The organism is Stenotrophomonas sp. Steno-Z2 (assembly GCF_056393235.1).
The window spans coordinates 55497-285688 of record NZ_JBWJOY010000003.1 but is presented as its reverse complement, the minus strand read 5'-3'; the positions used below and the strand labels follow the sequence as shown (position 1 = coordinate 285688).

Here is a 230192-nt window from a genome sequence, read left to right as displayed (position 1 = left end):
GCATGGGGCGCAGCGGCGAGCGCAACAGCCGCGGCGACAGCAACTGGGTGCCGGCCGAAGCGGTGGAACGCATCGAGGTGCTGCGCGGTCCCGCCGCGGCGCGCTACGGTTCCGGTGCGTCCGGCGGCGTAGTCAACATCATCACCAGGCGGCCCACCGGCGACCTGGCCGGCTCGCTCACCCTGTACGGCAGCGTGCCCGAACACGCCGACGAAGGCGGCAGCAAGCGCGCCGGTTTCCAGTTGTCGGGCCCGCTGGGCGACCGGCTCTCGTTCCGGCTGTATGGCAACGTGGGCAAGACCGATGCCGATTCGCTGTACCTCAACCAGGATTTCGCCACCGGCGTGACCCCGCCGGCGGGGCGCGAGGGCGTGCGCAACCGCGACATCAGCGGCCTGCTGCGCTACGACATCAACGACGCGCACGTGCTGGAGCTGGATGCCAGCGTCAGCCGCCAGGGCAACATCTACTCCGGCGAACGCGGCGTCGCCGGCGATGGCTTCCAGCGGCTGAACGACCTGTACGGCGCGGAGACCAACATCATGCTGCGGCGCGCGTTCGGGCTGACCCACCGTGGCAGCTACGACTGGGGCACGTCGCGGCTCAGTGCCGCCTACGACCACACCGACAATACCCGGCTGGACGAAGGCCTGGCCGGTGGCCCGGAAGGCTCGATCAACGCAGGCGCGACCTTCTCCACCTCGGAACTGGCCTCCACCCGCGTCGATGGCGAGATCAACCTGCCGCTGGCCTGGGGCGGCATCGAGCAGGTCGCCACGCTCGGTTTCGAATACCGCGACATGCGCCTGGACGACCCGTACTCGATGACCCAGAGTGCGGGCAGCGGCGGTGGCATCCCCGGCGTGGGCGAAGGCCGCCCGGGCAGGAGCGACCAGCAGTTCGCCGCGCTCTATGCCGAGGACAACCTGTACCTGGGCGAGCGCTGGACCGTCACGCCGGGCGTGCGTTTCGACCACCACTCGCAGTTCGGCAACAACTGGAGCCCCAGCCTCAACGTACAGTTCAAGCTGGCCCAGGACTGGGCGGTGAAGGGCGGCATCGCGCGTGCGTTCAAGGCACCCAACCTGTACCAGGCAAACCCGAACTACCTGTACTACACCCGCGGCAACGGCTGCCCGGTACTCAGTCCGAACATGGGCTCGGGCTGCTACGTGATGGGCAACGCCGGTCTCGATCCGGAAACCAGCGTCAACAAGGAAATCGGCATCGAGTGGGCGCCGGACGGCGGCTGGCATGCGTCGTTGACCTATTTCCACAACGACTACAAGGACAAGATCGTCGCCGGCCAGGAGCGCATCGGCCTGACCCATGATACGAAGGGCCAGGTGTTCCAGTGGAGCAATGCGCCGCGCGCGGTCATCCGCGGCATGGAGGGCAACCTGAAGGTGCCGCTGCTGGCCGGCGGCGACGTGCTGTCGTGGAATACCAATGTCACCTGGATGATCGAGAACGAGGACAAGGCCAGCGGCCAGCCGCTGTCGATCATCCCGCGCTATACCGTCAACACCTTCCTGGACTGGCAGCCGGGCCCGCGCTGGTCGTTCCTGCTCACCGGCACCTTCTATGGCAGGCAGGAAGCCGCCACGCAGTCCAGCACCACCGGTGCGCCGCTGCCGCCGGATACGCGCGGTGCCTACGATCTGTGGAGCCTCAGCGGGCAGTACCGGGTCACCCCCGACGTGCGGTTGGGCGCGGGCGTGGCCAATCTGTTCGACAAGCGCCTGTTCCGCGAAGGCACCACCAGCACCAGCGCCAGCGGGGCAGGCGCGGCGACCTACAACGAACCCGGCCGCAGCTTCTGGGTGAACCTGACGGTCGGCTTCTGATGGGCAGGACGGTTCGGGCGGTCGGCTGGATCGCGCGCGCGATGCTGCTTCTCGTCGCGCTGCCGGTCGCCGCCCCGGCAGGTGCGCAGCCCGACCCCGGCGCGCGCGTCGGCCGGACCGTGGCCGACGCGCGGCTGCACGGCTATCGCTTCGAGCGGCTGTCCGTCGCTTCGGCCGATGGGCAGCGCCACTACCGCGTGCATCTGGCAATACCGGCCGGCGCGGTGCCGGCGCGTGGCTTCCCGGTAGCCTGCATGCTGGACGGCAACGCGGTGCTGATGGCGCTGGAGGCGCCGCTGCTGGAGCAACTGGCGGCCAGCGCACGGCCGCCGGTGCTGGTGCTCGTTGCCCACGACAATGACCTGCGCATCGATGGCCCGGCACGCACATGGGACTACACGCCACGGCGTGGCGGGGGAGACGGCGAGGAGTTCGACGCGAGCGGCAACGGCCGCCGCAGCGGTGGCGCCGATGCATTCCTCGCGCTGATCGCCGAGCGGATCCTGCCGGCGGTGCGGCAGCGTGTGGTCCTCGACGAGGGCCGCCGGATGCTGTGGGGCCATTCCTATGGCGGGCTGTTCGCGCTGCATGCGCTCGCCGCGCGCCCGGGTGCCTTCACCGATTACGTCGCGGTCGATCCGTCGTTGTGGTGGGGCGAAGGTTTCGTCGTCGGCGAACTGGAGCGCGCCGCGCGTCGGTCTCCTTCCCTGCCGGCACGGCTGTTGCTGGTGCGCGGCGCGCCGGCCGCATCCAGCCGCGATGGCCCGGTCGGCCCGGGTGGTCGTGGTGCGGGCAATGCCGAGGCCGGCCGAAGGCTGGACGCGGTGCTCGCCGAACTGCCCGGCATGGAAGTGCAGCGCCTGCGGTTGCCGGGCCTGGGCCATGGGCAGACCCTGGACGCCGCGATCGCACCTGCGCTGCTGTCGCTGGCGGTTGACGATTAGCGAAGGGCCCGGCGCGGTGCGCGGTCCCGCTGCACAAAGCAACGCCCCGGCATGCAAGCCGGGGCGTCGGGGGCCTGCTCGTCCAGCTGGTTTCAGAGCGAGCGGTAGCGCAGGGTCAGCTGGTATTCGCGGCCGGGCTGGTTGTACCAGGCCACGGTTTCGTACGCGCGGTCGAACACGTTGGCCGCCCTGGCCTGCAGGCTCCAGGCCTCGTTGATGGCGTATTCCACGCGCAGGTCCACCGTGCCGTAACCGGCCAGGCGCAGGCTGTTGGCGGCGTTGTCGAAGCGGTGGCCGGTGGCGCTGGCGGTCACGCCCACGCGCAGCGGGCCGAAGCCGCGGTCCACGTCGAGGCGGCCGCTGGTGCGGGCGCGACGCGGCAGCCAGTTGTCGTAGCTGGTCGCGCCGCTGGTGTGGTCGCGCGGATCGGTGAAGCTGGCCTGGGCGTTGATGTCGAACCCGGCCAGCGATACGAAGCCGGTCAGTTCGGCGCCGCGGATGCGCGCCCTGGCGATGTTGTACGGCGTGTAGGTGCTGTCCAGCGCGATCAGCTGGTCGATGCGGGTCTCGTAGGCGTTGAAGGTCCAGTTCCAGCCATCGGCGTACTGCGCGATGCCGACGTTGACGCTCTTGGATTCTTCCGGCTTCAGCGCCGGATTGCTCGACCACGGGTAGTACAGGTCGTTGAAGGTCGGTGCCTTGAAGCCGGTGCCGGCGCTGGCGGTCAGGCGCAGGCCATTGCCGAAGGCGAAGCCGTAGCCGAGGCTGCCGGTGGTGTGGTTGCCGAACTGTTCGTTGTCGTCGTTGCGCACGCTGGCCTGCAGCGCGTGCGCGCCGAAGCGGCCCTGGTATTCGACGAACACGCCGGTGTTGTCGCGGCTGTCGATCGCGTAGGCCGTGGTGCTGGTGATCTCGTCCTTCTGCCAGTCGGCGCCGGCGCTCAGCTGCTGGCCCTCGGCGAACAGGAAGTCGCCCTGCACGCTGGCGCTGTCGCGGCGCGTGTCGAAGGTGGAAACGAAGCTGCGCTGGCCGTCCTGGACGTAGTAGCTGTCGGCCTGGTCGTTGTTGCGGCCGACCTGGGCGGACAGGCGGAACGCCTCGCCCGGCGCCCACAGCAGCTTGCCGCCGTAGACCTGCTGGTGGTTGTCGGCCTCGTTGCCGCTGTAGAGGCTGCCGTCGTACTCGTTGCGGCTGGCGGCATCGAGCACGTGGCCTTCCACGCTCAGGGTCTGCGTCAGCGCATAGCCGCCGCGCACGTTGAGCGAGGTGTTGCGGTAGCCGTCGCGGTCGGGCTCGTCGACATAGCAGCCCTGGAACAGCGCGGCCGAGCCGTTGCAGGCGTTGATGCCGTCGGTCTTCTGCCAGGCGCCCTGCGCCGACACCCAGCCGCGCTCGCCGCGGTTGCTGAAACCGGCGCTGGCCTGGCGCAGGTTGTGGCTGCCGGCGGTCAGCGCCAGGTTCTGCTGCAGGCCCTTGCCGGCATTGCGGGTGAAGATCTGGATCACGCCGCCGATCGCCTCGGAGCCGTACAGGCTCGAACGCGGCCCGCGCACGATCTCCACGCGCTCGATCTGGTCGATGGGCAGGTCCTGCAGCGCCGGCATGCCGTTGGTGGCCGCGCCGATGCGAACGCCGTCGACCAGCACCAGCACCTGGTTGGACGCGGTGCCGCGCATGAACAGCGAGGTGATCTTGCCGGGGCCGCCCTGGTTGGCGAAGTCCAGGCCGGCGCGGCCGCGCAGCAGGTCCAGTAGCGAACCGGCCTGGCTGCGGTCGATCTGCTCGCGGTCGATCACCTGCACCGGCACCACGCTGTCGGCGATGGAGACCGGCGTGCGGGTGGCGGTGACCACGACGTCGTCGAGTTCGGTGGGCGCCTGTTCGGCGGCGGCGATGCCCGGCAGCGCGAGCGCCAGGGCGAGGGAAAGGGTGTGGTACGGCAGTTTCATGGGAACTCCTGGATCCGCGCGCTCCCGCGCGGACGGACGGTGGGGGCTGCCAGGAGAAGGGGATGCGACGGAGCGCGCGCACGGCGTCCCTGCCGCCGCCATGCCCTCCGCATCGCAACCAGTCGGCTTCCGGGCCGGTCTCCGGGCTCGCAGGCGAAGCGCATCGACGCTTCCGTCCAGGCGCCTTCCCGTGCGATGGATGCACAGTGGCGGTATGCCTGGCCTTGTCCTGCTTACCGTTGCGGGGGCAGCGCCGGAATGGCGCGGGCAGGGAGCATCCCTGGCAGGCGCGGCACCGGCTTCCCGTTTCAACCGGCCGGAGCGAGTCCGGCCGGTCACCCGAAAGTGCGCGCATTCTATGCCATCGCCCGCTCCGGCGCCCGGCATGCCCGCTGGTGGCCAGCGCGGCACATCGTGGAAGCGGCCCGCGCCCTACAATGCGCGATTGCAACGCGGTATCGGAACACACGTGACAGACCCATGGTTCACCCGGCCCTGCCCGGCGCCTTCGCAGGCGCACCGGCAGCACGCCATCGCCCGCCAGCGGCAACTGACCAAACCCGAGGGCGCGCTGGGGCGCCTGGAAACCCTGGCCATCGAACTGGCCGCGCTGCAGGGCCGCGAGCAGCCGCAGGCCGCGCAGGTGCCGGTGCTGGTGTTCGCCGGCGACCACGGCATCGCCGCGCAGGGCGTGTCGGCCTATCCGGCGGAAGTGACGGTACAGATGCTGCGCAACTTCGCTGCCGGCGGCGCCGCCATCGCCGTGCTGGCGCGCGAACTCGGGTTGCCGCTGCATGTCTGGGACGTGGGCAGCCTGGCCGACGCCCCGGTCGCGGGCGTGACCTGCGACAAGCCGCGCCGCGGCACCGACGATTTCAGCGCTGGACCGGCAATGACCGCGGCCGATCTCGACGCCGCGTTCGGCGCAGGCAGACGCGCGGCGGACAGCGCCTGCGGCGACGGCGCCGACCTGCTGCTGCTCGGCGAGATGGGCATCGGCAACACCACCTCGGCCAGCGCGCTGGCCGCGGCGCTCGGGCCGTTGCCGCTGGCCGAACTGGTCGGTGCCGGCACCGGCCTGGATGCGGCGCGCATCGCCCACAAGCAGGCCGTGACGGCACGCGCGCTGGCCCTGCACGGCGAGGCGATCGCCGCCGCCGCCGATCCCGGCCGCGAGGCCCTGTGCCGCGTCGGCGGGCTGGAGATCGCCGCACTGGCCGCGGCCATGATCGCCGCCGCCCAGCGCGGCGTGCCGGTGCTGGTGGACGGCTTCATCGTCTCGGCCGCGGCGCTGGCCGCGCTGCGCATCAACCCGTCGCTGCGGCCGTGGCTGCTGTTCTCGCACCGTTCCGCCGAGCGCGGCCATGCGCTCGTGCTCGGCAGCCTGCAGGCCGAACCGCTGCTGCAGCTGGACCTGCGCCTGGGCGAAGGCTCCGGCGCCGCGCTGGCCCTGCCGCTGCTGCGCCTGGCCTGCGCGCTGCACAACGGCATGGCGACCTTCGCCGAGGCGGCCGTCGCCAACCGGAGCGCCGCGCCGTGATCCTGGACCTGATGCGCCATGCCTCCACCGGCCGCCAGGGCCACCTGGACGGCCGCACCGATCCGCCGCTGCTCGACGGCGCCATGGACGCGCTGCTGCGCCGCCATGGCGGCGGCCAGTGGAGCCGGGCGATCGCCTCGCCGCGACGCCGCGCGCTGGATACCGCCACCGCGCTGCTGGCCGGCCGCGAGCTGTTCTGCGAGATCCACCCGGACTGGGCCGAGCTGGATTTCGGCGACTGGGACGGCCGCCATTACGACGAGATCCCCGCCGAGCTGCTGGCCGGGCTCTACGACGCGCCGCACGCGGTGGTGCCGCCCAACGGCGAGAGCTGGCAGCAGTTCCAGGCGCGCATCGAGGCGCAGCTGCAGCGGCTGCTCGACGAGGATGACGACGGGGACGAGGCCGGGCCGGTGCTGGTGGTCAGCCATGCCGGCGTGCTGCGGCTGGCGGTGTCGCGCGTGTGCGGCATGCCGCTGGCCGCGCTGTGGGCCATGCGCATCGACTACGGCACCCGCGTGCGCCTGCGCGTGGAGCGCGGCGACGATGGCCAGCTGTGGGGCGAGCTGCTGGAGCTGTGCCAGCCATGAGCCTGCGCGGACTGATCCTGGCCATCCAGTTCCTGACCCGGCTGCCGACGCCGCAGGTGGAGGATTTCCGCGACGACGACCTCAGCCGCGCGGCGGTCTACAACCCGCTGGTCGGCGCGATCATCGGCGCGCTGCTGGCCATGCCGCTGTTCCTGGTCGCCGACCGGCCGTGGCTGGCCGGTGTGCTCACCCTGCTGCTGTGGGTGTGGGTGACCGGCGCGCTGCACCTGGACGGGCTGGGCGACGTGGCCGACGCCTTCGGCGCCGCGCACCGCGACCCGCAGCGTTTCCTCGAGGTGCTCAAGGACCCGCGCATGGGCGTGTTCGGCGTGGTCACCCTGGTGATGCAGCTGCTGCTCAAGTTCGTGCTGCTGACCGAGCTGGCCGCCAGCCCGCTGTGGTCCGGCATCGTGCTGGTACCGGCCTGGGCGCGCTGGGGCACGCTGTGGTGGAGCCAGAGGCTGCCGTCGCTGCATGGCGCGGGCATGGCCGAGCGCTTCTCCTGGCAGCTGGGCCCGCGTGCGATGTGGCTGTGGGCGCTGCTGCTGGCGGCGGTCAGCGCTTTCGCCGCCTGGCCGCTGCTGCTCGCGCTGCTGCTGGTGCCGCTGGTCGCGGCCTGGTGGCGGAAAAAGCTGGGCGGCATCTCCGGCGACTGCCTGGGCGCCAGCATCGAAGTCACCGAAAGCCTGCTGCTGCTGTCGCTGGTGCTGCTGGGCAACCTCTAGAAGCGGACCGCACAGGGGCGGACTTCAGCGCCGCGGTGCGCGCCTGCAGGCAGGCGAGGGCTTCAGCTGTCGCCGAAGCGGATCTCCGCGACATCGTCGCCGCTGTCGTCGGCGTCATCGGGCTGCATGCGGGTTTCCAGCACCGGCCCGGCCTGTTGCCCCGCGCGGGGGGCAACCAGTCCGCCGGCGGCGACCTCGTATTCGGCGACCAGCTGCTGGCGGCGTGCCTCCGGCACTTCCTGCCAGTGGCAGCCGACCAGCGCGCCCTCCAGCGAATAGAGCAGGTTGAGGCTGGGCTTGAAGCCGGCGCGTCGCACCTTGACGAAGGCGCCGACCGCGCCCACCGCGGCCAGGTCCTCGGCGCTGCGCAGCCCCACCTGGCGCAGCCACGCCGCGCTCTTGGGGCCGATGTTGCGCAGCTTCAGCGCGCTCATGCCAGCGCCTCGACGAATACCTTGGCGATGGCCTCCAGGCCCGCCTGGTCGTCGGCGTCGAAGCGCGAGGTGACCGGGCTGTCCAGATCGAACACGCCGACCAGCGCGCCGTCGTGGACCAGCGGCACCACCAGTTCCGAACGTGAGGCCGAATCGCAGGCGATGTGGCCCGGGAAGGCGTCCACGTCTTCCACGCGCTGGGTCTGGCGGGTGCTGGCCGCCGCGCCGCACACGCCCTTGTGCAGGGGAATGCGCACGCAGGCCGGCAGGCCCTGGAACGGGCCGACCACCAGCTCGGTGCCGTCGAAGAAGTAGAAACCCACCCAGTTGAGCTGCGGCAGCGCGTGATACACCAGCGCCGACAGATTGGCGGCATTGGCGATGCGGTCGGTTTCGCCGTGTACCAGGGCGCGGGCCTGGGCCAGCAGCTGGGCGTACTGTTCCGGCTTGCTGCCGGTGAGCGTGGTGGCACTGAACATGCCCAGAGTCTAACCGCTGCCCAGCCGTGATGGGTCTGCGCAGGGACGTCGCACGGGCACCGGCTGGCGTGCCCCGCAAAAAGAAAGACCCGGCAACGGGAGAGAGATCGTTGCCGGGTCCGGACAGGGCGCGGGGGAGGGGGATCCGCGCGCTGTTGAGAGGGTCGGGTCAGCTGGCCCTGGCGCGTGGACGCCTGCGGCTGCCGCGTTCGAACGGTTGCCGTGCCAGTTCGGCCAGCGCCTGCCCGGTCTGCAGGCCCAGGCCAGCGATTTCCTGCCCGGCCGAGGCCAGCCGCTGCAGGTTTTCCTGCGCCAGTTGCAGGCCCTTGGGCAGCAGCGATGGCAGATCGGCCTGCGGGCCGGGCTGCGCCAGTTCGCCGAGGAAACCGGCGGTGGCGTTGGCATTGCGCTCGAACGTGCGCAACTGCACGCCGAACGCGCTTTCCGCCGTCTCCAGTGCCAGCCGGTTGGCGCGATTGGCCATCGCCGCGAACTGCCGGGTGTAGTCGCTGAAACCGTCGTCGAACCGGGCGGACATGCCGTGCTCCGTGGTTTGTTGCGGCGCAGCATAACGTCGGGTGCGATGGCGCGGAAGCCCGCTGCCCGCGGCGACCGGGGGTTCGTTCAGGTCAGTTGCCGCGGTAATGGCAGCCGGAGGTGCAGGTCTCGTGCACGGTCACCGCGCTCAGCTGGGGCAGGGCTGGTTTGAGCCGGTCCCAGATCCAGATCGCCAGGCGCTCGCTGGTCGGATTTTCCAGTCCGGGGATGTCGTTGAGGTAATGGTGGTCGAGCTGTTCGTAGAGCGGCTGGAAGGCCGCCTTGATGTCGCCGAAGTCCATCACCCAGCCGGTCTCGGCGCCGGGTTCGCCGCTCACTTCCAGGCGCACGCGGAACGAATGCCCGTGCAGGCGCGCGCACTTGTGGCCGGCGGGGACGTTGGGCAGCCGGTGGGCGGCCTCGAGGGTGAAATCTTTGAAGATGTCCATGCCGCAATTGTAGCGCCGGCACGGGAAATCCCTTGGTGGATTAATTCATCCCTCCATCAAGATGAAGGGATGTTGTTTCCTTTTCGTTATATGCGCATGAAGGGACGTAATTGGCCCGATCCGCGCCGGACTGGCTGAATGCGGGTTGCTTCCTCCCCCTCGCTTCCGTATCCCGATGTCCAACTTCTCCCCGCTCGTGGTGGCCCTGGCCACCGCCCTGGCCGCGCCTTTGTCCGTCGCCGCCGAATCCGCCGATGCACCCGTCGGTCCCACCCTGTCCGCCGTGCAGGTCACCGGTTCCAACATCAAGCGCAGCGACACCGAAACCGCCAACCCGGTGCAGGTGATCGAACGCCAGCAGCTGGAGGAATCCGGCAAGGCCACGGTGGCCGACCTGCTGCGCTCGATCTCGGCCAATACCGGCAACGCCGCCAACGAAACCAGCAACAGTGGCTGGGCGTCCGGTTCGGCGGGCATCGGCCTGCGTGGCCTGTCGCAGAAGAACACCCTGGTACTGCTCAATGGCCGCCGGCTGGCCAACTACGGCTTCCCGTCCGGCGGCCTGTCGGACACGTTCGTCAACCTCAATGCACTGCCGCTGGTGGCGGTGGAACGCATCGAAGTGCTCAAGGACGGCGCTTCTGCCGTGTACGGCTCCGATGCGGTGGCCGGCGTGGTCAACATCATCACCCGCCAGGGCTTCGAGGGCGCGGAGGTGGGCGCCAGCGGCGGTACCTCCGACGCTGGCGGCCTGGACCAGCAGAACGTCAAGTTTGTCGGCGGTATCGGCGACCTGGACAGCGATGGCTATACCCTCCTGGTGTCGCTGGAAGGCTACAACCGCGACCGCCTGGACCAGAACCAGCGTGACCTGACCCGCTCGGGCATCTACACCGACAAGGCCGGTGGGCGCTGGAACGGGTGGTCGGCGAAGGGCGCGCGCTTCCTGGTCAATGGCAGGTCGGTGCCGATGCTCGACGCTGCCGGCAACTGCCCGGAGGGCACCGTGCTCACCGCCAGCGCGCCGATCGATGGGCTGGCCGGCGACACCTGCGCCTTCAACCAGGCGCCGTACACCACCCTGATCCCCTCGACCAGGCGCTGGCAGGCCTACCTCAACGGCACGTTGCGCCTGAACGATTCGGTCGATGCCTTCGCCGAGGTGCTCTACAGCGATATCAAGGGCGTGTCCTGGTTCGGCTCCAGTCCGTTCTTCACCCTGGAAAACGGGCGCTTCGCACTCAACGCCGATACCGGCCTTGCCGAGCCGGTGCGTTCCACCCTGCCGGCGGCCAGCCCCTACAACCCGTATGGCGTGGACGTGCCGATCGAGTACACCTTCTTCAATCTTGGCGGCACCATCAAGACCAACCGCTCGCAGGCCTATCGTGGTCTGGTCGGCCTGCGCGGGCAGGGCGAGAAATGGGACTGGGAAGTGGGCGCGTTCCAGGCGGCGAGCAAGGAGCGCGAAACGGTCTCCGGTGGCTTCGCCAACCGCTGGGCGCTGTACGACGCGCTGGCCACGGGCAGCTACAACCTGCTCAAGCCGTCGGCCACCGATCCGGCGGTGCTCAAGGCCATCGGCCTGAGCACGCTGCGCCCGGCCGATTCCATCCTCAAGGGGCTGGACGCAAAGGTGTCCGGCACGTTGGGCGAAACCCGGGCGGGGCAGGTCGGCTTTGCCGCCGGCGTGGAATGGCGGCAGGAAAAGCTGGATTCGGACAATCCGTGGCAGATCGACGCCGGCCTGCAGGTACGCCCGGCCATCGCCGAGGTGCATGGCGAGCGCAAGGTCACCGCCGCCTATGCCGAAGTGAACGTGCCGCTGCATGGCACGCTGGAATTGCAGGCCGCCGCGCGCGGCGACCATTACAGCGATTTCGGCAATGCGTTCTCGCCCAAGCTGGGCCTGCGCTGGCAGCCGCTGGACGGGCTGCTGGTACGCGCCGCCGCTTCGCGCGGTTTCCGCGCGCCGTCGCTGTCGGAAAACTCGGCCTCGACCAGCATCGCCTACGGCTCGGTGGTGGACCCGCACGACCCGGACGTGCCCGGCTCGCGCCAGACCCCGACCTTCTTCACCGTCGGCAACCGCACTCTCGACCCGGAGCGCACGCGCAGCTTCAATGCCGGCGTGGTGCTGTCGCCGTGGGCCAACACCAGCCTGAGCGTGGACTACTACCGCGTCAGGCTCGACAACCTGATCGGCAGCGGCAACACCACCACGCTGGTGGCCGAGAACGACCCGGCCAGCGTGCTGCGCGATGCGCGCGGCAAGCTGCTGGCCGTCTACAACCGCTACCAGAACCTGAGCGAGCTGCAGACCTCGGGCATCGACGTGGAACTGCGCCAGCGCTGGTCCAGCGCCAGTGCCGGCGATTTCGGCCTGTCCTCCGCGTTGACCTACGTCATCGACTACAGGCGCCCGCAGGTGATTGACGGTCCGCTGGTGGATTACGCCGGTTCCAACCTCGGCCCATCGCTGCCGGACATCAAGGCCACCACCACCCTGGACTGGGCCCTGGGTGACTGGCGCACGGCGCTGACCTGGTACTACACCGGGGGCTACGACCAGGAAGGCAGCGTCGCCGCCAAGGCCGTGCAGAAGGACGTGGCCAGCTACAGCCAGTTCGACCTGTACCTGGGCTACACCGGCATCGACAGGCTCTCGCTGTACGCCAAGGTGCAGAACATCGGCAACCGCCAGCCGCCGCACGATGCCACCTTCCCCGGCGTGCGCGCGCCGTACGACTTCAGCCAGTACGACCTGCGCGGGCGCTACTACACGGTGGGCTTCGACTACCGCTTCTGACCTTGAAGCCCCGCTCCTGTGCCAAGGAGCGGGGCCAGGCCCATCCGTCGAATGGGCACATCACGAAAAGTCCGCAACGGCGGCCCGTCGGCGGGCCGTGCAACGGGAGTTCCGATCCATGTCATTCCGTTTTCTCGCCCTGGCCCTGCTGCTGGCCATCGGTGCCATGCCCGCCTTCGCCCAGAACAGCTACTACTTTCCCGCCGCGCGCCAGTTCGATGCACGGGTGCCATCGCCGCAGCAGTTCCTTGGCTACGACATCGGCAGCCACTACACGCGGCATGACCGGCTGGTGGCGTACTTCAACGAACTGGCGCGCGTCTCCGACCGGGTCAGGGTGGAGGTGATCGGCCAGAGCTACGAACAACGCCCGCTGCTGCTGGTGACCATTACTTCGCCGCGCAACCACGCACGCAGCGCGCAGATCGCCGCGCAGCGGCAGGCGCTGGTCGACCCTGCGCAACCGCTGCCCGGCGATGACGCGCCTTCGGTGGTGTGGCTGGGCTACAGCGTGCATGGCAATGAAACCTCCAGTGGAGAGGCGGCAATGCTCACCGCCTACTACCTTGCCGCCAACCAGGATGCCGAAACCGCGGGCTGGCTGGAGAATGCGGTGGTGGTGATCGATCCGGCGCAGAACCCGGACGGCCGCGACCGCGCCGGCAACTGGCACAACGCCTGGGGTTCGCACCCGCCCTCGGCGGACCCCGCCGACAGGGAGCATGTCGAACCGTTCCCCACGGGGCGGGTCAATCACTACTTCACCGATCTCAACCGCGACTGGCTGGCGCTGGCGCAGGCCGACAGCCGGCCCAAGGTGGCGCAGTTCCATCGCTGGTACCCGAACATCCAGATCGACTTCCACGAGATGGGCAAGGACAGCACCTATTACTTCGAGCCCTCGCCGAAGAGCATGGAAAGCCCCCTGCTGCCCAGGTCCTCGTACGAGGCCAACCACTGGCTGGCGCGCTTCCACGCGCAGGCGCTGGATGCGCTGGGTTCGCTGTACTACACCGGCGAGAACTTCGACAACTTCTCGCCGATCTATGGCTCCACGTACCCGGACTTCCATGGCGCGGTCGGCGTGACCGTGGAGCAGGCCAGCTCGCGTGGACGTGTGCAGGAGTCGGTGAACGGGCCGCTGCATTTCGATTTCACCATCCGCAACCAGGTGGCCACCGGCCTTGCCAGCGTGCGCGGCGCGGTGGAGGACCGCACGCGCCTGTTCGCCCTGCAGAAGGCGTTCTTCCGCAGCGCCCTGGCCCAGGCGGCCGCCTACCCGGTACACGACTGGGTGTTCGGCGATGCCGCCGATGCCACCCTCACCCGCAGGCTGCTTGCCCTGTTGTTGCAACACCGCATCCAGGTGCATGCGCTGGCGCGTGATGTCGAAGTCGATGGCAAGCACTTCCGCGCCGGTTCGGCCTATGTGGTGCCGGTGCGGCAGCCGCAGTTCCGTCTTGCCCATGCGATCTTCGAATTCACCCCGCCTGTGAAGGGGGATGTGTTCTACAGCGGCACCTCCTACGCGGTCGCACCGGCCTATGGCCTGCGTTATGCCGCCAGCCGCGGGGCATTGCCGACGGGCGCGAAAGTGGAAGCGGCGCCGGCGGCGCAGGGCGGCATCCATGGCGGACGTGCCGGCTTCGCCTATGTGGCCGATGCGCGCGACTTCGGCAGTTACCGCCTGCTGGGTGGCCTGCTGCGGGACGGCGTGCGCGTGCGCACCGCGCACCAGCCGTTTACCGCCGCCACCGCTGCCGGTGAGGTGGCGTTCGGCCATGGCGCGGTGGTGATCCCGGTTGCCGGGCAGGCGCTGGATGCCGGGGCGTTGCAGGCCCGGGTGCTGGCGCGTGCGCAGGAGGCCGGCGTCACCGTGCATGCACTGGACAGCGGCCGTACCGCCAGTGGCATCGACCTGGGCAGCGACAACGTGCGCGTGCTGCGTGCGCCGAGCATCGCGCTGGTGATGGGCGAGGGGGTCTCGGCCACCGAGATCGGCTCGGCCTGGTTTGCGCTGGATACCGCGCTGGGCCTGCCTGCGAGCAAGCTCGATCCGGCGCAGCTGGCGAGCGTGGACCTGTCGCGCTACACCTCCCTCGTGCTGTCCGGTGGCAGCTACGGCACGGTCGGCGAGGCGGGCGTGGCGGCGCTCAAGCGCTGGATCGCCGCCGGCGGTTCGCTGGTGGTGTACGGCAGCGGCGCGCGCTGGGCGATCGACAAGGGCCTGGTCGAGGCGAAGCTGCGCGGGGACGGCAAGGGCGAGGAAGACCAGCGGCTGGATTTCGGCACGGTGCGCGACGTGTTCGCGCTGGGCCGGGTCAGCGGCAACATCCTCAGTGCCGATATCGATCCCACCCATCCGCTGGGGTTCGGCGTGCAGCAGCGGCGGATCTGGGTGAACAAGGAGAGCGGGCTGGTGTTCGAGCCGGGGAAGAACGCTTTTCTCAATGTGGTCAACATCGACCGCCAGCCGGTGGTGAACGGCTACCTGTCCGATGCCAACCGCGCCCGCGTGGCCGGCTCCAGCTATCTGCAGGTGGTGCCGAGCGGCAGCGGCAACGTGGTGCTGTTCGCCGACGACCCGGCGCACCGCAAGTACTGGCATGGCACCGAGCGCCTGCTGCTCAATGCGCTGCTGCAGGGCAACCACCTCAACACGCCGAAACAGCGCGGGGAGTGACGCGGCGGGAGGCCGGCGTCCAGAACACCGCAGCAAAGAAAAAGCCGACGCAGCGCGTCGGCTTTTCAGTTACCTCAAACCGGCAGTCCGGAATCAGGCCGTGGTACGGCTCTGCCCCCGGCCACCACCGCGCCGCTGGCCACCGCCGGGGTGTCCGTCGCGCCGCTGCTGGCCGTTGCCGGCATTGCGCTGGCCGCCCGGCTTCTGCTGGCCGCCACGGCCACCACGCGGCGCATCGCCATTGGACCGGCGCGGGCCATGACCGCCATTGCCACGGCGCGGCGGACGCTCGCCGCCCGGCTGCTCGGCCTTGCCCGGGGCGCTGTTGCCCCAGCGGATCGGGGTCTGCGGCTCGAAGCCGGCCACGTCGCGGATGTCCATGTCGCGATCGAGCAGGCGCACGATCTGGCGCAGGTACTTGGCGTCTTCCTGCGCCACCAGCGAGACCGCCTGGCCGCTGGCGCCATTGCGACCGGTGCGGCCGATGCGGTGCACGTAATCCTCGGCCACCATCGGCAGGTCGTAGTTGATGACCTTGGGCAGCTCGTTGATGTCGATGCCGCGCGCGGCGATGTCGGTGGCCACCAGCACGGTGACGCGGCCGGCCTTGAAGTCGCCCAGCGCGCGCAGGCGCTGGCTCTGGCTCTTGTTGCCGTGGATCGCCGCGGTCTTGATGCCGGACTTGTCCAGGAAGCTGGCCAGCTTGTCGCTGCCGTGCTTGGTCTTGGCGAACACCAGGGTCTGCTCGCGCGAATCCTGCGCCAGCAGGTGCAGCAGCAGTTCGCGCTTGCGCCCGGCATCGACCGGGTGCACGCGGTGGGCGATGGTCTCGGCCACGGTGTTGCGCGGGGTCACCATCACCTCGCGCGGATTGCGCATGAATTCCAGCGCCAGCTGCTTGATCGGGTCGGCGAAGGTGGCCGAGAACAGCAGGGTCTGGCGGTTCTGCTTCGGCAGCTTGGCCAGGATGCGCTTGATCGAGGGCAGAAAGCCCATGTCGAGCATGCGGTCGGCCTCGTCCAGGATCAGCACCTCGATGCCGGACAGGTCGACGCTGCGGCGCTCCAGGTGGTCGATCAGGCGGCCCGGGCAGGCCACCAGCAGGTCCACGCCGCGGCGCAGGATGTCCAGCTGGTTGCCCATGCCGACACCGCCATAGATGCAGGTGCTGGGGATGCGCAGGTACTTGCTGTAGCCGCGCAGGCTGTCATGCACCTGGGTGGCCAGTTCGCGGGTGGGGGTGAGGATCAGCGCGCGCGGCCGGCGCGGACCGCTGCGCACTTCCTGCGCCGAGGTGGCCAGGTGCTGCAGCAGCGGCAGGCCGAACGCGGCGGTCTTGCCGGTACCGGTCTGCGCGCCGGCCAGCAGGTCGTGGCCTTCCAGCACCAGCGGGATGGCCTGCTGCTGGATCGGGGTGGGATTTTCGTAGCCCTGCTCGGCGAGCGCGCGCAGCAGGAAGGGCGCAAGGCCCAGATCTTCGAACGACATTGGAAACTCCGTGATGGATGCGCCGGCCAGCAAAGGCTGGCGCTGGCGATCGGCATGACCGACCGGCTCGGAGCGTTCCCGTGTAACCGCGCTGCGAGGTGGGGTGCGACCGGCGCAGGCGCGCAGGCCGGAATGCATGACGAAAGGCGTCGGAGTGGGAGCGGGCGGGCGGATTCCCCGGGAGGATCCTGCGCCGCCGGTCATCCCCGAGGGAAACGGACGGCCGCTGGCAGACCGCGATAGTCTAAGGGATGTTCGGGAACGGTACAAAAATCCCTGTTCAGGTACGGTCGGGCGCCTGCGGTTCCCGCTCCGGCAGGAATGGGCCGTTGCCGGACTGCTCCAACGCCCCTGCGCGCGCGCCTCGATGGCCCGGCGTCCCCGGCGGCGCTGGTGGCGGCGGGACTATTCGTTACAATCGAAACTTGTTTTCCGACCCTGAACTGGACGCTCCGATGAAGCTTGGTTCCCTGAAGGAAGGTGGCCGCGACGGCACCCTGATCGTGGTCTCGCGCGACCTGACCCGCGCCGTGCGTGCCACCGGCATCGCCGCCACCCTGCAGCAGGCGCTGGAGGACTGGTCCAACGTCGCGCCGCGGCTGAACGCGCTGTCCGAGTCGCTCAACCACGGCGATGCCGACGGCGTGTTCGACCTGGACATGCAGGCGCTGGCCGCGCCGCTGCCGCGCGCCTACGAATTCGTCGACGGCAGCGCTTACCTGCCGCACGTGGCGCGCGTGCGCAAGGCGCGCGGCGCCGAGGTGCCGGAAACCTTCTACACCGACCCGCTGATGTACCAGGCCACCAGCGCCGGCTTCTACGGCCCGCGCGACGCGGTCAAGGTGGTCAGCGAGGATTACGGCATCGACCTGGAAGCGGAGATCGTGGTGATCACCGACGACGTGCCGATGGCGGTGACGCCGGAACAGGCCGCCGGCCACATCCAGCTGGTCGGCCTGGTCAACGATGTCAGCCTGCGCAACCTGATCCCGGCCGAGCTGGCCAAGGGCTTCGGCTTCCTGCAGTCCAAGCCGCGCTCGGCGCTGAGCCCGGTGTTCGTCACCCCGGACGAACTGGGCGAGGCCTGGCAGGGCAGCAAGGTGCACCTGCCGCTGGTGACCCACATCAACGGCGAGTGGTTCGGCGCGCCGGAAGCCGGCGTGGACATGCAGTTCGACTTCGCCCAGCTGGTGGCGCACGCGGCCAAGACCCGCCCGTTGTCGGCCGGCGCCATCGTCGGCTCGGGCACCATCGCCAACGAGGACACCACGCTGGGCGCGTCGTGCTTCGCCGAGCGCCGCACCGTGGAAACGCTGCGCGACGGCAAGCCGTCCACGCCGTTCATGAGCTTCGGCGACGTGGTGCGGATCGAGATGTTCGACCGCGCCGGCAACAGCATCTTCGGCGCCATCGAACAGCGCATCGAGCAGGCCGCGCGGCCCTGAGCGCAGCGCCTGCGCCGGCTCCGCGGGCCTGTGCCCGCGGAGCGGTGCGGTGACGTTCCCGGCCGGCGGCGCGATGGACCGACCGGCGGTGCGGGCTACCCCATCGCCGGCGGGTATGGTGGCCCGCGGGCAACAGGAAACGCACATGCAACCGGCATTGACGCTCTACAGCTACTGGCGCTCCAGCGCCGCCTATCGCGTACGCATCGGCCTGAACCTGAAAGGGCTGGACTACGCCATCGCGCCGGTGCACCTGGTGCGCGATGGCGGCCAGCAGCATGCGCCGGCCTATGCCGCGCTCAACCCGCAGGAACTGGTGCCGACGCTGCGCGACGGCGAGCGGGTGCTGACCCAGTCGCTGGCGATCCTGGAATACCTGGAAGAAACCCATGCGCAGCCGGCCCTGCTGCCGGCCGACGCCGCCGGCCGCGCGCGGGTGCGCGCGCTGGCGCAACTGGTGGCCTGCGACATCCATCCGCTCAACAACCTGCGCGTGCTGCAGTTCTTCGACCAGGAATGGAACGTGCCGCAGGCCGAGCGCGACGAATGGATCCTGCACTGGATGCGCACCGGCTTCGCCGCGATGGAGGCCGCGCTGGCGGGCTCGGCGCAGACCGGCCGCTTCTGCCATGGCGACGCGCCGGGGCTGGCCGACTGCTGCCTGGTGCCGCAGCTGTACAACGCGCGCCGCTTCCGCCTGGAACTGGACGCCTTCCCGACCCTGCAGCGGATCGAAGCCGCCTGCCTGGCGCTGCCGGCGTTCGACGCCGCGCGGCCGGAGAACCAGCCGGATGCGGCTTGAAGGCGGGGAGCGGGGAGGCGGGAAAAGGGAGTGACGGTCTATCGGTGCGTGGACTTTCTCGGCGCCGATGGATTCCGCGGGGGACGCGCAAGGCGGGAATCGGCGCCGCTGGCCGCAGCCAGCGTTAAACCTCCATTCCCTGTTCCCGCTTCCCCGTTCCCGGCTTTCAAAACCCGTGTGTGATCGACGACGGCGATGCCGTCGCCGCTGGCGCGGAGAAATCCGCGTAGGGGTCGTGCTCGCCGCTGGCGCCTTCGGACAGGCGGAACTTGAGCGCCAGCCCGTCGCGCGAATCGGCCGCGCGCAGGGCTTCCTCCTGCTCGATCAGCCCGTCCTTGGCCAGCCGGAACAGACACTGGTCGAAGCTGTGCATGCCTTCCTCCAGCGACTGCTCCATGGCCTGCTTGATCTCGTGCACCTGGCCGCGGCGCAGCAGGTCGCGGATCATCGGCGTGTTGATCAGCACCTCGGTCGCCGGCCGGCGGCGGCCGTCGGTGCCCTTGACCAGGCGCTGGCTGATCACCGCGCGCAGGTTCAGCGACAGGTTCATCAGCACGTTGCGGTGCGCGCTCTCGGGGAAGAAGTTGAGGATGCGCTCGATGGTCTGGTCGGCGTTGTTGGAGTGCAGCGTGGCCAGGCACAGGTGGCCGGTTTCGGCGAAGGCGATGGCCGCCTCCATCGTCTCGGCGTCGAGGATCTCGCCGATCAGGATCACGTCCGGCGCCTCGCGCATGGCGTTCTTCAGCGCGTTGTGGAAGGCGTGCGTGTCCAGCCCGACCTCGCGCTGGTTGACGATGGACTGCTTGTGCCGGTGCAGGAACTCGATCGGGTCCTCGATGGTGAGGATGTGCCCGGTGGTGGTGGCGTTGCGGTGGTCGATCATCGACGCCAGCGAGGTGGACTTGCCCGAGCCGGTGGAGCCGACCACCAGCACCAGCCCGCGCGGGGTCATGATCACGTCCTTGAGCACGTCCGGCAGCTTCAGTTCCTCGATCGAGGGAATCCGGTTCTTGATCGCGCGGATCACCATGCCCACTTCGCCGCGCTGCTTGAACACGTTCACGCGGAAGCGGCCCACGTCGGCCAGGGCGATGGCCATGTTCAGCTCCAGGTCGCGCTCGAACTGCGGCACCTGGCCCTCGTCCATCAGCGAGTAGGCGATCTTCTTGACCATGCCCGGCGGCAGGCCGGTATTGCCCAGGGGGTAAAGCTTTCCCTCGATCTTGATGTGGACAGGCGCTCCCGTGGTCAGGAACATGTCCGAAGCGTTCTTTTCGGTCATCAGCTTCAGGAAATAGCCGATATCCATGGATGCGATTCCCCGGGCAATGGCCGCCCGCCGTTGCAAGCACGCGGCGGCCTTGACGACAATGGCCGTGCTCAACCTTCCGCGACGGCTCCCCTAATGAAACCTAGCTTCGCACACTTACGACGTTTCCTGTATGTGACCGCGTGCGCATCTGCGCTCTGCGCCAGCGCGATGGCGCAGGATCCGGCCGCGGCCGACCTGCTCGCCGCGCAACAGGCGGTGGAACGCGCCGACCGCGCCGACGCCGACCAGTACGCGCCGGACACCATGGCCCTGGCCCGGCAGCAGCTCGAGCAGGCCCAGCGCGCGGCCGGCGACCGCCGCGAGCGCAAACAGGCGCCCCTGCTGGCGCAGCGCGCCGCGGCCGATGCCGACCTGGCGCGCGCGCAGAGCGAGGAAGCCGTGGCGCTGGCCATGCTGGCCCAGCGCAAGGCCGAGGTGGAACGCCTGCAGCGGCAGCTGGCGACCGGGGAGGGACACTGATGCGCATCCGTACCCTGCTCATGGCCGGCCTGCTGGCCGTGCCGGTGCTGGCAACCGCCGCCAGCGAAGACCCGGCCGTGGCGATGTTGAACCAGCGCCTGATCGCGCTGCAGGCCGACACCCGTACCGCCGACCTGGCGGCGCTGGAACGGCTGCAGGCGCAGCAGGCGATTGCCGTGCTGGTCAAGGCCAGGCGCAAGGAACTGGACCAGGCGCGCTACCTGGCCGAACGCCGGGTGGCGATTGCCGAGGCCAGCGCCCGTGCCGAAGCCGCCCGCCGCGAGGTCGACCAGCTCGAGCGTACCCGCAGCGAACTGCTGGTCGAGGCCAGCCGCCGCGAAGCCGCGCGCGCGCGCCAGGAAGCCGAGCGCCTGCGCGTGCAGGCGCAGATCCAGGCCGAGGAGGCCGAGCGCCTGCGCCAGGCTGCGGAGGCCGAGACCCTGGCCCGGCAGGATGCCGAGGCCGCGCTGACCAGCGTGGCCGGCAAGCAGGCCGCGCGGGTGAGTTCGGCCCAGCAGAACGCGGCCAAGCTGGCCCGCGAGGAGGCCGAACTGGTCTCCGGGCAAAAGCTGCCGCCGTCGAAGTTCGACAACCGCGGAGAGGTGTTCACCCTGGCCGGCGACGCCTTCGCGGCGGGCCAGGCGACCCCGTCCAGCGCCGCGCGCGACCAGCTCAAGGCGCTGGCCGAGTACCTGAACATCGGCAGGAAGGGGCGGGTGACCATCGAGGGTTACGACAGCGCCAACGGCGTCGGCCAGCGCCGCGCGCAGGCCTTGAAGGACGCCCTAGTGGCGGCCGGCGTCGGCGCCAACCGCATCCAGGTCAGCGGCAGGAAGGCCGCCGCCACGCGCGCCCGTTCGGCCGAGGTGATCGTCGCGCCGTGAGGCAGGGCCGGCGCCGCCGGCCCCCATGGAGCGGGCTATTGACCCGCGCCGGCACTACCGGTTGTGTCCTCCCGGCCAAGGCGATTCTGCGTCGCAGGGAGCTGCCGGAAAGGCTGAACGTGCGGTCGTTCCTGAACTTTTTCAGGCTGCTTCCGCTGCCCTTGCCGGAACCTTTTTTCAGGCGTAGGGTCAATCGTCCGGGCGACATTCTCGTCGTCCGGACAGCGGAGGACCGGGCCAGTGCAACCATGGCGCGAACCAGTACCAGACAGCTTCCGGGGAGTGGACCGGAAGGCGGCCAGGAGTTCGGCCGTGCCCCGCCCGGGTCTCCATCCCCGCAACGCCCCGTGCCGCAAGGCCGGGGCGTTCGTGTTTCCGCATGTAGGAGGTAGTCATGTTCGAAGGGCAGCCGCAGAGTGAGATCGACGCGTTGATCAAGGTCAACCCCGAGTTCAAGCAGCTCTATCAGCAGCACCAGAAGCTGAACAAGAAATGCATGGATGCGGAGCTGGGAGTCCTCCCCATCGACGATGTGACCCTGGGGCAGATGAAGCGCGAAAAGCTGCTGGCCAAGCAGAAACTGCTGCGGATCTATGAAGAACGGCTCAACTGAACCTTCCCCACGCTGAACGTTTCCGTCGCGGGCAATGGCGGCCTCCTCGTCGGTCGCCATTGCCCGCGTCACTTGCGCATAGGGCGGTTGGCAATGGCGCAAGAAGCAATCGTCGCCTGACTTTCAGGCACATCCATCGGATAATCAGGCTCCGGCCGCCATGCGGCGCGATCCCAAGCATATCGATGGCAATCCACTCCTCCGTACTCGAACTCATCGGGCGCACGCCGATCATCAAGGCCCAGCGCCTGGACGCCGGCGTCTGCGAGCTTTACCTCAAGCTCGAAAGCGCCAACCCGGGCGGCTCCATCAAGGACCGTATCGGCCTGTCGATGATCGAGGCGGCGGAGAAGCGTGGCGACCTCAAGCCCGGCGCGACGCTGGTGGAAGGCACCGCCGGCAATACCGGCCTGGGCCTGGCGCTGGTCGCCCAGCAGAAAGGCTACAAGCTGATCCTGGTGGTCCCGGACAAGATGAGCCGGGAAAAGATCTTCAACCTCAAGGCGATGGGCGCCGAGGTGGTGCTGACCCGTTCGGACGTGGCCAAGGGCCACCCCGAGTACTACCAGGACCTGGCCAGGACCATCGCCGAGCGCACCCCGGGCGCCTACTTCATCAATCAGTTCGGCAACCCGGACAACCCGGCCGCGCACGAATTCGGCACCGGTCCGGAGATCATCGAGCAGATGGGCGGCGAGCTGGACGCCATCGTGTTCGGCTGCGGCAGTTCCGGCACCATGACCGGCCTGTCGCGCGCCTTCGCCCGGTTGTCGCCGAACACCGAACTGGTGCTGGCCGACCCGGTCGGCTCGATCCTGGCCGAATACATCAACGACGGCACGCTCAACGAGAAATCGGGCACGTGGCTGGTGGAGGGCATCGGCGAGGATTTCCTGCCGTCCATCTCCGATTTCAGCCGGGTGAAGAAGGCCTACGCCATCACCGACGCCGAAAGCTTCCATACCGCGCGCGAACTGCTGGGCAAGGAGGGCATTCTTGGCGGTTCCTCCACCGGCACGCTGCTGGCCGCCGCGCTGAAGTACTGCCGCGAGCAGACCGAACCGAAGAAGGTGCTGGTGCTGGTCCCCGATACCGGCAACAAGTACCTGTCGAAGATGTACAACGACTACTGGATGCTGGACAACGGCTTCCTCGAGCGCCCGCAGTACGGCGACCTGCGCGACCTGATCCTGCGTCCGTACAGCCAGCGCGACACCGTGGTGGTCGGCCCGAACGACCTGCTGACCACCGCCTACCAGCGCATGAAGCTGTACGACGTGTCGCAGCTGCCGGTGATGGACGGCAACCGCCTGGTCGGCATCATCGACGAGAGCGACGTGCTGCTGCACGTCTACGGCGACGAAGCGCGCTTCCGCGACCCGGTGGCCATCGCCATGGTCAGCAAGCTCGACCGCCTGGACGTGAAATCGCCGATCGAGGCGCTGCTGCCGGTGTTCGACCGCGGCCAGGTCGCCATCATCATGGATGGCGCCGAGTTCCTCGGCCTGATCACCCGCATCGACCTGCTGAACTACCTGCGGCGGCGGGTGCAGTGATTGCGGACGCCGGAACGGCCGGTTCAGGTCGGCCCGGTAGAATTTCCCCCCCTTTGAGCCGGAAAGCACCATGACGGACCAGCATTCACGCAGCCAGGAAGGCGGGCGCAGCCTGTCGCTTGCCACCCTGGCCATCCACGGCGGCCAGTCGCCGGACCCGAGCACCGGCGCGGTGATGCCGCCGATCTACGCGACCTCGACCTATGCGCAGTCCAGCCCCGGCGTGCACCAGGGCTTCGAGTATTCGCGCACCCACAATCCGACCCGGTTCGCCTATGAGCGCTGCGTGGCCGCGCTGGAAGGCGGCAGCCGCGGCTTTGCATTCGCCTCCGGCATGGCCGCGACCTCGACGGTGATCGAACTGCTCGACGCCGGCAGCCACGTGGTGGCGATGGACGACATCTACGGCGGCAGTTTCCGCCTGTTCGAGCGCGTGCGCCGCCGCACCGCCGGGCTGGATTTCAGCTTCGTCGACCTGACCGACCCGGCCGCATTCGAAGCGGCGATCACGCCGAAGACGAAGATGGTGTGGATCGAAACGCCCACCAACCCGATGCTGAAGATCGTGGACATCGCCGCGGTCGCGGCCATCGCGCGGCGCCGTGGCCTGATCGTGGTGGTGGACAACACCTTCGCCTCGCCGATGCTGCAGCGCCCGCTGGAACTGGGTGCGGACATCGTCGTGCATTCGGCCACCAAGTATCTCAATGGTCATTCGGACATGGTCGGCGGCATGGTCGTCGTCGGCGACAACGCCGAACTGGCCGAACAGATGGCCTTCCTGCAGAACTCGGTGGGCGGCGTGCAGGGCCCGTTCGACAGCTTCCTGGCCCTGCGCGGCCTGAAGACCCTGCCGCTGCGCATGAAGGCGCACTGCGCCAACGCGCTGGAACTGGCCCGGTGGCTGGAGACGCACCCGGCCATCGAAAAAGTGATCTACCCCGGCCTGCCGTCGCATCCGCAGCATGAGCTCGCGACCCGGCAGATGGGCGGCTACGGCGGCATCGTCTCCATCGTGCTGAAGGGCGGCTTCGAGGCCGCCAAACGCTTCTGCGAGCGTACCGAGCTGTTCACCCTCGCCGAATCGCTCGGCGGCGTGGAAAGCCTGGTCAACCACCCCGCGGTGATGACCCACGCCTCGATCCCGGTGGCGCGCCGCGAACAGCTGGGCATCAGCGATGCGCTGGTGCGGTTGAGCGTGGGGGTGGAGGAGGTGGCCGACCTGCGTGCGGATCTTGAGCGCGCGTTGCCGTGAGTATGACCGAACAGAACGCCTCGCCTTCCCGCACGGCGCCAGCCCCGGCGAGCACGGGCTTCTGGCGCGAACTCCGGCATAGCCTGAGCAATCCGGAGTTCTGGGGGCTATCCAGTTGGCTCGACATCCTGGTGCGCGCGCGCCGCTCGCGCTTCGGTATCTTCTGGCTGATGGCGCCTGCAGTGGTGTATGTGTTCGGCTTGGGCTCGTTCTTCGCGGCCATGCAGCAACGGGATCTTGCCTTGTTCGCGGCGCACGTGGCATTGGGTGCGATGGTGTTCCGCATCCTGATGTCCACCCTGACGGGCAGCGCCAACGTATTCGCGTCCAGCCATGCCTTCATCATGGACGGGCACATGCGGCTTACCGATTACCTGCTGCAGTCCCTGGCCAGGTCTTTCTTCGACTTCTGTATGTACGTGCCGGTGGCATTGGTGGCGTTGGCGATGTACGCGCGTGTAGCGGACCTGCAGCCGGCGGGCCTGTTGCTGGCGCCGCTGACGCTTTTGGTGATCTATGTCAATTCGCTCTGGGTAAGTGTGGTTTTTTCGCTGCTGGGCGCGCGCTTCAGCGACTTCGGGCAGCTGTTGAACAACATCTCCATCTTCATGTTCCTGCTGACACCGATCATCTGGTACCCCGAGATGATGCCTGCTGACAGCATCCGCGGCATGCTGATGCGCCTGAGCCCGTTTTACCACTTCGTCCAGTTGTTCCGCGCGCCAATATTGGGCGAGGCGGTCGAGCCGTTGACCTGGTGGTACGTAGGGACCATGACCGTCGTTGGCCTGGTGGTGGCGACCTTCACCTACCGGCGCTATGCGCGTTACGTGCCACTGTGGATCTGAATCGATGAGCGCCTATATCCGTCTGGACCGGCTTTGCCTGGACGTGCCGATCTTCCTGCAACAGGAGCGGGAGTCGAAGGGGTGGGCGGGTATCTTCAGGGGGGCGGCCTTCGATCCTCCGAAGCGACAGCTGGTGCGGCTGCTCGACAACCTGAGCTTCGAGGTCCGGGAGGGCGACCGACTGGCGATCCTGGGGCGCAATGGCGCAGGCAAGAGCACCCTGCTGCGTGTGCTCAACCAGGTCTATCGGCCCAGCAGCGGCACGCTTGACGTGCATGGCAGCTGCCAGGCGTTGCTGAACATGTCGCTTGGATTCAATGGCGAGGCCACGGTACGCGAGAATATTTTCCTGCGCGGCGTGGCAATGGGGCTGCGTGCGGCCTTCCTGCGGGACCAAGTGTCATCGATCCTCGAATTCTCCGGCCTTGCGCACAAGGCCAGTCACCGCCTGCGTACTCTGTCCTCGGGCCAGAAGATGCGCTTGGGCTTCGCGATTTCCACCTCGGTCCAACACGACATCATGTTGATGGACGAGTGGGTCGGCGCGGGCGATGCGGACTTCATGGAGCGGGCCAAGGAGCGCATGCAGGATCGGGTTGGCGGTAGCAAGATCGTGGTGCTGGCCAGCCACAGCGTCGGCCTGCTGCGCGACATGTGCAACAAAGGCATCGTCCTCGAAGGCGGTCGCCTGGTGCACGTAGGGGACATCACGTCGGCACTCAAACGCTATCACGGGATGATGGCGCAACTGCGCGCGGAGAACGCAATCACCATCGAGCCGATCGAGTCCCAAGGGGCGCAGGTGTATGGCGTCGTGGAGGAGATCCGCCCGGGCGAGGGAGAGGGGGCCTTCGTACTCAAGGGGTGGATGGTGGATACCGAGGGAGCGACGCCCCGAGGGCTGGTGCTGGAGATCGACGGGCGCCGGCATGTCGCCGAATCCATACAGTATGTCAAACGGCCTGACGTGGTGCGTCACCTTGGGCTGTCGGACGATGAGTGCGGCTTTCTTGCTACGGTCAGGGTGCCGGGGGCGTCCTGTCCAGCGCAGTTGGGAGATTTTCTCCGTGTCCTCGGTGGCGGGAGCGGCGAACTTGGGGATGCTTCCCTTCGTCTTGGGCCGGCCGTGCTTGCCGCCCTGCGTGTGTCCCCTTGAAAAAGATCCTCGAGAAACGATCAGACATGAGCCAATACCAGTCATTTCCAGGAGCCGCCGGAGACTCGCGGACGCTCGATAAGCTCAAGGCGCTGCGCATGCCCGAACTAGGTGGCAAGGCGTTCCTGGATGTTGGCTGCAATGAGGGCTTTTTCTGCGGTTTTGCGCATGCGCAGGGTGCAATCCGGGTAGTCGGCATCGACCATTCCCTGTCCTTCATCCGGCGCGCGCGCGCGCGGTTTCCCGGCTGTGAGTTCCTGCATCAGGGCTGGGAGCGTCTGCCCGATGGCATGTTCGACGTGATCCTGCTGGCGTCGGCGCTGCACTACGCGGAGGATCAGGAAGCACTTATCCATCGCCTGGTGGAACGACTGTCGCCGGACGGGACCTTGGTGCTGGAGCTGGGCATCGTGTCCTCGGCTCGGCCCGAGTGGACGCAGGTGAGGCGCGGGGACGACGAGCGCCTGTTCCCGAGCATGCCGATGCTGCGCCGGGTGCTGGAAGGCTACGCCTGGAAGTGGATGGGCCCGAGCATCTCCCAGGACGGCGATCCGGTGTCACGGCACGTCATCCACATCAGCCGCAGGCGTCCCATGGCCTATCTGCTGATGCAACCGCCTGGTTATGGCAAAAGCAGCATTGCAAAGAGTCTGTTTGTGCCCGCAGGGGTGCCGGTGATCTCCGGCGACCAGAAGATCAGCCGCATCGGGCGGGGCATCGAGGACGCGCCCGAGGCGATGCGCGCGCTGGTCACAACGGACTGGTCACCTTTCCAGATCGACCGGATCACCCGTGACATCTTCGACAACGGGTTGGGGCCACAGCTGGTGGGGAGATGGCTGGACGGGGTCGACGGTGGTGATGTGGCGCTGGACGTCTACGTTCCGGCCGAGCACGGCGAAACGGTCGAACGCATCCTCGTGGAGCATGGCTACATGCCGGTGCGCCTGACTTGGGAGCGTGCGGTGGATCCGCCGCTGCCCGACGATGTGCTGGCGCAGCGGGCCGAACAGTTCTACCTGTCGTTGCTCGGCGGTGAGAGCAGCGACGGAGATGGAGCGCCGCGCCGCGTATTCGATCCTCTTGGCTTCGTGGACGAAATCACGATCGAGGATGACAGGTTGCTGGTGCGCGGCTGGGCGATCGATACCGAAGGTTTCCTGCCGTCGGAAATCAGTGTGAAGCTGGGGCGGCGCAACCTGAGGGTTGATTCGGTGGAGAAGCAGCTGCGCCCCGACGCGCAGCGGCACCTGGGCCTTCCGCACGCGCTGGTTGGTTACCAATTGGTGCTCCCTGCAACTGACATCCGTTCAGTGGCGGACTTGAAGAACTTCAGCGTCCAGGGGCCTGACGGCACCAACTTCAATCTGTCGGGCCAAATCGAGGCGATCGTCCGCGGCTTGCCGCCGCGTTGACCGGAGAATGGCGCATGCAAATGATTGTACTGGGGATGCACCGATCGGGGACTTCGGCGTTGGCGCGCGTGTTGAACCTGATGGGGGCCTACTTCGGCCCGGAGGGTGTCACCACTGGCGCCAACCAGGAAAACCCGAAGGGATTCTGGGAGCGGCGCGACGTGCGTGCGCTCAACGACAGTATCCTGCACGCTGCAGGCTGCGACTGGAACAGGGTCGCGGACTTCGATGTGAACGCGGTGGCCGGGAAGGTGCTGGAGGATTTCAACAGGCAGGCCGCCAAGCTGGTACTTGAGCTCGACGGGCACAGGCCCTGGATGATCAAAGAGCCACGATTGTGCCTGCTGTTGCCGCTGTGGCGGCGTTTCCTCGAGGTGCCGGTGGGGATCCACATCTACCGCAACCCGGTGGAGGTCGCATCGAGCCTGCACAGGCGCAACGGGATTCCAATTCCTGCGGGCATGGCGCTATGGGAGCGCTACGTGCAGAGTGCTCTGCTCGATTCGGAGGGGATGCCGCGGATCGTCGTCTCGCACCGTCAACTGATTACTGATCCACGCACGGCCGTCGCCAAACTTCTGGAGGATCTCCGGTCGCACGACGTGGCAGGGCTGCGCATGCCTGCCGTGCGGGAGCTGGATGCCTTCATTTCGACCGATCTTTACCGTGAACGGGAAGATCAGAAGGACCTACAGCAGTTCCTGGGCTCCAGGCAGGTCGCGCTGTTCCAGCAGCTGCAAAGTGGCGAGTTGCCGCCGGCTGGAGCCTGGGATGTGCCGGTGGACGTTCTCAAAGCCTACGAATCCACGCTGCCACCGCTCAATCGCCCCGAAGTGCCCCCGGTGGCACCGTCGCCGGCCAGTGGCATCTACCAGGAGCTCAAGGCGATCAGGGCGCTGCTCGGCAAGCAGGATGGCGAGGCCACGCAGCGCGGGGAGCGTTTCGTGAAGTCCCTGCGCGATGAGTTGAGCAACCAGGCCGCCACGGTGGACGCGTTGCTCCAGCAGAAGGTGACCGACCTGCGGATCCAGCGGGCTGCGCTTCATCATCAGCTCCGGGAGGCTCGAAGCGTGCGCCGGCTGGGGGAGGACGCACGGATCGAGCTTGCGGTCATGCGGCCCAGGCTCGAGCAACTCGACAGGCAGTTCGCAGATTCGCTCTGTACGATCGAAACGCTCAAGTCGGAGCGGGAGGCCGCGCGGCTGTATACCGACGAGTTGAAGGCGGAGCTGGTCGGTGCGCGCCAACAAGTCGCTGCGCTGGTCATCGAGCTTGATGCCTCGCGCCTGCAGGCAGATCAAGCTCGTGCGGAGCTGGCCGATGCACGTGCCCAGATTGGCGCGCTTGGTGAGGAGAACGAGGCTGCGCGGTTGCGCGCCGGTGGCCTGGAAGAGGAATTGGAGGCTGCACGCATGGAGGTGGAGGAGTTGCGACGTGATCAGGAGGCCTTACGCCTGCAGATGGCAGGGCTGCGCAAAGAACTGTTGGAGGAGAACGAAGCTGCGCGGTTGCGCGGCGACGGCCTGGAAGCGGAATTGGAGGTTGCACGCATGGAAGTGAAGAAATTGCGCGGTGATCAGGAGGCTTCGCGCCTGCAGGTGGACGGGCTGCGCAACGAACTGTTGAGGGCGACGGAGCGGGTGCGAGAACTCAACGATCTGCAGGATGCGCTTCGTACGGACGTGGCGGCGGCCGGAGAGCGCGAAGCCGCGCTTGAGTCCCGCCTGCGCGATGCCGATGAGCAGCTTCGTGCAGCAACCACACTGGCCGCGCGCCTCGAGAAGGAAGTGGACGTTCGCTATCACGAGCTGACGGAGCTCACACGTCTGCTGCTGAAACGCGAGTCGGATCTGGAACGGACCCAGGCAGATGCAGCTGAAGCGCAGAGGCAACTCGCCGGCACGAACGAGCGCCTGTCAAAGATCATGGCCAGCCGTTCATGGAGAGCAACCCGCCCCCTGCGGTATCTGGGCCGACTTCTCAGTGGACAGGTCGGAGAGCCGGGCCGTGACCGGAAGCATGCCATCACCTTGGTTTCGCAGTCGGGCCTTTTCGACGCGGACTGGTATCTGGGCGAGTATCCGGACGTGGCCCAGGGGGGGATGAGCCCGTTGGAGCACTTCATGCGGTTTGGCGCGTTCGAATCGCGCAATCCCGGGCCGCATTTCGATACCGGTCTATACCTGCGCGAGAATCCCGATGTCGCTGATTCGGGGCTGAATCCATTGGTTCATTATCTCGCCCACGGCAGGAACGAAGGGCGTGCATGCAAGTAGGCGATTTCCAGCCCGAAGCCAGCCTCGTGCGCGACTCGGGGTTTTTTGACGAGGGCTGGTACCTGCGCGAGTACCGGGATGTCGCGGCGATTGGGCTTGATCCGCTCGTACACTATCTGTGGCTTGGCTGGCGACTGGGTCGCAATCCCGGTCCGGCCTTCGATGCGTCTTGGTATCTCGGCCGCTATCCGGATGTAAGGGGCCTGAATCCACTGCTGCACTATCTTCGATACGGGCAGCTTGAAGGCAGGGAAGTGCGCGCGCTCGCGGGCGGCGACGTAGGGGCAGAAGTCGGCAGGACGGCGCCCTTTTTTGGTCGGATCATCCGCGATGCGTGGCACGCGGGGGCACGGGAGTTCGTGGAGGGTCGACGTACGATATTGCTCTGCGCCCATGCTTCCGGGGAGTATCTGTTCGGCGGGGAGCGGAGTTTTCTCGATATCGTTGAAGCGATGGCCGGCATGCAGTTCAATGTGCTGGTAACCCTGCCCAGTGCGGCCAATGAGGCCTATCTTGAGCACCTGCGCGAACACAGTTGCGGTGTGCATGTGTTCGCGTATCCGCAATGGCGTGCGTCTCGCCGCATCGATGAAGCCTTGGTGCTGGTGTTCGCAGACCTCATCGCGCGGCACGGCATCGACGTTGTCCATGCGAACACCATCATGTTGGTCGAGCCGCTGCTGGCCGCGCGGCGCATGGGGCGCCTGGCTGTGGTCCATGCGCGTGAGGTCGTGGAACATGATCCGGAGCTCTGCGAAACGGTCGGCATGACGCCGGAGCAGATCGTCGTGGATGTCGCATCGCGTTGCGACCATGTAGTCGGGAACTCGCGCTTGACTGCCCGAGCATTCGCGGACCACGTCCATACATCCACAGTCGCCAACGCAGTTGATCCAGGGGAATTCGACCTCGAGAACGTGATCGATGGGCCGGTCCGGGTCGCGCTCGTGAGCAGCAATTCTCCAAAGAAAGGTATAGGCGATTTCGTCAAGGTGGCGCGGCTTTGCGCATCGATGGGTTGCGATGCGCGCTTCCTTCTGGTCGGGCCGGAAACGGCCGACGTGCTGGCCTTGCAGGACGCGCAGTCGCGCGGCGAGCTGCCGGGCAACATCGAGTTCATGGGCTATGCCGAGAGTTCGCGGGACGCCATTGGCCAGGCGAACGTGGTCCTCAACCTATCGAGTTTCGCTGAATCTTTCGGGCGCACGGTGGCGGAGGCGATGGCGGCACGTCGTCCGGTCGTCGCCTACGACTGGGGAGCAGTGGCCGAGCTGATTCAGGATGGCGTGAACGGTTTCCTGGCGCCATTCCGCGATGTGGAGGCCGTAGCCAACTGTGTGGTTCTGTTGTGCGCGGATCCCGGGCGAATCATCCGCATGGGGGAGGCGGGGCGTAAGCGGGTGCTTGACGCATTGACTCCGGACCATCTGCGCATGCAACTTGAGGCGTCATACCGTCTGATCTTTGAGTTGCGCGACAGTGTTCCCGTCGTGGCGCGCCCGCCGGGAACGACCACGATCGTGGTGCCGATCCACGACGCTTTCGAGGCCGTCCGGAACTGTCTGGAGTCCCTGGAGCGCCATCTCAACCATGATGCGGCGAGGCTGTTGCTGATCGACGACGCAAGCACGGACCCCCGCATCGGCGACCTGCTGGATGGCTGGGCACGGATGCCAGGCGTACGCGTCCTGCGCAATGCAACCAATCTCGGCTACACACGCTCGGTTAATATTGGACTTCGCGAAGCCGGAACCGACGACGTGGTGCTTCTCAACAGCGATACGGTCGTGACCCCGCAGTGGCTCGAAGGCTTGCGTTCGACGGCGTACGCCGGTGCAGGCATAGGTACCGTTACGCCGATGAGCGACAATGCCGGCGCATTTTCGTTTCCTGTCGAGGGGCGGGCCAACCCGCGTCCGGAAGGTGTGTCCATGGACGACCATGCGGCACTGGTGGTCCAGAGTGTTGCTTCAATGGCCCCGGTGGATGTACCTACCGGCTCGGGATTCTGCATTTACCTGCGCCGGGCCATGCTTGATGAGGTAGGCGGATTCGATGAAAAGGCTTTCCCCCGCGGCTATGGCGAGGAGAACGACCTCTGCATGCGCGCGCTCCAGATGGGCTGGAGGCATGTGGTGACGCCACGTGCTTTCGTGTTCCATGTACGCAGCGCCAGCTTCGGCCCGGAGCGGCCGGGATTGTTGGAGCAGGGAATGCGGGTGCTGGCGTCCCGGTATCCGGATTATCTGGAACGCGTACGTGCCGCCTTCTCCTCGCCGGAAATGCGCGCGCTGCGTGGTGCGGTCGCGAATCGAGTGCCGGTTTGAATGGTGGATCGCTTGGCTGGAAAAATGGATGTTATCGGAAGAGGAGCGGGAGTGGTCAGGATCGAAAAACCAATGTTGCAGAAGGTCGAGGAATCGGGTCTGTTCGACGTTGAATGGTACCTGGGGACCTATCGCGACGTGGCCCAGTTGCCGCTGACGCCACTGGAACATTACCTGCGGTTCGGGTGGAGGATGGGGCGGTCGCCAGGGCCGCGCTTCGATGCCGCTCGCTACCTCGAAGACTACCCGGATGTCGAGGAGTTCGGCATCAATCCGTTATTGCACTACGTCCTGTACGGGCGCGGCGAAGGCCGCCTGCTTCGCGCGCTTTCGCCGGCCGGTGCGTGCCCGGCCAGTGGCATGGATGCGCCCGCGGAAGGGCACGCGTCCACCATGGTCCCTGTGTGTGCCCCCAACCCGCAGGAGCGCGTGCTGCCACTGACTGCGCTGGTCATAACCTGGGACGTGGGGCATAACCCGCTCGGGCGCTCGTACATGCTGGCAGAGGTGCTCGACCGGGTGGTTCGCAACGTGGTAATCGCGGGCTTCCAGTTTCCGCGGTACGGTACCGGCGTCTGGGAGCCGGTGCGGGAAGGTCGCCTGCCGGTGATTGCCCTGCCTGGACGTAATTTCCCGGAGTTTGCGGAAGCGCTGGAGGATCTCGCACAGCGGATCCGCCCCGACATCGTGATCGCATGCAAGTCGCGGCTGCCGTCGGTGCAGCTGGGTGTACTGATCAAGGAGAAGTTTGGTTGCCCCTTGATCCTGGACATCGATGACCACGAGATGTCGTTCTTCAAGGGTGCCGACGAAGTCAGTCTCGACCAGCTGGCGGCGATGCCGGATGGCGCGGCTGCCGGGGAGGTCGAGCCCTACTCCGCGCTGTGGACCGGGCTCGCGCAGTACATGCGCAGGTATGCCGACGAGATCCTGGTATCCAACGTCGAGTTGTATCGGGAGTTCGGGGGAACCATCGTCCCGCACGTCCGTGACGAGCGATTCTTCGACCCGGAGTTGCATGACAGGGATGCTGCCCGCGATCGCTATGGGGTGCCACGGGATGCGCGCGTGCTGCTGTTCTTCGGGACGCCAAGAGAGCACAAGGGCATCAATGTGCTTGCGGAGGCCGTGGGGCAGGATATCAATCGTGACGCTGTGCTTGTCGTTGTCGGACAGGCCACTGATCGACGCGTGGTGGCGACCTTGGACAAGCTCGCGAACGGGCGCGTGATCTATCTCCCGAACCAGCCATTCACGTCGATCCCAGGCATCGTGGCGATGGCCGACGTCGTCTGTCTTCCCCAGGACGAGGAGAGCGATATTGCGCGCTACCAGCTTCCGGCGAAGGCGATCGATGCGATCGGCATGGGTATTCCTCTGCTGGCGACGCGGACGCCACCAATGGGGCAGCTGATCGACGATGGTGTGGCGATTCCGGTCAAGCGAGACGATGTGGCAATGCAGGTGAAGTCGATCGCCGGTGATCGCGTGTTCCAGCGCAACTGGGCGGAGCGCGTGCGCAAGGTGTTTCTTGATCGCTACAGCTACGCATCGGCTGCTCGCCAGATGCGGGCCATCATTACCCGGGCGCTGGGATCGCAGCGAAAGCCGATGGATGATCTGCGGGTCCTCCTGGCGCACCAACGTCGGGTTCTCGGCATGCCAAGCGTGTCTGCTGGCGGACACCTGCAGAATAGCGGCGTGGACGTTGTGGTGTTCTGGAAACAGAACGACACCGGGCTGTATGGTCGACGGTCCGACATGACCATCCGTTACCTGGCTCAGCGCGAGGACGTACGTCGGGTGCTGGTGCTGGATGCGCCGGTATCCGAGCATGCCCTGCTGGCCTGGCGCCGCAACGACAAGCCATACAATCACGATCGCCTTATCTATCAGGCTACCTATGAAAAGCTGATGGGCGGCCTGGACGCAGGCAAGATCCGGCATGATGTTTTCGTGTTTCCCCCGGGCCGATACGCTACCCACGATTCGCATGTTGACCGTATGAGCCTCGCCGCTGCGTACAACGAGTACCTGGAGGGTGCGTTGCGCCGCGCCGAGATCAATCCTTCGGATGCGATTTTCTGGATCTATCCGAAGAATTACCTGGCCGCAGGCGTGGTCGATTCTTTCAGGCCCCGGAAAGTAGTTGTGGATGTGGTCGACGACCATCGCGCCTGGCCGAGCATCACTGACGACGAGCGCGAACGCCTCACCATCAACTATCAAGAGCTGTTGCAGCGCGCAGACATGGCCTTCGCAAACTGCGAGCCAGTGCTGGAGTCGATGCGGCGATATTTCCCAGACATTCGTCTCGTTCCCAATGGTTGCGATGAGCAGATGGGGTCGGCATCCGCTCCCCAGAGCGCAGCCTTTGCGGATTACGTTGCGTCGACGAAACCGAAAATCGGATTCGTCGGGAATCTGGAGAAGAAGATCGACATCGAGCTTATCGGCAAGCTCGCCGACTCTTTTCCCCATGCACAGGTGGTTCTGATCGGTTCAACGCATGCCAATCCCGACGTCCTGGAATTGAAGCGTCACCGCAATATTCTCCTTGTCGGGGCTATTCCGTATGCGCAGGTCGGTGCGTGGGTGTCGCGCTTCGACGTCGGCATCATCCCGCACATGGATATGGCTCTCACCCGCAGCATGAACCCCCTCAAGCTGTTCGTGTACCTGGCGTGCCGGGTTCCGGTGGTGTCTACCGAGATCTACAACATCGACCGGAATTCTCCCCTCCTGCGCGTGGCACACAGCCATGAAAGCTTCATTGCTCATGTTGGCGAGCTGCTCCGCGATGGAAAAAAAGACCCGGCTGCCTTTGATTGTTACGTGCGCGAGAATGGTTGGGAGGCGCGCTTCAGACCGCATGTGGATGAGTTGCTTGCCCAGCCCGGGACGGACTCCGGCATGCGCCCCTGATCCGGGGGTGTTCGCCGCTATCCGCCGGACAGGGCGTGATATAGAATCCCGCCTGCTGCGCCGCTTGGTGCAATAGACGAACGTGCAGCTTGCAAGTATTCGACGTGCCCATTGCCATCTTTCCTGGTGAAACTATGAATATCCGTACTGCCCTTACCTGCCTGCTGCTGCTCGCCACCGCGGCGTGCGGACAGCGCGAAGCTGATACCGCTGCAGCCCCGGCGGCCGCCCCTTTGCCGGAGGCACCTGGTAGCGCCCCGGCGGAGGCTTCGATGGCAACCTTCGTTTTCGCGCTTCCGGGTGATGCGATCAACGCTATCCGCTTGGATCCCACTTCCGTCGCCGGGGAGAAGGTCCGGATCCGACGGATAGCTCTGGTCAGCGGCAGCGACACCGTCATGAATATGGATGCCTGCGCTCCCCGCAATGTACAGCGGGTACGGATCGCGTCGTTCAGCCGTTCGGGTGAGGACTGCAATATCGTGTTCGGAGTCGACGGCAACCCGGGCTGGATGGGTCTGTCGGCATTCGGATCGCTGGAGTCGTCGCCATCGGCCCGCCGTGTTGAGATTGACATGGCGGTGCCTGCAGGCGGCCAGGGGCCGTTCCTGCTGCTTGATACGGGTCGCGGCTACAACTTCGAACAGCGCGTTCGTGGCGAGATCCAGAGCGGCACGCAAGGCTGACTTTTGGGTGTCATTCCTGCTGAGGCGTTGCTCTCGGTGGGTTGTTCATCAGTGTGTTTATGGAGACGGGGGCGCAAGGCCCCCGGCTCCCAAGGGCGGGTGATCTGCATGGATGCGCCCGCCCCGCGCCTGTCGGCCGAGTACTGCCCGAGTACGGGCCAACGCGGATCAACGTAGTCGCCTGCCTGGCGGGCGGCGCCATGGCTGCTTGCATGTGGTCGTGCCGCCTTCGCTAAGGCTAGGTGTGCCTGTTCGATCATTCTTGCCGGCCTCTCCAGTCAACGCTGCTGGCGCTGGCCAGGCAGTTGGTTGGATCGCATCATCAGCGGCAGGCCTGTCATCAGTCTCGCTGGTCATTGGGCGGATCGCCCAATGCACACGTTTGTCCGGCCAGGTGGCTGGCGTTGGCGCGCTGTGAGCATCCGCCGCCACGCGGCCGGCCGCCTGCTGCACATCTGGAAAGCACTCTGGGGGCGACAATGCCGGAAGCCGCTCGGGCCTGCTGGAAGCGCCTCCAGCCGAGGTGCAGCCTGGATATGACTGGACTACAATCCAGCACGCCCCAAAGAGTGGCCACATGCAGTACTTGAAAGACCAAACGGGAACGCGCTCTATGCTGATCAACCGTGTGTTGCCGCTCTGGGCTGGCCTCGTAGGCCTGGTCCTGATCTTCGGATGGTTGGGCGGCGATCATCTGGTTGGCGATGAGCACAACGCCATCCACTTCCTCAAGAGCGGCTTCTGGGATTACATGAAGTCGTTCCATTACGGGCATACGCTCAAGGCGCAGGTGTGGGTTATCCACAGTCTGTTCGGAAACTCATTCTTCTGGTACCGGGTTCCCGCGGCCGTCGCCATCGCGTGCTTCGTCTTCTGGCTTGCCTTCTTCCGCAAGGACGACCTGCCGGTCGATCGTATTACGCAGGCGCTTGTGGTGCTGTTCGTCATAAGCAATATGCGGCTGTTGTTCTTTGCGCGGTGGGGGATGCCCAACTATGGCGAAAGCATTCTGCTGGAGGCGTTGCTGCTGGGGATGCTGATGCCCGATGTGATCGCTGGCCGGATGCCGGCGTGGACAAAGTGGCGCTTGCTGGTCATGGCCGTGTTGCCATGGTTCTACCCGACTACGGTCATTCTGCTGGGCGCTGTTTCGACCTGGTTCTGGCTGCTGGTTCTCCTGTCCGCATTCGTTCCTGGCGTGATCACGGCCAACGGAAACTTCGTCCGCAGGATGTTTTCCGCCGCAGTGCCCCTGCTCGTCGGCGGCTTGTCGCTTGTTGCCTATCGCCTTTCGGTACCCGATGCACATTGGAATCGCGCCCGCGGGCTGCATTCTTCGTTTAGCGACTGGGTGGGGCGGGGTGAGGGCGGAATGGCGTCGTTCATGCTTCACTCACTGAGGCAGGTAGGTACGGATATTCTGGGTTTTGTGCAGGTCATGGACGGCGCCACCGTCTTGGCCCAGGTGCATAGGTGGTTGGGTGTTTCCGTGGCAGTGGCCATCGTGGCGGCACTTGCCATCGCGGTGTATCGGGTGTCCTGGCTGCGTGGAGCAGCGACGAAGGCTGATCGGGCCTTCCTGCGCGCGGGAGGATTCCTTGCCGTCAGCGTGCTGGCTTCCATCGCGGTCGTGCTTGCTGCGCAGGTACGGGATGCCTTTCCGCTGGGTGGATTGCGCCACACGTTCTTTCTCATCCCGCCGCTTGCGCTGCTTGCGGTGGTATCCACCGCCTATCTGGTGCATCTGGTATCGGCCGTTGCCGGACAATGGACGAGGACGAGCGCGCGTGTCCTGGGTTCGATAGCGGTCCTGGTGCTGGGCGGATTCGTTGCCGTTGTAGTGTCGCAGGATCGGGCGGCGGCAGATGAAAAATGGCGGGCGCTCTTCGCGGTGTTTCATTCGCCAGCCAATGACATTACGTTCAGTTTCTCTCCCGGCTTCTATATTTCCTCCAGTCTCCAGCCCGCCCCGAAAAGCTACTTCATGATTGATGCGGGCAAGAATGTTCCAGGTGCGGTCCGGGACGCCGTGCGCAGGCAGTCAGAAGCCGGCGGCGGACGCATGGCCGTGCTGGTACGCAAGGACGCGGTGAGCGACGCGAGATCGGGGCTCAATGCATTCATCGCCGAGAACAGGCTGCATGTCGAGCAGATCGCACGTAGCGGGGCCTTTGCAGCGCTCGCGCTGACAATACCGAAGGATCTGCCTGCCAGAGCATCCCGTGAGATCGAGTTCAATATCGAGCTACCCAGATCGGCGATTGCTTCGGTGCGTCTGGACCCCACGCAACTCACGCAGGCGAAGGTGGCTGTTGAGAGCATCGTTCTCAGTGAGGCTGACGGCAAACACGTGATCGACGTATGCAGCGACACGAAGCTGCAGATGGTTCGCACCGTGCGTGTCGATGCCGACGCCGGATCCGGTTGTACTTTGGTACTGGGGAATGCCACGAACGCGGGTTGGATTGCGCCCAGTGCACTGCGGAACCTTGGACCAAGTGTCGATAAGCGCGGGCTGCAGGTCAGGATGCGGGGTGAATTCAGCGATGAGTTCCGGATCTACTTCGATCTCGGCAACGGCTACAACTCATCGGTGCGGATCAATATCCGTGGCGGAGAGTGAAGAAGTAGCGTCGTGGATCCGCAAGATCGCATCAGGATTCACCGAGACGACCGCCTGAGCCAGAGGCGGCAGGAGCGCAGGCTGCGCGATGGTTGGCAGTCGGCGGGTTGGAAAATGGTGCTGGTGCCCTTGGCCAATGTGACCCGGTCGGACGACGGCCAATGGCATGGCAGCCATCGGGATCCGCAATTTTCCCTGCAGATGATGGAGGCGCCGGCCGGCAACGGTCTGGCCGGCGTGTCCCCCGGCTGGTATGTACTGACGATCGACAGCCGTACGTACGCCGGGCGCCTGGAGAACCCTTGCATCTATCCGGCCTATGGCGATGGGCCGGCCCATTCCAACCGGATTGGTCTGCTTCCCTACGATGCGAAGGGGCGCAGCGAGACAGTCCTGTACCTGGGAGCCGGGCTGTGTTCCCTGCGGCTGGATCCCAGCGACGAGAATGCGCGTTTCGAGCTCATGGTCCGCCTGCGCCCTGTGGCACGTTCCACCGCATGGCTGCACATGCTCCGTCGTGTTCATGAAGCACGGGGAGGCGGGGCGGGTAATGCCCTGAGACTTATGGGAAAACTATTGGCGGCTGGCGCCAAAGCCGGACCCGGCGCCCTGCTCAGGCAGGGCGCCGAGGACTATCAGGCGTTGCAACCCCGGCTGTCCAGCAGCTACGCCAGATGGTTGGATCGTAATGAACCGGCGTCGAGCCTGGCTGACGTCGCTGTGCGCCTTGCGGCGCTGCCGCGCCGGCCGCTGCTGTCGGTGGTCGTGCCTGTCTACCAGGCGCCGGAACGCTGGTTGCGCCATGCACTGGACAGCGTGCTGGAACAGCACTATCCGGATTGGGAGCTGTGCATCTCCGATGATGCGTCGCCTTCGCCGAACGTGCGCAGGGTGCTGGAGGAATACAAGCGCCGCGATCCCCGGGTCAAGGTCGTCTACCGGCAGAAGAACGGGCATATCTCCGAGTCGTCCAACTCGGCGCTGGAGGTGGCCACGGGCGAGTACATGGTGCTGCTCGACCATGACGACGAACTGCACCCCGATGCGTTGTTGCTGGTTGCCGAGACGATCTGCAGCGTGCCGGATGCCAGGCTGATCTACAGCGACGAGGACAAGATCGACGAGAATGGCCGGCGCTTCGATCCCTACTTCAAGCCGGACTGGAACTACGACCTGTTCCTGGGCCAGAACTGCATTTCGCACCTTGGCGTGTATTCGCTGCCGCTGGTGCGCGAGCTGGGCGGATTCCGCAAGGGACTGGAGGGCTCGCAGGACTGGGATCTGGCGTTGCGTTGCATCGAGCGCATCGCGCCCGGGCAGATCGTGCATATCCCGCGTGTCCTGTACCACTGGCGCGCGATCCAAGGCTCGACCGCGCTGGCCGCCGGTGAGAAGAACTACGCGGTGGTCGCTGGCCGCCGTGCGGTCGCGGAGCACCTGCAGCGCACCGGGCAGATGGGAGAGGTGAGCATTCTCCCGGCCAGCATGATGCGGGTGAAGCGGCCCACGCCGGTGCCTGCACCGAAGGTGAGCCTGGTCATTCCCACCCGCGACCGCGTGCATCTGCTGCGCATGTGCGTGGACAGCATCCTCGAACGCAGCACCTATCCGGACTACGAGATCCTGGTGGTGGACAACGGTTCGGTCGAGCCCGAGACGCTGGAATACTTCGCCCGGATCTCCGGGCTCGCGAACCTGCGGGTCCTTTCCTATCCGGGCGAGTTCAACTATTCGGCGATCAATAATTTTGCCGTGACCCAGGCGCGTGGCGAGGTCATCGGCCTGGTCAACAACGATATCGAGGTGATCTCCGCCGACTGGATGGAGGAGATGGTTGCCCATGCGATGCGCCCGGACGTGGGCGCGGTGGGCGCGATGCTGTACTACCCCGACGACACCATCCAGCATGCCGGCGTGCTGGTTGGCTTGTGCGGGGTGGCGGGCCATGTCGGCAGCCGCCATCCACGCGGCAGCCAGGGATACTTCGGGCGCATGCTGCTGGTCCAGGAGTTGTCGGCGGTGACGGCGGCCTGCCTGCTGGTGCGACGCTCGGTCTACGAGGAAGTCGGTGGACTGGACGAACGCCTGCGCGTGGCGTTCAACGACGTCGATCTGTGCCTGCGCATCCGCGAGAAGGGATATCGCAACCTGTGGACGCCGTTCGCCGAGCTGTACCACCACGAGTCGGCGTCGCGTGGTCTCGAGGACAATCCGGTGAAGCAGGCCAGGTTCATGTCCGAAGTGGCGTTCATGCGGGAACGCTGGGCCAAGGCGTTGCAGCATGACCCAGCCTACAACCCCAATCTTTCCTTGACCCAGCCGTTCTTGCTGGAGTCCTGATGCCGCCGGCGTGGGACGGCGCTGCGCTGCCCATCTGTCGCCGGGCGTGTCTTCTTCGTTCCCGTACGACGCGTGCGCGTAGCGCCGCGTGTGCCGCAGCCTTGCGTCAGGTCAGGTGCGGCAACGCGATGCGGGTGAACGAGGCGGCCGACAGCAGGAAAAAGAACAGCGCAGCGGCGGTGAACAATTGCCGGGCGCGCGGCGACTCGCCGATTCGCAGGAAGAACGGCACCATCATCACCAGGATGCCCAGGACGTAGCGCCCCTGCGGCTGGAAGTCGTAGACCCAGCTGTGCAGGAGCGAAGCGAGCACCAGAGCGGCGGCGCAGCCGGCGCTGGCAATGGCCTCGGCGGCAGGCAGCGTGCGCGTCGCCAGGCCCCAGACCAGCGCCAGCAGCAGGAGCGCGGACACGCCCCAGCCCATGGCCCGGTAGACGATGTCGGCGTCGTAGTACTCCATGTAGCCGTAGACGCCGAAGAAGCTGCGGAAGGTCGTCGTGTGCCATGTCCTCGGCGCGGCCAGCAGGCCGCCAAGGGTGACGCCCTTCTCCTGCAGGCGCAGCCCCGGGTATTGCTCAACCAGGCTGTCGGCCGCCGACGGCTTGAACGCAGGGGCCGCATACCGTTCGCGCTGCTGCTCGATCAGCGCCGATTTGCCCGGTTCACCGCGGTGCTTGTAAGCATCCGCGCCGATCCAGGGCAGCGCCACGGCCGCCGCCAGCGCGAGCACGATGGCGATCCGGCCGACGCCGCGCCGGCTGTCCGGTTCGCGCAGCAGCGTCCAGGTCGAATACAGGCAATAGCCCAGCGCCAGTACGGCCAGCACGCCCGCGAGCCCAAGCATGCCTGGGCCCGCGACCGCCGCGAGCGCGGCGCCGGCGCCGTTGGCCGCGACTCCCAGCAACAGGAGCGTGACCAGCGCCAGCACGAGACCAGCACGCAGGCGCAGCGCCACCACCGACATGGACAGTGCGATGAAGGCGGCGACCGGCCAGTAGTTCTTCTTGGACAACAACAGCAGCCCGAAGCAGGTGCAGAACAGCAGCACGTGCCCCAGTGTCGCCGTATCGAATGGACCCCGCCGCTGCAGGAAGCGCTGCAGCGGGCCGTCCGGCATCAGCGCGACTACGCAGGCCAGCATGCCCAGCGCGAACGGGAAAGCGTCGCCGTTGAAATAGGAAAACACGTACCAGAGCTGTGGCGTCACCAGCAGCGGGATATAGCTCCCTCGTGGCGCTCCTGTCGCGACCAGGCCGAGGAGCATGAGCGCGAACATCGCCAGGTTGAAAGCGCGGAAGGACAGTATCTCGTTCATGCCCAGCTCGCGAAACAGCCGCGAAGCCTTGCCGGCGAACAGGTACACCACATTCCACTCCGACAGATAGGTAACGCCGTATGGGCTGGTGGTGAAGCTGGGGACCAGATCGGGTGCATCCATCCTCGGCGGTGCCCAGTGCCGCTGGAAGTAACGGGCATCGGCCTCGTGCAGGCGTTCATCTGGATGCAGGGAGCGACCATTGGTCGGCGAGAACATCGCCATGGCCGAGCACAGTCCGAGCGCGACCAGCGCCAGGACCAGGGTCGGCCTGGAAAGGCGGAGGAACTGCAGGGTGGCCACGCCCAGCAGGCTAAGCCAGAAGCCCCACCACAGCGCGGTCCACGCCGCTGGCGCGATGCCGGTATTGCTCGGCAGGGGAGTTTCCAGCGCGACCGGCAGTTGTGGATCGTTGGCGCCTTCGGCGACAAGGAAACGCGCGTGGCCGTGTTCGTCGGTACCGTCGCGTGCGATCTGCGGGCCCTGCAACTGCAGGGGATCGGCCAGCACGCGCGCGTCATGCTGGTTGGTGCCGGTTACCGCTATGCGGGCGAACACGAGCGGCGCGGCGCCTGCGGCTGGATCCAGCCGCAGGCCGCGGATAGTGCCGCGCGGCAGCCTGTAGCGGAGCTCGGTCTGGCCGGCGGGATAGGCCAGGGCGGTCGAGAGCGATTCTGACAGGCCGCCGCCCATGTCGAAGTAGACCTGCAACCGGCCGGGCTCCGCGCTTTCCACGGTGACGGTCAGCGTCTGCCGTTCGTAGGGAACGGCCAGCAGCAACAGCAGCATCAGGCCGGCCGCCAGCAGCAGGGTGCCCTGCAGGCGCTGGCGTAGCGTCGACGCAGCCAGCCGGGTGGGCAGGGACTGGAGGTAGGCCCGGGCGGATCCCGAGGCCGGAACCGCGCTCTCGTTCACGTAAGCATTTTGTCAGCAGCGGCGAAGATCGCATCGAGGTGTTCCTCCACGCCGATCCACATTGGCATGCGCACCAGGCGCTCGCTGAGCGCGTCGGTGTTGTGCAACTCGCCGTGCACGCGTGCCGTCTGAAGGCCGGCCGGCGCCGAGTGCAGCGGGATGTAGTGGAACACCGTCTGCACGCCGAGGGCCTTCATCCCGGCGATGAAGCGTGTGCGCGCCTCGAGGTCGGGCAGCAGCATGTAGTACATGTGCGCGTTGTGCTGGCAATCAGCCGGCACGACAGGGCGACGCAGCCGGCCGGCCTTCTCGTGCGCCTCCGCCCACTGGTGATAGCGCTCCCAGATCGCCAGGCGGCGCGCGGTGATCTGGTCGGCTTCCTCGATCTGCGCACACAGGAACGCGGCGGTGATCTCGCCGGGCAGGAACGACGAGCCAACGTCCACCCAGGTGTACTTGTCGACCTGGCCACGGAAGAACCGGCTGCGGTTGGTGCCCTTCTCGCGCAGGATCTCGGCGCGTTCGCCGAAGCGCGCGTCGCGGCAGAGCAACGCGCCACCTTCGCCGGAGATGATGTTCTTGGTCTCGTGGAAACTCAGCGCGCCGAGATCGCCGATGGTGCCCAGCGGGCGCCCCTTGTAAGTGGACATGATGGCCTGCGCCGCGTCCTCGACAATGGCCAGCCCGTGGCGGGCCGCGATCTCCACCAGCGTATCCATCTCGCAGGCCACGCCCGCATAGTGGACCACGCAGATGGCGCGGGTACGCGGTGTGATCGCGGCCTCGACCAGGCGTTCGTCCAGGTTCAGCGTGTCCTCGCGCACGTCCACGAATACCGGAACCGCACCGCGCAGCACGAAGGCGTTGGCGGTGGAGACGAAGGTGTAGGAGGGCATGATCACTTCGTCGCCGGGCCGCAGGTCGAGCAGCAGGGCGGCCATTTCCAGCGCGGCCGTGCAACTATGGGTGAGCAGCGCGCGCTGCGCGCCGGTCCGCTGCTCGAGCCACGTGTGGCTGCGCTTGGTGAACTGGCCGTCGCCGGACAGGTGGCCGTTGGCGTGCGCCTGGGCGATATGCCACAGCTCGCGGCCGGTCATGAAAGGCTTGTTGAAGGGAATCAAAGGGGGCCTCGCGGAGTGCGTTGAGGTGGTATCAGGCAACTGATCGCGAAAGCACGACCACGCCCAGCATGATGATCAGCGTGCCAGCGATCTTGTAGCCGTCCAACTGCTCATGGAAGATCGCCACGGCCAGCAGTGCGACCAGGAAGAAGTTGATCGCCATATACGGATAGGCGCGGCTGATCGGCATCTTGCTGATCGCCGCCATCCAGCATAGCGATGCGCCGAACGCCGCGACGAAGGCGGAAACCACCCAGGGTTTGAGCAGCAGCTGCACCAGGTTCAACGGCTGCAGCGGCGCCGCCAGCAGGTGTCCGTGCACGCCCACCTGCCATTTCAGAGTCAGTTGGCCGTAGACGGTCAGCAGGATGGTAAGGGCGATGAAGACATAGCTCATCGGGTGTCAGCCTCCAGGCAGCGTGATCTTGCGGGTCAGCACGTCCAGCAGGTCGGTGCCATCCCAGACCGGGTGGAAATCCAGTGCACGGCCGAAGGGCACGATGCGGTCCAGCGCGCGATTGCCGAGCCGGTCCAGCAGCGCGACCAGCGCCTCGCGGGAGAAACCGTGCTGGACCAGAGTCTGGTCGCGGTCATCCAGCTGCGGGGCGAGTTCGGCCAGCGACCCGAGCCGTACGTCCACGACCAGCCCGTGCCCGCTCTGCAGTTCGCGCAGGCGTCCGTCGGCATGGTCGGCGTCCAGGGTCAGCGGGTAGCTGCCCAGCGCGCCGCCGGCTTGTATGCCAGGCGCCAGCGCCGCCATCAGGTGCGCATCGGTGACCCGCGCCATCAACGCGGCGGGTTCATCAGCGACCTGCCCGGACTGCGCGCGCACGGCTGGCCAGAAGCGCGCACGCGCGGCGTCCACCGTATCCGCCGCGCCGACCCAGTACAGCGTGCGCGGCGAAGAGCAGGCCTGCTGGCCGAACCAGAGCACGTCGTTGATGAAACGGTGCGCGAGCTGCTGCAGTTCGACGTCCTCGGCTGCCGCGACCGCCGTGGCGTCGATGGCCGCCACGCCGAACCGGTCGGGGAAGGCCAGCTCCAGCGCCAGCGGCGCCAGCGGCAGCGAGCGGATCTTGGCCACCGTCGCGTCACCACCCCAGATGATGCGGGCATGGCAATGGCGCGACAGCAGCGTGGTCACCGCATCGTCGTGTGGATAGGTCAGCAGTACGCTGCGCTGCAGGACTTCGCCGTGCAGGCCTTCGGCCTGCATCGCGTGCAGGATCGAAACCAGCGCCTCGCGCTGCGCGCTCGGCTTTTGCGAAAGGCGTGCGACGTTGCGATTGCCCGCAAGCACCGACATCAGCCAAGCGTAGGCGAACAGGACATCGACGTTGGCTGGCGCGAGGTGGAACACCAGGCCGCGCGCGAGCAGGTGCTCGTTGGCCGGCGCCTGCAGGCGCCGGGAAAGATGTTCTTGCGCCGCCGGCCGGAACCAGTGGGCCAAGGTGGCGAGTTCAGGATGTTCGCGCAGCACCGGCAGGGCGAATACCCGGCGCGCGAAGTCGGCCACGAAGGCGCGCGCCTGCGTGCTGAACGGCGGCAATGGCGCCAGCCCGGCGAGGCGGGACAGCTGCGCATCGAGCGGTGCGTCGCCGGCGGCGGAAAACAGGATGCGGGTCATGCGGTCGGTACCGTCCTTGTGTCGCTGCAGCCACGTACCTCAACGTTCCTGATGCGGCCGAGTACGCCGAAATGCTTGCCCGGACGCCCACAGGGGCAGTCGTCCTCGCCATGGATCACGCCCAGGTCCTCGGTGAGCAGGCTGTGCCCGGGATAGCTGCCGGGCAGAAGACTCAGTACCTGGATCGCGCCGACCGTGCCGTTCTCGACCGGAGCAAGATCCTGCAGGTCGCGGACGATGACGTCGGCGTAGGCCGGCGCGTGCAGGTGCCCGTGCTCGCATTCGAAGAAGATCGATCCGACCTGTTCGACCATGCCATAGTAATTGTGCACCCGTTCGATGCCGAACGCGGCGGACAGCGCGGCCTTGTAGGCGGCATTGTCGACCTTCTGTTCGTCCATCTTCTTCCAGCCGCCGCCATGCACCAGCATGCTGCCGGCCGGAAAGCGTAGCTCGACCCCGTCACGCCGCGCGGCCTGGACGAACGACTGCCAGACGATGAAGGTGAAGCCGAACAGCAGTACCGGTTCCTCGGGCGCCTTGGACAGCCACTGCGCCAGTGCGTCCCAGTCGGGCTGCAACTGCTCGTCGAGCAGGTAAAGATGATCGCGGCCGAAGTTGGAGAAGCCCAGGATGCCGGCCGCACGCGCGTTGAAGCGGCTGCGGTCACGCAGGAAGCTGTCGTCGTCGACCACCAGCATGCGCATGCGGCGGCTGCCGGCGAAGTGGGAGAAGATCCGCGTCAGGGCGCGCGTCTGCGCGCGTGCGGTCTCGGCGTCAAGGAAAATGCGCGAAACCGCCGCGCCGGTCGTACCGCTGGAAACCAGCGTGCGCAGCACCTGATCGTCGGGGACGCTCTTCAGGTCCAGCTGTTTGAACAGCCGCACGGGCAACCACGGCAGCGCTTCGAGGCTGTCGGCCGAGCCGCCCCGCCAGAGCGCGTCGAGCATCGCTGCGTAGGGCGCGCAATGCGCGTGGTGGTGACGCGTGAGCGACTGCAACCCGTGCAGCAGCCATTCGCGCTTGGCCTGGCGGTCCAGGCCAAAGACATCGACGTCCAGCGCGGCCGAGGCCTGCAGTGTCGCGGGTGCCATGTTCATTTTCCGGTTCCTTCCCCGGCCAGCTGCCGGAGCGACGGGTAATCGGTCTTGCCGTTGGACAGCAGCGGTAATGCCTCCAGGTGGATGCAGCGCACCAGTCCGCCGAACAGCTTGTAGCGCGCCTGTACCAGACGGCGGACCTCGTCCTGCGCGGCCGCCTCGCCGCCGTGGCTGAACACCACCAGGTCGTCATCGCTGCCGGAACAGGCGATCTGCCGGTCCAGCGCGGCCGACAGCATGGCTTCGACCTCGTCCAGGTTGACGCGGTTGCCCGAGATCTTCAGGAAGCGCTTGGCGCGGCCGGTGATGTAGTGGAAGCCGTCGGCGTCGACGCGGGCGAGGTCGCCGGTGCGCAGCACGCCGTGCTGTTCGTCAGCGCCCGCCAGTTCCGCGCGCGAGGTGGCGTATCCCATCATCACGTTGGGGCCTTCGTACACCAGTTCGCCGCTGTCGGTGTCGACATGCATGCGGCCTCCGGGAACCGGGACGCCGATGCTGCCGATCTTGTCCAGCAGGCGTTCCGGCGGCACGTAGCTGATCCGCGGGGACGCCTCGGTCTGGCCGTACATCACGAAGAACTGCAGGCCATGGTCACGGGCCGATTCGGCGAAATGCCGCACCAGTTCGTCGCGCAGGCGCCCGCCGGCCTGGGTCAGCATGCGCAGGCTGGGCAGCTGCAGCCGCGCCAGGCCCATGCGTCGCAGGATCTCGTAGGTGGCCGGGACCCCGGACAACGAGGTGACCGCATTGCCGCGCGCGGCCTCCCAGAATTCGCGCGTCATCAGGCTGTCCTCGCTGAGCACCACGCAGCCGCCGCAGCCGAGGTGGCTGTTGAGGATCGACATGCCGAAAGAGTAGGCCAGCGGCAGGGTAGTGATGGCGCGGTCGTCGGCGGTAAGCCCGAGGTAGGCGACGATCGCGGCGGCATTGCTGGCCAGCCCCTGCGCCGACAGGCGCACCAGCTTCGACGAGCCGGTGCTGCCGGACGTGCTCAGCAGCACGGCCAGGTCCGGGTGCGGCGCGACCCCGCCGGGGCCGGCGTCGCGGACGTGGACGCCAAGGCGGTCGCCGGCGTGGATCGTCGTGTATCCCCGCGGTGCCGGGCCGGGCGTCGCGATCCACTCGGGGGTGTAACGTGCGGCCAGGGCCACCAGCAGTTCCGGATCGGTATCGGCCTGCACCAGCAGCGGTACCTGGCGCGCGCTGCGCAATGCTCCCAGGTAGAGTGCCACGGCTTCGATCGTGCTGGGCATCGCCAGGATGCCCATGCCGCGGCCGGCAGGAAGCCGTGTGGCGAGGTCATCAGCCAGTGCGGCAAGTTCGCGGTAACTGAGCGTGCGCGACCCTTCGACCAGGGCCGTGCGCTCTCCATGGGGCAGCTGCCAAAACCGCATTCAGACCACCATCTGTCCGTCGATGCCGACAATCTGGCCGGTGACGTAGGTCGACTGGTCGCCGAGCAGGAACGCGACCAGTTCGGCCACCTCCCGCGGCGTACCGGCGCGGCCCATGCCGATCGACGCCACGCGCCTGGCATGGGCGGCATCGGGCATGGAGCGGGTCATGTCGGTGTCGATGAAGCCCGGAGAGACCGCGTTGACACGGATTCCCTTGGCGGCGAGCTCTTTCGCGGCCGAGCGCGTCGCCCCGACCAGCGCGGCCTTGCTCGCGGCATAGAGGCTCAGGCCCGCCGCACCGTTGACACCCATGATCGATACCAGGTTGACGATGCTGCCGCGTTGCGCGCGCGCCATCAGCCGTGCCGCGTATTGCATGGTCATCAGCGGCGCCTTTACGTTCACCGCCAGCACGCGGTCGATGTCCTCGGCGCGGATCATGCCAAGCAGGCCTTCGTGCAGGACGCCGGCGTTGTTCACCAGGCCGTCGAGGCGGGCGAAGCGGCTGAACACCTGCTTGAACAGCCCAGCCACCGTATCCGCGTCGGCCAGGTCGATCGCGGCGACCATCGGCTCCGGTGCGCCGCGCGCGGCGAGTTCCGCCGCCAGCGACTGCAGCGCTTCGCCATCGCGCGCAACCATCACCAGTTGCGCGCCCTGCGTGGCGAGCAGTTCGCAGATGGCCCTGCCTATGCCGCGTGAGGCGCCAGTGACCAGGATGACGGAGGCGTCCGCGCTACCCATCGTCAGAGCGCGGCGCCGTGCTTGCGCAGGATTTCACGCGCCTTTCCGACCGAGCTCATGTCGATCACGTCGTCCATGTCGATCATCACGCCGAAGGCTTCTTCCAGCGCGGCGACCACCGACATATGGGCGATCGAATCCCACTGCGGGATGGTGTTGTAGCGCAGCTCGTCGGTGACCTGGGCGGCGTCGATGCCCAGCACACGGGCGAATACGGCGGCGACCTGGTCTTCGTTGGAGGGGTTGTTCATAGGAATTTCCGGAAACCAGTGAGGGATGTGTTGAACTGGAAGCCAAGCCGCGCATACAGATTGAGGATGCCGGTATTGGCGGCGGACACCAGCGTGGTGCAGCGCTGGATGTCGCGTGCGGCCAGCGATTCGAGCGCCGTCACCCACAATGGCATCGCCAGCATCGCATAGGGCGCGGCGGCGCCCGTGAGCAGGAGCTCGGCTCGGTGTTCGCCGGCGTGCACGCGTTCGGCGTGGAAGCCGACCACCCGGCCACGCGACTCGGCAGTGTAGGCAAGACCGCCGTTGACCAGATCCTCGATCCAGTTGGCGGTGCGCTGCCGCGCGCGCGCAGGATCGATGGCTGGGTCCTCGAGAAAGCGGCCATGGCCGAAATCGTCATGCGCGATGCCACGCAGCAGCGGAATGTCCTCGGCGACGGCGGGGCGCAACATCGGCAGCATGCCGCGCGGAACCGGTGGCAGGTTGCCCATGCCGCTGCGCGAGACGGTCAGCGAGGTTTCCACGAACTGGAAACCTCCTGCCAGCAGCGCGCCGCGCAGCAGGTGGGCGTTCCCGTCGACGCGGCCGAACAGATAACGTACGCCCAGGTCGCCGGCCCAGGTTTCGGCGCAAGCCAGCAGGTGCGATGCGCTCCCGGCGCTTTCCGCGTCGAGGCGGGTGATCTCGGCGGTGGCGAAGCCCAGTGCACGCTCGTCCCATGGAGTCAGCCGTGCTTCGAGACACGCTCCCTCGTGCTGGAGCGACAGCTCAGTCATGCGTGGCCTCCGCGGTGGTATCGGCGACGATGTAGTAGGGGCGCCGCTGCACGTTGCGGAACACCTGGCCCACATACAGCCCGACCACGCCCATGGAGAACATCATCAGGCCGCCGATCAGCCAGATGGCGGCGATGATGGAGGTATATCCGGCTACCTGGATGTCGCCGTCCCACCAGCGCAGCAGGCTGATGGCGACCATGACGAACGCGACCAGCGCGCAGAGGATGCCGGTGCCGGCGACCATGCGCAGTGGCTTCTCGGAATAGCCCAGCGCGATGTTCATTGCCAGCCGCAGCAGCCGGCGCAGGGTGTAGGACGATTCGCCTTCCGCGCGCTGCTGGTGGCGGACCGGAAGCTTGGCGGTGCGGAAGCCAGCCCATTTCACCATCAATGGGAAGGAACGATCGCGCTCTGGCATCTCGCAGACCGCGTTGATGACCTTGCGGTGGAAGATGCCGAAGTTGGCCGTGGACGGGTCCTGTGGCACGCCGGTAAGCCAGCCCAGCGTTGCGAAGAAGCCCCACGACGACAACCGCTTGAGCGGCGTGTCTTGGCGTTCGACGCGCTGGGCGAAAACGACCTCGTAATCGCCGTCCAGCGCCTTGCGGTACAGCCGCGGGATCTCCGCGGGCACGTCCTGCAGGTCGCAGTCCATCACCACCGTCCATCGTCCGCGCGCATGTTCGATGCCGGCGGAGATGGCCGAATGCTGGCCGAAATTGCGCGACAGCCGCAGGCCGGTGAGCCATGCCCGGGTGGCTGCCAGTTCCTGGATGCGCTGCCAGGCGCCATCCGGGCTGGCGTCATCGACCAGGATCATCTCGAAGGCGATGCCCATGCTCCCCACCGCCGCGTGGACCTGGTCGGCCAGTTCCTCCAGGCAGCCCACGCAGCCGTAGACGGGAACGACCACCGACAGTTCGGTCAACGGCGTGATGGGGAGTGCAGCAGCGGTCATGGAATGTAGGGCCTCGGCGGCATCGATCAGGGAGGTCAGACCTGGGGGCGCATACGCCCTTGTCCGTGCGGAAGCGGACCCAGCGACGCGCAAGTATAGGGCGCCCACGCGACCGGGCGGCAGCGGCAACCGCTTCCGGCTGCCGCTACGCGTGGCGTCAGAGTGCCGCTTCCAGTTCCGGCAGCAGGGTGAACAGGTCACCTACCAGCCCGATATCGGCCACCTCGAAGATCGGCGCGTCGCCGTCCTTGTTGATGGCCACGATGGTGCCGGCGTCCTTGATGCCGGTCAGATGCTGGATGGCGCCGGAGATGCCCACGGCGATGTACAGCTCCGGGGCGATGATCTTGCCGGTCTGGCCTACCTGCATGTCGCTGGGGACGTAGCCGGCGTCGACCGCGGCGCGCGAGGCGCCCACGGCGGCACCGAGCTTGTCGGCCAGCTGGTAGATCACCTTGAAGTTCTCTTCCGAGCCGACGCCGCGGCCACCGGAGACCACGCGCCTGGCGCTCTGCAGGTCCGGGCGGTCGCTCTTGCCGGCGGCCAGGCCGATGAAGCGGGTATGCGAGGGCAGGACGGCGTCGACGCTGATGGCTTCGACCGGTGCGTTGTTGCCCTTGGCCGCTTCCGGCCAGGAGGCGGCGCGCACGGTGGCCACGACCACCTGGTCGGCCGGCACTTCGACAGTGATGATGGCGTTGCCGGCGTAGATCGGGCGCTTGAAGGCATGCGGGCCTTCCACGGCCATCAGGTCCGAGACCTGGTTGACGCCCAGCAGGGCGGCGACGGCCGGCATCAGGTCCTTGCCGGTGGTGGTGGACGGGCCGAACACGTGGCTGTAGCCCGCGGCGACCTTGGCGATCTGCGGAGCCTGCACCTGCGCCAGGGCATGCTCGTTGGCCGGATTGGCGATGGTCAGTACCTTGCCGACGCCGGCGATCTGCGCGGCTTCGGCGGCGATGGCGGCCGGATCGGCGGCCAGCACCAGTACGTCGATGTCGCCACCGATGGCGGCCGCGGCCGAGACGGTCTTGGCGACGGCGCTGTTGAGCTTGCCGTCCAGGTGTTCGGCGATGACGAGAATCTTGGCCATTACAGCAACCCCTTCTGCTTGAGTGCGGCCACCAGTTCGGCGGCGTCCTTCACCATCACGCCCTTGCTGCGCTTGGCCGGGGCGGCGTAGTGGGTGGTCTTGAACGTGTCGGCGGCTTCGACGCCCAGGTCGGCCAGTTGCAGGGTTTCCAGCGGCTTGGCCTTGGCCTTCATGATGTCCGGCAGCTTGATGAAGCGCGGCTCGTTCAGGCGCAGGTCGGTGGTGATCACCGCCGGCAGGTCGACTTCCAGCGTTTCCAGGCCGGCGTCGACTTCACGGGTGACCGTGACCTTGCCGTCGGCGATCTCGACCCTGGAGGCGAAGGTCGCCTGCGGGCGCGCCCACAGCGTGGCCAGCATCTGGCCGGTCTGGTTGGCGTCGTCGTCGATGGCCTGCTTGCCGAGGATGACCAGGTCCGGCTGCTCCTTCTCCACCAGCTTGAGCAGGGTGCGGGCGGCGGTCAGCGGCTGGATGGCCTGGTCGGTGACCACGTGGATGGCGCGGTTGGCGCCCATGGCCAGGCCGTTGCGCAGGTGCGCCTGGGCATCGGCCGGGGCGATGGTGGCGACCACGACCTCGGTGGCGATGCCCTTGTCGCGCAGGCGCAGGGCTTCTTCCAGCGCGATTTCGTCGAACGGATTGGGCGAGAGCTTGACGCCGTCGGTGACCACGCCGGAACCATCCGGCTTGACCTGAATGCGGACGTTGTAGTCCACCACGCGCTTGTACGCGACGAGGATTTTCATGTGCTGCGGGATCCTTCGGTTGCAGGGGGCCGGCGCCAGTGCCGGACGAAAGTCCCGATTCTAGCGGGTGGGGGATTCCCGTGCGAATGCGTATGGATACCTGCCCGATCCATGTAGCGGAGGGTGCCTGTACTCCCAGGCCGGCAGCCTACGTCCAGGCCCGTCGTTCAGTAGCGGCTGGAGCAGGTGGAGTGAAGCAGCCTGTATCCTTGCCGCCTGGAGCAAGCTTCGGATCGCGGGGATCCGGGCGAATGGACGGTACAGGAGAACAGATAGTGCCCACTTGGCTAGTGACCGGCGGTGCCGGCTTCATCGGCGGCAATTTCGTGCTGGAGGCGGTCGCCCGCGGCATCAAGGTCGTCAACCTCGATGCGCTGACTTATGCAGGCAACCTGCGGACGCTGGTGAGCCTGGAGGGCAACCCGGGGCATGTCTTCGTGCAGGGCGACATCGGCGACCGCGCCCTGGTCGAGCGCCTGCTGGCCGAACACCAGCCCGACGCGGTGCTCAATTTCGCCGCCGAGAGCCACGTGGACCGTTCGATCGACGGTCCCGGCGCGTTCATCCAGACCAACGTGGTCGGCACTCTGGGCCTGCTGGAGGCGGTGCGCGATTACTGGAAGGCGCTACCGGCCGGCAAGGGCGAGGCCTTCCGCTTTCTGCATGTTTCCACCGACGAGGTCTACGGCACGCTGGGCGAGACCGGCAAGTTCACAGAGACCACGCCGTATGCGCCGAATTCGCCGTATTCGGCGTCCAAGGCCGCGTCGGACCATCTGGTGCGCGCGTTCCACCACACCTACGGGCTGCCGGTGCTGACCACCAATTGTTCCAACAACTACGGCCCATACCACTTCCCGGAGAAACTCATTCCGCTGGTGATCGCCAAGGCGCTGGCCGGCGAGCCGCTGCCGGTGTACGGCGATGGCAGGCAGGTGCGTGACTGGCTGTTCGTGTCCGACCACTGCGAGGCAATCCGCACCGTGCTGGCCAAGGGCCGCATTGGCGAGACCTACAACGTTGGCGGCAACTCGGAAAGGCAGAACATCGAAGTGGTGCAGGCGATCTGCGCGCTGCTGGACGAGCGCCGCCCGCGTGCCGACGGCCAGCCGCGCAGCAGCCAGATCACCCATGTCGCCGACCGTCCGGGCCACGACCGCCGCTATGCGATCGATGCGTCCAAGCTGAAGGACGAACTGGGCTGGGAGCCGGCCTATACCTTCGAGCAGGGCATCGCCATCACCGTGGACTGGTACCTGGACAACCAGGACTGGGTCAACGGGGTGCTCGATGGCAGCTATCGCCTGCAGCGCATCGGCACCGCCGCTTGAAACCGGAGACGACATGACTCAACGCAAGGGCATCATCCTCGCCGGTGGCTCCGGCACCCGCCTGTATCCGATCACCAAGGGCGTCAGCAAGCAGCTGCTGCCGGTGTACGACAAGCCGATGATCTATTACCCGCTCAGCGTGCTGATGCTCGCCGGGATCCGCGAAGTGCTGATCATCAACACGCCGCATGAGCAGGCCCTGTTCCAGCAACTGCTGGGCGATGGCTCGCAATGGGGCATGGATATCCAGTACGCGGTGCAGCCCAGCCCCGATGGCCTGGCGCAGGCCTATCTGATCGGGCGCGATTTCATCGGCGGCCGGCCGAGCTGTCTGGTGCTGGGCGACAACATCTTCCACGGACATGGCCTGCGTGACGTGCTCAAGCGTGCCGACGCCCGTGATGCAGGTGCAACCGTATTCGGCTACTGGGTCAACGATCCGGAGCGTTACGGCGTGGCTGAGTTCGATCCGAACGGCAAGGTGGTGGGCCTGGTCGAAAAGCCGGAGAATCCGCGTTCCAACTACGCGGTCACCGGGCTGTACTTCTACGACGGCAATGCCAGCGACTACGCTGCCGCGCTCAAGCCATCGCCGCGCGGGGAACTGGAGATCACCGACCTGAACAAGTGCTACCTGGACGCGGGCGCGCTGTACCTGGAGCAGTTGGGGCGCGGCTACGCCTGGCTCGATACCGGCACCCACCAGTCCCTTCTGGAAGCGTCCAACTTCATCGAGACCATCCAGACGCGGCAGGGCCTGCAGGTCTGCTGCCCTGAGGAAATCGCCTATGGACAGGGCTGGATCGGCGCCGGCGAGCTGGAAGCGCTGGCCGCGCCGCTGCTCAAGAACGGCTATGGTCAGTACCTGCAGAAGCTGCTGCAGCGCGGGGTGGTGCCATGAAGGTGATCGGGACCTCTCTGCCAGGCTGCGTGGTGATCGAGCCGGCGGTGTTCGGCGACGCGCGTGGCATGTTTTTCGAGACCTGGAACGCCGAGCGCTTCGCCGCGCATGGGCTGCCCACGAAATTCGTGCAGAGCAACATCTCCACCTCGGCCAAGGGCGTGCTGCGCGGCCTGCATTACCAGTGGCCGCGGCCGCAGGGCAAGCTGGTCAGCGTGCTCGAGGGCGAGGTCTATGACGTTGCCGTGGACATCCGCCGCGGCTCGCCGACCTTCGGGCGCTGGGAAGCGGTGCTGCTCAGCGCCGAGAACCATCGCCAGTTCTGGATTCCGGAAGGTTTCGCGCATGGTTTCGCGGTGCTGTCCGAGCGGGCGGTGTTCAGCTACCTGTGCACCGATGTCTACGTGAAGGAGGCCGATGCCGGCGTGCGCTGGAACGACGCGGACATCGCCGTCGACTGGCCGATCAACGCGCCCACGCTGTCGGCCAAGGATGAGAATGCGCCGTTCCTGAAGGACATCCCTGAGGATCGCCTGCCGGTATACGCGTCATGACGGTGCTGGTGTTCGGTGGCAACGGCCAGGTCGGCCGCGAGCTGCTGCGCGCGCTGGCACCGTTGGGCCCGGTGGTCGCCACTACCCGCAGCGGCACACTGGCCGATGGCAGCGCCTGCGAGGTGGCCGATTTCGACCAGCCCGACCTTCTGCCGGCGCTGCTGGACCGCGTGCGGCCCACGGCGGTGGTCAACGCCGCGGCCTATACAGCGGTGGACCGCGCCGAACAGGAACCGGAGGCCGCGTTCCGCGCCAATGCGCAGGCTCCGGGCGTGATCGCGCGCTGGTGCGCCGCCCATGGCGTGCCGCTGGTGCATTACTCCACCGACTACGTCTTCGACGGGCGGGGCAGCGCGCCGTACCGCGAGGACGCCCCGACCGCGCCGCTGGGCGTGTATGGCATCAGCAAGCGCGATGGCGAGGAAGCGGTGCGCGCCGCAGGCGGGCGCCACCTCATCTTTCGCACGGCATGGGTGTATGCCTCGCATGGCGGCAATTTCCTGCGCACCATGCTGCGCGTGGGCGCCGAGCGCGAGCAGCTGCGCGTGGTCGCCGACCAGGTCGGCACGCCGACGCCGGCGGCACTGATCGCCGACGTCACCGCGAAGGCATTGCGGCATCCTGGCCGCCTGTCCGGTACCTGGCATCTGACCGCTTCGGGGCAGACCAGCTGGCACGGCTTCGCCGAGGAGATCTTCAGGCAGGCGCGGGCGATGGGCATGATCGAGCGCCTGCCGCAGGTGCTGCCGATCACGACGGCGGAGTATCCGACCCCGGCACGGCGGCCGGCCTATTCCTGCCTGGATACCGCCAGATTGAAGGCCGATCTTGGGATCGAGCTGCCGGATTGGCGGGATGGCGTGGCTGGGGTGCTGCGCGAACTGGAAGCCAGTTGAGAGGTCCTGCGGCGGGTGTGGGCACTCGCCGGGTCGACCTTCGCTGTGGCCGGCCCTGGCGGTGATGCTCGCATCACCGCCAGGCAATGTGGGTGTGCCTAGTCTTTCCCGAACAGGTCGCAGGTATAGATTTTCTCCGGTACGTCGGTCAGGTCGGCACCCACGCGGTTGGCAATGATGATGTCGCAGGCGGCCTTGAATTCCTCGATGTCCGACACGACACGGGAATTGAAGAACAGCGGCTCCTGCAGTGCCGGCTCGTATATGACTACTTCGATGCCTTTGCCCTTGATGCGCTTCATCACGCCCTGGATCGAGGAAGCGCGGAAGTTGTCGGAGCCAGATTTCATGATCAATCGGAAGATTCCCACCACCTTGGGGCGTTTGGCGATGATCTGTTCGGCAATGAAGTCTTTGCGGGTCGTATTGGACGACACGATCGCCTGAATCAGGTTCTGGGGAACGTCCTGATAATTGGCCAGGAGCTGCTTGGTGTCCTTGGGAAGGCAGTAGCCACCGTAGCCGAACGATGGGTTGTTGTAGTGATCGCCGATGCGGGGGTCGAGGCAGACCCCCTCGATGATCGCCTTTGAATCAAGAGCATGGATTCTTGCGTAGGTGTCCAGTTCGTTGAAGTAGGCAACGCGCATGGCCAAATAGGTATTGGCGAAGAGCTTTATCGCCTCTGCTTCGGTCGCGTCGGTAAACAGAACCGGGGTCTCGGGCTTCTCGGAGCCCTGCAGGAACAGTGCTGCGATCCGCTCGGCCCGCGGCGAACGTTCGCCGATGACGATTCTGCTCGGATGCAGATTGTCATGCAGTGCGCGCCCTTCGCGGAGGAATTCCGGTGAAAACAGTATGTTCTTGCTGCCAAAGCGCAGCTGGGCGCTGCGTGTGAAACCGACCGGTATCGTCGACTTGATGACCAGGATGGCCGCCGGGTTGACGGCGAGTACCTGGCTCAGAACGCTTTCGACCGTCGTGGTGTTGAAGCGGTTGGTTGTCTCGTCGTAGTCCGTCGGGGTGGCAACGATGACCAGTTCGGCATCGCGGTAGGCAGCATCGCCATCGGTGGTCGCCTTGAGGTTCAAGGAGGGCTTGGCGAGGTATCTGCTGATGTCGGCATCTTCGATGGGAGAGATGCGCCGGTTGATCATGTCCACCTTCTCAGCGTCGACGTCGACCGCGACGACCTCGTTGTGCTGGGCCAGCAGAATGGCATTGGAGAGGCCAACGTATCCGGTGCCTGCGATTGCGATCTTCATTCTTTGTATCTCTGTGTCGCCATGTTTCATGGTGGGAAATCGGGGTTCCACGGCGGGCTCATGCCCGCCCGTAGGTATCCTCGAAGCGCACGATGTCGTCCTCGCCGAGGTAGCTGCCGGACTGCACCTCGATCAGCTCCAGCGGCAGCTTGCCCGGGTTGCGCAGGCGGTGGGTCACGCCCAGCGGGATGTAGGTGCTCTGGTTCTCGCCCAGCAGCAGCACCTCGTCGCCGCGGGTGACTTCGGCGGTGCCGCTGACCACTACCCAGTGCTCGGCACGGTGGTGGTGCATCTGCAGGCTCAGGGTGCCGCCGGGTTTGACCGTGATGCGCTTGACCTGGAACCGCTCGCCGTTGTCGATGGAGTCGTAGGCACCCCAGGGACGGTAGACCTTGCGGTGCCAGGTGGCCTCGCTGCGGCCCTCGGCCTTCAGCCGCGCCACCACGTCCTTGACCTCCTGCATGCGGTCGGCCTTGCCGACCAGCACCGCGTCCTCGGTCTGCACCACGACCACGTCGTCCAGCCCCACCAGCGCCACCAGGCGCTCGCTGTAGGCGTAGGTGTTGCGGCAGTCGATGGCGATCACGTCGCCGTGGTGGGCGTTGCCGTCGCCATCCTGGGTGGAGACATCGCGCAGCGCGGTCCACGAGCCGACGTCGTTCCAGCCCGCGTCCAGCGCCACCACCACCGCATCGGCGGTCTTCTCCATCACCGCGTAGTCGATCGAGTCCGACGGCACCGCGGCGAATTCCGCGGCGTCGAGCCGGGTGAAGTCGGCATCGCGGCGCGCGCCCTCCCAGGCGCTGCGGCTGCGTTCGAGCATGACCGGGTCGAAGCGGGCCAGTTCCTCCAGGTAACGCGAGGCGCGGAACAGGAACATGCCGCTGTTCCACAGGTACTGGCCGCTGGCCACGTAACCGGTGGCGGTTTCCAGGTTGGGCTTCTCGACGAAGCGTTCGACCCGGCGCGCGCCCTCGCCGGGCGCGGCCTTGATGTAGCCGTAGCCGGTCTCCGGGCCGGTCGGGACGATGCCGAAGGTCACCAGCTTGCCCGTCGCCGCGGCCGCCGCCGCCTGGCGCACGGCGGCACGGAAGGCGGTTTCGTCGGCGATCACGTGGTCCGAAGGCAGGACCAGCAGCAGCGGGTCGTCGCCGCTGCGCATGGCTTCCAGCGCGGCCACCGCGATGGCCGGCGCGGTGTTGCGCCCGGCCGGCTCGAGGATGATCGCCTGTGGCTCGGCGCCGGCCTGCTGCAGCTGCTCGGCGGCGACGAAGCGATGCGCCTCGTTGGCGATCACCAGCGGCCCGTGCGCGGCGACTGGCGCGACCCGGTGCCAGGTGGCCTGCAGCATGGTCTGCTCGCCGGCCAGTGGCAGGAACTGCTTGGGATAGGCCTCGCGCGAGAGCGGCCACAGGCGGGTGCCGGAGCCGCCGGACAGGATGACGGGCGTGATGTCGCTCATGACAGCCTCAGGCCGAAAGCAGGGTGGAGATTTCGTCGGTGCGCGCCCGCAGCAGGGCCGCGTCGCCGCGCGTCTCGACATTGAGCCGCAGCAGCGGCTCGGTATTGGAACTGCGCAGGTTGAAGCGCCAGTCGCCGAAGTCGGCGCTGATGCCATCCGTATGGTCCAGCACGGGGGACTGCGCGGCGAAATGCTGCATCACCCGTTCCACCGCCGCCCTGGCGTCGGCCACCTTGAAGTTGATCTCGCCGCTGCACGGGTAGGCGGCCATGCGGTCCTCGACCAGCTCGGCCAGGGACTGGCCGCTGGTCGACACCAGCTGCGCGATCAGCAGCCACGGGATCATGCCCGAGTCGGCGTAGGCGAACTCGCGGAAATAATGGTGCGCGCTCATCTCGCCGCCGTAGACCGCGTTCTCCGCGCGCATCTTCTCCTTGATGAAGGCGTGTCCGCTCTTGCACAGCACCGGCACGCCGCCGGCCGCTTCCACCATTTCCACCGTGTTCCAGACCAGGCGCGGGTCGTGCACGACCTTGCCGCCGGGGGTGCGCGCCAGGATCGCCTTGGCGAGCAGGCCGACCAGGTAGTAGCCCTCGATGAAGCGGCCGTCATGGTCGAAGAAGAAACAGCGGTCGAAGTCGCCATCCCAGGCGATGCCGAAATCGGCGCCGTGCGCGCGCACCGCGTCGGCGGTGGCGGCGCGGTTCTCCGGCAGCAGCGGATTGGGGATGCCGTTGGGGAAGCTGCCGTCGGGTTCATGGCAGATGCGCACGAACTCCAGCGGCAGGTGCGGGGCGAGCAGGTCGACGATGGCGCCGGCGCCGCCGTTGCCGGCATTGACCACCAGCTTCAGCGGTTTGAGCGCGGCCACGTCCACGTAGGACAGCAGATGGGCGATATAGGCGCTCTTGTCGTGCCGTTCGACCTGCCCGGCGCGCGGCGCCTGTGCCGGCGCGGTGTCGGCGGCCACCGCGTCGGAGATGGCGAACAGGCCGGTATCGGAGCTGATCGGCCGCGCCTGCGCCTTGACCAGCTTCATGCCGTTGTAGTCCATCGGGTTGTGGCTGGCGGTGACCATCACCCCGCCGGCGGCGCCCAGGTGGTCGGTCTGGAAATAGACCTCCTCGGTGCCGCACAGGCCGATGTCGATCACCTCGCGGCCTTCGCCGCGCAGCCCGGCGGCCAGCGCTTCCTGCAGGCCGGGGCTGGTCAGGCGCACGTCGTGGCCCAGCACCACCGGGCCCGCGTCAAGCCGGGTGGACAAGGCCTTGCCGATCTTTCGCGCGAGGTCGGCGTTGAGTTCCTCGGGCACGCGGCCGCGGATGTCGTAGGCCTTGAACGCGGGTAAGGGCATGCGGGCAACCTTTCGATGCGTGGAAAGGCGCCAGTTTAATCGCTCGGCGGTGAGCGGGCTGTCCGCCGGCTGGACGAAGGTCCAAGAGGGCGGGCGATGGACTGGCGCTAGAATGCGGCCATCCTTTGACTGTGGGCATGATGCGATGAGCGATCCTTCAACCCTGAGCGGGCGGCGCGGCAAGGTGGTTGCCAGCGCGGCCCTAGCCCTGGACGGCGTGGTCGCCGACGGGCAGACCCTGGCCGTGGGCGGCTTCGGCCTGTGCGGCATTCCCGAGGCGCTGATCGCGGCCCTGCGCGACTCCGGCGTGACCGGGCTGACCGTGATCTCCAACAACGCCGGCGTCGATGGCTTCGGCCTCGGCCAGCTGCTGGCCACGCGCCAGATCCGCAAGATGATTTCCTCCTACGTGGGCGAGAACAAGGAGTTCGAGCGGCAGTTCCTGGCCGGCGAACTGGAGCTGGAGTTCAACCCGCAGGGCACCCTGGCCGAGCGCCTGCGCGCCGGCGGCGCGGGCATTCCGGCGTTCTTCACCGCCACCGGTTACGGCACGGTGGTGGCCGAGGGCAAGGAAACCCGCGAATTCGACGGCAAGCACTACGTGATGGAAACCGCGCTGAAGGCCGACGTTTCGCTGGTCAAGGCGTGGAAGGCCGACGAGGCCGGCAACCTGGTGTTCCGCAAGACCGCGCGCAACTTCAACCCGGCCTGCGCCATGGCCGGCAAGGTCTGCATCGTGGAGGTGGAGGAGATCGTGCCGGTGGGCGCGATCGACCCGGACCAGGTGCACCTGCCGGGCATCTACGTGGACCGCATCGTGCTGAACGCGACGCCGGAGAAGCGCATCGAACAACGCACCATCCGCACGGAGGGAAACTGAAATGGCCTGGACCCGTGACGAGATGGCGCAGCGCGCCGCGCGCGAACTGACCGATGGCGCCTACGTGAACCTGGGCATCGGCCTGCCGACGCTGGTGGCCAACCACATCCCCGAGGGCGTGGACGTGTGGCTGCAGTCGGAGAACGGCCTGCTCGGCATCGGCCCGTTCCCGACCGATGCCGAGGTCGACGCCGACCTGATCAACGCCGGCAAGCAGACCGTGACCGCGCGCGCCGGCGCCAGCTACTTCGGCAGCCACGATTCGTTCGCGATGATCCGCGGCGGCCACATCAACCTGGCCATCCTCGGCGCCATGCAGGTCACCGACAAGGGCGACCTGGCCAACTGGATGGTGCCGGGCAAGATGGTCAAGGGCATGGGCGGGGCGATGGACCTGGTGGCCGGCGTGCAGCGCGTGGTGGTGCTGATGGAGCACACCGCCAAGAACGGCGAGCACAAGATCCTGCCCGAGTGCACCCTGCCGCTGACCGGCGTGGGCGTGGTCGACCGCATCATCACCGACCTGGCGGTGTTCGACGTCACCGATGCCGGCCTCGCGCTGGTGGAAGCCGCGCCGGGCGTGGACCTGGAAGAACTGAAGGCCAGGACCGGCGTGCCGTTCGCGCACGCCTGATCCGCAATGCGGGGCCGTCATGGCGGCCCCGCCTCGTCATTGACGTCGTGCGTAGGTGTAAGAACCGTTCGCGTTGAAGGGCAGACCAAGCAACTCGGCCGCCGTCGTCTCCCTGAAGCCGGCGTGGCGTGCCGCCAGGGTGACCACCCGTTCGATGGCGTGCGCCAGGGTACCGTCCACCTGCCCGGCCTCGGTCTCGAATTGCGAAGGCTGCAGATGCCCGTCGAGAAGCGGGCGCAGTGCCGACAGGCGCACCCAGAACATGCTGCCGGCGACGAACGTGTCGCGTTCCATGTCCGGCTGAGCAAGGCCCAGACGGCTGAGCAGGGGGCGTACGTTGCGCTCGTTGGCGCCCCAATAGAAATGCAGGGGCTGGACATGGCCTTCCGGCGCCACCAGGCCCAGGTCGGGCTGCTCGTCGAATGCCCGCGCGATGGCGGTTGCCCGGTCGGGAGCCAGCAGGCGCGCGATCAGTTCGTTGCGCCATAGTTCGCCGTCTTCGCGGTGCGTGGAGCGCTTGGTATGCAGTTTGAGCACCACCTCCTCGCCTTCGTCGAGCAGGCGCCCGGCGACCTGCAGGAACGGCAGAACATCGCGGCCATGGTTGGCGAAGGCATGCACCTCTGCTTCCATGCCGTGCGTCCGCGCGATGCGCTCGATCTCCTCTTTGCGTTCCGGTGGCGTGGTGACCACGATTCGCCACGGCAGCCCGCTGGCATGCAGCGCCCGCAGCAGCTCGTCGAAGACGTCCGCATACCAGGCATGGATGACCGCACACGGGCGCGTGGCCGCCGGCTGGACGGAAGCGGGCGCCAGCGCTTGCCGGGTGGCTTCCAGCCAGGCGTGGCCCAGCCGTGCATCGGGTTCGAGCACCGCGCCTTCGGCCCATTCGTTCCAGGCGTTGATGAACACCAGCCGCTGGCTGGTGGGAACGGCCGACAGGCGTTCGTGCACGGTCGCACGCAGCCAGTCGCGATAGCCGCGCGGTGATGCATGCAGGAAGATGCGCCCACTGCCCGGCCGGCGCGGTTCGTTGTCCCAGCCGGGATTCACGCCGGGATAAAGCGTATAGGCCGGCAAGGGGCGCGCCGCCGCCTCGCGCGCCAACTCGCGCCAGTCGCGCACATCACCAGCGAAATCCGGGTTGATCAGCCATTGCTCCGCGGCCAGCGAGCGTGGGTTGCTCATGTTGGGCGGGAATTCGACTGCCGCGTCGAAGCCGATCTCGCGCGGATCCGGTCGTTCGAACCCCTGTACGTAGGCCAGGTGGATCTCGCCGATGCCGTTGTCGCGGCTCCACTGGCGCCAGCGCTGCGCGGTGGCGCGCGGATCGGGCAGCAGGTACGGGCGGTAGACCAGCAACATCGGCCGGCCATCGACCTTCAACGCACGACGGTCGCGCAGGTACGGCGCCACGTGGGCGATGAAGGCCAAGTCGTCCGCGGCGCTGTGCTGTTGGCCGATCAGGATCTCGCCATCGCGTCCATCCCAGCGCCGGGTCCAGTTCTCGTTGGCCCAGCACAGGCAGAACGGCAGGTCGATGTCGTCGTCCGCCAGCCATTGCCGCAGCGGATCTTCCATCAGGGTGCGGCCGTTGAACCAGTAATAATAGAAGCAGAACGCGCCGATGCCGTACTCGGCGGCCAGCCGTGCCTGGTCGCGCATCACCTGCGGATTGCGCAGGTCGTAGAAGCCCAGGTCCGCCGGCAGCCGCGGCTGGGCATGGCCTTCGAACTGCGGCAGGGCCCGGGTGACGTTGCGCCATTCGGTGAAGCCTTTGCCCCACCAGGCATCGTTTTCGGCGAAGGTATGGAACTGCGGCAGGTAGAACGCCACCAGGGTCGCCGGCAGGGGGGCAGGCAGTGCCGCCTCCCGGTACGGAACATGGCCAATCGCAGGTTCGTCGGCCCGATGCAGGGGACGCGCGATGCAGGAGCCGGACGCCGTTTCGGGCTGGCGCCCGCGCGGCTGTTCCGGGAGCAGGCGGCCGTAGCGCTCCAGCAGCCGGTTACGCCACCTGTCGCGGCGCGCCTCGGAAATCGGCAAGGCGCGGAAGGCCCGGCGTAGCAGTTGGTGAAGCGCCTGGTGCAGGGAAGGGAAAGGCATCGATCAGAACATCGCCGGCAACGGGAGTGGGTCGCGGTGGCCGGTGATGCCGTGCATTCCGTACCTGCGCCGCAGGGGATTCTAGGCCAATGCGCCGTTGGACCCGCATTCCGGCCGTTTCCCTGCCTGTTCCGGTCGGATACCCCCGGTGGCGCGGGCGCCGTATCGCCTACAATCCGCCTCCCACGAACGACGACGACACCTGTCGATGCCCGCAAAGCCGATGTCCCCCGCTGGAAAGCTGTTCGCCGCCGCAGCCCTGATCGAGGGCGCGACCTGGGCCGGGCTGCTGGTCGGCATGCTGCTCAAGTACGGCACCCAGACAACCGAACTGGGCGTGTGGCTGTTCGGGCGCCTGCATGGGCTGGCATTCCTGCTCTACGTGGTGGCCAGCGTGTACGCCGGCCTGCGCCAGCGATGGCCGCTGTGGGCGTTGCTGCTGGCCCTGTTGGCGGCGGTGCCGCCGCTGGTCACCGTGCCGCTGGAGGGGTGGTTCCGCCGCCGCGGCCTGCTGGCACCCGTTCGTTGAGCGCGAAACCGCGCCGGCACAGTCGTCAGAACGGCGGCATGATGGGCATGCTTTCGACGCCGGCGGCAGGCCGGAAGACGAGGGTGCCGCCAGGTTGGGCCCGCTCATCGCGCTCCGGCCGGGATATGTTCGCAGCCTGTTTAGGTTCGATCTTCTAGCTTTTAGCGCCTGTCTGCCCCCTCGGAGAGCCCCGTGCATCACGGATGCCCTGTTTCCGCCGCTGTCCTCTGCCCGTCGGCAGCGGCGTTTCCTGTCCGCCTGAAGCGCCTGGGCGCGCGGTGGACTCCATGACCGATACGCCCAGCGCCGTGCGCGATGCCGGCATCGCCGTGCTGCCGGCGGAGAGCCCGCTGTCCATGCCCGTGCAGTCGCTGCGGCAGGGGCGCCTGCAGGGCCGGCGGCAGGACACCTCGCCGCCGAACATCGTGCTGCGCCGGCTGTACGTGTTCGGCAGCACGGCGGCGATGACCGGGGTGGCGACCTGGATGATGGCGCGGGTGCTGGCCAATGGCGGCATCAACGTGCTCGAAGCCTGCCTGCTGGGGCTGTTCGTGCTGCTGTTCGCGTGGATCGCGTTCTCCTTCGTCAGCAGCCTGGCCGGCCTGCAGGCGCTGCTGCGCGGGCGGCGCAAGTTGGGCATCCACCCGGATGCGCCGCTGCCGGAACTGCACAGCCGCACCGCGCTGCTGATGCCCACCTACAACGAGGACCCGCGGCGCATGATGGCTGGGCTGCAGGCCATCTACGAATCGGTGGCGGCCACCGGCCAGCTCGAGCGCTTCGATTTCTTCGTGCTCAGCGACACCACGCGGCAGGCCATCGGCCGTGCCGAGGAGCAGGTGTTCGCGCGGCTGGTCGAGGCCACCGGCGGCCATGGCCGCTTGTTCTACCGGCGCCGCGCCGACAACGCCGGGCGCAAGGCCGGCAACATCGCCGACTGGGTGCGCCGTTTCGGTGGTGCCTATCCGCAGATGCTGATCCTGGACGCGGACAGCCTGATGACCGGCGAGGTGATCGTGCGCCTGGCCTCGGCGATGGAGAAACACCCCGGCGTGGGCCTGATCCAGTCGCTGCCGGCGGTGGTCGGCGGGCGCACCGCGTTCGCGCGCATGCAGCAGTTCGGCGGCCGCGTCTACGGCCCGGTGATGGCCTACGGCGTGGCCTGGTGGCACGGCGCGGAAAGCAATTACTGGGGCCACAACGCGGTGATCCGCACCCGCGCCTTCGCAGAGCAGGCCGGCCTGCCGGAGCTGCCGGGGCGCAAGCCGTTCGGCGGGCACGTGCTCAGCCACGATTTCGTCGAGGCCGCGCTGATGCGCCGCGGTGGCTGGGCGGCGCACATGGTGCCCTACCTGCAGGGCAGCTACGAGGAAGGCCCGCCGACACTGACAGACCTGCTGATCCGCGACCGCCGCTGGTGCCAGGGCAACCTGCAGCATTCCAAGGTCGTCACCGCCGCCGGCCTGCACTGGATCAGCCGCGTGCACATGCTGGTCGGCATCGGCCACTACTTCACCGCGCCGATGTGGGCGATGCTGATGCTGATCGGCATGGCCATCCCGCTGGTCCGCGGCGGCATCGACCTGGCCGAGGAGCTGCACCTGCGCCTGTCGCCGGTGCATTACTGGCGCGGCCTGGACGAGCAGGGCGTGCTGTGGGTGTTCGTGGTGACCATGGGCGTGCTGCTGGCGCCCAAGGCGATGGGCTACGTGGCCATGCTCAGCGCGCGCAGCGAGCGGCGGGGCTGCGGTGGCGCCGTGCGCGCGTTCGTCTCGATGCTGCTGGAAACGGTGCTGGCCGCGCTGATGGCGCCGGTAGTGATGTACGTGCAGTCGCGCGGCGTGGCCGAGGTGCTGGCCGGCCGCGACTCGGGCTGGGACGCGCAGCAGCGCGACGACGGCCGGGTTTCGTGGATCGCGCTGTTGCGCAGCTATGGCGGGCTGAGCGTGTTCGGTCTGGCGATGGGCGCGATGGCCTATGCGGTGTCGCCGTCGCTGGCGGCCTGGATGGCGCCGGTGGTGATCGGCATGGCGCTGTCGGTGCCGGTGGTGGGCCTGACCTCCTCGCGCAAGATCGGCGACTGGCTGCGTCGGCATCGGTTGTTGACGATCCCGGAGGAAAGCGCGCCGCCGCCGGTGCTGGTGCGCGCGGCCGAGCTGCGCGCAGCGGCGATGCAGGCGCCGCTTTCCGTGGAGTAGCAGGGCGGGTCTCTGTTCTGCTGACGGCCGGGGCGTCGGGTTTCGTGGCTGTAGAACGGAGCGGGGGCGGCAGCGGGTCGATGGGTGAAGGAGCCTTGCCCTTGCCCTTGCCCTTGCCCTTGCCCTTGCCCTTGCCGTGATTTTGCTTTGCCTTAGCTTTTGATTTCGGTATCCCCTTCCGCAGCGACGGAGCCGACGGACAAGACCCCGCAGGGGCGACGTGCAGGGATGCACGTCGTTTTTCGACGAGACATGGATGTCTCGTCGAAAAATCCCGGCGGCGGAGTGGACCCGGAGTGCCGCAGGCACGGAGGGCGCGAAGGCAGGGCGTGCTTTCTTTGGGCCACGTTTCTTTGCACGAGCAAAGAAAGGTGGCTCGCGCCCCGAAGGGGAGCGAAAGCCTTTGATCCTGTTTCTGCTCTTGCTCTGGCTTCCCTTGGAGCCCTGTGCCAAAGCGATAGGCAAAGGGCCAAGCCAGAGGCCAAGCCAGTGCCAGAGGAAAAGGATAGAGCCCAAGGCAAAGCGCAAGGCAAGGCGCAAGGCAGAGGCCAAGCGCAAGGCAGAGGCCAAGCATGAAGCGGGAGCTTGAAAGCAGAGCTTTCGCCCCTGCTTCGCAGGAGCGAGTTACTTCTCTTTGCTCGTGCAAAGAGAAGTAACCAAGAGAAACACGCCCCTGCCTCCGCGCCCAGCCCGCTGCGCGGGCCGGGTCCACTCCGCCGGCGGGATTTTTCGACGAGACATCCATGTCTCGTCGAAAAACGGCGTGCGTTCCTGCACGCCGCCCTTCGGGTTTTTCCCGCCGGCTCCGTCGCTGCGGAAGGGGACACGGAAGTCAAAAGCCAAAAGCCAAAAGCCAAAGGCCAAAGGCCAAAGGCCAAAGGCAGCAGCAAGATCACGGGCAACAGCAACAGCAACAGCAACTGTGAGCGAGGGCGACATCGGCCTGGCCTCCCGTCCGCAGGCATAATGCGCCCCGGTCCCTTGGAGTCGCATGCAATGCTGGAAACAGTGGAACAGGAAACCGGCGCGGCGCCGGAATGGTCGGTCATCTGGCTGCACGGCCTGGGCGCCGACGGCCATGACTTCGCGCCGATCGTGCCGGAACTGGTGCGGCCGCACTGGCCGGCCATCCGCTTCGTCTTCCCGCATGCGCCCAAACGCCCGGTCAGCATCAACAACGGCATGCCGATGCGCGCCTGGTACGACATCGTCAGCCTGGATTTCCGCAGCCGCGCCGACGCCACCGGCGTGGCCGAGTCGGTGGCGCAGGTGGAGGAACTGATCGCGCGCGAGCAGGCCCGCGGCATCCCGCGCGAGCGCATCCTGCTGGCCGGGTTCTCGCAGGGCGGCGCCATCACCCTGTCCGCCGGCCTGCGGCGGGGCCAGCCGCTGGCCGGGCTGGTCGCGCTGTCCACCTACCTGCCGGAAGTAGACGCCGCCGCCGCGCAGCTGGCGGAAGGCGCCACCGCGCAGCCGGTCTTCATGGCCCACGGCAGTGCCGACCCGGTGATACCGGTGCAGGTCGCCGAGCACAGCCTGCAGGTGCTCAGGCAGCTGGGGTTCGACGTGGAATGGCACCGCTACCCCATGGCCCACCAGGTCTGCGCCGAGCAGATCCATGCCCTGGGCGACTGGCTGCAGGCGCGGTTCGCGCAGGGCTGAGCATCCGGGCGCCGGGGTAAGGCCGGCAGCTGCCGGTCTGCGGCGGGGTTGGCTACCATGCGTCATCCGGGGAGGAAGGCAGGACAGGGAGTGGCGATGAAGGTGCTCATTGCCGATGACGAGCCGCTGGCGCGCGAGCGCCTGCGCATGCTGCTGTCCGCCCACGCCGACGTGGCGGTGGTGGCCGAGTCCGGTGACAGCCAGGCCACGCTGGACGCCTGCGCGCGCGCGCAGCCGGACGTGGTGCTGCTGGACATCGCCATGCCCGGCATCGACGGCCTGGACGTGGCGCGGCACCTGGCGCGGCTCGATCCGCGCCCGGCGGTGGTGTTCTGCACCGCTTACGATTCGCATGCGCTGTCGGCGTTCGAGGCGGCGGCCATCGATTACCTGATGAAGCCCGTGCGCGGCGAGCGGCTGGCCACCGCGCTGGAGCGGGCGCGCACCTTCCTGGCCGGGCGGGTCGGGGCCGCGGCCCCCGCCGCGGCCGGGCGCCGGGTGCTGTGCGCGCGCCTGCGCGGCAACCTGCGGCTGATTCCGCTGGAGGACGTGTTCTACCTGCAGGCCGAGGAAAAGTACGTGGTGGTCCACCACGTGCACGGCGAGGACCTGATCGAGGAGTCGCTGCGCTCGCTGGAGGAGGAGTTCGGCGCGCGTTTCGTGCGCATCCACCGCAACTGCCTGGTCTCCCGGCAGCGCCTGCAGGAACTGCGGCGGACCGCGGCCGGGCAGGTGCAGGCGGTGCTGCGCGGGGTGGCGCAGCCGCTGGAGGTCAGCCGCCGCTGCGTGGCGGCGCTGAAGGCGGAACTGGCCGGCACCTGAGCACTGCGCCGATAATGGCGCCATGAACACGCTGCGCATCGCCACCCGCAAGAGCCCGCTCGCCCTGTGGCAGAGCGAACATGTCGCCGCCCGCCTGCGCCGGGCGCACCCGGGCCTCACGGTCGAGCTGGTGCCGATGAGCACGCGCGGCGACGAGGTGCTGGACCGCTCGCTGGCCGCCATCGGCGGCAAGGGCCTGTTCCTCAAGGAACTGGAACTGGCGATGCTGCGCGGCGACGCCGACTGCGCGGTGCATTCGCTCAAGGACGTGCCGATGGACCTGGACGCGCCGTTCGCGCTGCCGGCGATCCTGGAGCGCGCCGATCCGGCCGACGCCTTCGTCTCCAACCGTTACGCCACGCTGGACGCGTTGCCGCCCGGCGCCATCGTCGGCACCTCGTCGCTGCGCCGCCAGGCCCAGCTGCGCGCGCTGCGCCCGGACCTGCAGTCGCGCGACCTGCGCGGCAACGTCAATACCCGCCTGGCCAAGCTCGACGCCGGCGACTACGACGCCATCATCCTGGCCTGCGCCGGGCTGGAGCGGCTGGAGCTGGAGGGGCGCATCCGCGACCGCCTGCGCGCCCCGCAGTGGCTGCCGGCGCCGGCGCAGGCGGCCGTGGCGGTGGAATGCCGCGCCGATGCGGGCGAGGTGATCGCGCTGCTGGCGGTGCTGGACGACGCCGGCACCCGCGCCTGCGTGGAAGCCGAGCGGGCGATGAACCGGGCGCTGGATGGCAGCTGCCACGTGCCGGTGGCCGGGCTGGCGCAATGGCGCGGCGACGACCTGTGGCTGCAGGGGCTGGTGGGCGGCGTCGCCGATGGGCGCAGCGTCCGCGCCGAGGCGCAGGGGCCGGGCCGCGAGCCGGAGGCGCTGGGCCGCGAAGTCGCGCGCCAGCTGCTGGACGGCGGCGCCGGCGAGTTGTTGCGGTAAGGCGGGGAATGGGGAAAAGGGAACGGGGAATGGAAGTGCGGCGGCGCTCAAGGCGCGCCTCGGGGGATCATCCCCCGGCCCGGCGGCAGGTGCCGCGTTGCGCCGTCATTCCCCGTTCCCGGCTTCTCACTTGAAGCTGTAGACCACGTTCATCGTGGCCAGGGTGTCGGTCTTGCGCTTGTCCTCGGCCACGTCGCTGTTGTAGCGGGCCTGCCAGCCGGCCTTCAGCGCGAAATGGCTGTTCATCGCCACCGACACGCCGAAATCGTTCTGCGCGAAGGTGTTGTACGAACCGGATTCGACCAGCAGGGTATTCACCAGATCGGTGTTGTCGGTGAGGCCGAACTTCAGGTCGAACAGGCCGCGCCCGATCAGGCCGGTGCGGTTCTCGTCGGTCTCGGAGTTGTGCGAGCGGCGCACGCCGGGGCCGACCTGGGTATCCAGGACCAGGCGCTCGCCGTCGATCAGCCGGGTGCCGTAGCCCAGACCGAAGCTGCCCTGGCGGTCGTAGGTGGCGAAATCGTCGCTTTCGTAGCGCACCGTGGCGGTCAGCTGGCGGTGTTCACCCAGCTGCAGGGCGCTGCCGGCGCCGGCGGTGTAGCGGTTGGCGGTGGTCTGGCGCTTGCGGGAGGTGCTGCCGTCGTCGGCGGTCTGCTGGTACTCGGCGCTGGAGCGCAGGCCGAACAGGTCCATGCTGTGCACCCAGTCGTCGTCGGTGTAGCTCAGCTTCAGGCGGCCATTGAGGCTTTCGGTGGTGCTGTTGCCGCGCGCCGAGGCGAAACCGAGCTCGCCGCCACTGCCGCTCCACGGCGAGGTCATCGCGGCGGGGTCGGCGTCATCGTCCGCCCACGCCATGGGGGCGCACAACAGCAGCGGCAGGAGCAGGGAAACACGCAGGGACATCGGAAGTCTCCAGGGGAGGCGGGAACGGGAACCGTTTTCATGATACCGGATGCTCCCGCCGTGCCAGCCGCTTCCCGGGCCCGCTTTCGACCCCGGTTAAGGCTGCGGCGCCCGCCCGCGCGCCATTCACCGCCGAGTCGGACATAATCGGGCCATGGACCGCTACGAACGCATCAACGCACTGCATCGCCTGCTCAAGTCCGCCCGCTACCCGATCACGGTGGCGCGGCTGCAGGAAGAACTGGGCTGTTCACGTGCCACGGTTTATCGCGACCTGGCCTTCCTGCGCGACGCCCTGATGGCGCCGGTGGAGGGCGATGGCGAGGCCGGTTTCCGCTACCAGAGCGGGGAAAGCGACCGCTTCGAGCTGCCCGGGCTGTGGCTCAGTTCGGAGGAGCTGCACGCGCTGCTGGCCTCCCAGCACCTGCTGGCGCGCACCGGCGGTGGCGTGCTGTCCTCGGTGCTGGCGCCGCTGCAGCAGCGCATCGAGAGCCTGCTGGCGGCACAGGCCGGGGCTTCGTCCTGGCCGGTGGAGCGGGTGCGGGTCATCCCGCACCGCGGCCGCAAGCTCGACGAGGCCAGCTTCCGCACCGTGGCCTCGGGCGTGCTCGAACGCCGCCAGCTGTCCTTCGACTACCGCGCGCGTTCCACCGACGAGGTCACCCGGCGCACGGTTTCGCCGCAGCGCATCACCCATTACCGCGACAACTGGTACCTGGACGCCTGGGACCACGGCCGCGAGGCGCTGCGCAGCTTCGCCGTGGACCGCATCCACAAGGCGCGGGTGATCGACCAGGCCGCGCGCGACATTCCCGACAGCGAGCTGGACGAACAGCTCGGCGCCGGCTACGGCATCTTCTCCGGCGCGCCCAAGGGCTGGGCGACCATCGTGTTCAGCGCCAAGGCCGCGCGCTGGGTGGCCGACGAGCACTGGCATTCCAAGCAGCAGGGCCGTTTCCTTGCCGACGGACGCTACGAACTGAAGGTGCCCTACAGCGTTTCGCGCGAACTGCTGATGGACGTGCTGCATTACGGCTCGGACGCGGAGATCGTCGAGCCGCAGTCGCTGCGCGAGCAGGCCAAGGCGCTGCTGTCGCTGGCGCTGAGCAACTACGACTGAGCCCGGGCCGGCGCGCCGGGGCGCGCCCGCACGCGGTCACTTCTGGTTGGGAACCTCGAAGCCCAGGCGGCCGACCTGCTCCGGGTGCTGCGGCACGCGCTTGAGCTTGTCGGTGTTGACCTCGTAGCGGTCGCGCAGGCGCTGCGCCAGCTGCCGGTACAGCGCGCTGTCCATGTCCGGCTCGCGCGCGAAGATCCATGCCATCTCGCGGCCCGGGTAGCCGATCAGCGCCCAGGAATAGTCCGGCGCCACTTCCAGGATGCGCGAGTGGGTCGGCACCACCTTGTAGAACCAGGTGCGCCAGCGGCGGTTGCCGCTGTCCTCGTCCACGCGCGCGCGCAGGTCCATTTCCTCCTCCGGTGCGGAGAAGCCGTCGCGGAACTGGTAGCGGATGGATACCCGGTCGTCGCCGCGCAGGGTGTAGGTGTTGACGCTGGCGACATGGCCGCGCTCGACGAAATTCGGCACCCGTCCGATCACGTACCAGCGTCCCATGAAACGTTGCAGGTCGATGGGGCCGTCGGCGATGCCCTCGGCTTCGGCGGGCGCCGGAGCGGCGTCCTGCGCAAGGGCCGGCGCCAGCGGCAGGGTCAGGCTCAGCAACAAAGCGGACAGGAACGCAGGGATGGGTCGCATTGCGGAGTGGAGCGCCTTGGTGGGGAACGCCAGCATGTTCGATGGGCGGCGATGGGTGCGTCAATGCCCGGTCGCAACCCCTGAGATGGGCGGGCGGCAGCATGCGCCTGAACCCGTTACCGGAGCGTGTCATGGCCGAATCGTCCCGCCGCAGTACCGTCGAACAACCCGATCCGCGCGTGTTGCGTTGCGTCAGGCAGGCCGCGCTTGCGGGGCTGGCCCTGGTGCTGGTGTGGCCGGCCATGCGCGGCAGCAGTATCTGGATTGGCTGGCTGCCGCTGTGGCTGCTGGGCATGCCGCTGAGCGCGTGGTGGGCGCTGTACCGGTTCCGCCTGCCGGCGGCCTGGCGCACCCGGCGGCCGGCCGCGGGTGGCAGCCGGCAACGGCCGCAGGCCCGGCGCCTGCGCCGTCCGCGCCGCGGGGCGGCGGTGCGCGCCGCCTGACCTTCGACAGGGGAGGACGGCCCCGGGGCTGTGCTAGCGTGCGCGGCTTATGACCGCATGGAGCCATCATGTCCCGACTCACTTCCGCCTGCCTCGCCGCGGGCCTGATTTCCGCAAGCCTGTCCGGAGCCGTCATGGCCGCCGATGAAGGCCAGGACGCCTACGCCTGGCTGGAGGACGTCACCGGCGACAAGCCGCTGGCCTGGGTGAAGGAGCAGAACGCCAAGGCCGAGGCGCGCTTGGCGCAGAGCCCGCGCTTCAAGGAAATGGAGGCCGGCATCCGCGAGGTGCTGGATTCGGACGCCAAGATCCCCGGCGTCGAGAAGATCGGCGACTACTACTACAACTTCTGGAAGGACAAGCAGCACGAGCGCGGCGTCTGGCGCCGCACCACCCTGGTGGAGTACCGCAAGGCTGAACCGCTGTGGGAAACCGTGCTGGACCTGGACGCGCTGAACAAGGCCGAGGGCGAGAACTGGGTGTGGCACGGCGCCAACTGCCTGCGCCCGCAGTACACGCGCTGCCTGATCGCGCTGTCGCGCGGCGGCGCCGACGCCGACGTCACCCGCGAGTTCGATGTCGCGAAGAAGGAATGGATCAAGGACGGTTTCTTCCGTCCGGAGGCCAAGGGCGGCCTGGGCTGGATCGACCAGGACAACGTGTTCGTCTACACCGATTTCGGCGACGGCACGATGACCACCTCCGGCTATCCGCGCGTGGTCAAGCGCTGGAAGCGCGGCACGCCGATGTCGGCGGCCACCCCGGTGTACGAAGGCACGCCGGAGGACATGTACATCGCGGCGATGCATGACGACACCCCGGGCTTCGAGCGCGACTTCGTCAGCCGCACCATCGCCTTCTACAACAACGAGCTTTACCTCATTGGCGCCGACGGCAAGCTGACCAAGATCGACGCGCCGAACTCGGCCGAGAAGGGCGTGCGCCGCGAGTGGCTGACCCTGGAGCTGCGCGAGCCGTGGACCGTGGGCGGCAGGACCTATGCCGCCGGCTCGCTGCTGGCGACGAAGTTCGATGATTTCATGGCCGGCAAGCGCGAGTTCGACGTGCTGTTCGCGCCGACCGACACCACCTCGCTGGCCGGTGCGGCGTGGACGAAGAACCACGTCGTGCTGAACGTGCTGGACGACGTCAAGAACCGCCTGCAGGTGCTGACCCCCGGCAAGGACGGCTGGACCCGCAGCGATTTCACCGGCGCGCCGGCGTTCGGCACCATCGGTGTCGGCGCGGTGGATCCGGACGAAAGCGACGCGGTGTGGATGACCGTCACCGACTACCTCACCCCGACCACGCTGTCGCTGGCGCAGATCGGCCAGCAGCCGGAAGTGCTCAAGACCATGCCGGCGTTCTTCGACGCCAGCGGCAAGGTGATCGAGCAGCACTTCGCCACCAGCAAGGACGGCACCCGCGTGCCGTACTTCGTGGTGCACGGCAAGGACATGAAGCTGGACGGCTCCAACCCGACCCTGCTGTACGGCTATGGCGGCTTCGAGATCTCGCTGACCCCGTCCTACTCCGGCGGCATGGGCCGCACGTGGCTGGAAAAAGGCGGCGTGTACGTCGTGGCCAACATCCGCGGCGGCGGCGAGTACGGCCCGCGCTGGCACCAGGCGGCGCTGAAGCAGAACCGCCACAAGGCTTACGAGGACATGGCGGCGGTGGCGCAGGACCTGGTCAGCCGCAACATCACCTCTGCCAGGCACCTGGGCGTGCAGGGCGGCAGCAACGGCGGCCTGCTGACCGGCAACATGCTCACCCAGTACCCGGAGCTGTTCGGTGCGGTGGTGGTGCAGGTGCCGCTGCTGGACATGAAGCGCTACAGCCACCTGCTGGCCGGCGCCTCGTGGATGGCCGAGTACGGCAACCCGGACACCAGCGATTGGGAGTTCATCCGGACCTTCTCGCCGTACCACCTGTTCGACCCGGCCAGGACCTACCCGCCGGTGCTGTTCACCACGTCCACCCGCGACGACCGCGTGCATCCAGGCCACGCCCGCAAGATGGCGGCCAAGATGATCGACGCCGGCAAGGATGTGACCTACTACGAGAACATCGAAGGTGGCCACGGCGGCGCGGCCAACAACGCGCAGGCCGCGCACATGTCGGCGCTGGCGTACAGCTTCCTGTGGGAGCAGCTGAGCGGGAAGTGATGCCCAGCTGGAGTTGATGCAGAACAAACGCCACCGAAAGGTGGCGTTTGTTGTTTGAAGCCCTCTCCCGCAGGCGGGAGAGGAGTTGGGGTGAGGGCAGGGGCGAAGTCCTGACGGTGACTGCATATGAACGCTTTCGAAGCCCAAAGCCCAAAGCCCAAAGCCCAAAGCCCCCTTCCGCCCTGCGGGCATCTTCCCCCGCAGGCGGGAGAAGGGAGCCGCCTTGCGGCAGTTTCATCTGCCAGTCCTCAGCCCTTCGAGCGTTCCGCCTTTGCGGCGTCAGGGCTTTTGCCCGGCGGGCGGGAGAAGCGACCTGCTCGGCAACTTATCCCTGCCAGCGCTCCAGCCCGCGCGCGATGCGCGCCACCGCCTCCTGCAGCCGCGCCACGTCCTGCGTATAGGCGATGCGCACGTGCTGGTGGGCGCGGTGGTGGCCGAAATCCAGGCCCGGCGTGAACGCCACGTGCTCGGTTTCCAGGAAATGCGCGCAGAAGGCCTGCGCGTCGTCGGTGAACGCGCTCACGTCGCAGTACAGGTAGAACGCGCCCTGCGGCTCCACGTCGATGCGGAAGCCCAGCCCACGCAAGGCCGGCAGCAGGTAGTCGCGGCGCTGCTGGAACTGCGCGCGGCGCTGCTCGAAGACGGCGATGGTTTCCGGCTCGAAACAGGCCAGCGCCGCATGCTGGGCCATCGACGGCGCGCTGATGTAGAGGTTCTGCGCCAGCTTCTCCAGTTCGGGCACCGCCGCCGGTGGCGCCACCAGCCAGCCCAGGCGCCAGCCGGTCATGCCGAAGTACTTGGAAAAGCTGTTGAGCACGAAGGCGCCGTCGTCCACTTCCAGCACGCTGGCCGCGTCGAAGCCATAGGTCAGGCCGTGGTAGATCTCGTCCACCACCAGGTGGCCGCCGCGGGTGTGCAGCGCGGCCGACAACGCGGCCAGCTGCGCGGCATCGAGCGTGGTGCCGGTGGGGTTGGCGGGCGAGGCGACCAGCGCGCCGACGCTGCCGGCGTTCCAGTGCCGGTCGATCAGTTCCGGGGTGAGCTGGTAGGCGCTGTCGGGGCCGACCGGCACCAGCTGCGCGGCACCTTCCACCAGCCGCAGGAAATGGCGGTTGCACGGATAACCGGGATCGGCCAGCAGCCAGTGCCGGCCGGGGTCGACCAGCAGGCTGGACGCCAGCAGCAGCGCGCCCGAGCCGCCGGGCGTGACCAGGATGCGCTCGGGGTCGATGTCCAGCCGGTAGCGGCTGCGGTAGAAACCGGCGATGGCCTCGCGCAGCGCAGGCAGCCCGCGCGCGGCGGTGTAGCGGGTATGGCCGGCGGCCAGCGCGGCCTGGCCGGCGCGCACGATGGGCGCGGCGGTGGTGAAGTCGGGCTCGCCGATCTCCAGGTGGATCACGTCGAAGCCGGCCTGCTCCAGCGCATTGGCGCGCGCCAGCAGCGACATGACGTGGAACGGGGCGATCTCGTGGCTGCGCCGGCTGTAGCCGGATGGCGTGGGGGCAGGGGCGTTCATCGCCGACATCATAGGCCGCCGTGCCGCGGGGCGGTGCCGTCCCCGGCTCCCATGGCACACTGTCGGCCATCGCCCGGGCGGCCGCGTGGCCGTCCACACGGAGTCCGTGCATGAAACCCACCCTTTGCCTGTTGGTCGCAAGCCTGATGATGAATACCGCCGTCGCCTCCCAGCCTGTTCCGCCCGATGCCGAGAAGCGCCCCCACCAGGTCAGGGCGCCGTTCGGCGCGGTGCGCGAGGACGAGTACTACTGGCTGCGCGACGACGAGCGCAAGGATCCGGCGATGCTGGCCTACCTCACCGCCGAGAACGCCTACACCGATGCGTTGATGGCGCCGCTCAAGCCGCTGGAGGACACGCTCTACGCCGAGATCGTCGGCCGCATCAAGCAGGACGACGCCAGCGTGCCGTACCGCGAGCGCGGCTACTGGTATTACACCCGCTACGAAACCGGCAAGGACTACCCCATCCATGCGCGCCGCAAGGGCGACATGCAGGCGCCGGAGGAGGTGCTGCTGGACCTGAACGCCATGGCCGAGGGCAAGGGTTACTTCGCCGTCGGCGACATGGAAGTGAGCCAGGACAACCGCCTGCTGGCCTGGGCCGAGGACGATGTCGGCCGCCGCCAGTACACCCTGCGCTTCAAGGACCTGGCCACCGGCGAGCTGCTGCCCGACGTGATCCAGGGCGTGTCGGCGAACGTGGTGTGGGCCGACGACAACCGCACCGTGTTCTACGTCGAGAACGACCCGGAGACCCTGCTCACCGTGCGGGTGAAGAAGCACGTGCTGGGCACGCCGGCCAGCAGCGACGCGCTGGTCTACGAGGAAGACGACGACAGCTTCTACATGGGCGTGGGCCGCACCCGCGACGACCGCTACATCACCATCGGCGTGGACAGCACCGTGTCCTCCGAGCTGCGCTATGCGCCGGCCGCCGACCCGGCCGTGTTCACCGTGCTGGCGCCGCGCGAGCGCGACGTGGAATACGACGCCGACCATTTCGACGGCCGCTGGGTGATCCGTACCAATGCCGGCGGCGCGAAGAACTTCAAGCTGGTCACCGCCCCGGACGGCGCCACCTCGCGCGCGCAGTGGCAGGACTGGGTGAAGCACGACCCGCAGGTGCTGGTGGAGGGCTTCGAGCTGTTCGACGGCTACACCGCCATCGCCGAACGCGCCGAGGCGCTGGAACGCGTGCGCCTGCTGTTCGCCGACGGCCGCAGCGAACTGGTCAAGGCCGACGAGCCGGCGTATTCGATGGGCCTGTCGGTCAACGCCGAGCCGGACACCGACTGGCTGCGCTACAGCTACACCTCGCTGACCACGCCGGCCACCACCTACGAGCTGAACGTGAAGACCGGCGAGCGCCGCCAGCTCAAGCAGCAGCCGGTGATCGGCTACGACCCGTCGCGGTACCAGACCGAGCGCGTGTGGGTGACGGCACGCGACGGTGCGAAGGTGCCGGTGTCGCTGGTCTACAAAAAGGGCTTCAGGAAGGACGGCAGCGCCGCGCTGTACCAGTACGCCTACGGCAGCTACGGCATGTCGATGGACCCGTACTTCAACCAGAGCGTGATCAGCCTGCTCGACCGCGGCATGGTCTACGCCATCGCCCACATCCGTGGCGGCGAGGAGATGGGCCGCGGCTGGTACGAGGACGGCAAGCTGCTCAACAAGCAGAACACCTTCAACGATTTCATCGACGTCACCCGCGCGCTGGTGGCGCAGGGCTGGGCGGCGAAGGACCGCGTGGCCGCGTCCGGCGGCAGCGCCGGCGGCCTGCTGATGGGCGCGGTCGCCAACCAGGCGCCGGGCGACTACCGGGTGATGGTGGCGCAGGTGCCGTTCGTGGACGTGGTCACCACCATGCTCGACGCCAGCATCCCGCTGACCACCAACGAGTACGACGAGTGGGGCAACCCGGAGCAGAAGCGCTACTACGACTACATGCTCGGCTATTCGCCCTACGACAACGTGCGCGCGCAGGCCTACCCGGCGCTGTTCGTCGGCACCGGCCTGTGGGATTCGCAGGTGCAGTACTGGGAGCCGGCCAAGTGGGTGGCGCGCCTGCGCGACGTCAACACCGGCACGCATCCCATCGTGTTCCGCACCAACATGGAGGCCGGCCACGGCGGCAAGTCCGGCCGCTTCCAGCGCTACCACGAACTGGCCGAGTCCTACGCGTTCGTGTTGTCGCAGCTGGGCGTGGCGCACTGACGGCGCCCGCGCCCGTGCCGGAACCGCCGCCTCCCGGACCACGCCCGGCGCGCCTGCGCTGGGCCTGGTGGCTGCTGGCCTACGTCAGCCTCGGCGTGGGCATCGTCGGCATCTTCGTGCCGGGGCTGCCGACCACGGTGTTCGTACTGATCTCGGCCTGGGCCGCCTCGCGCGGCTCCGAGCGCCTGCACCGCTGGCTGCTGGCCCATCCGCGCTTCGGTCGGGCCATCGCCGACTGGCAGGCGCATGGGGCGGTCAGCCGCAGGGGCAAGTGGATGGCCACCGCGACCATGCTGGTCTGCGCGCTGATCATGCTGTGGTGCGTGCCGCTGGCCTGGGTGAAGTGGTTTTCCATCGGCAGCATGGCCTGCGTCTGCGCCTGGCTGTGGATGCGCCCGCTGCCGCCGGCGGGATGACTGAATGGACGCGCCCGGCGGGCGGCGGCGCGGCTGCATTGACGCACGAGTGGATATACTCGGGCCATGAACAAGACGTCCCGCCTTCCGATGCTCGTTGCAGCCGCGTGCGTGCTGCTGGTCCTCACCGCCTGCGGCAACAAGGGGCCGCTGGTGATGCCGCAGAAACCGGTGCCGGTGGAAGAACAGGAAGTGAAGCCGGCCGACGCACAGCCCTCCGACCAACCGCAGGCCGACGGCCAGGCACAGGACACGAAGGCCGACGGCCACGACCATGAATAGGCCGGCCGCGCCGCGCCTGCGTTTCACCAAGATGCATGGCGCCGGCAACGATTTCGTGGTGCTGGACCTGCGCGACGGCAGCCCGCCGCCGGATGCCGACCTCGCCGCGCGCATCGCCGACCGCCACCGCGGCGTCGGCTGCGACCAGATCCTGACCATCGAGCCGCCGCGCGCCGCCGGTTCGGTGGCGTCGTACCGCATCTGGAATTCCGACGGCTCCACCTCGCAGCAGTGCGGCAACGGCGCGCGCTGCGTGGCCGCCTGGCTGGTGCGCGATGGCGCGGCGCAGGGCGATGAGTTCCCGATCGACAGCCCGCTGCGCACGCATGCGGTGCAGCGGCTGGACGATGGCCATTACGCGGTGGCGATGGGCCGGCCCGAGTTCGAGCCGGCGCGCATTCCGCTGATCGGCTTCCCGCGCGCGCGCGAGGAATACGTGGTGCCGCTGCAGGGCGAGAACGTGCGCTTCGGCGCGGTATCGATGGGCAACCCTCACGCGGTGCTGGAAGTCGGCCTGATCGACGCCGCGCCGGTGGAGCGCATGGGCCCGCTGCTGCAGCAGCACGCCTCCTTCCCCGAATCGGTGAACGTCGGCTTCGCCCAGGTGCTGGACGGCGGCCATGTGCGCCTGCGCGTGTTCGAGCGCGGCGTCGGCGAGACCCTGGCCTGCGGCAGCGGCGCCTGCGCCGCCGCGGTGGTGCTGATGCAGCGCGGCCGGCTGGCGCGCGATGCGGTGGTGTCGCTGCCCGGCGGCGACCTGCGCATCCAGTGGCCGGCCGACGACGCGCAGATCGTGATGTCCGGCCCGGCGGCCTTCGTATTCGATGGAGAGTGGATGGGATGAACGACACCCTGGAGAAAATCGGCGCCCATGAAGTCGCGGCCTGGCTGCGGCGCCATCCCGGCTTCCTCAAGCAGTTCCCCGACCTGGCGCTGACCCTGGTGGTGCCGCGCGACGACGGTCCGACCGCGTCGCTGGCCAGCTACCAGCTGGAAGTGCTGCGCGACAAGAACCGCGAGCTGTCGCGACGCCTGGCCGAGCTGGGCGCCAATGCGCAGGTCAACGAGCGCCTGGCGGTGCGCACCCACCAGCTGACCCTGGCGCTGATGCGCCAGACCAGCGCCGCCGACACGCTGCGCGCGATGGCCGCCTCGCTGGAAGAGGACTTCGCCGGCGACCTGGTGCGCATCGTCAGCCTGCAGCCGGTGCCGGAGCTGGAACAGGCCCCCTGGCTGCAGTCCATCGCCGCCGGCGACGCGCGGCTGGCGCCGTTCCACGACTGCCTGCAGGACGGCGAACCGATCTGCGGCCGCCTGCAGCCGGAGAAGAACGAGGTGCTGTACGGCGAGCGGGTCGGCGAAGTGCTGTCCACCGCGCTGCTGCCGCTGCCGGGCGTGGGCCTGATTGCGGTCGGCAGCCACGACCCGAACCGCTTCTATCCCGGCATGGGCACGCTGTTCCTGCGCATGATGGGCGAGTCGCTGGTGGTGGCGCTGCAGCGCTTCCGCGCCGGTTGAGGCGGCCGCGGCGATGGACGCCGTCGAAGCATTCCTTGCCTACCTGCAGGTCGAGCGGCGCATGTCGGCGCATACGCTCGACGCCTACCGGCGCGATCTCACTGCGCTGGCGCAGTGGTGCGACGCGCAGGGCGCCGGCGAGCCGCCGGCGCTGGCCACCGACCAGCTGCGCGGGTTCATCGCCGCCGGCCACAGGCGCGGGCTGTCGCCGCGCAGCCTGCAGCGGCGCCTGTCGGCGATCCGCAGTTTCTACGCCTGGCTGCTCAAGCGTGGCGCGATCGCCAGCAGCCCGGCGGCGGGGCTGCGCGCGCCGAAAGCGCCGCGCAAGCTGCCGCAGGTGCTCGACGCCGACGAGGCGGTGCAACTGGTCGAACTGCCGACCGACGCGCCGCTGGGCTTGCGCGACCGTGCGCTGCTGGAGCTGTTCTATTCCTCCGGCCTGCGCCTGAGCGAGCTGTGCGCGCTGCGCTGGCGCGATCTCGATCTGGCCAGTGCGATGGTGCTGGTGCATGGCAAGGGCAACCGCGAACGCACCGTGCCGGTCGGTTCGCACGCCATGGCGGCGCTGCTGGCATGGCGCAAGGACAGCGGCGGCGAGGCCGACAAACCGGTGTTCCCGGGGCGCGGCGGCGGCGCGATCAGCCAGCGCGCGGTGCAGATCCGCATCCGGCAGCTGGCGCAGCGGCAGGGGCTGTTCAAGCACGTGCACCCGCACATGCTGCGGCACAGCTTCGCCAGCCACATCCTGGAATCCTCCGGCGACCTGCGCGGCGTGCAGGAACTGCTCGGTCACGCCGACATCGCCACCACCCAGATCTACACCCACCTGGATTTCCAGCACCTGGCCAAGGTCTACGACGCCGCGCACCCGCGCGCGAAACGGCGCAGCCCGGCCGAGCCGGACTGAGCGCCGTTGTTGCTGCAGGCAAGGGCGGGATGCGGCGTGCCCCATCTTTGCGGTAGCGGGTGGATTTTGCAGGGCCGAACAAGCCCGATCATTGGACTTCGTGTTCGACCATCTCCTTGGCGCCTGGGTCACCAAGGCGTTCATCCCGGGTGACGCCCAGCAGGTTGTTGGCATCGAAGCGGAATGGGTGATCTCCGTCATGGCGTGCTCGGGTACTGGGCTGCCTGCGCAGACGGGGAGAGGGTGCGCATGATCCTGCGGCAAGCGACGGCGGTTATGGCTCGCGAGCGCAGAGGGCAGTTGCACTGATGCAGTTGGGCAAGCCGGGCCGGAACGCCTGCATTGAAACTTCAACGGACGCCTGTGTGAGGAGCGCCTCGGTGAGCACTGGTTTCCGATGCGGCGGCAATGCCGAACCGAGATTGGAAATGGCGGCGGAGAATAGGGCGAGGGCCGAGGACGGCTTGGCGCGTAATACGCAGGTTGTCCCTGCGAAACAACTCGCGCCCAGAACCGCTACTATGGCCCCGGCTCTGGAGAATCTTGCTGCTAACAGAAGGGGGCTTGGCGAGCGCGATGATGAGGGTTGATGGTGATCTCACGGACTTCCTGCAGGCGAGTGCTGCGGCGGCGAAGAAGGTCGTTTTGCCAAGGGGGGTGTTTTCTGTTTCCCGAACCGTGTTGCTGCATGACGGTGCCCACCTTTGCGGTTCTGGGGACCAGGACACGACGCTGGTCATGGCGGGCGGGATGAACAGCAACATGTTCACCAATGCAGTGCATGGGGTTGGCAACAAGGATATATGCCTGGAAAACATCAGGCTGGTCGGAAATCAAGCTGCCCAGTGGAGGCCTGAGGGGGAGTGTCGCGTAAGTTTTTGCAATGCGGTTTATCTTGCGAATGTGAAAGGCTCTTCATTCAAAGATATCCATATATATGATGTTTTTCAGACGGCGCTCCATTTCAGTGGTTGCTCCGATGTGTCGATCAACAATCTTCATGCCGAAAAGCTTGGCTGGAGCGGCATAAGTACTTCCGGGACTGACGATATCGTCGCAACGAACATCGCCATCATCAATTCGGGCAACGATCATCGTCACTCTGCCGTGCACCTCGACGGAGGTTCGCGCGCATACGTGCAGGGGGTTATTCGCGGATGTGTGGGGAACGGGGTTATGCTGGACTCCGCGTTTGCCAAGTTGACCAATTGTGTCGTGGAAGTGGAGGCAAGCAGCTGCATGCGGGGTGTGGCGCTGATCGGTGATGCGGAAGAGCAGGCGAGCGTCGTTTGTGTCAGGAATTCGGTATTGATGGATAACGACGTCGGCATCATGGTGTCGAATGCGCGTGGGGTGTTCCTCGTCAATAATCACATCGAGGGGAGTCGCGAATGCGGCGTGCTTTTCCAGGGGCGCGCCGGGGGCTGTGATTCGTTTGTCATCGACTGTCGGCTGGAGCGAAATGAGGTTGATATAAGGCAGATCCATCAAAGCAGGAACAATGTCTTTGTTCGAAACACCAGGGGCGATTCATGAGCGACGACGTTTGGGCTGGACCAGGCCGGGCGGAATGATGTGCGCCGGCGGTTCCTGGCCGGTACGGACGACAGGGGCCGGTCTGCGAACTGGAACATCCGTTGACCGGTAGCACGATGCCGTGCATGTGACAGAACGCGCTGACGTGGAGCGCTGAAGCGGGCGATGCGTTCGCCGTGGTCGCGCGTGAGAATGGTCGTGGCGAAGTTGCCTGGCGCTCAGCGCCAGCGGTCCTGGGTGTGAGCATCAGCGCGAAGCTGCTGGCCAATGGCTGCGTCAGCGCCGCGAGGTAGTGCCAGGCCATGCCCGGTCGCCGGCATGCGGGATCGCCAGTACCTACGGCGGCAGCGGGCGCGGGCGACGGGAGCGGCCGATTCGACGCGGCGCTGCGTTTCCGCTGGCATCCGGCCCGCGGCGCTGTCGAGGATCATCATCTCGAAGAAATCCGTGCCGCGAACGGCGGCGTGGCGAATGAGTGATGAACAGCAGCGGGGAGGACATCACGGTATTTCTTGTATGGCCGGGTCGCTCGCCCTGATCGTCGCGTCGGCTCCGTGCGCGGCTTGACCTGAACCCGGCCGTGGCCGCCGGGCCGGCGATGCTTGAACCGCCCGCTGCTGCCCCCATTGTTGCCGGGACACCCCGGAGGCCCCAATGGATCCCAGCCAGAACCCGAATGTTTTCCACGCCACCACCATCTGCTGCGTGCGTCGCGGCGAGCACGTGGCGATCGCCGGCGATGGCCAGGTCACGCTGGGCCACACCGTGATGAAGGGCAACGCCCGCAAGGTGCGCCGGCTCGGCCGCGACGGCCAGGTGCTGGCCGGTTTCGCCGGCGCGGCGGCCGATGCCTTCACCCTGTTCGAGCTGTTCGAGGCCAAGCTCGAGAAGCATGGCCAGCTGACCCGCGCGGCGGTGGAGCTGGCCAAGGATTGGCGTACCGAGCGCCGCCTGGGCAAGCTCGAGGCGCTGCTGGCCGTGGCCGACAGGGAAACCTCGCTGATCATCAGCGGCACCGGCGACGTGATCGAACCGGAGGACGGCATCATCGCCATCGGCTCCGGTGGCTCCTACGCCCTGAGCGCGGCGCGAGCGCTGCTGGCGCATACCGAAATGGACGCGCGCGCGGTGGCGACCGAGGCGATCAACATCGCCGGCGGCATCTGCATCTACACCAACCGCAACGTGGTGGTGGAGGAGCTGTAGGGCGACAGCGGGAACGGGAGCGGGGAACGGGAAATGAAAGATTCCCGTGGCCGTATCCCTCCCGAGCGCACACACCTTCCTTCCCTGTTCCCCCTTCCCACTTCCCGGTTTCTCCCCATGACCCACAAGATCGAAGTTTCCTCCGCCACCATGACCCCGCGCGAGATCGTGCAGGAACTGGACCGGCACATCGTCGGCCAGCACGACGCCAAGCGCGCGGTCGCCATCGCCCTGCGCAACCGCTGGCGGCGCATGCAGCTGCCGGCCGAACTGCGCAACGAGGTGATGCCCAAGAACATCCTGATGATCGGCCCCACCGGCGTCGGCAAGACCGAGATCGCGCGCCGCCTGGCCACGCTGGCCAACGCGCCGTTCGTGAAGGTCGAGGCCACGCGTTTCACCGAGGTCGGCTACGTCGGCAAGGACGTGGAGCAGATCATCCGCGACCTGGCCGACACCGCGGTCAAGCTGTACCGCGAGCAGGCCAAGGTGCGCGTGCGCACCCAGGCCGAGGAGAAGGCCGAGGACCGCATCCTCGATGCGCTGCTGCCGCGCCGCAGCGTCGGCATCGGTTTCGATCCGGAGGCCGCGCGCAACGAGCCGTCGGCGGCCGACAGCGAGACCCGCATCAAGTTCCGGCGCATGCTGCGCAACGGCGAGCTGGACGAACGCGAGATCGAGCTGGAGATGACCGCCAGCGTCAGCATGGACATCATGACCCCGCCGGGCATGGAGGAAATGGGCCAGCAGCTGCGCTCGATGTTCGCCAACCTCGGCAACGGCAAGTCGAACAAGCGCACGCTGAGCATCAAGGCCGCGCGCCCGCTGCTGATCGAGGAGGAGGCCGCCAAGCTGGTCAACGAGGACGACATCCGCAGCGCCGCCATCGAGGCCTGCGAGCAGCACGGCATCGTGTTCATCGACGAGATCGACAAGGTCGCCAAGCGTGGCGACAACGTGGGCGGGGGCGACGTTTCGCGCGAAGGCGTGCAGCGCGACCTGCTGCCGCTGGTGGAGGGCTCCAACGTGTCCACCAAGTACGGCACGGTCAAGACCGACCACATCCTGTTCATCGCCTCCGGCGCCTTCCACCTGGCCAAGCCCAGCGACCTGATCCCGGAACTGCAGGGCCGCTTCCCGATCCGGGTGGAGCTGGGCGCGCTCAGCAAGAACGATTTCGTGCGCATCCTCACCGAGCCGAAGGCGGCGCTGACCAAGCAGTACGAGGCGCTGCTGGCCACCGAGGGCGTCAAGGTGAGCTTCACCGCCGACGCCATCGAGCGCCTGGCCGAGATCGCCTTCCAGGTCAACGAGCGCCAGGAAAACATCGGTGCCCGCCGCCTGCACACCGTGCTGGAGCGGCTGCTGGACACGCTCAGCTACGAGGCCCCGGACCGCGATGGCGAGACCCTCGCCATCGACACCGCCTATGTCGACAGCCACTTGGGCGAGCTGGTGCAGGACCCGGACCTGAGCCGCTACATCCTGTAAACGAACCTCCTTGACGACGACGGCGCCTGCGGGCGCCGTCGTCGCATGCGCGGGCGATGCCGCGTCAGGCGTCCCAGCCGGCGCTGTCGGCCGCTTCCGGGAACACGCCCGGCTGGAAGACGTCCTCGCGCACGTAGGCCTGCAGCACCACGTCCATCACCATCAACCCGTCGCGCTCCAGGTCGTATTCCTCCGGCTGCGCCATGGCGTTGTACAGCGCGCCGGTCAGGCTGATGTGCAGCATGCGGCTGGCGGTGGCGGCGTCGACGCCGGGGCGCAGCTGGCCCAGCTCGCGCGCCCGTTCCAGCGCGCGGGTGACCATGTCCAGTTCCTCCTGGGAGTTCTGGCGCTGCATGGCCTGGATGCTCTGGCTCTCGCTGGACTGCTCGCAGCGCAGCAGGATTTCCATCAGGCTGCGCTGGCGCGGGTCGCCGGCCAGTTCCGCCAGCGACACGCGGATGACCGCGCGCAGGTCCTGGATCGGCGTCTGCCGCTGCGGCGCGTAGGTGCGCTGCAGGCGCTGCACGAAGGGCAGGCGGTCGCGCTCGATCATCGCTTCCAGCACTTCGGTCTTGTTCTTGAAGTGCCAGTACACCGCGCCACGGGTATAGCCGGCGCGCGCGGCGATCATCGCCAGCGTGGTGCCGACCACGCCGTGTTCGTGGAAACAGGCGACCGCCGCGTCGAGGATGCCCTCGCGCGTCGCCTGCGCGTCTTCCTTGCTCTTACGCGCCATCGCCCTGCCGTTGTGCACAACTTATGTGAAACATGTCTGAATTCTAGCAATTTACAAACAGTCATGCATGTATGTATTCTTCCGCGCTCTTTTCCGTCATCCGATCGCGGTAATGTGCGCGGGTTTCCCTGCGCGCTGCCGCTGGCCGCCCGCTCCCCGGAGCGGAGCCGGCCGGGTCGCATGGCTTCCCCTTCCTGCCGAGTCTGCCCGCCATGAGCCGATCGATCCTCCGCCCTGTCCTCCTGTCACTGCTGGTCGCCGGCGCCCTGGCCGCATGCGGGGGGCAGCCGCCGCAACAGGCCGGCGGTCCCGGGCAGGTCACCGTCGTTACCCTGAAGGCCGAGCCGGTCACCCTGACCCGCGAACTGGCCGGCCGCGCCACCGGCTACCAGGTGGCCGAGGTGCGGCCGCAGGTCAGCGGCATCGTCGCCAGGCGCCTGTTCACCGAGGGCAGCCTGGTCAAGCAGGGCCAGCCGCTGTATCAGCTCGATGACGCCGCCTACCGCGCCCAGGCCAACAGCGCCCGCGCGCAGCTGGCCCGCGCCGAAGCCAGCGCCAGCGCCGCGCGCCTGGCCGCGCGCCGCAGCAGCGAGCTGGTCAAGAGCAGGGTCATCAGCGTGCAGGACGACGAGAACGCGCAGGCCGCGTGGAAGCAGGCCGAGGCCGACGTCGGCGCCGCCCGCGCCGCGCTGGACGCGGCCAACGTGACCCTGGGCTACGCCCGCATCACCGCGCCGATCAGCGGCCAGATCGGCAAGTCCACGGTCACCCAGGGCGCGCTGGTCAGCGCCGGCCAGGCCGAGGCGCTGGCTACGATCAACCAGCTCGACCCGATCTACATCGACGTCAGCCAGTCCTCGGCCGAGCTGCTGCAGCTGCGCCGCGAACTGGCCGCCGGCCGCCTGAAGGGCGCCTCCGAACTGCCGGTGGACATCGTGCTGGAAGACGGCAGCACCTATGCCCACAAGGGCACGCTGGAGTTCTCCGAGGTCAGCGTCGACCCGGGCACCGGCAGCTACGGCCTGCGCGTGCGCGTGGACAACCCCGACCAGGTGCTGATGCCGGGCATGTTCGTGCGCGCGGTGCTGGGCAGCGGCGTGCGCCAGGACGCGCTGCTGGTGCCGATGCAGGGCATCGCCCGCGACCCGCGCGGCAACGCCAGCGCGATGGTCGTGGACGGCGAGGGCAAGGTGGCGCTGCGCCAGGTCACCGTCAGCCGCGCCATCGGCGACAAGTGGCTGGTGGAGGACGGCCTGAAGGCCGGCGACAAGGTCATCGTCGAGGGCCTGCAGAAGATCGGCCCCGGCATGCCGGTGCAGGCCACCGAGAAGGGCGCCGAAGCCGCCAAACCCGCCACGCCGGCCGCGCCGGCGGCCAGGCAGTAAGCGGAGACATCCATGGCTCGCTTCTTCATTGACCGGCCCATCTTCGCGTGGGTCATCGCCATCATCATCATGCTCGCCGGCGCGCTGGCGATGCTCAAGCTGCCGATCTCGATGTACCCGGACGTCGCGCCGCCGGCGGTATCGATCTCGGCCAACTATCCGGGCGCCTCGGCCAAGGTGGTCGAGGACTCGGTGACGCAGATCATCGAGCAGAACATGAAGGGCCTGGACGGGCTGATCTACTTCTCGTCCAACAGCTCCTCCAACGGCCAGGCCAGCATCACCCTGACCTTCGAAAGCGGCACCAACCCGGACATCGCCCAGGTGCAGGTGCAGAACAAGCTGCAGCTGGCCATGCCGCTGCTGCCGCAGGAAGTGCAGCGGCAGGGCATCAACGTCGCCAAGTCCAGCTCGGGCTTCCTCAACGTCGTCGGCTTCGTGTCCGAGGACGGCAGCATGGACGAGCACGACATCTCCGACTACGTCGGCTCCAACGTGCTCGACCCGCTCAGCCGCGTGCCGGGCGTGGGTTCGATCGAGGTGTTCGGCGGCAAGTACGCCATGCGCATCTGGCTGGACCCGAACAAGCTGCAGACCTACCGCGTCTCGGTGGACGAGGTGACCGCGGCGGTGCGCGCGCAGAACGCGCAGGTGGCCGTGGGCCAGCTGGGCGGCGCGCCGGCGGTGAAGGGCCAGCAGCTCAACGCCACCATCAACGCCCAGGACCGCCTGCAGACGCCGCAGCAGTTCCGCGACATCGTGCTGCGCACCGAAGCCGACGGCTCGACGCTGCGGCTGGGCGACGTGGCGCGGGTGGAACTGGGCGCGGAAACCTACGACTTCGTCACCCGCTTCAACGGCAAGCCGGCCTCGGGCCTGGCCGTCACCCTGGCCACCGGCGCCAACGCGCTGGATACCTCCGAAGGCGTGCGCAAGACGCTGGACGAGCTGGCGGCCAACTTCCCGCACGGCCTGAAGGCGGTGATTCCGTACGACACCACGCCGTTCGTGAAGGTGTCGATCAAGGGCGTGGTCGAGACCCTGCTCGAGGCGATCGTGCTGGTGTTCCTGGTGATGTACCTGTTCCTGCAGAACTTCCGCGCCACGCTGATCCCCACGATCGCGGTGCCGGTGGTGCTGCTGGGCACGTTCGGCATCCTCGCCGCGCTGGGTTTCTCGATCAACATGCTGACCATGTTCGCCATGGTGCTGGCGATCGGCCTGCTGGTGGACGACGCCATCGTGGTGGTGGAGAACGTCGAGCGCATCATGTCCGAGGAAGGGCTGTCGCCGCTGGAGGCCACGCGCAAGTCGATGAGCCAGATCACCGGCGCGCTGGTCGGCATCGGCCTGGTGCTGTCGGCGGTGTTCGTGCCGATGGCGTTCATGAGCGGCTCCACCGGCGTGATCTACCGCCAGTTTTCGGCGACCATCGTCTCGGCGATGGCGCTGTCGGTGCTGGTGGCGATCGTGCTGACCCCGGCGCTGTGCGCGACCATGCTCAAGCCGCTGAAGAAGGGCGAGCACCACGTCGCCCACCGCGGCCTGGCCGGCCGCTTCTTCAACGGCTTCAACAACGGCTTCGACCGCACCAGCGCCAGCTACCAGCGCGGCGTGCGCGGCATCCTGGCGCGGCCGTGGCGGTTCATGGCGGTGTTCGCGGCCCTGGCGGTGGCGATGGGCGTGCTGTTCGCGCGCCTGCCCAGCTCGTTCCTGCCCAACGAGGACCAGGGCATCCTGATGGCGCTGGTGCAGGCGCCGGTGGGCGCCACCCAGGAGCGTACGCTGGAGTCGATCTACAGGCTGGAGGAGCACTTCCTGCAGAACGAGAAGGACGCCGTGGAATCGGTGTTCTCGGTGCAGGGCTTCAGCTTCTCCGGCATGGGCCAGAACTCGGGCATGGCCTTCGTCAAGCTCAAGGACTGGGACGAACGCACGGCCGACCAGGGCGTGGGGCCGATCACCGAGCGCGCCAAGGCCGCGCTGTGGCAGATCAAGGACGCCTTCATCTTCGCCTTCCCGCCGCCGGCGATGCCGGAGCTGGGCACCGCCTCGGGCTACACCTTCTTCCTGAAGGACAACACCGGGCAGGGCCACGAGGCGCTGGTCAACGCGCGCAACCAGCTGCTGGGCATGGCGGGCAAGAGCGACAAGCTGGCCAACGTCCGCCCCAACGGCCTGGACGACACCCCGCAGCTGCGCCTGGACATCGACGTGGCCAAGGCCGGCGCGCACGGGCTGTCGCTGGACGCGATCAACAGCACCCTGGCCACCGCCTGGGGTTCGAGCTACGTCGACGATTTCATCGACCGCGGCCGGGTCAAGCGCGTCTACATGCAGGCCGACGACAGCTTCCGCATGAACCCGGAAGACTTCAACCTGTGGACGGTGAAGAACAACGCCGGGCAGATGGTGCCGTTCTCGGCCTTCGCCAGCCAGCGCTGGGACTACGGTTCGCCGCGCCTGGAGCGCTACAACGGCGTCTCCGCGCTGGAAATCCAGGGCGAAGCCGCGCCGGGCGTGGCCTCGGGCGATGCGATGCTGGAAGTGGAGAAGCTGGCCAGCCAGCTGCCGCCGGGCTTCAGCATCGAATGGACCGCGGTGTCCTACCAGGAACGCGAGGCCGGTGCGCAGACCCCGCTGCTGTACACGCTGTCGCTGCTGATCGTGTTCCTGTGCCTGGCCGCGCTGTACGAAAGCTGGAGCGTGCCGACCGCGGTGCTGATGGTGGCGCCGCTGGGCATCCTCGGCGCGGTGCTGGCCAACACCTTCCGCGGCATGGAGCGCGACGTCTACTTCCAGGTGGCGATGCTGACCACGGTGGGCCTGACCTCGAAGAACGCGATCCTGATCGTCGAGTTCGCCAAGGAGAACCTGGAGAAGGGTGCGGGCGTGATCGAGGCGACGATGCATGCGGTACGCGACCGCCTGCGCCCGATCGTGATGACCTCGCTGGCGTTCGGCCTGGGCGTGCTGCCGCTGGCCATCGCTTCGGGCGCCGGTTCGGGCGCGCAGCGGGCCATCGGTACCGGCGTGCTGGGCGGCATGATCGCCGGCACCCTGCTGGGCCTGTTCTTCATCCCGCTGTTCTTCGTGGTGGTGCAGCGCCTGTTCAACCGCCGGCGCCTGGCCGGCGACGGGCAACCACCGCAGGCCTGATGCCCTTGATCCGGGTGCCGGCGCCGCGCCGGCGGCACCCGCGCTGAAACGATGACGCCGGGGCATGCCCCGGCGTCGTCGTTTCGTTTCACGGCATCGGCTCAGTTGCGATGGAGGGGGTCATCCAGCAGCTGCGCTTCCTCCACCGCGCCCAGCCGCTGCGCGAAGGCGGCCATGCGGTTGCACAGTTCGGCGCGGTGGTCGGGGAATTCGTCGGCCAGTTCGTTCTGGATCTGCTGGTAGGCGTCCCAGAAGGCGGCCGAGCGGTGGTGGCGGGCATAGTGGGCGCGCAGCCGTTCGCCGGCCTGGCGCAGCGATTGCCGATGGCGTCCATGTACGGGCGGAATATGCATCGCGTCACCTCGATGGCAGTGTCCCCCTGCACGGCCGAGCATAGCCCGTATCGATGACAGGCAGGTGGCAGGCGCACGATTGCCGCCTGCCGGGTGTGCGCTGCGTCACATCCGGCGCCGTTCCGGCGGCGCGTCGAGAGCGACGGCCTATGGCGGAGGGGCGCCGCAGCAGGTTCGGCGCCGGCGCGCGCCTATTCGCCGATGTCCTCGTTCCACAGCTCGGGGTTGGCGGCGATGAACTCGCGCATCATGCCGATGCAGCGCTCGTCGGCGAGGTCGATCACCTTGACCCCGTTGTCGCGCAGCCAGTCGATGCCGCCGGCGAAGGTCACCGATTCGCCGACCACCACGGTGCCGATGTTGAACTGGCGCACCAGCCCGGAGCAGTACCAGCACGGCGCCAGGGTGGTGACCATGACGGTGTCGCGGTAGCCGCGCTGGCGGCCGGCCTTGCGGAAGGCGTCGGTTTCGCCGTGGATCGAGGGGTCGCCTTCCTGCACGCGGCGGTTGTGGCCGCAGCCGAGCAGGCGGCCGTCGTTGTGGTACAGCGCCGCGCCGATCGGGATGCCGCCCTCGGCCAGGCCCTGGCGGGCCTCGGCGATGGCGGTGTCGAGCAGGGCGCGGTAGTCGGGCGTGGCGATCATGGGGCGGGCATCCGTCGGGTGGCCGGCCATGATAGCGGCCCGTTCCCGGGCGCCGCCGCGCCGCCGGCGCGGGAGTGCGATAATCGGCCGCATGAGCGAATCCCCCTACAAGAGCGGCACCACCCACTTCGGCTTCCGCGACGTGCCGGCCAGGGACAAGCAGAAGCTTGTCGGCCAGGTATTCACGTCGGTGGCCGACAACTACGACCTGATGAACGACCTGATGAGCCTGGGCATCCATCGGTTGTGGAAGCGCTACTTCGTGGCCACCGCGCAGGTGAAGCCGGGCGACCGCGTGCTCGACCTGGCCGGCGGCACCGGCGACATCGCGGTGCTGCTCAAGGAGCGGCTGGGCGCGGAGGGCAGCGTGGTGCTGGGCGACATCAACGCCGGCATGCTGTCGGTGGGCCGCGACCGCCTGACCAACCGCGGCCACGTGTCCGGCTTCGAGTGGGTGCAGCTCAACGCCGAGGCGCTGCCGTTCCCGGACCAGAGCTTCGACCTGGTGACCATTTCCTTCGGCCTGCGCAACGTCACCGACAAGGACGCCGCGCTGCGCGAGATGTACCGCGTGCTCAAGGTCGGCGGCCAGGCGCGCGTGCTGGAGTTCTCCGAGGTCACCGCCGACTGGTTCAAGCCGATCTACGACTTCCACTCGTTCAAGGTGCTGCCGACGCTGGGCAGGCTGTTCGCGCGCGGCGACGCCGGCAGCTACCAGTACCTGGCCGAGAGCATCCGCAAGCATCCGCCGCAGGAAGAGCTCAAGGCGATGATGGGCGAGGCCGGCTTCGCCCGCTGCCACTACAAGAACCTCAGCGCCGGCATCGTCGCCATCCATTCCGGCTACAAGATCTAGGCCGAAGGCGCGGGACGGCGGTCGCCGGTTCCCGCGGTCCTTCCCTCACCCCGTGTTCCTCTCCACCGTTTTCCGCCGCAAAGGTAATCCCATGCGTTCACCCTTCCTGATGCTGCCCCTGGCCGTCGCGCTCGTCGCCGGCTGCGCCAAGGACCCCGCCGCTCCCGTTGCCGATCCCGTCGCCGAGAAGCCCGCCGCCGCCGTGAACACCATCAGCCGCAGCCATGACGAAAGCTCCTACGCCGAACCGGACAAGGTCGTCGTCAAGGACCTGGCGCTGGACCTGAACGTCGATTTCGACCAGAAGCAGATCGGCGGCACCGCCACCTACGCGCTGGAGTGGAAGGACAAGGACGCCAGGCAGCTGGTGCTGGACACCCGCGAACTGAGCATCGCCAAGGTCGAGGCGCTGGCCGCCGACGGCGCCGCCACGCCGCTGCAGTTCGAGCTGGCGCCGGCGGACAAGGTGTTCGGCAGCAAGCTGACCATCCAGGCGCCGGACCAGCCGGCCAGCGTGCGCATCACCTACCACACCGCGCCGACCGCCTCGGGCCTGCAGTGGCTGGAGCCGTCGATGACCGAGGGCAAGAAGCTGCCCTTCATGTTCAGCCAGTCGCAGGCCATCCACGCCCGTTCGTGGGTGCCGCTGCAGGACACCCCGAGCGTGCGCTTCACCTACAGCGCGCACGTCACCAGCCGCCCGGACGTGATGGTGCTGATGAGCGCCGACAACGACCCGAAGGCCGCGCGCGACGGCGACTACAGCTTCAAGATGCCGCAGCCGATCCCGTCCTACCTGCTGGCCATCGCCGCCGGCGACCTGGTGTTCGAGCCGATCTCGCCGCGTTCGGGCGTGTGGGCCGAGCCGGCCATGGTCAACAAGGCCGCCAGGGAGTTCGAGGACACCGAGAAGATGATCGGCGCCGCCGAGAAGCTCTACGGCGAATACCGCTGGGGCCGCTACGACATGCTGGTGCTGCCGCCGTCGTTCCCGTTCGGCGGCATGGAGAACCCGCGCCTGACCTTCGCCACCCCGACCGTGATCGTCGGCGACAAATCGCTGGTCTCGCTGGTCGCCCATGAGCTGGCGCACAGCTGGTCGGGCAACCTGGTGACCAACGCCAGCTGGAAGGACATCTGGCTCAACGAGGGCTTCACCACCTACGTGCAGGCGCGCATCACCGAGGCGCTGTACGGCCAGGAAGCGGCCGAGATGGAGCGCGAGATCGACCAGACCGACCTGCTCAACGAAGTGAAGGACATGAGCCCGGCCGACCAGGCGCTGGCGCTGCCGCCGCTGACCGAGCGCGACCCGGACGAGGCGCTGAGCAATGTCGCCTACGTCAAGGGCGCGTGGTTCCTGCAGTTCCTGGAGCAGCGCTTCGGCCGCGAGGTGTTCGATCCGTTCCTGCGCGGCTGGTTCGACGACCACGCCTTCCAGAGCGCCAACACCGACCAGTTCGTCGAGTACCTGAAGAAGAACCTGCTGCCGAAGAACCCGACCGCGGTGACCGAGGCCGAGCTGCACGCATGGCTGGACGAGCCGGGCATTCCCTCGTTCGCGCCGAAGGCCCGTTCGCGCGGCTTCGCCGTGGTCGATACCGCGCGCATCGCCTGGCTGGGCAGCGAGCAGCTGCCGAGCAACCAGGTGACCGGGCAGTGGACCACCCAGGAGTGGGTGCGCTTCATCGACGGCCTCGGCGCGACCGTGCCGGTGGCCAGGCTGGAGCAGCTGGACAAGGCCTACCACTTCACCGGCACGCCGAACGGCGAGATCGCCATGCGCTGGTACCCGCTGGCCATCCGCAGCGGCTACACCCAGGCCCAGCCGGCCGCCGGCGAGTTCATCCAGAAGGTCGGCCGCCGCAAGCTGATCCTGCCGATCTATGCCGAGCTGCTGAAGACCCCGGAAGGCCTGGCCTTCGCCAAGGACGTGTTCGCCAGGGCAAAGCCGGGCTACCACCCGATCACCACCGCCTCGGTGGCCGACATGATCGCCAAGGCCGAAGCCGCGCCGAAGCAGGACGCCGCGCCGAAGCCGTAACCGGCCCGGGCGTGCATCAAGGCAAACGGCGAGCTTCGGCTCGCCGTTTGTTTTTCAGTTCCTGCGGCTGGCAAGGACTCCGTGGCCCGGGGGCGCCGTGCCTGCCCGGTTATGTATGCCGGCGTTCGACTCCGGTCATGGCGCTCAGCCGCCCGCCGTGCCCGCGGCAGCCGGCAGATCCTTCAGTACCGATTTGTCGATCTTCGCCGCCACGCCAACGCTGCGGCCGGCAAGGTTGACCACGCTGTACTGCACCGCCACGCCCAGTACCTGGGTGGCCTGCGCCATATCCAGGCCATAGGACTGGCGCAGCCACTGCAGCATCCCCGATGTCGCCAGGCGCAGCGCATCGTCGCTGGAGCCGGCCTGTCCCAGGGTCATGATCTGGGTGGGTGATTCCACCCGCGGCGTGACGATGGTGTGCCGCTTGATCAGCTCGACCTTGAACACCACGTCCAGCGAGGTTTCCAGCGCCCATTGGCTGGTTTCACCATCGCCCTGCAGGGCGTGCCCATCGCCCAGGTAGAGCAGCGCGCCGGGCTGCTGCACCTGCAGGTAGACCGTATTGCCCTGGACCACGGCGTTGAAATCCATGTTGCCGCCGAAGTCGCTGGTGTCGCCGGTGGAGAACGGTGGGTAGCCAAAGCCGGGTGCAACGGCGAGGCCGCCGAGCATCGGCTTGACCGGGATCTCGAAGTTCTTCATGGCGCCCTCGGCGCCTTGCGGGCGTGCCATGCCGCGCACGCGGTCCAGTTCCCAGCGGACCGGCTTGCCCAGCGTCGCGGTCTCGGTGGCGATGCGCGGCGTCTTCAGGCGGCCGACGATGCCGTCGAGGCTGTCGGCGTAGTCGCGGTTGAGCTTGAGCGAGCTGAGGGTGATCGCCAGGGTGTCGCCGGGCTCGGCACCGGCGACGAAGAAGGGGCCGACCTGCGGGTTGCCGAACAGGGCGCGGGTGATGCCGTTCTCGTCGACGCCACCGGAATCCAGGGTCCTGGTCTGCACCGAATCGCCGGGCCAGACCACCAGCACCGGGGCGCGGTCGGCGCTGAAGGTGTTGGAGTAATCGCCTGGCGTAAAGCGGTGCAGGCGCGGTGCGTTGTCCGGCCGTGCCGGCACCCGCCAGGCGCTGAAATCATGCGCGGCACGCACGCTGCGGTTGTTGGTGTCCGGCTCATCGCTGCGGCCCTGCATGCGGCCGCCATCGATGCGGCCTTCGTAGTGATGGACCTGCCCGTCGCTGCCGGTCGCGGTGAACTTCAGCTGCGCGCCGTCCACGCTGCCGGTAATCGGATCGCCGCCCAGTGTTCCGCTGACACGCGTGCCTTGCACGTCCAGATTCAAGGTCCGCCTGGCGGTATTTCCCCATAGATCGGTGGCCAGGATCCATTGGTCGGCGGCCAGGGTGGTGAGCGGGAAGGCGGATGACAACAGCAAGGGCAATTTCAGTGAAGCGCGCATGTTGCCTGTGTCCGCGAAAGGCCCGGTGGGCGTGTTTGCGGAATGTACGAAGGGACGGTGTCGCCCTCGCAGTGTCAAACGTAACGACACGTGTCGTCAGCCCGGCCGCCGTAAAGCCGGCCAAGGATTCCCGCGGCAGGCTGCCGATGCCGGTCCCGCGCTGCGCTCAGGGCCTGGGTGCGCGTACCGCCAGGAACATGTCCACGCAGTCGTGCATCACCCGCTGTTGCGCGGCGGCGTCCAGTGGCGCGGCGCCCATCGTGATCTGCGGCCAGAACGCGAACGCCTTGACCATGCCCTGCAGCTGGTGGGCGGCCTCGGCCGGGGCGAGGTCATCGCGCAGGCGGCCGTCGGCCTGCGCCGCGCGGATCCAGCTGGTCAGGCCTTCTTCCTTCTCGGCCAGCCTGTCCATCATCACCCGTGCCCGCTCCGGTGCATGCACCAGTTCGGCGATGGCCACCCGCGACAGGTCGATGAAGCTGGCGTCGCTGAGCAGGCGCAGTTTCCGCGCGACGAAGGCCAGCAGCTGCTCGCGCAGCGGCCGCGCCGGGTCGTAGCCGGGTACGTCCAGCGACCGACTGGCGTCCCACAGCTGCCAGAGGATGGCGGCGAACAGCTCGTCCTTGCTGGCGAAATGGTTGTAGACCGTGCGCTTGGAGACTTCGGCGGTGGCGGCGATGCGGTCCATGCTGGTGCCGGCGAAGCCGAACTCGCGGAACTCGGCGACCGCGGCGCGGAGGATCGCCTCGCGCTTGCGGTCGGTCAGTCGGGTGGGGCGGCCGGATGCGTTCATGCGGCGATTTTACACCGTTCAGTTTACTTTTCTGGAGATGGAAGTAGACTCGCCGGTGTACTTTTCAGGGTGGCCCCCGATGAAGCGTCGCCTGCCCCGCCTCCTCCTCCTGCTGACGGTATTGATCGCCATGTCCATCGGATTGCTGACCTGCGGTGCCCATCCGGCCGCCGCTTACGACCAGTCGCCGCAATACGGCGAGGGGCGTTTCCACAACGCCGCCACCACCAGGGTGTCGACGGGCTTTTCGGGTACCGTCCGCGCGCTGTGGCGGCTGCTGTTCGACAAGCCGGCGGACGCCAGCCCGCTGGCGCCGGTCCCGGTACGGCCGCTGAGCCGGCAGGGGCTGCTGGAGGCGCCGGACGACAGCCTGTGGCGGCTCGGGCATTCGACCATGCTGCTCAAGCTGGACGGACATTTCTGGCTGACCGACCCGGTGTTCTCCGAGCGCGCCTCGCCGATGTCGTTCATGGGGCCGCGGCGCTTCCATGCGCCGCCGCTGTCCATCGAGGAACTGCCGGAGATCACCGGCGTGATCATTTCCCATGACCATTACGACCACCTCGACCATGCCGCGGTGCTGGCGCTGGCGCCGAAGGTGCGGCACTTCGTCACCGCGCTGGGCGTGGGCGACCGCCTGGCTGCCTGGGGCGTGCCCGCGGCCAGGATCGAGCAGCTGGACTGGTGGCAGGAAACGCAGGTGGAAGGGCTGAAGATCGTCGCCACCCCGGCCCAGCACTTCTCCGGCCGCGGCCTGTCCGACGGCAACCGCACGCTGTGGGCCTCGTGGGTGATCGATACCGGCCGCACGCGGCTCTTCTTCAGCGGCGACAGCGGCTATTTCGACGGCTTCGCCCGCATCGGCGAGCGTTACGGCCCGTTCGACCTGAGCATGGTCGAGACCGGCGCCTACGATGCCGGCTGGCCCGACGTGCACATGCAGCCGGAACAGAGCCTGCAGGCGCACCTGGACGTGCGCGGCAAGGTGATGATGCCGATCCACAACGGCACCTTCGACCTGGCCCTGCATCCGTGGACCGAGCCGTTCGAGCGGATCGTCGCGCTGGCGCGGCAGCGCGAGGTGGCGCTGGCCACGCCGGAGATGGGCGAGCGGCTGGATATCCGCGCGCCGGCGCCGTCCACGCCCTGGTGGCGCGAGGGGCAGCCGGCGGGCAGGTAGGCGCACGCGCGGCTCCGCGGAAATGACGGGGCGCCGCGCGGATGTTTAAAGTGGACGCCATCGCGCGGCCTCGCCGCGCCACGTCCACGCGGAGCAGCCCGATGAAACCCTTGATCCTTGGCGCCCTGTGCGTCGTCGCCCTGGCCGCCTGCGGCAACCCGGAGGCCGAGCGCCAGCAGCAGGAGGCCGCCGCGGCGCAGGAGCGCGCCAGACGCGAAGCCGATGCCGAGGGCATCGCCAGGCTTTACGACGCGGCGGTGACCGCCACCGAATGGGAGAAGGCGCGCGTCCACGGCGCCGCGCTGCTCGACCAGTTCCCGGATTCGGAGGCCGCCCGCCGCATCGAGCCGGGCTTTGCCGAAGTGAAGGAAAAGGCCGAGGCCGCGCGCGAGTTGCGCCGCATGCAGGGCCTGTGGAGCTACAACCAGGTGTCGGTCGGCAGCAAGGGCGTGCAGCGCTCGGCGATGATCCAGGGCAAGGAGCGGGTCGATGTCGACGGCAGCGGCCCCAAGGTGGTGCAACTGGTGTTCCGCGACCATCCCGAGTGGAAGCGCCACGCCTACCTGGTGCTGCAGACCAGCGATTTCGCCAAGGCCTGCTACGCCAGCTGCCAGGTCACGGTGACCGTGGACGACGAGGCGCCGCGGCGCATGGCCGCGTACCGCCCGGACACCGACGAGGCCATCGCCATGTTCATCACCGACAACCGCGGCCTGTGGCGGCTGGCGCGCAAGGCCAAGGTCGTGCGCATCGAATTCCCGGTGAAGGCCGGCGGCACCCGCACCGCGGTGTTCGAGACCGGCGGCCTGGACGGCAGCCAGATGCCCGCCGGCTGGGATTGAGCCGGCCCACCATGGGCACGAGGGCGGCGCAGGGGGCGCGAGGGCACGCATGGGCGTGGTGATCGCGGTCGTGGTCAGCGTGCTGGCCCTGGCCCTGCATGCGGTGCTGTACCTGGTGTTCCGGCGCTGGATGGATCGCGACCTGGCGCTGTCCCTGGCCGGCGACGACGAGGGCAAGCGCGCGTACATGCTCGACTGCCTGCGGCGGGCGAAGGGCGAAGGCGTGCGCAGGCGCGCGCTGCAGGCCTGGCTGGAGCGCGAGGCCGCCCGCTACGGCCCGTAGCTGCGGGGCAAGCCCCGCATGGGGCCCATGCCGGTACGGCGTGGGCCGGGCATGCCCGGCACCCACGACGAAAAACGGCGCCTTCCGGCGCCGTTTCCGCAGGCATCCCGGCCCGCGCGATCAGAGCGCGTAGCCGAACTGCTGCTTGAACTGCTCGTTGAACTCGTCGAAGTCGAAGCGCTGGTTCTGCGTGCCCGGGTGTTCCACCTTCAGCGCGCCCATCAGGTTGCCCATGCGGCCGATGGTCAGCCAGTCGTAGCCCTTCTGGATGCCGAAGATCAGGCCGGCGCGGAACGCGTCGCCGCAACCGGTCGGGTCGACCACGCGGCGCTCGTGCGCCGGTGGGATGTCGTAGCTCTTTTCCGGGGTGTGGATCACCGCGCCCTTGGGGCCGCGGGTGGTGATGTAGGCCTCGACCCGGCCGACGATCTCCGTCTCGTTCCAGCCGGTGCGCTCCTGCAGCAGGTTGGACTCGTAGTCGTTGACCACCACGTAGTCGGCCTGTTCGATGAAGGTGCGCAGTTCCGGGCCGTTGAACAGCGGCATGGCCTGGCCCGGGTCGAAGATGAACGGCACGCCCATCTCCTTGAATTCGATGGCGTTCTGGATCATGCCCTCGCGCCCGTCGGGGCCGACCAGGCCCAAGGTCACGCCCGGCACGTCCTTCACGTGGTTCTCGTAGGACCGCATCATCGCGCCCGGGTGGAAGGCGGTGATCTGGTTGTTGTCGTGGTCGGTGGTGATGAACGCCTGCGGGGTGAACAGCTCCTCGATCACGCGCACGCGGCTCAGGTCGATGCCCAGCGCATCGAAATGCTCGCGGTACGGGCCGAAGTCCGAACCCACCGTGCCCATCGGGATCGGCTCGCCGCCCAGCAGGTGCAGGTTGTAGGCGATGTTGCCGGCGCAGCCGCCGAACTCGCGGCGCATGCGCGGCACCAGGAAGGACACGTTCAGGATGTGCACCTTGTCCGGCAGGATGTGGTTCTTGAACTGGTCCGGGAACACCATGATGGTGTCGAAGGCAAGGGAACCACAGATCAGAGCGGACATCGCGAACGGGCCTATACGGGTAAAGGGAAACCGCCGCCATGCGGGCGCAGGCGGGGCGGCGCGGACGCGCGCCAAAGTGCATAAGGGTACCGGCTGCGGCGGCGCGCGGCCACAACCACGTAGCGCCGGCGCCCGCCCGCCGTGCCCCTGAAACCCGTTGCGGGCATGGATTTTCCTTGCCCGTGCCGGGGTGGGTTGATAGGCTAGCCAACCCTCGTTTTCTGCCCATTTTTTCGCCATCCGGCGTGGGCGCGCGCCCTCAGGATCACTCCCCAGATGTTCAAGAAGCTCCGCGGCATGTTCTCCAATGACCTGTCCATCGACCTGGGCACGGCCAACACCCTCATCTACGTGCGCGGGCAGGGGATCGTGCTGAACGAGCCGTCGGTCGTGGCCGTGCGCCAGGACCGCGCCATCGGTGGCACCCGCTCGGTGGCCGCCGTCGGCGCCGAAGCCAAGCAGATGCTCGGCCGTACCCCGGGCCACATCACCACCATCCGCCCGATGAAGGACGGCGTCATCGCCGACTTCACCTACACCGAGGCGATGCTCAAGCACTTCATCAAGAAGGTGCACAAGTCGCGCGTGCTGCGCCCGAGCCCGCGCGTGCTGGTGTGCGTGCCGGCCGGCTCGACCCAGGTCGAGCGCCGCGCCATCAAGGAGTCGGCCGAGGAGGCCGGCGCCCGCGACGTGTACCTGATCGAGGAGCCGATGGCCGCGGCCATCGGCGCCGGCATGCCGGTCACCGAAGCCCGCGGCTCGATGGTCATCGACATCGGCGGCGGCACCACCGAAGTGGCGGTGATCTCGCTCAACGGCATCGTCTATTCGGCTTCGGTCCGCATCGGCGGCGACCGCTTCGACGAGTCGATCACCAACTACGTGCGCCGCAACCACGGCATGCTGATCGGCGAGGCCACCGCCGAGCGCATCAAGGTCGAACTGGGCTGCGCCTACCCGCAGGCCGAGGTGCAGGAGATGGAAATCTCCGGCCGCAACCTCGCCGAGGGCGTGCCGAAGATGATCAAGATCAGCTCCAACGAAGTGCTCGAGGCCCTGCACGAGCCGCTGTCCGGCATCGTCTCGGCGGTCAAGCTGGCGCTGGAGCAGACCCCGCCGGAACTGTGCGCCGACGTCGCCGAGCGCGGCATCGTGCTGACCGGCGGCGGCGCCCTGCTGCGCGACCTGGACCGGCTGATCTCCGAGGAAACCGGCCTGCACGTGCAGGTAGCCGACGACCCGCTGACCTGCGTGGCCCGCGGTGGCGGCCGCGCGCTGGAGCTGGTGGACATGCACGGCAACGAGTTCTTTGCGCCGGAGTGAAGCGGGAAGCAGGGAAGGGGGAAACGGGAATGAAGAACCATCGGCTTTCCCGCCCTTTTCCGTTCCTTGATTGCCGTTGTCCCGATCCGCGGTCCGCGTCGCGCCGTGAACGCCGAAGGCGTCGTGCACGCCACTTCCCCTTTCCCATTTCCCCGTTCCCGGTAGTCGCACTGTGCCGCCCTATGCCGGTCCACCCGTAGCCTCCCGCCAGGGCGACGCCAGCAGCACGCTGCGGCTGCTGGCCTACCTGGCGTTGGCGATCACCCTGATCGTGCTGGACGACCAGGGCGGCTGGCTGTCGCGCCTGCGCACCCAGGCCGGCCTGGTGGTGCAGCCGGTGTGGGCGCTGGCCGGCCTGCCCGGGCGCCTGGGCGCCTCGGTGCGCGACAACGCCGCCAGCCACAACCAGCTGGTCGCCGAGAACCGCGAACTGCGCAACCAGCTGCTGCTGGCCAACGCGCGCCTGACCCGCCTGCAGACCGCCGCGCTGGACAACGCCCAGCTGCGCGAACTGCTGAACGTGGCCGAGCGCAGCGGCCTGGACGTGCAGCTGGCGCCGATCCTGGACATCGACCTGGACCCGGTGAAGCAGCGCCTGGTGCTGGACGCCGGCAGCCGCGAGGGCGTGCACATCGGCCAGGCGGTGATCGACGCCGGCGGGCTGATGGGGCAGGTGATCGCGGTGACCCCGCTGCATTCGACCGTGCTGCTGCTGACCGACCCCGACCACGCGGTACCGGTGACGGTGGCGCGCAATGGCGTGCGCCTGATCGCCTATGGCCGCGGCGACCGCCTGGAACTGCGCGACATCCCGCTCAGTGCCGGCGTGGAAGTGGGCGATGAGATCGTCACCTCCGGGCTGGGCGGGCGCTTCCCGGCCGGTTTCCCGGTGGGCAAGATCCTGGAACTGCGGCCGGACGACACCCACGCCTTCCTGGTCGGCGAGCTGGAGCCGGCGGCCAAGCTGGACCGCGGCCGCGACGTGCTGCTGCTGCGCTCGGTGCCGCAGATCCCGCGCATGCCGGTGACCACCGGCCTGGAGCCGCCGGCCGGCGGCGACACCGTGCCCGGCCCGCGTCCGGCGCCGGGCACCGGGGAACAGCCGGGCGCCGCGGCCGATGCGCCGCGCCTGGTTCCGCCGACGCCGGAAAACGCTCCGCCCGCCGCCCATCCGCCTTCCCCCCGGCCCCCGGCCTCCGGCCGCCGGCCCCAACCCCAGGAGACCCGGCCATGAGCCGCCTGCGCAGCCGCGGCTGGGTATTGCCGGCCAGCCTCGCGCTGGCCCTGCTGCTGGGCCTGGTGCCGCTGCCGGAACTGCTGCAGCCGATCCGCCCGTACTGGCTGGCGCTGGTGCTGGGCTACTGGGTGATCGAAACCCCGGAGCGGGTCGGGCTGGGCTTCGCCTTCTGCATCGGCGTGCTGGCCGACCTGCTGTACGGCGGCATCCTCGGCGAGCAGGCGCTGCGGCTGGTGGTGTTCGCCTTCATCCTGCAGCGCTTCCGCGCCCGCATCCGCTTCTTCCCACTGTCGCAGCAGGCGCTGGCGATCGGCGGCCTGCTGCTCAACGACCGCATCATCAGCGCCGCCGTGCACCTGTTCACCGCCGAGCCGCTGCTGCCGTGGAGCTACTGGTGGGCGCCGCTGCCGGGCATGCTGCTGTGGCTGCCGGTCTATGTGCTGCTGGATGCCGCACGGCTGGGCAAGCGCGGGCACTGAGCCATGTACGGGCGGCGCCAGCACAAGAACCCGCAGGCCGAGGTCGAGCAGTTCCGGCGCCGCGCGGCGGTCGGTTTCCTCGGCGTGCTGCTCGGGCTCGGCGTGCTGGGCGGCTGGTATTTCAAGCTGCAGGTGCTGGACCACGACATCTACGCCACCCGTTCGGAAGCCAACCGCATCAAGGCGCGGCCGGTGGTGCCCGGGCGCGGGCTGATCTACGACCGCAAGGGCCGGCTGCTGGCCGAGAACGTGCCGGCGTTCCGCCTGGACGTGACCCCCAACAAGGTCGAGGACATGGCCGCCACGCTGGCCGGGCTGCGCACCATCTTCTCGCTCGGCGACGAGGACATCGAGCGCTTCAACCAGTCGCGCAAGGCGCGGCGCAGCTTCATGCCGGTGACGCTCAAGCTGCGCGTGAGCGACGAGGAAATGGCGCGCTTCGCGGTGGACCGCTGGCGCTACCCGGGCGTGGAGCTCGAGCCCTACCTGACCCGCCGCTACCCGTACGGCGACCTGCTCGCGCATGTCATCGGCTACGTCGGCCGGGTCGACGACAAGGACCTGCAGGAGCTGGGCGAGGGCAACGCGGCGCTCACCCATATCGGCAAGTCCGGGCTGGAGCGCTATTACGAGGACCGGCTGCGCGGCAGGATCGGCTACGAGCGGGTCGAGACCAACGTGCAGGGGCGCGCGATCCGCACGCTCGGCCGGGTGCCGGCGCAGTCGGGCGCGGACCTGCGCCTGTCCATCGACGTCGACCTGCAGAAGGCGATGGTGGCCGCGTTCGGCGAGCAGGAAGGTTCGGCGGTGGCGATCGATCCGCGCACCGGCGAGATCCTGGCCATGGTCAGCCTGCCGTCCTACGACCCCAATCTGTTCGTCAACGGCATTTCCCACGCCGACTTCAGGCGGCTCAACGAGAACCCCTCGCGGCCGCAGTTCAACCGCCTGGTGCTGGGCGGCGTGGCCCCCGGCTCCACGGTCAAGCCGTTCCTCGGCCTGGCCGGACTGGACAGCGGCCTGCGCCGGCCCGAGGACAAGATCCTCTCGCGCGGCATGTTCTACCTGCCGGGCGTGAGCCGCGGCTGGGGCGACGCGAACCGCGGCGGCCACGGCTGGACCGACCTGCGCAAGTCGATCTCGCAGTCGGTGAACACCTACTACTACCAGCTCGGCATCGACATGGGCGTGGAGCGCTACGACCAGTACATGGGCGGCCGCTACGGTTTCGGCCAGCCCACCGGCATCGACCTGGCCGGCGAGATCGGCGGCATCCTGCCGTCGCCGGCGGCCAAGGCCAGGCTGCGCAAGGAGCGCTGGTATCCCGGCGACATGGTCAACGCCAGCATCGGCCAGGGCCTGTGGAAGGTGACGCCGCTGCAGCTGGTGCGCGGCGTCGGCGGCCTGGCCTCCGGGCAGCTGCGCACGCCGCACCTGGTGGTCGAGCAGAAAGTGGGCTTCGACCACGACTGGACGCCGCTGCCGCAGCCCGAGCCCCGGCCGATCAGCCCCAACCCCGCCAACCTGCAGGCGGTGCGCGAAGGCATGATGGGCACCATGCAGCCCGGCGGCAGCGGCTGGCGCGTCGCAGCCGGCGCGCCGTACCGGATGGCCGGCAAGACCGGCACCGCGCAGGTGGTCAGCCGCCGCGGTACCGCCGCGGTGAATCCGAAGAGCCTGCCGATGCACCTGCGCCACCGCGCGCTGTTCATCGGCTTCGCCCCGGTTGAGGACCCGCAGATCGCCATCGCGGTCGCGGTCGAGGGCGGCGGCTACGGCGGCGCGGCGGCGGCGCCGATCGCGCGCAAGGTGTTCGACGCCTGGCTGCTGGGCGTGATGCCGGATGAGCAGGGGGCGGAGGCCGGAGGCCAGGGGCCGGGGGAAAAGCCGGCGTCCGCTGGACCCCTGCCTGCGCCGCAACCGGAAAATGCGGCTTCCGCGCCGGAACAGACGCCCGGCCAGCCCGCACCCCAGCCGCCCGCTCCCGCGCCCGATGCCGCTCCAGCCCCGGCCTCCGGCACCCGACCCCCGGCCCCCGGAAGGACACCGCCATGAGGGATTTCCTGCGCTGGCTGCTGGAAATGGCGCAGCGGCTTACCCGCGGCCTGGACTGGCCGCTGCTGCTCGCGCTGGGCGCGCTGATGGCGATGGGCCTGGCGGTGCTGGACAGCGCCGGCGGCAGTGGCCTGGTGATGGCCCAGGGCGCGCGCTTCGGCGTCGGCCTGCTGGCGATGTGGGCGATCGCGCGGGTGCCGGTGCTGCGCATCCGCGCCTGGACGCCGCTGATCTACGCGCTGTCGATGCTGCCGCTGCTGGCGGTGTTCGTGCTGGGCACCGGCAAGTACGGCCGGCAGTGGCTGGACCTGAAGCTGTTCTACCTGCAGCCGGCCGAGCTGCTCAAGGTGAGCATGCCGATGATGGTGGCCTGGTACCTGCACCGCATGCCGCTGCCGCCGCGCATCCCGGTGGTGCTGGTGGCCGGCGTGATCATCGGCATCCCGACCGCGCTGGTGATGCTGCAGCCGGATTTCGGCACCGCCATGCTGATCGCCGCCAGCGGCGCCTTCGTGCTGCTGCTGGCCGGCCTGCCGTGGTGGTGGGTGGGGCTGGGCGTGGGCGGCGTCGCGGCGGCCGCGCCGGTGGCCTGGTTCTGGTTCCTGATGCCCTACCAGAAGGACCGCATCATGATGTTCCTGGACCCGGAGAGCGATGCGCTCGGCGCCGGCTGGAACATCATCCAGTCCAAGATCGCCATCGGTTCGGGCGGGCTGACCGGCAAGGGCTGGGGGCTGGGCTCGCAGTCGCACCTGAATTTCATCCCCGAGCAGACCACCGACTTCGCCTTCTCGGTGCTGAGCGAGGAGTTCGGCTGGATCGGCGTGGCGACCGTGCTGGCGCTCTACCTGTTCGTGGTCGGGCGCTGCCTGTGGATCGCGGTGCAGTCGCGCGACGGCTATTCGCGGCTGGTCGCCGGCGCCACCGGCCTGTCGTTCTTCGTCTACGCGCTGGTCAACGGCGGCATGATCTCCGGCCTGCTGCCGGTGGTGGGCGTGCCGATGCCGCTGATCAGCTACGGCGGCACCGCCGCGGTGTCGCTGCTGGCCGGCTTCGGCCTGGTGATGGCCGCGCGCAGCTACAACCCGGTGCACGGCGGCCACGGCTGACGCCTCGCGACAGATCCGTGGCCGGTGCCTGGAGCCCGCGCACCGTCGCCGCGGTGCATGCGTCCGGGTCGCTGCGCCTCATGTCCGCATGCGGTACGTCCCGCGGCGCAACAGCACATGCGCCGTTCCTGCCTGGGCTGGCGCGTGGCTGCCCGATGCCAATGCATGCTGCCTGCCTTGCCCGGAAGTTCGGCCTGGGGATGGCGGTGCACGCGCATCGTCGGGCCCACTGAAAATGCGACCTCGATCCGGATCGGGTTGATCAGGATCAAACACGGCGTTTAACAAAAGCCTCACAATAGCGCCCGCCACCGGTCGCATCGCGCCGTGGCGGCCGGCTTGCAAGCTTGCTGGACGGCAAGGCCGGGATCCGCTGGCCCGGGCGTGGGGAGACGCCCGGCCGGCGCCGGAATCCGGTCCGGGCAACCGGCCGCACCCACTGGGATGGGGGGTGCGGTCGGTGCCCAGATTTTCATGCGCTCACCTGTCGGCCTGTTTCCCGGACCGTGCGCTTCGTCGCCGGCTTGATGCCGCGGCCTTCCGTGCAGCGGGCGCTGGATCTGCCTGATACACCTGCCGGTACTGCCCCGACATCAAGCGGCGGGGCTTCCGGTGAATATGCGCATTCAGTTTTTCCGTTGGCCGCGATGACGGACGACCGTGCAGGACGCGGCGGGGATAGATGCTTCAATCCCGTTGCGATTCATGGTGTTATTGATGGAAATTCATCCATGACCTGTTAATCTCGGCCGATGATTCGACGCGTCCTGGTCTGCTGTCTCACCCTGGGCATGGTCGCCTGCGCGACCCAGCCCCAGGCCCCTGCTCCCGCTCCGCAACCGGCGGAGAAACCGATCGGCACCGGCGGCGCGCCGGCCGAAGCCGCGCCGGAACGCAAGCCGGACCTGCCGCCGGTGGACCTGACCCCGGTGCCGTTCGAGACCGCGCGCGCCAACTTCGTGCGCGACACCGCCGCCCGCTACGGGCTGGACCCGGCCTACATCGAATCGGTGCTGGCGCAGGCGCAGATCCGCGAGCCGATCATCGCCGCCATGTCGCGGCCGGCCGAGCGGGTCAAGCCGTGGAACGAATACCGGCCGATGTTCATCAGCCAGGCGCGCATCGACGGCGGCAGGAAATTCCTGGCCACGCACCGCGACGCGCTGCAGCGCGTGCAGGACCGCACCGGCGTGCCGGCCGAGGTGATCGTGGCCATCATCGGCGTGGAGACCAGTTACGGCGCCAACACTGGCAACCACCGCGTGCTCGACGCGCTGTACACGCTGGCGTTCAAGTACCCGCGCAGCGGCGACCCGCAGAAGCTCGAGCGCGAAGTGCGCCGCGAGCTGTTCTTCCGCGACGAGCTGGCCAAGCTGTTCGAACTGGCCGCGCTGGAGAAGCTGGACATCACCGCGCTCAAGGGCAGTTACGCCGGCGCCATGGGCATGGGCCAGTTCATGCCGTCCAGCTACCTGGATTACGCGGTGGACGGCGATGGCGACGGCCGCCGCGACCTGTTCGCCAGCCATGACGACGTGTTCGCCTCCATCGCCAACTACTTCGTGAAGAAGGGCGGCTGGGTGCGCGGCGGCACGGTCGCGGTGCCGGCCACGCTCGATGCCGGCCGCGAGGAACTCAACCCGGTCGACTGGACGCCGAACCTGGGCCTGGATGCCCTGGCCGCGCGCGGCTACCACCCGGCCGTGCCGGTGCGCGCGGCCGGCGCCACCGCCACCCCGATCACGCTGGAAGGCAGCACCGGCAAGCAGTACTGGCTGGGCTTCCAGAACTACTACGCCATCACCCGCTACAACCTTTCCAAGATGTACGCCATGGCCGTGTTCCAGCTGTCCCAGGCCATCGCCGGGCGGGAGCTGCCGCCGGCATGAACATCAGGTGGCTGGTCCCTGCGTTGATCGTGCTCGGGCTGGCTGCCTGCAGCAGCGCGCCCAAGCCGAAACCCGCCAGCGGCGGCGGCCACGGCCAGCCGGCCGGCAGCGTGGTGCAGGGCCACGGCGGGCGTCCGCCGCATTGCCCGGAAGGCTCGCCCTACGCCAGGGCGCAGGAAGATCCCACCACGCGCGGCCACTACAGCGCCGGCGGCCTGTACCGCCCGGGCGTCAAGGACAGCACCCCCGACTACGTGCCGGACGTGGCCTGCATCCCCGAGCCGGTGGTCAGCAACGAGCCGCGCTCGGCCATCGGCAACAAGTCGCCGTACGTGGTGCTGGGCAAGGAATACCGGGTGATGGAGCGCGCCGATGATTACGTCGAGCAGGGCATGGCCTCCTACTACGGCGCCAAGTTCCACGGGCGCCTGACCTCCAACCGCGAGGTCTACGACATGTACCAGTTCACCGCCGCGCACAAGACGCTGCCGCTGCCCAGCTTCGCCCGCGTCACCAACCTGGACAACGGCGAATCGGTGATCGTGCGGGTCAACGACCGTGGTCCGTTCCACGACGGCCGCGTGATCGACCTGAGCTATGCCGCGGCGGTGCGCCTGGGCATCACCCAGCGCGGCACCGGCCGGGTGGAAGTGCGCGGGCTGGCGCCGGGCAGCGACAACCTGCTGGCCTCCAGCGGCGCGCGCCGCCCGGCGCGCGGACGCGCCACGCCCGTGGCGGCGGAAACCACCGCCATCGCCGCCGCGCCGCCGCCCAGCCGCATGGACCAGCTGGTCGAAACGCTGCCGGCCACGCCCGCCGCGGCGAAGGCCGCCGCGCCGCGACCGGCTGAAGTCGGCGCCACCGGCCCGGCGCCGCAGGCGGTGGCCGTGCAGGCCCTGCCGGCGTCCACCGGCCCGGCACCGTCGGCGCCGGCAAACCTCGCCGCATCGGCGGCGGCAACGCCGCCGGCGCCCGACGCCGCGGCGCGCGCGCTGGGCGCGATCCTGCTGCAGGTGGCCAGCTTCTCCAGCCGCGACAACGCCGCCCGCGCGCTGGGCCAGCTGAGCGCGGCCGGCATCGCCGGCGCCACGCTCAGCGATGTCGTCAGCGGCGGCCGCACGCTGTGGCGCCTGCGGGTGCCCGCCGACGACGTCGCCAAGGCGGCGGAACTTGCCGGCCGCATCGCCGGTCTGGGATTCGGCAGCCCGCAGATCGTGCGCGATTGACCGCGGCGCCCGGCGCGGGTCGCGCAGGCAGGCCGGCGCTGCCGCTGCGATGGCGCCGCCACGCCCTACAATGACCGCCCGCTTTCCATTCCTTGTCCCGACAGGAACCGTTTTCCGATGAAATTCCGCTTTGCCGCCGCCGCCATGGCCACGACCTTCGCCATCGGCCTGGCCTCCGCCCAGACGCCCACCCCGGCCCCGGCTCCCGCGCCGGCCGCTGCCGCCGCCCCCGCCCAGGTGGCGATCCCGCCGGCGCCGGCGCCGTCCACCGCCAGCGCGTGGGTGCTGATGGATTACGCCTCCGGGCAGGTGCTGGCCGGCGAGAACATCCACATGCCGCTGCCGCCGGCCAGCATCACCAAGGTGATGACCTCCTACGTGCTGGCCGCCGAAACCAAGAACGGCAAGATCAAGCCCGACGACCAGGTGATGATGAGCGAGCGCGCCTGGCGCGAGGGCGGCGCCGGCACCGATGGCAGCTACAGCGGTTTCCCGGTCAACCAGACCGCGCGCCTGGAGGACATGGAAAAGGGCATGGCGATCCAGTCGGGCAACGACGCCGCCATCGCCCTGGCCGAACACGCTGCCGGCAGCCAGGAAGCCTTCGCCGCGCTGATGAACAACTATGCCGCCAAGCTCGGCATGAAGGACTCGCACTTCGTCAACGCCCACGGCCTGACCGCCGAGGGCCACCAGTCCAGCGCCTACGACCTGGCGCTGCTGGGCCGCGCGTTCGTGCGCGATTACCCGGAAACCTACGCCTACAACAAGATCAAGGAATTCACCGTAGGCAACATCACCCAGCCCAACCGCAACCTGCTGCTGTGGCGCGATGCGAGCGTGGACGGCATCAAGACCGGCCACACCTCGGCGGCCGGCTACTGCCTGCTGAGCTCGGCCCAGCGCGGCGACCAGCGCCTGATCGCGGTGCTGATGGGCGGCGCCTCGGAGAAGCAGCGCGCCGACGACAGCCTGGCGCTGCTGAACTGGGGCTTCCGCTTCTTCGAAACCCACCGCCTCTACGAAACCGGCAAGGCCGTGACCACGCAGCACGTGTGGAAGGGCGCCGCCAACGAAGTGCAGCTGGGCGTGGCGCAGCCGCTGCTGGTCAGCGTGCCGCGCGGCCGCTATGCCGACCTCAAGCCCAGCATGGACGTGCCCAGGCAGCTCGTCGCGCCGATCGCCGCCGGCCAGCAGATCGGCACGGTGAAGGTGGCGCTGGACGGCAAGATCGTCGCCGAGGCGCCGCTGGTGGCGGTGCAGGCGGTGGAGGAGGGCGGCTTCTTCAAGCGCCTGTGGGACGCCTTCATGATGTGGTGGAAGTCCTGATCGGACGCATGAAAAAAGCCGGCGCAAGCCGGCTTTTTTTTCGCAGGGCCGCGCCTACAGCGTGCGGCTGATGGTGAAGCTGCCGAACACCGGCCGTTCCTTCTGCCCCTCGAACTCGCGGCTGCGGTGGTAGCGGGCCAGCGCGAACTTCCACTTGCCGCGCATCAGCGCCACGCCATAGCCGATGTCGCCGACGAACGGGCGCTTGTCCACGTTGTGGCTGTGGCGGAAGGTGTTGCCGTCCAGGGTGATGTCGCGCAGCACCCAGCGCGCATCGGCGGTCACGAACAGATGCCCGGACCAGCCCGACTGGCGGCCGCCGCGGGTCGGCGCGGTGTTCTCGCCGGCCGGGCGCATCGGCGAGCTGCCGAAGTCGTCCGGCAGCTGCCAGCCGAAGCGCACTTCGCCGCCGCCATTGCCGTAGGTCGCCAGGTTGCCGACGGCGCCGCCCCAGTGGCTGATGGCGTCCCAGCCCCAGCCCGCCGCGTTGTTCGCCGGCCAACGCCGCATCCGCTCATGCAGCAGGCGGAACACCGGCTCGTCGTGCAGCTGGTTCTTCCAGCCCATGAACTTCTCGTCGTGCAGCACGCCATGCACCGCGTCCTGCACCTGCTTGCCCTGCGCGGACGGGCCGACCACGCCCACCGCCAGCTGGGTGGTGCGCAGGCGGTCGCCGGTGCGGGCGTTGTAGCCGAAGTTGGCAAGCAGCACCCCGGCATAGGGGCGGTCGTCCTCGATCAGGTCGGCGCGGGTGCTGTCGGTCGGCGTGAACAGGCCCTGGCCGACGCTGAAGATCATGTTCTGCTGCTCGAACCCGCCCGGGTGCAGGCGCTCCAGGTGGCGGTTGATCCAGCGCGCGGGAGCCGGCAGGCAGGGGTCGTCGGTGTAATCGGCCAGGTTGGGCGAGACGAAGGTCAGCATCGCGCCGTTGGTATAGCCCTGGTCCTGGTGGGCGCCGCCGAACAGGTCGTTGTCCACGCGGAAGTTGACCGCGGGCGGGTGGTCGCGCAGGGCGCTGCCGCTGCAGGTGTCGGGCTGCGTCGTCGCGGCGTGCGCGGGGGCGCCGGCGAGCGCCAGTGCCAGCGCCAGGGGCAGCCAGGGGCGGGTGTCCATCCTCTCGGATCCGGGTCGTGGGGTGCGCGCAGCTTACCGGCGCTGCCCGTGTCGGCGCAGCGAGGGCCGGCGGATCACATCGTTGCAGCCTCGCGGGGGAGGCGCCGGAAAGCGTGACGGGCGGCGGTTGGAAACCGTCACGGCCCTGCGGTAGCATCGCCGCCGACACTCCGCGCTTGCCAGACTGGCTGCCCGCAAGGACCAGGACCCTGTCGCTGGGTTTTCAGACCAAAGGAACGCGCCCACCGGGCGCAGGTTAACGGGGAACACACTCATATGCGTAATGTCTTTTCGCCGCTGATGGCGGCTGCCCTGACCGTGGGAATCGCCTCGGTCGTGTCCAGCCAGCCGGCGCAGGCCGCGTTCAAGAACACCGGTACCCAGGCGCAGGAACAGCGCAAGCAGGCGGCCGCCCAGATCCCGGTGTGCCAGCGCCCGATCGGCACCATCTCGGTCATCGAGCCGGAAGACGCCACCAACTGGTGGACCGGCCAGCAGCTGCCGGCGCCGTCGCGGCTGATCAAGGTATTCGTCAACCGCTCGCGCTGCTTCACCCTGGTGGACCGCGGCGCCGGCATGGCCGCCGGCCAGTTCGAGCGTGAGCTGGCCGCCAGCGGCGACCTGCGCGGCCGTTCCAACGTCGGCAAGGGCCAGATCCGGGCCGCCGACTACGTGATGGTGCCGGACCTGATCTCGCAGAACAGCGACGCCGGCGGCAACGCCATCGGCGGCCTGCTGGGCGGCCTGATCGGCGGCAAGGCCGGCGCCATCGTCGGCGGCCTGAACTTCCGCAGCAAGACCGCGGACGTGGTGCTGACCGTGACCGACGTGCGCTCCTCCGAGCAGGTCGCGATCTCCGAAGGTTCGGCGCGCAAGAGCGACATCGGCTTCGGCGCCAGCGGCGGCCTGTTCGGCGGCGGCGGCTTCGGCGCGGCCGGCGTGGGCGGCTACGCCAACACCGAGATCGGCCAGGTCATCACCATGGCCTACCTGCAGGCCTATACCGACATCGTCGCCCAGCTCGGCGGCCTGCCGGAGAACGCCTCGGCGGCCAACGCCCAGCAGGCGGTGACGGTGACCCGTCCGGGCCGCCTGCTGGCCAACGCCAGGGGCACCGGCGCGCCGGTGCGTTCGCTGGACCCGGGCATGATGCTGTACCCGACCGGCAACAAGGAAGGCGTGATGTGGGAAGTCGAGGACGAACTGGGCAACAAGGGCTGGGTGTCCTCGACCCTGCTGGAACTGTCCAAATAAGCGGGCGTACCGGCCCTGGCCGGTACGCTTCGGGCTGGTGCCGGCCACTGGCCGGCACGGGCCCGGTGCCCGCGACAACGCAGCTTTCCACGGAAGGGCCGCCCGCAGCGGCCCTTCCGCCGTTGCGGACCTTGGGTTTGCCGGCCCGCGCCCCGATAATGGCGGGCATGGAAATCAAGTCCGACAACCCCGAACACGGCTTCCAGTTCCCGGGCACCTTCGAGTTGAGCGCCATGGGCGCGGCCAACATCGGCCTGGAGAGCGAGCTGCCGCGGCTGCTGCTGCAGGCTGGCGTGGAGGTGCTCAACGAGCGCATCAGCTGGAAGCATTCGTCCAACGGCAAGTACGTGTCCGTGCGCATCGCCTTCAAGGCCGACAGCCGCGAGCAGTACGACGCCGCCCACGAAGCCCTGCGCAACCACCCGGAAGTGAAGTGGACGCTGTAAGCGCCTGCACGGCCGATGCCGGGCGCGCCGCCAGGGTCCGCCCGGCAACGCTGCGCGACCTCGGCCGCCAGGCCTACGAGCCGGTCTGGCACGCGATGCAGCGCTTCACCGACGCCCGCGACGACGCCACCACCGACGAGCTGTGGGTGGTCGAGCACGACCCGGTGTTCACCCTGGGCCAGGCCGGCAAGGAAGAACACGTGCTGGCGCCGGGCGACATCCCGGTGCTGCACGTGGACCGCGGCGGCCAGGTCACCTACCACGGCCCCGGCCAGATCGTGGTCTACCCGCTGCTGGACCTGCGCCGGCTCGGCATCGGCGTGCGCGACTACGTGTGCCGCATCGAGCAGGCCATCATCGACACGCTGGACGAGTGGAACATCGTCGCCGGACGCCTGGAAGGCGCGCCGGGCGTCTATGTCGGCGGCGCCAAGATCGCCGCGCTCGGCATCCGCGTGCGCCGCGGCTGCAGTTTCCATGGGCTGGCCTTCAACGTCGGCCTTGACCTGGAGCCGTTCCACCGCATCAATCCCTGCGGTTATGCCGGGATGCAGGTGACCTCGGTGCTAGACTTGGGCGGTCCTTCGGGCATCGAGGCGGTCAAGCCGGTGCTGCTGTCCCACCTGGCCCGGCAGTTCGGCCTGGACCTGCGCCACGATCCCGGATTGCCCGACCTGACCATGCGGCCCTGACGCCGCCGGAACGCCATGAACGAATCCACCAGCCGCTCCATTCCCCTGCAGGTCGTGCAGGGCGACACCCCGTCCGCGCCGCTGCAGGCCGGCGCCAAACAGCTCGGTGGCGACAAGATCAACCGCTCGCCGGTGCAGTTCGCCGACGCGCCGGTGCTGCGCAAGCCCTCGTGGATCCGCGTGCGCATCCCCTCCGGCAACGCCGTGCAGCAGCTCAAGGCCAAGCTGCGCGAGAACCGCCTGGTGACGGTGTGCGAGGAAGCCAGCTGCCCGAACATCCACGAATGCTTCGGCCACGGCACCGCCACCTTCATGATCCTCGGCGAGGTCTGCACCCGCCGCTGCTCGTTCTGCGACGTCGCCCACGGCCGGCCGAAGCCGCCGGACGCCGCCGAGCCGCTGCACCTGGCGCAGACGGTCAAGGACATGGGCCTGAAGTACGTGGTGGTCACCAGCGTTGACCGCGACGACCTGCGCGATGGTGGCGCCGGCCATTTCGTCGACTGCATCCGCGCCATCCGCGAGTTCAGCCCGGGCACCCGGATCGAGATCCTGACCCCGGATTTCCGCGGCAAGGGCCGCATGGAACGCGCGCTGGAGATCCTCGCGGTCAGCCCGCCGGACGTGTTCAACCACAACATCGAAACCGTGCCGGACCTGTACCGCAACGTGCGCCCGGGCGCGGACTACCAGTGGTCGCTGACCCTGCTGCAGAAGTTCAAGGCCCAGCATCCGGACGTGCCGACCAAGTCCGGCATCATGCTCGGCCTGGGCGAGACCCTGGAGCAGGTGCAGGCCACCCTGCGCGACCTGCGCGCGCACGACGTGGAAATGGTCACCATCGGCCAGTACCTGCAGCCCACGCCGCACCACCACCCGGTGCTGCGCTACTGGACGCCCGAGGAATACAAGGCGCTGGAGGACTACGGCTACGCGCTGGGCTTCCACCACGTGGCCTCCGGCCCGATGGTGCGCTCGTCCTACCACGCCGACCGCCAGGCCGCCGGCGCCGGCGTGGCGTGAGCTGACGTCCAGGCAGCGGGTCGGCGACCTCCCCGCATCTCCAGACAGTGTGCGGATGCCGGCCAGCGGCCGGCGCCACCGCGCGCCGCAAACGCGGGCAGGGACGGCGTGCGACCCGGCCCGCACGGTGCAACCCGGATCGTGGGCGACGGCGCGCAGCCAGGGCCTGTCCCCCGGTTCACGTCCCGCTACGGCTGGGCGGCTAGGCTGTGGACCGCCCGGATGACAAGCGTTGCAACTTCCGGCACTGTCCCGTTGTCCGAGTCATCCGCAGTCTCACTCCATCGCCCGGTGCCACGAGTACTTTGATGAACTACCGAGTTCCCGCTTTCCTGCTGGCCTTCGCGCTGACCGCGCCGGCCGCGCTGCTGGCGCGCGCCGACTCCCCGGCGCTGCCGTCCACCGCGACGGTTGACCAGGCGACCACCTCCAAGCTGGTCTACGGGCTGCTGTCCGACAGCCGCTACGCCTACCGCCCGCGGCCGCTGGACGCGGCGACCTCGCAGGACGTGTTCAAGCGCTACCTGGAGTCGCTGGACAGCGGCAAGCAGTTCTTCACCCGCGAGGACGTGGACCGCTTCGCCCCGCTGGCCGAACAGACCGGCACGGCGATCCGCAGCGGCGAACTGGACCCGGCGTTCCAGGTGTTCGCGGTCTACCGCCAGCGCGTGACCGAGCGCGTGGCCTACGCGCGGCGCCTGCTCCGGCAGGAACCGGATTTCACCCGCGACGAGCGCTTCGACTACGACCGCAAGGACGTGCCGTGGGCGACCAGCGCCGAGTTGGACGAACTGTGGCGCAAGTCGGTGAAGAACGACTGGCTGCGGCTGCGGCTGGCCGGCAAGCCGGCGGCGGACATCCGCAAGACCCTGGACAAGCGTTACGCCACCCTGCTCAAGTCGGTCAACGAAGTGAAGGGCGAGGACGTGTTCTCGTTCTTCATGAACGCCTACACCCGCGCGGTCGATCCGCATACCGACTACTTCACCCCGCGCACGGCCGAGAACTTCAACCAGGCCATGTCGCTGTCGCTGGAAGGCATCGGCGCGCAGCTGCAGCGCCAGGACGACGTGGTGGTGATCCGCGAGATCATCGCCGGCGGCCCGGCCTCGGTGGACGGCACGCTCAAGCCGGGCGACCGCATCGTCGGCGTCGGCCAGGGGCGCTCGGGCCAGATCGAGGACGTGATCGGCTGGCGCATCGACGACGTGGTGGCCAAGATCCGCGGCGCCAAGGACACCCAGGTGCGGCTGGAATTCATCCCCGCCGCCGAAGGCCTGGACGGCAAGCACCGCATGGTGACGCTGACCCGGCAGAAGGTGCGCCTGGCCGAGCAGGCCGCCAAGGGCGAAACCATGAGCATCCCCGGCGCCGCCGGCGAACCGGACCGTCGCATCGGCATCGTCAAGCTGCCGACCTTCTACCAGGATTTCGAGGGCCGCCGCCGCAACGCCAGCGACTATGCCTCGGCCACCCGCGACGTCGCCCGCCTGCTGGCCGGCTTCAAGGCCGACAAGCTCGACGGCGTGGTGCTGGACCTGCGCAACAACGGCGGCGGCTCGCTGGACGAGGCCATCGAACTGACCGGCCTGTTCATCGAGCAGGGCCCGGTGGTGCAGGTGCGCGAATCCGGCGGCCGCGTCACCGTCAACAGCGACCGCAACCCGGCGGTGGCCTGGGACGGCCCGCTGGCGGTGCTGATCAACCGCGGCTCGGCCTCGGCCTCGGAGATCTTCGCCGGCGCCATCCAGGATTACGGCCGCGGCCTGGTGATCGGCGAGACCACCTTCGGCAAGGGCACCGTGCAGAACGTGGTGCCGCTGGACCGTTGGCCCGCCAGCGAGAAGGAACGCTTCGGCCAGGTCAAGCTGACCATCGCCCAGTTCTTCCGCGTCAGCGGTTCCTCCACCCAGCACAAGGGCGTGGTGCCCGACCTGGCGTTCCCGGCCAGCGTCGACGCCAGCGAGTTCGGCGAGAGCACCTACGACAACGCGCTGCCGTGGACCCGCATCGCCGCGGTGCCGCACACCCGGTACGGCAATTTCGCGCCGATCCTGCCGAAGCTGGAATCGCGCCACGCCGCGCGCATCCAGGGCGACCGCGAGTTCAAGTGGTGGGAAGAGGACGTGCAGCAGTTCCGCACCGAAGCGGCCAAGAAGTACGTCTCGCTCAACGAGGCCGAGCGCCGCGCCGAGCGCGACAGGCAGGATGCGCAGCGCAGGCAGCGCCAGGACATACGCAAGGAGCTGGGCCTGCCGCTGGACCCGCTGGCCGACGACGGCAGCGATGACGGCCTGACCGGCAACGAGCGCGACATCGTCAAGGACGCCGCGCGCGAGAAGGCCGCCGAGAAGCGCCCCGACCCGCTGCTGAAGGAGTCGGCCTCGATCCTGGCCGATGCGGTGAACCTGCTGGAGAAGGACCGGCCGCTGTCGGCGCAGGTGCTGCCGCAGTCCACCGGCCCCGGCCGCTGGGCCGACTGAGCGCAGGGAAAACAGCGTCTCCGCGGTCAAGGCGCCGTCAGCGTGGCTGCACGCTGGCGGCGTTATGCTGACGGCCTTCCCGGATGTGGAGGAGCCATGCACAGGCATCGTTCCCGTGTACTGCTGGCCCTGGCCTGCGTCGCCCTGGCCGGCTGCGGCGGCCGTGCCGCCGACACCACGCTGGTGCGCGAGTCGTTCGACTCCGGCGACACCTATACGCGCGACATCGACGCCACCCCGGCGCAGGCCTGCGAGGCCGCGCGCCGCGCGCTGCTGGGGCAGGGCTACGCGGTCACCCGCGCCGCCGCCGACAGCGTCGAGGCCACCAAGAATTTCCAGCCCAGGGAAGAACTGCACGAGCAGCTGGTGCTGCGCGTGTCGTGCGCGCCGCGCGGCAACGGCGGCGCGCAGGTGTTCGCCAGCGCGGTGCAGGACCGCTACGCGCTGAAGAAGTCGCCGACCTCGGCCAGCGTCGGCGTCGGCGCGCTCGGCTCGGTGTCGCTGCCGTTCGGCGGCAAGGACGATTCGCTGGTGCGCGTGGCCAGCAGCACGGTGCAGGACGCGGTGTTCTACCGGCATTTCTTCGAGCGTCTGCAGCAGTACCTGGCCCCGGTGGCGGCGGCTCCCGGGGACGCCGCGCGGTGACGCGCGCTTTCCGTATCCCGGCCTGGCTGGCGGCGTGCGCGCTGGCGCTGCTGGGCGTGTCGTCGCCGGCGCCGGCCGCGGACCGCGGCTCCTGCGTGCTGCCACTGCTGCAGCGGCTCGGCTGGCAGGTGCTGGAGACCGATGCCGCCGTGCCTGAGATCCACGGCGGCGAGCCCTGCCGCCGCGCCTCGCTGGACGATGCGCGCCGCCATGGCGACCTGCAGGCGCGGGTGCCGCGCGGCTACGACCGCGCGCAGCGCGAGCGTTTCCATCGCGGCCTGCTCGACGACCCGGCGACCCTGTGCGCCTACGCCTTCCAGCTGGGCGATGCCGCCCGCCGCGCCGCCACGCAGCTGCAGGACAACCGCGGCTACCGCTTCTCGGCGCTGCAGCTGGGCTGGATTGGATTCGGCCTGCGCGGCGCGCGGGCGCAGGGCTGGCAGCGCTTCCGCAGCTTCGGCCGCGGTTACGCGCCGGTCGCCTCCAACTCCGCCGCCATCGAGGCGTTCTACAGCGGCCACGTGCGCTCGGAATGCGGCGTCGGCCGCCAGGTCGCGCAGCTGGCCACGCAGCGCGAACTGTACGGCGATGCCGGCTTCGACCGCGAGTTCGCGCCGGGCGAGCTGTCCATCGGCACCTTCCTCACCCTGCACGACACGCCCAGCATCCTGCTCGGCGCGAACGCCGGCGAGTTCTTCGCGGACGGCAAGGCGGTGCGTACCGCGCGGATGGGGCGGCAGGCCTTCATGGGCGTGCCCGGCTTCATCGAGCACGTCTTCGACAAGCGGCACCTGGACGACATCAACAACCAGGCCGAGAACTTCATCATCACCGACGTCAGCGCGGCGGCCGCCGAGGCGCTGGCGCGGCGTGGCGGCTTCGCCCATTACGACGCCGTGAACCGGCGCCTGTGGGAGCTGTCGCGGCAGATGCCGCGCGCCGGCAGGCGCTATTTCGAGCGGCTGCTGCACGAGCGCGACCCGGCGCTGCGCGCCGCCGTGCCGGAAGCGCAGCGCCCGCTGCTGGCGCAGATGGACGCGCTGCTCGCCGATCCGGTCTATGGCGGGCTGATGCTCTACGTGCATCCCCGGGGCATCCGTCCGCTGGGCTACCACATCGCGCGCCTGCTCGACCGCAACCCGCGCACGCCGTACAGCATCGACCTGGCCCTGCACAATCTGCACACCACGCTGTTCCGGCGCTGGCTGCAGGCGCAGCTGCGCGACTGCGCGGCGCAAACCGCATACATCGACCAACGAGGTGGAACATGGAACTGGGCATGATCGGGCTGGGGCGCATGGGCGCCAACATGGCGCAGCGCCTGCACCGCGGCGGCATCGCCGTGACCGGCTTCGACCCCGGCCAGGAGGCGCGCGAGCGGCTGGCCGCCACCGGCGTGGCCACGGCCGCGACGCTGGAGGCGCTGGTGCGGGCGCTGCCGGCGCCGCGCGCGCTGTGGCTGATGGTGCCGGCCGGCGTGGTCGACCCGGTGCTGGAGCAGCTGCTGCCGCTGCTCTCGCCCGGCGACCTGGTGGTGGATGGCGGCAACTCCTGGTACCGCGATTCGCTGCGGCGCGCGCAGCGCTGCCAGCAGGCGCAGGTGGCGTTCATCGACTGCGGCACCAGCGGCGGCGTCTGGGGCCTGCAGGAAGGCTATTGCCTGATGCTGGGCGGCGAGGCCGATGCGATGGCGCGGTTGCGGCCGGCGCTGCAGGCGCTGGCGCCGGCGGCGGACCGCGGCTGGGCGCACGTGGGGCCGGTGGGCGCCGGGCATTTCTGCAAGATGGTCCACAACGGCATCGAGTACGGGATGATGCAGGCCTACGCCGAAGGCTTCGCGCTGATGCAGAAGAAGCAGGCGTTCGCGCTGGACCTGGCGCAGGTGGCCGAAGTGTGGCGGCACGGCAGCGTGGTGCGTTCCTGGCTGCTCGACCTCAGCGCCGACGCGCTGCAGCGCAACCCGCGGCTGGAAGGCATCGCGCCCTATGTGCAGGATTCGGGCGAGGGCCGCTGGACGGTCAGCGAGGCGATCGAACTGGACGTGTCGGCGCCGGTGATCACGCTTTCGCTGCTGGAACGCCTGCGTTCGCGCGAATCCAATTCCTTCGCCGACCGGATGCTGGCGCAGATGCGCAGCGGTTTCGGCGGGCATGCGGTGAAGGCGGCCAACGATGGCGAATGAATGCGGAGGGAGGGGGACCATGAAGACCGGGTGGCGGGTGTTGTGTGGCGCATGGCTGTGCTGCCTGGCGGCGGTGTCGCTGCGCGCGCAGGAGCCGCCCGCGCCGCAGCCGGCGCTGCCGGTGGAGGCGGGCGATGCCTGGATCACCACGCGGATCCGCGCGGCGCTGGTGCCGCTGCAGCGCGACGGCAGCGCCGACGTGCGCGTGCGCACGCTGCAGGGCAGCGTCACCCTGGAAGGCACGGTGGACAGCCGGATCACGCACGACCGGGTGGTGGAACTGGCGAGCCGGGTCAGGGGCGTGCGCGACGTGGACGCGCAGGCGCTGCAGACCGGCGCAATCGCGCCGCATCCGTGATGGCCGCAGCAGTGCGCCGCGTTCACTCCAGCGACGAATCATGCAATGCTTGCGGACCGGTTCGCATGCGCGCGGCCGGCTTCCGTCCCAGGGGAGCCGTGGCTGCGGCGATGCGTGCGAATGGCCTTGTGTTCCTGGGAATCCGTTCACGTTCATCCCGGTCCTGGTACCGGCCCTAGGCAAGGAATGAGGATGGCTTATCGATTCACCGACGAGGGCTGGGACCGCTGGCGCTTCGCCGGTCTGGGACTGGCCGCGCTGCTGATCGTCGTGGTGCCGTCGCTGTTGCTGCTGCAGATTTCGCGCGACAGCGTCAATGCCGCCAACTGGGTGGCGCATACCCAGGCGGTGAGCGCGCGGCTGTACATTCTGCAGGCCGACATCCGCGACGTGGAGTCGGCCGCGCTGACCCTGTCCAAGGGCGTGGAATCGGATGCGCTGCAGCAGCGCCTGCGCCGCGCCGACCACATCGGCCAGACGCTGGACGAGCTGTCCAGCCTGGTCAGCGACAGCCCCGAACAACTGGTGCGCATCGGCCGCATCAGCTCCATGCTGGAGCGGCGCATGGCGCTGGCCAAGGAGATCGCCGCCGCTCCCGAGTCGCTGCGCCAGCGCGAGCTGATCGAGGAGATGACGTTCAACTATCCGGTGCGCGAGATCGCCATCGAGCTGCAGAAGCACGAGGACGAGCTGCTGGCCCGGCGCATCGCCGCCGCGCGCCAGCAGCAGCGCCTGTCGACGATCGTGACCTGGAGCACCCTGGCGGCGCAGCTGCTGCTGCTGGGCCTGGTGCTGTGGCTGCTGAAGCGGCAGGTCGGGCACCGCACGCGCGCCGAGCGGCGCATGCTGCAGGCCAGCGCCCGCGCCAACTCCGTGCTGCAGACCGTGCGCGAGCCGATCGTGCTGCTCGACGCCGAGCAGCGCATCATCCTGCACAACGCCGCGTTCGCCGAGCTGTACGGCGTGGCCGACGGCGACGCCAATGGCCAGCTGCTGCAGGACATCGGCGACGGCGCCTGGGCCGACCCCATCGTCCACCAGCGCCTGGCCGACGTGCTGCTGCGCGGCCGCGAGCTGTGGGACTACGAACACGAACAGCGCGGCATCGACGGCCTGGTGCGGACCATGCTGGTCAACGCCCGGCGCATGCCGCTGCCCGACAGCGACGACGAAGTGGTACTGATGACGGTCAGCGACGTCACCCTGCAGCGCGCGGTGCAGCTGCGCGTGGAGGAGCTGAACCGGCAGCTGGAAGGCAAGGTCGAGCAGATGGCCGAAGTGAACCGCGAGCTGGAGGCGTTCAGCTATTCGGTCTCGCACGACCTGCGCGCGCCGCTGCGGCACGTGGCCGGGTTCTCCGACAAGCTGTCCCGGCACCTGGGCGAGGACGCGGACGAGAAGTCGCGCCACTACCTGCAGGTGATCGGCGATTCGGCGCGGCGCATGGCCGAGCTGATCGACGACCTGCTGGTCTATTCGCGGCTGGGCCGCGGCGCGATGCGGCTGCAGGCGGTGGACATGCAGTCGCTGGTCGCCGACACGCGCGCGATGCTCGATTCCAACCTGCGCGCCGAGGCGGGCGCCGACGGCTCGGTGCGCGATGTGCAGTGGAACATCGGTCCGCTGCCGATCCTGGTGGCCGACGAGAACATGATGCGCCAGGTGTGGCTGAACCTGCTCGGCAACGCGGTGAAGTACACCGCCGGCCGCGAGCGCGCGGTGATCGACGTGTCCGCGCGGCAGCTGCCCGACGGCAGCCAGCAGTTCACCGTGCGCGACAACGGCACCGGCTTCGACATGCAGTACGCCGGCAAGCTGTTCGGCGTGTTCCAGCGGCTGCACAAGGCCAGCGACTACCCCGGCACGGGCATCGGCCTGGCCAGCGTGCGCCGCGTGCTCACCCGCCATGGCGGCCGCGTCTGGGCCGAGGCCCAGGTCGACCAGGGCGCCACCTTCCATTTCATCCTTCCACCCCCTGCGCCCGACGCGCACAGCTGAGGTCCACCCCAATGAGTCCGCTCCGTACCATCCTCATCGCCGAAGACAGCCCCGCCGACGCCGAAATGGCGATCGACGCGCTGCGCGACGCGCGCCTGGCCAATCCCATCGTGCACGTGGAGGACGGCGTGGAAGCGCTGGATTTCCTGATGCGCCGCGGTGCCTACGCCAACCGCGAGGAGGGCCTGCCGGCGGTGCTGCTGCTGGACATCAAGATGCCGCGCATGGACGGGCTGGAAGTGCTGCAGCGCATCCGCGCCGAGGACGAGCTCAAGCGCCTGCCGGTGGTGATCCTGTCCTCCTCGCGCGAGGAGAGCGACCTGGCGCGCAGCTGGGACCTGGGCGTCAACGCCTACGTGGTCAAGCCGGTGGACGTGGACCAGTTCTTCAACGCGGTCAAGACGCTCGGCACCTTCTGGGCCGTCATCAACCAGGCCCCGGAGCTGGAGTAAGGCGCCATGCCCAACAAAGGGACACCGTTGGGTCCGTTGCGCATTCTGCTGGTCGAGGACTCGGCCGAGGACGCGGAGCTGCTGTGCGACCAGATGCTCGAAGCCGGGCTGGAAGGCAGCTTCGAGCGCGTCGACAGCGAGGCCGACATGCGCGCGCTGCTGGCGCGCTGGACGCCGGACATCGTGCTCTCGGACCTGAGCATGCCGGGCTTTTCCGGCTACCAGGCGCTGCGCATCCTGCGCGAGCTGCACCCGCAGGTGCCCTTCATCTTCGTCTCCGGGACGATGGGCGAGGAAACCGCGGTGCAGGCGCTGCACGAGGGCGCCAACGACTACATCATCAAGCACCAGCCGGCGCGGCTGCCCTCGGCGGTGGCGCGCGCCATCCGCGAGGCGCGGCGCGAGATGGAGCGGCTGCGGGTCGAGGACGAACTGATGCGCGCGCAGCGGCTGGAAAGCCTGGCCCTGCTGGCCGCCGGCCTCAGCCACGACCTGCGCAACATCCTGCAGCCGCTGCTGATCGTGCCGGACCTGATCCGCGACCGCAGCGACGACCCCAAGGTGGTGCGGCTGGCCGACGTGATCGCCGAATGCGGGCGGCGCGGCCACGAGATGGTCGAGTCGATGCTGTCCTTCGTGCGCGGCTCGCGCCTGCGCAGCGAGCGCATCGTCCTGCAGCGCCTGTTCCAGGCGGTGGGGATGCTGCTCAAGAGCAGCCTGCCGGGCAACATCGACCTGCACCTGGAAGTGCGCGACGACCGCATGGCGGTGGAGGGCAACTACACCGAACTGCAGCAGGTGCTGCTCAACCTCGCCCTCAACGCCATCCAGGCCATGCCCGGTGGTGGCCGCCTGGGCCTGCTCGCCGAGCGCGTGGCCACCACCGACGGCGAGCGCCTGTGCATCCGCGTGCAGGACCAGGGCATCGGCATGGACGAGGCGACGGTGGCGCGGCTGTTCAGCCCGTTCTTCACCACCAAGGCCAACGGCACCGGCCTGGGCCTGGTGTCGTGCAAGCGCATCGTGGAAAGCCTGGGCGGGACGATCTCGGTGTCCAGCCGCCCGGGCGAGGGCACCTGCTTCAACCTGCTGCTGCCGCTGCACGCGGCGGAAGTGGAGCACGAGGACGGCGCGGTACCGTCGGTACCCGCGGTGCCGGCCGGCCGCGGCCAGCGGATACTGGTGGTGGACGACGAAGCCACGCGCCTGTCGCTGCTGGGCAACGCGCTGGCCAGCCAGGGCTACCGCCTGCGGCTGGCGGCCGACGGCGCGGCGGCGATGCGCCACCTGCAGGAGGCCGGCATGCCGGACGTGGTGCTGGTGGACAGCGGCATCCCGCTGTTGTCCGCCGGCCAGCTGCTGAGCGAGATGCAGGACATGGGCTACCGCGGCCCGGCCATCGTGTTGGAGGAGAACGGCAACGCGGCGTTCGCCGACGGCCTAGCGCCTTCGGGCATCAGCGTGCACGTGCTGCCGCGCCCGCTGGAGATGCAGCGCGTGTTCCGCGCCGTGGCCGACGCGCTCGGTACCGGGTGAGAGGGCAGCAACGAGCGGGGAGGAACCCGGAACGCAGGGGACGGCAGGGGCCGGGCGGCCGCACTGCTTCTGCCGGTTACGGGTTCTTCTCCACCGGTTCCTCGTGCCATGCCGCAGGTCCTATCATGTGCCTCCCGATTCCGCGGCGCGCCGCGACCCCCGCAACCCGATGACGACCGTCCTACTGAGCCTGGGCAGCAACCTGCGCCCGCACCACCATCTGCAGGCGGCGCTGCGGGTACTGCGCGAGCGCTTCGGCCGGATCGCGGTTTCCCCGGCCTACCGCACGCCGGCGGTGGGCTTCGACGGCCCGGACTTCCTCAACAACGCGGTGATGCTGGACACCGACCTGCCGCTGGCGGAGCTGGACCACTGGCTGCACGCGGTCGAGGATGCGCACGGGCGCGACCGCAGCGGGCCGCGTTTCAGCGACCGCACCCTGGATATCGACGTGGTGTACTACGGCGACCTGGTGGTGGAAGGCCCCGGCCACCTGCGCATCCCACGGCCCGAGCTGAAGCACGCCTTCGTGCTCAAGCCGCTGGCCGACATCGCCCCGGACTTCGTCGACCCGGTCCGCGGCCTCAGCCTGCGGCAGATGTGGCAGGCGCACCCGCAGCACGGCGACACCTTCGACACCGTCGAACTGGCGGACTGAGCTGCCGCCACGGCGCCCGCGATCCCTGTTCCTGCGGAGCGGGGGCGGCGCCCCCGCTTGAGCCATCCCGCCGCAGCCCGGCGCTGCACGACCCCGCGCCCGGCATTGCAGGGCGGGCGTCGGCTCCGCTGCGGGCTTTCAAGGCGAACCCCGGCGACACCGCACCGCCTTCGGCGCCCGCCGCTCAGGTCAGCGTGCGCCCGCCATCCAGCCGCAGCGTCTGCCCGGTGATGTAGCCGGCATCGTCGAGCAGCCAGCGCACCGCCGCGGCGATCTCGTGCGGCGTGCCGGTGCGCGCCATTGGCGTGCGTTCCATCAGCGCCTGCTTGGCCGCCTCGCTCTTGCCCTGTTCCGGCCACAGGATCGCGCCGGGCGCCACCGCGTTCACGCGCACGTGCGGCGCCAGTTCCAGCGCCAGCGTGCGCGTGGTCATTTCCAGCGCGGCCTTGGCCGCCGAATAGGCGGGGTGGTCACGCAGCGGCTGGCTGGCGTGCAGGTCGGTCAGGTTGACGATGGCGCCGCGCTGCCGGCGCAGGTGCGGCGCGGCGGCCTGCGCCAGGAAGAACGGCGCGCGCGCGTTGACCGCGAACAGCTCGTCCCACTGCTGCACCTGCACCTGCCCGAACGGGGTGGGGAAGAAGTTGGAGGCGTTGTTGACCAGCGCGTCGAGCCGGCCGAAATGCGCCACCACTTCCTCCACCAGTTCCGGCAGCGCCTGCGCGTCGCGCAGGTCGGCCTGCACCGCCAGCACGCTGCCCGGGCGCTCGCTCTCCAGGTCGAAGGCCAGCGCCTGCAGTTCCTCGCCCGACTGGTGCGCGTGCAGGGCCAGCCGGTAGCCATGGCCGTGCAGGTGGCGGGCGATGACCGCGCCGATGCGGCGCGCGCTGCCAGTCACCAGGGCCACCCGTTGCGGATCCGTCATCTGCGTTTTCCTCGCTCGGCTATCCTGTGCATTGTCCCCGCAAACCACCGTCCCATGCATTCCGACCTGCCCCTGCCCGAATCCGACGCGCTGGCCCATAGCGGGCAGCTGGCCGCGCACCTGCGCGCGGAGATCCTCGCCCAGGGCGGCGCGATACCGTTCTCGCGGTTCATGGAGCTGGTGCTGTACGCACCGGGCTGGGGCTATTACAGCGCCGGCGCCAGCAAGTTCGGCGCCGCCGGCGATTTCGTCACCGCCCCGGAAATGGGCACGCTGTTCGCCGCGACCACCGCCAACGCGCTGGCGCCGGCACTGCGCGGGCTCGGCCCGCAGGCGCGCGTGCTGGAGCTGGGCGGCGGCAGCGGCGCGTTCGCCGAGGCCGCGCTTGGGCGCCTGGCCGGACTGGACGCGCTGCCGGCGCGCTACGCCATCCTCGAACCCAGCGCCGACCTGCGCCAGCGCCAGCGCCAGCGCCTGCAGGGCGCGCTCGATCCGGCGGTGTTCGCCCGCGTGGAATGGCTGGACCGGCCGTTCGAGGACGAGTGGGACGGCGTGCTGTTCGCCAACGAGGTGATCGACGCCCTGCCCACGCCGCGCTTCCTGATCGACGCCGGCGAGGTCTACGAGGAGACCGTCGAGCTCGACGGCGAAGGCCGCTTCGTGCGCGGCGCGCAGCCGGCGGACATGTTGCTGTCGGCGGCGGTGCGGCATGTGGAGCGCTACCTGGAGCGCCCCTTCGCCGACGGCTACCGCTCCGAACTGCTGCCGCAGCTGCCATACTGGATCCAGGCGGTGGCCGGCGGCCTGCGCCGCGGCGCCATGCTGTTCGTCGATTACGGCTACAGCCGCGCCGAGTTCTACCAGGACGACCGCCGCGACGGCACCCTGCGCGCGTTCTACCGCCACCGCGTGCACAACGACGTGTACCTGTGGCCGGGCCTGCAGGACATCACCGCCTCGGTGGATTTCACCGCGCTGGCCGAGGCCGGCACCGGCGCCGGCTTCGACCTGGCCGGCTACTGCCACCAGGCCGGCTTCCTGTTCGGCAATGGCATCACCGGCCTGCTCGAGGAAGCCGACGAACGCGCCGACGAAGTCGGGCGCATGCGCCTGCGCGAACAGTTCAAGCGCCTGACCCTGCCCACCGAGATGGGCGAACGCTTCCAGGTGATGGGCTTCAGCCGCGACGTGGACCTGTCGGCGGCGTTCGCGATGGGCGACCTGACCTGGCGCCTGTGAACCGCCCGTTGTTCAAGCCGCTGCGCCACCTGCCGTTCTGGATCGGCCTGTGGGCGCTGGCGGTGCTGGGCGTGACCGTGGTGTGCCTGGTCCCGCCGCCGCCGTTGCCGCCGCTGCCCGAGAACGGCGACAAGGCCGAACACTTCATCGCCTATTTCCTGTTGTCGGCCAGCGCCGTGCAGCTCTTCCGCCGCGGCCGCGCGCTGATGGCCGTCGGCCTGTCGCTGGTGGCGATGGGCGTATGCATCGAATTTGCGCAGGGCGCGTTGACCGACACCCGCAGCGCCGACCCGCTCGACGCACTGGCCAATACCCTCGGCGTGGTCGTGGGCCTGGCGACGATGGTTACTCCGCTGCGCGATCTGCTGCTGCGGCTGCAGCCGCGCCGCGAAGCTGCGTAGGTGCTGGCAGGAGCGCACTTCCATGGCGATGGGCGAGTGTCCGACGAAGTAGTTGGGCGCCATATCAGGTGCTCGGCGCGCCTGCGGATTCTTGAAATCCACCTTCTGGCTCGGCTCGATCAGTCTTGGCGCTGGTCTGGTTGCAATGCCGCCTTGCTTGCTCGTTTCATCGTGGCGTCGCCAGATTCTTCAGGAAGAATTGGACATCGAGGGCCTGGGCGCCGTCGTGTTGCTCATGGTCTTGGCTGCCGTGCTGTTACAACTACATCGGCGTAGCCGATGGTACCTAGCAGTTCATTCAAGCCGAGGTCGCTTCGCAGCCCGGGCCGGTGCGGTATCGTGTAGCACACCCGCTGTCTTGCAGCGCTCCGCTCAACTCAGGCGTCAGGCATCCAATGAAAGGTCAGGGCTTCATCCTGCCTGCATTGCTGGCAGTGACGAGCACTGGGCTGTACCGAGATTCCACTAATCGTCTTGGATGAAAATTCCTGCCTGCCGACGCTCGATTCCAACAGGCTGTTGGCGAGCGGCCATCGCCAAGGCGGTTGCTGTCGACGGCTGGCCGATCGTTCAAGCCGGCTCCCGCTGGTTCCCGGCACGAGCCGGGTAATTCGTCCAGACGCTTCGCTTTTGCACTGATGGAGATTGCACGGTGACCAGAATGATCGCTTTCCTTCTTGCGGGCCTGCTTGCCCTGCCGTCCCTTGCCCATGCACAAATGCCGGTGCAGGCTGCTGCCGATCACCAGCCGCTTCTGGCCAGTCCTGATGCAACGTTGGCCGCAAACAAGCGCCTTGTTTATGACTTCTGGCGCGAAATCTTTGAAGCGGGCCACCTGGAGCTCACGGACAAATACCTGGCCGAGTCCTATGTCCAGCACAATCCCAATGTGCCTACAGGCCGCTCTGGTTTTGTAGCGTTCTTCTCGACCGTCAGCAAGCCAAAAGCCATCGAGGCGACGATCAGGGCGCCCCTTGTCTCGATTGTGGCAGAGCGGGATCTGGTGATCCTTTCCTTCGTCAAGGAACACGAGGATCCCAAGGATCCCGCGAAAAGGTACACAACCACTTGGTTTGACATGTTTCGCGTGAAAGACGGAAAGATCACGGAGCACTGGGATCCGGCACTCAAGCCGTAGCCGTGCGGCGCAGGTGGTCCATTCAAGCCGCCGCTCCGCGGCGCGCCCACGCCGGCAGCCGCCGCTAGCGCAGCGTCACCCTGTCCACCACCCACATGTCGGGGCGGAAGTCGCCGCTGAAGCGGATGCACAGTGATTCGGTCTTGTCGGAGCGGTGCAGCAGCGGTGCTTGCAGGGTGATGAAGCCGTCGGCGTCGGGGCGTGCCGGCAGGGGGGCGGTGGCGATGAGGTCGCCGTCGCAGGAGCCGGCGCGGATGTCGAGTTCGCCGTGCGCGCTGCGCGCCGGCAGGTAGCGGCGGCGGGCGTTCTCTTCCTCGCTCTGGTCGATGATGTAGGGCAGGCGGCCGGCGCGGACCTCGATGCTTTCCGCGCCGGCCATGGGCGCCTGTTCCCAGCGCCAGCACGGCTGCATGAAGGCGACGTTGAACAGGGCGCGCTGGCCGTCGGCCTGCACCGTGTCGTCCTGCATGCGCAGCACCGGGCCTTCGGCGATGCAGGGCTGCAGCTGGGCGTTGCCGCGGCTGCGCAGGCTGGCGGCGGTGACGTCGAAACGGTCCGCCGGTTGCAGCGCGGCGTCGCCGGCGAAGGCGGCGGCGCGCAGCTGCACCGGCAACCGCGCCTCGATGGGGCCGGCGTACGGCGGCGAGAGGGCCGTCGGTTCGCTGCCGTCGAGCGTGTAATGCACCGGGTAGCCGAGCGGATTGGACAGGCGCAGCGTCGCCTTGTCGTGGCCGGCGGGCGTATCGACCAGCAGCACGCGGAACGGCGTACTTGCGTAGCCGACGCCCAGCGCGGCGTAACGCCGGGTCCAGGCCGGCAGGCGCTGCAGGAAGCCGGCGTAGTCCTTGCCGGCCTTTGGCGTCCAGCCGGTCTCGGCCACCGCCAGCAGGCGCGGGAAGGTGTTGTGTTCGACGGCGGCGAAACGCACGTCGTCGGTGGTCCACATGTTCGCCTGCAGGCCGAGGATGTGGCGGCGCCGGGCCGCATCCAGCGCCTCGGGCACCGGTTCGAAGCGGTAGAACTTCTCCATCGGGATCAGTTTCGGGCTGGGCCGGCCGCCGGGCTCATGCGGCGAATCGGTCTGCAGGTAGTCCAGGTACAGGTCGGCGTTGGGCGACATGACCACGTCGTGGCCCTGCCGTGCCGCGGCGATGCCGCCGTCGATGCCGCGCCAGGACATCACCGTGGCGTCGGGCGCCAGGCCGCCGTCGAGGATCTCGTCCCAGCCGACCAGGCGCTTGCCGTGCGCATGCACCAGGGTTTCCAGGCGATGGATGAACCAGCTCTGCAGCGCGGCCTCGTCCGCCAACCCGAGCTCACGCATGCGGGCCTGCACGCGCGGCGATGCCTGCCACTGCGTCTTGATGGCCTCGTCGCCACCGACGTGGATGTAGCGGCCGGGGAACAGTTGCGCCACCTCGGCGAACACGCCATCGAGGAAATCGAACGTGGCGTCGTCCACGTTGAACAGGTTGGCGTGGATGCCGCGGTGCGCCGAGACGGGGATTTCCCGGCCTTCGGTACCCAGCGCCGGGTAGGCGGCGATGGCGGCGGTGGCGTGGCCGGGCATGTCGATTTCCGGCACCACGGTGATGTGCAGCGCCGCGGCATGGGCGACGATGCCGCGGATGTCGTCCTGTGAGTACCAGCCGCAGTACGGAGCCGGCCTGCCACTGGCCGGATCGATGCCGGCATCGCCGGCGGGGATGCGGCAGCCGCCGATCCGGGTCAAGCGCGGGTAGCGCTTGATCTCGATGCGCCAGCCCTGGTCGTCGGTCAGGTGCCAATGGAACACGTTGAGCTTGTGCAGCGCCATGGTGTCGAGCAGCTGCTTCACCTGCGCCGGCGTCTGGAAATGCCGGGCCGAATCGAGCATGTAGCCGCGCCACGGGAAGCGCGGTGCGTCCTCGATGCTCATCGCCGGCAGGGTCACGCGCGCGGCCTCGCCCTGGGTGAGCAGCTGCCACAGGGTCACCGCGCCGTGGAACAGGCCGGCTTCGTCGCGGGCGTCGATCACGATGCCATCGCTGCCGACGGTGAGCGCATAGCCTTCGGCCGCGATGCCGCTGTCGGCGTCGATGGCGAGGCGGATGCCGTATGCGCCCTTGCCGCGCGCGGCGACGGGCAGGGGCGCGCGGCCGGCCTTGGCGAGGAAGGCGTTGAGCTGGCTCGCCACGCGCATCGCGGCGTCGCCCTCGGCGTGCAGAGCGGTGCTGCCGTCCACGGAGAAGGCGGGAGCCTCGGCATCGACCCGCATCGAAGCCGGTTGCGGGATGAGCGAGGGAACGATGGCGTCGTCGCCGGCGCGGGCCGGGTGGCAGAGTGCCAGCAGGCAGAGGGACAGCCACGCGGATCGACGCATCATGGGTTCCGGTTGGGCGAAGGCCAGGCCGGATTATCCGATGATCGGCTATCGTTGCCCATCGCCGCCCCGACCCGGATACGCGCATGCCTGGATACATGAGAAACCTTTTCCTGTGCGGCCTGCTGCTGGCCGGGATGGCGCCGGTGCACGCGGCCGAAATGGGCGGCAACGGCCCGGAACCGGGCATCGAGGTGCTGCTGCGCGAACGCGCCGGCGACCTGCAGGGCAGGCGCATCGGCCTGGTCACCAACATGACCGGCGTGGACCGCGCGCTGCGCAGCGACATCGACCTGCTGGCTGCCCGCCGCGACATCCAGCTGGTGGCGCTGTTCGGTCCCGAGCATGGCGTGCGTGGCGACGTGCAGGCCGGTGGCCATGTGGATTCCTCGCGCGACGCGGCCACCGGATTGCCGGTGCACAGCCTCTATGGCGAGCACCGCGAACCGACGCCGGACATGCTGCGTGGCATCGACCTGCTGCTGTTCGACATCCAGGATGTCGGCGCGCGCTTCTACACCTACCCGTACACGCTGGCCAACGTGCTGCGCGCGGCCCGGCGCGAGGGCATTCCGGTATGGGTGCTGGACCGTCCCAATCCGGTGGGCGGGCTGAAGGTGGAGGGCCCGGTGCTGGAGCCGGCGCAGGCCTCGTTCGTCGGCATGTTCCCGATCCCGGTGCGCCACGGCATGACCATCGGCGAGCTGGCGCGGCTGTTCAATGGCGAGTTCGGCATCGGCGCCGATCTCACCGTGGTGCCGATGCGCGGCTGGCGACGCGGCGATGCCGAGCCGGGCGGGGCGATGCCGTGGGTGCCGCCGTCGCCGAACATGCCCACCCGCGATACCGCGCTGGTCTACCTGGGCACGGCCTTGCTGGAGGGCACCAATGTGTCCGAGGGGCGCGGCACCACGCGGCCGTTCGAGACCCTCGGCGCGCCCTTCGTCGATGGCCGGCAGCTGGCCGATGCGCTCAACGCGCTGGGCCTGCCGGGCGTGCGCTTCCGCCCGACAGCGTTCACGCCCAGCTTCTCCAAGCACCAGGGCAGGGCCTGCGGCGGCGTGCAGATCCACGTGACCGACCGCGACGCCTTCCTGCCGTTCCGCACCGGGCTGGCGGTGGTCAAGGCGCTGCACGACCTGTATCCGGAGGCGTTCCGCTTCCAGTCCGACGCGCCGGGCGCCACGCCCGGCTTCTTCGACAAGCTGGCCGGCAATGCCTGGCTGCGCCCGGCGATCGAGCGCGGCGACACGCTCGATGCGATGCAGGCGCGCTGGCAGCCGGAACTGGGCCGCTTCGAGGCGGTGCGCGGGCGGTATCTGTTATATCCGTGAGCTGCCTGTTCCCTGCTCCGCGGGGAAGATGCCCGAAGGGCGGATGCGGAACGGATGGCGTCCATGATGCGGACCTTCGTGGTTCCGCCGGCCCCTCACTCCACACCGCTCCACTCCCGCGATGTGTGCGCTTCAGGGCATGCGCGCCAGTGGCGCGCATGCCGTGCCTTCCCGCGCAGGGAGAGGCGCTTTACGGAGCGGCGGGCCGCAACGTCACCTGCTGCAGTGCCCACATCCGGGGCCGCGTGTCGCCGCTGAAGGTCATGCACAGGTCGGCGGTGGTGCGGCCGTGCGCGCGCAGCGGCGCGTCCAGCGAGATGAAGCCATCGGCATCCGGCGCTTCCGGCAGGGGCACCGAGGCCAGTACCGGTCCTTCGCAGCCGTCGCGGACCTCGAACTCGCCGAACGCGGCCACCGCCCTGCGGAAGCCGCGTTTGGCTTCCTCCTCGCGCAGCAGGCCGAAGTTGTAGGGGATGCGGCCGGCGCGTACCTGGATCGAGCTCACGTCCTGCAACTGCGCGCCTTCCCACAGCCAGCACGGGTTGAAGATGGTCACGTCGAAATTCGCACGCGGGCCATCGGTCGGGTTGTCGTCCTCGAGTCGCAGCAGCAGGCGGCCGCCCTGCGGGCACTGCGCCAGGGTCTTGTCGGTACGGGTGAGCAGCGATGCGGCGTCCAGGCTCCATTGGCTGGCCTTGTCCGCCACCGGCCTGCCATCGAAGAACGCGGCGGCCTTCAGGTCCGTGGGCACGGGCAGCGTCAGTGGCGCGCGGTAGGCGGGCGACTGCGCCGAGGGGGCGGTGCCGTCGGTGGTGTAGCGGATGTCGCCATAGCCCAGCGGATTGGACAGTTCGACGCGGACCTGGTTGCCGGCGCGGTCGTCCTGGCGCTGCATCGCCACCGACAGGGCGGTCTGGCCGTAGGCGATGCCGAGTGCCTTGTACCGGTGCAGCTGCGCCGGCAGGCGCTCTAGGAAATCGCCGTAGTCCTTGCGCTGCAGCGGCGTCCACGCGATTTCGGCCAGCGCCGCCATGCGCGGGAACAGGTTGTGCTGCAGGCGCTCCCAGGTACGGGTGTGCTCGGTCCACATGTTGGCCTGCACGCCGATCACGTGCCGGCGCTGTTCGGCCTGCAGTTGTTCCGGGACCGGGTCGAACGCGTAGATCTTCTGCATCGGGGTGAACTTCGGCCGGCCCGGCGGTTCGTCCGGCAGGTTGGTCTGCAGGAAGTCCAGGTACAGCGTATTGCCCGGCGTCATCACCACGTCGTGGCCGTGGGTGGCAGCCTCGATGCCGCCCTCGATGCCGCGCCAGGACATCACCGTGGCCTGCGGCGGCAGCCCGCCCTCGATGATCTCGTCCCAGCCGACCAGCCTGCGGTCGTGTTCCTCCAGGAACGTCTCCAGCCGCTTGAGCATGTGCGACTGCAGGGCTTCCTCATCCTTCAGGCCGAGTTCGCGGATATGCGCCTGCACCGCGGGCGAGGCCTGCCACTGGTACTTCACCGCCTCGTCGCCGCCGACATGCACGTAGCGGCCGGGGAACAACGCGATCACCTCGGCCAGGATGTTCTCCAGGAACTGCAGCGTCTCCTCGCGCGGGTTGAACAGATAGGGATTGACGCCCCAGTTGTGCGACGGCTCGGTTGGGCCATCGACCACGCCGTGCTCCGGATAGGCCGCCACCGCCGCCTGCGCATGGCCGGGCACGTCGATCTCGGGGACGATGGTGATGTGGCGGGCGGCGGCATAGGCCACCACGTCGCGGATCTGCTCCTGCGTGTAATGGCCGCAATACAGGTTGGGCGTGCCGTCGGCCTTGCGGCCGGCGTCGCCCTGCGGCACCCGGCAACCGCCGACTTCGGTGAGTTTCGGGTAGCGCTTGATCTCGAGGCGCCAGCCCTGGTCGTCGGTCAGGTGCCAGTGGAACGTATTGAGCTTGTGCGTGGCCATCGCGTCGAGCAGCGCCTTGATCTGCTCCACGCTCCAGAAGTGGCGTGCCGAATCGAGCATCAGTCCGCGCCAGGCGAAACGCGGGGTGTCCTCGATGTGCATCGCCGGCAGCGAAACCGCCGCGGCCTGTTGCCCGGCGAGCAGCTGCCACAGCGACATGGCGCCATTGAACAGGCCATGCTCGTCGCCGGCTTCGACGGTGATGCCATCGGCATCGATGTGCAGCGCATACGCCTCCGGCGATGCGCCGGCCGGCGCGGGAGCGATGCGGAACTCGATGCCCGGACCCTGGCCGTCAGCCAGCCGCAGCGGCGTGGTCCTGCCCAGCAGTTCGGTGAATCGTGCGGCCACGCGGCCGGCCGCATCGCCCTGCGCGCGGACCGCGGTGGTCGCATCGACGACGAAGCGGCCCTCGGCCGGCCGCACCACGGCCGGCAATGGAATCAACGGCACGCCCTTCACCTCGGCGGCCGCGACGGCCGGGGGCGGCGCGGTGGAGGATGCGGGCGTGCAGCCTGCGGCCATGGAAAGCGCGGCGAACAGGGCGGCTGCCGACAGCAGGGGGGCGGTTCTGTTTCGGATCATCGTGACTCCCTGGAACTGGATGGAAGCGTGGCGGCCGCGTCCACGTTCGGCCGGCCGGGGCATGCGACGCAGGCCGCCGCCCGCCACTGTAAAAAAATCGGGCCTGGAAAAGCTCCAGGCCCGTTGGAGGAGAAAGAACGCAATCGGTATTCCTGCAGCTCCGCCCTTAGAAGGCGAAGCGCAGCGAGGCCATGTAGCGGCGGCCGCTCAGGTAGGCACCGCGGGTGAGCTGTTCCACGCCCGAGTAGGAGTGGTACTGCTCGTCCAGCAGGTTCATGCCTTCCAGGCCGACGGACAGGTTTTCGTTGATCCGGAAGGCGATCGACGCATCCAGCGAGGCGTAGTCCATCGTCCACAGCTCGCGGCCGGCGCTGACGTTGGTGAAGTACTTGTCGCGCCAGCCATAGGTGACGCGCGCGGTCCAGGTGTCGTTCTCGAAGAACGGGCTGATGTTGAACTGGTTCTTCGAGTTGAACGGCAGCGGGCGGCCGCCGGTGGCTTCGCCGTCGGAGTAGGTGTAGTTGGCCACGATGCCGAAACCAAGGCCGAAGTTCTGCTGCCAGGCCAGCGAGTAGCCCTTGATCTTGGCGTCGCCGGCGTTGCGCGGACGATCCACCAGGTAGGTGTCGTTCTTGTTCTGGTTCTGGTTCCAGTGCGTCTCGGGCGTGGACTCGGTGAGGATGTAGTCGGCCACGTCGCGGTAGAAGATCGAGCCGGCGATGATGGCGTTCTCGGAGAAGTACCACTCGGCCGAGAAGTCCAGGTTGGTGGACTGGTAGGGCTTGAGGTTCGGGTTGCCGCCGCCGCCGGTCAGCGCGGTGTCGGACAGCCACAGGTAGGACGAGATGTCGGTGTAGTTCGGCCGGGCGATGGTCTTGGCGACGGAAGCGCGCAGCACCAGTGATTCGGTGGCGTCGTAGACCAGGTTCAGGTTCGGAAGCACGTTGTTGTACTTGTTCTTCTTCACCACCGGGTCGTAGGAGGCCGCAAGCTTTTCGGCGCTCCAGGTGCTCTGGGTGCATCCGGCCAGGCCGGTGTTGCACTCGTAGCTGCCCGATTCCAGGTCGGTGCGCACGTAGCGCACGCCGATGTTGCCGCGCAGCTTGTCGAAGCTGAAATCGGCCTGCACGTAGGCGGCGCCGATGTCCTCGTTGATCGACCAGTTGTTGCGTGCGAATTCCTCGGCACTGAACGGCGAAACCACGGGCATGGTCTGCCACGGCGCCAGCCACTTGCCGCTGCTGATGTACTCGGCCAGCTTCCAGCCGTCGATGGTGAAACGCTTGCCCAGGTCGCCATAGCCGCTGAAGCCGTCCAGGTAGTTGCCGGGCAGCTCGCGTGGATCGAAGTCCGATGCCTTGGCGTCACCGTAGCCACCCACTGCCGCCAGGCCGATGCCCTGCTGGATCTGGCGGGTCTCGTGCTTGCGCTGCTTGTAGCCGAAGCGGACCAGGTAGACCGGCGAATCGAGCTTGATGCCGAAATCGACCTGGCCATAGGTTTCCTTGTCGACGGTGGGCTTGTCGACCAGGTTGCCGCCCCAGCCGGTATTCCAGTCCGGATTGTCCGGGCTGCCCGAGGGGCCGGCCCAGCCGCCATCCATCTGGAACTGGTCCGGGTTGAGGAAGGGATTGCTGCCGGTGAACTTCACGCTGCCGGGCTTGCCCGGGGCGTCGGCGATGGACCAGGTGTAGTCGGTGCGGGCGAGGAATTCACCGAATACCTGCTGCGGACCGCCGTCGGCCTTGGTGCGGCCGATATGGGTGGAGGCGAACCAGCGTTCGTCGTTCCAGTCCAGCTTGACGTCGTAGGTCGACGACTCGACGTTGGCGCGGCGGTTCTGCAGGTCGAACACCACCAGGCCGTTCTTGTGGCTGGCACTGGTGATCAGGCCGTCCTTGACGGTGATGTCGCTCAGCGTCTTCAGGCTGTTCCAGGTGTTGCCCTGGTGAGTGAACATCGACTGCGCCATGTGGTCGAAATCGGCGTCGATCTTCAGCGCGTTGAGTTCGATGTTCATCTGCTCGACCGGCTTGAACTGCAGCGCCAGCGAGTAGGTCTTGCGCTCGCGCTGCTGTTCGAAGAAGTGCGCGCTGGTGGAGTTGGGGCCGACCGCGTTCGGGTTGGCGTACAGCGTCTCGGCGCAGGTGCCGGTACAGGTGGCGGGCAGGGTCGGCTGTACGCCGCCGACCGGCGGCTTGGACCAGTCCGGCGGGAGGTTGGTCACCGAGCCGGGCGCGCCGCCCACGCCGGCGATGTAGTCCTTGGCCCGGACGATGCCGTAGGACTCGATGCCGTCGCGGCGGATGCTCTCGTTGGACGCCTGCGCTGAGACGATCACGCCGAAGTTGCCCGCGTCGTTCTTCCACGCGAAAGCGGCCGAAGCATTGGGGTCGGTCTTTTCCACGCGGTCGTTGCGGCCGTAGCTCACGCGACCGGACAGGCTCATCTTTTCCGGCATGTCCAGCGGCTTGCGGGTCGAGACGATCACCGTGCCGCCGATCGAGCCTTCGTCGATGCGCGCTTCCGGCGACTTGAACACTTCCACCTTGCCGACCAGTTCGGGCGCGAGCAGCGAATAGTTGAAGGTGCGGGTCGGGAAGTCGGACATGTTCCAGTCGCCCGAGGCGATGGACTGGCCGTTGAGCAGGGTGCGGTTCAACGCCGGGTCGGTGCCCAGGATCGAGACCTTCTCGCCCTGGCCGTAGGCGCGGTCGATGGTGACGCCCGGGATGATGGTCATCGCCTCGGCCACGTTGGTGGCGGGGAACTTGCCGACGTCCTCGGCGGTGATGACGTCGACGATGGCATCGGCGTTGCGCTTGGTTTCCAGCGACTGCTGCAGGCTGGCGCGGATGCCGGTGACGACGACGCGATCCAGGTCGGTGGCCTGCTGGCTGGCTTCCTGCGCGTGCGCGGAAAAGCCCAGGCAGGTGACGATGGCGGCGGACAGTACGGACTTGCGGTACCTCATGATGTCTCTCCTCATCATTGGCGGAATGGTGGGTTGAACCGCGGTTGCTGGTGATGGCCGGTGCAGGGGCGCGTGGCCCGTGCGGCGGTGTGCGTTGCTGCGTGGGGAAGCGTGCTCAGGTGCTGCGGTGCTGCAGATACCAACTGGCCGCGCCGATGACGCCCAGTTGCCCGTGCTCGACCAGCTTCACGGGGATGCGCTGCAGCGCCCTGGTCATCGGCCCCTTGTTGAGGAAGCGTTCGACGAAGGTGCTGCCGATGAGGAACTGGCCGAGCTTGGGCAGGATGCCGCCGGCCAGGTAGATGCCGCCCTGCACGCCGTAGAGCAGGGCCATGTCGCCGATGGTGGAGCCGAGGATTCCGCAGAACAGCTGCAGGGTCTCGACCGCGAGCGGGTCGCTGCCATCGCAGGCGGCGGCGCTGACGGCGTCGGGCGTGGCGTGCACGGGCGCGGCGCCGCGCACGGCGCACAGCGCGGTGTAGAGGTTGAGCAGGCCGGGGCCGGACAGCGCGCCGTGCTCGATGGAGACATGGCTGCGGTTGCGCAGCATCTGCTGCAGCACGGCCATTTCCAGTTCGGTGCTGGCGGCCAGCGAGGCCTGCCCGGCCTCGGTGGCGAGCACGACGGAGCGGTCGCCGACGGGAATCCAGACCGCGGCGCCCAGGCCGGTGCCGGGTCCGACGACGAGGGTGGGGCCGCGCGGCGCTTCGGCCGGGCCGGTGAGCTGCAGGACCTGGCTGCCGTCGATGTGGGCGGCGGCGTGGGCGACGGCCTCGAAGTCGTTGACCAGGTGCACGGCCTGGAAGCCGAGGTCGTCGCGGATGCGGCTGGCCGACAGCGGCCAGGGCAGGTTGGCGGAGATCACGGTGCCGTCGGCCAGCGCGTAGCCGGCGCTGGCGATGACGCACTCGCGCGCGCCCGGCGCATGGCTGCGGAAGTCGGCCAGGATCGCGCCCAGGCCGGCGTGGTCGGCGCAGCGGTAGCGGCGATAGGCGAGCACGTCGAGGCCCGGCGTCGGACCCGGCGTGGCACGGACCAGCCCCACCCGCACATGGGTGCCGCCGACGTCGGCGGCGATCAGCGGCAGGGCCGATGCGGCGACGTTCAGGTCAAGGGCTGGACTGAAGCTGGCAACCACGCGATTTCCCCCGGAGGTCTGCAGCTCCCCTGGGAACTGCGGCGTCCGGAGTTTCAGCGCTGCGTGACAACGATGTCAAGCTGCTTTGCAAAAAATTTTCAGATCGGCAGGGTGGCGGAAACAGAAAATAAGCCAATGATTGCAATGGAAAAATTTATTTCATTGGCAACTTGCCGGGAAATGAGGGGCGCCGTCGAGATGGAATCCCTGTTCTTGTGAAATTTTTTCGCATCTTCCAGTGATCCTGCCTGCACCGCCGGGGTCAGCTCGGGCCCTGCATCGCAGGCGGGCGCCGCCACCGGTCCATGAAAGGCGGAGGCCACCGTTTCCGGTGGCCTCCGCGTGGTGCTCAGTGCGCGGTTTCCAGTTTTATCCAGTCCAGCGTCCACAGGTCCGGCCGGGTGTCGCCGGTGAAGCGGATGCACAGGTCGGCGCGCGCCGTGGTGGCGGGCAGCGGCGCTTCGAGCTCGACGAAGCCGTCGGCGCCGGGCGCGGCCGGCAGCGGCAGCGAGACCAGCGGCGTGCCTGCGCAGCCGGCCAGGATTTCCAGTTCGCCGTGCGCGGTGCGCGCGGGGGCGAACTTGCGGCTGGGCTCGTCGTGGGCCAGCTGGAAGTTGTAGGGGATGCGCCCGGCACGGACCTTCACTGCCTTCACCCCGGACAGGTCGGCGTCCTGCCACCGCCAGCACGGGCTGAAGATGTTGACGTTGAAGATGGCGCGGTCGCCGTCGGCCGGGCCGTCGTCCTCCAGGCGCAGCAGCAGCTTGCCGTCGCCGGGGCAGAGTTCGAGCCGGGTATCGTCGCGGACGAGCAGCGTGTCCGCGGTGACGGCGAAGCGGTTCTCCGCGGCCAGCGGCCGGCCCTGGAAGAACGCCGCGGCACGTACCTCGGTCGGCAGCCTGACCTGCAGCGGCTGCGTATAGCGCGGCGAGGCGGCGCTTGCCGCGCTGCCATCCAGCGTGTAATGCACGGCGTAGCCGAGCGGGTTGTCGAGCGTGACGGTGGCGGTGCCGGCGGCGCGGTCGCCCTGGTCGTGCATGTCCACCTGGAACGGCGTCTGCGCGTAGCCGATGCCCATCGCCCGGTAACGCTGCAGCTGGCGCGGCAGGCGCTGCAGGAAGCCGTCGAAATCGCGCTTTTCCTGCGGGCTCCAGCCGGTCTCGGCGACGGCGGCCAGGCGCGGGAACAGGTTGTGCTCCAGGTTGCGGTCGTTGCGGGTGTGCTCGGTGAACATGTTGGCCTGCAGGCCGAGGATGTGCTGGCGCTTGTCGGCGGCCAGCTCCGCGGGCACCGGCTCGAATTCGTAGGCCTTCTTCAGGTCGATGGTGGTCGGGCGGCCCGGCGGTTCGTCCGGCGAGCGGGTCTGCAGGTAGTCCATGTACATGTGGGTGACCGGCGTCATCACCACGTCGTGGCCTTCGCTGGCGGCCTTCAGCCCGCCCTCGGTGCCGCGCCAGGACATCACCGTGGCTTCCGGCGGCAGTCCGCCTTCGAGGATCTCGTCCCAGCCGATCAGGCGCCGGTCGTGCTGCTCGAGGAAGGTCTCCAGGCGCTTGATGAGGTGGCTCTGCATTTCCATCTCGTCCTTGGCGCCCACCTCGCGCATGTGCGCCTGCACGCGTGCGGAGGCGATCCACTGGTCCTTGACCGCCTCGTCGCCGCCGACGTGCACGTAGCGCGCCGGGAACATCTCGATCACCTCCAGCAGCACGTTCTCCAGGAACCGCAGGGTGCTTTCCTCGGTGTTGAACAGGTTGGGGAACACGCCCCACTGGTTGTCGATGACCAGCGGCCTGTCGGTGGCGCCCAGTTCCGGATAGGCGGCGATGGCGGCGGTGGCGTGCCCCGGCACGTCGATTTCCGGGATCACCTGGATATGGCGCTCGGCCGCATAGGCCACGATCTCGCGGATCTGTTCCTGCGTGTAGTAACCGCAGTAGCGGCGTGGCTCGCCGGTGGCCGGGTCGCGGCCGGCGTCGCCCAGCGGCACGCGGCAGCTGCCCACTCCGGTGAGCTTCGGGTAGCGCTTGATCTCCATGCGCCAGCCCTGGTCGTCGGTGAGGTGCCAGTGGAAGGTGTTGAGCTTGTGCTGGGCCATGGCGTCGAGCAGCTTCTTGATCTCGTCCATGCTCTGGAAGTGGCGCGCCGAATCCAGCATCAGCCCGCGCCAGCGGAAGCGCGGCGTGTCGTCGATGTCCGCGGCCGCGACGTGGCCGGGCACGTCGCCGGTGAGCAGCTGCGCGGCGGTGACCGCGCCGTAGAACAGGCCCACGTCATCGCCGGCGCTGACGTCGATGCCGGTATTGGAGACCTTGAGCCGGTAACCCTCGGCGGTATTGGTGGCCGACGGATCGAGGCGGAAGCGGATCTGCGCCTTGCCGGCGCCCTCGGCCACCGCCAGGGTCGGGCCGCCGTTCTGCGCCAGCAGCCACACGAACTGGGCAGCGGCGCGGCGTGCCGCCTCATCGTTGCCGCCGACGCGCGCGCTGCGTTCCAGCATGAAGTCCTGGCCGCCGGTGGCCTGGTAACTGGCGGGCAGCGGGACGAGCGGGGGGACGGTGGCGGGTTCTGCCGCCTGCGCGTGCAGGGCGTGGAGGCCCAGCAGCAGGCAGCCGCCGAGCCAGGTCGCGCGACGGCGCACGCGGAGGGACTTCGTCATGGGCGGAGCTCCTGTGTTTTTCAGAGGGTACCTGCAAAAAAAACGCCGGGCCCGGAATGATCCAGGCCCGGCGCGTCATGCGGTCCGGCGATGGTGCGTGCCGGGGTGGATCAGTACTTGAAGCGGAAGTTCAGGTAGTACTGGCGGCCGTTCTCGTAGAACGCGCTCGGGATGGTCGTGCTCTGGTAGTACTTCAGGGTCGGGTTGTTGAGGTTCAGCGCGTCGAAGCTGACGCTCATCCAGTCGGTGGCCTTGTAGCTCAGCGACAGCGACAGGGTGCCGAAATCGTCCTGGTAGTACGGGCTGGGGCCCTTCAGGCCGATCAGGAACGCCGAGCGGTAGGTGTAGCTCACGCGCGCGCCGAAGGTGTCGTTCTCGAAGTAGCCGCCCACGTTGTAGGTGTTCTTCGAGGTGCCCAGCAGGTTGTTGCTGCCATCGGCCCAGGTGTGCGACGTGCTGCCATCGGCGTAGGTGTAGTTGGCATTGATGCCGAAGTTGTCGCCGATCGGCTGCTCATAGGCGACTTCCACGCCGGTGACCTTGCCGTTGGAGTTGACCGGCACGGCGACCTGGTAGGCCTCGAGCTGGTTGGTCAGCTCGCTGAACAGCATCTGCGTCTCGGTGCCGAAGGCCACGTAGTCCTTCAGGTTCATCGAGTAGGCGCCGACCGACAGCAGGCCGCGCGGCATGAAGTACCACTCCAGGTTCACGTCGAAGTTGGTCGACACCACCGGGTTGAGCTTCGGGTTGCCGCCGCCGCCGATGCGGCTCAGGTCCGAGCCCCACGACGAAGCGCCCAGCGCCGAGAAGTCCGGCAGGGTCTGGGTCTGCGAGGCGGCGAAGCGGAACACCAGGTCGTCGGCCATGTCGAACTTCAGGTTCGCGCTCGGCAGCACGCGGCTGTGCTTGTTGTTGAAGGACAGGGCCTTCCAGGCGCCGAACAGGCTGCGCACGTCGGCATTGGCCGGGTCGCTGACCGCCTGGTAGGTGTTGATGTCCTGGTCGATGTTGACGTAGCGCAGGCCGACGTTGCCGCTCCAGCGGTCGCCGACGAAATTGGCCTGGACGTAGGCGCCGAAGTTCTTCTCCTGCACCTTCCACTCGGCGCCATAGTTGTGGCGGCCATCCGGGCCGTCGTTGTTGGACAGCCAGGTGGAGTTCTTGAGGATGGCTTCCTTCAGCGCGGCCGGGGTGAAGTACCACAGGTTGCGCGGGAAACTGCCGCCGATGCCGCCAGCGAAGCCGCCCGGATACGGAGCGGTGGCGCCGTTCTTCAGGGTGTCCCAGATGTTGCCCGGGGAAGCGCCTTCGGGCGACAGCGCCTCGCGCTTGTGGTCGGCATAGCGTGCGCCGAAATCGATCGAGCTCAGCGTGCCGCTGTTGAAGTACTGGCTGAAGTCGGCGGTGAACCACTTCTCCTTGTCCTCGGCGGTCACTTCCTGGTTGCCCCAGGTGCCGAAGCCGGTGACGCCGGCCGGGCTGATGTCGCCGCCGACGTTCCAGTCCATCGGTGCGCCATTGCCATGGCTGGTCCAGCTAGCGCCGCCACCATCGGCGAGATTGACCTCGGCGATGAACTGGCGCGGGGTCGAGCCCGTACCCTTGGTCGAGCCGGCCTGGAACTTGGCGCTCAGGTTGTCGTTGACCTGCCAGTCGGCGTCCAGGGTGACGTAACTGCTCTTGGCGGTGGCTTCGCGGTAGATCATGTCGTAGACCGCGTAGTTGGTGCCGGCCTCGCCGCTGTACTTGGCATCGGTCAGCACGCCGTCCTTGACCACGTAACCCGCATCCGGAGACTGCGAGTTGGCGAAGTTTCCGCCCCACAGCATGAAGTTGCGGTTGTAGTTGTTGGCGTCCATCTTGGAAGTGAAGCCTTCCAGGCCCAGCGTCAGGGTGTCGGACGGCTTGAACTGCAGCCCGAGCAGGCCGCCCTTGCGTTCGCGGGTCTGCTCGAACAGGGTCGAACCCAGCAGGCTCGGCGCATACACGCCGATCAGATCCGGATTGTTGAGGCCGACTTCGGTGAGGTTGCCGTTGCCGTCCTTGCCGGTGATCTGGAAGAAGCCGGACGGGATTTCCTGCGCTTCGCGGCGCAGCTCGCGCTTCTGGCTGAACGCCTGCACCATCACGCCGAAGGTGCCTTCGTCGTTCTTGTAGTTGAACAGGCCGGCCAGCTGCGGGTCGTTCGACTTGGCCTGGTCGGAGCGCACCGCGCCGATCGAGGCTTCGGCGGTGATCTGCTTGGCGAATTCCAGCGGCTTGCGGGTGATGATGTTCACCGAGCCGGTGGTGCCGCCGTCCTGCAGCTTGGCCTGCGAGGACTTGTTCACTTCCACCGAACGCACCAGTTCGGACGGCAGCAGGGTGTAGCTGACGCTGCGGCCGACGTTGCTGCCCTGGCTGAGCACGAACCAGTCGGCCGAGCCGACGCTGTGGCCGTTGATCAGGGTCTGGGTCAGGCTCGGGCTGGTGCCGCGCAGGCTGACGCGGTCGGCTTCGTCGAAGCCGCCCTCGTCGGCGCTGGACGAGCTGATGTTCACGCCCGGCAGGCGCTGCAGGGTGTCGGCGACGTTGTGCGCCGGCAGCTTGCCGACGTCTTCGGCGGTGACGACTTCGACGCGGGCATTGGCCTCGCGCTTGGTGTCCAGCGACTTCTCCATCGAGCCGCGGATGCCGGTGACGGTGACGGTATCCAGGTCGGTCGCCTTGGGCTGCGCTTCCTGCGCCTGGGCGCTGAAGGCAAGGCAGCCGGCGATGGCTGCCGAAAGCAGGGTCTTGCGATGCATGTTGTCTCTCCTCAACATCGGAATGAAAGGCACGGGCGTGCCGCTTTACTTCTGGTCTTGCTGGTGCATCTGTTGCTTATGCTGCGAGGCTTGCTTGGCCAACTTTTTCCAGATACCAACTGGCCGCGCCGATGACGCCCAGTTGCCCGTGCTCGACCAGCTTCACGGGGATGCGCTGCAGCGCCCTGGTCATCGGCCCCTTGTTGAGGAAGCGTTCGACGAAGGTGCTGCCGATGAGGAACTGGCCGAGCTTGGGCAGGATGCCGCCGGCCAGGTAGATGCCGCCCTGCACGCCGTAGAGCAGGGCCATGTCGCCGATGGTGGAGCCGAGGATTCCGCAGAACAGCTGCAGGGTCTCGACCGCGAGCGGGTCGCTGCCGTCGCAGGCGGCGGCGCTGACGGCATCGGGCGTGGCGTGCACGGGCGCGGCGCCGCGCACGGCGCACAGCGCGGTGTAGAGGTTGAGCAGGCCGGGGCCGGACAGCGCGCCGTGCTCGATGGATACATGGCTGCGGTTGCGCAGCATCTGCTGCAGCACGGCCATTTCCAGTTCGGTGCTGGCGGCCAGCGAGGCCTGCCCGGCCTCGGTGGCGAGCACGACGGAGCGGTCGCCGACGGGAATCCAGACCGCGGCGCCCAGGCCGGTGCCGGGTCCGACGACGAGGGTGGGGCCGCGTGGCGCTTCGGCCGGGCCGGTGAGCTGCAGGACCTGGCTGCCGTCGATGTGGGCGGCGGCGTGGGCGACGGCTTCGAAGTCGTTGACCAGGTGCACGGCCTGGAAGCCGAGGTCGTCGCGGATGCGGCTGGCCGACAGCGGCCAGGGCAGGTTGGCGGAGATCACGGTGCCGTCGGCCAGCGCGTAGCCGGCGGTGGCGATGACGCAATGCGCCACCTGCGGGTGGTGGCTGGCGAAGTCGGCCAGGATCGCGCCCAGGCCGGGGTGATCGGCGCAGCGGTACTTGCGGTAGGACAGGATCTCGATCGCCGGGCCTTCGCCGCTGCCGGCGCGGACCAGGCCGACACGCACATGCGTACCGCCCACGTCCGCGGCCAGGAACGGCCGCGACGCACTGTCGAGCGGAAAGGACTGCAGTGTGGAGGCGGCAGCGGTCACTCGGTTTCCCTATGGCGTGGGAGCGCCCGGCAGGGCGCCATCGGGGGCCGAGTCTGTAATCGTTCTGACAACGATGTCAACGAATAATTGAAACTTTCGATGCTGCGCCGCAGCGACGTTTTGCGCGGCAGCGGGCCCTTGCCGTTCTGTTGCATTCGAAAGCAGGTCGCCGGCGAATCCTGCGTTTATCGGGCAAAGGCGTTGGGCATCATGGCCCGGCCACATCCGCGGCCCGCGGCGGGAGCGCGGCGCGCGTGCACGCGTTGTTGACAAACCCGTCGGCACCCAACCATAAATGTGACAACGTTGTTCCCAGTTTCCACCGGTCGGCGTGAGCCGTCCCTCTCGCAGCTGCAGGAGCCTTGCCAATGTCCGCTGTTCCCGCTTCCCCGCCGCGCACCGGCATGGCGTCCTCGATCGCCATCGTCGGCGGCCTGTTCTTCATTCTCGGGTTCTGTACCTGGATCAACGGGCCGCTGATCACCTTCGTCAAGCTGGCCTTCGAGGTCAGCGAGGTGTCGGCGTTCCTGGTGCTGATGGTGTTCTACCTGTCCTATTTCTTCCTGGCGCTGCCCGCCTCGGTGATCCTCAACCGTACCGGCATGAAGAAGGGCCTGGCGCTGAGCCTGGCGGTGATGGCGGTGGGCGCCATGCTGTTCGGCCAGTTCGCGACGCAGCGCTGGTTCGCCGGCGCGTTGAGCGGCCTGTTCGTGATCGGCGGCGGCATGGCGCTGCTGCAGACCGCGGTGAACCCGTACATCTCCATCCTCGGCCCGATCGAGGGCGCGGCCCAGCGCATCGCGCTCATGGGCATCTGCAACAAGGTCGCCGGCATCCTCGCGCCGATCGTGATCGGCTCGCTGGTGCTGCATGGCATCGGCGACCTGGACGCGCAGGTGAAGGCGGCCGACGCGTTGACCCGGACCCAGCTGCTCAACGATTTCGCCGCCAAGATCCACACGCCGTACATGGTCATCGCCGGTGTCCTGCTGCTGGTGGCGGTGGGCGTGCTGTTCTCGCCGCTGCCGGAAGTGCGCGCGGCCGAGGCCAACGCCGTGGCCACGGGCGGGGCGTCGGAGAAGCGCAGCATTTTCCAGTTCCCGCACCTGTGGCTGGGCGTGCTGTGCCTGTTCGTCTACGTCGGCGTGGAAGTGATGGCCGGCGACGCCATCGGCACCTATGGCCATGGTTTCGACCTGCCGCTGGACCAGACCAAGCTGTTCACCTCCTATACGCTGACGGCGATGCTGGTCGGCTACCTGGTCGGCCTGGTGCTGATCCCGCGCTTCATCTCGCAGGAGCGCTGGCTGGCGGTGTCGGCGGTGCTGGGCGTGGCGTTCAGCCTCGGCGCCTACGTCACCCACGGCTACGTTTCGGTGGGCTTCGTGGCCGCGCTGGGCTTCGCCAACGCGATGATGTGGCCGGCGATCTTCCCGCTGGCGATCCGCGGCCTGGGCCGTTTCACCCAGACCGGTTCGGCCCTGCTGGTGATGGGCATCGCCGGCGGCGCGATCATTCCGCAGGCGTTCGCGGTGCTCAAGCAGCACTTCGATTTCCAGCTGGTGTTCGCCGCGCTGATGGTGCCGTGCTACCTGTACATCCTGTATTTCGCTGTCAGCGGGCAGCGTGCGGGCCGCGCGCATGGCGGCTGATTCCAGCATCATGGCGGGCAGTCATTCCAGGCAGGAAACCGTCATGCGCAGACCCACCATCAAGGACGTCGCCGAGCGGGCCAAGGTCTCGCTCAAGACGGTATCGCGGGTCATCAACAACGAGCCCTCGGTGATGCAGGCCACCCGCGCGCGCGTGCTGCGCGCGGTCGCCGAGCTGGACTACGAGCCCGATCCGTCCGCGCGCAACCTGCGCAGCAACACCACCTTCGTGATCGGGCTGGTCTACGACAACCCGAACCCGTACCACATCATCGGCGTGCAGAACGGCGTGCTGTCGGCCTGCCGCGAAACCGGCTTCGGCCTGCAGATCCACCCCTGCGACTCGACCTCGCCGATGCTGGCCGAGGAACTGGCCGACTGGGTGCAGCGTTCGCGCCTGGCCGGGCTGGTACTGACCGCGCCGATGTCCGAGCGTCCGGAACTGGTGGCCGCGCTCAACGCGCGCGGCATCAAGACGGTGCGCATCATCGCCGCCACCGAGGACCCGGCCGATGGCGCCTGCGTGTTCGTCGACGATCGCGACGCCGCCTACGAGATCACCGAGCACCTGATCCAGCTCGGCCACCAGCGCATCGGCTTCCTCTGGGGCGGCCCGGAACACCGCTCCAGCGGCGAGCGCTACGCCGGCTACGAGGCGGCGCTGAAGGATTACGGCATCCCCCTGGACAAGCACCTGGTCATCCCCGGCGATTACACCTTCGACGACGGCTTCCGCGGCGCGCGCCGCCTGCTGGCGCTGCGCGAACCGCCCACCGCGATCTTCGGCTCCAACGACGAGATCGCCGCCGGCGTGCTGGCCGCGGCCAATTCGGCGGGCCTGAACGTGCCCTACGACCTGTCCATCGCCGGGTTCGAGGACAGCCCGTTCTCGCGCCAGTCGTGGCCGGCGCTGACCACCGCCAAGCAGGCCACCGGCGACATCGCCCGCCATGCCGCGCGCCTGCTGATCAGCCAGCTGCGCACCGACGCCTACGAGGACAACCCGGTGCAGCTGCAGAACCAGGGCTTCGTGCCGCAGCTGGTGGTGCGCGGCTCCACCGCGCCGCTGCGCCAGCAGCCGCTGCGGCCGCCTTCCCTTTCCCCCGATCTTTCCGAGTAGGACCATGTTGCCCAGCGAGACCGAAACCCTGATGTTCAACGAGGCCGCGTCCAGCGCCTCCGTGATCACCGCGCAGTTCGCCCGCAACCGGGATGGGGTGCGGGCGCTGGCCGCGGAGCTGCGGCAGAACCCGCCGCCATTCGTGGTGACCTGCGCGCGCGGCAGCTCCGACCACGCCGCCACCTACGCCAAGTACCTGTTCGAGACGCGGCTGGGCCTGGTGACCGCTTCGGCCTCGCCGTCGGTGGGTTCGGTCTACGAGGCGAAGCAGAAGCTGGACAACGCCCTGTACCTGGTGATCTCGCAGTCGGGCAAGAGCCCGGACCTGCTGCGCAACGCCGAGGCGGCCAAGGCCGCCGGCGCGCGCGTGGTGGCGCTGGTCAACGTCGAGGATTCGCCGCTGGCGCAGCTGGCCGACACGGTGATTCCGCTCGGCGCCGGCGCCGAGCGCAGCGTGGCCGCGACCAAGAGCTACCTGGCCTCGCTGGCCGCGATCCTGCAGCTGTGCGCGTATTGGCGCGACGACCCGACCCTGATCGCCGCGCTCGACGCGCTGCCCGCCGCCCTGGCCCAGGCCTGGCAGTGCGACTGGAGCGCGCTGACCGAGGGGCTGGTCGATGCGCACAACCTGTTCGTCGTCGGCCGTGGCCCCGGCCTGGCCGCGGCGCAGGAGGCGGCGCTCAAGTTCAAGGAGACCTGCGGCCTGCACGCCGAGGGCTACAGCTCGGCCGAGGTCAGGCATGGGCCGATGGCGCTGGTGGGCAGGGATTTCCCGGTGCTGGCCTTCGCCCAGCCGGACGAGACCGGTGCCGGCACCCGCGCCCTGGCCGACGAATTCGCCGCGCGCGGCGCGCGCGTATGGCTGGCGGGCGAGGGCGGCGACCTGCCGGTCGCGGTGGCGCCGCACCCGCTGTGCGCGCCGCTGTTGACCGTGCAGAGCTTCTACCGCGCGATCAACGCGCTGGCGCTGCGCCGGGGCCATAATCCGGACCTGCCGCCGCATCTGAACAAGGTGACCGAGACGGTGTGACGGTTTTTCCTTCTCCCGCTTGGGGGAGAGCGCTTTCCCTTCTCCCCTCGGGGAGAAGGTGCCCCGAAGGGGCGGATGAGGGCAGGGATAAAGCCATGTGCATCCCGACATGGCGAAGGCGTCGCCCGACCCTCTCCCCCCGACCCGCGCCCCGGCCCACGCCAGCGGCGCGCAAGCCGTGCCTTCTCGCCCCGGTAGGAGAGGGGCTTTGCCTTCCCAGCCTTCCTCCTGCGCTTGGCAGCGGGGAAACCGGAAACGAAACGATGAACAGCTACGCATTGACCAACGCCCGTGTCCTGGGCAACGACGATTTCCACTCCGGCCACGCGGTGCTGGTGCAGGACGGCAAGGTGGCAGCGGTGCTGCCCGAGGCCGCGCTGCCGGCCGGCGTGCCGCAGCACGATCTTGGCGGCGGCTGGCTGCTGCCGGGCTTCATCGACGTGCAGGTCAATGGCGGCGGCGGCGCGCTGCTCAACAACACGCCGGACGTGGCCGCCCTGCGCGCGATGATGCGCGGGCACCGCCGCTTCGGCACCACCGGCATGATGCCGACGCTGATCAGCGACGACGCGGCGGTGATGGCCCAGGCCATCGCCGCGGTGCGCCAGGCCATCGCCGAAGGCGTGCCGGGCATCCTCGGCATCCATCTGGAAGGGCCGTACATCGCGCCGGCGCGCAAGGGCACGCACGACGCCGGCAAGTTCCGCGTGCCGGGGCCGGACGAGGTGGCGATGGCGACCTCGCTGGACAATGGCGTCACCCTGATCACGCTGGCGCCCGAGCGGGTGCCCGTGGAGATCATCCGCACGATGGTCGGCAACGGCGCCATCGTCTGCGCCGGCCACACCGCCGGCAGCTACGAGGAAACCCGCGCCGGGCTGGATGCGGGCATCAGCGGCTTCACCCACCTGTACAACGCGATGACGCCGCTGCAGGGGCGCGAACCCGGCGTGGTCGGCGCCGCGCTGGAAGACCCGCACAGCTGGTGCGGGGTGATCGTCGATGGCGTGCACGTGCACCCGGCCAGCCTGCGCGTGGCGCTGGCGGCCAAGCCGCGCGGCAAGGTGCTGCTGGTGACCGACGCGATGCCGATGGTCGGCGCGGACGATCCTTCGTTCGAGCTGTACGGCGAGGTCATCACCGCCGTCGACGGCGTGGTGCGCAATGCCGCCGGCTCGCTGGCCGGCTCGGCGCTGGACATGGCCACCGCCGTGCGCAACACGGTCAACCTGCTGGGGCTGCCGCTGGCCGAGGCGGCGCGCATGGCCTCGACGTATCCGGCGCAGTTCCTGCGCGTGGACGACCGTTACGGTCATATCGCCGCGGGTTACCAGGCGGATTTCGTGCTGCTGGATGAAGGGCTGCAGGTGCAGGCGACGTGGATCGCGGGGCAGCGGGATTGATGGAGCCCCTCTTCCCCGGGGAGAGGGGTTGGGGTGAGGGTAAGGGCGAAGCCTCGTAGCGCCTGGTTGCACGGAACTTCGTTCCGATCAGCCCGGGGCAAGGGCAAAGGCTTTCGCTCGCGCCCGCGTGCGCCAGAAGAAGCATCTTTCCAACAGCCGAATGGCTGATGGGACACGCTCTGCCTCCGCGCTCGACCCTGCGCGCGCAGGGTCCACTCCGTCGCCGCGGAAAGGAACCCGCAAGTCAAAAAGCTTCAGGCCAGAACAGCACAACAGCAACGCAGTACCGACTCCATCGCGCGGGGCAATGCCATGACAGATTCCCAACCCGTTCGTACCCCGCCTGCCCGCCATGCATCGGTCGATGCCCTGCGCGGCATCACCGTCGCGGCCATGCTGCTGGTCAACAACCCGGGCACGTGGAGCCATGTGTATGCGCCGCTGGAACACGCCGAATGGAACGGCTGCACGCCCACCGACCTGGTGTTCCCGTTCTTCCTGGTGATCGTCGGGGTGTCGATCGCGCTGGGTGTGGTGCCGCGCGTGGAGCAGGGCGCGGACCGCGCCGCCCTGACCCGTACCGTGCTGGTGCGCGCACTGCGCATCGTCGGCCTGGGCATGCTGCTGCACCTGCTGGCGTGGTGGTGGCTGGATCTGGCGCATTACCGGCCGCTGGGCGTGCTGCAGCGCATCGGCGTGTGCTTCGTGGTCGTCGGCGCGATGGCGATCTGGCTGCGCGCGTCGGCGCAGCGGGCGTGCCTGCTGCTGTTGCTGGGCGGATACGCGGCGCTGCTGGCGGCCGGTGGGACCCTCGAACCCTGGCACAACCTGCCCAGCCGCGTGGACACCGCGCTGTTCGGCGACCTGGCCTACAAATACGACGCCACCACCGGGCTCGGCCACGATCCCGAGGGCCTGCTGTCGACGCTCGGCGCCCTGGCCTCGACCCTGATCGGCCTGCGCGCCGGCGCGCTGCTGCGCAGCGGTCGCCCGCTGCGCCTGCTGCTCGCCGCGGCCGTGCTGCTGGCGCTGGGCGCGCTGTGGTCGACCTGGCAGCCGCTCAACAAGAACCTGTGGACGCCGTCCTACGTGCTGTGGACGTCCGGCTGGGCGCTGGCCGCGCTGTGGCTGGCGCACATGCTCATCGACCGCGTGCAGTGGCCGCCGCTGGGCCGCCGCTTCGGCGTCAACGCCATCACCGCCTACGCCGGTTCCGGGGTGATGGTGCTGGCGATGCTGGGCACCGGCAGCTGGGGCTGGCTGTACCGCCAGGTGTTCGACCGCTGGATCACGCCGCTGGCCGGCGCCGAAGCCGCGTCGCTGGCGATGGCCATCGCCTTCGTCGCGGTCTGGTGGCTGCCGGTGTGGTGGCTGGACCGGCGGCGGATCTATCTGAAGATCTAGGAGCACGTTCCCGCGCTCCAGGGTTCGGCTCTATCCTGCATCGGTACCGGTCATGGGACAGAGGCCACGATGTGCAGGAAGCGGAGCGTTGCGATGATGTCGGCCACGCTGGTGGCGATGCTGCTGGCGGTGCCGGTCGCGGCAACCCCGGTGCCGTCGTTGCCGGCCCGGGAGCAGATGCTCGACCTCCTGGAACACAAGGCGCTGCATCGCGACCGGGTGGACTGGGCCGCGCTGCGTCGCGATCTTGCCGCGACCACCGACCCGGACCGGCAACGCGCCCTGCTGTCCGATGCCATCAACCGGGCGACTGCCGGCCATGGTGGGTGGCTGTCGGCCGAAGAGGTGCGCGAGGGGTACCGGAAGAGAGCGGCCGGGCAGGATGAGGCGCGGGCTTCCGTTCCCGGCACGGCACCGGATGCGCCGGTCGACGCGCGCCTGGGCCTGATCGGCATCGCCTCCTACCTGCCCGGACCAGGGCTTTCCCGCGAACAGCAGCGGGACGCCGAGCGGCAGCACGCGCGCCGCCTGCAGGACGATCTCTGGCGCCAGGACGACGGCAGCCGCTGTGGCTGGATCGTGGACCTGGGCGACAACACCGGCGGCAACATGTGGCCGATGCTGCTGGGCGTGGGCCCGCTGCTGCGCGGCCGCGCCGACGGGCCGGATGTCGTCGGGCATTTCTTCGACGGCACCGCGCTGCAGCCCTGGCGCTACCGCGACGGCGCGGTATGGGTGGGCGATGCGCCGAGGCTGGCCGCGGACGATACGACCCGCCGCCTGCGCAGGCCGGATGCGCCGGTCGCGGTACTTCAATCCGGGCGCACCGCCAGTTCCGGCGAGGCCATCGTGCTGGCGCTGCGAGGGCGCCCTCACAGCCGCAGCTTCGGTACGCCGACCATGGGGTACTCCACCGGAAACGTGCCGGTGACGCTGGTCGATGGCAGTACCCTGCTGCTGACCGGCACGGTGATGAAGGACCGCAATGGCATCGGCGACGGTTCCCGCATCGTGCCTGATGTCCCTGCGACGCCGCGCGCAGAAGCGATGCGGCTGGCGCAGGCATGGCTGCTGGAGCAGCCCGCCTGTGGTGGAAGGCCGGTGGAAAAAACGGAAGCCCGCGAGCAGGTTCCACGGGAAGCCACGCGCTGAACGCGGCGCTCCCTTCGCTCAGCGCGCCGCGCCGATCGCGTGGATGCGCGCCTTCTTCAACGCCTCGCCCACCGCCGGGCCGGTGAGTCCCCCGGTGGCGAGGTCGCGCGCGTTGATCGCCAGCGCCGCGGCGTGCAGGCGCAGCAGGGTGGCGCGCTGCGGATAGTCGCTGTCCTCGAAACCGAGCCGGCCGCGCTTGTCGCATTCGCAGGCCAGGGCCAGCTGCGCGATGCGCTCCGGGCGGCGGAAGCCGTCGCAGCGCTGGATCAGCTCCAGCACGGTGGCGTCGCGCAGCTCGTCGATGCGGTGCACGTTGAGGTGTTCGCGGCACACCGCCTCGGCCAGCTGGCGGTGGTCGGCCGGGACCTTCAGGCGGTCGCACAAGGCGGCCAGCGGCTTCAGCCCGCGCTGTTCGTGCATGACGTGGCGCGGCAGCTGGTCCACCGGCGTGAGCGCCTTGCCCAGGTCGTGGGTGAGCGCGGCGAAGCCGATCAGGTCATCGCCCGGCGCCAGCCGCGCGGCCATGTCGCTGACCATCTCCTGGTGCGCGCCGGTATCCACTTCCGGATGGAATTCGGCGCGCTGCGGCACGCCGTACAGCGCCGCCACCTCCGGCAGGATCGGCGCCAGCGCGCCGGTGTCGTGCAGCGTGCGCAGGAACGCGGACGGGCGCGGCGCGCGCAGCGCCTTGCGCAGTTCCTGCCAGATGCGCTCGGGCACCAGTGCGTCCAGTTCGCCGCTGTCGGCGATCTGCCGCATCAGCGCCGCGGTTTCCGGCGCCAGGGTGAAACCCAGCGGCGCCAGCCGCGCCATGAACCGCGCCGCGCGCAGCACCCGCAGCGGGTCCTCGACGAAGGCCGGGCCGACATGGCGCAGCACGCGCGCCTGGATGTCGCGCACGCCGCCCCAGGGGTCGACCAGCTCGCCGCTGTCCTCGTCGCAGGCGATGGCGTTGAGGGTGAAGTCGCGGCGCTGCAGGTCCTGCTCCAGCGTCACCGACGGATCGGCATCGACCACGAAGCCACGGTAGCCGCGCCCGCTCTTGCGCTCGGTGCGCGCCAGCGCGTATTCCTCGCCGGTCTGCGGGTGCAGGAACACCGGGAAATCGCGGCCCACGGCCTTGAATCCGCGCGCCTCCATCTCCTGCTGGGTGGCGCCGACCACCACCCAGTCGCGGTCGCCCGCATCCAGCCCCAGCAGCCGGTCGCGGACCGCGCCGCCGACGAGATAGGTCTTCATGCGCGGCCCTTCATTGCGCCGGGCAGGCGAAGCCGCGCGACGGCGGGCCGACGCGGCCGGCGATGCGGTCGGCCAGCGGCACTGCCTTGCCGTTGAGGCGCCAGTCGTAGATCACGCTGAAGGCGAGCACGCGCGCGACGTATTCGCGGGTCTCCTTGTAGCTGATGGTCTCGATCCAGAAATCCGGATCGAAGCCGGGCCGCTGCGACTGCCAGCGCGCCGTCGGCGTGGGGCCGGCGTTGTAGGCGGCGATGGTCACGTAGGGCAGGCCGTCGTATTTGTCCAGCAGCTGCCGCAGGTAGGCGGTGCCGATGGCGATGTTGGTGTCCGGGTCGTACAGGCTGGCCGCGCCGCCGTAGCCGCTCAGCCCGATGCGTTTGGCCACGCCCGCGCCGGTGGCCGGCAGCACCTGCATCAGGCCCATGGCGTTGGCCGGCGAGCGCGCGTTCGGGTTGAAGGTGCTCTCGGCGCGGATCTCGGCGGCGACCCAGGCCGGATCCAGCGCGTTGCGCGCGGCTTCGCGGCGGATGGTGTCGTCGTGGTGCAGCGGGAACCGCAGCGCATACAGGCGCATTTCCTGCGGTCCCTTCAGGCCGAACACCGCGCGGTCGAACCAGCCGGCCTGGCTGGCCACTTCCACCGCGAGCCGGCGCTGGGTGTCGTCGAAACGCGACAGCGCATCGGCCCATTCGCGCGCCGCCCACGCGGCGCGGTCGATGCGGAACAGTTCCAGCGCCCGCACCAGCGCCGGGTCGCGTGCCACCGCCGCGCGCGCCTGCGCGCTGTCGCCCGGGTTCCACGGGCACAGCGCGTAGGGCTGCTGCAGTTTGTCGGCGGCCAGGAAGCCATGGAAGGTGGGTTCGCCGGCGACGGCGCGGTACAGCGGCATGGCCTCGGCGGCCTTGCCGGTCTTTTCCAGCAGCCGCGCCTCGAACCAGCGCCAGCGCGAATCGCCGCGCTGCGCGGCGGGCATCGCGCGGATCGCGGCCAGCGCCGAAGGCCAGTCGCCGCGCGCCATCGCCTCGCGCGCGCGCCACTCGTGCAGGCGCTCGTCGTAGGCCGATTCCGGCACCGCGGCCAGCCGCCGCGCCGAGTCCGGCAGGTAGGAGGCCACCGTCCACAGCGCGATCTGGTAACGCACCTGCGCCTGCTGTCCGGCATCCAGGCCCAGCGCCTGCGCGTACTGCGGCAGCTGCCGCTCGGCGGCGTCGGGATCGGTGCGCGCCAGTTTCGCCAGGCCATCGGTGGCGATGCGCCGGCTGCGCTCGGTCTTCGGCCAGTTCAGCGCGCGCGCGTCGGGCTTGTCGACGAAGGCGGCGTAGTCGTTGGCCTGCGCCAGTTCGGCGGCGGGCAGGCCGCGCGCGGCCGCGCGCATCACGCCCGGCTGCTGCGCATCGGCGGCGGCGTCGATGCGTTCCCAGCGCAGCGCCGGCGTCAGCCCGCCGCGGTCGGCCAGGGCGGCGAACACCGGGTCGCAGGCGTCGGGCAGCGACTTGCCGCTGCCGCGCCACAGCGCCTGCGCATCGCGGGTCCACTTCGCGTCGGCCTTGCCGGTGGCCAGGCGTGCGTTGAGTTCGGCGCACTGCAGGCCGGTGTCGTTGCTGGGTTGCCAGTTGGCGAGCAGGGTCGGCCAGTCCTGGCGCCGCGCCAGCGCCGGCAGCCACACCGCGCGGAAGGCGTCGGCCACGGCCTGGCCCTGGTAGCGCTTGAGGAAATCCAGCGCCTGCGGCGTATCCACGTTGTCGATGCCGCGGCGCAGGGCGCTGTATTCGAGCCAGCCGTACAGCGGGTGGCTGCGCAGGCTGGCGGTCGCGACGGCGTCGAACTGGCCGCGTTCGGCGTTGTCGATGGCCATGCGCATGGCCGGGCGCTGGGCGTCGAGGGTCTGCGCGCCGGTGCCGGTACAGGCCAGCAACAGGGACGCGGCGAAAGGCAGCAGGCAGGGAGTCCGTTTCATCGACAAAGCATAGCCGGGCCGTCGTCAACATCGCCGCGGCGTTGCCGGCTCGCGCATGAACGCGGCGGTCGACGGCGCCGGATGCCGGAACCGTGGCTGAACGCGCGTGACTGCGCGTCGGCGAGCCAGCGCGGCCCCGGCGTAGTGTCGATGGCGAGGCGCGCCGCCTCGCCGAAGGAGCGGACCATGGCATTCAGTGCTGCAGGAAGTTCCGGGCCGATCGCCGACATCAATGTCACGCCGCTGGTGGACGTGATGCTGGTGCTGCTGATCATCTTCATCGTCACCGCGCCGCTGGTCTCCTGGCCGATCCCGGTGGATCTGCCGCAGCGCACGACCACCCAGGTGCCGCGTCTCGAACCGCCGCCGCCGATCGAGTTGCGGGTGGACGCCGCCAACCAGCTCAGCTGGAACGGACAGGCGCTGCCGGTCGCCGCGCTGCAGGCGCGTCTGCAGGAACAGGCCCGGCTGCACGCCGGCAACCTGCCGGAGCTGCGCATCGCCACCAGCCCGGACGCGGCGTACGACACCCTGGCCAAGGTGCTGGCCGCGGCCAACAACGCGCGCATGGAGCGCATCGCCTTCGTGCAGTGATGCCCTGCCGGGCCGCCTGCCGCCGCGGGCGGCCCGGTACACGCCCGGCCATCCGGCGGCGGCGCCGAGGGGAGAACCGGAAAGCCGCCGCAAACCCGCTGCGCGGCAGGCCTGGCGCAATACACTATGCGCATGCAGACCTCCCGATTCGCGCCGCTGTGGCCGGTGTTGGCGGTGCTCGGCTCGGTGACGTCGCTGGCCATCGGCACTTCCTACGCCAAACATCTGTTCCCCTTGATCGGCGCGCAGGGCACCAGCGCGCTGCGCGTGGGTTTTTCCGCGCTGTTCCTGCTGGCGCTGTGGCGGCCATGGCGCTGGCACACAAGCCGCGCCGATGGTGCGGCGATCCTGCGCTACGGCCTGGCGCTGGGGCTGATGAACCTGCTGTTCTACATGGCCCTGCGCACGATCCCGTTCGGCATCGCGGTGGCCATCGAATTCACCGGGCCGCTGACGGTGGCGATGCTGTCCTCGCGGCGCCTGGTCGATTTCGTCTGGGTCGGCTGCGCGGTGGCCGGGCTGCTGCTGTTGCTGCCCCTGGGCGGCGGGCCGACGCTGGACGCGGCCGGCGTGCTGTACGCGCTGGGCGCGGCGGCCTGCTGGGCGCTGTACATCGTGTTCGGCAAGCGCGCAGGGCACCTGCATGCCGGGCATACGGTCTCGCTGGGGCTGGTGGCCGCGGCGCTGGTGGTGGTACCGGTGGGCGTCGCCCATGCCGGCACGGCGCTGCTGCAGCCCTCGATCCTGCTGGCCGGCCTGCTGGTGGCGGTGGTGTCCAGCGCGATCCCGATGTCGCTGGAGATGATGGCGCTCAAGCGCCTGCCGAAGGAAACCTTCGGCATCCTGATCAGCATGGAGCCGGCGGTGGCCGCGCTGTGGGCGCTGCTGCTGCTGCACGAGCGGCTGGGCGGCCTGCAGTGGCTGGCGATCGGCTGCACGGTGCTGGCGTCGGTGGGCAGCGCGGCTACCGCGCGCCGGTCGCCGCCGGCACCCGCCGCCGTGGTGACGTGAGCCCGGGCATTACACGATGCATGGGGGAAAACGCCCGATCGGGGCGGCCGCGGCGCGCCGGGTGCGCAGACCGGGAGGCGGAGCCCCTGTCCGCAATGCAGACCCCGGGTGGCGGCGCCTGCGCCGACGCTAGCGCAGGCTGTCGCCCGGTACCTCGACCTGCATCTCCACCGCCAGGTGGTCCGAATGCGCGGCGGCGACCGCGCCGGTCTCGATCGTGCGCAGGCTGTCGCTGACCAGGATGTGGTCGATGGCCCGGTCCGGGCGCCAGCTGGGGAAGGTCGGCACCAGGCAGCCGGGCGGCTGCAGTCGCGTCTTGCGGTAGAGCACCTGCATTTCCGGGCGCTCGGCCTTGCAGTTGAAATCGCCCATCAGCACCGCGTTGGGGTAGTCGGCCAGCAGGTCGGCGATGAAGTCCAGCTGCGACATGCGCGAGCCCACGCCCAGCGACAGGTGGGCGACGGCGACCGCCAGCCCCTCGCGGCCGTCGCCGAAGCGGGCCAGCAGCACGCCGCGGCCGCCGATGCGGCCGGGCAGGGCATGGTCCTGCACTTCCACCGGTTCCAGCCGGCTGAGCAGGCCGTTGGCGCTGGAGGCGACGCCGCCCATGCGCCGGTTGGGCTGGTGGCTCCAGTAGTTGAAGCCGGCCCGCTGCGCCAGGTAATGGGTCTGGTTGGTGAAGCCCGAGCGCAGGCTGCCGGGGTCGGCTTCCTGCAGGCCGACGATGTCGCGGCCGCTGGCCAGCCTGGCGATGGCGTCCAGGCTGGAGCGCTTGCTGCCCGACGGCAACGCGTGCGACCAGCTGCGGGTCACGTAGTCGCTGTAGCGGCGCGTGCTGGAACCGGCCTGGATGTTGGCCGTCAGCAGGCGCAGGGTGTGGGTGGGGGCTTTCACGGCGGTGGAACAAGGGCCTCGTGTCGACGAGGCCCTTCATACCTTACCTGGCGTCGGCGGCGCGTTCGCGTGCGATCAGGTGGTCGGCGATGCGCAGCATGTCCTCGTAGCTCTTGCCCTTGACCAGGTACTTGCCGGCGACGATCAGCGACGGCGTGCCGGTGATCTTGCTGCGCTGGGCGAACTGCTTGGCGCGGTTGGTCTTGGCCACCACCGAGAAGCTGCCCATGGTGTCGGCGAAGGTCTTCGGGTTCACGCCGAACTTGCCGTAGAAGTTGGCGATGTCCTCGACCGAGTCGCGGCCCAGCTCGCCCTTGAGCGTGTGCTCGATGTGGATGGCCGAGTACAGCGCTTCATGGGTCTTTTCCTGCACGCCCAGCGCCTCGGCGGCGTAGAAGGCGCGGCCGTAGTCGTCCCACATGCTGCCGAACATGGCCGGCACGTAGACGAAGCTGACATCCGACGGCAGGCCGGCCTTCCACGGCCCGATCAGCGGCTGGAAGCGGGCGCAGGCCGGGCAGACGTAGCCGAAGACCTCGGCCACTTCGATCTTGCCGGTCGCCGGCTGGATCGGCTGGCCGCCCTCGATGACGATGTAATCGGTGCCGGCCACCGGCTCGGGGCCGACCAGGCGGGCCTGCGCCGGCACCGGGGTGTTGGCGGCGGCCGGTTCGGCGGCGGCATCCGAGGCGGCGGGGGCCGGCGCGGCGGTGGCGCCTTCGGCTTCGGCGGCCGGGGCAGGCGCGGGTTCGGCGGCGCTGGCGGCTGGTTGTCCGGTGGCCGGCGCGACGGCGTCGGCGGAGCCGTCCTGCGCCTTGCAGGCGACCATCAGCGGAAGCAGGGCCGTCAGGGCCAGTGCGAAACGGATCTTCATCGGTGGATCTCCAGCGGGGATTCGTCGGGTCGTCAGGCCGCCGGCGGCGACCGCGGGGCGCATGATGACATTATGTGAGGCAGCAGCTGAACCGGTTCGCGGAACGCTCCGGTACGGTTTCAGCGCCGCCGGCCGGCGGCGCGCTCGCGCTCGACCAGGGCGCCGGCGATGCGCAGCTGGTCCTCGAAACCGCGGCCCTTGACCAGGTATTTGCCGTTGACGATCAGCGACGGCGTGCCCGGGACCCGCACGCGCATGGCGAAGGCGCGCGCGGCCTTCACCTTTTCCTCGACCTGGTCGCTGCGCAGCGCATCGACGTAGCGCTGCGGCTGCACGCCGTAGGTGGCGTAGAAGGTCGCCAGTTCCTGCGGCGACACGTTCTGCATCGGCAGGCTGCGCTGCTCGTGCAGGGCCTTGAACACGTCGCCATGGCTGCGCTTGAGCACGCCGGTCTGCTCGGCGGCATAGAAGGCGCGCGCATAGGCGTCCCAGTGGCCGCCGAAGGCGGCCGGTACCGCGGTGAAGCGCACGTCGGCCGGCAGGCGGGCGACCCAGGCTTCCAGCTGCGGCTCGAAATGGGCGCAGTGGATGCAGGGATAGCCGAACACCTCGACCACCTCGATCTTCCCCGCCAGCGGCGCGAACGGGCCGGGCTCGGCGATCAGCTCGTAGTCCTGGCCTTCCACCGGCGCGGCGCCGTCGGCGGCGCAGGCCGCCAGCGGCAGCAGGGCCAGCAGCAGGAGGAACAGTCGCGGGAAATGCTTCATCGGGAGTCTCCAACTGAAAAACAGACGCCGACCGCGGGGGTCGGCGTATCCGGGAACAAGGTCCTTCGTCGCCGTGGCGACCGGCACCGTCAGGGCTGTGAGGCGGCTGCGGCCACGTCGTCGGCGCGTGCGTGCAGGCCCTGCACGTAGCTGGACAGCGCCTGGATTTCCTGCTCGGTCAGATGGCTCGCCACCTGGGCCATGATCCGGAACTGCGACGGGTCGGTTTCGTGGGTCTGGCCGGACTGGTAGTGCTGCAGGCGCTGGGCGACATAGCCGGCATGCTGGCCGCCGATATGCGGATAGGCCGGGCCGGGATTGCCGGCGCCGGTCGGGCCATGGCAGGCCATGCAGGCGGGGATCTCGCGGCTGGCGTCGCCGCTGCGGTACAGCTTCTGGCCGATCTCGTAGAACTTCATGCCGGCGTAGGGGCCGTCGGCGATGGCCATGTCGTCGGCCACGCCGGCGCCGGCCTTCTGGCGGGCGAAGAAGGCGCCGATGTCGCGCATGTCCTGCGCGGTCAGGCCCTGCACGAACGGCAGCATGGCGGCGACCGCGCCCTCGGTGCGCTGGCCGCCGGCGATCAGCGCCAGCTGCCGCGCGATGTAGCGTTCGCTCTGGCCGGCCAGGCGCGGGTACATCTCCACCGCGGAGTTGCCATCGGCGCCATGGCAGGCGGCGCAGGCCTGCGCCTTGCCCTCGCCGGCCTCGGCGTCGCCGGGCATGGTCTTGCTGAGGTCGACTTCCAGCGGCGCGGTCTGCACCGGCGCGTTGTCGGGCACGGGCGTGACCGAGCTCTGCGCGAAAGCGACGACGGCAATCAGCGGAATGGCAAGAGCGGAAACGGCTAAGACACGAGCATGGCGCATGCAGAAGCTCCGTGTGGAACGGCCGGGCGGGTCCGCGCCGGCATCGCCCGGATTATCCACGCCGTTTCATGGCAGGGTCAACGCACGGGCGGCAGGGGAGGCCGCGGCATGCGATCCTATGCCCATGTCACAGCTCCTAGAACGCGCCCGCTACCTGCTTTCCGCCCACAACGCCCGGCAACTGCCGGCGGACGAGGGCGCCGAAGTGGCGTTCGCCGGCCGCTCCAACGCCGGCAAATCCAGCGCGCTCAACGCGCTGACCCGCCAGAACGCGCTGGCCCGCGTCTCCAAGACGCCGGGCCGCACCCAGCAACTGGTGTACTTCCAGGTCACGCCCCAGGCGCACCTCGTCGACCTGCCCGGTTACGGCTATGCCAAGGTGCCGCAGGACCTGCAGGCGCACTGGCAGGCCTTCATCGACAACTACTTCCGTACCCGCGACGCGCTCAAGGGGCTGGTGGTGGTGATGGACATCCGCCACCCGCTCAAGGACTACGACCGGCAGATGCTGGCCTACGCGGTGCAGCGCGGCCTGCCGGCGCACGCGCTGCTGACCAAGGCCGACAAGCTCGGCCGCGGCCAGCAGGCGCAGACCCTGCAGAAGGTGCGCAGGGAACTGGCCGACGCGTTCGGCGACTCGGTGAGCGTGCAGACCTTTTCCGGCGAATCGAGGCAGGGCGTGGACGAGGCCCGCGCGGTGATCGGCGGCTGGCTGGGCCTGGAATAGGAACACGGCGCGCCGGGCGACGCCCGGCGCCATTTCCGTGGAGCCGGGCATGGGCCGGCTCCACAGTGGATCACTTCAACGGCGAATACTCCGCCGGTACCCAGGCGTAGGCCTGGCCTTCGCCGCGCACGTGGCCCAGGCCCGGGAACGGCAGGTGCGCGCCCGCCACCCACCAGCCGTTGGCGGTGGCCTGTCGCAGCAGGCCGCGACGGCTGGCGATGGCCGCCTCGCGGTCCGAATCCGCCTCGAATGCGGCCTCCGGGTGCGCGAACTGCACGGCATGGAAGTGCAGCACATCGCCCCATACCAGCAGTGACTGGCCCTGGCTGTCGAACCGGTAGGAGACATGGCCGGGGGTATGGCCATGGGTATCCATCGCCACCGCACCGCCGGGCAGGGAATCGCCCGGGCTGAAGGTGCGCAGGTGGCCGCTGGCCTGGTACGGGGCAACCGCGTTGCGTGCCAGCGGGAAGGCGAAGCGCACGCCCTTCGGCGCGGTGGCCTCGCTGGCCGGGTCGAGCCAGTAATCGGCATCGGCCTTGGACAGCCACACCGTGGCGTTCGGGTAGGCCGGCCTGCCCTGCGCGTCGAGCACCCCGCACAGGTGATCCGGGTGGGCATGGGTCAGCAGCACCTCGTCCACCTCGGCCGGGTCGACGCCCGCGGCGCGCAGGTTGCCCAGCACCTGGCCCAGGCCGGGGCCGAAGCACTGCGCGGTGCCGGTATCGACCAGGGTCAGGTGGTTGCCCTGGCGCACCAGGAAGGCATTGATCGCGGTCTGCAGGCCCTTCTCGTCTTCCGGCACGTAGCGGCCCTCCAGCAGCCGGCTGACCAGCGTCGGCGGCACGTCCACCACTTCCTGCCGGCCCAGCGCGACCACGCCATCGAACAAGGCCGTGACCTGCAGGGCGCCGACGCGTTGATGGTAGACGCCGGGTACCTGCTGGGCGGGAGCGGGCGAAGTCGCTTCGGCCAGCGCGGCCAGCGGCAGGGACGACAGGGCCAGCAGCAGGGCGCTGTGCAGTGGCAGTTGATGCAGGGTCATGGCGGTTCTCGGTGGATGACGGGCGGTTTCCGTTGCGCCCAGCGTGCCGTGGCTGGCGTGTGCGCGGCGCTCAATCCGCTGCGTGGAATGCTCAGGAGGGCGTTGTCTGCAGGGCTGCGCCCTGCACCCGCTGCGAGCCAGGGCAACGGCCGAAGCAACAGCAACAGCGAACTTTCCGTGGGAAGGCGGGGTGGGCCCGGTTGCGGGGGACGCCGTGAATCCCGCTCCGCGGTCCGGCCCAGCCGCTGGCGGCTGGGCGTTCAGGCGCTTGCGAAGCAGTGCTTCGCAAGCAAAGCGCCCTCACCCCTGTAGGCTTGGCCGCGGCATCCATGCCGCGGACACCCCCGCAACCGGACCCACCCTGCCTTCGACGGATTTCCGCGATCTGTTGGTTGTTGGAAATGCTCTTGGGGTCAGATCCGCGGATCTGATCCCCAGGATTCCAATTCGGAATATTCGATTTCGATGGACAGTCATCCACGCGTGGCGTGGATCTACCGGCCACCGGGAAACTGTCGAAGGCGGGGCGGTGTGGGCAGGCAGGACCGTTGGCGCCATGGATGGCGGCAACGAGCCCCCATGGATGGGTTTACGGCGTGTCCTGCCCGCCCACACCGCCCCGCCAGCGCGCAGCATCCAATGTTTCGGCTGTTGTTTCGGCTGTTGCCGTTGCCTCGGCGGGTGCAGGGCGCGGCCCTGCCGGGGGACCCCACCTTTAGATGTCTGTCGGCGCCAGCCCGTACCGCTCGGTGAAGCGCTTGCTGAAACTGGCCGCAGACCGGTAGCCCGCGCGTGCGGCGACGGTCTTCAGTGGCAGATCGGTGGTGTAGAGCAGTTGCATGCCGTGCGCGAGGCGCGCCTCGGTGAGCAGCTGGCGCAGGCTGGTGTCTTCGGCGGCGAGGCGGCGGCGCAGGGTCGCGCCGCTCAGCGCGAACTGTTCTTCCACATCGCGCGATTGCCAGTCGCGTGCCGGTTCGGCGGCAATGCGGTCGCGGATCTGTTCGCCCAGGCTCGGGGCCTGCGGCAACAGCAGGTTGCCATGACCCTGCCGGCACAGGGTCAGCACCAGCGAGGCCAGGGCCAGCCGCGCTTCGCTGTAACGGCCGTCCTGCAGGGATTGCCGCCACTGGCGCAGCGCCGCGCCATGTTCGATCAACGGCAGCCGCGCCATCGCCGGGCCGGGGGCAGGAAACGCTTCGTTCCACAGCGTGCGCGCCGCCGCCAGCACTTCGGCGCACAGCGGCACCACGGCACTGAGGTAGCGGCCGCTGCAGGGATCGGGGGTGTTGACCACATCGATGCGGCAACGCTGGGTCAGCAGCAGGATGTCGCCGGGAACGAACGCCAGCGACTGGTGCGCAGTGCGCACCTGCTTGCGGCCTTCCAGCAGGATCGCGAACTGCGGCTGCGGAATCTCCACCGAACTGGCGCCATGCTCGCGGCGCGCGGTGATGCAGGCATAGCCCTCGGCGCGTACGCAACCGGCCAGGCTGGCCATTTCCGCCAGCAGCGCAGTGGCCGGTGGCAGCATGGCGGTCATGCCACGTGGGCGCCGAACAGGCGACCGACGCCCGCCGCCGCGGCCATCGCCAGCGCGCCCCAGAACATCACCCGCAGCGCGCCGCGCAGGCGCGGCGCGCCGCCGGCATGGGCGGCCATCGCGCCGGTGATGCAGAGCCCGGCCAGGGTGGACGCGGTGGTGATCTGCGCCACGTATGCGTGCGGAGCGAGCAGGGCGGTCAGCACCGGCAGTATCGCGCCGGCGATGAAGGCGCCGGCCGATGCCAGCGCGGCCTGCAGCGGGCGTGCGCGCAGTTCCTCGGTGATGCCCAGTTCGTCGCGCGCGTGCGCGGCGAGCGCGTCGTGCGCGGTGAGCTGCACGGCGACCTGGTGCGCCAGCTCGGGGGTCAGCCCGCGCCGCCGGTAGATGCCGGCCAGTTCCTCCAGCTCGGTATGCGGGTCCTCGTGCAGTTCGCGGCGCTCGAGCGCCAAGTCGGCGTGTTCGGTATCGGCCTGCGACTGCACGGACACGTATTCGCCGGCGGCCATCGACATGGCGCCGGCCACGGTGCCGGCCACGCCGGTGGCCAGTACGGTGGAGGCCGGCGCGCCGCTGGCGGCGATGCCGACCACCAGCCCGGCGACGGAGACGATGCCGTCGTTGGCGCCGAGCACGGCCGCACGCAGCCAGCCGACGCGCTCGGAACGGTGGGTTTCCTTGTGCGGTGAGCGCTTCATGGCCGCCAGTGTAGGGCGGCACGGCCACCGCGGCGGAAATGACTCGCAGCCGCGCCTGCGAACCTCGGTCAAGTTGCTGCCGGTGGGATGCTGAAAACCGCCACCGCGACATGCCGGCAATGGGCGCCGCGATATAGTGCGCGCCTGGAAGCTGTTCGCGATCCATCGCGGGCGAGGGCCGGTGGCCCGTGGCGGAGCCGAGCAGGCGCAGCGTACGCGTTGCGCGCATTGCCGGCCCTGGACGGGCGCAGGGACCCGCGCGAGGGACTGCGGGCCGGTTCTTGTGATGCCGGGGGCAGGCCCCCATTTCCCCGCCCAGCCAGAACACTGCGAGCCAGCCCTTGTCGAGCCCCAGCCACGTTGCCGATACGCCCATCACCGACCGCTCGCAGCTGGTGGAGGTGCTCGCCTCCGGCGAGAAGCCCCGCGCGCAGTGGCGCATCGGCACCGAGCACGAGAAATTCGGGTTCCGCCTGGACGACCTGCGCCCGCCGGCGTTCGAGGGCGAGCGCGGCATCCAGGCGCTGCTGACCGGGCTGACCCGCTTCGGCTGGGAGCCGGTCCAGGAGAACGGCAACACCATTGCCCTGCTGCGCGATGGCGCCTCGGTGACGCTGGAGCCGGCGGGGCAGCTGGAGCTGTCCGGCGCCGCGCTGGAAAGCATCCACCAGACCTGCGTGGAAACCGGCACCCACCTCAACGAAGTGGCGCAGGTGGCCGGCGAACTGCAGCTGGGCTTCCTCGGCATGGGTTTCCAGCCGAAGTGGACGCGCGCGGACATGCCGTGGATGCCCAAGGGCCGCTACCGCATCATGCGCGACTACATGCCCAAGGTCGGTTCGCTCGGCCTGGACATGATGACCCGCACCAGCACGGTCCAGGTCAACCTGGACTACGCCTCCGAGGCGGACATGGTGAAGAAGTTCCGCGTGTCGCTGGCGCTGCAGCCGATCGCCACCGCGCTGTTCGCCGATTCGCCGTTCACCGAGGGCAGGCCGAACGGCTACCTGAGTTACCGCTCGCACATCTGGACCGACACCGATGCCGACCGCACCGGCATGCTCGACTTCGTGTTCGAGGACGGCTTCGGCTACGAGCGCTACGTCGACTACCTGCTCGACGTGCCGATGTATTTCTCCTACCGCGATGGCATCTACCACGACGCCAGCGGCAAATCGTTCCGCCGCTTCCTCAGGGGCGAGCTGGACGTGCTGCCGGGCGCGCTGCCGACCCTGCGCGACTGGTCCGATCACATGACCACCGCCTTCCCCGAAGTGCGGCTGAAGAAGTACCTGGAAATGCGCGGCGCCGACAGCGGCCCGTGGAGCCGCATCTGCGCGCTGCCGGCGTTCTGGGTGGGCCTGCTGTACGACGACGCGGCGCTGGATGCGGCCTGGGACCTGGTCAGGGATTTCAGCCTGGCCGAGCGCCACGCGCTGCGCGACGGCGTGCCGAAGCACGCGCTGAACCTGCCGTTCCGCGGCGGCAGCGTGCGTGACCTGGCGCGGCGCGCGCTGGAAATCTCGCGCGAGGGCCTGCGCCGCCGCGCCGCGCTCAACGGCGATGGCCAGGACGAGACCCGCTTCCTCGACGTACTGCAGGAGATCGTCGATTCCGGCAGGACCGCGGCCGAGCGCAAGCTGAAGCTGTTCCATGGCGCATGGAACGGCAGCGTCGACCCGGTGTTCCGCGAGTTCGCCTACTGATCTGGCGCCGGCCGCGTTGCTAGACTGCCGGCTCCCTTCATGGAGCAGGCGCATGGGCAGCACGGCGGATGAAATCGTCTTCTACACCCACCCGCAGTCGCGCGGCCGCATCGTGCGCTGGATGCTGGAGGAAACCGGCCAGCCGTACCGCACCGAGGTGCTGGGCTACGGCGAGGGCATGAAGTCGCCGGCGTACCTGGCGATCAACCCGATGGGCAAGGTGCCGGCGATCGTGCATCGCGGCGTTGCGGTCACCGAGGCCGCGGCCATCTGCAGCTACCTGGCCGATGCGTTCCCGCAGGCCGGGCTGGCGCCGGCGCAGGACGACCCGCTGCGCGGTTCCTATTTCCGCTGGCTGTTCTTCGCCGCCGGCCCGGTCGAGGCCGCGGTGAGCGCCAAGGCGCTGGGCCTTCTGGCGCCGCCGGAAAAGGCCGGCATGGTGGGCTACGGCAGCTTCGACCAGGTGGTCGACACGCTGGAGAAGGCCGTTTCCGGCGCCGCGCCATGGCTGCTCGGCGAGCGTTTCAGCGCCGCCGACGTCTACGTGGGCAGCCAGGTGATGTGGGGCATGATGTTCAAGACCCTGCCCGAGCGCCCGGCCTTCGCCGAGTACGGCGCACGCCTGCGTGCCCGCGCGGCGTGGCAGCGGGCCGCCGCCCTGGACGAAGCGCTGGCCGCGCGCGCCTGAAGCCCGCCGGTGCCGGGCATCGCCGGGAAAGCCGGCGATGTTCCGGCCCGGTTCCTGTACGCCGGCGTCACCGCCACCGCACGCACGGGCCTACCTGAGCGGGTGCTTCCAGGCCAGCCATGCGGCCAGGGCAACCGGTATCGCGTAGATCAGCAGCTGGATCGGCAGCTCCTCGCGCAGGCTGTAGCCGTGCGACAGCCCGGTGCGCAGGTTCCAGCCGACGACAGCCAGCCACGCCAGGGCGAAGAGCGCTGCGGCCATGACGCGTCGCGACGGCGAGCCGAGCCACGAGGCCAGTGCGGCCAGCAGCAGGCCGGCCAGGATCAGCAGGGCGGTACGCATGTTTTCCTCCATTGGATCGGGCGGACCGGACGGGGCATTCCGTGCCTGGAAGGCCACGTGTTTCCGCTGTATGCAGCGTTGAAGAACCGATGCCCACCGCCGCCGCAACGGGGCGGTGGGCGATGGCGCGGGGCCGGGACAGGGGATGATGCCCGCGCGACGGGATCGATGGCCTTCATGAGAACAGGCCCAGGGTGCCGGCGATGTCCTTGCCGGCATAGGGCGGAAACACATCCAGCACCACGTCGGGGTTGCCGATCAGCACGGCCTTGGTATTGCTCAGGGTGTCGAACCCGGCCTTGCCGTAGTACTTGCCCATCCCGGAACAACCCACGCCGCCAAACGGAAGGCTGTCGATCCAGCAGTGCAGGTTGGCCTGGTTCACGCAGCCGCCGCCGAACGAAACGCTTCCCAGGACGTAATCGACGGCCGCCTTGTCCGTGCTGAAGACATAGGCCGCCAGCGGCCTGGGCCTGCGCTTGATGATGCGCACCAGCTCGCGCAGGTCGTCGAAGGGGAGAACCGGCAGGACCGGGCCGAAGATCTCCTGCTGCATGGCGGGGTCGTCCCATGCGGAGGGGTACAGCACGGTGGGTTCGACATAGCGGCCCGGCACGTCGTAGCGACCGCCGTGCACCACCTTCTCCGGCACGATGTAGGAAGCCACCCGTTCGGTATCGTGCTCGCTGATCATGCGCGCGAAATCCGGGCTCCGGGCGGGGTCCTCTCCGTACATCGCGGTCAGCGAGCGTTTCAGCCGCGCGATGAACTCGTCGGCGATCGAACGGTGCACGCAGACATAGCCCGGGGCGACGCACCATTGGCCAGCGATGGCGTTGTGTCCCCATGCGATGCGGTCCACCGCGGTGTCCAGGTTGGCGGTGGCGTCGACGATGGCCGGGTTCTGCCCGCCCAGCTCCAGCACGACCGGCGTCAGGTTCTCCGCCGCCGCGCGCATCACCACCTTGCCCACCGCCGAGCTGCCGGTGAAGAAGATGAAGTCGAACGGCAACGCCAGCAGCGCCGCGATTTCCTGGCGGCCGCCGGTGACCACCGCCACGTCTTCCGGCGCGAAATGGCGCGAAATGCACTGCTGCAGCAAGGCCGCCGTCGCCGGCGTGGTATTGGCCGGCTTCAGGATGACCGTGTTCCCGGCCGCCAGGGCTGCGATCGCCGGATCCAGCAACAGCAGGATGGGAGCGTTGAAGGGGCCGATGACCAGGGTCACGCCATACGGCTCCTTGTAGACGATGCCGCGGTTGCCCCCGGCTTCCAGCCCCTGCGGTATCGCCACCGGCTGCGGCGCCATCAGCTGTCGCAGGTTGTCGCGGTAATAGCGGATCACGCCCAGTGGCACCGTGATCTCGAACAACTGCTCGAACGGCGGCTTGCCGAAGTCCGCGTGCAGGGCCGCGCAGAGCTCTTCCTGGTGCTCGCGCAGCATCTTCTCCATGCGCTCCAGCTGCTCGATGCGCCATTCGTAGGACTTGGTGGCGTCGGTATCGAAGCGCGCCTTCTGCCTGTCGAAAATTTCCTGGAACCGATGGGTCATGGTGGTTGTGTCCCGACGGAGTGGACTTCGGCGGCCTTCCCCGGAGCGGCGCGCGGCGGCGTGCGTTCCACGCCGCCGCGTCCGTGCATCAGCGGGTGGTGTACCCGCCATTGGCGAAAATCGTCTGCCCCGTGATCCACCAGCCATCGGTGACCAGGAACCGGACGATCGGCGAGATGTCCTGGATGTCGGTCAATCCGGTTTTGCTGAAGTTGCTCAGCGCGGCCGCGGACTTGTGGTAGGCCACCGCGTCCGGCTGCTCCTGGCCGTAGAAGAACGGCGTGTCCATCGGGCCGGGGCCGATGGCATTGACGGAGATGCCGCGCTCGCCGAATTCCTTGGAGGCCGCGCGCGTGTAGTGCTCCACGGCCGCCTTGCTGCCCGGATAGATCGCATAGAACGGGGTGTAGGCGGCCAGCAGCGAACTGACGATCGTCACGATCTTGCCGCCGTCGGCGAGGGTGCGGCCGGCCTGCTGGATGAAGAAGAACGCGGCCTTGGCATTGGCGTCGAAGCTCCGGTCGTAGTCGGCCTCGGTGATGTCGGCGATCGGTTTCTTGATCACCACGCCGGCGGTGTTGATCGCGATGTCGACCTGGCCGAAATGGCGTACGGCCTCGTCGAACAGCTTCACGTTGTTGTCGACCACCGCCAGGTTGCCCTGGAACAGCATGACCTCCGCGCCCTTGGCCTTCAGCGCCGAAGCGGTGTTCTCGGCGTCGGCCCTGGAGGCGTCGCTGTTGTAGTGGATGGCGATGCCGCGGGCTCCCGCGTCGACGAACTGGTGGGCCACCAGCGCCCCCAGGTTCTTGCCGCCGCCGGCGATCACCGCGACTTTGTTCTTCAGGGAATGGTCGGTCATGTGGGTTTCCTTGGCAGGGGAATGAAGGGGGCCGCCGACCAGCGTGCGGGAGGGTGTCCGGCAGGCTGCCTCCTCTGCCGATCCTAATCACCGGCAATAAAAAATAGTGATGCGCATCACGTTTGTGACGGATAATCACCTGGCCCCGTCCGAGTGGAGAGCCGTCCCGCCTGGAGAGCCCCATTCATGCCTGTCGACAGACCGCAGCGCGAGGCCGCACCCGGCGGCACCGGCGGAAGGCGGCGCGAGGCCATCCGCGTTGCCGGGCCGTCAGAACCGGTACGAGGTCGTCAGGGTGAAGTAACGGCCGTAGGCGTCGTCGACGGCGGCGTTGTAGCCGCCGTCCGTGCCGGCGCGGTAATCCCTGGGGCTTCTGTCCAGCAGGTTGCTGACGGCCAGCGAATACGACCACCCGCCCGGCCCGGAGTAGCTGGCATCGAGGCCCAGCAGGGTCATCGGCGGATTCGTGCATTTTCCGGCCGCGCGGTTGTCCGCCGGGCATGTCCTGCCCGCGCGGTAGGCATGCGCGGGGCCGAGGTGGCGGACGTTCAGTGCCGCGGCCCAGCGTTCGCCCTGCCACCGGACGTTGCCCAGCACGGTCAGGCGGGGAACCTCGTGGCCGGCCATTTCGACGGGCCGGGGCTCGACGATGCTGGAGGTGGTGAATCGATCGAGGTGGTGGGCGGCCAGGTCGAAACCGAAGTCGCCGAACCTGGCGCTCCTGGCGAAATAGCGCGACCTGAACTCCCAGCCCCGCGCTTCCGACCGGCCGATGTTCGCCAGCAGGGTGTTCGCGCGGTAGAGCACGCCATCGGCGTCGCGCACCAGGCCTTCCGGAAACAGCGAAGGATGGCGCGAGGCATCGGCAATGCCGAATTCATCGGTACGCAGGATGCGGTAGCCGTCCAGGCTGGCGCTGAACGCATGCGTCGGCGTCCAGGACAGGCCGGCGGTCAGGTTGCGCGAATGCTCGGCGCGCAGATGGGGATTGTCGCCGCTGCCGTATTCCACCTCGCAATAGTCCGGGTCGACGTGGATGCAGGGGCCCAGCTCGGGAGTGGCCTCCATGTACACCACGTCGTTGATCTCCCGGTAGGGCGCGCGCAGGTCGCTCAGGCTGGGCGGCCGATAGCCTTCGCCGACGCTGGCGCGAACCATGAGCGAAGGAATGGGCGCCCATTTCAGGCCGAGCCTGGGCGCGACATTGGCCCGGAACCCGGCGTGCTGGTCCAGCCGGACGGCCAGATCGGCCTGCAACGAGCGGTACAGCGGCAGCGCGAGCTCGGCGAAGACCGCCGAATCGCGGCTGCGCAGGTCGTAGGGGCTGGCACTGGTCGTGCCGAGCGTCAGGCCGCCGTCGACCTGCAGGGGATCCGGCGCATTCCGTCGCCGGGCATGGCGGACGGAGGCGCCGATCTCGAACTGCGCGGGCACGCCGTAGGCCTCGAACAACGGGCGGTCGGCCGTGACCTCCAGCGTGCCGACCTGGGACTGGCCCCGGGGATGCACCGATCCCTGCATCGCCCGCACGACGGCCGAATTGTCCGAACCGTCCGCGCGCATGTCGTCCACGTACTCGGCGACCTTCGCCGAAAGGAACACATTGTCGATGGTGCTGTGGACCCGGCTCTCGCTGTAGGACAGGCCGGTGTTCCAGTGCCAGCCGCGGGCGCTGCCTTCGACGCCGAGCGAGACGTCGCTGGTGGCGGCGTCGGTCAGGCTGCGCGGCGGGTCCACTTCCTGGAAGACGTAGTACAGGCTGGTGGCGGGAGGTCCCGGGTAGTCCGGGTGGGACGGCGGTATGGGGAGAACGCCGATGATGGGGGGGAACTGCAGTTCCTGCCGGCTCCGGGTGTGCAGGCCGGAAGCGTGCAGCGACAGCGCGTCGCCCAAGGGCTGTTCCCACCTGGCATACAGGGATTTGTCGGGCCGCCCCGGCTGCAGCGTGCGGAACTTCGCCGAGTCGAAGCGGCAGTAGGGAGATGCCGGATCGCCGCCGGCCGCCCGGCACTGCGGGAGCGGCAGCACGAGCGCATCGTTCTCGTCCCAGAAACCGATGTGCGGGCGGTCGTCCTGCAGGCCGAACCGGGAGCGGTCATTGGTGTGCCAGGCGCGACGGTCGCCGCCCAGCTCGTCCTGTGAAGCGAGGTTGGCCCCGAGCAGCAGGCTCCCGCCTGCGCGCGTGCGCGTGCCAAGCAGGGCCGACGCCTCGCGGTACAGGGCGTCGCCCCGCTGCGAAACGCCAAGGCGGGACGATGCCACGCGGTCTTCGGGGTCCTTCTTCAGGATGATGTTGACCGTGCCGGCCATCGCATCCGCCCCGTAGATCGCGGACGCGCCCGCGCGCAGGATCTCGATGCGCTCGATGAAGGCCAGTGGAATCCTGCCCAGGTCGACGATGCCGCCGAGGTCGCTGGAAGCGAGCCCGAACGATGCGATGCGCCTGCCGTCCAGCAGGTACAGCGTGCCCCGCGGCCCGAGGCCGTACAGGCTGCCGCTGGACGCGACCACCGTCGGGTAGTAGCGGCCTTCGCCGGCCACCGCCACGGGATGGTGGCGGGCGAACCCGGGCAGCTCGCCCAGCAGCTCGTAGAGCGAGCGCTGCCCGCTGCGCTCGATGTCCTGCGCGGTAATCACGGTCACGGGGAAGGACAGTTCCAGCGACGTGCGCGGAATGCGCGTGCCGGTCACCTCGACCGAAGCAAGCTCGGCGACGCTGGCCGGGGCGGGCTGCTGTTGCCTGACGGGAGCAGCTGCGCTGTTCGCCCGCTTCCCCGTGCTTTGCAGGAGGTAGGTGTTGGGGTTCACGCTGATGGCGGTGAGGCCATGCTCCGAGAGCAACCGGGAAAGCGCGTCGGGCAGGGAGCGGGCGCCCTTCAGCCCCTGGCTGTGCCTGTTCCTGACCAGCGCGGGGGAATAGAGCAACTGGACCCGCGACTGCGCGGCCAGCGCCTGCAGCACGTCGTCGAGCGGGCCGGGCGGAATCTCATGGGACGGCGGCCGCGGGTCCGCGGCGTAGGCGATGGCATCCGGCAGGGGAGCCACCAGGCACAGCATGGCAAGCAGCAACGTAAAGCGCTTCATCGTCGGCCTGGGGGACCCGTCGGAGAGGAGACTGGCTGCGGACCCGGTCGGCGCGACCCGGTCCGCTTCATGGCGGCTATCTGGCCGGCGCGGACAGTTCGATCCTGTTCCGCCCCGCAGGATGCGCTTCTATGTCCCAGCCCCGGCGCAACGCGGCGAGCAGGCCGGCCTGGTCGTTCGCATCGAAAGCGCCGCTGACGCGGATGTCCTCCAGTTCCGGCTGTGAAAGAACCAGTTTGTCCTGCGAATAACGGTTGAACTCGGCGACCAGGCTGGCGAGGCGCTCGTCCTTGAAGATCAGCCTCCCCTGGGTCCAGCCCTCGGCGGCGGCCGGGTCGATGTCGCTGGCCACCGACGGCGTGCCCTCCGCATCGTAGGACACCTGCTGCAATGGCCGCAGTTCCAGCCCGCGGCCGGACCAGTCGCCCGGCGTCTTCACCACGACGCGCCCTTCCAGCAGGGTGACCCGCGTGCGTCCGTCCTGCTGCTCCACCTGGAACACCGTGCCCAGCGCCCGCGTGCTGCCGTTGCGCGACGTCACCACGAAGGGGCGGCTGGCATCGTGCGCGACATCGGCCTGGAGGCGGCCGTCCAGCAGCTCTACATGGCGCTGCGAATCCCCGTAGACCACCTGCACCGCCGTGCCGGTATCCAGTACCAGGCCGGACCCGTCCGGCAGGGTCACCCGCCGCTGTTCCCCGATCCCGGTTGCGTACTGCAGGTACTGGGCCTGCTGCGAGCCGGGAAGCAGCCAGAGGCCGCCGGCCAGCGCGAGGACCAGCGCCGCCGCCCAGGCCAGGGCGGGACGCCAGCGGCGCCTGCGCGGGGCCAAGGGCGCGCGCGCCGCCGGGCGGTGCCTGGCGGTGCCGACCAGCGGGTCGGATGCGAGCAGGCCGGCCAGCTGGTGGGCGCGTTCCACTTCCGCATACGCGAGCGCGTTTTCGGGCGACTGCGCCAGCCAGTCCTCGAACGCCGCATGGTCGGACGCGCTGCAGTCGGGCGAGAGCAGGCGGGCCAACCAGTCTTCGGCCGAGGTGGGGAAGTGGCGGGGCGAAAGCCGGGTGACGTTCATGCGTCCTGCCCCTGGATGCCCGGGCAGCCCGGTTGCGCCGACAGCGCCCTCCTCAGCGAGGACAGGGCGTTGCCGATGTGCTTCTCGACCGCCTTGACGGAGATGCCGCAGCTCCTGGAAATCTCGGTGTAACTCATGCCGTCCATGCGATTGAGCAGATAGATTTCGCGGCAGCGCTCGGGCAGCCGGCCGATGGCGTCGCGCACCCGGGTGAGTTCCTCGCGGTTCACCGCCCATTGGTCGGGCTGTGGCGTCTCGTCCAGGATGTCGTGGACCTGGGGTTCGACGTCGGACAGGGAGGTCTGCTGCACGCTGCGCTGCCGCCGCCGGAAGTCGTGGAGCGCATTGAGCGCGATCCGGTACAGCAGCGGCTTCAGCGCGCCGACGGGCAGCTCGCGGTAGCGCGTCAGCCGGTAAAGGCTCTCCTGCGCGATGTCCTGGGCATCGTCGTGCGAGAGGCCCCGCCCGCGCAGGAAGTTCACCAGCATCGGGCACTGCTCGCCCAGAAACCGTTCGAAGGCCCGACTCCCGGGCCCGGCTTCCAGAGTGGCATTCATTCGTGTTCCTTGCCCGCAGACGGGCGGTTGCCCGTGTGATCGATCTTAACCAATCGCATCGAATCCCTACCACCAGGCACCGTGCGGCCCTCCCTCCCGGAATGCCGGAAACCGGAAGTCCGTGGTGGTGCGATGCGTCCGGCGGTGGCTGCCAGAGCCGGGCGGAAGATGAACGGACGTGACGGCGCGCACGCATCAAGGGGTAGGGGGGCACCGGCCGTTTTGAGTTTGTTCCTGTAGGACGGGCTGATCCGGGGCAGAGAAGATGGACGACATGGCCGCTCGCATACGCGAGGCGCGCCGGCGGGCGGCGCTGACGCAGCGTGAACTGGCGGACCGCATCGGGGTGACCCGCGGGGCGGTGACGAGTTGGGAGACAAGTGGGCGCCCCAAGCCCTGCACCGAGAACCTGGTCGCCATCGCGATCGAGACGGGGGTTTCGTTCGAGTGGATCGCGCTCGGGAGCGGAACCCTGGAGTTCCGGGCGTGAGCAGATGCGCGCCGACCCGTCCAGACCATTGAAAGAGATCGAAGCGGAGAGAAGAAGCGTGGAAATGGCGACTCGCATACGTGTCGCGCGCCTGCGGGCGGCGCTGACGCAACGCCAGCTGGCGGACCGGATCGGCGTCACCCGCAACGCGGTGGCAAACTGGGAGATCGAAAGCCGGCCGCGGCCGAATGTCGCCAATCTGTTCGCGATAGCGGTCGTGACGGGCGCTTCGGCCGAGTGGGTCGCGACCGGACGCGGCGACATCGCGGCCAGGCAGTGACCGACGGCGGCGTTCCATCCACTGGCCGGACCACGCAATCTTGAATATCGGAAACCTCGTTGGCCTCGTTGAATCGCTTGAGCGCGAGGCCCCATTGCTCTCCGACGAGCAGCGCCACCAGCGCCTGATGGACATCCTGGCCGCCACCGGCCGCCTGTATGGGCAAGGCGGTGCCCAGGATGAGGAGGCGATCGACGCCCTGGTGTTGCGGGCCTGCGATGCGGCCCGCTGCGCGCGGGCCGCCGAACCCAGCCGCATGCCCATGGACTAGCTGTGTAAACCCAGTGCGTTGTTCAATGGGATGCGTGGCCGCTCGAGTTGCTGCACGAGAGGCACTATGAGGTCGCTGAGGGCATCAGGCAGGTAATGGCCCAGTCCGTGCCCCGGTTCGGGCGGTTCTCCTGATGGCAGTTATCGCTCAAGGCGCCGTCATCCGCGTCACCTTCTCCGCAAAGTCCCCTGATGATGGGCCTAAGCTTGCTCGGCCAGGTAATTCCACCTGGCGAAACGCAAGCAATGACAAGGAGTAGGAAATGGAACTTTCCGCCGTCATGCAATCCGCGGCCCCGATGGCCTTCGATCTGGCCGGCGCCGCGTCGGCTGCCGCCGTCGACGAGGTGTTCCCCGTCCAGTCGGGCAAGCCCGGCATCCTGGGCATGTCCAGTGACTGCTGCGGGTCGAACAACTACCCCGAGAAGGACTGACTGAGCATTGCCCACGGGGATGATCCCGTGGGCAATGTCTGTTGCGGGCAATCGCTATCGGGGGAGAAGTATGACGCTGAGCGAGGAAAGCCTGGCCGGACTTCTCCTGCGGGACGTTTCCGGCAGCCCGGGGCGGATTGTGGTGCTGCCGACGGTGGCAGTGACCGTCGCGGTGGTGGGGCGCCTGATCGAGAGCGGAGTGGTACATGGATTGATAGGGTGTCGGTGGCATCCGGCCGAAAGGGAAGCCGAGTCGGAGCTGCTTTCGAGCATTCACTTCGGGCGGCTGCCGCCCGGCAGGCAGCTGGTGATCTTCACCGACCAGCTGGTCGATGCCGTGGCTGCCCCCGTGCTCCTGGAACGGGGTGGCAGACAGATATCCGTTTCCGGCCACGAGCACTTCATGAACGTGCGGTTGAACTATCCCGTGCATATCTGGGTGGACGATGGCTGGATGGAGTTCTCCGGCCTTGCCGATCCGGCAGAGCTGTACGGCGCGCTGCTGGATCACCTCGGCGCCTGCGAGCGTCTGGGATCAGGCTGGCTGGCGCGGGATCTCCAGTACGAGCGGTTTCCGGAGGGCCGCAGGCTGGTCCGGCGTCATCGGATCCAGGCGCTTCGGTCCAGCCTCATGCACAGCGCGGTACGGAACCCCAAGCGATGGGCGACTGGACTCGGCGAGAAGCTGGGCACGCTCGAACGACTCCACGGAAGGGGGTGACCGGTGTTGCTCGGTACCTTCCTCGCTCGAGCGGTGGCCAGGGCAGGCCAGCCGATCCGGTGGCTTGCCGCCCCGCATCCACGCCTGGAACGCCTGGTCGGGCTGGAGCTCAGTCCAGCGGATCGGGCGGCCTTGGCGCCTGCGTTGGAGGCGGACGGCACCCGCCTGGGACACTACTACGCCTGGTACCTGGAGAAGCTGCTGGTGGCCAGGCGCGTGCGGCGCGGATCGCGGGCGGAAATGCTCCGGTTCGTGCGTTCGTGCGACGCCACGAACCTGCAGGCCGTCGACCGGGCGATCTCTCATGGATCGGGGACGGTGCTGGCGTTGCCGCACTATGGCCACTACATCCTCTGCGCGGTGTCGCTGATCATGCACATCGGCAGCACGCGCGAGATCGGCATCTTCTACGGGGAGCCGTCCACGCATCGCGGAAACGAGGTCTTTGACCGGCTATACGAGGTGCTGTTCAAGGACCGCAACCCCAACGTGCACGTCTACCACAGCAACCGCCAGGGCATGGCCGGCGCGTTGCGGCTCCTGAAGGCCGGCGGCGTCCTGATCATGATGCCGGACGTTCATCAAAAACGAGACGAAACGTTCGCCATCCCGTTCCTTGGGCTCTCGCTGGACGTCATGCTGGGCACCGCCGCGCTGGCCAGGAAGACCGGCAGCGCGCTGGTTCCGATCCTGCCGTTGGGCAAAGGGCCCTTGAGGTTTCGCACTCGGGTGGGTCGTCCGGTGAACACCGAGGTGGCGGTTGTCGATGTCGGTGATGGCAACCAGCGCGATTGCCTCCTGGACTATGCAGCGACCTACACGATCTTCGATCGGTACCAGCGTTGGATGTGCGGCACCTGCATCCAGTGGCAGTATGTTCGCGAGCACTTCGCCCGGCGCGCGCCGTTCGTGGAACTGGCGCCCGAAGCGGTCGAACGTATATGGACCGATTTCCTCAACGACCCGCGTGTCCGCGGCCATGACGCGAAGGCCTTCCCCTTGGCATTGGAATGATTGCTCATGCAGTGGAGACTTCAGCGTTCCTGTTGCGCGCTCATCATACTGTTGGTGGCGGCCAGCCCGCTCGGCGCACAGGAGCCCGGCTTCGCGAAGGCCGCTGAGAAGGTCACCAACCTGGACACCGTGGTCATCTCGGCCGCCGACGCCGGTCCACACATCTGGGAATACCATCGCGGCGACCAGAAGGTGCTGGTTCTGGGAACCATTTACCCGGTGCCGGTCCACCTGGATTTCGTCCCGGCCACCATCCAGAAAAGCATCGACGCATCTTCCGTGGTCGTCGGCCCGCCCGGCGTGGTGGTCGGCGAGGGCATCGGCCTGTTCCGTGGCCTGACGCTGTGGTCGTCGGTGCGCAGGAGCAAGTACCTGCCCGAAGGGCGCACGCTGTCCGACGTTCTTCCGACCGAGGACTATCGACGCTGGACGGAGCTGAAGGCGCGCTACCTGTCGGGCAATCGCGACGTCGAGCGGATGCTGCCGATGTACGCGGCCTGGCAACTCTATGAGGCCGTGTTGGAGCACTCGGGCATCGAACGGAAAAAGGTGTCGGCGGTCGAGACCGTGATGAAGCTGGCCAAGGACAGGCGCATTCCTGTGGTCGATGCGAAATTCCACCTGGCCATCCGTGATCCCAAGCGCGCCGTCGCCGAGTTCGCGGTGGATGCCAAGGCCGACCAGCATTGCCTGCGGGCGACGATGGATGGCATCGAGTCGCTGCCCGGGCTTTCGCAGCAGCTCGCCAGGGATTGGAGCGACGGCAGCGTCGAGGGGATGAAGGCGACCCTGGATTCGGATACCTTGCCCGTGCCGTGCTGGAGCTGGCTGACCAATGAGGCCATCGCGCGGCAGCAGGGAGAGGATCTTGACCGGGCCGTGCGTGATTCCTGGATCAAGGCCGTCCAGGAGGCTGCCGGCTCCGACAAGACCGTGTTCACCACGGCGCCGGTCACTGACGTGGTGCGCGGGACCGGCCGGATCGCATGGCTGCTGAGCCAGGGCTTCACACAGGTCATGGAGGCGTCGCCGGCAGCGTCGATGAAGACACGCGACTGAGCCGCGCTTGCAGTGCGCTGCGCGCCTGGCGTTCTGGCGGCATACGCCGGCAGGGGCGGCCGTTCCCTGTTTAGATGCCGCCGCACTCGCGCTGGACGCGCGGCTGCGCCCGGATATACTGTCCCCCAGTACAGGATAGGGACGGGCGCATGCCGCATTCCCCCGAGGAAAAGAAGAAGGTGCTGGCGCGGGTGCGGCGCATCCGCGGCCAGTGCGATGCGCTGGAGCGCGCGCTGGAGGCCGGCGCCGACTGCGGGCCGGTGCTGCAGCAGATCGCGGCCATCCGCGGTGCCGTCAACGGGCTGATGTCCGAGGTGATGGAAGCGCACCTGCGCGAGGAGTTCGGCCAGCCGGCGCAGTCGGCCGCGCAGCGCGCCGCGCGCGTGGCCGAGATGTCCGGCCTGATCCGTTCCTACCTGAAGTAGGAGCGGCTTCAGCCGCGAAGGGCTTTCGTGTGGCTTTCCCCGGCCGCCGGCACGGGGCCGGATGGTAGGGCCGTCGCGACGGAAGCCGCTCCGCGAAAAACACCGATGCATGCGAATGCACGCACCAACGAACCACCGCTACAGGAGAAACCCATGAAATCACGTGCCGCCGTCGCCTTCGGTCCCGGCCAGCCGCTGCAGGTCGTCGAGATCGACGTCGCCCCGCCGAAGAAGGGCGAAGTGCTGGTGAAGATCACCCACACCGGCGTCTGCCACACCGACGCCTTCACCCTGTCCGGCGACGATCCGGAAGGCCTGTTCCCGTGCGTGCTCGGCCATGAGGGCGCCGGCATCGTGGTCGAGGTGGGCGAGGGCGTGACCTCGGTGAAGCCGGGCGACCACGTCATCCCGCTGTACACCGCCGAATGCGGGCAGTGCCTGTTCTGCAAGAGCGGCAAGACCAACCTGTGCACCGCGGTGCGCGCTACCCAGGGCAAGGGCGTGATGCCGGATGGCACCAGCCGTTTCTCCTACAACGGCGAGCCGATCTACCACTACATGGGCTGCTCGACCTTCTCCGAGTACACCGTGGTGGCCGAGGTCTCGCTGGCCAGGGTCAACCCGGACGCCAACCCGGAGCACGTCTGCCTGCTCGGTTGCGGCGTCACCACCGGCATCGGCGCCGTTCACAACACGGCCAAGGTGGCCGAAGGCGACAGCGTGGCGGTGTTCGGCCTGGGCGGCATCGGCCTGGCGGTGATCCAGGGCGCGCGCCAGGCCAAAGCCGGCCGCATCATCGCCATCGACACCAATCCGTCCAAGTTCGAGCTGGCCCGCCAGTTCGGCGCCACCGACTGCGTCAACCCGAAGGAGCACGACAAACCGATCCAGCAGGTGATCGTGGAGATGACCGGCTGGGGCGTGGACCACAGCTTCGAGTGCATCGGCAACGTCAACGTGATGCGCGCGGCGCTGGAATGCGCGCACCGTGGCTGGGGCCAGAGCGTGATCATCGGCGTGGCCGGCGCGGGGCAGGAAATCTCCACCCGTCCGTTCCAGCTGGTCACCGGCCGCCGCTGGATGGGCACCGCCTTCGGCGGGGTCAAGGGCCGCAGCCAGCTGCCGGGTATGGTCGAGGACGCAATGAAGGGCGACATCGAGCTGGCGCCGTTCGTCACCCACACGATGGAGCTGGAAAAGATCAACGACGCCTTCGACCTGATGCACGAAGGCAAGTCGATCCGCAGCGTCGTCCACTTCTGACGGCGGACGGGAGCGCGCCGGCGCGCGCTCCTGCCGTGCTGTCGCGAGACCGGAGAGAACCATGCAACGAATCGAACACCGCGCCTGCTTCGGCGGCTGGCAGGACGTCTACCGGCACCGCTCCGAAGCGCTGGGCTGCGACATGACGCTGGGCGTCTACCTGCCGCCGCAGGCCGAAAGCGGCGCCAGGCTGCCGGTGCTGTACTGGCTGTCCGGCCTGACCTGCACCGAGCAGAACTTCATCACCAAGGCCGGCGCGCAGCGTTATGCCGCCGAGCACGGCCTCATCCTGGTCGTGCCGGACACCAGCCCGCGCGGCGACGACGTGCCCGATGCCGAAGGCTACGACCTGGGCAAGGGCGCCGGGTTCTACGTCAATGCCACGCAGCAGCCCTGGGCACCGCATTACCGCATGTACGACTACGTCGTCGGCGAGTTGCCGGCGCTGGTCGAGGCGCATTTCCCGGCCAGCGACGCGCGCGCGATCAGCGGCCATTCGATGGGTGGGCACGGCGCGCTGGTGATCGCGTTGAAGAACCCGGGCCGCTACCGCAGCGTGTCGGCGTTCTCGCCGATCGTGGCGCCGTCGCTGGTGCCGTGGGGCGAGAAGGCGCTCGCCGCCTATCTCGGCCAGGACCCCGCGGCGTGGCGGCAGTACGACGCCACCGCGCTGGTGGCCGGTGCCGCCGAACGCCTGCCGCTGCTGGTCGAACAGGGCGGCGACGACGAGTTCCTCGACACCCAGCTGCGCCCGCAGCTGCTGCGCGATGCCTGCGCGGCCGCCGGCCATCCGCTGCAGCTGCGCATGCGCCCCGGCTACGACCACAGCTATTACTTCATCGCCAGCTTCATCGGCGAGCACATCGCCCACCACGCCCGCGCCCTGGCCTGAGCCGGCGCGGCGCGGGCAGTGTGGAAAAGCGCGCGCGCCGTCGCGCTTTCCACACCCGCCGCCTTGTTATCGTCGGGCCATCGGCGCTGACGACGGAGGGCGCATGCCGGTAGTGCTGGCGGTCCTGTTCGTGTTGTGCCATGGCCTGGCGCTGGCGCTGCTGCCGGCATCGGCCACCGTCCTGTCGTTCTGTTTCCTCATCGCCGCGCCGCTGCTGGCCGCTGCCGCCTGCCTGTGGCAGGGCCAGCAGCGGCAGGCGGCGCTTGGCTGGCAGGCCACCGCGCTGGCCATGCTGCTGTGGGCCGGCGGCATGGCCATGAACATGGTCGATGCCGTGCGCGGCGGCGATGCCACCGCGACCCCGCAGATCAGCCTGCTGCTCTACGTGGCCTACGGCGTGCCGCTGGTGTTCGTGCTGGCGCGCGCCCGCCGCGAGCGCTGGGCGATCAGCCTGATCGACGCCGCGCTGGCGGCCCTGCTGGGCGTGCTGTTCTTCCTGCACACGCGCCATCACGCCGATGCCGGCGACGCCGGCATGAACGGCCTGCGCCTGATGTTCGACATCCAGAACGCCTGCATCGCGGCGTTCGCGCTGCTGCGCTGGGCCAGCACCGACCTGCCGGACCGGCGCGCGTTCTTCCGCGTGCTGGCGATCTATGCGCTGGCCTACCTGGCGGTGGCCGGCTATATCAACCACGTCGCCGAATACAGCCCCTTCGGCCTGTACGCCGACCTGCCGATCGACCTGCCCTTCCTGCTGCTGGCGGTACTGGCGCTGCGCGCGCGCGACGCCGCACCCGCGGTCGAGCGGCCGCGCTTGCGGCATGCGGTGCAGGCCGGCGGGCCGATGATCCTGCCGCTGCTGCTGCTGGTGGTGGCCACCCTGGTGGTGGACCACGCGCGGCACTGGGCGCTGGCCGGCTTCGTGGCGGCGATCCTGGGCTTCGGCCTGCGCAGCATGCTGCTGCAGATCGGCCTGCTGGAACGGCAGGCGGCGCTGGACGCGCTGGCGCGGCTGGACGGCCTGACCGGGGTCGCCAACCGCCGCCAGTTCGACGCCGTGCTGCAGGCCGAATGGAACCGCGCCTGCCGGCAGGGCAATGCGCTGTCGCTGCTGCTGATCGACATCGACCACTTCAAGCGCTTCAACGATACCTACGGCCACCCGGCCGGGGACCGCTGCCTGCGCGAGGTGGCGGCGGCGCTGCGGGCCACCGCGGCGCGCGGCGGCGACCTGGTGGCCCGTTACGGCGGCGAGGAGTTCGCAGTGGTGGCGCCAGCCACCTGCCCGGAGAGCGCGCGCGAACTGGGCGAACGCCTGCGCGCGGCGGTACAGGCGATTCCGGCCGGCGTCCTGCCGCAGGCGGTGACCGTCAGCGTCGGCGTGGCCGGCACGCGGCCACCGCGGCTGCATCCGCCCGAAGCGCTGCTGGCCGGCGCGGACGCCGCGCTGTACGCGGCCAAGCGCGCCGGCCGCAACCGCGTGGAAATGTGGGCGGAAACCGAGCCCCGGCGCGATGGCGCGCTCCTTGCGCACGCGCTGCCCCGCGCGAAGTGAGGCCGTCGTTCGTGTCGGCACGGGGCGGCCGATGTGGCTCCCTCATCCCCGGACCGGGAAGGCCCCGGCTCAGCCCGCTGCCGGCAGGAAATCGGTATAGGCGTAGCGCGCCTCGCGCAGCACCGTCTGGCCCATGCGCAGGTCCAGTGGCGTGCGGAACATCGGCCCGGCGCTGACGCAGGTATGGAATTCGCCGTTCTCGCCGCAGGCATCGACGCCAGCGGGCAAGGCGTCGAGCAGGGCATGGTCGAAGGCGCGGCCGGCGAAGGCGGCGTCCAGCATCCGGGTGTCCACGCAGCACAGCCGCGCGCGCAGGCCGGCATCGACCATCCGCCGCGCCAGCGCGGCGGTGTCCTGGCCGAACAGGGGGAACAGGCAGTCCCAGTCCAGTGCCGCGTACTGCCGCTGGCGCCATTGGCGGATGTCTTCCAGCAGCAGGTCGCCGAAGGCGAGCGTGCGCAGCGCCGGCCAACGCCGGCGTGCGTCCCCAAGCGCCTGCGCCATGCGCTGCAGGTAGCCGGCGTTGTCGCAGGCCTGCGGGATCCAGGCGCGCAGCAGCGGCAGGCCGGCGGCGTCGGCCTGCAGGCGCAGCACCTCGTCGCGCACGCCCTGCATCGACGCGCGGTCGTGGCCCTCGGTCAGGGTGCTCAGCAGCGCGACCACCTCGACGTCGCCGCGCTGGCGCAGGACGTGCAGCGCCCAGGCCGCATCCTTGCCGCCGCTCCAGGAAAGCAGGACCGGTGTCACCGCTCAGCGCACGTCGCGCAGTTCCCAGTGGTTTCCGGCCAGCCAGCGCAGGCGCTGCTTGAGCACATCGCCGGGGATGCGGGTGATGGCCACCAGGTCGATGCGCAGGTCCGACTGCCTGCCGCTCACCGTCGCTTCCGGGTCGGTCACGCCCCAGTGCGGGTCGACGTCGTCGGGCTCTTCCTGGGTGGCGCGCCAGCGCTCGAACAGCACCGGCGTGCGCAGGGCTTCCTGCAGCTGCTCGGCGAAGGTGTCGGCGCCGTTGGCGGTGAAGGACAGGCGCGGATCGCTGCCGCGAGCGGCGGAAGGGTCGGGCAACGAGATCGAGTAGTGCACGGGCATGCGGGGTCTCCTTGGGAGTGGACAGTGTGGCGCGGCGGGCGTCGCGTCCGCGTACACGCCGTCGCGGGTCAGCTCTCGAATTCGTGCGGGACGTCGGCGAAGCCGACCGTCACCGCGCCCTTGCCGACATTGACCATGCCGGTCAGGCTCATCACGCTTTCGAGCAGAGCCACGCCGTGCGCCTGGCAGGTCTCGCGCAGGGTGGCGTAGCCGGGCAGGGCGCGCAGTTCGTCGAGCGGGCCACCGTAGCTCACGCAGACCACCGGCGTCAGCAGGCCCCGCGCCACGCGCTGGCCGACGAAGCCGAACAGCCGTTGCACGGCGTTGTCGAAGCCCTTGATCTTGGCCACCGGCGCAGTCTCGCCGCGGTAGCCGTGCAGCACCGGCTTGATGTCCAGCGCGCTGCCCAGCGCGGCGGTGAGCAGGCCGACGCTGCGGTCGCCCTTGTGGCGCGCGCGGGCGCGCATGTAGTACAGGTCGCGGGTGACCATGTAGCCGTGCACGTTGCCGGCCAGTTCCTCCAGCCGCTCGCGCATCTGCGCCACGCCGGCGCCGGCATCGCGCAGCCGCACTGCCTCCACCGCGGTCACCGCCTGCGCGGCGAACAGGTTCTGGGTGTCGAGCACGCGCAGCGCGAACGGCGAGTTGTGGCCGGCGGCCTGGCGGATCGGCCGGTACTCGTTGAGGATGGCGAAGCTGGCCTGCAGCGCGTTGTCGTGGATCGGGCTGCGGGTCCTGGTGATGGTCAGGCAGAACACGTGGTCGTAGTCGATGACCAGCTGCTGCAGGAACAGGTCGCGGATCTGGTTGACGCTGAAGGGGATGGTCTCGGCCTCGGCGCCGCGTTCGGCGACGTGGGTGTCGAGGAAGTTGAGCGTGGCGTCTTCCTCGCGGTGGTCGGCCAGCACCGCCTCGCCGATCCGCACGGTGATCGGCAGCAGTACCAGCCTGTGTTCGCGGATGAAGTCGGCCGGCAGGTCGCAGGCCGAATCCACGACGATCCCGATGCGCATGATCCAACCTCCCCGCTGTGTTGTGTGCCTGCGATCACACTAACCCAAAACCGGCGCCGGGGCAGGTGCCGCGCTGCCCCGGCGAAGGCCGCCGCGCACCCGGCACCGGGGTGCCGGGCGCGGAAAGCGGTCAGCGGCGGTAGGCCGGCGGCGTCGCGGCGCCGTGCAGGTAGCGGTCGCGCAGTTCGGTCTGGCGCGAGCGCATCGGCACCGCGCGCCCGCCCAGCCACATGCGCTCGGCATAGTGGCCCACGTCCAGCGGGTCGCCTTCCCACAGCACCAGGTCGGCCTGCTGGCCCACCGCGATGCTGCCGATGCGGTCGGCCACGCCGAAGGCCTGCGCCGGCACCCGGGTCAGGCCGGCCAGCGCCGCGTCCCAGGGCAGGCCGTTGGCCACCGCGTTGCCCGCCAGCTGGCGGATCTTGCGCGCGTTGTGCGAGGCGTCGCCGTCCTGGCTGAAGGCCACCGCCACGCCGGCGGCATGCAGCCGCGCGGCGTTCTGCAGCGTCGCGCCGATCTGGTCGAAGCTGGCTGGCAGGTTGGACAGCGCATCGACGAATACCGGCACGCCGGCTTCGGCCAGCTGCGGCGCCACGCGCCAGGCCTCGGTGCCGCCGGCGATCGCGATGCGCACCTGTTCGCGCTTGGCCCAGCGCAGCAGCTGGCGGATGTCGGCGGCGCGGTCCACGCGCACCACGACGCGGCCGGTGCCGGCCAGGTAGCGCGCCAGGGTGGCGCGCCCGGCCGGGGTCAGCAGCGCGTGCGGCGAATCGGCGGGGATGCGGCCGCGCGCTTCGGCCACCATCTGGTCGAGCAGCATCCACTGCGCCGCGCGCGAGCTGCCGGACAGTTCCGACCCGGCCGCGCCCATGCGCACGAACAGCATGCGCGGGCCAATCGGGTCGGCGCTGCCGTCCAGGCGCATGACCCCGCCCTGGCCTGCGATGAATCCGCCGCCGCTGCTGGCGCCCAGCGCGGTGAAGCCGATGCCCTCCACCCGCGCGACCGGGATCAGCACCGAGTCGGGGTTGTAGGCCAGGGTGACGTCGAACTCGGGGCGCTGCGGCTGTTCTTCCAGCTTCACCGCACTGTCCACGGTGGAGGCTTCGCCGGAGACTTCCTCCACGCCGATGTCGGTGATGCCGCCGAACAGCGCCGGGGTCAGTGGGCGGCCGCCGGCATCGACCACCTCGACGCCGGCCGGCGCGGCCAGCGCCGGGCCGACGGCGCGGATCACCCCGCCCTGCACCAGCACGTCGGCAGCGGTGAGCGTGCCGCGCGTGGTGGCGGTGTGCACGGTGGCGTTGCGGACCAGCACGTCCTGGGCGGCGGCGATGCCCGGCAGGGCCGCGGCCAGCAGCGCCAGGCGGCGCAGCAACACGATGGGCGCGCTCATGGCTGCACCTCCTGGCCGAGCATGAAATCGCTCAGCGGCTGTTGCCTGCGGTCGGCGCGGTCGTAGGCCTGGAAACCATCGATATAGACCTTCTCGGCCAGCGCGTAGGAACTGAAGGGATTGCCGTTCCACACCACCACGTCGGCCATCTTGCCCGGCTCCAGCGTGCCGGTCTTCTCCTCGATGCCCAGCGCGCGCGCGGCGTTGGCGGTGAGCCAGCGGATGGCGTGTTCCGGCGTGATCTCGTCCATGCCGGCGCGGCGCGCGCTGGCGATGACCTTGGCCGCCTCCTGGTTGAGGCGCTGGATGCCTTCGGGTGAATCGGAATGCACGATGGCGCAGCTGTTGGCCGGGCGGTCGACCAGCGCGATGTTCTCCTGGATGCCATCGAAGGCTTCCATCTTGAAGCCCCACCAGTCGGCCCACAGCGCGCCGCAGACGCCCTCGGCGGCGAGCCGGTCGGCCAGCTTGTAGGCCTCCACGCCGTGGTGGAAGGCGGCGACCCGGAAGCCGAATTCCTTGGCCAGGTCGAGCATGGTCGCCATCTCGTCGGCGCGGTAGCAGTGGATGTGCACGCGGATGTCGCCCTGGATGGCGCCGGCCAGCGTGTCCAGCTTGAGGTCGCGCTTGCCGCCGCTGTCGCCGGAACTGTCGCCGTTGTCGCCGCCGCCGAAGCGGCGCTTGCGCTTGACCGGCGCGGCGGTGTTCTTGGCGATATAGTCGCTGGCGTCGATGAAGGCCGCGCGGTAGCCGGCGACGTTGCCCATGCGCGTGGCCGGCGCGGTGCCCTTGCCGCCGTACACGCGCTTGGGGTTCTCGCCGCAGGCCATTTTCAGGCCCCACGGTGCGTCGGGGAACTTCATCGCCTGGTAGGTGGTGGCGGGCAGGTTCTTCAGCGTCACGCCGCGGCCGCCGACCAGGTTGGCCGAGCCGGGCAGCACCTGCATCGCGGTCACGCCGCCGGCCAGCGCCGCGGCGAAACCCGGATCCTGCGGCCACACCGAATGCTCGGCCCAGACGTTGGCGGTCACCGGCGCGGTCATTTCGTTGCCGTCGCCATGCGCCTGCACGCCGGGGCTGGGATATACGCCCAGGTGCGAATGCACGTCGATGATGCCGGGCGTGACCCACTTGCCGCGGCCGTCCACGCGCACGGCGTCGGCCGGCGCCTGCAGCGCATTGCCGACCGCGACCACGCGGCCATCGGCCAGCAGCACGTCGGCGTCGTCCAGGCGCCGGCCGGTGCCGTCGAGCACGGTGGCGTGGCTGATCAGCACCGGCGCCGAGGGAATCGGGCGGTAGGTGCTGGGGTAGGGATCCTGCACGAAGCGCGAAGCGGCGGGGGCCGACGCGGGATGCGCGCAGGCCAGCGCCAGGCCGAGCCCGGCCAGCAATCGATGTCGCATGGAGTCTCCATGTGGCGTGGATGGTGGCTGAACGCTAGCTGTCGATCCCGGCTTTGCCAAGTAGCGGGAGGCAGGGAACGAGTGAGGAGGAACGAGGAACGCAGAGAGGACAAAAGCAGGAGCAGGAGCCGAAGCCGTCATCTCCGCGAAGGCGGAGATCGCTCCTGCCTTCTCTACGTTCCCAGTTCCTCTCCACTCGTTCCTCGCCTTCTGTAAGCTGCTTGCCGGCGCCGCCTTCCAGGCGGTGGGACGATCAGGAAAGGGAGTGATGGAAGCAGTACAGACAGTGGTGGAGTTCTGGCGTTCGGCGGGGCCGCGGCGATGGTTCGCGCGCGACGACGCCTTCGACGACGAATTCCGCCGGCGCTTCCTGGACCTGCATTACCGGGCCGCGCGCCGTGGCTGCGAGGAATGGCTGCACAGCGCCGACGGCGCGCTGGCGCTGCAGATCCTGCTCGACCAGTTCCCGCGCAACTGTTTCCGCGGCACCGCGCACGCGTTCGCCACCGATGGGCTGGCGCGGCACTACGCCATGCGCACCATCGAGGAAGGGCTGGACCGCGAACTGACGCCGCAGCTGCGCGCCTTCATCTACCTGCCGTTCGAACATTCGGAAGACCCGCAGGACCAGGAACGCTCGGTGGCGATGTTCGAGGTGCTCGGCGACCTGGAATACCTGCGCTTCGCCGAGCTGCACCGCGACATCATCCGCCGCTTCGGCCGTTTCCCGCACCGCAACGCCGTGCTGGGCCGGATTCCCTCGCCGGAAGAGCTGCACTTCCTGGCCGAGGGCGGTTTCGCCGGGTGACGAGGAAGGGTGAGCATCGCCCCCTGTTGCCTTTCTACGGGGGCGCACATGCAGAACGCCGGCTTTCGCCGGCGTTCTTTATTGTTGCGGTGACGCCCATCCAATCAGTAGCGCGGCACGCTGTTGTCCACGTCCTGCGACCAGGCGTCGATGCCGCCGGTGACGTTGTAGACGCGGGTGAAGCCCAGGGCGCGGAACTGCTCGGCGGCCTGCGCGCTGCGCCCGCCGCGGTGGCACAGGAAGGCCAGCGCGGTGTCTTTCGGCAACGCTTCGAGGCGGGCGCGGTTGTCGCCGTCGAAGGTCTCGAACGGGGCGTTGACCGCGGCGATGGCGCGCTCGTCGGCCGGGCGCACGTCCACCAGGGTCAGGCTGCCGGCGCGCACCTGGTCGTCGGCGCCGCGCACGTCCAGTTCCTGCACCGGCTTCGGCGCGTTGGGGTTGTCGATGGCCAGGCCCTGGCCGCGGATGTCGTCCACCCAGTCGATGGTGATGCCGTTGGCGCGGCGCGCGCTGGCCACGTCGAACTGCACGCGCAGGCCGTTGGATTCGGCGGCGATGGCGTTGGCGTCGAGCGGGGCCAGCTGGAAGTTCGGCTGGAAGCGCGCGTCGATGCTCAGCTGCAGCGCGGCGCCCGGGGCGTCGGCCAGCGCGCCCTTGAGCATTTCCACCGCGGCCGGGGTGATGGTGATGGCCGGCGGGGTGCGGTCCGGCGGCGCCACGCCGAGCAGGGCGCTCAGCTCGCCGCTGTTGGCCATCTGCAGCATGATGTCGCTGCCGCCGACCAGCTCGCCGTCCACGTACAGCTGCGGAATGGTCGGCCAGTCGCCATAGGCCTTGATGCCCTCGCGGATTTCCCCGTCGGCCAGCACGTTGACGTGGGCGAAATCCACGCCCAGGTCCTGCAGCACGCCGACCGCCTTGGCCGAGAAGCCGCACTGCGGCATGGCCGGCTGGCCCTTCATGAACAGGACGACGCGGTTGGCGCCGAGGAGGGATTCGATGCGTTCGCGCAGGGCGGGATCCAGGGACATCGTGAACTCGTGGGGTTGGTCGAAGACAGGGCCGATTCTACGCCGCATGGCATCATGGGACATGACCGCCACGGGAACCCTGCATCGCACGCCGCCCCATCCCTGGCGCTGGATCGGCTGGCTGCTGTTGTCGCAGGCGCTGGTGGCGACGGCTTGGGTATGGCTGGGCTGGAAGGCCGGGCTGCCGCTGCTGCTGGCCAGCCACGCGCTGTTCGTGGTGCCGGTGTTCCTGCCCAACAGCGGCTTCTACGCGCCGGTGCTGTCGCGCCTGCCCGGCCCGGCGGTGTGGCTGACCATCGACGACGGCCCCTCCGACGACACCCTGGCGATCCTCGACCTGCTCGACCGCTACGACGCCCGGGCCACCTTCTTCATGGTCGGCGCGCGCGCGGCGGCGCGGCCGGAACTGGTGCGCGAGGTGCTGCGCCGCGGGCATGGGCTGGGCAACCACAGCCAGTCGCATCCGCAGGCGTGGTTCTGGCGCCTGGGGCCGCGGCGGATGGCCGAGGAGATCGGACGCTGCCAGCAGGCGCTGGCCGCCATCGCCGGAACGCCGCCGCGCTGGTATCGCTCGGTGGTCGGCATGACCAATCCGTTCGTCGCCGCCGCCCTGCGCCGGCATGGCCTGGCGCGGGTGGGCTGGAGCGCGCGCGGGTTCGATGGCGTGGGCTGCCAGCCCGACGCGGTGGTGGCGCGCATCGCGCGCGGCCTGGCGCCGGGCGCGATCGTGCTGCTGCACGAAGGCGCGGCGCACGGCCACAACCCGGCCATCGTCGAAGCGGTGCTGCGCCAGCTGCAGGCGCGCGGGCTGCCGGCCCGGCTGCCGCCGGAAACCGCTTAGACTCGCCGCCCCGCCTGCGGCCCCTGGAACCGCACCATGCCTTTTTCCCGACTCGGCCTGTCCCCCTATGTGCTGCCGGCGCTGCAGCGCGCGCTGCGGCAGGCCGGCTACGGCGCGCCCACGCCGATCCAGCAGCAGGCGGTGCCGGTATTGCTGAAGGGGCAGGACGTGATGGCGCTGGCGCCGACCGGCTCCGGCAAGACCGCGGCCTACGTGCTGCCGGCGTTGCAGCACTTCTTCCTGGCACCGCCGCGCAGGCCGCGCGTGCTGCGGCAACTGGTGCTGGTGCCCACGCGCGAACTGGCGCTGCAGGTGGCCGACGTGTTCGCCACGCTGGGCCGGGAACTGCCGCGGCAGCCGCGGGTGGTGTGCGCGGTGGGCGGGGTGTCGATCAACCCGCAGCTGATGGCGCTGCGCGGCGGCGCCGACGTGGTGGTGGCCACGCCCGGGCGCCTGCTCGACCTGCTGGCGCACAACGCGCTGTCGCTGCGGCAGGTGCAGCGGCTGGTGCTGGACGAGGCCGACCGCCTGCTGGAGCTGGGTTTCGGCGACGAGCTGCGGCAGATCCTCGCCGAGCTGCCCGCGCAGCGGCAGACGGCGTTGTTCTCGGCCACCTTCCCGGCGCAGATCGAAGCCCTGGCCGCCGCCGGCCTGCGCGCGCCGCAGCGGCTGCAGGTCGATGCGCAGGCGCCGCCGCAGATCGAGCAGCGCGCGCTGCGCGTCGATGCCGGCCGCCGCGTCGACCTGCTGCTGTCGCTGCTGGGCGATCCGCGCTGGCGGCAGGTGCTGGTGTTCGTCGCCAGCATCCGCGAGGGCGACCGCCTGGCCGGCGCGCTGCGCAGGGCCGGCATCGCCGTGCAGGCGCTGCACGGCGACCTGGCGCAGGGCCGCCGCGTGCGCGCGCTGCAGGCGTTCAAGGACGGGGAACTGCAGGTGCTGGTGGCGACCGACGTGGCCGCGCGTGGCATCGACATCGCCGGCCTGCCGGTGGTGGTGAACCACGAGCTGCCGCGTTCGCCGGCCGATTACCTGCACCGCATCGGCCGCACCGGCCGTGCCGGCGCCACCGGGCTGGCGGTGAGCTTCGTCGAAGCCGCCGCGCTGGCGCACTGGCGGCTGATCTGCAGGCGCCACGGCCTGCGGCTGGAGCCGGAGGTAGTGCCGGGTTTCGAACCGCGGGAGGCGGTCCCGGCGGCGCCGGTCAGCGACGGCAACGGCGGCATCAAGGGGCGCCGGCCCAGCAGGAAGGATCGTCTGCGCGCGGCCGCGCAGGCCGGGTCGTCGTCCTGAATCCCGGCGGGCGGCGTATCGCACCGGCCGGGCGCGCCCCACCGGAGCTTCACCGGCCAGGCCCGCCGGGCGTTGCCCGGCGCTACAGAGCCGCAGCGATCGATTCCTTGCAGAGCGGGGTATCGCCCCGCCGGGGGTCTTGCCGGGATGCCCGCAGGCATCCCGCGAGGATCAATCCTCGAAATCGTTTTCCGCCGCGATGGCCGGGTCCGCCGCCGGGCGTGGCGTGCGCTTGCCCGGTTTGCGCAGCACTTCCACGAAGAACTGCCTGTTGCCGGCGGCGACCAGCGCGTCCACCGCGCGGATCAGTTCGGGGAACGGCACGACCTGCGCGCTGGCCTCGTCGATGCCCACCCTGCTGTCGAAATCCCAGAAATCGGCGCCGGCCGGCAGCGCCTTGCCGCGCTCGCGCTTGATGTACTTGCGGATGTCGTGCTTGCTGGCGTCCAGCAGGCGGTCGGGGTGCTTGCCTTCGATGTCGAGGCGGTAGGTTCTTCTCACGGGGTTCTCGTCATGGCGCCGACCCGGGCGGGTGGCAGGGAATGGCGCGATTATCCGCGCAAACGGCGCGGCCGTGGTTCAGGCGCGGCGCGCGACCAGCAGCCAGTTGTTGAACGGCGTGTTGCCGTACAGCGGCGCCAGGCTGACCTGCAGGCCTTGCCGCCGCAGCTGCGCCTGCAGCGCATCGGCATCGGGATAGTGGCGCGGGCGGAACTGCATCCAGCCGATCCAGTTGGCGGCGCGGTCGCCGAGGCGCGAAATGCGGCCGCGGCGGCTGCCGTCGGCCAGGGACATGCGCAGCACCAGCCGGCCGTCGCCCTCGAGCATGGCCACGGCCCGGCGCAGCAGGGTCGCCTGCGCCTCGGCCGGCAGGTACTGCAGGACATCGAGGATGGCCACGCTGCCGCGGTGCGCGGGCAGGGCCGCGGCCAGGTCCATCACCTCGAAAGCGCTGGCGGCCAGCCCGGCGCGGCGGGCGACGCCGTCGGCGCGGCGGATCTTGGCGGCGTCGTTGTCCACGCCGCGGTAGGGCTGCATCTGCCCGTCGTGGCGCAGCGCGTGCGCCAGCAGGCCCAGCCCGCAGCCCATGTCCAGCAGCGGCGCCCGGCTGCCGCGCAACGCGTCGAGCACGCCCGGATAGAGCGGATCGCTGCGCAGCTTGGACAGCACGTAGTAGTAGTCCCAGCGGTTGCCCCAGGGGCGGCGCGGGGCGAACGCGCGGGCGATGGCCCGGGCATCGTGGGCCGGCATGGCCGCGATGCCGGGTGCCCTGCTCACGCGGCGGGCAGGTCCGTCAGCAGGTCCGCCGCCATCGGCAGCGCCTGTTCCATCCACAACCGGTACATCGCCGCGGAAGGATGCAGGCCGTCGTCCACCAGCATCGCCGGTTCGGCGCCGTGCGCGCGGCTGGCCGGGGTGATGTCGACGAAGGCGACGCCGTAGTCGCCGCAGCAGGCGTGGGCGGCGGCGTTGAAATCGTCGATCTCGCGCGCGACGACCGCGGCCTCGCGTCCGTGCGCGGCGGCGTAGGGCGTCACGCCCCAGTCGGGAATCGACAGCACCAGTACCCGCCGCGGGTCTTCGGCGGCCAGCGCGATGGCCCGCTGCAGCAGCTGTTCGAACTGCTGCCGGTACTCGGCCAGCGGCCGCCCGCGGTACTGGTTGTTGACGCCGATCAGCAGGCTCGCCAGCGCGTAGGGCCCCTGCGGCGCGGCCGCGTCGATGGCGGCGGCCAGCTCGTCGGTGGTCCAGCCGGTGGTGGCGATGACCTGCGGGTCGTCCAGCGCGATGCCGCGCGCGCGCAGCGCCGCGGCCAGCTGGAACGGCCAGGTGCCTGCGGCGGGCACGCCTTCGCCGATGGTGTAGGAGTCGCCCAGCGCCAGGTAGCGCGGGGCCAGGGGCGTGGCGGGGGCGGTCGCGCTCATCGACGCGCCTCAGGCTACGGCGCTGCGCGTCTTCAGCGGCACCACCTTGGTCGCCTGCTCGGCGCGGCGCGCCAGCACGCGGTCGATGCGGCCGAACACCTCGCGCATGGTCGCGGCCTCGGGCAGCAGGGTCACGCGGAAGTGGTGGCGGTAGGGCACGTTGAAGCTGGAGCCGGGCACGACCAGCACGCCCTCGTCGTTCATCAGTTCCAGCGCGAATTCGTGGTCGTCGAAGCCCTGCGCGGCCGGCCCGACCACCGCCGGGAAGGCGTACAGCGCGCCGGCCGGCGCGACCAGCTGCAGGTGCTCGCTGGCGGCGCAGGCCTCGATCACGGCGCGGCGGGTCTCGTACAGGCGGCCGCCCGGCGCGCACAGCGCGGAAATGGTGTCCGGGCCGTTGACCGCCGCCTCGATGGCGTACTGCCCGGGCACGTTGGCGCACAGGCGCAGCGCGCTGAGCAGGTCCAGCGCGGCGCGGAACTCGCCCAGCCGTTCGGCGGCGCCGGACAGCAGCATCCAGCCCACGCGCCAGCCGCAGGCGCGGTGCACCTTGCTCAGGCCGCTGAAGGTCAGGCACGGGTGGTCGCCGGCCAGCGGCGCGACCGGCTGGAAGCTGGCGCCGTCGTAGAGGATCTGGTCGTAGATCTCGTCCACCAGCAGCAGCAGGTTGTGGCGGCGGGCGATGGCGACGATCTTCTCCAGCAGCTCGCGCGGGTAGCTGGCGCCGCTGGGATTGTTCGGGTTGATCAGCACGATGGCGCGGGTGCGCGAGGACACCAGCGTCTCGATCTCCACCGGGTCGGGCTGGAAGCCGTTCTCGGGCCGGCAGCGGTAATACACCGGGCGGCCGTCGTTGAGGATGGTGGCCGCCGACCACAGCGGGTAGTCGGGCGAGGGCACCAGCACTTCGTCGCCGGGGTTGAGCAGGGCGCGCAGCGACAGGTCGATCAGTTCGGACACGCCGTTGCCGAGGAACACGCGGTCGGCGTGCGCGTCGGGCGCGCCGCGCCGCGCATAGGCCGCGGCGATGGCCTCGCGCGCCACCGGCAGGCCCTGCTGGTGGGTATAGGGATCGGTACGGCCCATGTCGTCGGCGATGGCGCGCTGCAGGTGCTCGGGTGCGCGGAATCCGAAATTGCCGGGGTTGCCGATGTTGAGCTTGATCAGCCTGCGGCCCTGGGCCTCCAGCTCGCGGGCTCGCCGGGCCAGCTCGCCACGGATCTCGTAGCGCACTTCGGACAGGCGTTCGCGGGTGGGCAGCGGTTTGGCAGGGCTTGACATGCGTGGGGCCGTCATGGGCGGGAAACCGCATGGTAGCGGAATTGCTGCGCTGCGGGGCGATGGTTCCGGGCGCAGGGGAAATCCATCCGGGGGGACGGCCGGCCGCGCCACGCCGCTTAGAATTGGCCGATGACCGACACCATCGATTTCACCGCGCTGGGCCACATCGGCTGGCCCTGGCCCGGCCCACCGGAAGCGCCGGCCTGGCAGGCCGCCTTCGCCGCGCACCCGCAGGCGCGCCCGGCGCGGGTGGTCGAGCAGCACCGTTCCGGCTACGTGGTGGCCGACGCGCCGGATGCCGCGCTCAAGGCCGAGTCGCTGCCGGAATGGCAGCGGCCGCGCTTCCCCAGCCACGAGCGCGCGGCGGTCGGCGACTGGGTGCTGCTGGAGGACGCGCGCATCGTCGCGCTGCTGCCGCGACGCACCTCGATCAAGCGCGGCGCGGCCGGCGAGCATTACCACCAGCAGGTGATCGCGGCCAACATCGATACGGTGTTCATCGTCTGCGGGCTGGACGCGGACTTCAATCCGCGCCGGATCGAGCGCTACCTGATGCTGGCCGGCAGCGGTGGCGCGGCGCCGGTGGTGGTGCTGACCAAGGCCGACCAGACCGAGTACGGCGCCGACGCGCTGGCGGTGCTGGAGGACCTGGCCGCGCAGGACATCCCGCTGCTGGCGATCAACGGCAAGGACCCGGCCAGCGTCGCCGCGCTCGCGCCATGGCTGGGGCCGGGCCGCACCGTGGTGCTGGTCGGTTCCTCCGGCGCCGGCAAGTCCACGCTGACCAACACGCTGCTGGGCCAGGACCGCATGAAGACCGGCGCGGTGCGCGGCAGCGATTCGCGCGGCCGCCACACCACCACGCACCGCGCGCTGCTGCCGCTGCCCAGCGGCGCCTGCCTGATCGACACGCCGGGCATGCGCGAACTCAAGCCCACCGGCGAGGAAACCCTGGCCGAGGGCGGCTTCGCCGACATCGAGGCGCTGACCGCGCAGTGCCGCTTCCGCGACTGCTCGCACCAGCACGAACCGGGCTGCGCGGTGCGTGCGGCCATCGAGCGGGGCGAGATCGACGAAAGCCGCCTGCTCAACTACCTCAAGCTGCGCGAGGAAGTGGCCGCGGCCGCGGCCAAGCTGGCGCAGCGCCAGGCCGAGCAGGCCACCGAGCGCCGCAGCGGCAGCCGCGGCGCGCAGTGGCGGCCGGCGGGGAAGCCGAAGCGCCGGTGAGGGCGCGGCGGCTTCGATTCCGCGGCAGTGGCGTGCGTCGTGGCGAGGCCCTGTTGGCAATGCGCCGGCGCGGCCGATGGCCGTGGGCCTTCCCGCGCCGCTCCTGCATCGTGCGTGCAGGGATTGCTATGGTGGCCGCATGAACAGCCCGTCCTCCGATCCGGCCATCGCCCACCACGCCGCGCTCGATGCGCGGCTGGTCGCGGCGGTGCGCGGCATCCGCCTGCTGACCCTGACCAGCTGGCCGGCGTCGACCCAGGCGCCGTTCCTGGACAGCGTGGCCCGCGGCACGCCGGTGCTGCCGCAGGTGGCGTATCCGAAGCACGATTTCAGCCAGGCGCGGCGCGAGCTGGCGGCGATCGCCGCGGCCGCCGACCCGGCGCATCCGCTGGGGCGCTACCTGCGCGATTCGGTCGAAAGCTGGGACCTGGCCGCGCGCCTGCTGGAAGCGCTGGGCACGCACGCGGTGGACGCGCTGTCGGCGCAGCTGTTCGGCACGCCGGAACAGCCGATGCCGGGCCATGGCCCGACCGCGCGCGAGGCGGCGCGGCATTTCATCCAGATCGCCAACGAGCTGGACCACGAACTGCTGGCGCCGGAGGAACAGGTGCCGGTCTCGGCCATCGCGCTGCAGCTGCAGCTGCAGAACGACCTGGACGGCTTCTTCGAGTCGCGCGTGATCAACGTGGTCCTGGACCCGGAGCTGATCGCCAAGGCCGCCGCCGGCGCCACCCAGATCCGCCTGCGCAGTGGCGCCTGTTTCAGCGTCTACGACCGCGCGCAGCTGTTCCACCACGAGGCGCTGGTGCATTCGCTGACCGCGCTCAACGGCCGTCGTCAAACGGTGCTGCCGAGCCTGGCGCTGTCCTCGCCGCGCATCACCGCCACCCAGGAAGGGTTGGCGACGTTCGCCGAACAGACCACCGGCAGCATCGACATCCAGCGCCTGAAGCGCATCAGCCTGCGCATCGAGGCGATCGCGATGGCGCGCGACGGCGCGGATTTCATCGAGGTGTTCGGCTACTTCCGCGACGCCGGGCAGACGGCCGAGGAGAGCTTCGCCTCGGCCCAGCGCGTGTTCCGCGGCGTGCCGGTGTCCGGTGGCGGCGCCTTCAACAAGGACACGGTGTACCTGCGCGGGCTGGTGTCGGTGCATACCTTCTTCCGGCAGATGCTGCGCGACGAGAAGCTGCGCTACTGCCATTGGCTGTTCGCCGGCAAGATGACGCTGGGCGATGCGCAGGCGCTGGCGCCGCTGTTCGAGAGCGGCGTGCTGGCGCCGCCGCGCTGGCTGCCGCCGTGGCTGCAGCGCGCCAACCGGCTGGCCGGCACCCTGGCGTTCTCGCTGTTCGCCAACCGCATCCGCATGGACCGCATCGGCGACTAGCGCGATGCGCGGCGGGCGGTTTGGTTGCGCTTGCAACGGCCCATCCCTCGCATTGGTTGGGTGATCCACAACCGCAGGCTATGGATGAGGCCGTGCGCGCGCTGCGCAGCATCGGCGGCGGCGCGAGTCCGGGTGAGGTCCCGTCCTGCCAAGCCGTGGATTCGACGGCCGTTTTTCGCCGGCTCACGCTTTCTCTCGGGCAGTCCGGATGCGGGCATGCGCGGCGCTCCACGGGCCGGCCGGCGGCGTTGACGCTGCCGGGGTGAAAGCGCCAAGGTGAAGCCGCGACGGGCGGTGCGAAGGGGAGACCGGATCGGGGAGTCCGGTACAGGCGCAGGGAGTGCGGAGGCAGGCATGCCGGGATCCCGGTCGCCGGCCCGTCGGCGACGGCATTCCATCACTCCTGTCTTGGTCCATGCGAGGGCGCATGCGCAACCGGCTTTGCCTGCGGTCGATTCCCGTGGTGTGGCGAGCGGCGCTGCCGCTCATGATGCTGGTGCTGCCGGCGCTGGCCGCCGCGGCCGATGACGCCGCCCGCCAGGCCGCGATCGACCGCCTGATGCAGCCCTACGACGGCGACGTCCCCGGCGCCTCGCTGCTGGTGCTGAAGGACGGTAGGGCGCTGGTCCGGCGCGGCTACGGGCGCGCCGACCTGGAAAGCGGCACCGCCGCCGGTGCCGACACGAACTACCGGCTGGCGTCGGTGAGCAAGCAGTTCACCGCCGCCGCCGTGCTGCTGCTGGCGCAGGACGGCGCGCTGTCCATCGACGACCCGGTCAGGCGCTGGCTGCCCTCGCTGCCGCCGGCGGCCGATGCCATCACCCTGCGCCACCTGCTCGCGCACACCTCCGGCGTGCTCGATTACGAGGACCTGATGGGCGCGTCCTGGCAGGGACAGATCCGCGACGCCGGGGTGTTGGCGCTGCTGGAACGCGAGGACCGGCTGTACTTCCCGCCGGGCACCACCTACCGCTACAGCAACAGCGGCTACGCGCTGCTGGCGCTGGTGGTCGAGCGCGCCTCGGGCATGGATTTCCCGGCCTTCCTGCGCAGCCGCATCTTCGCCCCGCTGGGCATGCGCGACAGCCTGGCCTACGTCGCCGGGGGCCCCGACGTGCCGCATCGCGCCTGGGGCTACAGCCAGACCGCGCAGGGCTGGGAGCGCACCGACCAGAACGCCTACAGCGCGGTGCTGGGCGATGGCGGCCTCTATTCCAGCATCGACGACCTGGCCCGCTGGGATGCGGCCTGGTACGACGGCCGCCTGTTCGACGCGGCCACCCGCGCGCTGGCGCTCGGCCGCCAGGTGCAGGTGGCGGGCGAACCCGAAGCGACCTGGTACGGCTTCGGCTGGCGCATCGCCGAAGACAGGCAATGGCACAACGGCGAGAGCATCGGCTTCCGCAACAGCCTGGTGCGCTGGCCGCGGCAGCACCTGACCGTGGTGCTGCTGAGCAACCGCAACGATCCCACGCCCTACGACACCGCGCGCGCGATCGGCGCGCTGTTCCTCGACGAGGTTTCCCCCGCGCCGCGCTGACCGCGCCGCGTCCCGTTCCACCGCCGTACTGCTTGGTCGTCCGTCCCCCCCGTCCCTTGGAGACATCATGCGTAGCCAGCCAGACCTTCGATTGAACTTCCTCTGCAGCGCGGTGCTGGCGGCCATGGCCATGCCGGCCGTGGCGCAGGAGGCCGCGCCGGCGGCCACCACCCTGGACAAGGTCAATGTCACCGGCTCGCGCATCAAGCGCGTGGACGTGGAGGCCGCGCTGCCGGTCACCATCGTGCAGAAGGCCGAGATCGAGGCGCAGGGCATCACCTCGGCCGAGCAGCTGCTGTCCTTCCTCAACATCGCCGGCAACGGCGCCGACGGCATGGTGTCGGCGTCGGTGGACATGGACCTGGGCGAGCTGCGCGGCACCGCCGGCGTGTCCGGCGCCAACCTGCGCGGCCAGGGCAGCGATGCCACCCTGGTGCTGCTCAACGGCCGCCGCGTCGCCACCCACGGCCTGCGCGGCCAGGCGGTGGACCTGAACTCGATCCCGTTCGCGGCGATCGAGCGCGTGGAGGTGCTGCGCGACGGCGCCTCGGCCATGTACGGCACCGACGCCATCGGCGGCGTGATCAACTTCATCACCCGCAGCGACTACCAGGGCATCAGCGTCAACGCCGGCTTCGACGCGACCCAGCACGGCGGCGGCAACATCTACAACTACAGCCTGCTCGGCGGCGTCGGCGACCTCGACGCCGACCGCTGGAACGTGTGGGGTACGGTCAACTGGCGGCGCAGCGAGTTCCTGCGCGGCTACCAGCGCGATTTCGCCAACAGCTTCCAGCCCGACCGCGGTGTGTCGCCGGATACGCGCGGCACGCCGTTCGCCACGGTGACCAACGCCGCCGGCGGCATCATCAACGGCTCGCTCATCGACCCGGGCGACGGCAGCAAACAGAACTACGTCAACATCCTCAACCTGCCCGGCGGCGCCGGCTGCGAGAACGGCGGCCCGGCGATGGGCCCGTACGATTACCGGCTGTGGGACAGCGGCAGCTCCCGGTACGCCTGCGCCTGGGACTACCCGGCCGCGCAGGCGCTGCAGCAGCCGCAGGACAGCCTGCAGTTCCTCGGCCGCGCCACGATCCGCGTCGGCGAGAACCACCGTTTCTACGCCGAGGCGATGGGCTCGCGGGTGGAGTCGCAGCGCGAGTACGAGCCGCTGCAGCTCACCTCCAGCGCCTCGCCCACCTCGGTGATGGGCCCGGGCACCTGGTACCCGCTGAACGGCAATACCCGGGAAACCTACGACCAGGTCTACAACGCGCTGGCCGCGTACTTCGGCACCGCCAACCTGACCTACGGCAACCCCATCCCGTACCGCTGGCGCTGCATGGCCTGCGGCCCGCGCCAGATCGAGACCACCACCAGGTCCTACCGCCTGCTGGCCGGGCTGGAAGGCAGCATCGGCAGCTGGGATTACGACGTGGGCGTGTCGCGCGCGTCGAACAAGGCCGAATCGGTGCTGCGCGGCGGCTACTACTTCTCCAGCGGCCTGCGCGACGTGCTGGGCAGCGGCCTGCTCAATCCGTTCCTGATGCCGGGTCAGCAGCAGAGCGCGGCGGGCATGGCCGCGCTGCAGGCGGCCTCGGCCAGCGGCGTGCACCTGTACGGCGGCCAATCCACCGTCACCACGGTGGATGCCAGCTTCAGCGGCGGGCTCGGTTTCAGCCTGTGGGGCAGCGAGGCGCAGCTGGCCACCGGCGTGGAAGCGCGGCGCGAGGAATTCGAGTTCGGCGGCGTGCAGGTGCTGGACGGCCTGCCGCTGAACTACGACACCATCTACCAGGCGCCGTTCGACGAGACCAGCGAACTGCCCAAGGTGCACCGCGACGTCAAGGCGGTGTACGCGGAGATGTACCTGCCGATCATCGACACCCTGGACGTGACCGTGGCGGTGCGCCACGACCGCTACGACACCTTCGGCGGCACCACCAACCCGAAGTATTCGTTCAAGTGGCAGCCGATCGAATCGCTGGCGTTCCGCGGCGCCTACAGCACCGGCTTCAAGGTGCCCGAGTTCACCAAGCTGTTCGCCGGCGTCAACCGCGTGGACTACTTCGGCCGCGACCTGGTCGATCCGGCCAGCTGCCCGGGCGGTTCGGTCAACTCGTCGATACCGGGCTGCGACCTGATCCAGCCGGTCATCATCACCGGCGGCAAGACCGACCTGCAGCCGGAGGAGTCCGAACAGAAGAGCATCGGCTTCGTGTTCTCGCCCACCGACACCTTCAACGTCAGCCTGGACTGGTGGGAGATCGAACGCAGCAACACCATCCGCGTGCCCAACCTGGCAACGCTGACCGCAAATTACGCCCTGTTCCCGGACAACTGGATCCGCGACAGCAGCGGCAAGGTCACCGCGATCGACCAGCGCTACATCAATTCCGGCGGCACCCTGACCCGCGGCGTGGAACTGGACGCCAACCTCAGCGGCGAACTGGCCGGCGGCCGCTGGCAGGTCAACCTCAACGGCAGCTACATCGACACCTTCAAGGAAAAATCGCTGGCCAACGAGCCCTATGGCGAGAACAAGGTGGGCGAGTACGTGCGCTTCTACAACCTGCCGCTGAAGTGGAAGCACACGTTGAGCTTCGGCTGGGCGCGCGGCGACTGGGCGCATCTGCTGACCCAGGTCTACCGCTCCGGCTACAAGGACGAGGAGCCGGTCAGCGTCGAAGGCGGTCTCTATACGCCGCCCAACTGGAACCCGGACGTCGACGACTACATCACCTACAACTACAGCCTGACCTGGACCGGGCTGGAGAACACGCGCTTCACCTTCGCGGTGCGCAACCTGCTCGACACCGACCCGCCGTTCACCGCGCACCAGGTCGATTTCGCCTCCGGCGCCGCCTGGGAACCGCGCGTGGCCGACCCGCGCGGGCGCTCGTTCAACCTGCAGGTCGAATACCGCTTCGACTGAGCCTGGCAGCAACGCCGCCGGGCGACCGGCGGCATCGGGGCACACCATGACCGATACGCGCATCGCATCTCCCGGCCGCCGCGGCTTCATCGCCGCGGCGATGGGCACGGCCCTGGCCGCTTCGCTCGACGCGCGCTGCGCGCCGCTGCTGGCGCCCTCGCCCGGCCGGCGGCGCATGGCCGCTCTCAACGCCTGGCTCGAGATCGACCTGGACGTATTCGACGCCAACCTGCGGCGCGTGCGCGCGCTGGCCGGTGGCGCGCAGCTGTGCGCGGTGCTGAAGGCCGACGCCTACGGCACCGGTATCGACCTGGTGATGCCGCGCATCATCGCCGCGGGCGTGCCCTGCATCGGCATCGCCAGCACCGAGGAAGCGCGCATGGCGCGCGCCTGCGGCTACCGGGGCCGGGTGCTGCGCGTGCGTGCGGCGACGCTGGAGGAGGTCGAGGCCGCACTGCCGTACCGGATCGAGGAACTGGCAGGCAACCTGGCCATGGCGCAGGCGATGGCGGCGCTTGCCCACAGGCGGCGGCCGCTGCCGGTACACTTGGCATTGAACTCGGCCGGCATGGGCCGCAACGGGCTGGAACTGGCCACGGAACAGGGACGGCGCGATGCGGTGGCGCTGGCCGGCCTCGATGGCCTGCGGATCGTCGGCCTGATGACCCACTTCCCGGGCGAGGACCCGGCCGACGTACTGGCCGGCGTGCGTACCTTCGAGCAGCAGGCCGACTGGCTGTTCGCGCACACCGCGCTGCGCCGCGGCGACGTGCAGCTGCACGCGGCCAATTCGTTCGCGCTGCAGCATGTGCCCGAGTCGCGCCTGGACATGGTGCGCCCGGGCGGCGCGCTGTACGGCTACGGCGGCACGCCCAAGCCGCCGTTCGCCCACGTGGCCGCGTTCAAGACGCGCGTGGCCTCGGTGCAGGCGTTTCCGGCCGGCGATACGGTGAGCTACGACCGCACCTACACCCTGCGCCGCGATTCGCTGCTGGCCAACCTGCCGGTCGGCTATTCCGACGGCTACCGCCGCGCCTATTCCAACAAGGGCAGCGTGCTGGTGCGTGGCCGCCGCGCGCCGGTGCTGGGCAGGGTCACCATGAACACCACCATGGTGGACGTGACCGACATCCCCGGCGTGCAGGCCGGCGACGAAGTGGTGCTGTTCGGCCGGCAGGGCGGGGAGCAGATCACCCAGGCCGAGATCGAGGACTGGACCGGCGTGATCCTGGCCGACCAGTACAGCATCTGGGGCACGTTGAACCCGAAGTTCGCCCGCAGCCCCCCGTAGGAGCGGCTTCAGCCGCGATGGGGCTTTGCCGATGAAAGGCGCCGCCTCCTTCCGGGTTTGAAAGACCAAGAACCGTCGTCCATGGAGAAAGCCCCTTCGCGGCTGATGGCCCGAGGCCACGTCGAGCCGCTCCTACGGGGCTGGCGCTTCGCGCATTCCGGCCAGGCTGCGCTGGAACTGGCGGACGAACTCGGTGGCGGCCTTGGATGGCGGTCGGTCCTCCAGGTACACGCATTCGATGCGGAAGCCGATTTCCGGTTCCAGCGGGCGCGCCAGCAGCGCGCCGCCGGCGTTGGCGCAGGCGGTGAACTCGTCCAGCACGCTCATGCCGGCGCCGCAGCGGGTCAGCGCCGCGGCCAGCGAATAGGTCTGGTTGGACACGACCTCGCGCATGCTCACGCCCTGGCGCTTGAGTTCGCCGGTGAACAGGTCGCCGATGGGGCCGCTGCTGGCCAGGCCGACCATGTCGCGGTCCTGCAGCCAGCGCAGCGGGATCGCCGCCGGCGGGTCGGGCCATTGCGCGCTGTCGAACAGCAGCATCAGCTGGCCCTGCCCGAGCACGCGGCGCTGCATGCGCGGGTGCTGCGGCGGGTTGTAGGCGATGGCGATGTCGCACTCGCGCTCGTACAGCGCCTGGAACAGGTCGCCGTGGTGCAGGGTCTGCACGTCGAAGGTCACTTCCGGATGCTGGCGCCGGTAGGCGGTGATCGCCGCCGGCACCACGTGCTGTCCGAGCGAGGGCACCACCGCCAGGCGGATGTGGCCGCCGCCGATGTCGCGGATGTTGCCCACCGTCTTCTGCAGCGACAGCAGGCGGTCGTAGATGTCCTTGATCTCGACGAACAGCGCGTGCGCCTCGTCGGTGGCGACCAGCCGCCCGCGCACCAGCTTGAACAGCTCGAAGCCCAGCTGGTACTGGGTGTGGTGCAGCACCTTGCTGACCGATGGCTGCGACACATGCAGCGAACGGGCCGCGGCGCTGATCGAGCCGGTGGTATAGACCGCGTGGAAGACTTCAATCTGGCGCAGACGCATGGCCCGATCCTAGTCGATGTGGACGTCGCCGGCGACCGGCGGTGGGCACGGCGTCACCGCGCCATCGCCAGGGCGACGGCGCGTTCGCCGCTGCCCATCGCCAGCGTCCAGCCGAGCATGCCGTGGCCGAGGTTGCATACCAGGCCGTCGGCAACGGCGCGGATCTCGGGCGAGGACCAGGGCGTGACCGGGCGCAGGCCGGCCCAGCGGCTTTCGATGCGGTCGTAGTCCACCGCGTCGGGCATCGAGGCGCGCGCCATCGCGACCAGCTGCGTCATGCGTTGCGGGTCCGGCTGCGGGTCCCAGTGGTTGAGGTCGGCCAGCCCGGCCACGCGCATGCGCGCGCCGAGCCGGCAGAACACCAGCTTGCGCGACGTGTCGGTGATGCTCGCAGTGGGCGCGCGCGGTCCGCACGGCGCGGTGAACGAATAGCCCTTGATCGCCATCAGCGGCACGCGCACACCCAGCGGCCGCAGCAGCGCGGCGCCGTCGATGCCGCTGCACACCACCAGCCGCCGCGCCTGCACCGCCGCGCCGGCGCGCGGCTGCAGGCGCCAGCCGTCGCCCTGCCGCACCAGGTGCCGCACATCGAAGCCGAAGCGCGCCTGCACGTCGTGGTGCTGCCGCAGCACCCGCAGCAGGCCGGTGCCGAACAGGAACGGATCGCCGGCTTCTTCCTGCGGCGAATGCACCGCGCCGGCCAGGCCCGGCATGGCGGCCAGCGCCGGCTCGGCGGCGATGGCCTGGCGCGCGTCGAGCAGGTGCTGTTCGACGCCGAACGGCTGCTTGAGCGCCATCATCGCGCGCGCGCCCTGCAGGGCGGCGGCATCGTGGTAGACGTGCAGCTTGCCCGACACCGCATGCTCGAAGGCGATGGGGTGGCGCTGCAGCAGGGCGTGCAGCGCGGTGCGCGATTCCAGCGCCAGTTCCAGCGTGGCCAGCGTGTTGGCGCGCAGGCGCGCGCTGCCGGTCTGGCGCAGGAAGGCCAGGCCCCAGCGCCAGAAATCGGGATCGGCCGACCAGCGCGTGCGGAACGGGCCGTTGCGCCCGAACAGCATCGCCGGCAGCTGTTTCCAGGTGGACGGGCCGGCCATGGCGTCGGTGTAGGCGTAGCTCAGCTGCGCGCCGTTGGCGAACGAGGTGCCCTGCACCGGCCCGTCGGCGCGGTCCAGCAGCAGCACGGACAGGCCGCGGCGCGCGGCGGCGTAGGCGGTGGCGAGGCCGACGACGCCGGCGCCGAGCACGACGAGGTCGGCGCCGGCGGGTTCGCCATGGGGTTCAACGGGAAGCATCGGGGTTCCGGTGGGCGGGGAAGGCGGCGGTACCGTCGCGGCGCGGGTCGGCGGCCCATTCCCAGCGCCCGTCGCGCAGGAACACGCCGTGCAGGCCGGAGTCCTCGCCGGCACCGGCGCGGACGTCCACGCCGCGCTCGCGCAGCGCCGCGCGCAGCGGCGCCGGGAAACGCCCGGCCTCGCCGTCGAAACGCGCGCCGCGCGCGACCAGGTTGGGCAGCGCCACCGCCTGGTCCAGCGGCAGGCGCCAGTAGAGCAGGCCGGTCAGGGTCTTGCCGATGTAGGCGGGAATGGCCGAGCCGCCGGGCGAACCCAGCGCGCCGGCCAGGCGGCCTTCGCCATCGAGCATCAGCAGCGGCGACATCGACGAGCGCGGGCGCTTGCCGCCGGCGATGGCATTGGCCATGCCGGGGCGGCCGTCGCGGCGGTCCCAGGCGAAATCGGTGAGCTGGTTGTTGAGGAAGAAGCCACCGACCATGCGCCCGGAACCGAAGAACGATTCGACGGTGGTGGTGACCGAAACCGCGTTGCCGTCGTCGTCCACCACCACGAAATGGCTGGTGCCGCCGGGTTCGTCGGTGGCATCGGCGGCGATGGCCGGTGCGCCGGCGGGCACGCCGGGCCGTGGTGGCTGCGCCGCGGCGCGCGCGCCGATCAGCGCGCGGCGCGCGTCCACGTAGTCCGGCGCCAGCAGCCCCTCGACCGGGACATCGACAAAGCGCGGATCGCCGACGTAGTGGTCGCGGTCGGCGTACATCAGCCGGCTGGCCTCGGCGAACAGCAGCCAGGCCTGCGGGTCGGTGGCGTCGCGGCGGTCGATGTCGGTGCCGTCCAGCAGCGCCATCAGCTGCAGCAGGCCGACGCCGCTGGCCGGCGGCGGCAGCGAGCACAGCCGGTAGCCGCGCAGCGGGCGGCACAGCGGCGCCACCTTCTCGGCGCGGTAGCCGGCCAGGTCGTCGAGCGTCATCGTGCCCGGGCGCGGCGCCTCGGTGGTGCGGGCGACGATGGCCCGGGCCAGCGCGCCGCGGTAGAACGCGTCTGCGCCGCCGGCGGCCAGCGTGCGCAGCGTGGCCGCGTAGGCCGGATTGCGCAGCGTGTCGCCGGCGCGCAGCAGGCCGCCGTGGCCGTCGTCGAAGAAGCGGCGCACGTCGGCCGCCGCCGCCTGCGGGAAGCGGCCGTGGATATGCCGTTCCAGCCGCGGGGTGATGGCGAAGCCCTGCTCGGCGGTGGCGATGGTGCCGTCGAACAGCCGCGCCCACGGCAGCCGGCCATGCTCGCGCAGCGCCAGCGCGAAGGTGGCGATGGTGCCCGGCACGCCGGTGGCGCGGCCGGAGAGCATGGCATCGGCGCGCGCCAGCGGCTGGCCGTCGGCGTCGTCGAACCAGCCCGGCCCGGCCGACGCCGGCGCCTGCTCGCGGCCGATGTAGCCGCTGACTTCGCCACTGCCGGCGTCGTAGGCCAGCAGCACCGTGCCGCCGCCGATGCCCGAGCTCTGCGGTTCCACCAGCCCGAGCATCAGCTGCACCGCCATGGCCGCATCCATCGCGCTGCCGCCGCGTTCGAGCACCTCGGCGCCGGCCCGCGCGGCCAATGGATGCGCGGCGACGACGATGGCCGGCGAGGCCTGGTGGGCCTGGGCGCCCGCCGTTGCCGGCGCGCGTGCGTCCGGCGCGCTGCCGCAGCCGGCCAGGGCGAGCGACAGGCACAGCAGCAGGCTGCCGGCGATGGGGCGCCAGCGCGCCGCAACGGGCGCGCCGGCCGTGGGGGAGGGGGTGCAACGGGCGGGCTTCGGCATGGCCGGCAGATTACCGCCGGCCACGCCGCAGCAGGGATCACAATCGCGCGGCAGGTGTTAACCCGCAGCTATGGAAGGCCGCGCCCGCCACGCACGGCGCGCGATGGGCCGACGGGCGCTTCCATGCCTGCGAGCTATACCGTGGGCCATCAAAGATGCGCGACAGGCGCGCACGCGGCGGCCATGCTCGCGATGGGCCAGTGCGACTGCCGCCGTCCCCGCCGCGCGCGGACCACGACGGCCGGCATTGCGCCCGCGAACCGCAAACCGGAGATAGGCATGACCCTGCGAACCCTCGTTTCCCTCCCGGGCCGTGGCATGGCGCTGCTGCTGTGCGCGCTGCTGGCGCTGGCGCCGCCGGCCGGCGCGCGCGAACTGCTCAACTACCAGGCGATCCAGAAGCCCGAGCACGGCGACCGCGGCATGGTGGTCAGCCAGAACCAGCGCGCCAGCGAGATCGGCGCGCAGGTACTGCGCGATGGCGGCAACGCGGTGGACGCGGCGGTGGCCACGGCCTTCGCCCTGGCGGTGCTGCTGCCGCGCGCGGGCAACATCGGCGGCGATGGTTACATGCTGCTGCACCTGGCCGGCGAGAACCGCAGCGTCGCCATCGACTACCGCTCGATGGCGCCGGCGGCGGCCACGCTGGAACGCTTCATCGGCGCCGATGGCCGCATCGACGGCGAGACCGCCGGCTGGAAGGCCGCCGGCGTGCCCGGCACCGTGGCCGGGCTCGCGCTCGCCCATCGCCAGCACGGGCGCCTGCCATGGGCGCGCCTGCTGCAGCCGGCGATCGAGCTGGCCGACAAGGGCGTGGTGCTCAGCCGCGACGAGGCCTTCGCCCTGGACTGGGGGCGCGAGCGGCTGGCGCGCAGCCCGGCCGGCGCCGGGGTGTTCCTGCACGCCGACGGCAGCGCGCTGCGCACGGGCGAGCGCCTGCGCCAGCCCGACCTGGCGTGGTCGCTGCGGTTGATCGCGCGCGACGGCGCCGATGCGTTCTACCGCGGGCCGATCGCGCAGCGGCTGGTGGCGGCCATGCAGCACCACGGCGGCCTGATCGCCCGCGAGGACCTGGCCAATTACCGCGCCATCGAACGCGAGCCGCTGCGCACCACCTACCGCGGCCGCGAGGTGGTGACCATGCCGCCGTCCAGCGGCGGCGGCGCCAGCGTGCTGGAAATGCTCAACCTGCTCGAGCACGAGGACCTGGCCGCGCACGGCGCCGGCTCGGCGGCGGCGCTGCATGCCATGGCCGAGGCGATCAAGCTGGCCTGGGCCGACCGCGCGCGCCACGCCGGCGACCCGGCCTTCGTTGCCGCGCCGGTGCAGGGGCTGGTGTCCAAGGCCTATGCCGATGCGCGCTGGAAGCTGTTCTCGCCCGAACGCGCGCTCGATGCCACCACCCTGGCGGCCGGCGATCCGGTGCCCTACGAAAGCCCGCAGACCACGCATTTCTCGGTGATCGACGCCGACGGCAACGCGGTCAGCAACACCTTCACCCTGGGCTCGGACTTCGGCGCCGGGGTGATGGCCGAAGGCACCGGTTTCCTGCTCGGCAACCTGATCGGCAACTTCTCGCTGCGCGCGCAGCTGGCCGCGCGCGCGGAGCCGGGGCGGGTGGTCGCCAACGCGCTGCAGCCAGGGCGCCGGCCGGTATCGAGCATGTCGCCGACCCTGGTGCTGCGCGACGGCAAAGTATGGCTGGTCACCGGCAGCCCGGGCGGCAATACGATTCCCGGCACGGTGATGCAGACGATCGTGGACGTGGTCGATTTCGGCATGAACATCGCCGAGGCCACCCACCGGCCGCGCATCCACCAGGACATGGGCAGCGGCATGCTGCAGATCGAGCCGGGCTTCAGCCCCGATACGCTGCGCCTGCTGCGCGGCATGGGCCACCGCATCGAAAGCGACGAGACCATCGGCAGCACGCAGACGCTGATGGTGGGCGACGGCGGCGTGCAGGGCGCCGCCGACCCGCGCCGGCCCGGCGCCGGCGCAGCGGCGCAGTAGGCCGCAGACGGCAGGGCCGCCATTGCGGCGGCCCTGCGCGGGAGGGGCGATGCGGCTGATGCGTCAGTGCGGCCAGAAGTTGAGGAAGCCGGTGATGATCAGCGCGTTGACGAAGTCGATGAAGAACGCGCCCACCAGCGGCGCCACCAGGAAGGCGCGCGGCGCCACGCCGTAGCGCTGCACCAGCCGGCGCATCACCGCCATGGCATTGGCGGTGGTGCCGAGCATGAAGCCGATGAAGCCGCCGCCCATCACCGCTGCGTCGTAGTCGCGGCCCATCACGTAGTAGATCGGCACCGCGAACAGCGCCACCAGCGCCACCTGGATCACCAGGTTGACCACCAGCGGCAGGCCCATGCCGGCCAGTTCCCACAGTTTCAGGTCCATCAGCGCCACTGCCAGGAACAGCGCCAGGCAGATGTTGCCGATCAGGTCGGTGGTCGGCACCGACAGCTTGATCAGCCCGGTGTAGTCGTCGATGTTGCGCACCACCGCGCCCACCAGCATCGCGCCGATGTAGGACGGCAGGGTCAGGCCCAGGCCGGCGAAGCCCTGGCTGACCCAGGCGCCCAGCCACATCGCCATCAGCAGCACGACGATGCTCTTGAGCGCGTCGAATTCGCGCGCCGATTCGCTGGGGAAGTGCACGTGCACGGTTTCGTCGGCTTCGCCGCTGCCCGCGCCCGCGCCTGCGGCTGCGCCGTTGCCGGCCGGCCCGCTGATGCCGAACCGCCGCATCAGCACGGTGATGGCCGGGCCGCCGACCACGCCGCCGCAGATGATGCCGGCCATCGCCGCGGTGATGGCCAGGGTCTCGGCGCCCTGCAGGCCGGCCTTCTCGAACAGCGGCGCGAAGGCCATGCCGGTGGCCGGGCCGCCGGTGAGCGTGGCCGAGCCGGCGAGCACGCCGAACATCGGGTGCAGGTCGAACAGCCACGCCACGCCGATGCCGACCAGGTTCTGCAGCACCGCGAACAGGCTGGCCAGCAGCAGGAAGATCATCACCTGGCGGCCGCTGATGCGCAGCAGGCGCAGGCTGGCGTTGATGCCCAGGGTGGTGAAGAAGGCCACCATCAACGGCACCTTCAGGCTGGTGTCCAGTTCGAACAGGGTGGTGTCGCGCGCGTGCGCGGCCCACACCAGCAGGGCCACCAGCAGGCCGCCGACGACCGGTTCGGGCAGGTTGTAGCGGCGCAGCACCGGGATCGCGCGGCACAGCGCGTAACCGGCGAACAGGGTCAGGCCGCCGAAGGCGATCGTCTGTACGGCATCAAGTTGGATCATCGAATCAATACCTCGTGCCCTGCCAGCGCAGGTGTCGGGGGTGGGGTCCGGCGGAGGGCCGGCGCCGCCGGGGGGAGAACGGCCCGGGGGGATGTGGCTCCGCGGCACGGGGGAGGGGGCGGAGCCACGGGCAGTCCGGCGGGAGCCGGCCCGTCCGCATGACGGTGGCAGACGGTTCGATGGCCGACGGCGCGTTTTCCGCCAGTCGGGGCGGGACGGGGGGGCTGCGGCCGGCGTGGGCGCAGGCGGGCAGGCATGGCGTGTCTCCATGGCGAGCGGGCCGGTCTGCCGCGCCGCAGCACGAAGCGTGACGCGGGGCGGCAGCATCCACCATAGCCATGGAACGGGGCGCGGCGCCAGTCGCAAAAGCGCGCGGCGGCATAGCCGGCCGTTATGCGCGACGGTGTGGGCGCCCCTGGCCGGCGGCGCCGGCGCAGGGGCGGGCAGGCGCGCAATCAGCGCTGCGGGCGCTTCCAGGCGATGCAGTCCACTTCCACCTTGCAGTCCACGACCATGCGGTTCTCCACGCAGGCGCGCGCCGGCGGGTGTTCGCCGAAGTAGTGCTTGAACACGCTGTTGAACGCGTAGAAATCGCGGGCGTCGTCCAGCCATACGCCGCAGCGCACCACGTGCTCGGGGCCGTAGCCGGCCTCGGCGAGGATCGCCAGCACGTTGCCGATGGCCACGTGCGCCTGCTCGGTCACGGTGCCGCCGACCAGTTCGCCGTCGCGCATCGGTACCTGGCCGGAAACGTACAGCCAGCCATCGGCTTCGACCGCGCGCGAGAACGGCATGTGTTGTCTGCCCTGGCCGACGCCGCCTTCGGCGCCGTAACGTTTGATGTCGGTCATGGGGTTTCCTTTGTGTGTTGATGGGGGAGTGGCTTTTCCTTCTCCCATCGGGAGGCAGCTTGGCAGGATTGCCGGGCTGCACGGCGAAGCCGCCCGGAGGGTGAGGCACAGGGATGTGCCGGATGCAGGTGCCCCAAAGGGGCGGATGGGGGTACGGGCGGAGCCCTCGCAATAGCTGGCTGCACGAGGCTTCGCCCGTACCCTCGCCCCAACCCCTCTCCCGAGGGGAGAGGGGCTTTCAGTCCGGCGCGATGAACCGCCCCGGGCGCGCGACCACGTCCCGGCCGTCATAGGCCAGCTGGCCGTTGACCCACACCGCGTCGATGCCCTCGGCCGCGCGCACCGGGTCGTGGAAGCTGGCGGTGTCGCGCACCCGCGCCGGGTCGAACAGCACCAGGTCGGCGCAGGCGCCGGCGCGGATGGCGCCACGCGCGCCCAGCGCGAAGCGCGCGGCGGGCAGGCCGGTCATCTTGTGCACGGCGGTGTGCAGCGGGAACAGCGCCGCGTCGCGCGCGTAATGGCCGAGCACGCGCGGGAAGGTGCCCCACAGGCGCGGATGCGGGCGCGGATCGCGCGGCAGGCCGTCCGAGCCGATCATGGTCAGCGGATGCGCCAGGATGCGGCGCACGTCGGCCTCGTCCATGCAGTGGTAGACCGCGCCGGCCGGCTGCAGGCGGATGGCCGCCTCCATCAGCGGGACGCCCCAGCCGGCGGCGATGTCGGCCAGCAGGCGCCCGCCCTGCGCCGGTTCCGCTTCGGACCAGGTGATCAGGATGTCGTAGGCGTCGGTGACCTGCTTCAGGTCCAGGGTGGACGCGCTGGCGGCGTAGGGGTAGCAGTCGCAGGCCACGTCCTGGCCGGCCGAGGCGTCGTCGAGGCGGCGCAGCACTTCGCGGCTGCGGCCCCAGTTGTCGATGCCGGCGCACTTCAGGTGCGAGACGCGCACCGCGGCGCGCGGCGCGCGCGCCGCATCGAAGGCCTCGTCCAGCGCCTCGAGGATGCCGCCGAATTCGTCGCGCAGGTGGGTGGCATACAGCCCGCCGGCGGGCAGCTCCCGCGCCAGTTCCGCCACTTCGCCGGGCGGCGCGTGGAACGCCGAGCCATAGGCCAGCCCGCTGCTCAGGCCCAGCGCGCCCTGCGCCAGGCTCTCGCGCAGCTGCGCGCGCATGGCGGCGATTTCCCCGGCGCTGGCGGCGCGGTCCAGCCGGTCCATGTGGTTCTGGCGCAGCGCGGTATGGCCGACCAGCGCGGCCACGTTCACCGCCGGCCGCGCCGCTTCCACCGCCTGGCGGTAGCTGGCGAAGTCGGCGAAGCGGAAATCGCCGGCTTCGCCGAGCAGGTTCATCGGGTCCGGCACCTCGCCGCGGATGCGCACCGGGCTGGCGCTGATGCCGCAGTTGCCGACCACCACCGTGGTCACCCCCTGCGACAGCTTGCTGGCCATGTCCGGATTGCGCAGCACTTCCAGGTCGTCGTGGGTGTGCACGTCGATGAAGCCCGGCGCCAGTGCGCGGCCGCCGGCGTCGACCACCTGCCGCGCGGGGCCGGCCGCCGCGCCGACCGCGGCGATGCGGCCATCGCGCAGCGCCACGTCGCCATGGCGGCCGGGCCGGTCGCTGCCATCGAGCACCAGCGCGTTGCGGATCAGGACGTCGTGCATCGCTCAGTCGCCCAGCGGCAGGCGCGAGTCGCCGCCCCGGTAGCGGTCCAGCGCCAGCTTGATGCGGCGCAGGTGCTCGTGGTTGTCGCTGGCGCCGTTGAGCGCGGTGGTGGTGGCCAGCACGTCGATGGCCAGCATCATCGCGTAGCGCGAGGCGGAGGGTTTGAACACGAAATCGGTTTCCTCGATGCTGATCGGCAGCAGCCAGTCGCTCAACCCGGCCAGCGGCGTGCCGGCGCGGGTGATGGCGCCCACGCGCGCGCCGTAGGTGCGGGCGATCTCCACCGCCGAGGTGACTTCCGGGGTAATGCCGCTGACCGACAGCGCCAGCACCAGGTCCTGCGGGCCGAGGATGGCGGCGGTCATCTTCATCACCACCGCGTCGCTGCAGGCGGTGATCGGCAGGCCGAAGCGCATCAGCCGGTTCTGCAGTTCCTGCGAGAACACGGTGGAGCAGCCGCCGATGCCGAACACGTGGATGCGCCGCGCCTGGCAGACCGCATCGGCCAGCTGCTGCACCACCTCCTCCTGCAGGTTGGCCAGGTTGTGGCGCAGGCAGGCCTGGATGTCGTCGCAGATCTGTGCGAACAGCGCCGACACCGGCGGCGCGTTCTGCTGTTCCAGGAAACGCTTGCCGACCGCGCTGGCCGACGCCAGCCGCGCGCGCAGTTCGCGCACGTGTTCGCAGCCCAGGGTCTTGGCGAAGCGCGAGATCGCCGCGGCGCTGACCTCGGCGCGCTCGGCCAGCTCGGTCACCCCGTACTGGGCGGCGGCGTCGACGTCGGCGAGGATGGTGGTGGCGATGCGGACCTCGACCGGGCTGAATTCGTGCAGCCGCTGGCGCAGTTCGTAGACGATGTCGAACATGGTGGGAATCTTCGGTTCAGAGCACGGCGGCGAGGGCCGCCACCAGCGCGAGCGCGGTGACGGAGATGAGGGTTTCCAGCACGGTCCAGGTCTTGAAGGTCTGGGCCACGGACATGTTGAAGTATTCCTTCACCAGCCAGAAGCCGCCGTCGTTGACGTGCGACAGCACCACCGAGCCGGCGCCGGTGGCCAGCACCAGCAGTTCCGGGTGCGGGTAGCCCAGGGCGGCGGCGATGGGCGCGACGATGCCCGAGGCGGTGGTCATCGCCACCGTCGCCGAGCCGGTGGCGATGCGCATCAGCGCAGCCATGGTCCAGCCCATCAGCAGCGGCGACAGGTCGAACTGGCGGGACAGGTCGATGATCTGGCTGGCCACGCCGGTATGCACCAGGATGCCGTTGAGGCCGCCGCCGGCGCCGACCAGCAGGGTGATGGCGGCGGTCGGCGCCAGGCATTCCTGCGAGAACTTCAGGATCTGCTCGCGGTTGAAGCCGCGCAGCAGGCCCAGGCTGACGAAGCTCATCAGCGTGGCCAGCAGCAGCGCCACCACCGAATGGCCGATGAAGCGCAGGCCGTGGTTGAGCGGCGAGCCCGGCGTGGCGATCTGGTCGGCCCAGCCACCCAGCAGCATCAGCGCCACCGGCAGCAGCAGGGTGGCCAGGGTGATGCCGAAGCCGGGCAGCTGGTCGTCGGGAATGCGGCCGTGGCCCTCGTCCAGCAGCGCGGCTTCCATCGGGTTGCGCGCCGGCAGCACGACCCGCGGCGCCACCACTCTGGCGAACAGCGGCCCGGCCAGCGCCGCGGTGGGCAGGCCCACCAGCAGCGCGTAGAACACGGTGCGGCCGACGTCGGCGCCGTAGGCGTGCACGGCCAGCATCGCCGCCGGGTGCGGCGGCACCAGCCCGTGCACCACCGACAGCCCGGCCACCATCGGCAGGCCGACCAGCAGCAGCGGCACGCCGGTGCGGCGGGCGACATTGAGCGCGATCGGGACCAGCAGCACGAAGCCGACCTCGAAGAAGATCGGCAGGCCGATGCAGAAGGCGATCAGCATCATCGCCCAATGCACGTTTTTGGTGCCGAAGCGCGCGATCAGCGTGCGCGCGATGCGCTCGGCGCCGCCGGACTCGGCCATCATCTTGCCGAGCATGGTGCCCAGCGCCACGATCAGCGCGATGTGGCCCAGGGTCTTGCCCACGCCCTGCTCGTAGGCGGGCAGGATTTCCGGCGCCGGCATGCCGGCCAGCAGCGCCAGCCCGATCGAGACCAGGGTGACGCTGATGAAGGGATTGAGCCGGTAACGGGCGATCAGCACGATCAGCGCGAGGATCGCCAGCACGGCGTAGATCAGCAGCAGGTGTCCATGGCTCATGCGTACCGGTCCGCAGGCGGGTCAGAACTGCGTGGAAACGGCGTCGACCACGTTGTGGTCGTCGTCGACCACCAGCAGGTGGCGCCACTTGTCGAAGGTCAGGCACGGGTGCGAGATGTCGAAGCACAGCATGTCGCCCACGCGCAGGTCGTCGTCGGCCCGCACCTGCAGGAAGGCGTGCTGGTCCATCATCGCCGTCACCTGCCAGTGCGCGGCGGCGTCGGCGGGGGCGGCATCGCCCGGCCGGTAATGCAGCGCCGGCACCGGGAAACCGGCGTCGAACGCGGCGTCGCGCTTGCCCAGCCCGACGATGGCCTTGTCCGGTTCCGGCCGCGACTGCACGTAGGCCCACAGCCGCAGCGCCGGCTGCAGGGTGGTGCCCATCTGCCGCGCGACCGGGTTGCCGGCATGGATGCGGGCGGCGGCCTGGCGGTAGGCGCCGACGTCATGGGTGAGGTAGCAGCCCGGGCGCAGCACGATCTCGGCCGCGGCATCGCCGGAGAGCGCGGCGAATTCCTCGGCGACCACGTCGAACCAGGCCGAGCCGGCGCCGGACAGCAGCGCGGGCATGCGGCCGAAGGCGCGGCCCTCGCGCAGGCGCTGGAAGGTCTCCACGCTACGGCGCAGGACCGCGCGCACGCCGGCCTCGTCGGCCACCACGCCCTCGTAGACTTCCACGCCGGCCAGCCGCAGCGCCTGCGGCCAGCGTGCGACGGCCTCGACCACCGCCTGCGCCTGCGCGTCGTCGCGCACGCCGGTGCGGCCGCCGGCCACGCCGATCTCCAGCAGCACGTCCAGACGCAGCCCGCGCGCCTGGAACCAGCGGCCCAGCGCGTCGGCGTTGCCGGCCGAGTCCACCAGGCAGAACACTTCGGTGCCGCCGGCATCCAGCAGGTCGGCGACGATGGCCATGTTGGCCGGGCCGACCAGCTGGTTGGCGATCAGCAGGCGGCGCGCGCCGGCCCGCCACGCCTCGCGCGCCTGCGGCGCGGTGGCCACGGTGATGCCCCAGGCGCCGGCGTCGAGCTGCAGGCCGAACAGTTCCGGGCTCATCGTGGTCTTGCCGTGCGGCGCCAGCCGCACGCCGTAGGCGGCGACGAAGCGGCGCATCCATTCCAGGTTGTGCAGCAGCGCCGAGCGCAGCAGCACGGCGGCGGGCAGGCTCACCTGCTCGCGCAGGATCGACCAGCCCTGGCGTCCGGCCTCCGTCGTCGACAGTTCGCCATCGCTGGCGCCCAGGCCCTTGCCCCGGAGCGCGGCGGGCGCGCCGTGAAATAGTTTTTTATCCATGCCGGATCACTTTCATGGTGTCCCCGTCTTCCCCGCGGGAGAGGTGTCTATGTAGCAGATAACCGCCCGCATGAAAAATATTTTCGCTTGATGCTGCAAAGCAGCATGGCGAATCGGGCGCGCTGTCCTGAATACAGTCCCCGATGAAACGGTTCCTGTCGTCGTTGAGTCGCTAGAATCGGGCATTCAGCCACAGCAAGTCCCGTCGATGTCCAAAGAAGATTTCAAACAGGCCGCCCTCGATTACCACCGCATGTCGCCGCCGGGGAAGATCCGGGTCGCCGCCACCAAGCCGATGCTCACCCAGCGCGACCTGTCGCTGGCGTACTCGCCGGGCGTGGCGTATGCCTGCGAGGCGATCGTGGCCGATCCGGCCGCGGCCAGCGAGCTGACCGCGCGCGGCAACCTGGTGGCGGTGATCTCCAACGGCACCGCGGTGCTGGGCCTGGGCAACATCGGCCCGCTGGCCGGCAAGCCGGTGATGGAAGGCAAGGGCGTGCTGTTCCAGAAGTTCGCCGGCATCGACGTGTTCGACATCGAGGTGGACGAGAACGACCCGGACAAGCTGGTCGACATCATCGCCTCGCTGGAGCCGACCTTCGGCGGCATCAACCTGGAAGACATCAAGGCGCCGGAATGCTTCGTGGTCGAGCGCAAGCTGCGCGAGCGCATGAACATCCCGGTGTTCCATGACGACCAGCACGGCACCGCGATCATCGTCGGCGCCGCCATCCTCAACGCGCTGGACATCACCGGCAAGAAGATCGACGAGGTCAAGGTCGCCACCACCGGCATGGGCGCGGCCGGCATTTCCTGCGTGAACATGCTGGTGGAACTGGGCGTCAGGCCGGAGAACGTGCTGGCCTTCGACCGCGACGGCGTGATCTACGCCGGCCGCGAGGGGCTGGACCCGGAGAAGGCGCGCTACGCGCGCGACACCGACAAGCGCACCCTGGCCGAGATCGTCGAGGGCGCGGACATCTTCCTGGGCCTGTCGGCCCCGGGCATCCTCACCGCCGAGATGGTCAAGACCATGGCGCCGGACCCGGTGATCTTCGCCCTGGCCAACCCGACCCCGGAAATCATGCCGGAAGTGGCGCGCGCCGCCCGTCCGGACGCGATCATCGGCACCGGCCGTTCGGACTACCCGAACCAGGTCAACAACGCGCTGTGCTTCCCCTACCTGTTCCGCGGCGCGCTCGACGTCGGCGCCACCGGCATCAACGAGGAAATGAAGGTCGCCTGCGTGCGCGCCATCGCCGCGCTGGCCCGCAAGGAGGCCTCCGACCTGGGCGCGGCCTACGGCGGCGACACGCCAAGCTTCGGCCGCGACTACCTGATCCCGCGCCCGTTCGACCGCCGCCTGCTGGTGGAGCTGTCCTCGGCGGTCGCGCAGGCGGCGATGGACTCGGGCGTGGCCACGCGCCCCATCGCCGACATGGCCGCCTACCGCCAGAAGCTGGCGCAGTTCGTCTACCGCACCAGCCTGTTCATGAAGCCGGTCTACGACCAGGCGCGCGCCGACAAGCAGCGCGTGGTCTATGCCGAGGGCGAGGAAGAGGTGGTGCTGCGCGCGGTGCAGAACGTGATCGACGAGGGCGTGGCCTTCCCGATCCTGATCGGCCGCCCGGACGTGATCGAGTCGCGCATCGAGCGGCTGGGCCTGCGCATGAAGCCGGGCGTGGATTTCGAGATCACCAACATCAACGACGATCCGCGCTTCAACGACTACTGGCAGTACTACCACGGCCTGACCGGCCGCCGCGGCGTGACCGTGGCCGCGGCCAAGAACCTGCTGCGCTCGCGCCCGACCCTGATCGCCGCGGTGATGGTGGCGCGCGGCGAAGCCGACGCCATGCTCAGTGGCGTGGTCGGCCGCTTCCACAAGAAGCTCGGCTACGTGCGCAGCGTGATCCCGCTGGAGCCGCGGGTCAGCTCGACCTCGGCGATGACCGGCGTGATCAACTCGCAGGGCGTGTTCTTCTTCGTCGACACCCACGTGCAGGAAGACCCGAGCGTGGAGCAGATCGTCGAATCCACGCTGCAGGCGGCCTACCGCATGAAGCTGTTCGGCATCGAACCGAAGGTGGCGCTGCTGTCGCACTCCAACTTCGGCAGCCACGATTCCAAGGACGCGCTGAAGATGCGCCAGGTGCGCGAGCAGCTGCTCAAGCGCAACCCGCGCCTGAACGTGGACGGCGAGATGCAGGGCGACACCGCCTGGGACGAGGCGCTGCGCGAGAAGCTGCTGCCCAACAGCACGCTCAAGGGCCGCGCCAACCTGTTCGTGCTGCCCAACCTGGAAGCGGCCAACATCGCCTACAACCTGGTGCGCGTTTTCACCGATGGCGTGGCGATCGGCCCGATCCTGATGGGCATCTCCAAGCCGGTGCACATCCTCACCAGCAGCGCCAGTTCGCGCCGCGTGCTGAACATGACCGCCATCGCCGCGGTCGATGCGCAGATCCGCAAGCAGATGGACGCCGAACGCGGCGCCTGAGCCACGGCGGCAAGGCAACAGCGACAAGGCCGGCGCACGCCGGCCTTGTCGTTCCTGGAGATCGCGATTTTCTGCTGCCGGCCGGTTGCGGCCGGATCAGGCAATGATGCCCAGCACCACCGCGCGCACGGCCGCGGCGGTGCGGTTGCCCACCTCCAGCTTGGCCATGGCGTTGTTCAGGTGGAAGTTGACCGTGCGCTCGGTGATGTTCAGGCGCGCGGCGATCTGGCGGTTGGTGTGGCCTTCGGCGACCCAGCGCAGGATTTCGATCTCGCGCCCGCTCATGGCCTCGCGCGAGGTGGCGCGCCAGCGCGCGAGCATTTCCCGCGCCAGCCCGTGGTGGGCGACCTGGCCCAGCCAGACCAGTTGCGACCACCGGGCGCGCAGTTCCAGCGGATCGAGCTTTTCACCGCCGCGGGTCACGGTCAGCATGCCGCGCACGCTGTTGGCCGCCAGTGCCGGCAGCGACACGCCGCAGGTGATGTCGTGCAGGCGCGCGTCCTCCCAGAACGCGGCGGCCGGATCGAGCGGATCGTCGGAGTTGGACCAGGCGAAGGGATCGAGCGACGCCGCGCCCTGGCGGACGGTGGGGTCGACCAGCAGGTAGGCGTTGTCGTGGTAGCGCTTCTGCCAGGCTTCCGGGTAGTCGTTGAGCATCACGATCTCCGGCTGCGCCAGCGGCAGCGGCGCGCGCATGCCATAGGCGCAGTGCTCGAAGCCCAGCGCACGCACCAGCCCGGCGACCGTGCCGAACAGGTCTTCCTGTCCGCCCGGCGCCAGCAGCGCATTGAGTTGGTCTTCCCGCCACGCCTCCATTTCCAGCCCCCGATGAAATCGTGATCCCGGCCCGGCGCTACTGTCAGCACTGACAGTTTCCAGCGCATGCGCCGGGCATCTAGATTGGGCAACCCGACCGCCCGGCGCAGTGCACCACTGCCGCCTGCACTGCCATAGGCCGCATGATAATGATGGACGACGATGGTTACATCCGCCTTCCACGCCGGGCGCTGGACCAACTGCGGCTCGTGCACCTGGTGTCGGGACTGGACGAGGAACGGCGCACCGGTGCCGCGGGGGCGGTCCACTCGGACATCAGCGGCTATACCGAATGGGCCACCACGTCCGTTCCGGCCGTTTCGGTGGGCTGGGACTGGCATATCGATACCCTGTCGCGGCCGCTGTCCGCCGCCTGCCGGGACACCCCGCGCAGCAACGTGATGCTGGTGGATGAGCAGGGCAGGGACATCGGGCCGGACCGTACCGCGCGCTGCCTGCAGCGGCTGGTCGAAGCGCTGGAATGGAAACCGGTGGTGCTGGAGGCCGTCGGTTTCCGCTGACATCCGGCCGGAACGCGGTTCCATCCGGTCGGCGCGCGGCTCGTATGGAGGTACGCCGCCCTGCTGCCGGGTGCTCCATGACCTGTCAATCCTGACAGTTATCACGCCTGTGCTGCATTGCAAGACTCATTCCCCATCCATCAGGAACGGGGGGTGCGTCATGGAGTTCATCCTTGCCAGCGCGGGCAACCTGTCGCCGCTGCTCAACGAGGCGCTGGGCCGATACCGTTACCGGGTTTTCGTCGAAACGCTGGGCTGGCGCATGGATACGCCGCCGGGAATCGAGCGCGACCGCTTCGACCAGCCGGAAACCGTGCACGTGATCGCCCGCGACGAACGGCACGACATCGTCGGCTACGCGCGGTTGCTGCCGACCGTGGGCCCGTATCTGCTGGGCGAGATGTTCCCGGAACTGATGAACGGGTTGCCGCCGCCCTGTTCGGAAGAGGTATGGGAGCTGTCGCGCTTCGCGGTGATGGACCTGCAGGGCGCGCGCACCGGCATCGCCACGCTGCGGCCGTCCGCGCTGGCGCTGGACATCCTGCAGCTGGCCGCCGACCACGTGGAAGGCCTGGGCGGGAAGCGGCTCATCACGGTCTCGCCGCTGGCGATGGAGCGCCTGCTGCGCCGGACCGGCTTCCATGTGCACCGCGCCGGGCCGCCGGTGATGGTCGAGGGCCACCCCACCTTCGCCTGCTGGATCGAACTGGCCGGGCGCCCGGCCCGGGAGCCGCGAAACACCGCCGGGAACGGGGGGTGACTCGCCTGTCGATGGCCCCGGGGGCCTGCTGGTGGCGGCAAAGGGGGGGGCGAACCTGTCAATCCTGACAGTTACGGCAGGCGCGGCATTTCGTGTGAAATCCCGGTGAGGCCGGAGAGCCTTCGAGAGACAGGGGGGATTCTCTCGATCGGCGGGAGCGCCCTGCGGAGGGAACAGGGAGGTTGCAGGCGGGAAGGGGTCCCGCTTTCGCGCGCGATCCACGCGCCCCTCCGCGTTCTGTTCATACCGGGAGACGAGGCATGTTCAAGAAGAGTGCGGACCACGACGGCAGGCGCGGCATCTCCGATCCGCTGCGGCTGCAGTTCCTGGCGGGTCTCTTTGTAGGTACCGTGGTCGGCATCGGCGTGGGTGGGCTGCTGGGCATCCTGTCCTGAGTCGGAGGCCTTCTCCGTCCGGCGCTCCGGGCCGCCAGCCGTGATGTGACCCGGCACCACCGGAACCGGCTTTCCGGTTCCGGCGTCCGCATGCCCGGGGACGCGGCGATCGGCACGGATCGCCTGTCCGCCGGCCGCCGCGCTCCGCGGCACCCCGCATCGCCGCGTGATGGCCGCGTCCGCTCAGTCGAAGGACTTGGTCAGGGTCAGGTAATAGCCGCGGCCCAGCGCATTGTGCAGTGACGAGTAGAAGCCCAGGCTGCGGGCGGACAGCGGCGGGTCGCGGTCGGTGACGTTGCGCACGGTCAGGCGCACGCTGCTGTTGTCCAGCAGGTTGCCGACCTTGCCGAAGCGGCGTTCCAGCCACAGGTTGGTGGTGGTCCAGGCCGGGATCCGGTACAGCGTGCCGTCGGCCAGCTGCGCATCGCTTGAATCGAAGGCGCCGACATGGCGCACGAAGGTACCCACGCTCCAGTCGCGGTAGCGCCAGCTGGCGTTGAACGAGGCGCGCCATTCCGGGGTGCCGTTGATGCCCAGCAGGTTGCCGGCGCTGCGGATGGTGAAGCCGCTGCTGATCAGCCCGGACTGCTGCGCCTGCTCGATCATGCTTTCCAGGTCCGAGGGCATCTGCGTCTGCTCGATCAGCCGGCTGGCGTCGAGGCTGGCATTGAAGGTGCCGAAGCGGTCGCTGCGCAGCCGCCAGGACAGGCCGAAGTCGATGCCGCGGGTAAGGCGGGGCAGGCGGTTGGTGTACTGGTCGCGCACCTGCAGCACGTTGCCGACCGCCTCCAGCCCGGTGCCGGCGAAGTTGTCGCGCTTGGCGTCGTCGGGCTCCTCGCGCAGCACGTTGGGGTTGTACGACCCTTGCATGCGCAGCAGGTAGTCCAGCGCCAGGTGGGTCTGCTCGCCGGTGACGGCGATCATGTCCTCCTGTTCGATGGACCAGTAGTCCATGGTGAAGGTGAACTGCCCGGCCGTGCGCGGCAGGAAGCGTGGCTGGAACACCATGCCCGCCGACCACGCCTCCGAGGTCTCCGGTTTCAGGTCGAGGTTGCCCTCGCGCACCGCCTGGGTGCTGTACGACTTGCCGCACTGGCTGAAGCTGGCGATGCGGCCGGCGCGCACGTCGGCTTCGCACTGGTAGTAGTCCAGGCGGCTGTTGCTGACCACGGTGCCGTCCGAATACATCTGCAGGATGTTGGGCGCCAGGAAGCTGGTGGACCAGTTGCCACGCAGCATGAAGCCGTCGAACACGTCCCAGGCCAGCGCGACCTTCGGATTGGAGACGTTGCCGAAGTCCGAATAGTGCTCCCAGCGCCCGGCGATCTGCAGGTCCAGCGAACGCACCAGCGGGATGCCCATGTCCGGCTTCACCAGCGGCACCGCGAACTCGACGTAGGCAGAGGCCACGTTGCGGTCGCCGCTGGTATTGCCGGCCGGGCTGGCGCCGAGCACGTCCGAGGTGATGTCGCCGGTCAGCGGATTGGTATAGGTGAGGGTGCCGTTCATGCGGTCGTCGCGCTCGTCGGCCAGCGTCTCGCGCCGCCACTCGGCGCCGAAGGACAGGCCCACGTCGCCGGCGGGCAGGGCGAACAGCTGCTCGCGGGTGAAGCGCGTGTCCACCTGGAACAGCGAGGCGGTGGCGCGGCGTTTCACCGGCACCAGGAAGCTGGCGATGGTGGCCGGGTCGTTGGGCGCGTTGCTGGGCGCCGACCAGTCCTGCAGGTTGCCGCCGCCGAAGGGGTTGTAGGCGCCGGGGTCGTTGCGCGCCAGCGCCTGCGAGAACAGGGTGTTGCTGATCGAGCCGTGCTGGGTATCCAGGGTGGTGGCGCGCGAATACAGCACGGCGCTCTCCCAGTCGAAGCCTGCCAGCAGGCCGCGCACGCCCGCCATGACGCGGTAGGAGTCGTCGTCGACCGTGTACGGGCGCGTGGTTTCGGTGGCGCGGTAGTTGCTGATGCGCAGGTCCACGCCTTCGTCGGCGATGTTCAGGCCGGGCAGGCGGTTGGGGTTGAGCGAGCCGTCGGCCAGGTACTTCGCGCCGAACGGATTCCAGTAGTTGGACGCGGGCACGATGATCGGCGCGGCGGCGAGCGAGGCGGCCTGCTCGCGCATGCCTTCGTACTTCGACTGGTAGTAGTTCAGTTCACCGAAGGCGACGAAGTTGTCGTCGATGTCGTGCTCGAGGGTGCCGAACAGGTTGTTGCGGCCCAGCCCGCCCATCAGGTAACGCTGCGAATTGGCGTTGAAGCGCAGCGGACGGTCGATGGCGGTGCTCTGCGCGCCGGTCTGGATGCAGACGTCGTCGTTGAGCAGGGTGGCGCAGCCGTTGGGGATGGGCTCGATATGGAAGCTGCCGCTGCTGTTGGTGATGTTCTTCCCGTTCTGCTTGACCTGGCGGCCGTTGACGGTCTGGAACACGCCCCACGCGCTGGACGTGGTGCGGTCGTCGAACGCGGTCATGCCTTCCCAAGGCGTGCCGACCATGAAATCCGTGTGGTCCTGGTTGGCCGAGTAGTCGCGCTCGGAAGCCTCCATCACGCTGCGATAGGTGTGCCCGCCCAGCACGGTGACGCGGGTGCGGCCGTCGTTGAACCAGTGCCCGGCCTTGAAGTTGAGGTTGCCCTGGCGGAAGTCCGTGCCCTCCGATCCCCCGTACTGGCCCTGGATCTTCAGGCCCTGGAAATGCGTGTCCATCACCACGTTCATCACGCCGGCCACGGCGTCGGAACCGTACAGCGCCGAGGCGCCGCCCAGCAGCGTTTCCATGCGTTTCACGCCGTACAGCGGGATGGCGTTGATGTTGGCGGTCTGCCGCGGAACGAAGTTCTCGGTCTGGGTGCCGGGGTGGTTGACCATGCGCCGGCCGTTGACCAGCAGCAGGGTATTGCCGGTGCCGAGGTTGCGCAGGTTGACCGAGCCCACGTCGCCGCGCGCGGCGTTGAGGTTCGATGCGGTGTCGGTGTTGTCGAACATCATGTCGCCCACCTGCGGCAGGCTCTGCAGCAGATCCTCGCCGGACACCGCGCCGGTGGCCTGGATGTCTTCTTCCGAAACGGTGTTCACCGGCAGCATGCCGGTCTGGCTGTTGCCGGCGAAGCGGCTGCCGACCACGACCACGCTGTCGAGCGTGGTGGCCTTGGTCTGCTGCGGATCGTCGCCGGCCGCGGCCGCGGGCGATGCCTGTTCCTGCGCGGCGGCCGCGTCCATGGCGATGGCCGATGCGAGCATGAGGCTCAGGACGGAAAGAGCGGGTTGCGGTTTCATCGTGCGTTTTCCCCTTGCATGGACGCGGAACATCCGCATGCCCGGATGGTAGCCACGGATGTACGCGCGCAGGCTTTCCGTTGCGTCGGTCGGGCATAGCTTGCGGTTATCGCGCGTGGGCGCGCTGCGCGCACGGCAAAGGCGCAACGCAGGCGCTGCAACGCGGGTGCGGTGCGGGTGGCCGGCATCGCGCCGCCGCCACCCTCGCGGTCAGGGGCAGGTGCCCGGCGGCGGCGAATGCCGCAGTACGCGGCCAGCAAGCGCGTCGGTCTGCACGTCGTCCTCGATGGCGATGACGCCGTTGACCAGCAGCAGGGCGACGCCGGAAGACAGCTCGCGCGGATGCAGGTAGTCGGCGTGCGGCATGAACCGCTGCGGGTCGAACACCACCACGTCCGCGAAGAACCCCGGCCGCAGTTCGCCGCGTTCCCGCAGGCCCAGGATGCGCGCGGTCAGCGCCGTGGAGCGGTGGATGAAGTCCTCCGTGCTCAGCACGCCCAGCTCGCGCACGTAGCGCTGGTACTTCAGCGGAAAGCTGGCGTACTGCCGCGGGTGTCCATCGTTGCCGTCGGAGCTGGTGACCATCCACGGCTGGCGCATCAGCCGCTGCACGTCGTCCTCGTCCATGTTGAACGAGGCCACCGAGCCGCTGTTCCGGTCCGGATGGTCGATGCCGTGCTCGATGATGCGCAGCGCCGCATCGATCGGGTCCAGCTTCCATTGGCCAGCCATCGCCGCCAGCGTCCTGCCGGTCCACTCCTGCCCGGCGGAGATCAGCAGCAGGGCCCCGGCGCCGCCGCGACGCTGCAGGTTTTCGCGCATCGCGGTACGGATGCGTTCGCGCTGCGCGTGATCCTGCAGCCGTTCCCGCAGCGCGGCGTTGCCGCCGTCCACGGCCCAGCGCGGCAGCAGCGCGGCGGTGATGCCGGTCCCCGACGCCAGCCACGGGTACTGGTCGGCGGTGACCCGCTGCCCCTGCGCGCGGGCCTGCTCCACCAGTTCCACCAGCGCCGGCGCCATGCCGTGCACGTCGGTGCCCAGCGCCTTCAGGTGCGCGATGTGCACCGGCAGCCCCGCCTCGCGGCCGATGGACAGGGCCTCGCGCGTGGAGGCGAGCAGGCCGATGTCGTAGGACGACTCGTCGCGCTGGTGCGTGTCGTACAGCCCGCCGCGGACCGCCGCCTCGCGCGCCAGCGCCACCACTTCGTCGCGGCCGGCGAAACTCTGCGGCGCGTAGAACAGCCCGGTGGAAAAGCCCAGCGCGCCCTCGCACATGCCCTGCGCCACCAGTTCGCGCATGCGCTGCAGCTCCGCGGCCGTCGGCGCGCGCGCGGCATGGCCGAGCACGGCGCGCCGCACCGGGCCGAAACCGACATAGGGGACGAGGTTGGTGCCGACCCCGGCGCGGGCGAATTCCGCGCTTTCGCGGGCCACCTCCGGGGTACCGCCGCCGTCCACGCCATGGGCGATGGTGGTCACGCCCTGATACTGCCACGGTGCATTGCGGCGCACGCCCGCATCATCCGAGCGGATATAGGTGTAGGGATGGGTGTGCGGAT

193 protein-coding genes and 1 riboswitch (2 of these 194 cut by a window edge) are annotated in these 230192 nt (G+C 69.1%); of the genes, 113 read left to right on the top strand and 80 right to left on the bottom strand.

Annotated elements, in window-relative coordinates:
• Positions 1 to 1847 carry the 3' portion of a TonB-dependent siderophore receptor gene (locus tag AC06FP_RS10675; protein ID WP_478075468.1) on the top strand. The gene continues 397 nt to the left of window position 1, outside the view, so 1847 of the gene's 2244 nt are visible here — the last part of the coding sequence; its start codon lies off the left edge, out of view; it ends in the stop codon at positions 1845 to 1847.
• Positions 1847 to 2791 carry an alpha/beta hydrolase gene (locus AC06FP_RS10670; protein WP_478075467.1) on the top strand — a complete coding sequence of 315 codons (945 nt, stop codon included), beginning with the start codon at positions 1847 to 1849 and terminating at the stop codon, positions 2789 to 2791. Before AC06FP_RS10675 ends, AC06FP_RS10670 begins: the two co-directional genes overlap by 1 nt.
• Positions 2792 to 2883: 92 nt before the next feature.
• Here AC06FP_RS10670 and btuB read toward each other — a convergent pair whose 3' ends face one another.
• Positions 2884 to 4740 carry a TonB-dependent vitamin B12 receptor gene (gene btuB, locus AC06FP_RS10665; RefSeq protein WP_478075466.1) on the bottom strand — a complete coding sequence of 619 codons (1857 nt, stop codon included), beginning with the start codon at positions 4738 to 4740 and terminating at the stop codon, positions 2884 to 2886.
• Between the two features lie 115 nt (positions 4741 to 4855).
• Positions 4856 to 5098: riboswitch (cobalamin riboswitch) on the bottom strand.
• A gap of 111 nt (positions 5099 to 5209) precedes the next feature.
• Between btuB and cobT the strand changes: the two genes are divergently transcribed.
• Genes cobT through cobS form a run of 3 tightly spaced genes read left to right on the top strand, consistent with a single transcriptional unit; the run spans position 5210 to position 7595 of the window.
• Positions 5210 to 6280: a nicotinate-nucleotide--dimethylbenzimidazole phosphoribosyltransferase gene (gene cobT, locus AC06FP_RS10660; protein WP_478075465.1), complete on the top strand. Its 1071-nt coding sequence runs from the start codon at positions 5210 to 5212 to the stop codon at positions 6278 to 6280.
• Complete coding sequence (locus AC06FP_RS10655; RefSeq protein WP_478075464.1) at positions 6277 to 6870, top strand: histidine phosphatase family protein; 594 nt, start codon at positions 6277 to 6279, stop codon at positions 6868 to 6870. The genes cobT and AC06FP_RS10655 overlap by 4 nt, the downstream gene beginning before the upstream one ends.
• Positions 6867 to 7595: an adenosylcobinamide-GDP ribazoletransferase gene (cobS, locus tag AC06FP_RS10650; RefSeq protein ID WP_478075463.1), complete on the top strand. Its 729-nt coding sequence runs from the start codon at positions 6867 to 6869 to the stop codon at positions 7593 to 7595. The genes AC06FP_RS10655 and cobS overlap by 4 nt, the downstream gene beginning before the upstream one ends.
• A gap of 62 nt (positions 7596 to 7657) precedes the next feature.
• On the opposite strand, the gene AC06FP_RS10645 is transcribed toward cobS, so the two are convergent.
• The 4 genes from AC06FP_RS10645 to queD all read right to left on the bottom strand — a co-directional run bounded on the left by AC06FP_RS10645 (position 7658) and on the right by queD (position 9494).
• Positions 7658 to 8029 carry a TfoX/Sxy family protein gene (locus tag AC06FP_RS10645; RefSeq protein WP_456118063.1) on the bottom strand — a complete coding sequence of 124 codons (372 nt, stop codon included), beginning with the start codon at positions 8027 to 8029 and terminating at the stop codon, positions 7658 to 7660.
• Positions 8026 to 8508, bottom strand: coding sequence for a GAF domain-containing protein (locus tag AC06FP_RS10640; protein ID WP_478075462.1), 483 nt, complete (start codon positions 8506 to 8508; stop codon positions 8026 to 8028). Before AC06FP_RS10640 ends, AC06FP_RS10645 begins: the two co-directional genes overlap by 4 nt.
• Before the next feature lie 169 nt (positions 8509 to 8677).
• Positions 8678 to 9046 (bottom strand): phasin family protein, encoded by a 369-nt coding sequence (locus tag AC06FP_RS10635; RefSeq protein WP_478075461.1) that lies wholly within the window; start codon positions 9044 to 9046, stop codon positions 8678 to 8680.
• A gap of 91 nt (positions 9047 to 9137) precedes the next feature.
• Positions 9138 to 9494: a 6-carboxytetrahydropterin synthase QueD gene (gene queD / locus AC06FP_RS10630; RefSeq protein ID WP_478075460.1), complete on the bottom strand. Its 357-nt coding sequence runs from the start codon at positions 9492 to 9494 to the stop codon at positions 9138 to 9140.
• A 175-nt stretch (positions 9495 to 9669) separates the two neighbouring features.
• Here queD and AC06FP_RS10625 point away from each other — a divergent pair, with 175 nt between their 5' ends.
• Entirely contained in the window at positions 9670 to 12303 is a 2634-nt protein-coding gene (locus tag AC06FP_RS10625) for a TonB-dependent receptor plug domain-containing protein (RefSeq protein WP_478075459.1), read from the top strand.
• A 118-nt stretch (positions 12304 to 12421) separates the two neighbouring features.
• Positions 12422 to 14986 (top strand): M14 family zinc carboxypeptidase, encoded by a 2565-nt coding sequence (locus AC06FP_RS10620; RefSeq protein WP_478075458.1) that lies wholly within the window; start codon positions 12422 to 12424, stop codon positions 14984 to 14986.
• 93 nt (positions 14987 to 15079) lie between these two features.
• Here AC06FP_RS10620 and AC06FP_RS10615 read toward each other — a convergent pair whose 3' ends face one another.
• Positions 15080 to 16474 (bottom strand): DEAD/DEAH box helicase, encoded by a 1395-nt coding sequence (locus AC06FP_RS10615; RefSeq protein ID WP_456118069.1) that lies wholly within the window; start codon positions 16472 to 16474, stop codon positions 15080 to 15082.
• Between the two features lie 455 nt (positions 16475 to 16929).
• Here AC06FP_RS10615 and AC06FP_RS10610 point away from each other — a divergent pair, with 455 nt between their 5' ends.
• On the top strand, positions 16930 to 17919 hold the full coding sequence (locus tag AC06FP_RS10610; protein WP_478075457.1) for a fumarylacetoacetate hydrolase family protein: 990 nt from the start codon (positions 16930 to 16932) through the stop codon (positions 17917 to 17919).
• A 145-nt stretch (positions 17920 to 18064) separates the two neighbouring features.
• Complete coding sequence (gene maiA / locus AC06FP_RS10605) at positions 18065 to 18721, top strand: maleylacetoacetate isomerase (RefSeq protein WP_456118071.1); 657 nt, start codon at positions 18065 to 18067, stop codon at positions 18719 to 18721.
• A gap of 166 nt (positions 18722 to 18887) precedes the next feature.
• Here the strand turns inward: maiA and AC06FP_RS10600 are convergent, their stop codons facing one another.
• On the bottom strand, positions 18888 to 20030 hold the full coding sequence (locus AC06FP_RS10600; protein ID WP_478075456.1) for a PilT/PilU family type 4a pilus ATPase: 1143 nt from the start codon (positions 20028 to 20030) through the stop codon (positions 18888 to 18890).
• Between the two features lie 96 nt (positions 20031 to 20126).
• Here AC06FP_RS10600 and AC06FP_RS10595 point away from each other — a divergent pair, with 96 nt between their 5' ends.
• From AC06FP_RS10595 to AC06FP_RS10530, 14 genes are all read left to right on the top strand, one after another.
• A complete protein-coding gene (locus AC06FP_RS10595; protein WP_478075455.1) occupies positions 20127 to 20513 on the top strand; it encodes a DUF4398 domain-containing protein in 387 nt (128 codons plus the stop codon).
• A complete protein-coding gene (locus AC06FP_RS10590) occupies positions 20513 to 21397 on the top strand; it encodes an OmpA family protein (protein ID WP_478075454.1) in 885 nt (294 codons plus the stop codon). Before AC06FP_RS10595 ends, AC06FP_RS10590 begins: the two co-directional genes overlap by 1 nt.
• 394 nt (positions 21398 to 21791) lie before the next feature.
• Positions 21792 to 22010, top strand: coding sequence for an HP1242/YdcH family protein (locus AC06FP_RS10585; protein ID WP_456118075.1), 219 nt, complete (start codon positions 21792 to 21794; stop codon positions 22008 to 22010).
• Between the two features lie 185 nt (positions 22011 to 22195).
• The gene (locus AC06FP_RS10580) at positions 22196 to 23566 is read left to right on the top strand and encodes a pyridoxal-phosphate dependent enzyme (RefSeq protein ID WP_456118076.1); all 1371 of its coding nucleotides are present in this window, start codon (positions 22196 to 22198) and stop codon (positions 23564 to 23566) included.
• Positions 23567 to 23636: 70 nt separating this feature from the next.
• A complete protein-coding gene (locus AC06FP_RS10575) occupies positions 23637 to 24821 on the top strand; it encodes a cystathionine gamma-synthase (RefSeq protein WP_456118077.1) in 1185 nt (394 codons plus the stop codon).
• A 2-nt stretch (positions 24822 to 24823) separates the two neighbouring features.
• Positions 24824 to 25669 carry an ABC transporter permease gene (locus AC06FP_RS10570; RefSeq protein WP_456118078.1) on the top strand — a complete coding sequence of 282 codons (846 nt, stop codon included), beginning with the start codon at positions 24824 to 24826 and terminating at the stop codon, positions 25667 to 25669.
• Between the two features lie 4 nt (positions 25670 to 25673).
• Entirely contained in the window at positions 25674 to 26825 is a 1152-nt protein-coding gene (locus tag AC06FP_RS10565) for an ABC transporter ATP-binding protein (protein WP_478075453.1), read from the top strand.
• A gap of 26 nt (positions 26826 to 26851) precedes the next feature.
• On the top strand, positions 26852 to 28240 hold the full coding sequence (locus tag AC06FP_RS10560) for a class I SAM-dependent methyltransferase (RefSeq protein WP_478075452.1): 1389 nt from the start codon (positions 26852 to 26854) through the stop codon (positions 28238 to 28240).
• Between the two features lie 14 nt (positions 28241 to 28254).
• Positions 28255 to 30516, top strand: a complete 2262-nt coding sequence (locus AC06FP_RS10555) for a sulfotransferase family protein (protein ID WP_478075451.1) — start codon at positions 28255 to 28257, stop codon at positions 30514 to 30516.
• Entirely contained in the window at positions 30507 to 32843 is a 2337-nt protein-coding gene (locus tag AC06FP_RS10550; protein ID WP_478075450.1) for a glycosyltransferase, read from the top strand. Before AC06FP_RS10555 ends, AC06FP_RS10550 begins: the two co-directional genes overlap by 10 nt.
• Before the next feature lie 72 nt (positions 32844 to 32915).
• Positions 32916 to 35768, top strand: coding sequence for a glycosyltransferase family 4 protein (locus AC06FP_RS10545; RefSeq protein ID WP_478075449.1), 2853 nt, complete (start codon positions 32916 to 32918; stop codon positions 35766 to 35768).
• A gap of 89 nt (positions 35769 to 35857) precedes the next feature.
• The gene (locus tag AC06FP_RS10540; protein WP_478075448.1) at positions 35858 to 36454 is read left to right on the top strand and encodes a hypothetical protein; all 597 of its coding nucleotides are present in this window, start codon (positions 35858 to 35860) and stop codon (positions 36452 to 36454) included.
• A 613-nt stretch (positions 36455 to 37067) separates the two neighbouring features.
• A complete protein-coding gene (locus AC06FP_RS10535; RefSeq protein WP_478075447.1) occupies positions 37068 to 39077 on the top strand; it encodes a hypothetical protein in 2010 nt (669 codons plus the stop codon).
• A gap of 12 nt (positions 39078 to 39089) precedes the next feature.
• Positions 39090 to 41417: a glycosyltransferase family 2 protein gene (locus AC06FP_RS10530; RefSeq protein WP_478075446.1), complete on the top strand. Its 2328-nt coding sequence runs from the start codon at positions 39090 to 39092 to the stop codon at positions 41415 to 41417.
• A gap of 106 nt (positions 41418 to 41523) precedes the next feature.
• Here the strand turns inward: AC06FP_RS10530 and AC06FP_RS10525 are convergent, their stop codons facing one another.
• From AC06FP_RS10525 to AC06FP_RS10470, 12 genes are all read right to left on the bottom strand, one after another.
• Positions 41524 to 43647, bottom strand: coding sequence for a hypothetical protein (locus AC06FP_RS10525; protein ID WP_478075445.1), 2124 nt, complete (start codon positions 43645 to 43647; stop codon positions 41524 to 41526).
• Positions 43644 to 44768 carry a dTDP-4-amino-4,6-dideoxygalactose transaminase gene (gene rffA / locus AC06FP_RS10520; RefSeq protein ID WP_478075444.1) on the bottom strand — a complete coding sequence of 375 codons (1125 nt, stop codon included), beginning with the start codon at positions 44766 to 44768 and terminating at the stop codon, positions 43644 to 43646. Before rffA ends, AC06FP_RS10525 begins: the two co-directional genes overlap by 4 nt.
• Positions 44769 to 44799: 31 nt before the next feature.
• Positions 44800 to 45165: an EamA family transporter gene (locus AC06FP_RS10515; RefSeq protein ID WP_478075443.1), complete on the bottom strand. Its 366-nt coding sequence runs from the start codon at positions 45163 to 45165 to the stop codon at positions 44800 to 44802.
• Positions 45166 to 45171: 6 nt separating this feature from the next.
• Positions 45172 to 46395, bottom strand: coding sequence for an acyl-CoA reductase (locus AC06FP_RS10510; protein WP_456118088.1), 1224 nt, complete (start codon positions 46393 to 46395; stop codon positions 45172 to 45174).
• The gene (locus AC06FP_RS10505) at positions 46392 to 47495 is read right to left on the bottom strand and encodes a LuxE/PaaK family acyltransferase (protein WP_456118089.1); all 1104 of its coding nucleotides are present in this window, start codon (positions 47493 to 47495) and stop codon (positions 46392 to 46394) included. The genes AC06FP_RS10510 and AC06FP_RS10505 overlap by 4 nt, the downstream gene beginning before the upstream one ends.
• Positions 47492 to 48889, bottom strand: a complete 1398-nt coding sequence (locus AC06FP_RS10500) for an AMP-binding protein (protein ID WP_478075442.1) — start codon at positions 48887 to 48889, stop codon at positions 47492 to 47494. The genes AC06FP_RS10505 and AC06FP_RS10500 overlap by 4 nt, the downstream gene beginning before the upstream one ends.
• Positions 48890 to 49636, bottom strand: a complete 747-nt coding sequence (locus AC06FP_RS10495) for an SDR family NAD(P)-dependent oxidoreductase (RefSeq protein ID WP_478075441.1) — start codon at positions 49634 to 49636, stop codon at positions 48890 to 48892.
• A gap of 2 nt (positions 49637 to 49638) precedes the next feature.
• On the bottom strand, positions 49639 to 49887 hold the full coding sequence (locus AC06FP_RS10490) for an acyl carrier protein (protein WP_478075440.1): 249 nt from the start codon (positions 49885 to 49887) through the stop codon (positions 49639 to 49641).
• Positions 49884 to 50645, bottom strand: coding sequence for an N-acetyltransferase family protein (locus AC06FP_RS10485; RefSeq protein ID WP_478075439.1), 762 nt, complete (start codon positions 50643 to 50645; stop codon positions 49884 to 49886). The genes AC06FP_RS10490 and AC06FP_RS10485 overlap by 4 nt, the downstream gene beginning before the upstream one ends.
• Positions 50638 to 51606, bottom strand: a complete 969-nt coding sequence (locus AC06FP_RS10480; protein ID WP_478075438.1) for a glycosyltransferase family 2 protein — start codon at positions 51604 to 51606, stop codon at positions 50638 to 50640. Before AC06FP_RS10480 ends, AC06FP_RS10485 begins: the two co-directional genes overlap by 8 nt.
• A 157-nt stretch (positions 51607 to 51763) precedes the next feature.
• A complete protein-coding gene (locus tag AC06FP_RS10475) occupies positions 51764 to 52699 on the bottom strand; it encodes an electron transfer flavoprotein subunit alpha/FixB family protein (protein ID WP_478075437.1) in 936 nt (311 codons plus the stop codon).
• Entirely contained in the window at positions 52699 to 53445 is a 747-nt protein-coding gene (locus AC06FP_RS10470) for an electron transfer flavoprotein subunit beta/FixA family protein (RefSeq protein ID WP_478075436.1), read from the bottom strand. The genes AC06FP_RS10475 and AC06FP_RS10470 overlap by 1 nt, the downstream gene beginning before the upstream one ends.
• 275 nt (positions 53446 to 53720) lie before the next feature.
• Between AC06FP_RS10470 and rfbB the strand changes: the two genes are divergently transcribed.
• Genes rfbB through rfbD form a run of 4 tightly spaced genes read left to right on the top strand, consistent with a single transcriptional unit; the run spans position 53721 to position 57127 of the window.
• Positions 53721 to 54776 (top strand): dTDP-glucose 4,6-dehydratase, encoded by a 1056-nt coding sequence (rfbB, locus tag AC06FP_RS10465; RefSeq protein ID WP_456118097.1) that lies wholly within the window; start codon positions 53721 to 53723, stop codon positions 54774 to 54776.
• A gap of 13 nt (positions 54777 to 54789) precedes the next feature.
• Positions 54790 to 55677 (top strand): glucose-1-phosphate thymidylyltransferase RfbA, encoded by an 888-nt coding sequence (gene rfbA, locus AC06FP_RS10460; protein ID WP_478075435.1) that lies wholly within the window; start codon positions 54790 to 54792, stop codon positions 55675 to 55677.
• Entirely contained in the window at positions 55674 to 56231 is a 558-nt protein-coding gene (gene rfbC / locus AC06FP_RS10455) for a dTDP-4-dehydrorhamnose 3,5-epimerase (protein WP_478075434.1), read from the top strand. The genes rfbA and rfbC overlap by 4 nt, the downstream gene beginning before the upstream one ends.
• Positions 56228 to 57127 carry a dTDP-4-dehydrorhamnose reductase gene (rfbD, locus tag AC06FP_RS10450; protein ID WP_456118100.1) on the top strand — a complete coding sequence of 300 codons (900 nt, stop codon included), beginning with the start codon at positions 56228 to 56230 and terminating at the stop codon, positions 57125 to 57127. The genes rfbC and rfbD overlap by 4 nt, the downstream gene beginning before the upstream one ends.
• A gap of 98 nt (positions 57128 to 57225) precedes the next feature.
• Here the strand turns inward: rfbD and AC06FP_RS10445 are convergent, their stop codons facing one another.
• The 3 genes from AC06FP_RS10445 to AC06FP_RS10435 are packed head-to-tail and all read right to left on the bottom strand — an operon-like array spanning position 57226 to position 61208.
• A complete protein-coding gene (locus tag AC06FP_RS10445) occupies positions 57226 to 58392 on the bottom strand; it encodes a nucleotide sugar dehydrogenase (protein WP_478075433.1) in 1167 nt (388 codons plus the stop codon).
• Positions 58393 to 58450: 58 nt separating this feature from the next.
• Positions 58451 to 59854, bottom strand: coding sequence for a mannose-1-phosphate guanylyltransferase/mannose-6-phosphate isomerase (locus AC06FP_RS10440; protein ID WP_478075432.1), 1404 nt, complete (start codon positions 59852 to 59854; stop codon positions 58451 to 58453).
• Positions 59855 to 59861: 7 nt separating this feature from the next.
• Positions 59862 to 61208 (bottom strand): phosphohexomutase domain-containing protein, encoded by a 1347-nt coding sequence (locus AC06FP_RS10435; RefSeq protein WP_478075431.1) that lies wholly within the window; start codon positions 61206 to 61208, stop codon positions 59862 to 59864.
• 145 nt (positions 61209 to 61353) lie between these two features.
• On the opposite strand from AC06FP_RS10435, the gene AC06FP_RS10430 reads away from it, so the two are divergent.
• Together AC06FP_RS10430 and AC06FP_RS10425 are read left to right on the top strand one after the other, a co-directional pair.
• Positions 61354 to 62088, top strand: coding sequence for a CoA transferase subunit A (locus AC06FP_RS10430; RefSeq protein WP_456118104.1), 735 nt, complete (start codon positions 61354 to 61356; stop codon positions 62086 to 62088).
• Between the two features lies 1 nt (position 62089).
• On the top strand, positions 62090 to 62722 hold the full coding sequence (locus AC06FP_RS10425) for a CoA transferase subunit B (RefSeq protein WP_456118105.1): 633 nt from the start codon (positions 62090 to 62092) through the stop codon (positions 62720 to 62722).
• A 36-nt stretch (positions 62723 to 62758) separates the two neighbouring features.
• Here AC06FP_RS10425 and AC06FP_RS10420 read toward each other — a convergent pair whose 3' ends face one another.
• A complete protein-coding gene (locus tag AC06FP_RS10420) occupies positions 62759 to 64828 on the bottom strand; it encodes a glycoside hydrolase family 99-like domain-containing protein (protein ID WP_478075430.1) in 2070 nt (689 codons plus the stop codon).
• Between the two features lie 223 nt (positions 64829 to 65051).
• On the opposite strand from AC06FP_RS10420, the gene AC06FP_RS10415 reads away from it, so the two are divergent.
• Positions 65052 to 65357, top strand: coding sequence for a DUF3817 domain-containing protein (locus tag AC06FP_RS10415; protein ID WP_456118107.1), 306 nt, complete (start codon positions 65052 to 65054; stop codon positions 65355 to 65357).
• A gap of 287 nt (positions 65358 to 65644) precedes the next feature.
• Complete coding sequence (gene mdoH / locus AC06FP_RS10410; RefSeq protein WP_456118108.1) at positions 65645 to 67555, top strand: glucans biosynthesis glucosyltransferase MdoH; 1911 nt, start codon at positions 65645 to 65647, stop codon at positions 67553 to 67555.
• 624 nt (positions 67556 to 68179) lie between these two features.
• Here the strand turns inward: mdoH and AC06FP_RS10405 are convergent.
• Positions 68180 to 68494, bottom strand: a complete 315-nt coding sequence (locus AC06FP_RS10405; protein WP_478075429.1) for a hypothetical protein — start codon at positions 68492 to 68494, stop codon at positions 68180 to 68182.
• 57 nt (positions 68495 to 68551) lie between these two features.
• On the opposite strand from AC06FP_RS10405, the gene AC06FP_RS10400 reads away from it, so the two are divergent.
• The 3 genes from AC06FP_RS10400 (at position 68552) to hemC (ending at position 70970) form a co-directional block, all read left to right on the top strand.
• Positions 68552 to 69217, top strand: a complete 666-nt coding sequence (locus tag AC06FP_RS10400; protein ID WP_456118110.1) for an alpha/beta hydrolase — start codon at positions 68552 to 68554, stop codon at positions 69215 to 69217.
• A 96-nt stretch (positions 69218 to 69313) separates the two neighbouring features.
• Entirely contained in the window at positions 69314 to 70039 is a 726-nt protein-coding gene (locus AC06FP_RS10395; RefSeq protein ID WP_478075428.1) for a LytR/AlgR family response regulator transcription factor, read from the top strand.
• A 22-nt stretch (positions 70040 to 70061) separates the two neighbouring features.
• Positions 70062 to 70970 (top strand): hydroxymethylbilane synthase, encoded by a 909-nt coding sequence (gene hemC, locus AC06FP_RS10390; protein WP_456118112.1) that lies wholly within the window; start codon positions 70062 to 70064, stop codon positions 70968 to 70970.
• 126 nt (positions 70971 to 71096) lie between these two features.
• On the opposite strand, the gene AC06FP_RS10385 is transcribed toward hemC, so the two are convergent.
• Complete coding sequence (locus tag AC06FP_RS10385; protein WP_456118113.1) at positions 71097 to 71873, bottom strand: DUF481 domain-containing protein; 777 nt, start codon at positions 71871 to 71873, stop codon at positions 71097 to 71099.
• Between the two features lie 154 nt (positions 71874 to 72027).
• On the opposite strand from AC06FP_RS10385, the gene AC06FP_RS10380 reads away from it, so the two are divergent.
• A complete protein-coding gene (locus AC06FP_RS10380; RefSeq protein WP_433853598.1) occupies positions 72028 to 72993 on the top strand; it encodes a helix-turn-helix transcriptional regulator in 966 nt (321 codons plus the stop codon).
• A 36-nt stretch (positions 72994 to 73029) separates the two neighbouring features.
• Here AC06FP_RS10380 and AC06FP_RS10375 read toward each other — a convergent pair whose 3' ends face one another.
• Positions 73030 to 73629 (bottom strand): lipocalin family protein, encoded by a 600-nt coding sequence (locus tag AC06FP_RS10375; protein WP_456118114.1) that lies wholly within the window; start codon positions 73627 to 73629, stop codon positions 73030 to 73032.
• 131 nt (positions 73630 to 73760) lie between these two features.
• Here AC06FP_RS10375 and AC06FP_RS10370 point away from each other — a divergent pair, with 131 nt between their 5' ends.
• Together AC06FP_RS10370 and AC06FP_RS10365 are read left to right on the top strand one after the other, a co-directional pair.
• On the top strand, positions 73761 to 74072 hold the full coding sequence (locus AC06FP_RS10370; protein WP_456118115.1) for a hypothetical protein: 312 nt from the start codon (positions 73761 to 73763) through the stop codon (positions 74070 to 74072).
• A gap of 68 nt (positions 74073 to 74140) precedes the next feature.
• Positions 74141 to 76240 carry a prolyl oligopeptidase family serine peptidase gene (locus tag AC06FP_RS10365; RefSeq protein WP_478075427.1) on the top strand — a complete coding sequence of 700 codons (2100 nt, stop codon included), beginning with the start codon at positions 74141 to 74143 and terminating at the stop codon, positions 76238 to 76240.
• 325 nt (positions 76241 to 76565) lie between these two features.
• Here the strand turns inward: AC06FP_RS10365 and AC06FP_RS10360 are convergent, their stop codons facing one another.
• A complete protein-coding gene (locus AC06FP_RS10360; RefSeq protein WP_456118117.1) occupies positions 76566 to 77756 on the bottom strand; it encodes a pyridoxal phosphate-dependent aminotransferase in 1191 nt (396 codons plus the stop codon).
• A 110-nt stretch (positions 77757 to 77866) separates the two neighbouring features.
• Between AC06FP_RS10360 and AC06FP_RS10355 the strand changes: the two genes are divergently transcribed.
• The 9 genes from AC06FP_RS10355 (at position 77867) to hslU (ending at position 87331) form a co-directional block, all read left to right on the top strand.
• Positions 77867 to 79975 carry a S9 family peptidase gene (locus AC06FP_RS10355; RefSeq protein WP_478075426.1) on the top strand — a complete coding sequence of 703 codons (2109 nt, stop codon included), beginning with the start codon at positions 77867 to 77869 and terminating at the stop codon, positions 79973 to 79975.
• Positions 79972 to 80391, top strand: coding sequence for a YbaN family protein (locus tag AC06FP_RS10350; RefSeq protein ID WP_478075477.1), 420 nt, complete (start codon positions 79972 to 79974; stop codon positions 80389 to 80391). Before AC06FP_RS10355 ends, AC06FP_RS10350 begins: the two co-directional genes overlap by 4 nt.
• Positions 80392 to 80457: 66 nt before the next feature.
• Positions 80458 to 80673: an LPS translocon maturation chaperone LptM gene (gene lptM, locus AC06FP_RS10345; protein ID WP_456118120.1), complete on the top strand. Its 216-nt coding sequence runs from the start codon at positions 80458 to 80460 to the stop codon at positions 80671 to 80673.
• Positions 80666 to 81517 carry a diaminopimelate epimerase gene (gene dapF, locus AC06FP_RS10340; protein WP_478075425.1) on the top strand — a complete coding sequence of 284 codons (852 nt, stop codon included), beginning with the start codon at positions 80666 to 80668 and terminating at the stop codon, positions 81515 to 81517. Before lptM ends, dapF begins: the two co-directional genes overlap by 8 nt.
• On the top strand, positions 81514 to 82191 hold the full coding sequence (locus AC06FP_RS10335; protein ID WP_478075424.1) for a DUF484 family protein: 678 nt from the start codon (positions 81514 to 81516) through the stop codon (positions 82189 to 82191). Before dapF ends, AC06FP_RS10335 begins: the two co-directional genes overlap by 4 nt.
• 13 nt (positions 82192 to 82204) lie before the next feature.
• Positions 82205 to 83098, top strand: a complete 894-nt coding sequence (xerC, locus tag AC06FP_RS10330; RefSeq protein ID WP_478075423.1) for a tyrosine recombinase XerC — start codon at positions 82205 to 82207, stop codon at positions 83096 to 83098.
• A 564-nt stretch (positions 83099 to 83662) separates the two neighbouring features.
• On the top strand, positions 83663 to 84634 hold the full coding sequence (locus AC06FP_RS10325; RefSeq protein ID WP_478075422.1) for a right-handed parallel beta-helix repeat-containing protein: 972 nt from the start codon (positions 83663 to 83665) through the stop codon (positions 84632 to 84634).
• Between the two features lie 654 nt (positions 84635 to 85288).
• Positions 85289 to 85840: an ATP-dependent protease subunit HslV gene (gene hslV / locus AC06FP_RS10320; RefSeq protein WP_433853615.1), complete on the top strand. Its 552-nt coding sequence runs from the start codon at positions 85289 to 85291 to the stop codon at positions 85838 to 85840.
• Between the two features lie 117 nt (positions 85841 to 85957).
• Complete coding sequence (gene hslU / locus AC06FP_RS10315) at positions 85958 to 87331, top strand: ATP-dependent protease ATPase subunit HslU (protein WP_478075421.1); 1374 nt, start codon at positions 85958 to 85960, stop codon at positions 87329 to 87331.
• Positions 87332 to 87395: 64 nt separating this feature from the next.
• On the opposite strand, the gene AC06FP_RS10310 is transcribed toward hslU, so the two are convergent.
• Entirely contained in the window at positions 87396 to 88067 is a 672-nt protein-coding gene (locus AC06FP_RS10310) for a TetR family transcriptional regulator (RefSeq protein ID WP_478075420.1), read from the bottom strand.
• Between the two features lie 212 nt (positions 88068 to 88279).
• Between AC06FP_RS10310 and AC06FP_RS10305 the strand changes: the two genes are divergently transcribed.
• A complete protein-coding gene (locus AC06FP_RS10305; protein ID WP_433853626.1) occupies positions 88280 to 89452 on the top strand; it encodes an efflux RND transporter periplasmic adaptor subunit in 1173 nt (390 codons plus the stop codon).
• Positions 89453 to 89464: 12 nt separating this feature from the next.
• A complete protein-coding gene (gene smeE / locus AC06FP_RS10300; protein WP_478075419.1) occupies positions 89465 to 92611 on the top strand; it encodes a multidrug efflux RND transporter permease subunit SmeE in 3147 nt (1048 codons plus the stop codon).
• Between the two features lie 101 nt (positions 92612 to 92712).
• Here the strand turns inward: smeE and AC06FP_RS10295 are convergent, their stop codons facing one another.
• Both AC06FP_RS10295 and AC06FP_RS10290 read right to left on the bottom strand, forming a co-directional pair.
• Positions 92713 to 92964 carry a hypothetical protein gene (locus tag AC06FP_RS10295; RefSeq protein ID WP_478075418.1) on the bottom strand — a complete coding sequence of 84 codons (252 nt, stop codon included), beginning with the start codon at positions 92962 to 92964 and terminating at the stop codon, positions 92713 to 92715.
• Between the two features lie 191 nt (positions 92965 to 93155).
• Complete coding sequence (locus AC06FP_RS10290) at positions 93156 to 93608, bottom strand: nucleoside deaminase (protein ID WP_478075417.1); 453 nt, start codon at positions 93606 to 93608, stop codon at positions 93156 to 93158.
• Positions 93609 to 93699: 91 nt separating this feature from the next.
• Here AC06FP_RS10290 and ubiE point away from each other — a divergent pair, with 91 nt between their 5' ends.
• Complete coding sequence (gene ubiE, locus AC06FP_RS10285) at positions 93700 to 94464, top strand: bifunctional demethylmenaquinone methyltransferase/2-methoxy-6-polyprenyl-1,4-benzoquinol methylase UbiE (RefSeq protein ID WP_478075416.1); 765 nt, start codon at positions 93700 to 93702, stop codon at positions 94462 to 94464.
• Between the two features lie 91 nt (positions 94465 to 94555).
• Entirely contained in the window at positions 94556 to 96508 is a 1953-nt protein-coding gene (locus AC06FP_RS10280) for a M1 family metallopeptidase (RefSeq protein ID WP_456118131.1), read from the top strand.
• A gap of 144 nt (positions 96509 to 96652) precedes the next feature.
• Here AC06FP_RS10280 and AC06FP_RS10275 read toward each other — a convergent pair whose 3' ends face one another.
• Positions 96653 to 97942 (bottom strand): acetamidase/formamidase family protein, encoded by a 1290-nt coding sequence (locus AC06FP_RS10275; RefSeq protein WP_478075415.1) that lies wholly within the window; start codon positions 97940 to 97942, stop codon positions 96653 to 96655.
• A gap of 190 nt (positions 97943 to 98132) precedes the next feature.
• The gene (locus tag AC06FP_RS10270; RefSeq protein WP_478075414.1) at positions 98133 to 98759 is read right to left on the bottom strand and encodes a TetR/AcrR family transcriptional regulator; all 627 of its coding nucleotides are present in this window, start codon (positions 98757 to 98759) and stop codon (positions 98133 to 98135) included.
• Between the two features lie 91 nt (positions 98760 to 98850).
• On the opposite strand from AC06FP_RS10270, the gene AC06FP_RS10265 reads away from it, so the two are divergent.
• The 3 genes from AC06FP_RS10265 (at position 98851) to AC06FP_RS10255 (ending at position 101064) form a co-directional block, all read left to right on the top strand.
• Positions 98851 to 99939, top strand: a complete 1089-nt coding sequence (locus AC06FP_RS10265; RefSeq protein WP_478075476.1) for an MBL fold metallo-hydrolase — start codon at positions 98851 to 98853, stop codon at positions 99937 to 99939.
• A gap of 101 nt (positions 99940 to 100040) precedes the next feature.
• Positions 100041 to 100781 carry a hypothetical protein gene (locus tag AC06FP_RS10260; RefSeq protein ID WP_478075413.1) on the top strand — a complete coding sequence of 247 codons (741 nt, stop codon included), beginning with the start codon at positions 100041 to 100043 and terminating at the stop codon, positions 100779 to 100781.
• Between the two features lie 49 nt (positions 100782 to 100830).
• A complete protein-coding gene (locus AC06FP_RS10255; RefSeq protein ID WP_478075412.1) occupies positions 100831 to 101064 on the top strand; it encodes a hypothetical protein in 234 nt (77 codons plus the stop codon).
• A 120-nt stretch (positions 101065 to 101184) separates the two neighbouring features.
• Here AC06FP_RS10255 and AC06FP_RS10250 read toward each other — a convergent pair whose 3' ends face one another.
• Positions 101185 to 102117 (bottom strand): carbohydrate kinase family protein, encoded by a 933-nt coding sequence (locus AC06FP_RS10250; RefSeq protein WP_478075411.1) that lies wholly within the window; start codon positions 102115 to 102117, stop codon positions 101185 to 101187.
• Positions 102118 to 102393: 276 nt separating this feature from the next.
• Between AC06FP_RS10250 and AC06FP_RS10245 the strand changes: the two genes are divergently transcribed.
• The 8 genes from AC06FP_RS10245 to AC06FP_RS10210 all read left to right on the top strand — a co-directional run bounded on the left by AC06FP_RS10245 (position 102394) and on the right by AC06FP_RS10210 (position 112764).
• A complete protein-coding gene (locus tag AC06FP_RS10245) occupies positions 102394 to 103440 on the top strand; it encodes a rod shape-determining protein (RefSeq protein ID WP_054662886.1) in 1047 nt (348 codons plus the stop codon).
• A gap of 172 nt (positions 103441 to 103612) precedes the next feature.
• The gene (mreC, locus tag AC06FP_RS10240) at positions 103613 to 104674 is read left to right on the top strand and encodes a rod shape-determining protein MreC (RefSeq protein ID WP_478075410.1); all 1062 of its coding nucleotides are present in this window, start codon (positions 103613 to 103615) and stop codon (positions 104672 to 104674) included.
• Positions 104671 to 105156 carry a rod shape-determining protein MreD gene (gene mreD / locus AC06FP_RS10235; RefSeq protein WP_456118138.1) on the top strand — a complete coding sequence of 162 codons (486 nt, stop codon included), beginning with the start codon at positions 104671 to 104673 and terminating at the stop codon, positions 105154 to 105156. Before mreC ends, mreD begins: the two co-directional genes overlap by 4 nt.
• Positions 105157 to 105159: 3 nt before the next feature.
• Complete coding sequence (gene mrdA / locus AC06FP_RS10230; protein ID WP_478075409.1) at positions 105160 to 107211, top strand: penicillin-binding protein 2; 2052 nt, start codon at positions 105160 to 105162, stop codon at positions 107209 to 107211.
• Complete coding sequence (gene rodA, locus AC06FP_RS10225; RefSeq protein WP_456118140.1) at positions 107208 to 108320, top strand: rod shape-determining protein RodA; 1113 nt, start codon at positions 107208 to 107210, stop codon at positions 108318 to 108320. The genes mrdA and rodA overlap by 4 nt, the downstream gene beginning before the upstream one ends.
• Positions 108321 to 109072: 752 nt before the next feature.
• Complete coding sequence (mltB, locus tag AC06FP_RS10220) at positions 109073 to 110209, top strand: lytic murein transglycosylase B (RefSeq protein ID WP_478075408.1); 1137 nt, start codon at positions 109073 to 109075, stop codon at positions 110207 to 110209.
• The gene (locus AC06FP_RS10215) at positions 110206 to 111435 is read left to right on the top strand and encodes a septal ring lytic transglycosylase RlpA family protein (RefSeq protein ID WP_478075407.1); all 1230 of its coding nucleotides are present in this window, start codon (positions 110206 to 110208) and stop codon (positions 111433 to 111435) included. Before mltB ends, AC06FP_RS10215 begins: the two co-directional genes overlap by 4 nt.
• Positions 111436 to 111552: 117 nt before the next feature.
• Positions 111553 to 112764 (top strand): D-alanyl-D-alanine carboxypeptidase family protein, encoded by a 1212-nt coding sequence (locus AC06FP_RS10210; RefSeq protein WP_478075406.1) that lies wholly within the window; start codon positions 111553 to 111555, stop codon positions 112762 to 112764.
• Positions 112765 to 112818: 54 nt separating this feature from the next.
• Here AC06FP_RS10210 and AC06FP_RS10205 read toward each other — a convergent pair whose 3' ends face one another.
• Positions 112819 to 113877, bottom strand: coding sequence for a lipid A deacylase LpxR family protein (locus AC06FP_RS10205; protein WP_478075405.1), 1059 nt, complete (start codon positions 113875 to 113877; stop codon positions 112819 to 112821).
• A gap of 276 nt (positions 113878 to 114153) precedes the next feature.
• Here AC06FP_RS10205 and AC06FP_RS10200 point away from each other — a divergent pair, with 276 nt between their 5' ends.
• The 13 genes from AC06FP_RS10200 to folK all read left to right on the top strand — a co-directional run bounded on the left by AC06FP_RS10200 (position 114154) and on the right by folK (position 127604).
• Positions 114154 to 115131, top strand: a complete 978-nt coding sequence (locus tag AC06FP_RS10200) for a CsgG/HfaB family protein (protein WP_456118145.1) — start codon at positions 114154 to 114156, stop codon at positions 115129 to 115131.
• A gap of 167 nt (positions 115132 to 115298) precedes the next feature.
• Positions 115299 to 115577, top strand: coding sequence for a YbeD family protein (locus AC06FP_RS10195; RefSeq protein WP_456118146.1), 279 nt, complete (start codon positions 115299 to 115301; stop codon positions 115575 to 115577).
• A complete protein-coding gene (gene lipB, locus AC06FP_RS10190) occupies positions 115565 to 116269 on the top strand; it encodes a lipoyl(octanoyl) transferase LipB (protein WP_478075404.1) in 705 nt (234 codons plus the stop codon). Before AC06FP_RS10195 ends, lipB begins: the two co-directional genes overlap by 13 nt.
• A gap of 15 nt (positions 116270 to 116284) precedes the next feature.
• Positions 116285 to 117292 (top strand): lipoyl synthase, encoded by a 1008-nt coding sequence (lipA, locus tag AC06FP_RS10185; protein ID WP_478075403.1) that lies wholly within the window; start codon positions 116285 to 116287, stop codon positions 117290 to 117292.
• Between the two features lie 308 nt (positions 117293 to 117600).
• On the top strand, positions 117601 to 119775 hold the full coding sequence (locus tag AC06FP_RS10180; RefSeq protein ID WP_478075402.1) for a carboxy terminal-processing peptidase: 2175 nt from the start codon (positions 117601 to 117603) through the stop codon (positions 119773 to 119775).
• 96 nt (positions 119776 to 119871) lie between these two features.
• Positions 119872 to 120420: a DUF2242 domain-containing protein gene (locus tag AC06FP_RS10175; protein WP_456118150.1), complete on the top strand. Its 549-nt coding sequence runs from the start codon at positions 119872 to 119874 to the stop codon at positions 120418 to 120420.
• Positions 120417 to 121703 (top strand): hypothetical protein, encoded by a 1287-nt coding sequence (locus tag AC06FP_RS10170; protein ID WP_478075401.1) that lies wholly within the window; start codon positions 120417 to 120419, stop codon positions 121701 to 121703. Before AC06FP_RS10175 ends, AC06FP_RS10170 begins: the two co-directional genes overlap by 4 nt.
• On the top strand, positions 121688 to 122602 hold the full coding sequence (gnd, locus tag AC06FP_RS10165) for a phosphogluconate dehydrogenase (NAD(+)-dependent, decarboxylating) (RefSeq protein ID WP_478075400.1): 915 nt from the start codon (positions 121688 to 121690) through the stop codon (positions 122600 to 122602). Before AC06FP_RS10170 ends, gnd begins: the two co-directional genes overlap by 16 nt.
• A 19-nt stretch (positions 122603 to 122621) precedes the next feature.
• Positions 122622 to 122960, top strand: coding sequence for a BON domain-containing protein (locus tag AC06FP_RS10160; RefSeq protein ID WP_478075399.1), 339 nt, complete (start codon positions 122622 to 122624; stop codon positions 122958 to 122960).
• A 192-nt stretch (positions 122961 to 123152) separates the two neighbouring features.
• Positions 123153 to 124958, top strand: coding sequence for a sensor histidine kinase (locus tag AC06FP_RS10155; RefSeq protein WP_478075398.1), 1806 nt, complete (start codon positions 123153 to 123155; stop codon positions 124956 to 124958).
• Positions 124959 to 124969: 11 nt separating this feature from the next.
• The gene (locus AC06FP_RS10150; protein ID WP_456118155.1) at positions 124970 to 125410 is read left to right on the top strand and encodes a response regulator; all 441 of its coding nucleotides are present in this window, start codon (positions 124970 to 124972) and stop codon (positions 125408 to 125410) included.
• A gap of 6 nt (positions 125411 to 125416) precedes the next feature.
• Positions 125417 to 126946 carry an ATP-binding response regulator gene (locus AC06FP_RS10145; RefSeq protein WP_478075397.1) on the top strand — a complete coding sequence of 510 codons (1530 nt, stop codon included), beginning with the start codon at positions 125417 to 125419 and terminating at the stop codon, positions 126944 to 126946.
• A gap of 169 nt (positions 126947 to 127115) precedes the next feature.
• Entirely contained in the window at positions 127116 to 127604 is a 489-nt protein-coding gene (gene folK / locus AC06FP_RS10140; RefSeq protein ID WP_456118157.1) for a 2-amino-4-hydroxy-6-hydroxymethyldihydropteridine diphosphokinase, read from the top strand.
• A 184-nt stretch (positions 127605 to 127788) separates the two neighbouring features.
• On the opposite strand, the gene AC06FP_RS10135 is transcribed toward folK, so the two are convergent.
• Entirely contained in the window at positions 127789 to 128526 is a 738-nt protein-coding gene (locus AC06FP_RS10135) for a pteridine reductase (protein ID WP_478075396.1), read from the bottom strand.
• A gap of 54 nt (positions 128527 to 128580) precedes the next feature.
• Between AC06FP_RS10135 and AC06FP_RS10130 the strand changes: the two genes are divergently transcribed.
• From AC06FP_RS10130 to AC06FP_RS10120, 3 genes are all read left to right on the top strand, one after another.
• Complete coding sequence (locus tag AC06FP_RS10130) at positions 128581 to 129765, top strand: class I SAM-dependent methyltransferase (protein WP_478075395.1); 1185 nt, start codon at positions 128581 to 128583, stop codon at positions 129763 to 129765.
• Entirely contained in the window at positions 129753 to 130166 is a 414-nt protein-coding gene (locus AC06FP_RS10125; protein WP_478075475.1) for a VanZ family protein, read from the top strand. The genes AC06FP_RS10130 and AC06FP_RS10125 overlap by 13 nt, the downstream gene beginning before the upstream one ends.
• Before the next feature lie 661 nt (positions 130167 to 130827).
• Entirely contained in the window at positions 130828 to 131304 is a 477-nt protein-coding gene (locus AC06FP_RS10120) for a nuclear transport factor 2 family protein (protein WP_478075394.1), read from the top strand.
• A 64-nt stretch (positions 131305 to 131368) separates the two neighbouring features.
• On the opposite strand, the gene AC06FP_RS10115 is transcribed toward AC06FP_RS10120, so the two are convergent.
• Positions 131369 to 133666, bottom strand: a complete 2298-nt coding sequence (locus AC06FP_RS10115) for a beta-N-acetylhexosaminidase (RefSeq protein ID WP_478075393.1) — start codon at positions 133664 to 133666, stop codon at positions 131369 to 131371.
• Between the two features lie 98 nt (positions 133667 to 133764).
• Here AC06FP_RS10115 and AC06FP_RS10110 point away from each other — a divergent pair, with 98 nt between their 5' ends.
• The gene (locus AC06FP_RS10110; RefSeq protein WP_478075392.1) at positions 133765 to 135000 is read left to right on the top strand and encodes an exo-beta-N-acetylmuramidase NamZ family protein; all 1236 of its coding nucleotides are present in this window, start codon (positions 133765 to 133767) and stop codon (positions 134998 to 135000) included.
• Positions 135001 to 135190: 190 nt separating this feature from the next.
• Here AC06FP_RS10110 and AC06FP_RS10105 read toward each other — a convergent pair whose 3' ends face one another.
• From AC06FP_RS10105 to AC06FP_RS10075, 7 genes are all read right to left on the bottom strand, one after another.
• On the bottom strand, positions 135191 to 137536 hold the full coding sequence (locus AC06FP_RS10105; RefSeq protein WP_478075391.1) for a beta-N-acetylhexosaminidase: 2346 nt from the start codon (positions 137534 to 137536) through the stop codon (positions 135191 to 135193).
• A gap of 166 nt (positions 137537 to 137702) precedes the next feature.
• Positions 137703 to 140510: a TonB-dependent receptor gene (locus tag AC06FP_RS10100; protein WP_478075390.1), complete on the bottom strand. Its 2808-nt coding sequence runs from the start codon at positions 140508 to 140510 to the stop codon at positions 137703 to 137705.
• A gap of 115 nt (positions 140511 to 140625) precedes the next feature.
• Positions 140626 to 141648 carry a glucokinase family protein gene (locus AC06FP_RS10095; protein ID WP_478075389.1) on the bottom strand — a complete coding sequence of 341 codons (1023 nt, stop codon included), beginning with the start codon at positions 141646 to 141648 and terminating at the stop codon, positions 140626 to 140628.
• Between the two features lie 98 nt (positions 141649 to 141746).
• Positions 141747 to 141971, bottom strand: a complete 225-nt coding sequence (locus AC06FP_RS10090) for a hypothetical protein (protein ID WP_478075388.1) — start codon at positions 141969 to 141971, stop codon at positions 141747 to 141749.
• A gap of 26 nt (positions 141972 to 141997) precedes the next feature.
• Positions 141998 to 144307: a family 20 glycosylhydrolase gene (locus tag AC06FP_RS10085; RefSeq protein ID WP_478075387.1), complete on the bottom strand. Its 2310-nt coding sequence runs from the start codon at positions 144305 to 144307 to the stop codon at positions 141998 to 142000.
• A 110-nt stretch (positions 144308 to 144417) separates the two neighbouring features.
• Positions 144418 to 147093 (bottom strand): TonB-dependent receptor, encoded by a 2676-nt coding sequence (locus tag AC06FP_RS10080; protein ID WP_478075386.1) that lies wholly within the window; start codon positions 147091 to 147093, stop codon positions 144418 to 144420.
• Between the two features lie 76 nt (positions 147094 to 147169).
• Complete coding sequence (locus tag AC06FP_RS10075) at positions 147170 to 148207, bottom strand: glucokinase family protein (RefSeq protein ID WP_478075385.1); 1038 nt, start codon at positions 148205 to 148207, stop codon at positions 147170 to 147172.
• A 368-nt stretch (positions 148208 to 148575) separates the two neighbouring features.
• Here AC06FP_RS10075 and AC06FP_RS10070 point away from each other — a divergent pair, with 368 nt between their 5' ends.
• The 6 genes from AC06FP_RS10070 to AC06FP_RS10045 all read left to right on the top strand — a co-directional run bounded on the left by AC06FP_RS10070 (position 148576) and on the right by AC06FP_RS10045 (position 155968).
• Entirely contained in the window at positions 148576 to 149859 is a 1284-nt protein-coding gene (locus AC06FP_RS10070) for a sugar MFS transporter (protein ID WP_478075384.1), read from the top strand.
• A gap of 43 nt (positions 149860 to 149902) precedes the next feature.
• The gene (locus tag AC06FP_RS10065) at positions 149903 to 150979 is read left to right on the top strand and encodes a LacI family DNA-binding transcriptional regulator (RefSeq protein ID WP_456118171.1); all 1077 of its coding nucleotides are present in this window, start codon (positions 149903 to 149905) and stop codon (positions 150977 to 150979) included.
• Positions 150980 to 150983: 4 nt separating this feature from the next.
• Positions 150984 to 152009 (top strand): SIS domain-containing protein, encoded by a 1026-nt coding sequence (locus AC06FP_RS10060; RefSeq protein WP_478075383.1) that lies wholly within the window; start codon positions 150984 to 150986, stop codon positions 152007 to 152009.
• Positions 152010 to 152272: 263 nt separating this feature from the next.
• Entirely contained in the window at positions 152273 to 153412 is a 1140-nt protein-coding gene (gene nagA, locus AC06FP_RS10055; protein WP_478075382.1) for an N-acetylglucosamine-6-phosphate deacetylase, read from the top strand.
• 312 nt (positions 153413 to 153724) lie between these two features.
• Positions 153725 to 154816 (top strand): acyltransferase family protein, encoded by a 1092-nt coding sequence (locus AC06FP_RS10050; RefSeq protein WP_478075381.1) that lies wholly within the window; start codon positions 153725 to 153727, stop codon positions 154814 to 154816.
• 96 nt (positions 154817 to 154912) lie between these two features.
• Complete coding sequence (locus AC06FP_RS10045) at positions 154913 to 155968, top strand: S41 family peptidase (protein ID WP_478075380.1); 1056 nt, start codon at positions 154913 to 154915, stop codon at positions 155966 to 155968.
• Between the two features lie 18 nt (positions 155969 to 155986).
• On the opposite strand, the gene AC06FP_RS10040 is transcribed toward AC06FP_RS10045, so the two are convergent.
• Positions 155987 to 157207 carry a multifunctional CCA addition/repair protein gene (locus AC06FP_RS10040; protein WP_478075379.1) on the bottom strand — a complete coding sequence of 407 codons (1221 nt, stop codon included), beginning with the start codon at positions 157205 to 157207 and terminating at the stop codon, positions 155987 to 155989.
• Positions 157208 to 157217: 10 nt separating this feature from the next.
• Positions 157218 to 159164 carry a transglycosylase SLT domain-containing protein gene (locus AC06FP_RS10035; RefSeq protein WP_478075378.1) on the bottom strand — a complete coding sequence of 649 codons (1947 nt, stop codon included), beginning with the start codon at positions 159162 to 159164 and terminating at the stop codon, positions 157218 to 157220.
• Positions 159165 to 159350: 186 nt separating this feature from the next.
• Here AC06FP_RS10035 and AC06FP_RS10030 point away from each other — a divergent pair, with 186 nt between their 5' ends.
• Together AC06FP_RS10030 and AC06FP_RS10025 are read left to right on the top strand one after the other, a co-directional pair.
• Positions 159351 to 159758 (top strand): ExbD/TolR family protein, encoded by a 408-nt coding sequence (locus tag AC06FP_RS10030; protein ID WP_478075377.1) that lies wholly within the window; start codon positions 159351 to 159353, stop codon positions 159756 to 159758.
• Positions 159759 to 159890: 132 nt separating this feature from the next.
• Positions 159891 to 160769 carry an EamA family transporter gene (locus AC06FP_RS10025; protein WP_478075376.1) on the top strand — a complete coding sequence of 293 codons (879 nt, stop codon included), beginning with the start codon at positions 159891 to 159893 and terminating at the stop codon, positions 160767 to 160769.
• A gap of 129 nt (positions 160770 to 160898) precedes the next feature.
• Here the strand turns inward: AC06FP_RS10025 and AC06FP_RS10020 are convergent, their stop codons facing one another.
• The 4 genes from AC06FP_RS10020 to AC06FP_RS10005 all read right to left on the bottom strand — a co-directional run bounded on the left by AC06FP_RS10020 (position 160899) and on the right by AC06FP_RS10005 (position 164173).
• Complete coding sequence (locus AC06FP_RS10020) at positions 160899 to 161636, bottom strand: endonuclease/exonuclease/phosphatase family protein (protein WP_456119390.1); 738 nt, start codon at positions 161634 to 161636, stop codon at positions 160899 to 160901.
• A gap of 70 nt (positions 161637 to 161706) precedes the next feature.
• Positions 161707 to 162537 carry a thiol:disulfide interchange protein DsbA/DsbL gene (locus AC06FP_RS10015; RefSeq protein ID WP_478075375.1) on the bottom strand — a complete coding sequence of 277 codons (831 nt, stop codon included), beginning with the start codon at positions 162535 to 162537 and terminating at the stop codon, positions 161707 to 161709.
• A 119-nt stretch (positions 162538 to 162656) separates the two neighbouring features.
• Entirely contained in the window at positions 162657 to 163304 is a 648-nt protein-coding gene (locus AC06FP_RS10010) for a thiol:disulfide interchange protein DsbA/DsbL (protein ID WP_478075374.1), read from the bottom strand.
• A gap of 89 nt (positions 163305 to 163393) precedes the next feature.
• Positions 163394 to 164173, bottom strand: coding sequence for a c-type cytochrome (locus AC06FP_RS10005; RefSeq protein ID WP_456118182.1), 780 nt, complete (start codon positions 164171 to 164173; stop codon positions 163394 to 163396).
• Positions 164174 to 164297: 124 nt separating this feature from the next.
• Between AC06FP_RS10005 and yihA the strand changes: the two genes are divergently transcribed.
• The gene (gene yihA, locus AC06FP_RS10000; RefSeq protein ID WP_456118183.1) at positions 164298 to 164900 is read left to right on the top strand and encodes a ribosome biogenesis GTP-binding protein YihA/YsxC; all 603 of its coding nucleotides are present in this window, start codon (positions 164298 to 164300) and stop codon (positions 164898 to 164900) included.
• Between the two features lie 70 nt (positions 164901 to 164970).
• On the opposite strand, the gene AC06FP_RS09995 is transcribed toward yihA, so the two are convergent.
• The 3 genes from AC06FP_RS09995 to AC06FP_RS09985 form a co-directional block, all read right to left on the bottom strand.
• On the bottom strand, positions 164971 to 165945 hold the full coding sequence (locus AC06FP_RS09995; RefSeq protein WP_478075373.1) for an MBL fold metallo-hydrolase: 975 nt from the start codon (positions 165943 to 165945) through the stop codon (positions 164971 to 164973).
• 715 nt (positions 165946 to 166660) lie between these two features.
• Entirely contained in the window at positions 166661 to 167485 is an 825-nt protein-coding gene (locus AC06FP_RS09990) for a helix-turn-helix transcriptional regulator (protein WP_478075372.1), read from the bottom strand.
• A complete protein-coding gene (locus AC06FP_RS09985) occupies positions 167482 to 168183 on the bottom strand; it encodes a VIT1/CCC1 transporter family protein (protein ID WP_456118186.1) in 702 nt (233 codons plus the stop codon). The genes AC06FP_RS09990 and AC06FP_RS09985 overlap by 4 nt, the downstream gene beginning before the upstream one ends.
• A 341-nt stretch (positions 168184 to 168524) precedes the next feature.
• Here AC06FP_RS09985 and AC06FP_RS09980 point away from each other — a divergent pair, with 341 nt between their 5' ends.
• Together AC06FP_RS09980 and AC06FP_RS09975 are read left to right on the top strand one after the other, a co-directional pair.
• On the top strand, positions 168525 to 169889 hold the full coding sequence (locus tag AC06FP_RS09980; RefSeq protein ID WP_478075371.1) for a glutamate--cysteine ligase: 1365 nt from the start codon (positions 168525 to 168527) through the stop codon (positions 169887 to 169889).
• Between the two features lie 52 nt (positions 169890 to 169941).
• Positions 169942 to 170577, top strand: coding sequence for a glutathione S-transferase family protein (locus AC06FP_RS09975; RefSeq protein ID WP_478075370.1), 636 nt, complete (start codon positions 169942 to 169944; stop codon positions 170575 to 170577).
• A 90-nt stretch (positions 170578 to 170667) separates the two neighbouring features.
• Here AC06FP_RS09975 and AC06FP_RS09970 read toward each other — a convergent pair whose 3' ends face one another.
• The 6 genes from AC06FP_RS09970 to AC06FP_RS09945 form a co-directional block, all read right to left on the bottom strand.
• Complete coding sequence (locus AC06FP_RS09970; protein WP_456118189.1) at positions 170668 to 170919, bottom strand: hypothetical protein; 252 nt, start codon at positions 170917 to 170919, stop codon at positions 170668 to 170670.
• Positions 170920 to 171094: 175 nt separating this feature from the next.
• Positions 171095 to 172471 (bottom strand): aldehyde dehydrogenase family protein, encoded by a 1377-nt coding sequence (locus AC06FP_RS09965; RefSeq protein WP_478075369.1) that lies wholly within the window; start codon positions 172469 to 172471, stop codon positions 171095 to 171097.
• 88 nt (positions 172472 to 172559) lie between these two features.
• Positions 172560 to 173333 carry an SDR family oxidoreductase gene (locus AC06FP_RS09960; RefSeq protein ID WP_456118191.1) on the bottom strand — a complete coding sequence of 258 codons (774 nt, stop codon included), beginning with the start codon at positions 173331 to 173333 and terminating at the stop codon, positions 172560 to 172562.
• A 270-nt stretch (positions 173334 to 173603) separates the two neighbouring features.
• Positions 173604 to 176417 carry a TonB-dependent receptor domain-containing protein gene (locus AC06FP_RS09955; protein ID WP_478075368.1) on the bottom strand — a complete coding sequence of 938 codons (2814 nt, stop codon included), beginning with the start codon at positions 176415 to 176417 and terminating at the stop codon, positions 173604 to 173606.
• 76 nt (positions 176418 to 176493) lie between these two features.
• The gene (locus tag AC06FP_RS09950; RefSeq protein ID WP_456118193.1) at positions 176494 to 177489 is read right to left on the bottom strand and encodes a FecR family protein; all 996 of its coding nucleotides are present in this window, start codon (positions 177487 to 177489) and stop codon (positions 176494 to 176496) included.
• Positions 177486 to 178046 carry an RNA polymerase sigma factor gene (locus AC06FP_RS09945; protein WP_456118194.1) on the bottom strand — a complete coding sequence of 187 codons (561 nt, stop codon included), beginning with the start codon at positions 178044 to 178046 and terminating at the stop codon, positions 177486 to 177488. Before AC06FP_RS09945 ends, AC06FP_RS09950 begins: the two co-directional genes overlap by 4 nt.
• Positions 178047 to 178311: 265 nt before the next feature.
• Between AC06FP_RS09945 and AC06FP_RS09940 the strand changes: the two genes are divergently transcribed.
• The 11 genes from AC06FP_RS09940 to AC06FP_RS09890 all read left to right on the top strand — a co-directional run bounded on the left by AC06FP_RS09940 (position 178312) and on the right by AC06FP_RS09890 (position 186452).
• On the top strand, positions 178312 to 178536 hold the full coding sequence (locus AC06FP_RS09940) for a helix-turn-helix transcriptional regulator (RefSeq protein WP_456118195.1): 225 nt from the start codon (positions 178312 to 178314) through the stop codon (positions 178534 to 178536).
• A gap of 4 nt (positions 178537 to 178540) precedes the next feature.
• Positions 178541 to 178816 (top strand): helix-turn-helix transcriptional regulator, encoded by a 276-nt coding sequence (locus AC06FP_RS09935; RefSeq protein WP_478075367.1) that lies wholly within the window; start codon positions 178541 to 178543, stop codon positions 178814 to 178816.
• Between the two features lie 40 nt (positions 178817 to 178856).
• The gene (locus tag AC06FP_RS09930; protein WP_456118197.1) at positions 178857 to 179087 is read left to right on the top strand and encodes a hypothetical protein; all 231 of its coding nucleotides are present in this window, start codon (positions 178857 to 178859) and stop codon (positions 179085 to 179087) included.
• Positions 179088 to 179349: 262 nt separating this feature from the next.
• Positions 179350 to 179520, top strand: a complete 171-nt coding sequence (locus AC06FP_RS09925; protein WP_478075366.1) for a hypothetical protein — start codon at positions 179350 to 179352, stop codon at positions 179518 to 179520.
• Positions 179521 to 179590: 70 nt separating this feature from the next.
• Positions 179591 to 180241: a hypothetical protein gene (locus tag AC06FP_RS09920; protein WP_478075365.1), complete on the top strand. Its 651-nt coding sequence runs from the start codon at positions 179591 to 179593 to the stop codon at positions 180239 to 180241.
• A gap of 3 nt (positions 180242 to 180244) precedes the next feature.
• Positions 180245 to 181255, top strand: coding sequence for an LpxL/LpxP family acyltransferase (locus tag AC06FP_RS09915; RefSeq protein ID WP_478075364.1), 1011 nt, complete (start codon positions 180245 to 180247; stop codon positions 181253 to 181255).
• Positions 181256 to 181261: 6 nt separating this feature from the next.
• Positions 181262 to 182314: a TraB/GumN family protein gene (locus tag AC06FP_RS09910; RefSeq protein ID WP_478075363.1), complete on the top strand. Its 1053-nt coding sequence runs from the start codon at positions 181262 to 181264 to the stop codon at positions 182312 to 182314.
• Between the two features lie 149 nt (positions 182315 to 182463).
• Positions 182464 to 182739, top strand: coding sequence for a formaldehyde-responsive transcriptional repressor FrmR (frmR, locus tag AC06FP_RS09905; protein WP_055772201.1), 276 nt, complete (start codon positions 182464 to 182466; stop codon positions 182737 to 182739).
• A gap of 153 nt (positions 182740 to 182892) precedes the next feature.
• Positions 182893 to 184002: an S-(hydroxymethyl)glutathione dehydrogenase/class III alcohol dehydrogenase gene (locus AC06FP_RS09900; protein WP_456118198.1), complete on the top strand. Its 1110-nt coding sequence runs from the start codon at positions 182893 to 182895 to the stop codon at positions 184000 to 184002.
• A gap of 61 nt (positions 184003 to 184063) precedes the next feature.
• Entirely contained in the window at positions 184064 to 184894 is an 831-nt protein-coding gene (gene fghA / locus AC06FP_RS09895) for an S-formylglutathione hydrolase (RefSeq protein ID WP_478075362.1), read from the top strand.
• 103 nt (positions 184895 to 184997) lie between these two features.
• Complete coding sequence (locus AC06FP_RS09890) at positions 184998 to 186452, top strand: GGDEF domain-containing protein (RefSeq protein WP_478075361.1); 1455 nt, start codon at positions 184998 to 185000, stop codon at positions 186450 to 186452.
• Positions 186453 to 186521: 69 nt separating this feature from the next.
• On the opposite strand, the gene AC06FP_RS09885 is transcribed toward AC06FP_RS09890, so the two are convergent.
• The 5 genes from AC06FP_RS09885 to AC06FP_RS09865 all read right to left on the bottom strand — a co-directional run bounded on the left by AC06FP_RS09885 (position 186522) and on the right by AC06FP_RS09865 (position 191356).
• Entirely contained in the window at positions 186522 to 187199 is a 678-nt protein-coding gene (locus AC06FP_RS09885; RefSeq protein ID WP_478075360.1) for a Dph6-related ATP pyrophosphatase, read from the bottom strand.
• Between the two features lie 3 nt (positions 187200 to 187202).
• A complete protein-coding gene (locus tag AC06FP_RS09880) occupies positions 187203 to 187541 on the bottom strand; it encodes a hypothetical protein (protein WP_456118202.1) in 339 nt (112 codons plus the stop codon).
• Positions 187542 to 187609: 68 nt separating this feature from the next.
• Positions 187610 to 188554: a DegV family protein gene (locus tag AC06FP_RS09875; RefSeq protein WP_456118203.1), complete on the bottom strand. Its 945-nt coding sequence runs from the start codon at positions 188552 to 188554 to the stop codon at positions 187610 to 187612.
• Between the two features lie 130 nt (positions 188555 to 188684).
• Positions 188685 to 189950 carry an amidohydrolase family protein gene (locus tag AC06FP_RS09870; protein WP_456118204.1) on the bottom strand — a complete coding sequence of 422 codons (1266 nt, stop codon included), beginning with the start codon at positions 189948 to 189950 and terminating at the stop codon, positions 188685 to 188687.
• Positions 189947 to 191356 carry an amidohydrolase gene (locus AC06FP_RS09865; protein WP_456118205.1) on the bottom strand — a complete coding sequence of 470 codons (1410 nt, stop codon included), beginning with the start codon at positions 191354 to 191356 and terminating at the stop codon, positions 189947 to 189949. Before AC06FP_RS09865 ends, AC06FP_RS09870 begins: the two co-directional genes overlap by 4 nt.
• A 268-nt stretch (positions 191357 to 191624) precedes the next feature.
• Here AC06FP_RS09865 and AC06FP_RS09860 point away from each other — a divergent pair, with 268 nt between their 5' ends.
• Positions 191625 to 192164, top strand: a complete 540-nt coding sequence (locus AC06FP_RS09860) for a DUF924 family protein (protein ID WP_478075474.1) — start codon at positions 191625 to 191627, stop codon at positions 192162 to 192164.
• Between the two features lie 104 nt (positions 192165 to 192268).
• On the opposite strand, the gene grxD is transcribed toward AC06FP_RS09860, so the two are convergent.
• The gene (gene grxD / locus AC06FP_RS09855; protein WP_456118207.1) at positions 192269 to 193195 is read right to left on the bottom strand and encodes a Grx4 family monothiol glutaredoxin; all 927 of its coding nucleotides are present in this window, start codon (positions 193193 to 193195) and stop codon (positions 192269 to 192271) included.
• Between the two features lie 46 nt (positions 193196 to 193241).
• On the opposite strand from grxD, the gene AC06FP_RS09850 reads away from it, so the two are divergent.
• Complete coding sequence (locus AC06FP_RS09850; protein WP_478075359.1) at positions 193242 to 194036, top strand: polysaccharide deacetylase family protein; 795 nt, start codon at positions 193242 to 193244, stop codon at positions 194034 to 194036.
• Between the two features lie 36 nt (positions 194037 to 194072).
• The gene (locus AC06FP_RS09845) at positions 194073 to 195326 is read left to right on the top strand and encodes a DEAD/DEAH box helicase (protein ID WP_478075358.1); all 1254 of its coding nucleotides are present in this window, start codon (positions 194073 to 194075) and stop codon (positions 195324 to 195326) included.
• A gap of 171 nt (positions 195327 to 195497) precedes the next feature.
• On the opposite strand, the gene AC06FP_RS09840 is transcribed toward AC06FP_RS09845, so the two are convergent.
• The 4 genes from AC06FP_RS09840 to AC06FP_RS09825 all read right to left on the bottom strand — a co-directional run bounded on the left by AC06FP_RS09840 (position 195498) and on the right by AC06FP_RS09825 (position 198532).
• The gene (locus tag AC06FP_RS09840; RefSeq protein WP_478075357.1) at positions 195498 to 195827 is read right to left on the bottom strand and encodes a DUF6172 family protein; all 330 of its coding nucleotides are present in this window, start codon (positions 195825 to 195827) and stop codon (positions 195498 to 195500) included.
• Between the two features lie 78 nt (positions 195828 to 195905).
• Complete coding sequence (locus tag AC06FP_RS09835; RefSeq protein WP_478075473.1) at positions 195906 to 196577, bottom strand: class I SAM-dependent methyltransferase; 672 nt, start codon at positions 196575 to 196577, stop codon at positions 195906 to 195908.
• A gap of 23 nt (positions 196578 to 196600) precedes the next feature.
• Entirely contained in the window at positions 196601 to 197224 is a 624-nt protein-coding gene (locus tag AC06FP_RS09830; RefSeq protein WP_478075472.1) for an SGNH/GDSL hydrolase family protein, read from the bottom strand.
• Between the two features lie 36 nt (positions 197225 to 197260).
• The gene (locus tag AC06FP_RS09825) at positions 197261 to 198532 is read right to left on the bottom strand and encodes a pyridoxal phosphate-dependent aminotransferase (protein ID WP_478075356.1); all 1272 of its coding nucleotides are present in this window, start codon (positions 198530 to 198532) and stop codon (positions 197261 to 197263) included.
• A 129-nt stretch (positions 198533 to 198661) separates the two neighbouring features.
• On the opposite strand from AC06FP_RS09825, the gene rsgA reads away from it, so the two are divergent.
• The 5 genes from rsgA to alr all read left to right on the top strand — a co-directional run bounded on the left by rsgA (position 198662) and on the right by alr (position 206915).
• Positions 198662 to 199759, top strand: coding sequence for a ribosome small subunit-dependent GTPase A (gene rsgA / locus AC06FP_RS09820; RefSeq protein WP_456118212.1), 1098 nt, complete (start codon positions 198662 to 198664; stop codon positions 199757 to 199759).
• A 139-nt stretch (positions 199760 to 199898) separates the two neighbouring features.
• Positions 199899 to 201146 carry a flavohemoglobin expression-modulating QEGLA motif protein gene (locus tag AC06FP_RS09815; RefSeq protein ID WP_478075355.1) on the top strand — a complete coding sequence of 416 codons (1248 nt, stop codon included), beginning with the start codon at positions 199899 to 199901 and terminating at the stop codon, positions 201144 to 201146.
• A gap of 427 nt (positions 201147 to 201573) precedes the next feature.
• A complete protein-coding gene (locus tag AC06FP_RS09810; protein ID WP_478075354.1) occupies positions 201574 to 202686 on the top strand; it encodes a serine hydrolase domain-containing protein in 1113 nt (370 codons plus the stop codon).
• Positions 202687 to 202753: 67 nt separating this feature from the next.
• Positions 202754 to 205624 (top strand): TonB-dependent receptor domain-containing protein, encoded by a 2871-nt coding sequence (locus AC06FP_RS09805; RefSeq protein WP_478075353.1) that lies wholly within the window; start codon positions 202754 to 202756, stop codon positions 205622 to 205624.
• 46 nt (positions 205625 to 205670) lie between these two features.
• The gene (alr, locus tag AC06FP_RS09800) at positions 205671 to 206915 is read left to right on the top strand and encodes an alanine racemase (protein WP_478075352.1); all 1245 of its coding nucleotides are present in this window, start codon (positions 205671 to 205673) and stop codon (positions 206913 to 206915) included.
• Positions 206916 to 207047: 132 nt separating this feature from the next.
• Here alr and AC06FP_RS09795 read toward each other — a convergent pair whose 3' ends face one another.
• From AC06FP_RS09795 to AC06FP_RS09785, 3 genes are read right to left on the bottom strand one after another with little or no spacing between them, the layout of a single operon-like run.
• Positions 207048 to 207950 carry a LysR family transcriptional regulator gene (locus AC06FP_RS09795; RefSeq protein WP_478075351.1) on the bottom strand — a complete coding sequence of 301 codons (903 nt, stop codon included), beginning with the start codon at positions 207948 to 207950 and terminating at the stop codon, positions 207048 to 207050.
• Between the two features lie 53 nt (positions 207951 to 208003).
• Positions 208004 to 209242 carry an FAD-dependent oxidoreductase gene (locus AC06FP_RS09790; protein ID WP_478075350.1) on the bottom strand — a complete coding sequence of 413 codons (1239 nt, stop codon included), beginning with the start codon at positions 209240 to 209242 and terminating at the stop codon, positions 208004 to 208006.
• Complete coding sequence (locus AC06FP_RS09785) at positions 209229 to 211037, bottom strand: gamma-glutamyltransferase family protein (RefSeq protein WP_478075349.1); 1809 nt, start codon at positions 211035 to 211037, stop codon at positions 209229 to 209231. The genes AC06FP_RS09790 and AC06FP_RS09785 overlap by 14 nt, the downstream gene beginning before the upstream one ends.
• A 279-nt stretch (positions 211038 to 211316) precedes the next feature.
• Here AC06FP_RS09785 and ggt point away from each other — a divergent pair, with 279 nt between their 5' ends.
• A complete protein-coding gene (gene ggt / locus AC06FP_RS09780) occupies positions 211317 to 213050 on the top strand; it encodes a gamma-glutamyltransferase (protein ID WP_478075348.1) in 1734 nt (577 codons plus the stop codon).
• Between the two features lie 63 nt (positions 213051 to 213113).
• Here ggt and gltS read toward each other — a convergent pair whose 3' ends face one another.
• The 6 genes from gltS to AC06FP_RS09750 all read right to left on the bottom strand — a co-directional run bounded on the left by gltS (position 213114) and on the right by AC06FP_RS09750 (position 220374).
• Positions 213114 to 214334 carry a sodium/glutamate symporter gene (gene gltS / locus AC06FP_RS09775; protein ID WP_478075347.1) on the bottom strand — a complete coding sequence of 407 codons (1221 nt, stop codon included), beginning with the start codon at positions 214332 to 214334 and terminating at the stop codon, positions 213114 to 213116.
• A gap of 455 nt (positions 214335 to 214789) precedes the next feature.
• Positions 214790 to 215185 (bottom strand): RidA family protein, encoded by a 396-nt coding sequence (locus AC06FP_RS09770; protein ID WP_456118222.1) that lies wholly within the window; start codon positions 215183 to 215185, stop codon positions 214790 to 214792.
• A gap of 238 nt (positions 215186 to 215423) precedes the next feature.
• Positions 215424 to 216845 (bottom strand): N-acyl-D-amino-acid deacylase family protein, encoded by a 1422-nt coding sequence (locus AC06FP_RS09765; protein WP_478075346.1) that lies wholly within the window; start codon positions 216843 to 216845, stop codon positions 215424 to 215426.
• A 3-nt stretch (positions 216846 to 216848) separates the two neighbouring features.
• Positions 216849 to 217712 carry a MurR/RpiR family transcriptional regulator gene (locus tag AC06FP_RS09760; RefSeq protein ID WP_456118224.1) on the bottom strand — a complete coding sequence of 288 codons (864 nt, stop codon included), beginning with the start codon at positions 217710 to 217712 and terminating at the stop codon, positions 216849 to 216851.
• Positions 217713 to 217728: 16 nt separating this feature from the next.
• Positions 217729 to 219084 (bottom strand): GntT/GntP/DsdX family permease, encoded by a 1356-nt coding sequence (locus AC06FP_RS09755; protein WP_456118225.1) that lies wholly within the window; start codon positions 219082 to 219084, stop codon positions 217729 to 217731.
• Positions 219085 to 219105: 21 nt separating this feature from the next.
• Positions 219106 to 220374: an amino acid deaminase gene (locus tag AC06FP_RS09750; protein ID WP_478075345.1), complete on the bottom strand. Its 1269-nt coding sequence runs from the start codon at positions 220372 to 220374 to the stop codon at positions 219106 to 219108.
• Positions 220375 to 220582: 208 nt separating this feature from the next.
• Here AC06FP_RS09750 and AC06FP_RS09745 point away from each other — a divergent pair, with 208 nt between their 5' ends.
• Entirely contained in the window at positions 220583 to 222874 is a 2292-nt protein-coding gene (locus AC06FP_RS09745; protein WP_478075344.1) for an NADP-dependent malic enzyme, read from the top strand.
• A 96-nt stretch (positions 222875 to 222970) separates the two neighbouring features.
• On the opposite strand, the gene AC06FP_RS09740 is transcribed toward AC06FP_RS09745, so the two are convergent.
• Positions 222971 to 223690 (bottom strand): autoinducer binding domain-containing protein, encoded by a 720-nt coding sequence (locus AC06FP_RS09740; RefSeq protein ID WP_478075343.1) that lies wholly within the window; start codon positions 223688 to 223690, stop codon positions 222971 to 222973.
• Positions 223691 to 223842: 152 nt separating this feature from the next.
• On the opposite strand from AC06FP_RS09740, the gene AC06FP_RS09735 reads away from it, so the two are divergent.
• From AC06FP_RS09735 to AC06FP_RS09725, 3 genes are all read left to right on the top strand, one after another.
• The gene (locus AC06FP_RS09735; protein ID WP_478075342.1) at positions 223843 to 224211 is read left to right on the top strand and encodes a DUF4902 domain-containing protein; all 369 of its coding nucleotides are present in this window, start codon (positions 223843 to 223845) and stop codon (positions 224209 to 224211) included.
• Positions 224212 to 224371: 160 nt separating this feature from the next.
• Positions 224372 to 224971 (top strand): acyl-homoserine-lactone synthase, encoded by a 600-nt coding sequence (locus AC06FP_RS09730; protein ID WP_478075341.1) that lies wholly within the window; start codon positions 224372 to 224374, stop codon positions 224969 to 224971.
• A 260-nt stretch (positions 224972 to 225231) separates the two neighbouring features.
• Positions 225232 to 225366 carry a hypothetical protein gene (locus AC06FP_RS09725; protein ID WP_456118231.1) on the top strand — a complete coding sequence of 45 codons (135 nt, stop codon included), beginning with the start codon at positions 225232 to 225234 and terminating at the stop codon, positions 225364 to 225366.
• 183 nt (positions 225367 to 225549) lie between these two features.
• Here the strand turns inward: AC06FP_RS09725 and AC06FP_RS09720 are convergent, their stop codons facing one another.
• Together AC06FP_RS09720 and AC06FP_RS09715 are read right to left on the bottom strand one after the other, a co-directional pair.
• On the bottom strand, positions 225550 to 228633 hold the full coding sequence (locus tag AC06FP_RS09720) for a TonB-dependent receptor domain-containing protein (protein ID WP_478075340.1): 3084 nt from the start codon (positions 228631 to 228633) through the stop codon (positions 225550 to 225552).
• Positions 228634 to 228843: 210 nt separating this feature from the next.
• Positions 228844 to 230192: the 3' portion of an N-acyl-D-amino-acid deacylase family protein gene (locus AC06FP_RS09715; RefSeq protein WP_478075339.1), read on the bottom strand. Its footprint extends 259 nt past the window's final position; only the last 1349 of its 1608 coding nucleotides appear in the window; its start codon lies off the right edge, out of view; the stop codon is at positions 228844 to 228846.

Coding starts and splice junctions, on each gene's coding strand:
- AC06FP_RS10670 (WP_478075467.1), top strand. CDS start 1,847: ATGGGCAGGACGGTTCGGGCGGTCGGCTGGATCGCGCGCGCGATGCTG.
- btuB (WP_478075466.1), bottom strand. CDS start 4,740: ATGAAACTGCCGTACCACACCCTTTCCCTCGCCCTGGCGCTCGCGCTG.
- cobS (WP_478075463.1), top strand. CDS start 6,867: ATGAGCCTGCGCGGACTGATCCTGGCCATCCAGTTCCTGACCCGGCTG.
- AC06FP_RS10645 (WP_456118063.1), bottom strand. CDS start 8,029: ATGAGCGCGCTGAAGCTGCGCAACATCGGCCCCAAGAGCGCGGCGTGG.
- AC06FP_RS10640 (WP_478075462.1), bottom strand. CDS start 8,508: ATGTTCAGTGCCACCACGCTCACCGGCAGCAAGCCGGAACAGTACGCC.
- AC06FP_RS10635 (WP_478075461.1), bottom strand. CDS start 9,046: ATGTCCGCCCGGTTCGACGACGGTTTCAGCGACTACACCCGGCAGTTC.
- queD (WP_478075460.1), bottom strand. CDS start 9,494: ATGGACATCTTCAAAGATTTCACCCTCGAGGCCGCCCACCGGCTGCCC.
- AC06FP_RS10625 (WP_478075459.1), top strand. CDS start 9,670: ATGTCCAACTTCTCCCCGCTCGTGGTGGCCCTGGCCACCGCCCTGGCC.
- AC06FP_RS10620 (WP_478075458.1), top strand. CDS start 12,422: ATGTCATTCCGTTTTCTCGCCCTGGCCCTGCTGCTGGCCATCGGTGCC.
- AC06FP_RS10615 (WP_456118069.1), bottom strand. CDS start 16,474: ATGTCGTTCGAAGATCTGGGCCTTGCGCCCTTCCTGCTGCGCGCGCTC.
- AC06FP_RS10610 (WP_478075457.1), top strand. CDS start 16,930: ATGAAGCTTGGTTCCCTGAAGGAAGGTGGCCGCGACGGCACCCTGATC.
- maiA (WP_456118071.1), top strand. CDS start 18,065: ATGCAACCGGCATTGACGCTCTACAGCTACTGGCGCTCCAGCGCCGCC.
- AC06FP_RS10600 (WP_478075456.1), bottom strand. CDS start 20,030: ATGGATATCGGCTATTTCCTGAAGCTGATGACCGAAAAGAACGCTTCG.
- AC06FP_RS10595 (WP_478075455.1), top strand. CDS start 20,127: ATGAAACCTAGCTTCGCACACTTACGACGTTTCCTGTATGTGACCGCG.
- AC06FP_RS10590 (WP_478075454.1), top strand. CDS start 20,513: ATGCGCATCCGTACCCTGCTCATGGCCGGCCTGCTGGCCGTGCCGGTG.
- AC06FP_RS10585 (WP_456118075.1), top strand. CDS start 21,792: ATGTTCGAAGGGCAGCCGCAGAGTGAGATCGACGCGTTGATCAAGGTC.
- AC06FP_RS10580 (WP_456118076.1), top strand. CDS start 22,196: ATGGCAATCCACTCCTCCGTACTCGAACTCATCGGGCGCACGCCGATC.
- AC06FP_RS10575 (WP_456118077.1), top strand. CDS start 23,637: ATGACGGACCAGCATTCACGCAGCCAGGAAGGCGGGCGCAGCCTGTCG.
- AC06FP_RS10570 (WP_456118078.1), top strand. CDS start 24,824: ATGACCGAACAGAACGCCTCGCCTTCCCGCACGGCGCCAGCCCCGGCG.
- AC06FP_RS10565 (WP_478075453.1), top strand. CDS start 25,674: ATGAGCGCCTATATCCGTCTGGACCGGCTTTGCCTGGACGTGCCGATC.
- AC06FP_RS10560 (WP_478075452.1), top strand. CDS start 26,852: ATGAGCCAATACCAGTCATTTCCAGGAGCCGCCGGAGACTCGCGGACG.
- AC06FP_RS10555 (WP_478075451.1), top strand. CDS start 28,255: ATGCAAATGATTGTACTGGGGATGCACCGATCGGGGACTTCGGCGTTG.
- AC06FP_RS10550 (WP_478075450.1), top strand. CDS start 30,507: ATGCAAGTAGGCGATTTCCAGCCCGAAGCCAGCCTCGTGCGCGACTCG.
- AC06FP_RS10545 (WP_478075449.1), top strand. CDS start 32,916: ATGTTGCAGAAGGTCGAGGAATCGGGTCTGTTCGACGTTGAATGGTAC.
- AC06FP_RS10535 (WP_478075447.1), top strand. CDS start 37,068: ATGCTGATCAACCGTGTGTTGCCGCTCTGGGCTGGCCTCGTAGGCCTG.
- AC06FP_RS10515 (WP_478075443.1), bottom strand. CDS start 45,165: ATGAGCTATGTCTTCATCGCCCTTACCATCCTGCTGACCGTCTACGGC.
- AC06FP_RS10510 (WP_456118088.1), bottom strand. CDS start 46,395: ATGACCCGCATCCTGTTTTCCGCCGCCGGCGACGCACCGCTCGATGCG.
- AC06FP_RS10505 (WP_456118089.1), bottom strand. CDS start 47,495: ATGAACATGGCACCCGCGACACTGCAGGCCTCGGCCGCGCTGGACGTC.
- AC06FP_RS10500 (WP_478075442.1), bottom strand. CDS start 48,889: ATGCGGTTTTGGCAGCTGCCCCATGGAGAGCGCACGGCCCTGGTCGAA.
- AC06FP_RS10495 (WP_478075441.1), bottom strand. CDS start 49,636: ATGGGTAGCGCGGACGCCTCCGTCATCCTGGTCACTGGCGCCTCACGC.
- AC06FP_RS10490 (WP_478075440.1), bottom strand. CDS start 49,887: ATGAACAACCCCTCCAACGAAGACCAGGTCGCCGCCGTATTCGCCCGT.
- AC06FP_RS10485 (WP_478075439.1), bottom strand. CDS start 50,645: ATGACTGAGCTGTCGCTCCAGCACGAGGGAGCGTGTCTCGAAGCACGG.
- AC06FP_RS10480 (WP_478075438.1), bottom strand. CDS start 51,606: ATGACCGCTGCTGCACTCCCCATCACGCCGTTGACCGAACTGTCGGTG.
- AC06FP_RS10475 (WP_478075437.1), bottom strand. CDS start 52,699: ATGGCCAAGATTCTCGTCATCGCCGAACACCTGGACGGCAAGCTCAAC.
- AC06FP_RS10470 (WP_478075436.1), bottom strand. CDS start 53,445: ATGAAAATCCTCGTCGCGTACAAGCGCGTGGTGGACTACAACGTCCGC.
- rfbA (WP_478075435.1), top strand. CDS start 54,790: ATGACTCAACGCAAGGGCATCATCCTCGCCGGTGGCTCCGGCACCCGC.
- rfbC (WP_478075434.1), top strand. CDS start 55,674: ATGAAGGTGATCGGGACCTCTCTGCCAGGCTGCGTGGTGATCGAGCCG.
- rfbD (WP_456118100.1), top strand. CDS start 56,228: ATGACGGTGCTGGTGTTCGGTGGCAACGGCCAGGTCGGCCGCGAGCTG.
- AC06FP_RS10445 (WP_478075433.1), bottom strand. CDS start 58,392: ATGAAGATCGCAATCGCAGGCACCGGATACGTTGGCCTCTCCAATGCC.
- AC06FP_RS10440 (WP_478075432.1), bottom strand. CDS start 59,854: ATGAGCGACATCACGCCCGTCATCCTGTCCGGCGGCTCCGGCACCCGC.
- AC06FP_RS10435 (WP_478075431.1), bottom strand. CDS start 61,208: ATGCCCTTACCCGCGTTCAAGGCCTACGACATCCGCGGCCGCGTGCCC.
- AC06FP_RS10430 (WP_456118104.1), top strand. CDS start 61,354: ATGAGCGATCCTTCAACCCTGAGCGGGCGGCGCGGCAAGGTGGTTGCC.
- AC06FP_RS10425 (WP_456118105.1), top strand. CDS start 62,090: ATGGCCTGGACCCGTGACGAGATGGCGCAGCGCGCCGCGCGCGAACTG.
- AC06FP_RS10420 (WP_478075430.1), bottom strand. CDS start 64,828: ATGCCTTTCCCTTCCCTGCACCAGGCGCTTCACCAACTGCTACGCCGG.
- AC06FP_RS10415 (WP_456118107.1), top strand. CDS start 65,052: ATGTCCCCCGCTGGAAAGCTGTTCGCCGCCGCAGCCCTGATCGAGGGC.
- mdoH (WP_456118108.1), top strand. CDS start 65,645: ATGACCGATACGCCCAGCGCCGTGCGCGATGCCGGCATCGCCGTGCTG.
- AC06FP_RS10405 (WP_478075429.1), bottom strand. CDS start 68,494: ATGTCGCCCTCGCTCACAGTTGCTGTTGCTGTTGCTGTTGCCCGTGAT.
- AC06FP_RS10400 (WP_456118110.1), top strand. CDS start 68,552: ATGCTGGAAACAGTGGAACAGGAAACCGGCGCGGCGCCGGAATGGTCG.
- AC06FP_RS10395 (WP_478075428.1), top strand. CDS start 69,314: ATGAAGGTGCTCATTGCCGATGACGAGCCGCTGGCGCGCGAGCGCCTG.
- hemC (WP_456118112.1), top strand. CDS start 70,062: ATGAACACGCTGCGCATCGCCACCCGCAAGAGCCCGCTCGCCCTGTGG.
- AC06FP_RS10385 (WP_456118113.1), bottom strand. CDS start 71,873: ATGTCCCTGCGTGTTTCCCTGCTCCTGCCGCTGCTGTTGTGCGCCCCC.
- AC06FP_RS10380 (WP_433853598.1), top strand. CDS start 72,028: ATGGACCGCTACGAACGCATCAACGCACTGCATCGCCTGCTCAAGTCC.
- AC06FP_RS10375 (WP_456118114.1), bottom strand. CDS start 73,629: ATGCGACCCATCCCTGCGTTCCTGTCCGCTTTGTTGCTGAGCCTGACC.
- AC06FP_RS10370 (WP_456118115.1), top strand. CDS start 73,761: ATGGCCGAATCGTCCCGCCGCAGTACCGTCGAACAACCCGATCCGCGC.
- AC06FP_RS10365 (WP_478075427.1), top strand. CDS start 74,141: ATGTCCCGACTCACTTCCGCCTGCCTCGCCGCGGGCCTGATTTCCGCA.
- AC06FP_RS10360 (WP_456118117.1), bottom strand. CDS start 77,756: ATGAACGCCCCTGCCCCCACGCCATCCGGCTACAGCCGGCGCAGCCAC.
- AC06FP_RS10355 (WP_478075426.1), top strand. CDS start 77,867: ATGAAACCCACCCTTTGCCTGTTGGTCGCAAGCCTGATGATGAATACC.
- lptM (WP_456118120.1), top strand. CDS start 80,458: ATGAACAAGACGTCCCGCCTTCCGATGCTCGTTGCAGCCGCGTGCGTG.
- dapF (WP_478075425.1), top strand. CDS start 80,666: ATGAATAGGCCGGCCGCGCCGCGCCTGCGTTTCACCAAGATGCATGGC.
- AC06FP_RS10335 (WP_478075424.1), top strand. CDS start 81,514: ATGAACGACACCCTGGAGAAAATCGGCGCCCATGAAGTCGCGGCCTGG.
- xerC (WP_478075423.1), top strand. CDS start 82,205: ATGGACGCCGTCGAAGCATTCCTTGCCTACCTGCAGGTCGAGCGGCGC.
- hslV (WP_433853615.1), top strand. CDS start 85,289: ATGGATCCCAGCCAGAACCCGAATGTTTTCCACGCCACCACCATCTGC.
- hslU (WP_478075421.1), top strand. CDS start 85,958: ATGACCCACAAGATCGAAGTTTCCTCCGCCACCATGACCCCGCGCGAG.
- AC06FP_RS10310 (WP_478075420.1), bottom strand. CDS start 88,067: ATGGCGCGTAAGAGCAAGGAAGACGCGCAGGCGACGCGCGAGGGCATC.
- AC06FP_RS10305 (WP_433853626.1), top strand. CDS start 88,280: ATGAGCCGATCGATCCTCCGCCCTGTCCTCCTGTCACTGCTGGTCGCC.
- smeE (WP_478075419.1), top strand. CDS start 89,465: ATGGCTCGCTTCTTCATTGACCGGCCCATCTTCGCGTGGGTCATCGCC.
- AC06FP_RS10295 (WP_478075418.1), bottom strand. CDS start 92,964: ATGCATATTCCGCCCGTACATGGACGCCATCGGCAATCGCTGCGCCAG.
- AC06FP_RS10290 (WP_478075417.1), bottom strand. CDS start 93,608: ATGATCGCCACGCCCGACTACCGCGCCCTGCTCGACACCGCCATCGCC.
- ubiE (WP_478075416.1), top strand. CDS start 93,700: ATGAGCGAATCCCCCTACAAGAGCGGCACCACCCACTTCGGCTTCCGC.
- AC06FP_RS10280 (WP_456118131.1), top strand. CDS start 94,556: ATGCGTTCACCCTTCCTGATGCTGCCCCTGGCCGTCGCGCTCGTCGCC.
- AC06FP_RS10270 (WP_478075414.1), bottom strand. CDS start 98,759: ATGAACGCATCCGGCCGCCCCACCCGACTGACCGACCGCAAGCGCGAG.
- AC06FP_RS10260 (WP_478075413.1), top strand. CDS start 100,041: ATGAAACCCTTGATCCTTGGCGCCCTGTGCGTCGTCGCCCTGGCCGCC.
- AC06FP_RS10255 (WP_478075412.1), top strand. CDS start 100,831: ATGGGCGTGGTGATCGCGGTCGTGGTCAGCGTGCTGGCCCTGGCCCTG.
- AC06FP_RS10250 (WP_478075411.1), bottom strand. CDS start 102,117: ATGTCCGCTCTGATCTGTGGTTCCCTTGCCTTCGACACCATCATGGTG.
- AC06FP_RS10245 (WP_054662886.1), top strand. CDS start 102,394: ATGTTCAAGAAGCTCCGCGGCATGTTCTCCAATGACCTGTCCATCGAC.
- mreD (WP_456118138.1), top strand. CDS start 104,671: ATGAGCCGCCTGCGCAGCCGCGGCTGGGTATTGCCGGCCAGCCTCGCG.
- mrdA (WP_478075409.1), top strand. CDS start 105,160: ATGTACGGGCGGCGCCAGCACAAGAACCCGCAGGCCGAGGTCGAGCAG.
- rodA (WP_456118140.1), top strand. CDS start 107,208: ATGAGGGATTTCCTGCGCTGGCTGCTGGAAATGGCGCAGCGGCTTACC.
- mltB (WP_478075408.1), top strand. CDS start 109,073: ATGATTCGACGCGTCCTGGTCTGCTGTCTCACCCTGGGCATGGTCGCC.
- AC06FP_RS10215 (WP_478075407.1), top strand. CDS start 110,206: ATGAACATCAGGTGGCTGGTCCCTGCGTTGATCGTGCTCGGGCTGGCT.
- AC06FP_RS10210 (WP_478075406.1), top strand. CDS start 111,553: ATGAAATTCCGCTTTGCCGCCGCCGCCATGGCCACGACCTTCGCCATC.
- AC06FP_RS10205 (WP_478075405.1), bottom strand. CDS start 113,877: ATGGACACCCGCCCCTGGCTGCCCCTGGCGCTGGCACTGGCGCTCGCC.
- AC06FP_RS10200 (WP_456118145.1), top strand. CDS start 114,154: ATGCGTAATGTCTTTTCGCCGCTGATGGCGGCTGCCCTGACCGTGGGA.
- AC06FP_RS10195 (WP_456118146.1), top strand. CDS start 115,299: ATGGAAATCAAGTCCGACAACCCCGAACACGGCTTCCAGTTCCCGGGC.
- lipA (WP_478075403.1), top strand. CDS start 116,285: ATGAACGAATCCACCAGCCGCTCCATTCCCCTGCAGGTCGTGCAGGGC.
- AC06FP_RS10180 (WP_478075402.1), top strand. CDS start 117,601: ATGAACTACCGAGTTCCCGCTTTCCTGCTGGCCTTCGCGCTGACCGCG.
- AC06FP_RS10175 (WP_456118150.1), top strand. CDS start 119,872: ATGCACAGGCATCGTTCCCGTGTACTGCTGGCCCTGGCCTGCGTCGCC.
- gnd (WP_478075400.1), top strand. CDS start 121,688: ATGGAACTGGGCATGATCGGGCTGGGGCGCATGGGCGCCAACATGGCG.
- AC06FP_RS10160 (WP_478075399.1), top strand. CDS start 122,622: ATGAAGACCGGGTGGCGGGTGTTGTGTGGCGCATGGCTGTGCTGCCTG.
- AC06FP_RS10155 (WP_478075398.1), top strand. CDS start 123,153: ATGGCTTATCGATTCACCGACGAGGGCTGGGACCGCTGGCGCTTCGCC.
- AC06FP_RS10150 (WP_456118155.1), top strand. CDS start 124,970: ATGAGTCCGCTCCGTACCATCCTCATCGCCGAAGACAGCCCCGCCGAC.
- AC06FP_RS10145 (WP_478075397.1), top strand. CDS start 125,417: ATGCCCAACAAAGGGACACCGTTGGGTCCGTTGCGCATTCTGCTGGTC.
- folK (WP_456118157.1), top strand. CDS start 127,116: ATGACGACCGTCCTACTGAGCCTGGGCAGCAACCTGCGCCCGCACCAC.
- AC06FP_RS10135 (WP_478075396.1), bottom strand. CDS start 128,526: ATGACGGATCCGCAACGGGTGGCCCTGGTGACTGGCAGCGCGCGCCGC.
- AC06FP_RS10130 (WP_478075395.1), top strand. CDS start 128,581: ATGCATTCCGACCTGCCCCTGCCCGAATCCGACGCGCTGGCCCATAGC.
- AC06FP_RS10120 (WP_478075394.1), top strand. CDS start 130,828: ATGATCGCTTTCCTTCTTGCGGGCCTGCTTGCCCTGCCGTCCCTTGCC.
- AC06FP_RS10115 (WP_478075393.1), bottom strand. CDS start 133,666: ATGCGTCGATCCGCGTGGCTGTCCCTCTGCCTGCTGGCACTCTGCCAC.
- AC06FP_RS10110 (WP_478075392.1), top strand. CDS start 133,765: ATGAGAAACCTTTTCCTGTGCGGCCTGCTGCTGGCCGGGATGGCGCCG.
- AC06FP_RS10105 (WP_478075391.1), bottom strand. CDS start 137,536: ATGATCCGAAACAGAACCGCCCCCCTGCTGTCGGCAGCCGCCCTGTTC.
- AC06FP_RS10100 (WP_478075390.1), bottom strand. CDS start 140,510: ATGAGGTACCGCAAGTCCGTACTGTCCGCCGCCATCGTCACCTGCCTG.
- AC06FP_RS10085 (WP_478075387.1), bottom strand. CDS start 144,307: ATGACGAAGTCCCTCCGCGTGCGCCGTCGCGCGACCTGGCTCGGCGGC.
- AC06FP_RS10080 (WP_478075386.1), bottom strand. CDS start 147,093: ATGCATCGCAAGACCCTGCTTTCGGCAGCCATCGCCGGCTGCCTTGCC.
- AC06FP_RS10070 (WP_478075384.1), top strand. CDS start 148,576: ATGTCCGCTGTTCCCGCTTCCCCGCCGCGCACCGGCATGGCGTCCTCG.
- AC06FP_RS10065 (WP_456118171.1), top strand. CDS start 149,903: ATGCGCAGACCCACCATCAAGGACGTCGCCGAGCGGGCCAAGGTCTCG.
- AC06FP_RS10060 (WP_478075383.1), top strand. CDS start 150,984: ATGTTGCCCAGCGAGACCGAAACCCTGATGTTCAACGAGGCCGCGTCC.
- nagA (WP_478075382.1), top strand. CDS start 152,273: ATGAACAGCTACGCATTGACCAACGCCCGTGTCCTGGGCAACGACGAT.
- AC06FP_RS10050 (WP_478075381.1), top strand. CDS start 153,725: ATGACAGATTCCCAACCCGTTCGTACCCCGCCTGCCCGCCATGCATCG.
- AC06FP_RS10045 (WP_478075380.1), top strand. CDS start 154,913: ATGTCGGCCACGCTGGTGGCGATGCTGCTGGCGGTGCCGGTCGCGGCA.
- AC06FP_RS10040 (WP_478075379.1), bottom strand. CDS start 157,207: ATGAAGACCTATCTCGTCGGCGGCGCGGTCCGCGACCGGCTGCTGGGG.
- AC06FP_RS10035 (WP_478075378.1), bottom strand. CDS start 159,164: ATGAAACGGACTCCCTGCCTGCTGCCTTTCGCCGCGTCCCTGTTGCTG.
- AC06FP_RS10030 (WP_478075377.1), top strand. CDS start 159,351: ATGGCATTCAGTGCTGCAGGAAGTTCCGGGCCGATCGCCGACATCAAT.
- AC06FP_RS10025 (WP_478075376.1), top strand. CDS start 159,891: ATGCAGACCTCCCGATTCGCGCCGCTGTGGCCGGTGTTGGCGGTGCTC.
- AC06FP_RS10015 (WP_478075375.1), bottom strand. CDS start 162,537: ATGAAGATCCGTTTCGCACTGGCCCTGACGGCCCTGCTTCCGCTGATG.
- AC06FP_RS10010 (WP_478075374.1), bottom strand. CDS start 163,304: ATGAAGCATTTCCCGCGACTGTTCCTCCTGCTGCTGGCCCTGCTGCCG.
- AC06FP_RS10005 (WP_456118182.1), bottom strand. CDS start 164,173: ATGCGCCATGCTCGTGTCTTAGCCGTTTCCGCTCTTGCCATTCCGCTG.
- yihA (WP_456118183.1), top strand. CDS start 164,298: ATGTCACAGCTCCTAGAACGCGCCCGCTACCTGCTTTCCGCCCACAAC.
- AC06FP_RS09995 (WP_478075373.1), bottom strand. CDS start 165,945: ATGACCCTGCATCAACTGCCACTGCACAGCGCCCTGCTGCTGGCCCTG.
- AC06FP_RS09990 (WP_478075372.1), bottom strand. CDS start 167,485: ATGACCGCCATGCTGCCACCGGCCACTGCGCTGCTGGCGGAAATGGCC.
- AC06FP_RS09985 (WP_456118186.1), bottom strand. CDS start 168,183: ATGAAGCGCTCACCGCACAAGGAAACCCACCGTTCCGAGCGCGTCGGC.
- AC06FP_RS09975 (WP_478075370.1), top strand. CDS start 169,942: ATGGGCAGCACGGCGGATGAAATCGTCTTCTACACCCACCCGCAGTCG.
- AC06FP_RS09970 (WP_456118189.1), bottom strand. CDS start 170,919: ATGCGTACCGCCCTGCTGATCCTGGCCGGCCTGCTGCTGGCCGCACTG.
- AC06FP_RS09965 (WP_478075369.1), bottom strand. CDS start 172,471: ATGACCCATCGGTTCCAGGAAATTTTCGACAGGCAGAAGGCGCGCTTC.
- AC06FP_RS09960 (WP_456118191.1), bottom strand. CDS start 173,333: ATGACCGACCATTCCCTGAAGAACAAAGTCGCGGTGATCGCCGGCGGC.
- AC06FP_RS09955 (WP_478075368.1), bottom strand. CDS start 176,417: ATGAAGCGCTTTACGTTGCTGCTTGCCATGCTGTGCCTGGTGGCTCCC.
- AC06FP_RS09950 (WP_456118193.1), bottom strand. CDS start 177,489: ATGAACGTCACCCGGCTTTCGCCCCGCCACTTCCCCACCTCGGCCGAA.
- AC06FP_RS09945 (WP_456118194.1), bottom strand. CDS start 178,046: ATGAATGCCACTCTGGAAGCCGGGCCCGGGAGTCGGGCCTTCGAACGG.
- AC06FP_RS09940 (WP_456118195.1), top strand. CDS start 178,312: ATGGACGACATGGCCGCTCGCATACGCGAGGCGCGCCGGCGGGCGGCG.
- AC06FP_RS09935 (WP_478075367.1), top strand. CDS start 178,541: ATGCGCGCCGACCCGTCCAGACCATTGAAAGAGATCGAAGCGGAGAGA.
- AC06FP_RS09925 (WP_478075366.1), top strand. CDS start 179,350: ATGGAACTTTCCGCCGTCATGCAATCCGCGGCCCCGATGGCCTTCGAT.
- AC06FP_RS09920 (WP_478075365.1), top strand. CDS start 179,591: ATGACGCTGAGCGAGGAAAGCCTGGCCGGACTTCTCCTGCGGGACGTT.
- AC06FP_RS09910 (WP_478075363.1), top strand. CDS start 181,262: ATGCAGTGGAGACTTCAGCGTTCCTGTTGCGCGCTCATCATACTGTTG.
- frmR (WP_055772201.1), top strand. CDS start 182,464: ATGCCGCATTCCCCCGAGGAAAAGAAGAAGGTGCTGGCGCGGGTGCGG.
- AC06FP_RS09900 (WP_456118198.1), top strand. CDS start 182,893: ATGAAATCACGTGCCGCCGTCGCCTTCGGTCCCGGCCAGCCGCTGCAG.
- fghA (WP_478075362.1), top strand. CDS start 184,064: ATGCAACGAATCGAACACCGCGCCTGCTTCGGCGGCTGGCAGGACGTC.
- AC06FP_RS09890 (WP_478075361.1), top strand. CDS start 184,998: ATGCCGGTAGTGCTGGCGGTCCTGTTCGTGTTGTGCCATGGCCTGGCG.
- AC06FP_RS09880 (WP_456118202.1), bottom strand. CDS start 187,541: ATGCCCGTGCACTACTCGATCTCGTTGCCCGACCCTTCCGCCGCTCGC.
- AC06FP_RS09875 (WP_456118203.1), bottom strand. CDS start 188,554: ATGCGCATCGGGATCGTCGTGGATTCGGCCTGCGACCTGCCGGCCGAC.
- AC06FP_RS09870 (WP_456118204.1), bottom strand. CDS start 189,950: ATGAGCGCGCCCATCGTGTTGCTGCGCCGCCTGGCGCTGCTGGCCGCG.
- AC06FP_RS09865 (WP_456118205.1), bottom strand. CDS start 191,356: ATGCGACATCGATTGCTGGCCGGGCTCGGCCTGGCGCTGGCCTGCGCG.
- AC06FP_RS09860 (WP_478075474.1), top strand. CDS start 191,625: ATGGAAGCAGTACAGACAGTGGTGGAGTTCTGGCGTTCGGCGGGGCCG.
- grxD (WP_456118207.1), bottom strand. CDS start 193,195: ATGTCCCTGGATCCCGCCCTGCGCGAACGCATCGAATCCCTCCTCGGC.
- AC06FP_RS09850 (WP_478075359.1), top strand. CDS start 193,242: ATGGCATCATGGGACATGACCGCCACGGGAACCCTGCATCGCACGCCG.
- AC06FP_RS09845 (WP_478075358.1), top strand. CDS start 194,073: ATGCCTTTTTCCCGACTCGGCCTGTCCCCCTATGTGCTGCCGGCGCTG.
- AC06FP_RS09835 (WP_478075473.1), bottom strand. CDS start 196,577: ATGCCGGCCCACGATGCCCGGGCCATCGCCCGCGCGTTCGCCCCGCGC.
- AC06FP_RS09825 (WP_478075356.1), bottom strand. CDS start 198,532: ATGTCAAGCCCTGCCAAACCGCTGCCCACCCGCGAACGCCTGTCCGAA.
- rsgA (WP_456118212.1), top strand. CDS start 198,662: ATGACCGACACCATCGATTTCACCGCGCTGGGCCACATCGGCTGGCCC.
- AC06FP_RS09815 (WP_478075355.1), top strand. CDS start 199,899: ATGAACAGCCCGTCCTCCGATCCGGCCATCGCCCACCACGCCGCGCTC.
- AC06FP_RS09810 (WP_478075354.1), top strand. CDS start 201,574: ATGCGCAACCGGCTTTGCCTGCGGTCGATTCCCGTGGTGTGGCGAGCG.
- AC06FP_RS09805 (WP_478075353.1), top strand. CDS start 202,754: ATGCGTAGCCAGCCAGACCTTCGATTGAACTTCCTCTGCAGCGCGGTG.
- alr (WP_478075352.1), top strand. CDS start 205,671: ATGACCGATACGCGCATCGCATCTCCCGGCCGCCGCGGCTTCATCGCC.
- AC06FP_RS09795 (WP_478075351.1), bottom strand. CDS start 207,950: ATGCGTCTGCGCCAGATTGAAGTCTTCCACGCGGTCTATACCACCGGC.
- AC06FP_RS09790 (WP_478075350.1), bottom strand. CDS start 209,242: ATGCTTCCCGTTGAACCCCATGGCGAACCCGCCGGCGCCGACCTCGTC.
- AC06FP_RS09785 (WP_478075349.1), bottom strand. CDS start 211,037: ATGCCGAAGCCCGCCCGTTGCACCCCCTCCCCCACGGCCGGCGCGCCC.
- ggt (WP_478075348.1), top strand. CDS start 211,317: ATGACCCTGCGAACCCTCGTTTCCCTCCCGGGCCGTGGCATGGCGCTG.
- gltS (WP_478075347.1), bottom strand. CDS start 214,334: ATGATCCAACTTGATGCCGTACAGACGATCGCCTTCGGCGGCCTGACC.
- AC06FP_RS09770 (WP_456118222.1), bottom strand. CDS start 215,185: ATGACCGACATCAAACGTTACGGCGCCGAAGGCGGCGTCGGCCAGGGC.
- AC06FP_RS09765 (WP_478075346.1), bottom strand. CDS start 216,845: ATGCACGACGTCCTGATCCGCAACGCGCTGGTGCTCGATGGCAGCGAC.
- AC06FP_RS09760 (WP_456118224.1), bottom strand. CDS start 217,712: ATGTTCGACATCGTCTACGAACTGCGCCAGCGGCTGCACGAATTCAGC.
- AC06FP_RS09755 (WP_456118225.1), bottom strand. CDS start 219,084: ATGAGCCATGGACACCTGCTGCTGATCTACGCCGTGCTGGCGATCCTC.
- AC06FP_RS09750 (WP_478075345.1), bottom strand. CDS start 220,374: ATGGATAAAAAACTATTTCACGGCGCGCCCGCCGCGCTCCGGGGCAAG.
- AC06FP_RS09745 (WP_478075344.1), top strand. CDS start 220,583: ATGTCCAAAGAAGATTTCAAACAGGCCGCCCTCGATTACCACCGCATG.
- AC06FP_RS09740 (WP_478075343.1), bottom strand. CDS start 223,690: ATGGAGGCGTGGCGGGAAGACCAACTCAATGCGCTGCTGGCGCCGGGC.
- AC06FP_RS09735 (WP_478075342.1), top strand. CDS start 223,843: ATGGACGACGATGGTTACATCCGCCTTCCACGCCGGGCGCTGGACCAA.
- AC06FP_RS09730 (WP_478075341.1), top strand. CDS start 224,372: ATGGAGTTCATCCTTGCCAGCGCGGGCAACCTGTCGCCGCTGCTCAAC.
- AC06FP_RS09725 (WP_456118231.1), top strand. CDS start 225,232: ATGTTCAAGAAGAGTGCGGACCACGACGGCAGGCGCGGCATCTCCGAT.
- AC06FP_RS09720 (WP_478075340.1), bottom strand. CDS start 228,633: ATGAAACCGCAACCCGCTCTTTCCGTCCTGAGCCTCATGCTCGCATCG.